Below are 230686 nucleotides of genomic sequence, written 5' to 3'. Positions count from 1 at the left end.
CACATACCCTTTTTGCTGCATACAATCACGCACTTGAATCTAAGAATGTAGCATTTTCTTTTTCTGAAGGCTCTCCACAATTTAACATCAGAGTAAATAAGAATACCTTTATAATAACTCCTATGAGTGAAGAGAATTTGGAATTGAATTCACAAAATAGCAGAACGCTTATAGAGTCATTAAAGAGCGAAAAAAGTATTTATGATTGTATAGTAGAGGAAAATACTATTAAAGTTATAGTGCATTCTGAAATACATCAAGCTATAAATTTGATTATAAAATCACTGATAAAGTCCCGCCTTTTAGCAAAAGAGGAAGAAGGAAAATTCAAAGAGAAATTGAGACAACTTGCTTTTAAGGATCAAGCTTTTGTTGAGTATTCTAGCATCAGAACCATCAATAGGTATCCACATAATCATCCTCTGAGGAAGCATGAAAGTGTTACTAAGGATATAGAAAATATTTTATGTGATTTCATAGCAAATGAGAACAGCGAGTTTGCTATAGAACGGTTAAATAGGCTGAGCTCAGCAGTTTCTCCGGATACTCCAAGAATCATCACTAAAACTATAGATAAACTTGTTAAGTTTCACTAAGGTATACGAGAGCCAATAGATTTCTTGTATTACCTTTTGTCATCCAAGTAGCCAAGCTACTTGGTTCTTTTTTTGGTTCCAGCACTATGTACATAGCTGTACAAACATTGTAGCCGTTATTCAGTAGCCCTCAGAAACGAAAAAACTTACTTGACACCCTTCGCCAGCCCCCTTATCATGGTACTGAAGGTATTCAGTTATCTTCATCTGTGCAGATTAAACAGCAAAAAAACAACGTACTTGGCGTCTTATTTTTAATTTTTCGCACTATGTGCACCTTATGTCTTCACAACATTTCTAGCTATATAAGCCGAAACGCGCTTACAAAGCGTTTAAGACAGTAGAGAACGCCAATTTGCAGGATTAGAAAGTGACAACTAGCTAACACGGGGTTTCTTTTGCCTTTTTTTCTGCTTAGTAAATTTCTTAAACATTTAAACAAAGGTGAGTTGCATTTAAAAGCAGCTAAATTGCAGTGTTTAAGACTTAAAAAACGCCAATACTGAAAATAGACAATGACTAAGGCTTCTTTTGCCTTTTTTTTCGTTTGGTAAATTTCTTAAACATTTATGGCTAAACGACAACCGTCATCCCGCTACGTGTTAGCGGCTAAGAGATACCGCGGCGGTATGACGGTTCGCGGTGGCATGACGATAACCTCGTCATCCCGCTACTTGTTAGCGCCGCGGCGGTATGATGTCTTCCTTGGATCAGCTATAGATTACCTGATCTCACCATCTTTCCAATCACTTTATACATAATTCTCGGATTTTGAAAACTTACTTTGAGTGAATTGCTCATATTCTTTATCCTCTAGTTCTTCAAAAATCTCAGGATAATGTTCACTGGAACGAGTAATTATTGAAATTAGCTCTTGCTTTGTTTTTTTAAGTAAAAACCTTTCAAAGAGAGTCTGTTCATCTGGGCGCGCAGACGACCGATACTCCTCTCTGTCAAGATCAATCAAAGCAAAACCTGTTGCAGCCATATGCTTACATGGACCAAAGTAACAGAATGCAGGGCAGGAACATGTTCCACTGAAAAGAGGACCATCGTGCTTTAGTGTTACTCGATATACATTTGATCCAACTACCTTTGATTTAGCTTGAGATTCATTAACAGATATAATCTGTACCTTTCCTTTGTTAAAATAATCTCTTCCGCTAGAGAGGTAGGGTTCTTTGATAAGACCTGTGATATCTTTATAATACAGTCTCATTTTTGCCTCCTTATTTCATATATAAAGCCCTCAATTTTCTAATATATCCTTTCTTCCATAAAAATTTATTAACCCACCACAACTTTTATATGGCCCTGCGGACAACTTTATAGTGCTATAGCTAACTCAAGAAAGGTTTCCCTACGTCATACCGCGATTCATTCCACAACTGTACGAACGTTGTAGTTTGGGCCACCAGTGGGGTGTCATCCCAGTGCCCAGACACTGGGATCCAGCTTCTATGCAACTTAATTAAAAACGTTTGTTTTAGCGTAAGACAACTACCTTTAGCTCATCAGCTCAGTTATAAGCAAAATTCCTGGATTCCAGTGTCAAGCACTGGAATGACACCATTTGCTGTGCAATTTACCTTCAAAAATGAATGTTCGTACAGCTATGGATTCATTCGCGGTATCTCAGCATAGATTCCGCTAACGAGTAGCGGAATGACGAATTTGTTGTTTTTCAAATTGTAGGTAAACCTAAGCCACTTTAGCTATATATAATAGAATTTCGCTTTCTACTATCTTTCCAATCGCTTTATACATAATTCTCGAATTTTGAAAATTTGCTCCATGTTATACGGTATGGTTGGGTTACTGATCAGCCAGCTCTCAATAAATTGTTTATGCTTTTCTATTTTATAGCTTCCAAGGTGTTCTGGCTCAATTTTTTCTTCCTCTGTCAGTTTTAATAACATGTTATTTCCTGGAAAAGTTATGTTAATAATTCGGCTTTCGTAACGAAGATAGCAATGCATTTCTGGAATGTGTAGTAAGTTATACTCATTTAGAATTGCAGAAGCTTTCGGAGTGTTCACTTTATTCATCATAAAGACAGCTATGTGTAGCGTTATGTCGATTTCACATTCGCAACCTAACTTATAAATCAGAGCATGTTTTGTACTACACGTTCCTCGTCTTTCATTGAATACTGATATACAATCTGTGCGGTCAAAATTGCTTCCATAAGGCAGCTCATGTACATATTCTAATGCTTCACGTAACGTAATAATATCCAAATTTAAAAAGAGATTCGATATAGGCTTATGATTAGATAAATATATTTGATTTAAGTCATTCATATCATCATTATCTAATTTCTCACTTGTATAAAATTTGTTTTCTTACTTCGAGACCTAATCTACCACAACTTTAATATGGCGCTTCTTTCCTGCAGATAATTTTATAAATGGCTGACCTTTAAAGCTCTCGAAATTTATTATATAGTTAACGTCATTTATAATATTATCATTAACTTTGCACCCGTTGCCCTGTATTAAACGCTTTGCTGCGCCTTTTGAAGGTTCAAAACCGGTGTCACGCAGTAGGTTTACTAAGGATATGCCGCTTGCAACTTGTGCTTTTTTTATGATGTAATCAGGAAGTAGTGAGCTATCTTCATTCTCAAAAGCAGAGACTGCAGCAGATAGTGCAAGTTCCGCTTCTTTGTCACCATGACATATTTTTGTCACCTCTGTTGCTAAAACTTTTTTTGCTTCATTTATTTCCTGATCTTTTAAGGATTCTAACTTTTTGATCTCATCAATTGACACATCAGTGAGCAATCTCAAAAAACGTCCAACATCTTGATCATCAACGTTGCGAAAATATTGCCAGTAGTCGTAAGGCTTTAGCATATTATCATCAAGCCACACTGCTCCACTTTCAGTTTTGCCCATTTTTACCCCTTGAGCATTCAATAAAAGAGGGGCAGTAAGGCCAAACAGCTCAGGTAAATTCAACTTTTTTCCAAGCTCAATTCCGTTTACTATATTTCCCCACTGGTCTGACCCTCCAATCTGCAGACGACAGCCATGCTTTTTATTCAACTCAACAAAATCATAAGCCTGCAATAGCATGTAATTAAATTCCAGAAAGCTTAAGGTTTGCTCTCTATCCAGCCTGGTTTTCACACTATCAAAACTTAGCATACGATTTACAGAAAAATAAGCTCCTATATCACGCAAAAAATCTATGTATTTTATGTTATCCAACCAATCTGCGTTATTTACTATCATTGCACCAGTCTTGCTGTCATTAAAAGACACCATTTTCTCTAATATTCTCCTTATGCTGGATGTATTTTGATTGATGTTCTCTACGGGCAAGATGCTTCTTGCTTTATCTTTGAAGGATGGGTCACCAATTTTTGTTGTGCCACCTCCAAGTAAGACTATCGGCTTATAACCAAATTTCTGCAGGTGACGGAGCATCATAATCTGAATTAGGTGACCAGCATGAAGACTTGGTGCTGTGCAATCAAACCCAATGTATGCGACTATATGATTATTTTCGGATAATAGCTGATCTAACTCTTCAATATTTGTACATTGGTATAGGTACCCTCTTTCTTGGATAAAATTTAAAAACTCGGACTTGTGTTTCATTTTATAAACCCCAGTCTATCCTGTCATTAATGCCGAAGGTAACCCTAATAGGGAAAGATGTCATCCAAGTAGCCAACACTGGGATCCAGAAAACTTAATTATAAACAAGCACACTATACAACGTTTTCGATGAAATTGCATGAAAAACTGGATTCCAGTGTCAGCTACTTTCATGACACCACTACCTGTGCAGGAGTTGCCTTCAAAATTACAACGTTTGTGCAGTTGTGCACCAGCTATCCAGGCAATCAGTTCCATAACTCTTCTATTTTATAATACTCCCTTACTTCTGACCTGAATATGTGAACCATTATGCCTTGAAAATTCAAAATCACCCAATTGCCTTCATCCATACCTTCTACATCTATTTTATCATGTCGCTCGAGACTTTTTATTACGTGTTCAGCTAACGCTTTCACATGGCGACTTGAATCACCAGATGCAATAATCATATATTTTGCAATAATGGTTCTATTCTGCACATCGAGAGTAACTATATCGTGACCTTTATTTTGATCTATTATACTTACAATCATGCTTTTTATTGATTCTGTATCACTGGATACATTAGTCATCATCTTAAATTATTTAATTTACTTATAATTATACACTCAAAATCTCTAAATATGAACTATTTTCAACGCGACTGTTCGTTAAAAAGGTATTACCTGCATCTATTTTATCATCATGTTTTTAGCATGTACAATGATATACTTTTATATATAATTGAAAATAGCTTTCTACTAGTATTCATTATGGACAAGACTCTCATCTACTTAATCGGCTTTCCAGGCAGTGGTAAGTTTACTACTGCAAAGGAACTGTGTAAAATCATTGATGCAGTAATAGTAAGCAATAATCTATTCAATAATATTATATTTGATATTGTTAAATTGCAGGATGCTGAAGTTCCAGATGAACTATGGGAAAAAATTTTTGCAGTTAGGGAAAATATATTAGCAATACTAGAAAAACACTACATAAAATCAAAACATTATATATTTACAAATGAATTGATAGAGGGTGACCCTTATGATCAGAGAATATACAACTCTGTGGTAAATTTAAGTAAAAAAATGGATATGGAAATTCTTCCTGTAGTGTTACATTGTAATGACGAAGAACTAGCAAGGCGTATTCACTCAAAGGAGAGATGCCGGAAAAATAAAATTATTGATTCGGATTTTGTTATGAAAAGAATTGAAGGGAAAAGGCTATTTATACCGGAAGGTACACTTGAAATTGATAACTCAAACTTAAGTGCAAAGGAAGTTGCAAAGAAAATTGTTGAAGAGATGAAGGAAGAAAAAAATGGAAAATTAATTAAAACTTCTGTAACAAATCATTTAAAAACAGAGCGTACTCGTGGTTGAGCAGAAAGATAAGTATCGTCCTTGTGTTGGCATAATGCTATTTAACAGACAAGGACATGCCTTTATTGGAAAACGCTTTGATAGCGACTCTTACTGGCAGATGCCACAAGGAGGTGTTGATGATGGTGAGGAACTGGAACAAGCAGCGTTACGTGAGTTGCTAGAGGAAGTTGGTACTAATAAAGTAAAGGTTATAACTAAAAGCAAGGATTGGATATACTACAACTTGCCTGAAGAAGTTATACCAAAGTGCTGGAATGGGAAATATTCTGGTCAAAAGCAAAGGTGGTTCTTAATGAAATTTTATGGAGAGGATAAGGATATTGATATTAATTATACTGATCATCCAGAGTTCAAAGAGTGGCGTTGGCAAAGTATAGATGATTTAGTAGCCAATGCTATATCATTTAAAAAAGAAGTTTATAAGACAGTGATAGAAGAGTTTTCTTCTATAATAAAAACCTCTATTATTGAGTAAAATTTACAATAAGCTCATGATAGTAGATTCTCATTGCCACTTGATTTATTTTTCCGATGATGAAATACCAAAAGTAATTTCAAGGGCAGAGCAAAATGGTGTAAAAATTTTGCATAACATATGCGTAAGCATTGATGATATCCCTAAATTATTAAAAATTTCTTCATCCTACGATCAAGTCTACTTCTCTGTTGGTATACATCCACTTGATGCTGCTATAGAAAACGGTGAGTGTATACATGCTGATGAATTAGTTGAATTTACTAAGAATCAAAAGGTAATTAGTATCGGTGAAACCGGGTTAGATTTTTATAAATCTGACAACAAAGACAATCAGAAAAAAAGTTTTGCATCACACATAGAAGCAGCAAGAATAACAGGGTTACCTTTAGTTATTCACACTAGGAGTGCTGATAGTGAGATGATCGATATGTTAAAGTCAGAAATGAAAACCTGTGCTTTTAGTGGAGTAATGCACTGCTTTGCTTCCTCTAAAGAGCTTGCTTATCAATCTATAGATTTAGGGTTATATATTTCATTTTCTGGAATCATTACTTTTAAAAATGCGAGCTTACTCAGAGGAATTGCACAAGGTGTACCACGCGAACGTGTTTTGGTTGAAACTGATGCACCGTATCTATCACCTGAGCCTTACAGAGGAAAAAAGAACGAACCAGCAATGGTAAAATATGTTGTGGATTGTTTGGCAGAGTTATGGAATGAGTCACCCGACAAAGTAGCAGAAATAACCACAAGCAACTTTTTTAGGCTGTTTACGAAACTTGAGCTACAAGGAAGTTCTATAAAATCATTGATTTGCTTATGAGCCTAAATAGTTCTTTCACTGCATTCACAGATTTATCGAACATTTCTCGTTCACTATTATCCATCTTAACTTCTAGGACCTTTTCAACTCCATTTTTTCCAATAATTACAGGAACACCAATAAACAAATCTTTTACACCATATTCACCATTAAGGTAAGCAGCACATGGTAATATACGCCTTTTATCTTTTAAATATGACTCTAACATGCATATAGCTGAAGATGCAGGAGCGTAGTATGCAGATCCAGACTTAAGCAGATCAACTATTTCTTTACCGCCATTGCGAGTGCGTTCAACTATTTCATCAACTTTTTTCTGCGTAATGAGACCCATATCGATAACTTGGGTAAGTGGAATGCCAGCGATAGAAGTGCAATTAATGAGTGGTACCATAGTGTCACCATGTCCTCCAAGCACAAAAGCAGATATATCTTCAACTGAAATATTTAATTCACTTGCAAGAAAATAACGGAAACGGGAAGAATCAAGCACTCCTGCCATTCCAACAACCATATTAGCTGGAAGGTTTGAAAATTTATGCACCACTGAAACCATGGCATCCAAAGGGTTGGTAACCACTATTACAAACGCATTTGGAGAATACTTCTTAATATTTTCACCAACCTCCTTCATTACTTTAGCATTGGTTTGCAGGAGGTCATCCCTGCTCATTCCAGGTTTTCTAGCAATGCCTGCTGTTATGATGATTGCATCAGAATTTTCTATATCTTTGTATTGATTAGTTCCAGTTAAACCAGAATTAAATCCATCAATAGGGGATGATTCTGCTATGTCGAGTGCTTTACCTTGCGGTATTCCATCACTAATATCAAGTAAAACAACATTGCCGAGTTCCCTTAGTGCAATCATATGGGCAAGAGTTCCACCGATATTTCCTGCACCGATTAAAGATATTTTTTTTCTTTGTACTGTCATTTTCTACTCCTTTGTATTTACTTTTATGGTTTTACCTTCCCAAGGCGATAGGCTATCAAGCATACGAAAATCTTGCGATAAATCTATAGGATTATATACAACCTTTTTTGCCTCTATATCGTATCTTACTTCCTCATAACCAGTGAGAGGGAAATCTTTTAACATTGGATGACCTTTGAATCCATAGTCTGTTAGAATCCTACGCAAATCAGGGTGATCAGAGAATTCTATTCCATACATATCAAACACTTCACGCTCAAACCACGAAGCTGTGCTAAATACCTTTGCTATGCTTGGAGGCATATCGCCCTCACATAATTGAAGTTTTATGTGTACTCTAATATTATGCACAATGCTGAGTAAATTGTACACTAACTCAAAGCGCTTTTCTCGATCTGGATAGTCAACCCCAAAAATATCAACTAATAGTTCAAACCTACACTTTTCATCATCACGTAGAAAGGATAGGTGCTTTTCAATTTCATCTAAAGTTGAATATATTACAATAATGCCATCATCTTTTTGAATGCACTCACACTTGGTCTTTTTTTGTATATGCCTTGCAGTTTTATCCATGCTTTATATTCTGAGTTCGTTTTATTTTGTTTTGTAGGCATAGCATTCCATATAGCAACGCCTCAGCGGTTGGTGGGCATCCAGGGACATACACGTCAACTGGCACAATTCTATCACAGCCTCGGACTACTGAATAAGAATAATGGTAATAACCACCACCATTTGCACAACTTCCCATAGAAATAACATACTTCGGGTCTGCCATTTGATCATAAACCTTGCGCAATGCTGCTGCCATTTTATTAGTTAGTGTGCCAGCAACAATCATCACATCTGATTGACGTGGGCTTGCACGAAACATTATGCCATATCTATCAAGATCATAACGGCTGGATGCAGTATGCATCATCTCAACTGCGCAACATGCAAGACCAAATGTCATTGGCCACAATGAACCAGACCTTGCCCAATTCATTACATAATCTATTAAATCACCAAATTTAGTAACAAGAAACCCTTCTTTTTTATAACGACCCCAGTCATCATTAGATAGAATTTGATTTGTCATAAACTACTCCCACTCTAATGCACCTTTACACCATTCATAGATAAAACCTATAGTGAGTATTGCAAGAAATACCATCATAGACCAAAATCCACCATAGCTTATCTTAGATAAAGAAACAGCCCAAGGAAAAAGAAAAGCGATTTCTAAGTCAAATATTATAAATAATATTGAAACTAGGTAAAATTTAATGTCAAAATTTTTTCTTGCACTGGATAGTGGATTGAAGCCACACTCATATGTGGAAAGTTTTTCACCATCTGGCTTACTCACTGCAAGAAACATAGGCAATATACCTAAAGCAAAAGATACTACAATTGATACGCAGATAAAGATTACTATGGTTAGATATTCGCTCATTTAACAAAACATATAACACTATGAGTTTACATGCTTTCCTAACTTTTTACCACCTAAAATATGCACGTGAAAGTGTGGTACAACCTGCTCTCCATTTTCACCGTAGTTAGTGACTAATCTATATCCTGTTTTTTCTAAATTATATTTATGTGCTATTTCTCTGACAATTTTGAAAAAACTTACTATCTCCTCTTCAGAAGCTTTTAGAATAAAATCATCGTATGAAATATATTGATTTTTTGGTATAACTAAAATGTGAACTGGTGCGTCAGGGTACTTATCACGAAAAGCTAGTACATTTTCATTTTCATGTACCTTCTCACAAGGTAACTCACCTCTTAATATTTGAGCAAAGATGTTATTGCTATCATAAACTTCATTGCTCATATTTTAAGAGCGACCTTTCCCTCTTCCTTTATTTCTTTCTACATTAGGCGTAGATAGTGGTTTTATTACTTCACAAGAGGCATCTTCAAAATTCAAAAAAGTACTTCCCAATCCTTCTGCTTGCTTTTTGATATCTCGTTCTGATAACTGCATATTTTTTATAGGAGAAATAGCTTCTTTACTTTTACCAAAAGGAAACTCGTTAGGATTAGTAATGTTAAAAGATTTTACTAATTCATCTGTACTTGTAACAGTTTCTGAAGACTGCCCTGGTGACTTTCCAGTTTGTGCTGGCCCTGGAGTTTTTGATGGTTTGTTCTGGTTATCATATTCTCGATACAATTTTTCTGCAATACCATTCAGCAATTTTAAGTCTGTATGAATTTTAAATTCTCCACCAGTAATTCCTGCAAGCTTCTTAAGGTCTTCGTCAACTTTATTAGCAATTCCTTTAAGAACAAGCTCTTCTATTTCTTTCTTGCTCTTGCCTTTATTATCAGGATTAGTTTTAATAGTGTTAGCTATTTCCTCAACGTTAATTTCAATTACAATTTTGTTTTCTTCTCTAAAAATAGTTACATTTGGCAGGTTTTTCTTTATTTGACCTAATTGTTCATCGTTCAAATAAGGTATACCTCCCGTCAGAGTCCTTGACGCTAAAAAAGCTACCTTTCCTTTCCCTTTCTTTTGCTCTGTTATTTCTACACCAAGATTCTCACTAGCTTGTGTGGTTTCTATAGGTGGGTCATACTCTTCAAGTGGGCTGCCAATAATATAACGCCCGCCATTTTTTATGTCGTGCCACATTTCGCCCCGAGACTTAAACCAGTTTTTTGGCTGTATAGGATATATTATACCCCCAAATAGAGCTCCTATACCTCTACCCAGAAAATTTCCTACTCCCGAAGCTGCATTACCAACTTTAGATTCTTCATTTTGGTCGTTTTTTGGCATACACACCTCCAAGTTACTTTCTACAACTAAATACATTTTAATTATAGACGAAAAAATTTAAACTTCTATATCCATTATAAGATAGAATTATAGGGATTGCAACCATTATTTATACATTGTCTAAAACATGTGGTATTTGCTACTTTATTCAATTTACTTTAAAGAGTACTCTCTAAATTATGTTTAAATGGAATACAAATAATATCATTGATGCAACTGGCGGAAGAGGCGTAAATGGTTGTAATTGGACACATAGCTCAAATATTTCAACGGACACAAGAAGCATAAAAAAAGGTGATTTATTTATTGCACTCAAGGGAAAGAATTTTGATGGCCATAATTTTTTGCATGAAGCGTTTTTAAAAGGGGCTGCCGCTGCAATAGTAAGTGAGGGTAAATATAAAAATTTCCCTCTCATTATTGTACAAGATACCCTGAAAGCTTTGCACGATATGGCATCATACTATATTAGAAATATTCTTGTTGATGCTAAAATTATTGCAATTACAGGCAGTGTCGGGAAAACCACTACAAAGGATATGCTGCACACTGTTTTATCGCAATATGGAGTGTCCCATGCAAACAAAGGTAACTTAAATAATAATATAGGATTGCCTTTGACAATTCTAAAAGCTCCAAAAAACTGCCAGTACTTAATCCTTGAAATGGGAATGAATAAAGCTGGTGAAATAAAAGAATTATCAAAGATTAGTAATCCAAATATTGCAGTTATTACCAACATCGAACCTGCACATACTGAAAATTTTTCATCACTATTTGACGTTGCACAAGCGAAGTTAGAAATTCTATATGGTATGAAAAGTAATGGTACTTTGGTCTTGAACAGAGATAATAAATATTATGATTATCTCTCATCACGCGCCAATAGAAATGTAATAAGCCTCGGTAAAGATAAAAATGCTGAAGTTTGTTTACTAAACTTAATAAGAAACGATGAATCTTCTGTCATTTCAGCACTATCTTCTGTCATCCCAGTGCCCAGACACTGGGATCCAGGAAGTTCAATTGCAAATGAGCATATCAGACGGTTGTATAATAAAGACTGGATTCCAGCGTCACGCGCTGGAATGACATCAAACCGAGTTGCTAATAGATTAAGTTTAAAAATCAGGCTGAGTGATAATCAAATTATAAACTGTAATTTACGTGTACAAGGTGAGCATTTTGCTTATTCGCTACTTGTTGTTGCAGCAGTTGTGCAGAGCCTCGGACTTGATTTATCAAAATTACCACTTGCACTTAAGAATTTTAGTGTAACGAAAGGTAGAGGCAATATTCATAAGGTCAAATACAATAAAAAATATATACATTTAATTGATGACTCCTATAACGCCAGCCCTGCTTCGATGAAAACTGCAATAAAAACTTTGAGTACATATTCTAATCAGAGAAAAGTAGCTTTGCTTGGTGATATGTTGGAACTTGGTGATAAAAGCATAGAATTTCATACAGATTTGGTTAAGATTGTCACAGAAAATAATATAGATAAAATTTATACAGTTGGTAAATTTATGTTAGAATTGCATGAGCTTTTGCCAGATAATATAAGAGGCGCGCATTTTAATGATTCTAATCAATTGAAAAGTGATTTAGCTAACATTATTCAGAATAATGACGCAATTCTAGTTAAAGGCTCACGAAGAATGAAAATGGATCTTATTGTACGGGAATTCATAATAGAATATTAAGCAAAATCATTGTATTAATTTACAGTAACAAATTATTAGGAACTTTAATCGTGACAAAACGTGTAATTATTTTTGGTGGAACGGGGTTTATAGGGAAACACATCGTAAGACGCTTGGCAGCAGAAGGATATTTAATAAAGATATTCACTCGTAATCAGGAAAAAGCTGCTTGTTTAAAATTGTGTGGCAATTTGGGACAAATATCAATATTTAAAGGCGATTTTTTTGATGAAAAATCAGTTCTAGAGGGTATGGAAGAATGTGATGTAGCCATAAACTTAGTGGGAATATTATATGAAGCAAAAAAGCACGATTTTTACGCTGTTCACGTTAAAATAGCTGAAAGGATAGCAAAAGCTGCAAAAATGAAAAATGTACCTATGATGATACATTTTTCCGCTATGGGAATAGAAAATAGCAAGTTGTCAAAATATGCCAAAAGTAAATTGGAAGGTGAAAAAGCTGTAACTTCAGCATTTCAAGAAGCAATAATAATTAGGCCAAGCCTTGTATTTGGTAAAGAAGATAACTTCTTTAATAAATTTGCAAGATTAGCAACTGTTCTTCCTTTTTTGCCGCTAATTGGCAATGGAACGACTAAATTTCAGCCAATATGTGTAACAGACTTAGCTGAAGTGGTATATCGTATTATCAGTTTTAATAAGCAAGACAAGAAAATTTATAACATGGGTGGACCAAAGGTTTACTCTTTCAAAAGCTTATTGAAGTTTATTCTGAATGTTACTAACAGAAAGTGTTTGTTGATCAATGTATCTTTTCCAATGGCAAAGTTAATAGCTTTCTTTTTAGAAAATAAAATTATTTCTATGCTGCTAAAACCAATAACTGGAGATACGAACCCTGTGCTTACTCAAGATCAGGTGAAAGTTATGATGAATAGCTCAATCGAAAAGTCAGCTGACCTTGAAACAATGAAGGTTCGACCATTAGCAATTGAAAATGTGGTGCCAGAATACTTGAAGATTTATAGAAAGTATTGATAGAAGAGTGTGCCCGGTAGGATTCGAACCTACGACCCACAGCTTAGAAGGCTGTTGCTCTATCCAGCTGAGCTACGGGCACACAATATATATAAAATGCTTCTTAGTACAAGTGAAGTCAAGTATTTCGTGTGAATATGATGTTTGTGATAATATCTTACAACACCTTGTCATTGCAGTTGTGTGTCATGCGCTGCCGAAATTGGATGCGAGAAGTCCATTTATTTTAGAAAATATTATATAGAAAGTTGCTTGACAAACTCCGCCAGCCCCCTTATTATGACAATAAGGGTATTTATGACTCAAAACTTGTTTTTGACCTGCAGGCTCAATGACAAAATTCAGTAAAAAACTCAGGGTATTTTTTGGCGGATTACATAAAATTATAGCGGCTGCATGTCTTTTTTATTTTTTCTACATTCAGCCAAATCGCGCTTATTTTAAGCGTTAGCACATTATTACAGCGCCACTTACAGTAATATAGAGTCAAAACTCGCACCACGGGGCTTCTTTTGCCTTTTTTTTATTTGGTAAATTTCTTAATGTTTCTAGCTAAAGCAATTTAAGAGACCGAAAATGGTGTCATTCCAGCGCGTGACGCTGGAATCTAGTCTTTATTATGCAGCCACTTGTTTAAAGTTAAGTTTTCTGGATCCAAGTAGTCAAGCTACTCGGATGACACCTTGACGATTTGAAGAATCGTCGTCCCGCTGCTTGTTAGCGGCTAAGAGATACCGTGAATGAATCACGGTATGACGGTTCGCGGTAGTATAGTAATTCGTCATCCCGCAGCGGGATCTATGTCAAGAGATACCGTGACGGTATGACGGTTAATTCACGGCGGTATGACGGTTCGCGATGGTATGACGTAGGACTGCTGTCATTCCAGTCTGGAATCTAGTTCTTATTGTACATTTACTTGGTGTAGAGTTAAGTTTCCTGGATCCCAGTGTTGGCTACTTGGATGACATCATAGGAGCGCTGGAATGACACCCTGACAATCGTCATCCCGCTACTTGTTAGCAGGATCTAGAAATACCGCGGCGGTATGACGGTTCGCGGTGGTATGACGTAGGACTGCTGTCATTCCAGTCTGGAATCTAGTTCTTATTGTACATTTACTTGGTGTAGAGTTAAGTTTCCTGGATCCCAGTGTTGGCTACTTGGATGACGTCATAGGGGCGCTGGAATGACACCCTGACAATCGTCATCCCGCTACTTGTTAGCGGGATCTAGAAATACCGCGGCGGTATGACGGTTCGCGGTGGTATGACGTAGGACTGCTGTCATTCCAGTGCTTGACACTGGAATCCAGCTTCTATGCAACCTCATCAAAAACATTCATTTAGTATAAGATCAGCTACTTTCCATGCTAGTTTGCTTATAAACAAGCAAACTTTTCTGGATCCCAGTGACCTTTGTTGTATTGCCAAAGAGATGGGTCGTTGAGCGCTCTTTTGCTTGGTTGGAAAAGTGTAGGCAGTTGTGGAAAAATTGCGAACGTAAACTCAATACCAGCTTGCAAATGATTGTCCTTTCCTTCATTTCTCTCCTATTACGAAGATTTTAAACAGGTTCTTAAGAAAGTTTTAAATTTTTGCAGACCATACCTAACAATAAACAACTTTAGGTTTAAATTTATGAAATCAGTTGTTATATACATCAGCAAATACGAATTTAACTGGTGTTATGGACTTAAATAAATTTATCGAAAAAGCAAAAAGTCTAATTCAAAGTGCTCAGATGAAAGCGTTGGGAGCTGGGCATCAGATTTTTATGCCTGAGCATTTACTCAAAGTGATGCTTGAGGATGAATTAGGTTTAGTTCAGGATTTGATAAACGCTTGTGGTGGAAATGTGCAAAGTATTTCTGATGCTGTGGATAGCGCAATAAAAAAGTTGCCAGTAATTGAAGGTCCAGGAAGTGGGGGCCTTCAACTTTCAAGAGAAATAGCAAAAGTTTTTGAAGATTCAATTGGTATTGCAAAGAGAAATAAAGATTCATTTGTTGCTGTTGAGCGTTTACTGCAGGGCCTCACTGCACAAAAAGATGATACTGTAGGCAAAATTCTGGCAGAGAATGGTGTTACACCGCAAAAATTAAATTCAGTTGTTACAGACATGAGGAAAGGTAGCAGTGCAGACTCGCCAAACAGTGAGGAAAAATTGAACGCGGCTAAGAGATATACAAAGGATATTACAGAGCTTGCTATGCAAGGCAAGCTTGATCCTGTAATTGGTCGTGATGAAGAGATCAGAAGAACTATGCAGGTATCACTGAGGCGGACAAAAAATAATCCAGTGCTGATCGGTGAACCTGGTGTTGGAAAAACTGCAATAGTTGAGGGGCTTGCAAATAGAATCGTTGCAAATGACGTGCCACTTGGTTTGCGTGATGCAAAAGTTTTAGCCCTCGATCTTGGCGCATTAATTGCTGGAACAAAATTTAGAGGAGAATTTGAAGAAAGGTTAAAAGCAGTTATTAATGAGCTTTCGAAAGCGGAGGGAAAAGTTATCTTGTTTATAGATGAGCTTCATACTTTAGTTGGAGCAGGAGCAATAAGTGGTGCAATGGATGCTTCAAATTTGCTAAAGCCTGCTCTTGCGCGTGGAGAAATTCGCTGTATAGGAGCCACAACTTTAGATGAATATCGTCAGCATATAGAAAAAGATCCTGCACTTGCAAGGCGTTTTCAGCCTGTGTTTATCTCTCAACCAACTGAAACTGATACCATTTCAATACTCAGGGGTTTGAAGGAAAGATATGAAGTGCATCATGGTATAAGAATTACAGACGGTGCAATAATTGCTGCTGCAACGTTGTCCAATAGATATATAACAGATAGGTTTTTACCTGATAAAGCAATTGATTTGATTGATGAAGCAGCAAGTAGGGTGAGAATTGAAATGGATAGCAAGCCTGAAGTTATTGATGAACTTGAGAGAAAGGTTATACAGCTAAAGATTGAAGCAGAAGCCCTAAAAAAAGAAAGTGATGAAAATTCTAAACAGCGTTTAAAAAAGATAAATGAAGAGATCGAAAATCTAAACAGTAAATTTGCTGACTTGAACAGCAAATGGCAGATGGAAAAGAATAAAATAGCTAGAATACAAGAAACAGTTGAAAAATTAGATAACGCCAGAAAAGAGCTGGAATTGGCTCAGCGGAGTGGAAATTTAGGAAAAGCAGGAGAGCTGATGTATGGTGTGATCCCTCAGCTTGAGAATGAATTAAAAAATCAGGAAAAGGTTACTGATAGTTTCTTAAAGAAAGAAGTGACTGGAGATGATATTGCAAACATTGTTTCAAAGTGGACAGGAATTCCAGTTGATAACATGATGCACAGCGAAAAGGAAAAACTTCTTAACATGGAGAATGAAATAGGAAGAAGAGTAATAGGGCAAAAAGGCGCGATAGAAGCAATAAGTAATGCAGTTAGGCGCTCTCGCTCTGGTGTGCAAGATACTAATCGACCTTTCGGTTCATTTTTATTCTTAGGCCCAACCGGGGTTGGAAAAACAGAACTGGCAAAAGCCCTTGCTGAATTTCTGTTTGACGATCAATCAGCGCTTTTGCGTTTTGATATGTCAGAATATATGGAAAAACATTCTGTTTCAAAGCTAATTGGCGCGCCTCCAGGGTATGTTGGCTATGAGCAAGGTGGCAGATTAACCGAAGCAGTAAGAAGAAGGCCATATCAGGTTATTCTGTTTGATGAAATAGAGAAGGCAAATCCAGATATATTTAATCTATTGCTGCAAATCTTGGATGAGGGTAGACTCACTGATAGTCATGGCAAATTAGTTGATTTTCGCAACACCATACTGATCTTAACTTCTAACCTTGGTGCAGAGATAATGCTTAAGGGAGTTACAGAAAATGAGACTCTACCTCCTGTCATCCAAGTAGCTGACACTGGGATCCAGATGCAGATTCCAGCTTCACGCGCTGGAATGACATCGGAAGGAGGAGTTGCTAACTCTGTAAAAAGCGAAGTGATGCAAATAGTTAAATCAGCATTTCGTCCAGAATTTTTAAACAGGCTGGATGAAATTATTATATTCCACAGTTTAACCAGAGATGACATCTATAAAATTATAGATGTTCAATTTTCTTATTTACAAAAAACACTTGCTAAGCGTAAACTGAGTATAAGTTTGTCGCAGGAAGCTAAAGAACTAATAGCACAAACTGGCTATGACCCTGAATATGGAGCAAGGCCCCTAAAAAGGGTTATACAAGAGTGTATTCAAAATAATTTAGCTAAATTAGTTTTATCAGGGGAAGTAGTAGAAAATGATGAGCTAATAGTGTACGCTCTTGATAATGAAATCTTAGTTAAAAAGGTTTAAGTTCACTGTGTATTTTTGTTAAAAAAATGTGTATAGATCATAATGTTGACACTGAGTCTTTATTTGAGTTAGTTGATCAAGAAAATCAGCAAGATAAAGAAAAAATTAAAAAATTTATTAAGTATTTTTATAGTTTTGTTTATAAAAGCGACCTAAAAGCCAACGATAAGTTTTTGCTATATATTGTAAACGATGCTTACAATTTTGTTTCTCAAAAAGAGAAAGATGAAAGTAAGTTAGTAGTAAGCAATATAGATGATATACCAGGAATAGAAGGCGATTTTACCACGATTAAGATAACAAACGATGATATGCCATTTTTGGTTGATTCTGTTATTGCAACTATTAAATCGCACAATTTAACCATATGCTATTACAGCAACAGCATAATTAACATTAAAAGAAAAGATGGCCTAATAGATGAGATTTACTCCTTGGAAGAAAGCAATGGAGTCAAAGAATCAGTTATATATGTAATTATCAAAGGTATAAGTGACAGTTTTGTTGATACATTAAAAGAATCTCTACAAAAAACGCTGAAAGCAGTTAATTGCGTTGTGAAAGATTGGCACTTAATGCTCAAGAAACTTGATGAAGCAAAAAGTCTTCTTTTTGCCATCGAGCAGCCAGCGTCGAACGCTGGAGTGACACCAGGAAAAGATTTCTTAGATTGGCTAAAAAACAATAATTTTGTATTTCTAGGTTATCAAGAATATATTGCTGGTAAAGATGAAAAACTCGTCTGTGATAGCAAAAAGGACCTTGGCCTGATAAGAGTAGGTCAAAGTACGTTGATTCCTTCTGCAAACCTTGATTCCCTATACATATTGAGATCAGATCTAATCTCAATAGTCCATCGGCGTACATACATGAATTGTATAGGAGTAAAAGAATTTGATGACCAGGGTAATGTAGTAAAGGAACGGCGTTTTTTCGGGCTATTTACTTCTGTAGCGGAGGTCCAAGATATTCGAACTATTCCAATAATAAGAGATAAAGTTAAAGTTATAGAAAAAAATGCAGGGTTTGTAACCGGGGGCCACAATAACAAAGCTTTAATTTCTATTTTACAAGCATTCTCTTGTGATGAATTATTCCAATCAAATGAAGACGAATTATTTAAAATTTGCATTTCGATCATGTCTCTTGCGATTAGGCCAAGGGTCAGATTATTTTTAAGAAGAGTAAGGGATTTTATTAGTTGCATAGTGCTGATACCAATGCGTTATGCTAGCGCTAGGCTAATGTTCAAGATACGTGACATATTGAAGGATGAGACAAGTGCAGAAAGTTCAGATATTTATAACAATCACATTATCAATGAATATGATTTGATGAAATTGCATGTAGTGCTAAAGACCAAAAATGCTAGTGTTCCTGATGACGAAGTTTTGCGTATCGAAAACAAATTGAGGAACATTACGGAAAAGTGGGAAGATCGTTTTATAGACAATTTATATAATACTTTTAGTACTGTTGAGGATATATTCATCCGTTATTGCAAGGCATTTCCAATAAGCTATCAAGAGAGTTTCGAACCTCATGACGCATATTACGATATGAAAAAATTGGAGATAGTGAGGAAAAAAGGAGTTAGCGAGGTCGATTTAAGACTTACTTGTGATAATCTTAATTATCAATTAAAGGTTTATACTCCAAGCAATAGAGGCCTTGAATTATCGAAGATATTAAGGATCACTAAGAATTTGGGAGCTAAGATTCTATCTCATAATGGCTATTACATAGAAATTAACGGCGGAATATGGATACACCATTTTGTGTTGTCAAGAGTCGATGAATTAATAGACAACATTACTCTAAAAGAGCAATTTGAAATAACACTTGCGAAAGTGTTTAGAAAGGAAATTAAAAATGATTATTTCAATAGTTTGGTCATTATTGCTGGACTGGAGTGGAAAGAAGTGCTTCTGGTTAGAGCGCTCAGTGCTTACCTAAAGCAGACGTCATTTAACTACAATCCAGAATATATCCAAAAGGTAGTCTCAGAGTATCCAAAAATAGTAAAGTATTTGATACAACTATTTCATGCAAGATTTGATCCTAGCATAGACATTGATAGAGCAGAAACCACGGACATTTTCATAGAAAAAATTGAGGAACTTCTAAAAGAGATCAGCAATGTTTCACATGATTACGTTTTGCGCTCGATATTTAACTTGATAATGGCTATTTTAAGGACCAGTTATTATCAAGACGATAAACCATATTTATCTACAAAATTTGACTCAAATAAAATAAATGGTTTGCCTGATCCTCGTCCATATCGTGAATTGTATATTTATTCAAATCTTTTTGAGGGAATACATCTAAGAGGAGGGAAATTGGCCCGTGGTGGCTTAAGGTGGTCGGATAGGACGGAAGATTTTCGCACTGAAGTTTTGGGGCTCATGAAAGCTCAGATGACAAAAAATGCGGTTATTGTACCTGTTGGCGCAAAGGGTGGGTTTGTAATTAAGCAAGTTTATAAAGACAAAGATATTTTAAGAGAGAAAGGTGTTGAATGCTATAAGAGTTTTATCAGGGGAATGCTTGACATTACTGATAATGTAGTTAATGGCAAAATAATTCCACCAGAGAATGTGATTAGGTATGATGAGGATGATCCATACTTGGTAGTTGCAGCAGATAAAGGCACTGCTTCTTTTTCTGACTATGCAAACCAAATAGCCTCTGAATACAATTTTTGGCTTGGCGATGCATTTGCATCTGGTGGATCAGCAGGTTATGATCACAAAAAAATGGGTATTACAGCCAGAGGTGCATGGATTGCAGCGCAGAGGCATTTTTGGAAAATGAATAAGGATATTTACCAAGATGCAACTGTTATTGGAATTGGAGATATGGCTGGCGATCTATTTGGAAACGGTATGCTGCTTTCAAAAAATATACATTTAATCGGCGCATTTAACCATATGCATATTTTTATTGATCCAAATCCTAGTGCAGAAAAGAGTTTCACAGAGCGTAAACGTCTCTTTGAGTTACCATTTTCAACTTGGATGGATTATAACAAAGATTTGATTTCTAAGGGTGGAGGAGTATTTGAGCGTAGCAGCAAGCAAGTAAACATTTCTCAAGAAATAAAAAAATGCTTTGATATAACAGAAGATATGCTACCTCCAAGTGATTTGATTAGATATCTACTCAAAGCAGAAGTGGACTTCATATGGAATGGAGGAATTGGCACGTTTGTTAAGGCAAAGAGTGAAAATCATAGCATGGTCGGTGACAAAGCAAACGATGAGTTAAGAGTAAATGGTAAAGATATTAGAGCTTCTATGTTTATAGAAGGCGGAAATTTGGGATGCACACAGCTTGGAAGAATAGAATATGCTGAAAGAGGTGGATATATAAATGCAGATTTTGTTGATAATTTAGCCGGAGTGATATGTTCGGACCTTGAAGTTAACATCAAGATTGCATTTGTTTCAGCTATGAAAGCAGGGGGTGTTTCTTTAGAAAAAAGGAATGAAATACTGGCAAGTATGGTGGACGAAGTTGCATCCAAAGTGCTTGAGAACCACAACAGAATTGAAACAAAAGCATTACTTCTTGAGTGTTTGCAAGCTAAAGAGAGATTGGAGCAGCACCACAGGTTACTGCTCAGTTTAGAAAAATCTGGGCTGTTAAACCGAAGCGTAGAATTTCTTCCAACTGAAGAAGAGATAGCAAGGATGTTAACTGGTGCAGAAGGTTTCAGTTCTCCTCAGCTTTCTATTCTAATGTCTTATGCTAGAACGGCAATAAAAAATGACATTATACATTCCGATCTGCCTGAAAAAGATCTTATATCTAATGACTACTTGCTAGGTTATTTTCCTAAAAAGATGATAACAAAGTTTAAGGATTTCATATTAAAACACCAACTTCGTAGAGAAATTATCTCTACTTGCATTGCAAATGATGTAGTGAATAGAATGGGCTGTATATTCATCAATAATTTGGCTGAGAACACTGGAATTAAGGTACAAGAAGCGGTTAACATATATATTGTTGTTAACCACCTGTATGATTTAAACAGCCTGTGGCAGAAAATTGATGAATTGGATGGAAAAATTGATGTTAACTCATACTTACAAATAGTGAGGAACGTGCAGAAATTTATTGGCAGAGTATCGTTTTGGTTAGTGAAAAATCTTGGCAAGCTTAGCTTTGTAGAGTTGGATGATGTTACAAAATTTAAAGATGCAATTGAAACTTTAGGCCAGAACTTAACTGATGTTTTAGATGAACACCTATTAAAGGTCTGTAGCCATGGATCAACTTCTTTAGTAGAACTTAATATAAATAAAGATCTAGCAAAAAAAGTTGCTGATCTATACGTTCTTGCTTATGCACTGGACATTATATCTGTTGCTGAACAGACATCTTTGTCCATTCTTGATGCTGGTAAAATATACTTTGAGTTAAAGTCGCTGTTAAGATTCGATCTGATTAGAACAATTGCCATCAAGATGAAAAGCCGCTCTTCTTATTGGGATCGCAGCTTAGTTAATGATTTATTGGACGATTTAAGCAATTACCATCACAAGCTAGCTGTTAAAGTCATAAAAGCTACTGATAACCCCGAAGATAAGGTTCAAACCTGGGCTTGTAATGATAAGGACTACATAGAACGTTATAATAGTTTTTTAGATGAGATAGTTGCTTCTAAACTTGATTTAAGCAAATTAATATTTATAATCAGGAGGATTAAAGTACTTGCTTCATAGGAAAAATGTTTAATATAGGTCTTTCAGAAATTTTGGTCGTTGCTTTAGTGAGCATAATTGTTCTTGATAGAAATAAGGTGCCTGTATTTATTGATCTTATTAGGAATACATATAGGTATCTTATGATTATAAAATCAAAAGCTAGGAGGTTATTGAAAGACGCAGGAATTGAAGACTTATATAAAGAGTGTAATACTGAGAAAGTAAATTACATAGTTGGTAAAAATGGTAAGCTTTATCCTACTTACGATATAGATAATACATCTAAAGATAATGACAGCGAAGATTCTAGTAGTAGATGATGTACTATCTAATGTCAAGCTTTTAGAAGCTCGACTAAAAGCAGAGTACTATACGGTTATCGTAGCTCATGATGGTGAAGAAGCTATAGATTTAGTAGCAAAGCAGCAGCCTGATATTATATTACTTGATATCATGATGCCAAAGATGAATGGCTTTCAAGTTTGTAAGGAGCTAAAGAGTGATCCCTTGACAACCCATATTCCAATAATTATGGTAACTGCACTGCATGATACTCACAATAGAGTACAAGGCATTAATGCTGGTGCAGATGACTTTCTGACTAAACCAATAAACGAAACTGCTTTATCTGCGAGAATTAAGTCTCTCACACGCTTAAAGATGATTATCGACGAATTGCGTTTGAGAGGAGAAACCAACGCTGAGATTGGCGGAGTAGCAGGAAACAGTATTATGGATTATTCTAATCAGATTTTTGATGCTAACATACTTGTTGTAGATGAAGATGTCTTTCAAGCAGAGCAGATATATAATGTACTAAAGCACCGCTTTAGGTCAATTAAAATACTGAGTGATCCAGTGGAGGCATTAAAGGTTGGTATTAAGAATAATTACGACCTAATCATTTCTGATATGCAGTTTTCAAAAACTGACGGCCTGCGTTTGTGTTCTGAGTTTCGTAGTAAAGTAGAAACACGCTATACACCAATTCTGATTCTTTCTGAGGATTATGATAAAAACAATTTAGTAAAAGCACTTGATGTAGGTGCTAATGATTATTTAACAGTACCTTTGGATGAGGGTGAGTTAATAGCAAGGGTTAATTCGCAAGTAAAACGCAAAAGATATCAAGATGCCTTGAGAATGAATTTATTTAATAATGCGGAAATGTCTATAAAGGACCCATTAACTAACTGTTATAATAGAAGATATTTTGATGCACACTTAAGAAACATTGTTAAGGACTCTGTGGAAAAGGATAGAAGGTTGTCTCTTATGATACTTGATATAGACTATTTTAAGATGGTGAATGACAGTTTTGGGCATAGTGCTGGAGATGAACTTTTAAAGCAAGTACAGAAAAGAATTTCTGAAAATATCAGAGTGACAGATTTACTAGCTAGGTTTGGTGGTGAGGAGTTTGTTGTTGTAATGCCAGATACCAATGTATCAGATGCGTACACTATTGCGGAGAGAATACGAAAAATTATTGCTAAAGAACCTTTTATACTTGCGGACAAAAATACAACCCATAACATAACTGTTAGCATTGGAATTGCAGAAATGCAAGGATCTGACCTTGACGATATTAAAAAATTTATAGTACGTGCTGACAAATATTTATATAAGGCAAAAAACAGTGGTAGAAATAGAGTGGTTACTGGCTATAGCTAAAGTGGCTTAAGTTTACCGACAACCGTCATTCCGCTACTCGTTAGCGGAATCTATGCTGAGATACCGCGAATGAATCGCGGTATGACGTGTTGCTTGGGTTAGCTATAGATTTCTGAAATGATTTCAAAAAAATGATAACTAAGGTTAAAGCGACAACATGAGGTTTCTCAGCTCTGGAAATTTCATTTTTAACTGCAAAAATAGATACTTATTTAAAAAATATCCTGTGACTTTCAGTCCTAACTGAAATTCTTGGAATGAGTAGCTGTTTTGTAGGTTATTATTGTATACATCATGCAACATTTGTGGAAAAGGTAGGAGTTTATCTGCATAATAATCTCCTGCTTTTTTTGACACTGCTCTACCAGTTTTTGGAGAAATAAATTGTAAGTTTTCCTTAACACCTGTTACAGCACATTTGGATAAGTCTAACTTGAATCCCAATTGCGTAAGAAGCAGAAGCTCTAAGTTAAGATAATGGCTTTGCCAAGACTGATTGTTGTGTTTAATTACATCGATGAAATATCGAAAATTGTCATACAGCATGGCACAGGGTTCACTTTCTGGAAGCACTTTTTCTAAAATAGAGGAGAAAGAGACAATAGTAATGCTTTTTAACCTATCTTGAAAGAAATGATGGAATGGAGATTCGATTAATTCGCACTTTAAAAAACCCAGATTTTCAGGTAACTTAGCACTCCATTCTGCATGTAATAGATTACTTATCTGAAACTTATAATTGCTATTGTTTGTTAGCTTAGTTAATCCCCTGCGCTTTCCATGATTTTTTGTAAACAGAGAAAGAATTAAGTTTTTATCGCCGTATTTTTTAGCAGCTATAATGATGCCTTCATCTTTCCATCTCATTTAGAGTATATTGACCGTATTGACCGTATGATATTATAGAAATAGTAAAATTAGTACAGCAAAAACTACGTCTTTGAGCTTAAATCAACTAAAATATATTGACTTTATGTGCAATATTAGCTTTAAACCAGTAAAACAAACTGCTTAACATATGCGTTTTTTCTATTCTAATTACATTCTTTTTTTATCTTTATGTTGTTTTCTGCTTTTTTCGTTACCTTCAACAAAAGCCCAAACGAATGATACGTCAGTTGTTCCTATACCACAAAGGAAAAAAGAAACAGTTGAGCACACTGTTGTAGCACAACCGAGGCAAATTATCGAAATGCAAGAAGAAGTCATTATTAACGAGGGTAAAGAATTCATTCCAGTTCCAAAAAGAAAAAAAAGTGTAGGGAAGAAACTAAGAAGGGATGTTAGAGAGGCAAAAAATGAAATAGGAAACGAAAAAAGCGTTGAGAATAAAAAGGATGAATTAGTTGTAACAGAAATTATTAACTCTATAAGAGACAAACTTACAAAATGCTGGAGCATTCCTGAAAGCATAGCTTACAAAGAAAATTTTAATATAAAAATTAACTTATTATTATCCAGTCAAGGCGAGATAATTATGGCCGATGTAGCAGACAGTGATTCCTATCGAAATAATCCACTTTTCAGGTTGATAGCAGATAATGCAATGCGTGCAGTATATAAATGTAGCCCATTGACTGGCTTGCCTACTCAGCACCACCACATTTGGCGTGAAGTAACACTAGACTTTATTCTAAATGGGTAAAATCTTACAATAGACCTCTTATATTACCTTCTGTCATCCAAGTAGTCAGGCTACTTGGATGACAGAAGTAGACACTTCACATTATCATTCCAGCGCTCCTTTCTTGTCATGCCAGTGCGTGACACTGGCATCCAGAAAAAAAATAGATCCCAGTATCTGGGCACTGGGATGACGTAATACGGTTCTTGGATGACAAAGAAGGGCGGGAAAAACTCTGTAGTCAGCAGATTTTCAATCAGGAACAGCCAAAGATCTCTCTAAGATGTCAGTTTCTTTTGTATCTGCAACTTTACCGTCCTGATCGAATGAAATTTGCAGGGACTTACTGCTATACTTCCTTTTTCCTAAGAAGTTAGCTTGTTTAATTTTATATGAGACATAGTACCAAACATTGTCATCGAACTTTGATACTAATATTGGTGATCCTAAAGTGTGAACCACTTTTTCTTTATCGTCACCTGCTTTTATCTTGCTCCACAATTCAACACTAATGCCAGGAGCTCCGTGGTTGTGAATAGTGTGTGTGCAGCTCACTGTAAATAATAAAATAAAAGATATTAATACTCGCATTTCTGTTGATAAATTACTTGAAGCTATAATACACTAATAAATTACCTGCCGTCAAATTTCAAAAAGTTAAATTGACTGATTCTCAATATCACTTAATATAATATTTACTTTAGAAAATAATAGGTGTCTTATGTCATTGTTAGAAGCAGATCCAATATACAAACCTTTTAATTACCCTTGGGCGTATGATGCGTGGCTGCAGCAACAAAGAATCCATTGGATACCTGAGGAAGTTCCGCTTGCTGATGACGTGAAGGATTGGAAAACTAAACTTTCAAACGTAGAGAAAAATCTACTAACTCAGATTTTTAGATTCTTTACTCAAGCGGACATTGAAGTAAATAACTGCTATATGAGGCATTATTCAAATATATTTAAGCCAACAGAGATATGCATGATGCTTGCAAGTTTTTCCAATATGGAAACCATACACATTGCAGCTTATTCTTATCTTTTAGACACAATTGGCATGCCAGAAAGCGAGTATCAAGCATTTTTAAAGTATGATGCTATGAGAAAGAAATATGAATACATGCTGGAATTTGAGGAAAGCAAAAAACACGATAAAAAACATGTAGCTAAAACTCTAGCAGTGTTTGGTGCATTTACCGAGGGGTTGCAGTTATTCGCATCGTTTGCAATTTTGCTCAATTTCCAACGCTTTGGAAAAATGAAAGGCATGGGGCAGATAATCGCCTGGTCAGCCCGTGATGAAACTTTGCACACCAATTCAATTATTATGTTATTTAATACATTTATTAAAGAGAATAATGAAATTTGGGACAACGAGTTTAAAGAGGAATTATATTCTGCATGCCGCACTATTGTTGAGCTTGAGGACGAATTCATAAAGCTTGCCTTTGATTTAGGAGATGTTGAAGGACTATCCGCAGAAGAAGTGCGCAATTACATACGCTACGTAGCAAACAGACGGTTAATGCAATTAGGTCTTGAGTCCATATATGATGTCAATGATAATCCTATTCCATGGCTCGATGAAATACTAAATGGCGTTGAACATACGAATTTCTTTGAAAATAGAGTAACAGAGTATAGTCGTGCAGCAACTCAAGGCACATGGGAGGAGGCTTTTACTGAAAACGACACGAATAATAGGTGAGTGCTAATTTCACTCTTCTTTGTCATGCAAGTAGCTGACACTGGAATCAGTTTTTTGATCGAGAATGTTGTATAGTGCATAATCAATTTTCCTGGATCGAAGTAGTCAAGGCACTGGGATCTAATAGATAATATTCGTGCAGTACGCGCGGGAGTAACAAAAGCTGCTTGTCTTTCATAATGTTTCGTAGCAATAGGCAGTTTTGCTTTACTTAACAACCAACTTACCATATATATGTCCATAGGACATTGGTATATAAGAACGTGCTACAACTATTAATCTTACTCACGGTCATCACTTCAGTTGCATTCTTTGGTCATTTAGTTCCAATGGAAGCAAAAACCTTCTTGTACTCAACGAGCCTGAGTATAAAAGAGGTTTTGCTATTTATAATGCCTTTTATTATTTTTGCGTTAATCTTTAGCAGTGTTAACAATCTTAAGCAGTCAGCTATAAAGTTTATATTGTTACTTATTATAATGATCTTCTTATCGAATCTGGCTTCAAGTTTAATAGCTTATTCTGTTGGGCATTTTATCATACAAAACACTTATTCAATACAAGATATAACGTATGAAGAAACAATTGTTCCTTTATGGTCGTTTAGGCTGCCTGCATTGCTTTCTAATTTTTATGCCCTTGCCTGTGGATTTGTGTCCAGCATAGTAGTGTCCACACTGCTACCCAAGAAAAGCAAAGAGCTTTCGAACAAAATGTTAGATTTAACTCTCTTTATTTTGAAGACGTTTTTGACGCCGATTATTCCAATATTTGTACTTGGGCTTGCTTTAAAAATGCAGCATGATCAAGTTTTATCTATAATATTTAAGGATTACTCAATAATTTTCATTATTATAGCATCTGCAACCTACCTTTATGTTTTCCTCTTATATGGAGCAGCAAATTCATTCAAGATCACAAGCTGGATAGCTAGTATAGGCAATATGATACCGGCATTTATTACTGCGATGAGCACAATGTCTAGTAATGCAACTATGCCGCTTACTCTTGAAGGAAGCAAAAAAAATGTAAAGCAACCTGATATAGCATCGTCTGTTATACCAATAACTGCTAGCTTCCACTTAGTAGGTGATTGCTTTTTTGTTATAATATTATCAATGGTAATTACTTCTGGTTATTTATTGTCCACAACGGACTATGTAACTTTTCTTCTCTATTTTTTGTTATTTAAGTTTGCTATCGTTGCAGTGCCGGCAGGAGGAATTATGGTAATGCTACCTATTCTTGAGAAATACCTCAAATTTTCTCCAGAAATGCTTTCGTTAATCACAGCCTTGTATATAGTGTTTGATCCAATAATCACTTCAGCAAATGTTATGGGTAATGGTGCCTTTACTATGATGTTTACAAAACTCTATGATAAGCTTAAGTAATGTCTATTTTAGCGATTGATACTGTAGGTACTGGTAGTTCAATAGCAATAGTTGATTATGATGGTAATTGTTTTGTAGAGCGCAATTCCGCCAGCAACAATCATGTAGAATCATTTTTTCAAATTCTGAATACTTTGTTTGATAAGCACAATTATAATTATGATAAAATAGATCATTTAGCGGTAGTAGTTGGACCAGGAAGTTTCACTGGAATTAGAGTTGGTATATCAGCAGCACAAGGTATAAATCTTGCTACAAATAAGCCATTATACGGAGTTAATGCGCTGGAAGTTCAAGCTTACACAATATCTTTGCTTTGTACGAATAGCAAAAAAAATATCAGAGCTATAATCAAAAATGCTCAAGGGTTTTATACGCAGTTATTTGATTTCAATTTATTGCCGCTATCTGGTCCAACTGCAGCACGTGAACCTGGATCCAAGTGTCACGCTACAAGCAGTGACTGCATTACACATATGGATTGCAATTTAAATGCTAGCCATGCAGGACTATTGGTTCATTATAGACTGAAGAACAAGCAAAAATTAAATGAAGTTGAGGCTCTATATTTAAATGAGCCTCAGTATATGAAATCATTATAGACTATTCTTTCGCGTACATACAATGTGGCTAAGCCTGTGCATCTGGTTTACTATCTCTTGAGCTACTTCTTTTATACTCATATCTGAATTTTCTATCTCTATGGCACTCGGTGGTATAAATAAATTGTTAATCCTAAATTGCTCTATCATGCTATTTACATTAGTCACCTTCCTATTTTTTCTTTGCCTTTTTAATGCAATACGCTTTTGTAATGTCGGTAGATCACACCTAAGTACCACAGGAAGGATTTCTGTGTTCATTTTTTTACTAAGCCTTACTATTGAATCATACATCCTCATGTTCTGGTCATTATTTTCCATCAACTCATCAATAAATATGTAATTTTTTGAGTGAATCAGATAATTTTCTATTACCTGAAGCATAATTTGCATAATGTCATATATTCTATCTTGAACTTCTTTAGGTATTTGATCACGTTCAAAGACACCATTGTATATAGAGCAAACTTGAACATTGTTATAGAACTTACTATTTACAATTAATGCGTCTATCATATTGGACAATTCTATTGCTGTGGAAAGTTTACCACTTCCTGAAAGACCAGAGAGATATATGAAAAATCCTGCTGGCTGTTTTTTTGTGTTAATACTTACCATATTATTTTCAATCTTGAAACTTACATTTATAATAACATAAAAATAAAGCTTTAAAACATATGAAATATTACATAGAAAATTATTTTTATAGTTAAGATATTATGTAATTTAGAAACATAAATTCTGTATATAAACTCTATAATAACGATAACTATTTTTAAGCAAGCTACAACACAAAAGTGTTTGGTATTCAGAAAGCAAGACAGAGTGGCATAGACTTATTAGTTTACTACAAGCCTTTTTTCGTGTATAAATCTTCAGAAGATTCTAACAGAGGATTGTGTTGTTAACAAAGAGCAGAGTAAAAAGGGATCTAGTCTATGCCTATCAGATTTTGTCTTACCTTAAACTGGATGATCATACATATACTCACCTCTCGGTATGTTCTGAAGATCAAAAGTCGTTTTATATTTACCCATTTGGTATACGCTTTGACGAAGTGAATGAAAATTCATTGATGAGAGTATCACTAGATGGAAATGTGATTGAGGGTACAGAATATCAATATAATAAAACTGGCTATATAATTCATGGTTTTGTTTATCAAGCAAGGAAAGATATTCAAGCAATTTTTCACCTGCATACACCTTCTATTGTAGCAGTTTCTTCTCTAAAAGATGGACTACTTCCAATAAGTCAATGGGCACTGCACTTTTACAATAAAATCTCTTACCATAATTATAATTCCCTAGCACTTAGCAATACAGAAGGAAAGAGGTTAATAGCTGATCTGAAAGAAAATTTTGTCATGTTAATGCGCAATCATGGATCTATAACGTGTGGTCGGACTATACAAGAAGCAATGTTTTACACGTATCATTTAGAACGAGCGTGCAAAACTCAATGTTTAACGTTAGCAATGAATAGGGAGTTATCAATTCCAAGTGAAGAAATTTGCTCAAAAGCTGTAAAGGATCTCCTATCTTTTGAAAGCAATCTTGGTGAGAGGGATTGGCACGCATGGGTTAGACTAATTAAAAGTAAGTTGTAAGAGGCTTTCGCACTACTATCTGTCATCCAAGTAGGGAGTCATACGCGTCAAGTTAAGAGGTTATGAGCAAATTTAGAGAGGTTAAAGTGGATACTCTGACCTTACCCAGAAAAAGTAGAGAGAAAGTTAAGACGTTTTTGGAGTAAAATAAAACGTTTTTTCAAAATATGGCAAATAGAAGCAGCAGGATTCAAATTAGAAGCTGTTAAGCTGGTTAAAGAAACAGAAGTAAAAAAATAGCAAAAGATCTAGGCATAGATGGCAGTATGTTAAGTAAATGGGTAAGAAAATATGATGGAAAAATGTCAGAAGCATACGCATTTCCAGACAAAGGCTCCTTATGACAAAGAAAGATTTGATCTAAAAAAAGAACTAGCAAGAGTAACAAGAGAAAGAGACATTTAAAAAAAAGCCCTGACCAAACAAAAAGAGTAAAGTATTCTTTTATATAGAAATTGCTATAAAATACAGGAACTATGTAGGGTTTTAGACATATCTGCTGGTGGTTATTATAAATGGGTTGCTAAGGGAAAAAGCAGTAAGGAATTAGCAAGAGATGGGCTTCTAGCAGATATTCAAAAAAAGCATCCAAATGCAGATCCCTAAAATTCACGCTGAATTAAAAGCTTTAGGCAAAAATTAAAACAGTACAAAGTGTTATGCAGAAAAATGGTATTCGGGCTATATTGAGAAGAAAATTTAAAACTAAGAAGCAACAAACGGACAATAGAGTCGTAGCTCTCAATATATTAGACCAAAACTTTATTGTCGATCAACCAAATAAAATATGGGATTACTTATATAAAAACCAAAGAAGGATGACTATATTTGGCAGGATCTATATTCACGCATGGTAGTTAATGAGCAGTTCAATAAATAAACAATTGGTTGTTGACTCTTTATTGATGGCCGTTAATAAGCGCAAACCCGATAAAAATCTGCTGTTACATAGCGATCAAGGGTCACAGTATACCTCTCAAAATTACCAATTTCTATTGAATACAAAAAACATCATTTCCAGCATGAGCCATAAGGGATGTTGTTACGATAACTCTGTTGCAGAAAAGTTCACTCAAAAGGGAGCTGCTTATTGATACTTCTCGCTCAACAAACCAGAACTGCCATATTTGAATACATAGAAATCTTTTATAACAAACAACGTAGGCATTCTACTATTAATTATTGCATTCCTGCACAATTTGATGCATCATTCTCATGACAAAAACGTCTTAACTTTCTCTCTACTTTTTCTGGGTAAGGTCAGATAAAGTAGAACCACCAAGTGAAAAATATATGCTAATTAGTACAACATCAGAGCTGGAAGATACGTGTGAAGAATTAATAGCAAAAAAGCCGAAATTTATAGCAGTTGACACGGAGTTCATTAGAAATAATTTAACCTACTACCCAAAATTATCGTTAATTCAAATTTCTTACGGAGAGAAGAGTTTTATTGTAGACGCATTAGTGCCAGAAATTGATTTATCATTCATTAAGAAAATAATGCTAAATCAGGGGATAACCAAAGTGTTTCATAGCTGCCGGCAGGATATAGAATCCTTACTCACTGTGTTTAAATGTATTCCCACTCCCATTTTTGATACCCAAGTTGCCGCTATGTTTTGTCATTATTATCATGACTTTATTGGTTACTCAAAAGTAGTAGAGCAATATCAAGGAGTAGTGCTGGATAAAATTAAAGCTAAAAATTCAGATTGGTTAAGGCGTCCGTTGTCCGAGGATCAGTTAGACTATGCAATAAACGACGTGGTACACCTATATGACTTATACCAAATATTGTGCAATAAACTTGAAGAAAATAATAGGATGTGTTGGTTTCAAGAAGAGATGGAATCAATAGTTAATATAAATAAGTATTTACATAGTCCAAAAGATGCATGGAAGAGAATTAAATTTAATTATGAAGCAAATCCAAGATTGGTATTAACTGTTAAAGCAGTTAGTGAATGGCAAGAGACCTTAGCACAGCGCTATAATATGAATCGTAATAAAGTAATTAATAATGCTGTAATAGCTGGTTTTATTGAAAAAAATGTAGAGCATGTTGATGAGATTTTAGATGATCTCAAGAGGAATGCAAAAAATATAAAAGATGCAGATTTACTAGAGTTTGTGAATATTTTTAATGAAAATGAAAAAAATTGGATGCAGCAAAACAACATCTTACCGAATAATTATGACAAATCTGTATTCGATATACTCTCAATTATTTTAGATAGTAAATGTAAAGAAAGTAACATATCAAGGAAATTAGTTTCTTCAAAAGATGAGTTAACCGGGTCAATATCTGGGCAGATAGATAAACTATTCAAGGGGTGGAGATACGATTTTTTTGGCAGGTCAGTTGAATCATTTTTGAACACAAGCTCAAAATTTGAGATTTCAGCAGTGAAATCCGCAAATAATATAACCAAAATTCAGAGTAATTTAGTGGAGAATAACTGTTGCTAAAGTAACTTAGATTTATCGACAATCGTCATTCCGCTGCTTGTTAGCGCCGCGGCGGTATGACGGTTCGCGGCAGTATGAAGATAACCTCGTCATCCCGCTGCTTGTTAGCGGGATCTAGAGATACCGCGAATGAATCGCGGTATGACGGTTCGCGGCAGTATGAAGATAACTTCGTCATCCCGCTGCTTGTTAGCGGGATCTATGCTAATACCAATTCTCAATAATAATGAGACAAATGAAAAAGAGTGCTTTCCGCCTATAACTGGAGGTTTAAGTGAATTTATCGTATATTCTATTTGTCTTCCCAATAACGAAGTTTGGTATAAGAGATACCGTGACGGTATGACGTAGAGCTACGTGTTGAGGTTTAATGAATCCACTATTTTTTTTATTTGAGAAAAAACATACTCTTTGCTTACACTGGTGTCGATAATAAAGTCACTCATCTTCCTTTTCTCCTCAATAGATAACTGAACATTGAAGATTAAATTTAGCTTTTCTTTATCTATGTTGCGTTCGTTAAGTCTTTGAGCTTGCACAACGCTATCTGCATAGATAAAAATAATAAGGTCACAGTATGAATGAAATTTTGTTTCTAATAGAAGTGGCACATCTAAAACTAAAAGCTTTCTATCGATCTTTTTTTCCTTGGCAATAAAAAATTCTAATTCACGCAGCACAGCAGAGTGAACCAAAGATTGAAATTGTTTCCAATTTTCATCGTAGGCTAAGAAATATTTAGACAGTACTGTTCTACCTATTTCACCATTTACTACCACTCCAGGAAAATTTTTTTCTGCATAACTTATTATGCTTTTATCCACTTTATAAAGTTGGTGTACAACAGAATCAGCATCAAACACAGCAGCACCAAACTCTTGAAAGCAATTAGCTACAAAGCTCTTTCCTACCCCAATTCCGCCTGTTAGACCTATGATCATATAGCAAAATACATTAGACTTCTTTCGAAACTATATTACAGTAGCTGCTGTGTCTACTCAAAACCCAAATTTGGCTATGCAGAGGCTCTGATGATAAAAGAAAAAATAAACAGCTATTATTTTTTTAGTAATTAAGTAAAATAAAGTGAAAGATTGCGAGGAAGTTTTGAAAAATAAGATAAAAAAGATAGTAATTTCAGGAAAGGAAGTGTGGCCAATCATTGAGGGCGGCAAAGGCATCGCAATCAGTGATGGAAGGTCAAGTGGAGCATTTGCTGCAGCAGATGCTGTGGGTACGTTTTCTGGTGCAAATGCTAAGCTTATTGATGATAATGGTGAGTTAGTGCCGCTGATTTACAAAGGCAAAACAAGAAATGAAAAACACAGTGAATTGATTGAGTATAGTATTAAAGCTGGAATCAGTCAGGCAAAAATAGCGAATGAAATATCAAAAGGTCATGGAAGAATACATATGAATGTGCTTTGGGAGATGGGAGCAGCAGAACGCGTGCTTCATGGCATATTAGAAAAAGCAAAAGGCTTAGTTCATGGTATTACCTGCGGTGCTGGTATGCCTTATAGGCTTGGAGAAATTGCAGCTAAATATCAGGTTTATTATTACCCTATTGTCTCATCGGTGCGTGCTTTTAAAGCATTATGGAAGCGTACTTACCAAAGAATATCTTCCTGTTTGCTTGGTGGAGTAGTGTATGAAGATCCATGGCTTGCTGGAGGGCACAATGGACTCAGTAACAGTGAAGACCCAGAGCTACCACAGGCTCCATTTGAAAGAGTTGCAGAGCTTAGATCTTTCATGAACGAGATCGGTCTTTCAGAAACACCAATTGTTATGGCAGGAGGAGTGTGGCATTTGAAAGATTGGGAACATTGGTTTGACAATCTGCAAATTGGACCAATAGCTTTTCAGTTTGGCACTCGTCCACTTTTGACGAAAGAAAGCCCAATTTCTGCAGAGTGGAAAAAGAAGCTACTCACTTTAGAAGAAGGTGATGTATTTTTAAATAAATTCAGTCCAACAGGGTTTTACTCATCTGCAGTAAAAAATAACTTCATACGTGAGTTGCAGAAACGGAATTCACGTCAAATAAAGTTTTCAGAAAATGCCAGCGAAGAATTTAGTAGTGAATTTGCAATGGGTAGCAGAGGTAGGAAGATCTACCTTACTTCAAAAGACAAAGAGCTGGCAAATACATGGACTAAAGCAGGGTATACAGAAGCAATGAAAACTCCAGATACAACTGTTATTTTTGTGACGCCAGGCAAATTTGCAGAGATAAGACAAGATCAAATCAATTGTATGGGATGCTTAAGTCATTGTTTGTTTAGCAATTGGAAGGATCACGGCGACCATTCAACAGGACGAAAGCCAGATCCACGGAGTTTTTGTATACAAAAAACACTGCAAAACATTATACATGACGGCGATATTGAAAATGAACTCATGTTTTCCGGGCACAATGTGTACAAATTTAAGCAAGATCCGTTTTATGAGAATGGCTACGTACCGACAGTAAAAGAGCTGGTGGAAAGGATATTAACTGGGTATTAAGTTATGGTTGATTTGACAAGAAGACGTTACTTTGTTATAATAAGTATTTATTAATTTAGTCTTAACTTAAGAGGGTATTTATGGTAGCAAGTGATAGTGTTTTAAAAAGGTATGCGTTAGCCTATATAAAAAAATCTGGTAGTAACAGTAATGTTAAAGAGTTTTTACAATTTTGTAATATGCAAAACACCACAAATTGGAGTGAGGAGAATTTTAAAAATGCGTATGAAAAATTTACACATCCAAATTCAAGCAATAGGCACGATACAGGAAGCAGAAATAATCAATATAACGCAGGGAATAACAGGCAACCTACAGGCCCTCAGGTTACACACGTACATGTACACAATGATAGAGGTTTAGATTTTTGGGATTATTTACTACTTCGCAGCCTGTTTGGTGGTCATACTACAGTTATAAATAACCCTGGTTTCAGTAGTGGTAGCCATCAAAGCAGAGAAGATAAGAAAAAAGACTCGGAAGACAGTAGAAAGCTATTAGCTTTAGGTATGGTAGCTGCAGTTGTGTGTGTTGCTTTCCATGCTGGTATGTGTTTTTGGTATAACAGCAGCAGAAAAGCGGCTAGAAAAGAAGAAAAAATAGATTATCTTGATAATAAGCTTAAGATGCTTAGGAATATAGAATTTGCGGTTGGCGCTGTTTCTTTAGCGGCTTTGGTAGCTTGTGCTGTTTATCCAGTGTTACCAGTGTGGGGTTTAGTTATCCTTGGCGTTAATTCTCTCGTATGTTTTGCTGGTGGTTTAGCTTTTCATATGAAGCATGAGAAAGAATCAGATAATATTGAGAAGGCTAAAGAAGCAGTTAGGAATTATGGACCACCTCCTCCTTACTCTCCTCCAAGCGCTCCTCCTTATAGTGAATTTAATAATTCTAATTCGGAACAGCAGTTTGAGAATTATAAGGCGTACTAAACCCACAACTGTACGAACATTGTGATTTGGGCCCATCAGGAGGGTGTCATTCCAGTGCTCCTTTCTCGTCATCCCAGTGCCCAGACACTGGGATCCAGCTAAGTTAGTGAGTGTAAAAGTAGCCAACCTTACGTTAAAACACAACGTTCTTGATGAGATTGCATAAAAACTGGATTCCTTACATCATAGAGGCACTGCCATTATAGAGTAAAATGAGATCCCAGTGTCTGGGCACTGGGATGACAGCTAGCCTGACAACCGTCATCCCGCTACTTGTTAGCGGGATCTAGAGATACCGCGGCGGTATGACGGTTTGCGGTAGTATGAAGTAGTACTGCTGTCGTCCCGCTGCTTGTTAGCTGATGAGATACCGCGGCGGTATGACGGTCTGCGGTGGCATGACGATAACCTCGTCATCCCGCTACTTGTTAGCGGGATCTAGAGATACCGCGGCGGTATGACGAGGGAGAACAGTCAATGGCGTCAACTTAAGAGCATACATTAGCAAACTCTCCTAAAGACATGATGGCGTTTAGGCTTATCTACTTTATCGCGGCTATACAATCTTCCCGGTCGGATCTTAACTTTAGTGCGTATACTTAAAAAGGGCTTGAAAGTTTTTTGGTGCAACAAGCACTTGATTGCCTCATCACACCAAATAAAACTGAAAAATTTCTCAGCAATTTGATCTGGGAAGGCCCTTGTGCATCACACATATGAAGCGATAATATATTGCACATGACCAAGTTTGCCCAAAATTCTTGTAATACAGCCTCTCCAGAAAAATTCTCTAACTCTGCTCCTACTTTGAGTCGTTTATAGCACTCCTCTATGTGCCACCTTAATACATAAGCTTTACTCCAAAGTCTCGATCAAAAACTCTGTTTCTCCGTTGGCTAATGTTAGCTCTTACTTTCTGTCCTTTCATTTTATTTTTTAGCTTTTCATTTTCCAATATAAAATCAAAATCTAATTCGCCAGCGTTCCCATAGCTTGCTATAATTTCTTTTTTGCAAGCGAAAAATAAAATCTACTTCCAAATCATCATGCTGCTGAATGAATTTTACTGAAGACGATCATAGATAAATAATAATTTCTCTTGATTTAATGAACGCATTTGAGTGATAACTTCGGGTAATTGCTCTTCCGCCAACGTTTGTTCACCTATATTCCAAGCCGTAAAACGAGCACTACAAATCAGCGAAGTACACAAATCAACAAACAAATTGCCAATGGTGCCTGTTGTTCCATTTGGTTCAAACTCGGATACAATTTCCTCAGAGCTGAATACCAGAACCATCTGCTGCAATAAGTCTATAGCCTCTCCAACTCAGGTTCATCCTGATAGGCTGTTTGGATGCTTAAATTCTTGAAAGCCTGTATGGCAAATCTTATACCTTGCTTTAGAAAAAGCTTGCTTTGAGGGTACATGTCAATGGCTCCATAAGTTCACATTCTATTCCCAAACTTTTTTTAACTAACTATAGAAAATACTGTCGAAAAAAGAAGTTTTCTTGTTCGTGTAAAACTCAACACAATGGATTTTCTGAAAAGTTTTCGAGTATATTGCATTTTTAATTTGTAAGATAAGATCTTTTCCTTTTTGCATGCCTCACCTAAAAATGACACATTTTAAACTTTTTTGTTGCAATAAAATAGAAACAAAAGTGCTGTCTCTTGTAGTATTTTACTCCTTAACATCCCTTAAGTTGATGCCATTGCCTGAACGGATACAATTATTCAACCATATTTTTGAAGATAGCTAGTTTCTGTATTTATTTTAAATTGAAGAAAGCTCAAATGAAAGATCGTGTTTTGCTAAAATCACAGAATGCAGTCTGGTTACATTACTCTAGCTATACGCAACAACTTTACTTTCAACAATTTTATTAGCAATAATACGACTTTCACAATCAATATTTATTATATCAGATAGTGAATTAATATCAGTGTAACTATCAAAACTTTCCATTGTTGATTCCACTACCTCTACTATTTTTAAAAAGCCAATTCGTGACTTCAAAAATTCATTAACAGCTATTTCATTTGCAGTATTGAGCACAATACTGTTTGTTTGTGGAGCAGAAGAGTTTAACACTGCCATGCTAAGCTTTAGCGCAGGAAAACGCTTATGGTCTGGTTCTTGAAAGGTCAATTTTCCTTGCTTTGTTAAATCTAATTTACGATTTAAAGCTGATCTTTCCGGCCAAGACAAAGCATATGAAATAGGAATTGCCATGTCAGTTTCTGCAAGCACAGCAAAGTTGAACCCATCCTTATAAGTTACAATTCCATGTACTATTGACTCAGGATGCACTATTGCTTCAATTTTATCCGGGCTGATGTTAAACAAGTTATGTGCTTCTATTATCTCTAGTGCCTTATTCATCATTGTTGCACTATCAACTGAGATTTTCCTTCCCATATTCCAAGTGGGGTGACTAAGCGCCTGATCTACCGTGACATTTCTTAATTGCTCAGAACTATAGTTTAAGAATGGTCCACCAGAAACAGTAAGTATGATCTTTTCTACGCATTTGTCGTCATTTTGCAAAACTTGAAAAATTGCGTTGTGTTCAGAGTCAATAGGGATTATTTGTACGTTTTTTTCTTTAGCTTTTTTAAGTAATAACTTTCCACCGCAAACAATGCTTTCTTTGTTCGCTAGTGCAATGACTTTAGTGCCACTTTCTATGACTTCTATAACTGGCCCAAGGCCTGCGATACCAACTATTGCAATAACTGAGAGATCAACGGGTAGGGAAGCAACATTTACTAGACCTTCAGCGCCAATTGCTATTTTTACATCTGTACCAAGTAGGTTTTCTCTTAAATCTTTGTAAAACCTTTCATCGGAGATAGCAACGTATTTTGCATTCAGCAGTTTTGCTTGGTGTGCCAGTAGAGCAAAGTCTGAGTGGGCACTTAGTGCTTCCACTTGGTATTCTTCTTTTCTCCTTGAGAGCAAATCTACAGTCTTTTTTCCAACACTTCCTGTTGATCCTAAAACTGAAACCTTTTTCACTAAGACAAACTCACAACAATAGCAACTTTTCTTATTAGGTCTTCTCGCATACTATTCAGCAGTTTTTAAGCGTTTAACCAAGTTCATGTCCGTGGTCATCGCCAACAGATGGTGAAGGACCAGGTGAAAAAGATTGACCACGGTGATCACCTGCATCATGCATGTCTTGCAAACCATCAGCATTATGAGCTATTTCATTATTGGCATGAGGGTAATCATCTGAGTGAGGTCCCTCATCACCATGAGCCATATCCATTCCTTCTGATGGCATATCTTCCCCACCTCCACCTGAAAAATGTTCTCCAAGGCTTTCAAGAAATTTTATGCCAAACATATTACCTGATTTTCCAAACAGTGTTACTAAACTACTGCCACTTACCAAACTTTCAAACACGTTACTATAAGCAGCAATTGCTCCTTCATGAAAGTTGAACAACCATTTCATTCCATCCACGACTGTTGAAACAGAGTCGCTATGACCAAGACCAAAACCACTTTTCTCACCAGCAGCCTCTTGGTGTTGCTGCTGCGCTTGCCATTCTGCAATATTTGGACCTTGAGCTTCACTCATAAATTTTTACTCTCAACCTTAAGCTATTATTTTATCACAAATATTGCAAAATATCAATAGAGCTTTTGAATATAGCTAATACAAACAATTTCTGTCATCCTATATATAGCTAAACTGACTTACGACAATTTGAAAAACGACAAATTCGTCATTCCGCTACTAGTTAGCGGAATCTATGCCGAGATACCGCGAATGAATCGCGGTATGACGTGTTGCTTGGGTCAGCTATAGGATCCAGTTTGAAAAAATCCGAATTCCAATGTCTGCTACCTTATATAACGAATGAATTTCTTTATATATTCGTTATTAGTATTTTGTATTTCCTGAACAGTTCCATGGGAAATGATCTCCCCTTCATGTAATACTGCTATTTTATCAGCTATTTTAAATGCGCTATGAATATCATGTGTAATCGTGATAATTGTAGTGTTAAGATCTTTAGATAATTTTATTATTATCTCGTTTACTATATCTGACATAATTGGGTCCAATCCTGAAGTTGGCTCATCTAATACGATGATTTCTGGATTGTGTGCAATCGCCCTTGCAAGTGCTACTCTTTTTTTCATTCCACCTGATAGCTCTATTGGAAACATATCTGCTATGCTTTCCTCCAGTCCAACATCATTTAACTTCTCGATTGCTAGCTGTTTTGCCTCCTTTTTGCTGATATTAAAGCGCTTTTTATAATTAAAAGATATATTTTCCCACACTGTAACGTAGTCAAATAAAGCGGAATTTTGAAATAAAACCCCAAATTTATTTTTGCTTTTACTATTTATTTTAACAGACCCTGAGTCTGGAGCAAGCAAGCCGATAATTGTTTTTGTTAGTACAGATTTGCCGCTTCCTGAGCCGCCAAGTATGACTAATGATTCCCCTTTTAATATATCGAAACTTAGATCTTTTAGTACTGTCCTATCATCAAAAGATAAGCTTAAGTTCAATATTGATATTATGGGGTTACGCATGTATCAAAGTAATCATGTAGTTTGCTAAAATGATCAGTATGGACGATAAAACAACAGTTGATGTTGTAGCAACACCTACTCCTCGTGCACCTTCTTTGCAATGATAACCGTAATAGCAACTTGAGACAGAAATTATGGCGCCAAAAGCAATTGCTTTTATTAGCCCAACAATAAAATCGTACATATTAAAGAACTGAGCTGTGTATTTAATGTATATATTTAAATTGTGGTTAAATTCGAAGACTGCAGTGATACATCCTCCAAATATTCCTATTAGATCTGCACATACTGTAAGTATGGGAAATACTATGATTGACGCTAAAATCCTTGGTGCAATTAAATACTTGAAAGGGTTGATGTTCAAAGTTGTAAGGGCATCTATTTGCTCGGTGATGCGCATTGTACCAATTTCTGCTGCAATTGATGATCCAACCTTCCCTACCATTATTAAGCTGATCAAAACTGGTCCTAACTCTTTAATGATAGTGATCGTAACAAGTTTGGGTATTATCTGCTCTTGGTTAATTAATGAGTCACTCAAGCTGCTTTGTAAAACTATCGCCGCTCCTATAAAAACTCCAGTGAGCCCAACAATTGGCAGAGAGAAAAAGCCTATCTCTATAATTTGTTTTGCTACGTTGCTAAAATAATATGGTGGCACAAAGCAGTGGTATAGAGATTGAATAAAAAATATGAATGCACTACCAAGCCTTAACAAAAAATTGATAAAGTACCTACCAATTATTCTAACACTATTTATATCAAAAAAGCTCACTTTGTATTCATTTTAGCTAGAGGTTAGTCTTACTGATTTTATTAAAATTTTTATTAACTTTATCGCAAAGTATAGCTGAGATATGTTTTAAGTTCAACATACTTGATGTTTTAATTTAAAGCTTAACCCAAGAAAGGTTTCTCTACGTCATACCGCCGCGGCGCTAACTAGTAGCGGAATGACGGTTTTTCAAATTGTAGGTAAACCTAAGCCACTTTAGCTATAGGACTCAATTACATAAGCAAACCTTACTTATTTTATTATCCCTGTTTACTTCTTGTAAAAAACATGTTATTAATGAATTGAATTTTGTAGTAGAATGGAGGAAGTTTTGGCAGTTCCAAAAAGAAAAAAGTCGAAGTCAAGGCGTAATATGCATCGTTCTCATCATGCTATTGAGCCTAAGAATGTTGTGGTATGTTCAACAACTGGAGAATTCATGTTGCCTCACAATGTAGCAGTAGATGGCAGTTACAAAGGAAAACGAGTTTTCATTAAGCAACAGGCAGAATGACTATTATGGTATGTTACCTACGGTCAATAATCACATAGTTATTGCACTTGACGCTATGGGGGGCGATTTTGCGCCTCTTTCCGTAATTCAGGGTGCTGGTTTTTTTTTGGATAATCTTGTTGACCCAGGCATTAAAGTTCTTTTTCATATTTATGGAGATAAGGAAAAAGTATCTCCTTTGCTTTTGAAATATAAAAAAGTAAGTAACAATTCTGAGTTTACTCATTGTTCTGACAATGTCCTTGCAAATGATAAGCCATCTTTTGCGCTGAGACATCGTAAAGACTCAAGTATGAAAGCTGCAATTGTTGCAGTGAAAGAAGGTAAAGCTTTCGGAGTGGTATCTTCAGGCAACACCGGGGCGTTGATGGCAATTTCCAGATTTATTTTAGGAACATTACCAAATATTTATCGTCCTGCTATTGTCTCTATCTGTCCAACTAAGACAAAAAGCTTCGCTTTGCTTGATCTTGGTGCAAATGTCGATTGTAATGCCGATTCGTTATTCCAATTTGCATTAATGGGAAGTATATTTGCAAAAGTAGCGCTAAAAATTGACAATCCTGAGGTTGCTTTGCTAAATATCGGTACAGAAGAAGTTAAAGGTAATGACTCAGTGCGCGGCGCTTTTGAGTTGCTTAAAAACGCTCCAGGCATTAATTTCAAAGGGTATATAGAGGCAAGTGAATTTTTAGAGGGTAATATAGATGTGATTGTTGCTGATGGTTTTGTTGGCAATGTAATGCTCAAAACAGCTGAGGCAACCGCTAGTACTTTTATCAATCTAATAAAGCAGGAAGTATTCAACTCGTGGATAGCGAAAATGCTTATTGGTATATTGTTAAAATCTAAACTAAATAAAGCATTAACGCGTTTTAATCCCAAAATTAGAAGTGGAGCTATGTTTTTAGGGCTGAATGGTATCATCATTAAAAGTCATGGAAATTCTGATGCTATTTCTTTTGCCCATGCTATAAAATTTGCAGTAAATGCAATTAGTGAAAATTTAAATCAAAAGATAATTAGCGGGGTAAGTCATATTGAATAAAAGTTTCATATTAAGCACTGGATCTTATCTACCAAGAAAAACGTTGAGTAACAACGAAATTGCATCGATAGTTGAGACAAGCGATAAATGGATAAGGCAGAGAACAGGAATAGTTCAAAGGCATATAGCAGATGAAGGAGAATTAACGTCAGATCTAGCTGTAAATGCAGCAAAAAGTGCTATAGAAAAAGCTAAAATTTCAGTAGATGAAATTGACTTGATTATAGTTGCAACAACAACGCCTGATAAAACTTTGCCTAGCTGTGCAACGATTGTACAAAGTAAGTTAAAATGTAAAAACGCATTTTCTTTTGATGTACAAGCAGCATGCTCTGGTTTTATATATGCAGTTACAGTTGCTGATTCGCTCATAAAATCTAACAATAGAATTAAATATGCGCTCGTTATTGGTGCTGAAATAATGTCTAGGATTGTTGACTGGGAAGATAGGTCAACTTGTGTACTCTTTGGTGATGGTGCTGGTGCAGTGATAATAAAATCGGAAATGGGTAGCAGCGTCATCATATCAACAAACTTACACTCTGATGGCAATGTGGACATATTATGTACGAACGGAGGGGTATCCTCTACTGATGATTCTGGAAAAATATGCATGAATGGAAGAGAAGTGTTTAAACATGCAGTGGATAAGTTAACAGCCTCAGTAGAGGAAACACTAAGATGCAATAATTTGAAAATCACTGATATTGACTGGTTAATTCCCCATCAAGCAAACATTCGTATTATTGAAGCAGTAGTAAAGAAATTAGATTTTCCTATAGAGAAAGTGATTAATACCGTTGATAAGCATGCAAACACCTCAGCAGCGTCAATTCCACTGGCCTTAGACTATGCAATACAAGAATCAAAAATAAAATCAGGAAATCTGGTACTGCTGATTGCAATAGGTGCAGGTCTCACATGGGGTTCCGTGTTGCTGCGCTATTAGACTTCTTGCATTACCTCCTGTTACCCAACTCGTAGAACATCACACCATAGGGCACAGCATAACTGTATGAACATTGTGATTTGAGTCCACCAGATCTAAGTAGCTTGACTACTTGATTGGATGCTGAGTTGGTGAGTATAAAAGTATAGCTAACGCTGTCATACCGCCCACAACTGTACGAACATTGTGATTTGGTCCCATCAGGAGGGTGTCATCCGAGTAGCTTGACTACTTGGATCCAGGAATTTTAATTGTAAGTAAGCATACTGAGTTGATAAGTATAAAAGTAGCTAGAAAATAAACATTTTTGATGAGATTATATGGAAAACTGGATCCCAGTGTCTGGGCACTGGGATGACAGCAGTCCTACGTCATAACGCAATTCATTCCTACGTCATAACGCGATTCATTCGCGGTATCTCTTAACATAGATCCCGCTAACAAGCAGCGGGATGACACCTCTCTTGGGCTCTTTTAGCTACAAACATTAAGAAATTTACCAAATAAAAAAAAAGGCAAAGAACTCCCGTGGTGCGAGTTTTGACTCTATATTACTGTAAGTGGCGCTGTAATAATGTGCTGACGCTTAGTTTAAGCGCGTTTTGGCTGAATGTAGAAAAAATTTAAAAGACATGCAGCCGCTATAATTTTATGTAATCCGCCAAAAAATACCCTAAGTTTTTTACTGAATTTTGTCATTGAGCCTGCAGGTCAAAAACAAGTTTTGAGTCATAAATACCCTTATTGTCATAATAAGGGGGCTGGCGGAGTTTGTCAAGGAAGTTTTTTCGTTTCTGCGGGCTACTTGAATAACGGCTACAATGTTTGTACAATTGTGCGTAACGCGCTGCCGAACACTGGTTTTTATATGGCTATATAAGAAAAATTAAGGCTTAAAAGGAAACTTAAGCAGCTAATAGGGCCTAAGCCTTTTTAATAAAACATAAAAAGCCCCTTTACCACCATGTTTTTTCGTAGCTTGCTGGTAGTATAGAACCATATGCTGGATTTTAGTATCATTTAACCACTTATTTAAGTTATTCTTTATAGTGTCTGTTTTATTTGTTGCACTGCCGTATCCCGTAATTACCAATAAACATCTATTTCCTGCTCGATAATTTTTGATAATAAAATCTATCAATTTACAGTAAGCATCCTCTATACTATAGCCGTGCAAATCGAGCTTATCGCTTATAAAATATTTACCCCTATCAACTTTTGATTTTGTGTTTTGGTCAAGACAAAATGATGAGTTACCATTATTGGTATTAAGAAAATTCCTTTGTAAGTCGGAGGTACCTTTATCAACCATAGACTTTATATTTACTTTATGATTAACTTTTAAAGTAACTTTTCCACATTCTATTGGCTTAACATTTTTTTGCCAATCCAACTCATCGTCCGACATAAACGCATTAATCGAATTGTATAATTTTACAACAATATCCAAACATAGTAAAATGTTGCTTATTCTATAAAAATCAGATTTTCGATAATACGATGAAATCGTCAAAAACTAATGAGAATTTTTGGCTGTATGGAAAGCACACCTGCATGTCAGCACTGAAGAATAAAAATAGGCGGTGTATAGAACTATTAGCAACAGAAAATTTCTATAGAGAACACGAAAAAGAAATTAGGCAATGTGCAAATAGTAAGGGCATTAAAGTTCGATTAGTAGAAAACAAAATACTTAATGACGTTTTATCTAAAGGTGCTAACCATCAAGGAATTGCTTTAAATGTTGCCCCTATTCTTTGTAACTTAAGCATCGAAGAAGTAGCTGAAAGCTCAAACGACAGCTCTACTATAGTCATTTTAGATCAAGTCACTGACACGCACAATATTGGGTCAATTTTAAGAACTTCAGCTTGTTTTAATGTCAACGCATTGGTTTTACCACATAACCACTCACCGAGTGAAAATGCATCTATTGCAAAAGCAGCAAGTGGAGCTTTAGATATTGTTCCGCTAATATACGTTACAAATATAGTAAAAACTATGCAGTATTTAAAAAAGGTCGGCTACTGGTGTTACGGGTTTGATTGCAATGCTAAAGAAAATATAGATGAAATAAAGAGCTTTGAGAAAAAAAGAGTAATCATTTTTGGTTCTGAAGAGAAAGGAATGCGGAGGTTAGTTAAAGAAAATTGTGATTATCTTTTAAAAATCCCAATGTCAAACGTAATTGACAGCTTAAATGTTTCAAATGCAGCAGCAATAGGCCTATATTCTATTTATATTAAAACAAATGCCAGCGCATAACTGTTTATAATAAAAATACTTGATAAAAATGTGGTTTTATATTATAATGTGTTAAATAGTGGACAAAAGGAGTTGTATTTATGTCTTACATGAGAAATGAACAGGATATCCGCTCTCAGGGCGTTTATTATAGCGCTGGGCTCAGAAGTTACCTAACTAAAGTATATAATTACATGGCTTTAGCTTTAGGCGTTACAGGGCTTGTTGCGTTTCTAACGGTATTTTCTGGTCTTTTTCAGGTAATTCATTCTAATCCTGTTCTGTCGCTTGTGATAATATTCTCTCCAGCTGCATTGGTGATCTATATGCGGTATAGAATTCAACACCTAAGTGCTCAGTCTGCCGTTACTATATTTTTCTCGTTCTCAGTGTTAATGGGGCTTTCCTTATCTTATATTTTTATAGTTTATACTGCAGAAAATATAGCAAGAGCGTTTTTCATTACATCAATTATGTTTGGCTCTATGGCTTTATATGGTAATACCACAAAAAGAGATCTTACAAGTATGGGCTCTTTCTTGATTATGGGAGTCTTGGGGATAATTATAGCATCCATAGTAAATTTATTCCTTGGAAGTAGTCCTCTCTACTTTGCAATATCGTTCATATCAGTAATAGTCTTTACCTTAATGACTGCGTATGATGCTCAAAGAATCAAGGACGTTTATTATAAATATAACGACGGATCAGAAGTCGCTACTACTAAATTGGCAATACTGGGTGCAACTGATCTTTATTTTAACTTTATTAACATATTTCTCAATCTACTCAGGTTACTTAACTTGTTCAATAATAGGGACTAGATGTTTTCCTTTTTAAGGAAAGGTAGTAAGAATTCTATAGTTTTCTTTTTAATATCTTTAGTCGTGTTGATGCTATGTCTTGCATATGCATCGGTGCCACTATATAGCATTTTCTGTAAAGCTACCGGGTATGGTGGCACAACAAGAAAAGTAACTAATGCAACAATAAGTGCAACTGACCAAAAAATCAGGGTCCACTTCAATGCTGATATAATGTCCGATCTACCTTGGGAATTTAAATCAGAAACTAACTACGTTGACGTAAACATAGGAGAACAAAGTTTAGCATTTTATTACGCAAAAAATCTATCTGATCATCTTTCATTTGGTATGGCAGTATATAACGTTACGCCTTTCAAAGCAGGTAAGTATTTTAATAAAGTTGCATGCTTTTGTTTTGAAGAACAAATGTTGCTACCAAAACAAAAAGCTGCTATGCCCGTATCTTTCTATATAGATCCTGAGATAATGCTTGATAGTAATACAAAAGATTTGAGCGAAATAACACTATCATACACGTTTTTTAAGCTTAAGTAACAAACTTTTTCCTATTGTCATCCAAAGCTGAAAGAAGGTATCCGTTCAGGATAGCGGCAAGGTAGTATAACCATAGAGTAAAAGTGAGTTTACAACAAATGGTGTCATCCCAGTGCTTGACACTGGGATCCAGGTTACTATATATGAAAAGTTATTATGTTTATATACTTGCAAGTGAACGAAATGGAACCCTGTATATAGGTATAACATCAAATTTAATTAAACGAATTTGGGAGCATAAAAGCAAAGCCATTTCCGGTTTCACGTCAAAGTACAATGTTAGTAAATTAGTCTACTTTGAGGAGTTTCAAGACATAAATTTAGCAATTAGTAAAGAAAAGCTTCTAAAAAGCTGGCAGAGAAAATGGAAAATAAACTTAATTGAAAAAACAAATCAAGAATGGAAAGATTTATATGATGAAATCGTATCTGGATTCCAGCGTCACGCGCTGGAATGACAGGAGGTAACGCAAGAAGTCTATTGATTGTGAAAACAATAACTTTGCAAAATATTAATTATTAGATAACATAATCAAAGTTTTTATCTTACATTCATCATGGTTAGAGCTATACAAATTAAAAAAACTGGGGGGCCAGAAGTATTAGAATTTGTAGATAAGAATATAAGTGAGCCAAAAGGCGAGGAAGTTTTAGTACGTCACACAACTATCGGCTTAAATCGTTATGATTTAGAGCACAGAAAAGGTACACGCAAAATTAAAAATTTACCATCAGTGCTTGGAGTGGAAGCAGTTGGGGTTATTGAAAAACTTGGTAAAAAAATCAGTGATGGATTCAAAGTTGGAGACAGAGTTGGATATTGCACAGCTCCTCCAGGGGCATATTGTGAAAAGCGCATTATACACCAGAAATATCTGATAAAAATTCCAGATGACATATCTGATGAAGTTGCTGCTGCAGTGCTGTTTAAAGGTATGACAGCTCACTATTTAGTTAATCAATCTTATAAAGTTAGGCCTGGTGCTTTCGTGCTAGTTCATGGGGCTAATGGTGGTTTAGGACAAATAATATGCCAATGGGCAAAGGATAAAAAAGGTGTAGTGATAGGCTCTGTAAGCTCTGATGAAAAAATGAAGACAGCTTTACAAAGTGGCTGTACATACGCAATAAACTACAATGATAAAGACTTCGTTTCTAAAATTATGGAGATTACGCAAAACAGAGGAGTAGGTGCAGTGTATGACCCCATAGGTTACGCTACAAGCAAGCTCTCTTTTGAATCTTTAGGCAGGTTCGGCATATACGTTTCCTATGGGCAGATATCAGGTAACGCTCCTATTAGTTTTTCTTTACTTAGTTCACGTTCGTTATTTGCAACTGGAACCTCAATATACCATTATAAGCATGATAGATTCACATTAGTGCTTACCACAATGGAAATCTTCGAGATGATAAGAAAAAAACTTTTAACTGTACGGATCAATAAAAAATATAAATTTGATGAAATAATTCAAGCCCATCGTGATATGGAAAATAGAAAAGTAAGTGGGTTAAATATTATTAAAATCTCTTAAATAAATTAGTAATTTAAACTAACCATTCATTAAATCATATCAACTAGAATTTCACATATTTAATTCTCCTTTTGGGGAAATTAAAAGCATATAGCTAAACTGACTTAGGCTTACCGACGATTTAAAAAACCATCATTCCGCTACTCGTTAGCGGAATCTATGCTGAGATACCGCGAATAGACTTCTTGCATAACCCAAATTAAGTAGAAAAAGGTATCATCCGAGTAGCTGACACTGGTTCCTTTATGACGGCAGTAGCCCCTTCTCCTGTCATCCCAGTGCCCAGATACTGGGATCCAGTTTCACCTTATGATGGTGTCATGAAAGTAGCTGACACTGGTTTCCATCCAAGACGGTGTCATTCCAGTCTGGAATCCAGAAAAAAGAATGGTGTCATCCCAGTGCCCAGACACTGGGATCCAGGAATTTTATTAAGTTGGTAAGCATAAAAATAGATGTTTTACGTTAAAATACAACGTTTTCGATGAGATTATATGGAAAACTGGATCCCAGTGTCAAGCACTGGGATGACAAAAAAAGGAGTACTGGAATGACAGCAGTCCTACGTCATACCGCGATTCATTCGCGGTATCTCAGCCGCTAACTGTTCTCCCTCGTCATACCGTCACGGTATCTCTAGATCCCGCTAACAAGCAGCGGGATGACGATTGTCGTTTAGCTATAAATATTTAAGAAATTTACCAAACGGAAAAAAAGGCAAAAGAAGCCCCGGTTAATATCTATTTTCAGTATTGGCGTTTTTTAAGTCTTAAACACTGCAATTTGGCTGCTTTTAAATGCAACTCACCTTATCTCAAATGTTTAAGAAATTTACTAAGCAGAAAAAAAGGCAAAAGAAATCCCGTGGTAATTAGTGTTCACTCTCTAATTCTTCAAATTGGCGTACTATACTGTCTTAAACGACTTATAAGCGCGTTTCAGCTTATATAGGTAAAAACCCAGAATATTGTGAAGACATAAGGTGCACATAGTGCAAAAAATTAAAAATAAGACGCCAACTACGTTGTTTTTTTGCTGTTTAATCTGCACAGATGAAGATAACTGAATACCTTCAGTTTCATGATAAGGGGGCTGGCGGAGTTTGTCAAGTAAGTTTTTCGTTTCTATTCCCAATAAAAGTTTGTTATAAGGTTATGCAAGAAGTCTAATGAATCGCGGTATGACGTCTTAGCTATAGATGCTGATTTGTGTGATTTCAAGAGAAGCTTAGTAGATAAGTTGTGTTTTAAACCAAATTCGGTATTTTAAACTGAACATTTTCAATAATACCACCTGGCATCACTGAAATTTTTACACTCAGGTTTACTTTTAGGTAGTCCATTAATTCATCAACCAATATGTCAGGAGCAGAAGCACCTGCAGTGATTCCTATCTTTTCTACGCCATGAAACCAGCTTTTATTCACACAGCTGTAATTATCAATTAAGTAGGCTCTTTTTCCTCTGGCAGTGCACAGATCTAATAAGCGGTTTGAATTTGAGCTATTTTTACTTCCTACAACTAACACCATGTCTACAATTTCAGCTAGCTTTTTAACAGCATTTTGTCTGTTTTGCGTTGCATAGCATATGTCCTTTAAATCTGGACCTGTTATGCTTGGAAACCTGAGCTTCAGGGCAACAATAATTTCACGGGTATCGTCGATGCTTAACGTGGTTTGTGTAACATAAGATAAATTATCTGGATCTTTAACTTTTAAATTGCGTACGTCCTGCACAGTTTGCACTAAAATGATAGGATTATTTACTCTTCCTCTAATTCCCTTAACTTCTGGATGGTTTTCATGCCCAATGAGAATTAGTTCTTTACCACCGTTTTCATACCTTTTTGCCTCTTTATGCACTTTGCTGACTAAAGGACATGTTGCATCAATCACTTGAATACCCTTTCTTTTTGCCTCATCTTCTATATTTTTTGACACTCCGTGCGCGCTGAAGATCAGTATTCCTCCATTATCTTCAATTTCCTCGATACTGTTCACAAAAACCACTCCTTGTCTCTTAAAGTCCTCTACTATATATTTATTGTGAACAATTTCGTGTAGCACATAAACTTGGCACTTGTTTTTGTATTTTTCTAAAGTAATAGCTAATATGTCCACAGCTCTTTTTACCCCGGCACAAAAACCTCGCGGCTCAGCTAAGATAATTTCCATTTTTGTCAAATCAAGTAAATATGCAAGCATTACTTAAAAATAAGCTCCGCTCACTGTGTTTTATAGTACCATTATTTACGTTTTATATAATAATTATTTTTCGCATATTCTCTTTAACATTTGATCAACCTACTACTTCAGAAAATTTTAGAAAAGATAATACAGTATATAAACAACCTGATATTTTAGATAGAAATGGAGTGGTAATAGCAACAAATGTGCCCACAACATCACTATATACAGATGCAACCAAAGTAAAGAATCCGGAAAGTATAGCAGCACAACTGTGTTCTATTTTGAATGATCTTGAATACGAGAATTCATATAGAGTACTTACTTCAAAAAAGAAATTTGCTTGGGTAAAGCGGCACTTGACTCCAAAAGAACTGTTAGCAATAAAAAATGCCGGCGTGCCAGGAATAAACTTCTATAACGATGTAAAACGTATATATCCTCACAGTAATTTATTTTCACACGTGCTTGGTTACACTGACATAGATGGCAACGGTATTGCAGGAGTTGAGGCATATATAAGTAAAAACAAACAACATTCTGTTATCCAAGTAGCTGACACTGGGGTCCAAAAAAAAAATACGTGGATTCCAGCATTACGCGCTGGAATAACACCTTACCAGGGTATTCAACTATCCTTAGATACACGAGTGCAAAGCATAGTGCATGAAGAGCTAACTAAAGCTGTAAGCAGATATCAGGCACTCGGCGGAGTAGGAATTGTTTTAAATGTGAGAAATAGTGAAGTCATCTCAATGGTCAGTCTGCCTGATTTTAACCCCAACCTACAGAATAAGGCAGAAGACGTACAAAAGTTTAATCGCGCCAGTCTTGGGGTGTATGAGATGGGGTCGGTATTAAAATTCTTTACAATAGCCGCAGCGCTTGATGCAAACGTTGTAAAAATTGATGATTTATATGACGTGTCAAAGCCAATCACTATTGGGAAATATAAAATTTATGATCTTCATGAATTTAAGATTCCGGAAATCACTGTGCGAGATATATTTGTGAAATCATCCAACATTGGTGCAGCAAAAATTGCAGTTAAATTAGGTATTGAAAAACAAGTAGAATACTTTAAAGCTATGAAGCTATTTTCTCCTTTGAAAATAGAAATACCAGAAAAATCTACACCGATAATCCCGGATAAATGGAGTGAAAACACTTTAATAACAGCATCTTATGGTTATGGCATAGCTATAACTCCTATACATCTTGCACAAACTGCAGCAGCATTAATCAACAATGGGGTATTTCATAACGCAACCTTGATGTTGAATAAGAGAAGTATAGGAGAGCAAATTATCTCAAGAAGAACTTCCAGGGAAATGAGAAAATTATTACGCGCAGCAGTAACGGATGGCACTGGCAGCAGAGCAAAAATAAAGGCATATTCAATAGGGGGAAAGACTGGATCGGCGGAAAAAGTTGTAGATGGTAAATATAGCAAAGATGCAAACATAGCGTCATTTATAGGAGTGCTAACCATGCTTGACCCAAGGTATATAGTGCTAATTGCTATTGATGAACCTCAAGGGATACACCATACCGGGGGAATAATTGCTGCGCCTATAGTAAAGAACATTATAAATAGAATAGCACCTATACTAAATGTTACACCTGAGATGTAAAATTATGATTGCTTTACTATAACTTCAAATCTATCATTACCAAAATTCTTATTAATATACCAAGAACCATCATCTTTAGTTACAAATTCAAGACCTTTAAGGTCTCTTTCTATTGTCTTTCCATTTTGACCATCAATAGCGATATTAATATCGAATGTAATAACGTCTAGATTTATCATAGCTTCTTTCCCGCTGCACGAATTTAGACTGAACTTGCCTAACATAACATCATTAAAACTCACTTCCCCTGTATAGACATCACACTGACCGTCCATACAACACGTAGTTTCAATATAGAAAAGGTCTGACATATAAAATACCTTACGTTTATAAAAAAAGAGCTAAATATATATAGCTAGTGCAGCCCTACGCCATACCACTAACAAGTAATAGTCAGTAAACCTAGGTCTCTTAGCTATATAACCATAATACAGCTAGGAATGTAAAGTTCAACAGTTAATTGTGTAAGGAAGTCTAAATTACTACATCTTAGAGGAATGGTTGTTTAGTTTTTTTGTTAATCTTTTTTACCATACTGTCAATCATATGCTTTATCCCTTGATATACAGAGTATGTACTTTCGTCGCTACGCATATAAGCAGAACAGGAAAATACATTATACTCTTCGTCTTCTATTGATAACCCTGTATCGCACTTTATGTGTTTGCCGCCAAGCTTCTCTATCAACTGTTCTTTGTCATCTCCTATAGTTACCTTAATCTCACTTTCTTCTTTACCTATCTTGCTACTTAAAATTGAAACAATTACGGCTGGAGATATGCATATTGCTCCTATTGGCTTTTTTGTGACAAAAAATTCTGAAACTAATCTTTCAAATTCAGGCATTACTGTCACCATATCTTTATTTTCAGCTAAGTCAGATAAATTTTTCGCAACCCCGTATCCACCAGGTACGACTAGCATGTCAAAATTTTCAGCTTTGGCTTCTTTTAAGTCATATATTTCGCCTCTTGCGATTCTTGCTGCTTCTACAAGTACATTCCTTTTTTCTTTCACTGCCTCCTTTGTTTTATGATTCATAACTTGTGTGATATTGATGTCAGGTGCAAAGCATTTAACATCCACTTCCTGCTGATCAAGCACAAGCAGACTTAAAACCGCTTCTCTTACCTCTGCACCGTCAAGGTGACCACACCCTGATAAAATCACAGCAGCTTTTAATTTTTTTTCACCCATAAAGTACCTTGATTTCATATAATCTAGATATTTTAATACAAATTCTATATTTGGAAAGGGGTATGTTATATCAATTATGATATAATTAATAATTAGTATGTATAATTAGGCATATTTACAGTCAATGGAGTAAAATGTGGCTGAGTTCTTTGATAATGAAACTGACTACCAAGAACTAAGAAAAGCTATTTCAGATATAATAGAAAGCATCGCACAATTCCCACAGGAAGAAAAAGGGAAGTTGTTTGAAGCCCTATCAGAACAAGTTAAAGGGATGAATCTCAAAGATTTAGGTTTAGCGATTAATGACCAAGGCTTGCAAAAGGAGGTAAACAAAGAATTATTTATAAAATTCATTGAAGAAGCACTTAAAGGGTTAACTTCTGAAAACGTTGACTCAAAAATAATAGAAGAGGCGTTAAAATCTGTTAATCAGCAAGCAATAAGTAATGTTATAAATAATAATAAAGGTCCGCTGGACAATCTAGTCAATTATTTTAAATCAGCATCTGCAAATAAAAAAATTGGAATAGCTTCTACAGCAATAGTATTGGGAGTAGCATTTTCTCCGCTTATTGTGCTTGCTACATTAATAGCGCTTGTAGCTATTGGAGCGCGTTATGTAGGAATAGGTATAGGAAAGGCAGGGGAAAAAATAAAAGAAGGAGCGATTGAAGCAGGAAAAGCAGTGAAAAGTTCATATAAGGATTTAATAGATAAATTACCTACAGTTCAAGCAAGAGAGAATAACTTTAGTAGATTAAGAACAAACGTGCTTGAAACTATTGCAAACATTAGTCTTAAAGATAACGAAGGCGTTGACGCTAAAAAAGGTCTTGATGATGGGAAAAAAATATTAGAAATGCTTCACAATGAAAGGCAGCGATCTGCTATACAAGAGTTAGTAAAGAATGGAACCATTCAAAATTTTTCAGAAGATGATATGAGCAGACTTCTGGAAAAGGGCCTCAGTACTCATGTAGCAGATATGAAAGCACTTAATGATCTTATAAATAAATTTCAACCTGCAATTATGGCTATTGGTAACGGTAAAATAGAAGATGTAGAACAAAAAGTTAATGAGAAAGCTCAGGAAATGAAGCCAGATTCTCAATTAGGTAGTTCAAGTGCTGAACGAGTGAGTGAAGAAGGAATCACAGGACCGGGTTGATGCATTTGAGGAGCGTTTTGACGCAAAAATTACTATCAGAAAGTGGGGTTACGCTACTCCTTTCTATCCACTTTTTTGAGCAATCCACCTCCACATCTAACACACATCTCAGTGATTATAATATCCAATTTTTGATCATGTTTTTCTACAGGTAAATCTTTACAATATTGTTTCTCATAGGCTACACCTATAAATATTTTTCCAAGCGGCCGTAATTTTTTTATCATTGTATCATACCAACCACCGCCAAAACCTAATCTATTAAAATGATCATCAAAAGCAACAACAGGAGTAATGATTGTGTCGGGAATTACATCTTCATTTGTTTCGTTCCATCCCTCAAATCTTAGCAACTGATTTTTATCAGGAATTGCTACTTTATAACCTAAATAGAGCAAACGACACATCAAAGGGACAACATTTATTTCCCCATCCATTGGAACGTAAGCCGCAATTGTTTTGCCTTTAACGTAACTTAAGTTCTGATTAAAGAGATTAATAAGGGAACTTGCCGCATAACTGGAATAACTTTCATCAATATCTTTTCTTATAGCTCTATATTGCTCTCTTATTTCCTTTTTGTGCTGTTTAATATCTTTGAACATGATCTATCCATTTCGCAGTGAGTTTTTCTTGTAAACTATTTTGCTTTAAGCGCTCACTTAAAAAATCAAAGTCAATAAATTCCATATCCTGGTCTTGATTACTGCAACTATAAACAAAACTCCTTTCTCCTGTTTCCGTATTTATATGTTGCTGAACACACTGAGCGCAGATTTCTTTCATCATACACTGCATAGGAGAATTAACTGACGATATTGCTATGTGACTTGACTTCAGATATGGCTTTAAAATTGTTTTTCTAGCTTCATTCACAGCTTTCATCATTTTATCAGAACCAATAGTGATAATTTTATCTATAGTGTTTAAATTAATACCTAATCTTCCTTGTTGATAAGAGACTATTGCATCAACTATATTACCATGAAAGGATTTATCTTGATCTCTGCTTGTTTCTATCAATCCTTCTTCACATGCCCAAACTACTGCATTTGATGCACGCTCTATCAGTGCTCGTTTAAATACATCACTTAATTTCTTATAGCCAGCAAAGTACAAAACCTTATTATTATTTTCAAGACACGCCTTCCCTATCGAAAATAATACTGCATTTCCAACTCCACCACCAATTAGCATTATATTCTTCATGTGCTATTTTAACTATATTTGTTCAAATTTTTTGAAATTTTATAGAACAAAGTAATTTTCGTACACAAAGACAGAGACAAGGACACTCTCTGACTTCAACTATACCGATAACTGACAGCTGAATTTTTACGTATATCATCTAATAACAAGTTGCTTTGTATCATAATCTTTTGTTGGTACATCTGCTGTTTAATTGCTTCTATATCCGCTGCATTACTCTTGATATCACACAACATCATTAACTTTGCAGTGCCATTTTCTCTTAATTCTACTATTTCATTCACACTTGTTTTACTAAATAAAATCTGTAAATCAGGATTTAAATCTCGCATTTTTATTTCAAACTCTTTTGCGTTTGGCAACTTAAAATCATCTGCTAATTTGTCAAAATTTAAACAATTGACCTTTTGCTCTTGAAAATTATCCAATAAACTTTCTGAACCCTCAACCACAATCTGTTTTAATTTTAAAGTGCTTTCCAGCAGTGCATAATTAAGTTGTACCTTGTCTATGACTTTTATAATAGAGTAACCTTCACTGAAACTGAATGGACCTGCTATATCGCCGGTTTCTAGTCTTTCTAAAACGCTCTTAAGTTTATCTTTGAGCTGACTTAAATTAACTGTTGCTTTACGCATCTTTATTGGAGATTCCGGGTTATTACTATTACGTAATTTTTTTACTAAATCTTCAGCTATGCCATAAACATCCTTGTCTTTTTGATCAGGAATTATAAACTCTTGGAACGTGATAAGATAATCCGGCTTTTCTGTTTGCCTTTTTACATCATCTACTTCTTTATCGCTTATATTAATAAATGGCACAATTCTTACTTCAATAATTTTGCTCCATAGTAACTGACATTTTATTTGTTTTCTTAAAATACTAAGATCTATATTATGCTTTTTTATGTATTGATCAACTTCATTAGCCTTAAGTTTAAAACTTTGGGTTAAAAATAATATGATAGCATTATCTAACTCCTCGTTGCTCAATTTTATATTCAGCCTCTGTGCTTCATTGATAATGATAATTTCGTCTATTAGCTCCCTAAGAATTTGAGGTTTTGCTTCTTTTTGATTAACACTTTGAGTGCCAAACAATGAATTTATAAAGTTGATGCGTTTTTCGATATCTAAATTTGAAATTGGCTCACCATTTACATCTGCAACAATTTCAATCTCGGTTGCAAGCAACCTAAGTGGCAACACTATCAACAGTAAAATTAGTATTTTATGCATATAAGTAAGGTTAACAACCAATTCTATAATAAATACTGAGTCAACGCTAGCCAACTTTTTAATAGCTATCTAAGCAAAGACGGAAATAAAAACCATTGCAACAAGATCAGGTAAACAGGCTAAAAACATGCCAATATAGCGAATTCAGACCGTGCTAAAACAGTATACGGAAGGAGAGGGATTCGAACCCTCGATACGACTTTTCAATCGTATAACGGTTTAGCAAACCGCCGCCTTCAGCCGCTCGGCCACCCTTCCAAATTTAGAACCTAAAGATTATATAATACCAAGACCTCTACCGCCTGTCTAATGCTTTTAACAGCAACATTTTTCCGAACAACTGTAATTTTTAGATCTGTGGTACAAAAATCTATAGCTAACCCAAGAAAGGTTTCCCTACGTCATACCGCAATTCATTCCACAACTGTACGAACATTACAATTTGAGCCTACCAGAAGAATGTCATCCCAGTGCCCAGACACTGGGATCCAGGAATTTTGATTGGGCACTAAGTTGGTAAGCATAAAAGTGGCTGGTCTTATGTTAAAACACAACGTTCTTGATGAGATTACGGCAAGGTTGGATTCCAGTGTCAAGCACTGGAATGACACCATTTGCTGTGCAGTTCACCTTCAAGAATGAATGTTCGTACAGTTGTGCGCGGTATCTCAGCATAGATTCCGCTAACAAGTAGCGGAATGACGAATTTGTTGTTTTTCAAATTGTAGGCAAACCTAAGCCACTTTAGCTATAAATCAACAAAAACTAATTTCTGCTTTTTTCAATGATTTTCTTTGCTTCTTCTACGCCAACCCATTCTCCAACTGCTACCGTTTTTCCCTTTTCTAGATCTTTATAATGAGAAAAGAAATGAGCAATTTTATCTAGTAGGTTTTTAGATAAGTCAGAATAGTCCTTTATATTGTCATAATAGCTATCAACACTGGAAACAGGCACAGCTAATATCTTTTCATCTTCTCCTTTTTCATCTTTAGTGAGTAATGCGCCTATTGGACGCACCGATATTAAAACACTAGATGCTAAGGGAAATTGAGTTAGCACCAAAACATCCACAGGATCACCATCACCTGCGCAGGTATTTGGTATAAACCCATAACTGCAAGGATAAGTCATTGAGGTAGACAAAAATCTGTCAACTTGTAACAACCCAAGCTCTTTATTAAATTCATACTTTACAGGCTCAGCATTTGCACTTATTTCAATTACCACATTCACCGCATTTGGTACCGCTGTTATTTTACTTAAATCCATAAATTACCTTCTTAACTTAAGAATAAGCATTATACAATATGTACTTTTAAGTTGCTACATTTATGTAGTTCTAAGCTTGTTTTGCATGGAGCGATTCTAAATTTTCATTCGTCATTCCATTGACTGTTGAAAGTGGTGGTTTCTGTGATAATTGAAATAAAGCATATACTATTACAATAGTAAGCACCGCACCAACTATCAAGTTAGTAAGGTTGTCTTGTGGCAAAACATTTTTTATTGAGTTGAACAATTTTTGCTCCATAAGGAAATAATCAGCAACATATAACCCAACAGATAATACAAACATACCCAAAATAAGTTTACAGACTGTGTTTTTATGGTCTTTTTCTTTTTTCTTGCTGACAATGAAATTTGGCCTACATTTATTCTCTTCTTGTGGCACTGAGTAGTATATATTTTTAGGGCTCGTTACTAATTGTTCAAATTCATCACTATTTTGGTTTTTTAACAGTTGCTCTAGGGTGTTTTTTGTATTTATAGGATATATTAATCCATCCATTTTTAATTCTTTCTCTTGTCGATCCACATTCTCATGGTCGATTGTATATTTATCTCTACTTGATAACTTGATCATATGTAGTGCTTTAGCTAAGAACATTGTATAATGCGCTATTAACTGATTCTCACATATCTCTAATACTTCTCTTTTTACTGTTTTGTTAGATGACGAAAGTTCTTTATAGTGACCACCCAAAGAAAAGAACAATGCTATATCTTTATCTGCTTTTATGTCATGAATGGAATAATAGCTGCTGATAATGCACTTATTTAATGCAAATTCTCTGTCATATTTGTTTAATGTAGTTTTTTCATTTAGTAACTTTCTAACACCAATAAGTACTTTATTTTCAAAATCTTTTTCTGTTTTAAATATTGCTTCTCTCTTTGGATTTGCTAAGATGTTAAGTAAATCTAATTTACTTCCATCTACTTCTACTACTTCATTTATATCTCTATTTAACTCAGACCCTTTAATAACTTCATATATTTTATCTATGACATCTTTAGTATTCAGGTTGTTGTTTTCACTAAGTATCTTATAAGCTTGAGCATAAATTAAAAACAGCCCTTGTAGACTAAACTTTAAGTTAAAATATTCATCTAATGGCTCCCCCTCTTTTTTAATGAATGCAGACAAACCAAAATGATTTCTGCAGTCCATACTACGATCTAAGTCGGCATGTTGAAAGCCACCTAAAAAAATAAACAAAGTCTCTAATAAATTACCCTTACCAACAATTTTTATTAGTTCTTCAACTTCCTTAACCATTGCTAAAACCTATAATGTTCTACTTTATAGTATAAGCGATATAGGGTAAAATAGCAATAAATATTATTGTACGTTTACATTCTGCATAAAAAAATTAAGCCACCCAGTTAAGAGCATATCCATCCTCCACCGATAACTTGTTCACCTTTATATGCCACACAGGCTTGACCTGGACTGATGCCAAAGTAATCGTCGTTTAAAATGACACAGGCTTTATTTTTTTCGTCAGTTGAATGTATTGTTGCTAAACTTCCCGCATGTGATGATCTCAGCTTCACAGTTACTTCCATACCTTCCTTTGGTTGTTCTAACCAATTTAACTCCTTGATCAATATTTTTTTTTGCATTAATGCGTTGATCGGACCTACTATAACCTCATTATTTTCTGTATTAATTTTTATCACATAAAGAGGTTCATTGTGTGCGATACCCAAGCCCTTTCTTTGCCCCACTGTAAAATTTACTATGCCACTGTGCTCGCCTAGCACTTTTCCATTAACATCCACTATTTTACCTTTCTGTACAGATTGTGGAGCTAATTTAGCTATTGTTTTACTATAGCTTTCGGAAACAAAGCATATATCTTGACTGTCCGGCTTTTCAGAAATTTGTAAGCTGAAATACTTTGCTAATTTTCTTATATCACTTTTATAGAACCCACCTAGTGGAAATCGCAAAAGCTTCAACTGCTCCTTTGTTGTAGCAAATAGAAAATAGCTTTGATCTTTACTTTTATCAATGCTTCTGCACAACTTTACCTCACCATTTTTTTCTAATCTTCTCACGTAATGTCCTGTTACAAGCACATCCGCACCAAGATTTTTTGTAACTTGCAATAGATCACGAAATTTTACTGTTTGGTTACATCTTACGCATGGTATGGGAGTTTCCCCACGCATATAGGTACTTGCAAAATCCTCTATTACTTCCTTTTTGAATATTTCCTCGTAGTTTAAAATATAGTGAGGAAAGCCAACACTTTCAGCCACGCGCTTAGCGTCGTAAATATCCTGTCCAGCACAACATGCACCTTTTCTTGCGTTAGCATTACCGTCGGTGCCATAGAGTTGAAGAGTCACACCTATCACCTGGTACCCAAAGTTATATAGCAGTGCTGCAGCAACGGAGCTATCAACTCCCCCGGACATTGCAACAATAGCCTTGGTCTGGTGCGGAGCTCTATCTTTTAGCAGAGGTTCAATTTTAAATTCTTTTAGCATAATCGCCTTAATTTATAAACGCAAATCTTGTGTCATTCCAACATACAACTGTGCAAACGTTTTGATTTGGGGGCAATTTACATAGTAGATGATGTCATGAAAGTAGCTGACACTGGAATCTAGTGTCTATTTATGCAAATTCATTAAAACAGCATATTTATTTGTAATTAAGTTTCCTGAATCCCAGTGTCAGCTACTCGGATGACACCCTTTCCTGCTGGAAGTTGCCTTCAAATTACTTGGTGCGTGACACTGGGATCTCATTTATATTACATAATTCCATCAAAACAATTCGATAAACTACCTTCAAAAACAATTTAATCTTGCTTGAATAAAACATGGCCAAAATAATCCATGTTTTCAAGCACTTTTCCACTACCCAAGGCAACACAACAAAGTGGGTCATCTGCAACACGAACTGGTAATTTTGTTGTTTCACTGATAACTTTGCCCAAGTTACGCAATAATCCACCACCACCGGATAAAATTATTCCTCTATCGACTATATCAGAAGAAAGTTCAGGTGGAGTGCTCTCCAGTGCAGTCCTAATAGCAGAAATTATCTGATGTACAGGCTCTATTAAACTCTCTGCAACTTGATATTCTGATAAAAGCATTTCTTTTGGCATGCCACTCACTAAATCCCTGCCTTTAATTATCATTCCCTCTTTGTTATTTTCACCTGGCAGACTGGCTGAACCTACGTTTTTCTTAATTTTTTCAGCAGTTGTTTCACCGATTAATAACTTATGATTTTCACGAATATACGATTTTATTGCTTCATCCATAATATCGCCACCTACTCTGGCAGAACGTGAATAAACAATTCCGCCTAAAGAAATAATTGCAACTTCAGTTGTACCGCCTCCTATATCAACGATCATAGAACCCTCAGGTTCAGTAACTGGGAGCCCAGCTCCGATTGCTGCAGCCATTGGTTCTTCAATCAAAAATACTTCATTTGCACCAGCACTTTCTGCTGCATCTTGTATAGCACGCCTTTCAACTGGCGTGGATCCAGATGGAACGCATATGATAATATTAGGTTTATTAACAGTGAATTTTGTGTTTGCACTGCGTATGAAATATTTTAGCATTTCTTCCGCACTTTTAAAATCAGCAATAACTCCATCCTTTAAGGGCCTTATCGCCTCTATTTCTCCAGGCGTTTTTCCAAGCATCATTTTAGCTTTTTTACCAAAAGCATAAGGAACGTAGCTTCCTTTTTCTTTTACTCTTGCTACAACTGAAGGCTCATCAAGCACTATTCCCTGATTTTTCTGATAAACTAAAGTGTTTGCAGTACCAAGGTCTATGGCAATATCGCTAGCAAACAAACCTTTGAAAGTAAAAAGGCTATAAAACTTTCCGGTCAATTTTCGAACAAAATTCATACATAACTCAAGAAAACCATTTATTGAGACAAATTATACTTTTCAGATAGGTAGTAAGTAACACACTCAACGTCTAAACCCTTGCCTGTTACTTTTTTTAGCAGTTCCAGGCCACACTTTGCACTGTATATATTTTGAGATAACCAACTGATAAGTAAACTAAAATCTCCTTTTATTATAGCACTTAATGATTCGTAATGATTCTTTTTAACGAAAGAGAAAATCTGCACAGCAGCAATTAAAGCAATAATTTTTATAGGAAAGTAGCCCATAACACCGCTTGCCCAATATTCATCTTGAAAATAAGTGTCCAGCTCATTTTTAGCTTTTACTGGAATTTTATAGTGCTTCATACCTTCCAGCCACGCATCGTGCAGATCCTTAACTTCCAGTGTACCATTTATTATATCCTGTTCTAACCTAGTTCTCAACATAATATGAGCTAACAGACTAAATTCATCTGCGTTCTTTAAAGAAGAGGAAAGGTTTATTTCATTGAAAACCAAGTGCAAATTTTCAACACTGCTATTAGTTTTGCCTTTTATAGCAAATTTCTCTTTTATGTGTGGTTGAATGAACTCAATAAATTCTCTGGATGTTCCAATCATCCTTTCCATGAATAACCCTTGAGTTTCATACATAACATGTCTCGTAATTGGGCTACTTATAGAATTTTGCGCTAAACATTTTTGATAAATCGCATAACCACTATGCCGTAAAAGTGAAAATAAACCATAACAAAAATCAGATTCATCATAATCTATAGGGTAGTAATAAGAAGTACGAATCTCATTTAGTGCAATACCCATTTGCTGTAAACATAACGAGCCAAGTTCAATCTGCTTCTGAGTAGCAACTCTTTGTATATTAGTAACCTTATCCTTTTTCTGCTTTTCAATTATTTCATCCACATTTTCGCTAAAAAATTTGCCTACCTTGGGGAATACTTCCCTTATATTCTTTTCTGTGATATCAGAGTCATAGTCAGCAAGCAGTGAGTCGTATTTTGAGCATTTTAATTGCTGCGATTTTATAGAAGCTACTTCGCGAATGAGTGTGATTAAATCAGTAAAACGTTCTTTTAGTTTTTCTAAGTTACTGGTTTCAGAATGAGATAGTTTCCATAAATTTTGGCATTCAACCTTAGCTTTGGATAAAGACTTTACTAAATCAATAGGAACAGCACTGTTGCTTTTATGTATTCTCTCTATTAACTTTAGCTGCTGAGTATTTGCACTTTTTTTGTTACCAAGAGCATCTGCTAATGATTCCTTTATTGCATCATGAGAGATAATTTCATGTCTGATTTCTTCTAGAAGACTCATTTGTTCAACTTTGTCCTCTATATTCAATTGGCTTTGGTTTAGTACTTTTAGCGTATTTTCGATATTCTTTACCCTATATAATACTTCCTCTAAAAACTTATAAGATTTCATAATTTGTTCATTGTTTTAGAAAACATCTCTTTAATATCGTAATAGATTAATAATAAAGTTAAAAGTATATTTGCTTAAAGTACATAAAAAATTGTACTTTTTATTCCTTTATTGGATTTTTCTACTCAGAGTCCAGCATATTATAAGAAAATTAATTGTAAGGGTGTAGAAAAAGTATTTAGTATTTTATTTCTCTTGACTATATTACAATATGGAGAGATTATTAGCTACTGAAATTAAAGTTACGCACTATTTTAAAATTTATGGAGGTTTAGTAATGTGGAGTAGACTGGTTATAATGTGCTGTTTTTGTTTGCTACTTACTGGTGTAAGTTCTTGCCCAAAAAAAGGAGCAAATACAACAAATAAAATGAATTCTGTTGTTAAGCAGATAGGTGATAAAAGAGTTTTCTTTGGTTATGATGAATCTAGTATTACTGAAGTAAGCGCAGATGCATTACTTAACGTAATGGAGGTGTTACAAGATAACCCTGACGCGAAGGTTACTTTAACTGGTCATACTGACAACCGTGGTTCTCATGAATATAATCTTGCGCTAGGCGCTAGAAGGGCAGATGCAGCTAAAAAATTTATGGTTAGTTGTGCACCCTACATAGAAAACAGAATAAAAACTGCTTCTAAGGGTGAAACTGAGCCTTTGGTTAATGTAAAAGATGATTCTAGAAATTCTAAATATGAAAAAGAGCATGCTAAAAATCGTAGAGTGGAATTTTCATTTTCTGGAATAAAGAAATAGTTTCTTGCATTAAAACCTGGATCCCAGTGTCAAGCACTGGGATGACAAAAGAGAGCAATTCCGCTGCTTGTTAGCGGGATCTATATATACCACAAATAAGTCGCTGTATGACGTAGAGACTATCTTGCCATCAAGAAACATAATGAAATTAGAGTTATTATTTCAAAATATAGCTAATAGCTTTGCTTTCTATAACCAAATCGCAGTTGCAGTATCAGGTGGTGTAGATAGTATAGTCTTACTGCACTTAATGACTAACTGGGCAAAAAAAAACAAGCTTTCACTTCCTATAGCATTAACAGTAAATCATGGGTTACGTTCAGAGTCTCAAAAAGAAGCTGATTTTGTTACAAGTTATGCAAAAGAACTTGGAGCAAAGGAATCGTTCATATTAAATTGGGAGAAGCAAAATATTAAAGGTAATATTCAATTACAGGCACGAAAAGCACGATATAAGTTACTAGCAGAGTGTTGTAAAAACAATAATGTTAAATGTTTGCTCGTTGCTCATCACAAAGATGATCAAGCAGAAACGTTCTTATTAAGATTGGAGCGAGGTAGTGGCGTAGATGGATTATCATCAATGGATTACAAATCTTTCTTAAATGGTATTTATATATTTAGGCCATTGTTAAATTTTAGTCGTAGTGAAATAGAAAAGTACGCTAAGCTTCACCGGTTAAAATGGATCGAAGATAGAAGCAACTATAACTTAAAATACAGGCGAACTTTATACCGTAGCTTACTTAAAGCAAGTGACAATCAAGAGATTTTAACAGAGCGAATATGCCTCACAGCCCTTCATATGAAAAGAGCTGCAAAAGCGTTGATGCACTACACACGCCTTGCATTTAATGACTGTGTTAATGTTCATGATCTTGGTTATATTGAAATTAAACTAAGTGAATTTTATCAATTGCCAGAGGAAATAGCCTTGAGGCTTCTTCTTTACTCTATAATGGCAATTGCCAGTAAACATTATAAACCAAGGTACAATAGCCTTATTGCGATATTTAATAAAATATTGCAAAAGGATAGTAATGTTAACTGTACACTTTCTGGGTGCAAAATAAGAAAATATGGAGAAAATATCTTAATAATTAGAGAATCGTCAAAGATACAAGAAATTACCGTAAACCTACCTTTAAATGAACCTACTCAATGGGATAACAGATTTAGCTGCACAATACTCGGAAATCAAGAGTGTTCAGTTATCATCGCTCCATTAAAAAAAACACAAAAAGTTCCTGAATTTCTGAAGGATTACAACTGCTGCCCTGAAGTCTTTTATTCTTTGCCTACAGTACAAAAAGATGGAAAGGTACTTGCTTATCCTGATGTAATTCATGATACAAAAGACATCAATAGTAATAAGGTTCAATTCATTATTAGTTGCATAATACAAAAAAATCTTATATTATCGATATAGTATGATCGATGATGAAAATTTATCTTAGTGAGGGATTATAATGAAAATAACTTGGCGAGAGTTCTTTAAATTCATTTTCCCTTTGTTATGTTTAGCAATTGCTGCTTTTATTTATCTTATGTATATTCTGTTTCTTAGAATTAAGACTGCTACGGACACTATACTTTTTATGCCTATCATTATAAAATCCGCTGTAGTAACTTGTGTAGTGGCAGGTACTGCAGCTGTACTTTTTGTGTTTGGGGCAATATGTGTTGTTGTTTATGAACTAATGACATCACCTAAAGTAACGAATGAACAAAAAGTAACACTTGATGATGTTGCAGTTTCAGACGATGTAAGACGAGAGTTAAGAAAGATTTGTAAACTTCAGTCAAAAAGGGAAATAGAAATAGACGAAAAGCTAAATTATGCGCAAGACACAGGATACATTTTTTATGGTCCACCGGGGACTGGCAAAACTTTGCTTGCTAAAGCAATTGCAAATGAAACTAAATCTTCATTTATAAGTGTTTCTGCATCTGAGTTTATTCAGCGGTATGTTGGCACTGGTCCAGGAAATATACGTAAGCTTTTTGAGAAAGCAAGAAAAAATGCTCCTTGTATAGTTTTTATAGATGAAATTGATTCTGTTGGTGAAAAGCGCTGTGATGGTAGCAGTTATGGTCATCAAGCGTATACAGAAACTTTAAATCAGTTATTGACTGAATTGGATGGCTTCAAATCTAGAGAGGGTGTGATAGTAATTGCTGCAACTAATCGTATGGGTGTTTTAGATTCTGCACTCACTAGGAGTGGTCGTTTGTCCAAGCACATTAATATTCCTTTACCAGACGAAAACCTACGTGAGAAAATATAAAATCTTTATATGAAGGACACACCAAGAACAGAAGATCTAGATCTTACAGAACTTGCAGGTAGAACTAAAGGTTTTTCAGGAGCTGATTTATTTAATTTAGTAAATTCTGTAAAAGATTTTGCCAGAAATCGTATTGTAAAAGAGGACACAGAAGAAATCGTTATTACCATGAATGATGTTAGTAATGCACTTGAAAAGCTTAAGGATGAATTTCAAAAGCCTGAGAATGAAGAAGCAAATGTAGGAAATGTGTTACAGACTCTTTTTAGTATAGCTCCAAGGAATTCTAATGGACTTACTAGTACGTGAATTTATAGCAGATGAAGTTAATTATTGTTCATGAAAAAAAACACACTGAGTGGTGGTCACAATTAAATACACCTTTTAAATTTACAACTGCTGCCCTGAAGTCTTTTATTCTTTGCCTACAGTACAAAAAGATGGAAAGGTGCTTGCTTATCCTGATGTAAATTATAACGAAAAAAATACCAATGACGATAAGGTTCAATGCATTATTAATAGCACGATAAAACAAAATTTGGTAAGCTTGATTAGTACTTAGTTAGAAATAGAAATGAAAAAATTTTTAGAAGGCTTATTGATCTGGTTAGTAATTATTGTTCTTATTTCAGTTGTTTATATTCAGTTCAGCGGAAATGTAGGTAGAAGTAAAACAACCATACCTTTTTCGGAATTTTTAACTAGACTAGAAGACAATGATGTAGAAAATATTGTCATAAAAAACCAGAGCATTGAGGGCAAGTTTAGGGATGGTTCAAGTTTCAACTCAAGCGGTGTTATATATAGCGACCTAATAAAAAATTTACATGATAGAAAAGTGAGATTCTCCTTTTCAACTGGAGATTCTGCCATGAGCGTAATTGGTGGATTACTTATCTCATGGGTCCCAACATTTATCTTTATTGGCTTTTTGCTATTCTTTCTTAAACAAACACAAGCGGGGGGCAACAGAACTATAAGCTTTGGCAAGTCAAGGGCTAGACTCATGACTAGTGGGAAAAAAGTAACATTTGATGATGTTGCCGGAATTGATGAAGCAAAAGAAGAGCTAGTAGAAATCGTTGATTTCCTTAAACAAAGGCAAAAATTTCAAATATTAGGTGGAAAAATACCAAAAGGGTGCCTTTTAATTGGCTCTCCTGGAACTGGTAAAACTTTACTTGCTCGTGCAATTGCAGGAGAAGCTAATGTGCCATTCTTTAGCATTTCTGGATCTGATTTTGTTGAGATGTTTGTTGGTGTTGGTGCGAGCCGTGTTCGTGATATGTTTGATCAAGGCAAGAAAAATGCTCCTTGTATAATTTTTATAGATGAGATAGATGCGGTGGGTAGACATCGTGGCATTGGTCTTGGTGGTGGTAATGACGAAAGAGAACAAACATTAAATCAGTTATTAGTTGAGATGGATGGCTTTGAGTCTAATGAGGGCGTAATAATAATTGCTGCGACTAACCGTCCGGATGTCTTAGATCCAGCACTGCTTAGGCCTGGTCGTTTTGACCGGCAGATTACTATTTCTTTACCCGATATAAATGGGCGCGAGAAAATATTAAATACGCATATAAAGAAAATATCAATGGCCCCTGATGTAAATGTGAAAACAGTTGCAAGAGGAACACCTGGTTTTTCAGGGGCTGATTTAGCAAATTTAGTGAACGAATCTGCGCTTATTGCTGCAAGAAGAAACAAGAAGATTGTTACCATGGATGATTTCGAATATGCACGTGATAAAGTGATGATGGGTGTGGAAAGGCGATCTCTCATTATGACAGAAGAGGAAAAGAGACTGACTGCATACCATGAAGCTGGCCATGCGATGATTGCTGTTAATATGCCTGCTTCTGATCCTATACACAAAGCAACAATTATTCCACGCGGTAGGGCACTCGGTTTAGTTATGAGACTACCAGAAACAGATAGAGTGTCCCTCACAAGAGAAAAGATACTAGCAGATATAACTGTTGCAATGGGTGGACGTGTGGCAGAAGAGCTAATTTTTGGCTATGATAAAGTCACAAGCGGCGCATCTTCAGATATAAAACTAGCATCAGATTTATCACGTTCTATGGTAACAAAATGGGGAATGAGCGACAAAATAGGTCCGATCTATCACAATCGCGAACAAACTATGCATGGTTCTGAGATAATTTCTGAAGATACGTTAAAACTTATAGATGAAGAAGTGAAGAAAGTTGTGTCTTCTTGCTATGAAAAAGCGAAAGACATTTTGACCAAGCATAAGAAAGGCTTAGATCTCATTGCCGAAAATCTACTGGAGTTTGAAACTTTAACAGGAGATGAAATAAAGGACATATTAAGCGGAAAAAAAATTGTTAGAGAGGAAAATGAGAAGAATGAGAAAATAAAAAAATCCTCTCTCTATTAGATCTGACCCTAGCTTAAAATGCTAATCAGCTAACGCTGCAATAAAACATTCAGAATTGTAACTGTCAATATAAATTGTATTAGAATATTCATAATGTTGCATTTTCATCACGATAATGCTATCATTCAGTTAGTATTACTGTTTAATGAGGTATGAGTAATGGTTGACGTAGCTTCTATTGGTGTAAATGCAGTCATTGATCATAAGTATAAAAAAAGAGCGCAATTAACTTTATTAGGGCTATTTCTTGTTGTATCAGCAGCAACTGCTGTCTGGTTTCTCTTTCCTGTATCACAAAATGTACTAGTGCCATTTTTGCTCCCAGCCGTATTCTTGTTCTTTACTCTATCTATGGGTTATTACATGTTCATATTTAGTTGTGAAAAAAAATCTTTGGTAAAGAATGTTCTTGGTATGGTTGAACCAGCTGAATCAGTAAAGAGAGTGTATTGCCAAGAAAATATTAAATCCTTATTAGCAGAAGTGAGAAGTACTACGAGAGATAGGTTTTGCAACGCGCTTGTTAATCTTTGTTTTGAAGATCGTAGTAAAGCACACGAACTTGCATTATCTGTGAAAGAAATTGACGATATTGTGTCTTCAATAAAAAATAAAGACCTCTTAGACCATTTTGATCAATTTTTTACTATTACTGAAGTAAGTAATAAAAAAAATAGAAGTGAATTAATGAACCTCACAAGGGCATATAAGATAATAAGTGAAGAAGATCCAGACAAAATACAGGATTTTTTAGCTACTCAAACAAAAAGTTATTCATGTGAAATAATGTTACCTAAAATTAATAATTTTCTATCACAAGTTAAAGGTTCGGTTTAAATTAGTAGAGGTTAAATAAATATAGTTAAGTCTTTGCAATAGTGATTTTATCAATAATCTTAGTGTGTACTTGATTATCATTTTTTGTTTCAATTTCAGTGATGACATGGCACCTAACGGGCTCTTTTATGGCGATTTCTTTAAACCCTTTTCCAACTTTATTATAAAAATTAACATCCATTTCTTCATATTTATTCTTGTCTTTCGCTCTACTTAACCCAACTTTAACATCAATATCTAGAATAAATGTAATATCTGGATATCTAACTCCAGCCAACCTGTGCAAATCTTCTATTAGTTTTAAATCAACTCCAAACCCATATCCTTGGTATGCAATGGTTGAATCAATAAACCGATCACAAATCACTATTTTCCCTTCTGCAAGAGCTGGTAATATTAATTTTTTCATATGTTCGTGCCTCATCGAGATAAGTAGCAAGAGTTCAGAAATAGGATCAATATTATTTGTTAACAACACTCCTCTTATCTTTTCTGCAAAATCAGTGCCACCTGGTTCTCGAGTCGACACTACATTATTTTCGCCGTGAATTTGCTTAAAATGATTTGCAAGTAGCTTAGATTGTGTTGTTTTACCAGAGCCGTCTATTCCTTCGAAAGTTATGAACATAAGTTTTATAATTATAATACTAAAAAAGAATATGCAAACAGTATACATAGAAACCGTTTGACATTTAAATAATAAGACCGTAAATTACATATGGTATAATAATAGTCTATGGTTGCTCTGAATACTCCTAAAGTCGATTTTAGTTTTACTGCAAAAGATTTTAATCTTTTGGGAGTAGACAATAAATACTATACATTAAGTGACTGTTGTGGAAAAAATGGTCTTATTGTAATGTTTATATGCAATCACTGTCCTTACGTTCAGTCAATTATTAGCAATCTGGTAAGCGATGTTGATCAATTGAAAAAAGATTATCAGGTAAACACCGTTGCAATAATGTCAAATGATGTAAATGAATATCCAGAAGATTCCTTTGAAAATATGATTAATTTTGCCAAGGAAAATAAGTTTACATTTCCATATTTAATTGATAGTACACAGAAAATAGCTAAAGAATACGGGGCTGTTTGCACTCCTGACTTTTTTGGCTTTAATTCCAATTTAAACCTTTGCTATCGTGGACGTTTTAATGACACAAAAAAAGAAAAGGTTCAAAGCTATGAAGTAGGAAGTAGTGACTTATTTCAAGCTATGAAATTTATTGCAGAAACTGGTAATTCTCCAATTGACCAAAAATCAAGTATTGGCTGCTCAATTAAATGGTCTAATTCTACAGGTTAAATATCATGCACAGTGGCTCTCAGCATTTGTTTGATATTATAATTTTACTTTCTGCTGCTGTGTTTATAGTCATAGCGTTCTGGAAAATGAATATTAGTCCAGTGCTCGGTTACTTCGTTGCAGGTGCAGTTATTGGTTCTCATGGATTTAATCTGATACACTCAGCTGAAGCAATGGATAATCTTGCAGAATTTGGTGTAGTTTTCCTATTATTCATTATAGGCCTTGAATTGACATTTGAACGCCTGATCGCTATGCGTATTCATGTATTTGGGTTCGGTTCTCTTCAAGTTATAGTTACCATGGTAGCAATATGGTGCATCGCTCTTGCTTTCGGAGTGAATACGAATATAGCAACAGTTATTGGTGGTGGGCTTGCGCTATCCTCAACAGCAATAGTGTTGCAGGTTCTGCAAGAAAAAGGTTCTCAAGCAAGTCAGGTTGGTAGGTTGTCAATAGCAGTACTATTAATGCAAGATTTTGCAGTGGTACCATTAATAGTATTGGTACCTTTACTTGCTGGCAATTCTGAGCACAGCCTGATAAGCTCATTGGCAGGTTCATTGGTGCAAGCAGCTATTGCATTAGTGCTGATATTTATAACTGGTAGATTATTGCTTAGACCTTTATTTTCGGTTATTGCTAAAATGGAAAGTAATGAGGTCTTTATATCAACAACGCTTTTAATAGTATTAGGAGCAGCATTTATTACTGAGCAATTCCATTTATCGTTGGCATTAGGTGCATTTGTCGCTGGATTGTTAGTTGCAGAAACAGAATACAGACACTCAGTAGAACACGCAGTATTGCCATTTAAAGATTTGTTTCTTGGCTTATTTTTCATGACTGTTGGTATGTCTATCAATACCGAACTTTTACTCAACAAGTTACCACTAATTACTTTATTATCGATTATCCTTATCGTTTTAAAAACATCTATCATATATATATTGTGTAGATTTTTTGGGTTTAAGAGTGCACCTGCTATACAAGCTGGGTTACTACTTTCACAAGGCGGTGAATTTGCGTTTATTTTATTTCGCTTAGCAAATGAACTAAATGTGCTACCAAGTGAAATCGCTCAAGTACTTATGATGGTAACTACAGTAACCATGGCTTTCACTCCTCTTTTATCGGGGCTTGGAGATTGGATAGCAAACTCATTTAGCACTGAGAAAATAATATTAGATGATGAAGCTGTTGAAACAGATACACAAGATCTTTATAACCATGTAATAGTTGCTGGATTTGGTAGAGTGGGATATATGGTAACAAAAATGCTTACTGCAGAGCATTTAAGTTACGTTGTTGTAGATATTCAATCAAAAATAGTCAAAGAAGGAAAAAGTGATAGTTTTCCTATATATCTTGGAGATGTTACAAGATGTGAAATTTTAAAATCAGTAGGAATAGAAAGAGCTCAAGCTCTCGTTATTTCAATAAAGAATGAAGTTACTATAAAAAAAGTTGTTTCCTTAGTTGCTGCAAATTTTCCGCATGTAAATATTGTAATACGCTTACCAGATCTGAGTAATGTGGAGGTTTATAGAGATCTAGGAGCTAGTAAAATTATTCCTGAAACATCTGAGATAGGATTGCAGCTAGGTGGAGCTGCACTGAGCCTCAGTGGTATTAGCGAAAGTGGAGTTACGTCTTTAAAAAGTAGATTTAGAAAAGGCAATTACAGTATGTTAAAAGACCTTGGTAGTGATAAAGATGAATAACTACTTTTCTAATTTTATGTACAGAAAGCTTCAAGCTTTATTGAGGTTTTGCCTATAGTAAATTACGCACATAATCAACCAAGTTAAGGAAAGTGCAAACCAAGTGATTGCATATTCCAAATGCTTCATTGGCTGTATAGCTACTTTGCTGCCAAAATTGTTCGGCCACAATACACACTTCTCTAGCTTAATACCTAACTCATTGGAAATTTCCTCTGTACTCAGGGTAAACCATGTATTCGAAGCAGTATCGTTTTTGATGAACCAATTTTTGCTTTTATTGCTATCGCAATATAAAGTTCCATCTGCAACTACTTTTTCAATTTTTACTTTTTTCTCCTTTTTTTCTCTGACTATTCCTTTATTCACCAACATGTAACGTCCAGTGGTGAGCAACATAGGAGACAGCACGTGATAGCCGTGTTGCCCTGCAAAAACATATAGTTCTATGTCACTTAGAATCCCATCGATCTTGACATGCCTATAGTTAAATTTTTCAAGGTCGTTATTGGGCAATAGATGAACAACTGGAAGACTCATACTTTTAATAATATTATTCTTCCAGTTCAATCTGAATACTTGCCATAATCCTAATAAAAAAAGAAGCAAGCAAGGTATAATTAAAATAAATACTGTTTTTTTTAACACTCTATATTTGTGTTCTTAAATAGTTTTCAACACCCATTAGTTCAATAAGGTCTATCTGTTTCTCAATCCAATGGAAGTGCTCTTCTTCATTTTTTAACATCTCTTCTAATAACATTACACTAACAAAATCTTTTTCTTTCTCAGCGATAGAAATCGTTTCTTTGATATCCTTAATACCTTTTCCCTCTAATTTTAAATTAGCCTCTAAGATTTTCTGTATTGTGTCTTTTGCAAACTTTCCATCATACTTTGATATTTCATTTGTATCTTGAAAATTTGGTACGCCTTTAAGCAATAAAATTCTTTCTGCCAACTTGTTTGCATGTTCAAGTTCTTCGTTAAGCTCATTTTTTACCTTTTCTGCAAGTCTATTAATTCCATTGTTTTTGAGAACCGCAAAATGCAAAAGATACTGACGTACAGAAGTCAGCTCATTGGTCAATAATTTGTTCAAATGTTTTACTATCTCTTCATTCATAATCTTCCCTTAGTTCAATTTATCAGCATAATTTATATGATAACGATGATTATAGCAACTCATTTAATAGTTCCTTTGATAACAACCGTATTAAATAGCATGTCGTGGTATGTCTGTTTCTTTTTAGAAAAACAAGCAACTAGATACCAGCAGAGAGTGAGCAGCATTATAATTACTTTCAATGCACTCAAGACATTCACTAATACCTCCTGATCTTGCAAAAATTCAGTAAGGACAACTACTACACTGTTTAACAAAGGAAGAAAAAACTGGGAAGTGCTTCTGTCAAACGCTAAATTCAAGTCTATTTTAGAATTATCTAAATTGATAGTACATATATTCATTAACTGTTGACCTGGAGTTGCTTGGGCCTTTGAAGATATAAAATATGTGAAGTAACTACAATTTACACACATGTATGATAGATGTAAGATCAACGGAGAATCCTCTAATAGCAGTATAATTAATAAAGTTGGAATTAATAAAATTGCTACATCTATTAAATATGCGCAAAAGCGCCTTTGTATACTGGCAATCTCTGTAACAGCGGTCATTACCTATCTTCTAAATACTTTATTATAAAATCTGTAAGTTTATCAAAATGTTGAAAACATGACAAATCTTCATAACCGCTTATTGATTGACCGTATATAATAGGTAAACAATTGGCATTTTGTGCACACAGAACATCTGTGATGCTATCACCAACGAAAAACACATTTTCTCTATTTATAGGCAACGTACTCTCTTCTAGTGCAAATAGCAGTGGGGTTGCAGATGGTTTATCTTCCGCGGTATCGCATGACCCAACTACTCTTTCAAAGTAAGAATCTAGTTTAAAATAGGCAACTTCTTTACGTAAATTAGTATTTTTCTTATTACTTACTATTGCTAGATAAATATTGTGGCTTTTCAGTGTCTGCAACATTTTCTCTACTCCTTGATTCAGAGCAATTTTTTGCAATAGTGCATCGTCTAAATATTGTTGATATATCTGGTTCGCTTTTTTCCACTGATCGCCAAATAAATTGACCATATAGCTCTTTCTCGACTCATGGGAATTTCTATCAGCAGCTTTATTACTATACCCCATTGAGTTTATGGTATGCTTAATAGCATTAAAAATGTTATCTTGAGTGTCAACTAAGGTATTATCCCAATCGAATACTACTGCTAATTGACTATCCTTCATCTCTTATATGGTTATACATTTCAACTTAATAAGTAAATAGCATTTTAATAAAAAAAATATAAATAGGACGCTCTTACTCTTTACCACAAGTTATGTTAACTGTTTTTTATATAATTAGCTAATATACTGGTTATATGATATGTTTTAATAGGTAATACCAAATTCCATTACTAATCGAACAAATAAGAAACATTACAAACTCGTTTAATAGTAGTGCTGGAAATACTGACAATAAAATTACACAGAACATCTTCAAGTAAGCCTATGGTATCGTAGACTCTGTTGCGTAAAGTATTGTGTTTGATATATTGCCACAGCCTCTCAACAGGATTCAGTTCCGGTGAATAAGGAGGCAAGTATATAATGGTAATGTTTTCCTGAAATTTCAAACTTTTTGATCTATGCCAACCTGCACAATCCATTACAAGAAAGACTTTTTTCGTGCCTAAATCTTTCGACATCTGCTCCAGAAATATATTCATACAATCAGTGTTTACATATGGAGCAAGTAGGCTAATTTTCTTACCACTTCTTGGATTTACTGCACTGTAGATATAGAAATTTTGTCTACCAATTTTCATTTTAACCTGCGTTCTGACCCCTTTTTTAAACCATCCGTGTCCGATTTTTGAATGAGTTCCAAATCGTGATTCATCAAAAAAATACCTCCTTTTCAGGGTGGGAATTGACTATTTTATTGAAGTATTTTTTAAACTCTTCTTGCTTTTTTTTATCTTGTTTATGGTGAATTGGCCTCGGTGTTATGTAAGAAAATTTCATCCTTTGTATCTCACGGTGCACTGTTGATTTGCTAATGTTTAGGCCAAATTCCTCTGAGATTTTTATTTGCACTTCCTTAATAGTAATATTTGGATTTCTTTCTACCCATATTTCAATTTGCTCACGTTGATTTTTGTTTAATTTGCTTTTCCTTCGCCGTTGAGACGGGGCAAATAATCTTTCTACTCTACCAAATTTTAGATGCTTTATCCATTCAGTCAAAGCAGTCCTTGAAATTTTACATATTCTTGCCACAGCGCTTATACTACTTTCTTTTCCTACTATCACCGCTTGTAACTTTTTTGAAACATATGCGTTATTTCTGACCTTTTTTAACATTTCTTTCGCCAAATTTACAACTTTTTCGTCTAATAGTTTTGACCTTAATGCCATTTATACCTCTCTATTTTATCTACTTTAGTATCACTTCTTTCCCATTATTGTCTATCTGTTCTTTACATAGTGGGAATTGGTATAACAGGTATGGCCCAGACATCTAAAGAAAGTGTTGAAAAAAAGTTTAAAGGTGTCTTTGAACGTTCTCCAGGTGCTTTTCCAGAAGGTACTCCGTTAGAAGAGAAGGTTAATTATATTGCAAAAGGAACAAAGGCTCTAAAGGCTATGAAAAGTAAAGAGCTCGAAAACAAAATGAAAAGCGTTGCAGAATTGAATCAGAAATTTGAAAGTCAAAAAAGGCGTACAGATGAAAAAATACGTCAAGATTTTGAAAGAATTGCTGAGCTTGACCAACAATATAAAGGGAAGGGCATCTTCACAAGTGAAAAAGTTGCAGAATCAAAAAATGACAAAAAATTTCAAGAAGCAGCCAACACTCTTAGAGAAACTACAGCAGAAGGTAAAAGCGTTGAACAGAGTGGACAAAAAAAGACTTCTGAGGCTTCTGTACAAACAGATACACAGCCATCAGAGCACATCGTTAGTCCCTCAGTGAGCAAGAGTTCTGTAAAAGAGAAGCCCAACACTGAGCCAGGCAAAAAAGATACCACACCTCAACCACAAGAAAATCAAAAAGAAGAAGGGTTTTTGAGTCTTCTGAAGCGCTTTGTTAAGAAAATATTAGAAAAACTTTTAGGTGAGGATGAAAAGAGTGTGGAAAATGCTCGTGGCATAAAAGAAGATGCTCAAAGAGATACGTCAAATAACGAAGAGCAACAAAAGAGTAAGCACTTTGATAAAATTTTAAATCAGGACCAAAGTATAAGCGAGGGTTTGAAGCAGGCAACAAAGCTTGAAAACCCAACGATAACACCTGTTAATACTCCTGAAGTAAATACAGGTCGTGAAAGGTGATCCGCTTTCAAGCTTCATTATACCGCCACGAACCATCATACCGCCGCGGTATCTCTAGATCCCGCTAACAAGCAGCGGGATGACGATTGTCCGGGTGTCATCCCAGCGCCTCTATGATGTCATCCCAGTGCCTCCTTCTTGTATCTTGTCAAAAGCATCTAATGTTTTAAGCTTAAGCATTAGGTGGAGAAGGGAGGAACTCTGTGCTTCTTCTTAGATATAAAATCTGTAGAGGAGATAAGAATTCCCTTCTCAAAAGTATAGGCTGGACGGTATCGTAGAAAGACCTGAATGGTTCTAATTCTGTATTCACAAGGTTAGCCTTACTTTTCATTTTTAATGGTAACGTATGGGGTTATATATGATCAACAACTTTTTGGGCATAGATATATCAAAAGATCGCTTTGATGTTTTTCTCTCATTTATAAGCAAAAAAGGAAAGCGTGAAACTAGAAAAAGAAGCTTTAAGAACGATGGTTTCAAAGTCTACTGAATTTTCTACACAAACATAATGTAGAAAAAGTAAAAACCTGCATGGAATCTACTGGTTGTTATAGCGAAGCACTGGCTGAATTTCTACACAATGCTGGACATTTTGTAAGTGTTGTAAATCCTTATTGCATAAAATCTTATGCAAGGAGTAAGCTGATACGACAAAAGAATGATCAGACCGATGCAGAAGTTATTGCTGATTATTGCCAAAGACAGGAACCTTCTAGTTGGACACCACCTTCTCCTGAAATGAAAAAATTAAAACATCTTTATCGTTGCTCAGTTGCGTTAAAAGATGAGTTAACATTAGTAAATAACCACTTAGAAAAAAAAGAGAGACTGCCTAAAGAAGTTGCAAATGCTTGGGAAGACCTTGCAATGAATATAGCTCAAAAAATAGAAACAATAAAAAACTCCGTACGTGAACTATTAAATCAACACAAAGAATTGTTGGAAAATTTTCAACTTCTATTGACTATTCCAGGCATAGGAGAAGAATCAGCAATAGCTATTTTAGCTGAAGTTTCTGATATAGAGGTTTTTAGAGATGCCAGGCAATTGGCAGCATATACAGGAGTTATACCACGAAATATGACGTCAGGTTCCTCTGTATATGCCAAACCCAGATTAAGTAAATCCGGTTCACAAACATTACGTAAGGCACTTTTCTTTCCTGCCATAGTAGCTAAGAATCACAATCCTATCATTATGAGCTTTTGCCAAAGATTAAAGGAAAAGGGTAAGCATAATATGGCCATCGTTGGTGCTGCAATGCGTAAGCTACTCCATATCATTTTCGGTATTCTGACATCCAAAAGTGCTTTTGATCCTAACCATATCAAAAACTACAGGGCTAGGAGGTTGACTGAAGGTTTAGTACTTTAAAATCAAAAATGCTTCCTATCTATCTTATGTAAAGTGGTATCTTACACAAATTTATTGAATGTTGTTGGTTAGTGGATATGTTGATAAGTAAACTTCATCTGTTTTGTGCGTATAAAACTAATTTACTTATCAACATATCCACTAACTATAATCTGTGTACTGTTACACAATTGGAAGTATTTTTTGATTTTATGATGCAACTTGGGAAATTTTTATAATTTTTTTGTTGACTAACAAGACGGTATCTCCTGTCATTCCAGTGCCCAGATACTGGGATCCAGTTTCACCTTATGATGGTGTCATGAAAGTAGCTGACACTGGTTTCCATCCAAGACGGTGTCATTCCAGTCTGGAATCCAGAAAAAAGAATGGTGTCATCCCAGTGCCCAGACACTGGGATCCAGGAATTTTATTAAGTTGGTAAGCATAAAAATAGATGTTTTACGTTAAAATACAACGTTTTCGATGAGATTATATGGAAAACTGGATCCCAGTGTCAAGCACTGGGATGACAAAAAAAGGAGTACTGGAATGACAGCAGTCCTACGTCATACCGCGATTCATTCGCGGTATCTCAGCCGCTAACTGTTCTCCCTCGTCATACCGTCACGGTATCTCTAGATCCCGCTAACAAGCAGCGGGATGACGATTGTCGTTTAGCTATAAATATTTAAGAAATTTACCAAACGGAAAAAAAGGCAAAAGAAGCCCTGGTCATTGTCTATTTTCTGTATTGGCGTTTTTTTAAGTCTTAAACGCTGCAATTTAGCTGCTTTTAAGTGCAACTAACCTTAGCTTAAATGTTTAAGAAATTTACTAAGCAGAAAAAAAGGCAAGAGAAACCCCGTGTTAGCTAGTTGTCACTCTCTAATCCTGCAAATTGGCGTACTATACTGTCTTAAACGACTTATAAGCGCGTTTCAGCTTATATAGGTAAAAACCCAGAAATGTTGTGAAGACATAAGGTGCACATAGTGCAAAAAATTAAAAATAAGACGCCAACTACGTTGTTTTCTTGCTGTTTAATCTGCACAGATGAAGATAAATGAATACCTTCAGTTTCATGATAAGGGGGTTGGCGAAGGGTGTCAAGGAATTTTTATGCAAGAGATCCCATAAATTGGGTGTCATAATATGGCGGCTACATTAATTTTGGCGTGCGTGACCTTGAAAGATTGCAGTGCAATACTTAGATTATTAGGGTAGTAGGCAAATAATGGAGCTCAAAATGCATAACGTACAAGAAACTGAAAATTTAAAATTTGACGCTGAAGTAGGGAAAGTACTGAATATAGTGATTCATTCACTTTATACTAATAAGGACATTTTTCTGCGTGAGTTAATATCAAATGCATCGGATGCATGTGATAAATTGCGCTATGAATCTCAATCTAATTCAAATTTGCTAGATTCAAGTGATGAGTTAAAAATCACTATTAGCTCCAATAAAGATAAGAACGAGCTATATATCACTGATAATGGCATCGGAATGAACAGACAAAATTTAATAGATAACCTTGGTACAATTGCAAGCTCTGGTACGCAAAAGTTCTTAGATGCGATTAAAAATAGCAAGGATTCAAGCCAAGCTGTGGAGCTGATTGGGAAGTTTGGTGTTGGTTTTTACTCAAGCTTTATGGTTGCATCAGAAGTAATAGTAGAGTCAAGAAAAGCTGGAGAGGAGGAGTCTTGGGTCTGGAAATCCAAGGGAGATGGAGAGTATTCGATAAGTAAACTAGATAATCAAATTTCTCGTGGAACTAAAATTACACTCATTATGCGTCCTGAAGAGAATGAGTTTTTAGATAAATTTCGTGTTGAAAACATTGTCACTACTTACTCTGATCACATAAATTTTCCTGTTGAATTCATAAATGAAGAAGGAAAAAGTGAAAAGTTAAACAGTAAGGCTGCAATTTGGACTAAGCCAAAAAATGATGTTACTCAAGAGGAACACAATGATTTTTTCCGCAGTGTTGCTCACGTTGGCGGGGAGCCTTGGATGATATTGCATAATAAAAATGAAGGTGCAATAGAATATACAAATTTGCTTTATGTTCCCTCTATTAAACCTTTTGATTTATTTCATCCAGATAGACGTTGCTCTGTTAAGTTATATGTAAATAAAGTATTTATCACTGAAGATAACGTACAGATCATACCGCAGTATTTACGTTTTCTGAAAGGTATTGTTGATTCACCGGACTTGCCTCTTAATATCAGCAGAGAAACGCTGCAGAATAATCGTGTTGTTGAGCAAATCAGAAAATCCTTAACTAAACGCGCGATATCAGAGCTCGGTAAAAAGGCAAAAGAGAATTTAGAGGAATATACAAAATTCTGGACCAATTTTGGTGCAGTATTAAAAGAGGGTCTTTGTGAAGCTATGCCAACTGATGAGAGAGAAGCGCTACTCTCGATTTGCAGATTTCATAGCACTGGTGATGAGAAATTAGTCAGCATTGATGACTACATAAGCAGAATGAAGCCTGAGCAGGAACATATCTATTATCTCACCGGGAATAGCCTCGATTCAGTGAAAAACAGTCCGCAACTTGAGGGATTCGTCAGTAAAGGACTAGAAGTGCTCCTATTTGTTGATCCAGTTGATGATTTCTGGACTAGCGTGATTCATGAATATAAAGATCAAAAATTTAAGTCTGTGACCCGCGCTGATGTTGATTTGGAAAAATTCTCTTCAGAAGAAGATAAAAAAGATGAGGAAAATAAGCAAGATGAAGAAAAGACTGAAGAAAATACGGACTCTATACTGCAATATTTCACCAAGGTTCTTGGCAATTCAGTGAAAAGCGTGAAAATCTCAAAAAAACTGACTGACAGCCCTGTATGTCTAGCAGTTGATGAAGGTGCTATGGATCTTCGCATGGAGCGTTTTTTGCGTGAACAAAAGCAGCTAAATTACCGCACGCCAAAGGTACTGGAAATTAACACTAAGCATCCTGTAATAAAAAGCATAATGAAATCTCACGCTGAAAATGGTGAAAACCCAACATTGGAAGACATGATTCATTTATTATTTTACCAAGCTTGCATCGTGGAAGGTGAAGAGATGGATGATGTAAGTCTGTTTGCTAAGAGAGTTAATAATTTGCTTGGCAAGATTGTTGTCTAATACTATACTAGATTAGTTATTTATGTGAGGTAATATATAATTAATCTACTTAGAAAACCTATTCCACAAACAGCAGGTGTTACAGGAAAAGGTAAAAGCAGGAATAATTCTAGGAATCTAACTAAAATTGCAGGATTTAACCAAAAGAAGTTATTAGAGATGATCAACTTCGCTATGGTAGGCTATTATGTTAGTGATTGTGGTTGTAAAAACAATGAGTTTGTTAAGCTAAAGAAAGGAGGATATAAAACTCCTGCTCAACTTGAGAAAGAGGGTTACAAAGTTGTTCAATTTCATGGCATTATTTCTGACCAAGAAGTTCGACATACTGGTTATGTTTTCATAAGGGGTAAGGAAGTAACTATAGCATACCGCGGTACTTGTAATTCTTATGACTTCAAGAGAGATGTTGAAATACCTTTAATTCGTCAATATGAACTTCTGCCCAAAGGTGGTAAAATTCACCTAGGCTTCTACTCCGTATTTGAAAATTCCTGGGAGAGCCTTTACGGGATATTAAAAGGATATGCTAACGATCAAGGATTAGAAATCAGAGATTTAAAAATTAATCTTACAGGTCACAGCATGGGAGGTGCTGTCGCTAACATAGCTGCTCTATGTTTAAGTGTAACAGAGGATGCAAAAGATTTGCATATTGCAACTTTTGGTGCACCAAGGGTTTTTAACCGTAATGCTGCTAAAGTCTGTAATGAGCTCTTCGGAAGAAAGACTATTAGAGTAGTTGATCGATCAGATTCCATACCTTCATTACCACCTAATTTTATGGGCTATAAACATGTAGGCAAACAATTAAAAATAGGAAGACATTCCGTGCCGGCGCTACGTGACCACAAATTGGAAGTTTATCATGATCTTATTTTAAAAATAAAGCCAAAAAATTTTAAGTCGGATAATAATACATCTGCAACATGCTACATCCTTTCCCGGACTGCTAGGGAAGTGTATGATGTACTAACTGTACCCAGTTGTCTTATTCCAAGCACCCATTCAAGTAGCGATAAACAATATTTTGAACGAGTGAAAGATCAACATAAGAATGCTTCATTCTCTGAAATAATTAATATATATTCTGAGCTCAGCAATAGAAATGATAAATTTCTTGACAAAGATAGAAGAAATGGTATTATGGGTGACATAAGGGCTTCAATAAAGAAGCCCAGAGGCAATTATAATAAGGAGGGTGTAATGACCAAATTTAAAGAACAAAGTGAAAAGTCAGTCAGTTTGGGAGGAGGACTTCCTAATATTGACAATTTGACTAATTCTAAAGGAGGATCGACGATCAATTTGAGGGAACAAAACAAAAGGGATGAGACTAGTTTGGTAGAATCGTTTGAAAAATGGGCCAATTCGGGGGAAATTTTTGATATTGGCAGTCCGAATAATCTTGAAGAAGGTGAAAAGACTGTGGTTGAACGTGTAGAATATTTTAACAAGTATTTGAACAATCCTAAACCTAGTAAGCACACCCGTCTAGGAGTACCTACTATGGGTGTCAATCAGGTCCATTTAAAACAAAGTAAAAAGAAGTCAGTCAGTTTGGGAGGAGGACTTTCCGATGTTAATATTTTGACCAATTCGGGAATAGAAACTCCTGATGCTGACAAGTCGACCAACTCTAAAGAGGAGAGACAAAGTAAAAAGGGGTCGGTTCAGAAAAGACTTTCTAATTTTTTCCGTCCTAAAAAAAAGACACAAAGTAATGAAAGGTCGACCAGTTTGAGAGAACTTTTTACTCTTCGAGAAACGATAAATGAGGCCGAGGCAGAAATTAATGGTTTGCAGGGCGAGGAAAAGAATCAACAAGAAAGCAAACTTAAAGAAATTAAGGAATTGTTTCCGTTTTCTAGGATTCAAACTAACCAAGGAAAGGCCATAGAAGAAATTCTTTGTAATGTTCTTGAGAGTGTTGATCTTGAGACAGTAAAACTTATAGTGGGACAGAAAAAAATTTATATAACTGCATCTGCTGAATTTGCTTTACGGGAAGCATTAAGCAAAGCCAAGACAAAAGTTGCTAGTTTAGAGGGCGAGGAGAAAAGTAAACAAGGAGGCAAACTCAGAGAGATTGTGAAACTTCTTAGTGAATGGCTTGTAATTCAAAATGATCATGCACCATCAGTAAGTGATGAGCTAGATTCTTCAAGTAAAGATGTTAGTGATACTACAGGTACTCTTGCTAATCAGTCTACTGAATACATAACACTACAAACAAGTGATACGCCAGATTCCTCAAGTGATGAGGAGGATAATCACCAGCGTGAAAGTGAAGATAATCCACAACCAGAAACTTTAGTTAACGATACAAACACCTTGGATGATAATGCTAGTCTCTCAAGCAGTGATGAGCATAGCAGCACCTCTTCAAATGCTGGCGATGTGTCTACAACTGAAGATATTACTGACAATGAAGAGCCTGTGGTAACTACAACAGATAGTAAAGAGGGTAATGATCAACCTACAGGTAAAGGTGATTCACAAGGTCCGCAGATTATTGTCATCGGTAATTCTAATAACGTAGTTGTTGAAGATAACGATGTTGAAACGCACCCACAAAGTACAAAAAGTAGTAAGCTGCCTGTTATAGCTGCTTCTGCACTAGCACTAGCTGGAGTTGCTTCGGGAGCGGCTATTGTAGTTTGCCTAGAGATGTTAGCAGTGGGAATAGCAGTTGGAGCTTGTTGTTTAGTTGCTGCTGTAATCATATATTGCTGTAACAGACCTTCAAGTTCACTTGAGGGTGGTAATGTTGAACCTGTAGCTAACAGAAAGTTTGTTGAAACAGTAAGTTGAAGAATAAATATTGTAGTTTACCATTTAATAATTTATTATAATTATATTAATTATTAGCGAATGAAAACTTGGTAAACTACGAAGAAATATTCTTAAACAAAATCAAAGATATAAAAGATGAGGGGCGCTACCGTGAATTTATGCACTTTGCGTCATTGCCAGGTAGGCTCCCCCACATTATGGACTATGAAAGAAATAGGGAAGTAATAGTCTGGTGCAGTAATAACTATTTAGGAATGTCACAAAATGAGAAAGTTATTGCCGCTATTCAAAATTCATCAATTGGTGCGGGGGGAACAAGAAATATATCTGGTACAACAAAAGAGGTTGTAGAACTGGAAAAATCCTTAGCTTGTTTGCATAAAAAAGAGGCTGCTTTAACTTTTGCTTGTGGCTACCTTGCTAACCAGACAACACTTAGCACTTTATCGTCTATTATCCCAAATGTAGTAATTTTTTCAGACGAGAAGAACCATTCTTCAATGATAGAAGGCATAAAATCAGGAAAAAGACCAAAACATATATTTAAACACAATGATGTTGATCACTTAGAGCAGTTGTTAAAGTCCGTAGACACAAAAACACCAAAGATAATAGCACTTGAATCCGTATATTCAATGGATGGCGATATAGCGCCGCTTGAAGCGATATGCGATCTTGCAGATCAACATAATGCAATCACCTATTTGGACGAGGTGCACGCAGTTGGCATGTATGGTTCACATGGTGGCGGAATTGCAGAAAGAGAAGGCCTGATGGATAGAATAACCGTCATTCAAGGTACACTATCGAAGGCTTTTGGAGTGATGGGTGGGTATATAGCGTCTTCAAAGAGCTTGGTAGATGTAATAAGAAGTTCCGCTCCAGGATTTATTTTCACCACTGCTATGTCGCCTGTTTTAGCAGCGGCAGCAAAGGCAAGCGTTGAACACCTAAAATCGAGCAACATTGAAAGGGAAAAGCAAAAGCAAGTCGTTGAAAAAGTAAAAAACTCACTGAGAAATACAGGAATTAACTTCATTCCAACAGAAACTCATATAATTCCAATAATAATTGGCGACCCAGAGTTATCCAAAGGAGCATCAAAATTATTATTTGATGAGCATGGAATATACGTTCAACATATAAATTATCCAACAGTGCCAAGAGGAACTGAGCGTTTCCGTATTACCCCTACACCTTATCATACTGATGAAATGATAGAACATTTAACAGAATCTCTTGTAAAAGTTTTTGAGAAGTTGTCTATCTCTGTAGCCTGTTTATGCTATAGCTAGTACAGCCCTACGTCATACCGCGATTTATTCGCGGTATCTCAGCATGGATTCCGCTAACAAGTAGCGGAATGACGAGTTTTACGCTTATCAAATTGTAGGTAAACATAAATTACTTTAGCTATAGTTTTATATCTCCAGCAATGATTAGCCCGTTGTCTTCCGTTAGCCTTCCACCGCTTTCTTGCAGAAAAAGTCTACCGAGCAAGGCTTTATATTTGTTAATTCCAGAGTAAATTATTCCACTGTGCCTTCCTGCTGCAAGGTACGCAAAGCCTAAAATTGTTGAACCGATGGAGCGTACATTACTATTGCCAGGCAGCAATTTATTTAATAAATTACCACTTACATCTATTAGACCCCCTTCACGGCTTTTCACCCGCATTTTTATATGACGAGATCTAAAATCCTCAAGAAAAGCACCTTTCTTTTCTTCTGCCCAAAAAGTTTCTCTAAGAGCCGGAGCATCAATTACAGCTGCCACAACTTTATTTTTATGAATGAGACAGACTGATACTGCAAAATAAACCATGCAACTAGAAAAGTTCTCCCTGCCCTCTATAGGCATAATAAACCAAGTGTAACCGTTATCTTTTATTTCTTGGTCAGTATCATCTTCGGAAATAAACCCATAGTCTCGTTTGTAGTCGTGCAAGCAATCGTATATGGTTTGCTTGGATTTTGAATAAGTTTTATTAATGAAGTCTGCTGATTTAACATTAGAAATTTGCAATTCATTAAAATCGCGCATAAGCTGCCTGGAAGCGCTACGCACAGAATCAAGCATCACATTAATTCGTGGTGATGAGATGGACATTCTTCCTTTTACTCTTTCACTCTTTCATAATAGCTGTCATCTGGAGTATATACTACAATTTTATCCTCTTCTTTTATAAACTGAGGCACGTTAACGCGCATTCCGTTTTCTAAAATTGCAGGCTTATAAGAAGCAGTAGCAGTTTGTCCTTTAATAACAGACTCTGTTTCTTTCACAGCAAGTGTAACATAATCAGGTACATGCGCAGAAATTATTTTGTCTTGATAAGTTACTACTTTAATTTTCATATTATCTTGCAAATAAATCTTTTTTTCTCCCAATAAGTCCAAATTTATAGTGATTTGCTCGTAATTACTTGGATGCATAAGATTTACAATGTTTCCTTCAGTGAAAAGGTAAACATACTCCTCTTCATCTAAAATTGCTCTTCTGATTGTTGCATCAGAGCGAAATCTTTCATAGTGTTTTGCTCCGGTTTTAATGTTTTTCATTTCAGCTTGTATGTATGCACCACCTTTACCAGGTTGAGTATGCATAATACCTACAACCAAAAATAATCCGCCGTTATGTTCCAACACCTGACCTGGTCTGATATCGTTAGCTCTTTCTGCCATAATTACATTTTCAGTTCGATCTTACAATTATAAATAGCTTTATATAAATATCAAAGTCTTTATTAGTCAATAAATTCTGGCATATTGAGCACCATATACCTCTCCTTCATGTTTATGTGCGGAAACATTTCTTTGGTAAAAGACAGCATAATGCGTTTTTTTGTGCTGATAACTAAAATTTCTAATATATCCCCTGAGCCGAAATTATATATAGATTTTACATTGCCATATAATTCATTACTTTCCAGCCTTACTTCCATATCTACAAGGTCACTTTGATAAAATTCATTCTCATCATTTAGCTTCGGTAGCTTGCTTCTTTCTATATACAGCTTCTTATTCCTTAAAAGCTCTGCTTCATTACGGGAATTTACTCCGCTGATTGTAGCTATTACTAGATTATCACCTATGACGGATACTAAGTCTATTTTATAATTCTCATCACCACTTATTAGCTCACCATATAAGGAGATATTTTCAGGTTTTTCGGTAAAAGTTTTTAATTTAACAGCTCCTTTAATTCCGTGAGGAGAAGTAATCATTCCGAGGCATACCAGATTGTCGTTCATATTAAGATGATAACTAATGTTGGATTTTTTGTCTATAAGGCATAAAATACCTAAAAATGTTTGTTGTAATTCTATCAATACAATGTATTATGGAATACATTGTATTGATAGTGGGAAGATATGAGTCAATGTATTACTAATCAAATAAAAGAGCTTATCCCTCATTTAAAGGAAGTTAATAGTAAGCTACAAGGTGAATCTATAAAGCTCTTCAGTGACAAAGAATCTATAATAGTAGAACGTCGTAAACCTGTTGTTGAAGAGATGCTAAAGCATCTAGAAAGTTCTTCCATCACTAACTGTAATACTATGATTGATGCAGAAACTGGGTTTGGCAAGACTTATGATATTGGATTGTGGAGTCATGCGCTAGCTCAAGCAGGATACCACCATTTAGTTGCAGTGCCAAATGGTAATTTAGTTGAACAAGCTAAGAAAATGATAGATGGTGCATTTACTGTAGATGTTAAAACACCTAAAACTGTGCAAGAAATTAAAGATGCGCTGAAAGTCACTGAACCTACAACAATTATAGTAACACATGATCTGCTTTTACAGCAAGAGAATGATCGAAAATTTGAAGAGCAAAACGGTGAAAAGCCTAAATTGTGGGTTAGTGTTGATGAAGCAGATAGCATTAACAAGCAGCAGGCCTTTGAAAATATGTGCAAACTTGATGCGGAATATCCTACGACTTACCTAACCGCAACACCAAAGAAAAGGATCTTAAACAGATGTGGAAAAATTATCAGTCCTACAAGATCAAGTAGACGCTGCATTGCAGACACTATCAAAACAGTAAATGTTATTGCAAAAACTAATGAAAGAGAAAAATTCAATCGAGCATTCGTGATGAATGTTGCTGCTACCATAATACCTTTAATTACATTATTCCCTATTATAAATAGTAATGTTGCTGCAATAATTGGTCTAACTTCAGATTATTGGCTGTATTCCGCTTTAATTAATAATCTATACTTTACAATTTCTTTCGTTATACTTTCTATAGTAATGTTGCCAATTTGGTGGGTGTTGACCAAAATAACTGGAGTAGAATCAAAAGAACTGCTCCTTAGGTTTGCTGCTAACGTGCGCAGCTTATTTACTAGGGAAAAGTCTAGTCCAGCTCATGAATATGTTGAAGAATGTGAAGAAGTTTTTAATTACAATAAACTTGTTGACTCTGATAATCTGCTGGAATCTGTAAGGTGGAACGTACAAAGCCCAATTGGGGAAAATGCTCTTATTCTAGTTGATGATGTGAATAGCATAATTAACCTTAGCTTTGCATTGCAAGGTAAGAATAATTTGGTATATGAAGATGGTACGCGTTATGAAGTTTATAATAAATTTCAGCCTGAAGGGATGTCGTACCAAGATTACAGACTCAAATTACGTCAATCAAACTTTATAAACTGCGTTAAAAAGCAACACCCTGGTCTAACGGAAGAACAGATATCTAAATTGAAAGACAAGGTAGATTTTAGCAATACTGCTAAGTATCTAGAATACAGAGTAATGCACTCAATGATTGATCTTACACTTTCGTATTTAGTGGAATGCGATAACACCGCTTTGGATAAACAAAGAAGAAAAGATTTAGGTGGATTAATAGAAGAGGTTAAAAATAAGGTTAGTACTGCTAATGATAGCAGCATTACAGATTTTCTAAAGAAAAAAGGTTTTAGTGAGAAATTCGCTAAGGATGAGCTTTTACCACAGATAAAGACAGTAATTAAAGCATTGAGTAAAAGCAATGATAAACAACGCAGTCTAATAGTTGATAACTGGCACTTAAGCAAGGAGTTACATAGTTTCATAGAACAACAGGGGGATGTACTACATAACCTAAACGACTTCTGCGAAAAAAATAAATGTATTTTTGCAGGATTTGGAAAAAATGATCTTGATATTAGACAAGATAAACCTTTCTTTAAAATCATGCATGATAGCAAAAGTCAATACGAAGCTGACTATTGTAATTATGACCAAGGCGATTTAAATACATTAGCTAAATATGCGTTGACAACAATTATAGACGAATCAAAAAGTCGTGGTTTCGATAGTGAGTATAATCACGTTGCATCAATATTTACAGATTCAACTAGTCAGTTCAACAATCCAGCAGAAGCTTTGCAGAATTTGGGAAGAAATAGAGAACGCAATCCTAACAGGCAACCTTGGTTTTTTGCTGCTGGAGGTGAAAAAATTGAGTTATTTGTAGATAAAGTTTTAGCAAAATTAAAAAGCGCACTGCAGGATTTTTGTCAAAAGGTTTTATTTCCAGCCACTGATAGGTACAATAAACTAATAAAAAATAGAATGGGAATAGAGCTTGGAGAAAAAATAGAGATCTATATTAGCGAAAACATGGATGCACTAGGAAATATCGATGACGCAGCTCTGAAAAAATTTTCAAAGGATTTGATAAAAGAGGTGTATGAAAAAGTACATGATATAAATGATTTTGACGTAGGAAAGACAGAAAAAGATTTACGTAAGATTTTAAAAAGCACAGAAAAATATCTTTGTTCATATGAAGACAGAATTAAAAACAACGGTAAATTATCTTGCACACGCTCAGTTCTATTTTCTGTGGGAAGTGCTATTGTAAAGTCCATGTATTATCTATGGGCAGGATTTGACTATTTAGTCTTTTTAGCTAAAGCGTATAATGTAGGTAAGTCTGAAAATGCTGATGCAAAGGCATATGTACATATAATCAGAAACTGCTACTTTGAAAGTAGTGTGAAGGCTCAAAATATGTTAAGTCATGTATTAAAAATTGCCGGAGAAAATGATGATAGTTTTACACAAAATAGTTTGTACGAAGGCAATGGAGATAGGTGTAAAGAAAAAATCATCTCATATTTTCAATCCAAACAATATATATATGCATTAGATAAAACGATTTCTCGCATTGAAAATGAGCATTTAGCAACAGTTTTGAAAGCCGTAGGTTGCAGAGATGATGCTAATAAAACAGCACAAGAAATTAAAGACTTTTTGTACGATTTAAAGAATTTAAGCTGCGCAGACTTTAGAAAAAAGCATTATTGTGGATGTTCATATAAAATGAGCAATTTATACAAGATCAATAATCAAATTAGTATGGTAATTGATGAAGTTATAGATTGCCATAAATGGCGTCATGGAGTAATTTCAAAGCGGGACAATCTTTTGAGAGGTTTTTTTCCAGAGTTGGAAGAAAATTTTGGTTTAGAACTTAAATTAAAAACTAACCATAATATTTTTAAAGTAAAAGTTAACAATAACTTTTCTGAATTGTATCGCAAGAACTGGAAAGAACATTCTAGACAAAGGATGGTCTTGGGTACAGCTATGCTATTTATCGGACTTATAGTTTCAGCGAAGCTTATATATGAAATATCATTAGGCCATACTATGCTATTGCCATCACTTTGCGGTTTCATAGCATTTGGACCGCTAGCATTTTTGTGTGGTGCATTATTATGTGGAATAACGACCTATTTAGTGAAAGGGACATTTTTTCTTTTTGGAATACCAATCCTGTTAGAGGGATTATCGAAATGCGTTTTTAGAAACGATTTAGTACAGGATTTATCAGAAACGACATTATCATTTGGTAATAGCGTTTTCTTCCAGGTTCCAAAAAGCATCTTACAATCATTTATATTTGAGGATGCAACAAAGTTTGACTCACTAAGTGATATAAATGGACTTACATTGATAAAAGAGCAAGATAAGGTAAAATGCATGAATGAAGTAGCTACTACTATAATTTCGGTACAAACAACAGTTGGTAAACAGCCAGATCTTACGTGTGTATTTGCTTGATTTCACTAGAAGATTTCTCAGATAAATATTGAGTCAAAATCTCGATGCCTTCATCAATTTCTTTCTCGGTGATAATTAGTGGAGGTAAAATTCTCACAACGTTATCTGATGTTACCCCAACAGTAAGCAAGCCGCGATAACTTAGCTCTTCTGCAAACTTTTTATTGTTTGCTTTCACCTTTATTCCAAGCATTAACCCTTTCCCTCTCACTTCTTCTATTATTGGAAATTTACTTGCTAAGTCTTCTAATTTATTTTTTAAATACTTACCTCTAATTTCAACATTTTTCAAAAAGCCAGGACTGAGCAATTCTTCGAGCACAGCATTACCTACTGAGGTTGCAAGCGGATTGCCACCAAAAGTGGAACCGTGCATACCGACCGCCATATACTTAGCAGCCTTTTCAGTTGCAAGACAAGCCCCTAGCGGAAAGCCTCCTCCTATTCCCTTTGCAAGAGCACATATATCAGGTTCCACTCCTATATGTTCGTATGCGAATAATTTTCCTGTCCTACCAGCACCGCATTGTACGCAATCAAAAAATAACAATATGTCATTTTCATCACACAGCTTTCTTAGTTCTTTCATAAAGACTTCATTCATTACTTTGATACCACCTTGCCCTTGTATTGGTTCTATTAATATAACGCCTATACCACTTGAAATTGCTTTCTTTACACTCTCAATATTGGGCTCGATATTATCACACCAATCAATACAGGGACTCAGTAATTCAGAAAATTTCTGTTTATCGTTTGCAGCACAAGTTAGGAAGGTTCTTCCATGAAATGCACCATGGAATGTTAAAATTCTGTGACGGTTTTTATTGCCTTTTCCGTTTTGATAGACCCTAGCAATCTTAAGCCCACATTCTACTGCCTCTGATCCAGAATTTGAGAAAAATACAGTGTCAGCGAAACTGTTGTTTATTAATTTTTCTGCAAAATTATTGGCAGCAGGTATATTATAGGTATTTGATATATGCCATAATTCTTCTCCTTGCAATTTTAGAGCACTAATTAATCGCGAATTGGTGTGACCTAAGCTACTAACGGCTATTCCAGAGTGAAAATCTACGTAGCGCTTACCGTCAATATCATACAAGTAAATACCTTTACCATAAGAAAAATTTATGTTAACAGGAGAATAAACTGGCAAAATAGGAGAAATTGTCATAAAATATTATATGCTAAATTTTATTATTAATAACATAAAAACCGTTGTTTCACAATAAGAAGAATATGTATAAGCTAGGTAAATCAATGTTTTCTGCGCTGGAGAAAAACAAATACACAAAAGTTATTGCATTACTCTCATCGATCTTTATGATTTTATTCAGTGTGATATATTGTAATTATTTACTAAGGAGTAATTTCCTTTCTTCTTACCGTGATTCAAGTGTAAACTTAAAAAGTATACTGGAAAATGGCATAATAAAAAAATACCATTATTTACTAATAGAAAAGCATCACATTAAATACAAAAATTTTGACTACATAAACCAACTGGTAAAACTGCGTGCTGAATTATTACAATCAGTGAGCAAAGTAAAGGATTTCAGCTTAATACTGTATGATCAAAACAGCAGAATAATATTCAGTAATTTTAACACTCAAGATTATGATTATGAACAGTTACTTACAAATGATGAAATTGATGAACTATTAAGTAACCAAGAAATATTTTATACTACAGGAAATACATTAACTTCTATTTTTCCTATATTCCATGAAAATAGCGTTAAACCTTCGTTTTTTTTGAAGATTCTTCGAAACTACAATAATTCTTATGTTATAGCATATGGCCTATTTTTAACATTTTTGGGCTTATTGTTAATAATTTTAATATTAATAATGTTCTATTTGCAATTTTCTAATACCCAAATGCTAGCCAAGCAACATAAAACTAACATTGAATTACAGCAGATAAAAGAGGCATTAGAGCAAGAAAATGCAAATAAGCTAAAATTTTTTGCAAGCGTTACACATGAATTACGCACACCTCTTAATGCTATTATTGGATTTGCGGAGTTGATCAAAAATGAAACTTTAGGTTCAATGGATAACTCTCAATACAAGGAGTATGCAGACGATATATATAATGCAGGAACACACTTACTTACCTTAATTAATGATGTGTTAGATTTTTCAAAAGCTGAATCAAGTAGTTTAACAGTAGAAAAAGTGAAGTTTAACCTGAACAAAATAATAGATTCATGCGTAAATATGCTATTACCTAAATTAAAAGAAGCCGGGATTAATTTAAAAAAAGAGACGACTAATAAACAATTATTAGTCATTGCAGATCCTAAGAGAATGAAACAAGTTATAATAAATTTATTATCAAACTCAATCAAGTTTACTCCCAAAGATGGTTTAATAAGAATGGTGATAAAAGAAAATATAGAAAAAAACTTATTAACTATTGAGTTTCATGACAATGGAATAGGAATAATGCAGCAGGATATATATAAAGTTATGTCTGTTTTTGGCCAAGCAGATTCGGGATATAGAAATGAAGGTACGGGCATCGGATTACCGCTAAGCAAGAAATTAGTAGAGTTAATGGGTGGAACTTTCGACATTAAAAGTGAAGCAAAACTTGGTACTACGATAACATTGAACTTCTTTTATGAAGAACAAATATGTGAAGATTCGATTGATTTTTAATAGGATCTATTTGATATTGTCTTGAAAACCACACTTTATCAAAAGCAGCAAGCCGAGAAGGTAGGTACCGTCTGGCTAGTCAACAAGAAAATTATAAAAATTGAATCTCAAGCTGTATTGTAAAATCAAAAAATACTTCTAACTGTGTAGCGGTATACAGATTATAGTTAGTGGATATGTTGATAAGTAAATTAGTTATACCAATTCCCGCTATACAAGTAACGGATAGACAATAATGGAAAAAAGCCATACTGGAGTAAGTAAAATAGCGAGGTTTAAATGGCATTAAGATCAAAATTATTGGATGAAAAAGTGAGCAAAAGAAATGCTGAAGAAAGTAAGAAATAATGCATATGTTGCAAAAAAACTAAATGCTGTAATTGCAGCAAAAAAGCATAGTATAACAGCCGTAGCAAAAATATGTTGCATTTCAAGAAAGGCACTTACTGCATGACCTAAAATTTGGCAGAGAAGAAAAATTATTTGCTCCACCTCAACGCCGTAGAAAAACTATATTGAACCAAAGTCAACGTGAACAAGTTGAGGTGTGGATAGAGGAAAACCCCAATATTACTATAAAAGAAATGAAAATAAGAATTCAGGAAAGGTTTGGTTTAGCAAGTCTACAGTACACCGTAATATGCAAAGAATGAAATTCTCATATATCACACCAAGACCAGTGCATAACGGACAAGATAAAAGTAAACAAGAGGAGTTTAAAAAAAAAATCTTAATGAAACTATTGTCATGTATCCTGAAAAAGAGCTGTTTTTCTTCGATGAACCGCGGTTTGGCACACATTCAAAGATTGGACACGGGTGGTTTAAAAAAGGCATTAGGACACAGGTTAAGGTAAAACTAGGTAGGAAAATTTTTATCTCTATAGTGCACCAGAAATGGAGAGAGTTCTGGCTCAAACGTCAATACTGATTGTATGAATATATTCCTTGAGCAGATGTCACAATATTTAGGAACAAGGGAAGCATTTCTTATCATGGATTGTGCTAGTTGGCATAAGTCAAAAAATTTAAAGGTGCCTAAAAATATTGACATTATATACCTACCTCCATATTCACCTGACTGTTGAGAGGTTTTGGTTATACATAAAACAGAACATTTTGCGCAATAAAATCTATGATACAATTGCTCTGCTTGAGAGCGCTTTGTGCAAATTTATTGCCTCTCTTTCTCACTCCACAATTAAACAACTCTGCAATGCCTCTTATTTGATTCACTAATAATGAGAATTGGTATTAGAACAATTGGGGAGAAATCTTGATAGGTTAAAAGAACAAAACCCTAAGCCACGGAGTTTTATAAGTGAATCAGCTATATCTCAAGTTATTGATACTTTACATAAAGCAACTAAAAACCAGGCTGTTGGTTAGTACCGTTACAGATAGAAACATCGTAGAGCTTACTTGACACCATGTAAGCACCAACCCCGGCTATTAATGCAGACACAACTATTGCCAAAATGGGTAGTTGAACTGAATAACAGACCAAAGCTGTTGCTAGTGCAGCAACAATACCAACAGCAATTGCAATTTTTTGTTTTCTAGAAAATATTGGTGGCTCTTTTTGAGAATAAACACCAGAATTAAAAGTAGAACGTCCAGTTACCATAGGTTTTTTATCTGTGTAACTAGTATCACTTATCTCATTCCTGTTTTCTTTAGCAGCATTACCTTTTGATTTTTCCTTACCATGCTGTTTTACAGTATCCTGATCATCTTTATTAGGCTTTTGTGCAACATACTCTTCTGTTATGCTGTCTTCCTTTTTCTTTACTTCAGTCGGTGCACTACTAACTCTGGATTCACCCCAAAGCTCTTGTTTTATAGCCTCTGTGTTTTCCCTGATATAGCGAAATATTCTGTATGACAAGATTTGCGATTTTTGAGATGATAGGTCTTTGACTACAGGATTATCTTCAAAACAAGAAATAATCTTATCGAATAAGTCATAATATCTAAGAGAACCATCTTCAATCTCAATAACAGGCCATCCTGTTCCCTGAGAGAACTCTTGCTCAACCTCACCTTCAGCAATAGTACCTTTAATGACAAGCTTTATATCTGGTATTCCAAGTATTTGAGGTATCACTTTGCTGCAAACTTGAATGCCCATTACACCAATTAGACCATTTCCTGCTATAATATCAGCAAGTGATCTAAGATCTTTATTCTGTTCTACTACCTCAAATAACTTTCTGTGGTACTCTATTGAGTCCTTTTGCTTCTCTAAAAACTTTTGTATAGAGGTGACAAATTTCTTATCATTTATGTGATGACCATGAAACTGCACGTCAATAAGACCTTCAGGAGTCTTACTAAAATTGTTACTAGCATAAATATTAGCCCCATATTTTATAAAAAGTCCTATTAAGTCAGTAAGTTGTTTTTTGAAAGCTTGTTCTCTTATGTCAAATGATTGACGAATAAGCTGATGTAAAACAGTATTTTCTTTATTATCTACCACTTCATTAATGTTTGCTCCATTTTCTAATAGAAGTTTTGCTTCCTCTACATTAAGACTCTCATCAGAATAACGGCACGCTATAGATAACAGGGTTCTTGAATCTGTAGCACCATCGTCTATTGCATTTGGATCTGCTCCAGCGTCTAACAATAACTTTACTACTTCTTTATTATTGTCTCCTTCGGTGTAAACAGCTTCACTTAGTGGAGTACTATTGTAGCTATCTCTTACATTAAGATCAGCCCCTTTCTCTAATAGACGTTGAACCAATGGCATACATGCAGTTTCTTTTTCTCTGCAATTAATTGCGCTATGTAATAGCGTCGTCTCCGTAGTGCCATACAAACCACCAGATAACTTGAACTTAAAACTTGGATCAAATTGACTACTTCCCCACTCTTCATATATAGTACTAAGATTTTCTCTTAACTGATTTTTTATTTCCTCATAAATTTCAGCATGACCAACCCTACCGGAATTAATGTTATCACTTATTTTTGCAATGATATTATTAAACTCTTTGAATTGAGACTCACGTGGTGCCATATTAATCTAACCCTAGGATAAAATTATTTAATTGTACAATAAAGCTAAAGGAAGTCAAGTCCAGCACTTATTCAGGAAACAATAGCTTAAAAAGAGACTTAGTGTTAAATTTCTAATAGATTACTTATAAAAATAAATCTTATGGAAAGCAGAGCTAAGGCTTGGTTCATTTGGCTGATCAGTAACTTGGTTGTTATATTCAGCAATATTCAGATAGTTTATACTTTTATAAGTGTGAATCTTGAAAAAGAACTTGGACTTACAATCGCGCAAGTTGCGCTAGCTAACTCAGTATATACTTGGACTTTTGCTATCTTACAATTTTTTAGTGGGGCAACGTTTAATGTTTTTTCCAGTAAAAAAATTTATTTTTTCTCGTTATCAACTATGATCTTGGGGTTTTTTGTCCTTATTAATAGTGATAATTTTTCCCATTTGATTTTATCTCAAGTATTGATTGCAACTGGAGCATCATTTGGTTTTATTGGTGCTGCTCATACAAGTAGCATATGTTTTTCCGTTGCCCAATTTGGATTAATGTTTTCACTAGTGCAGACAATTTCAAGTCTTTCCGCTTTGGTGATTCAAATGTTGTTCTCTAGCTTGCTTGCCGAAGGTGCAGATTGGAAGAATCTGATTGTATGCATAATACTATTTGGTGTGTTGATATTTGTACTTACGCTTTTTTGTCCAAACACACTTCCAGAAAGCAGTTCAGAAGAATGCACAATAAAAAGCTCTATAAGAACAGTAATGTGCTCTGTACTCACAGTGCTAAAATTAAGAGATATCTGGATAACTTCAGTGGTGGGTGCTATTACTTTTGGAACATTTTTAGCACTGAATACCTTGTGGGCTCCAAGGTTACTGAGCAACTCAGAACTTGATGCAGTGGAGTCAGGTGTAGCAACCGCAATATTATGGCTTGGTCTTGCAGTTGGTGCTCCAATTGCAGATCGAATCTCAAATCTATTTAAAAATAGAAGGCATGTAATCTCTGCTTTTGCTCTGTTACAAGGTATTTCAATGATTATTTTGTTGTGCAGCCACTTAACAGTCCACGTTGTGTACTTTTGTATGTTAATGTTCGGGTTTTTTGCGGGAGGACATATGCTTAATTTTACTGTCGGCAGCGAGATTGTGAAACGAAAATACATTAGCACATCATCATCCATTATCAATGGGTTTATGTTTATTGTCAGCGGAATTATAGTGTCAATGCTAGCACTTTTTACAGATCATCAAATGGCGCTTTTTGCAATATTTGTAATGTTGGCAGTTGCTAGTATTTTAAATTATGCTACAGAAGAGACATACCCTAAAAAATAAAGTAGCTGAATCTCGAGTCGATTGCTATATTATATTTACGTATTGTAATATTTATCAATAATGGATCACGTTACAACAAAAGACACAACAGTAACTAAGGCAACGATAGCTGAAAATATAAACCAAGAAATAGGATTATCAAAGGAAGACTCTGCTTCGATAATAGATGATATATTGAACGAAATAAAGACAAGCTTGGTAAAGGATGGAATAGTAAAAATATCGTCATTTGGAACATTCTTGGTTAAGAAAAAGAAGGAAAGACCAGGAAATATACCAAATACATCAGAGAAAGTGATGATTCAGGCAAGAAATTCAATTTCTTTTAGGCCTTCAAAAATTATAAAAAAATTAATCAATAATTAATGAATAAGGAAAAATTATTTTATACGATTGGGGAAGTAGCTGAAGAGCTACATTTGGAACAGCATGTTTTAAGATTTTGGGAAGGTCAATTTCATCAAATTAAGCCTACAAAGCGTAAAGGAAGAAGGCTATATGATCTTAAGTGTATAGAGGCCATAAAGAAAGTAAAATACATGCTATATGATAAAGGATATACAATAAAAGGAGTGCAAAAAGAATTTGGTAATGATATAAAAGTCAATCTTGATCCAAAGAATTTGTTGCAAGAACTTACCGATTTGAGGGATTATTTAACTAGTAAAATAAATAACGAGGAAAGTAACGAACAGGCGTGAAACACTACGTCTCGCTAAAATTTTGGAGTTTTGTGAGAGTTGATATATCTAAAATGTGGCATATAGCTTCATTTCTTATATTATTAGCAATATTAATAGGCTGTGGCCTGCAAAAACCTGCACCTGTGCTGCTTAAAGGCGAAGAATTTTACGGAAAAAGAGAGCTGGAATATACAAGAGAGTACCATTTAATTAGGGAGCCTTTAATAAAAAAAGAAAATAGAAAAGCCATCATAAACAGGATATACAAAGATAACAATAATGCACAAAACGTGGGGGTAAATTGCAAATTTGTAATGCCAGTTAAAGGTACAGTTATTTCAGCTACCTCTTCTGATGAAATGTGTAAGGATGGCATAAAAATTGCTGCTCAAAATGGAACGAATGTAGTTGCCTCTGCACCCGGCAAAGTGGTATATGTAGGCAAAGGGCTGAGATGGTATGGAAATTTAATTATAGTAGAACACAAAGATAATTACATGACTGTGTACTCCTATTTAAAAAACATACATGTTGAAATTGGTGATAAAGTAAAGCAAGGTCAAGTGATTGGATCTGCAGGTAAATCAAGCACACAAGATAAAGATCCACAGATGTGTTTCACAATACGGCATAATGGCCAAGCGGTTGATCCTTTGATGCATGTGAACTGTAATTGAATTTGGATTTATATGAAATATGATTTTAAAAGTGTTGAAAAATTTTATCAAGATAAATGGGATTTTTCTGTAAGCAAGAATAGTGAACAAGAGAAATGTTACGTATTGGAGATGTTTCCATATCCATCCGGTAAAATTCATATGGGGCACTTACGTAACTATGCAATAGGGGATGTGATAGCGCGTTACAAGAGAGCTCGTGGATTTGAGGTTTTGCATCCAATTGGCTGGGATGCGTTTGGATTACCAGCTGAAAATGCAGCAAGGGACAATAATATTAGCCCTGAAACATGGACAAAAGAGAATATAGATAATATGCGTACACAGTTGAAATCTATAGGTCTTTCTTATAATTGGGAGCGTGAACTCTCCACATGTGAGCCTGATTACTACAAACACGAACAAAAATTTTTCCTGGATTTTTTAAAGCATGGGCTTGCCTATCGAAAAGAGTCATGGGTTAACTGGGATCCAGTGGACCAAACAGTGCTTGCAAATGAACAGGTGGTTGATGGAAAAGGGTGGCGATCAGGTGCAGTTGTTGAAAAACGTAAGTTGTCCCAATGGTTTTTAAAGATTACTGATTTCGCTGAAGACTTACTCAAGTGCCTGCAAAGTTTGAAAAATTGGCCAGAAAAAGTCAAAACAATGCAGGAGCGTTGGATAGGAAAATCTGAAGGAGCAACTATAGAGTTTGAAGTAGTTGGCTTAAATAAGAAATTGAAGGTTTTTACAACTTATCCTCATACTTTATTTGGGGCTTCTTTTTGTGCAGTGGCAGCAGAGCACCCTATTGTGCAGGATTTAAAAAATAAAGAAATACAGGACTTTATCGATAACATAAAAACAAATGGGGAGAATGATGAAAAAATAGGAGTTTACACCGGATTAAACGTTAAGCATCCATTTCTTGATAAGGAATTGCCGCTTTACATAGCGAATTTTGTGTTGATGGAATATGGGGAAGGTGCGATTTTTGGTTGCCCTGCACATGATCAGCGTGATTTTGAATTTGCACAGAAATATAATTTGCCGATTATTCCCGTTATTTCTTCAGCCCACTTAGGTGTCATTCCAGCGCGTGACGCTGGAATCCAGAATTCTTACAATGGATCCCAGTGTCGAAGCACTGGGATGACAAAGGAGGCGTATACTGGCGATGGGGTAATGTTCAATTCTGAATTCTTAAACGGATTAACGGTAAGTAGAGCAAAGGAAGTAATCATTAAAAAGCTCAAAGAAAAAGGGATAGGTGAGAAAACAACAAACTATCGTTTACATGATTGGGGAATTTCGAGACAACGTTATTGGGGATGCCCTATACCTATAATATATTGTAAAGATTGTGGAACTGTGCAAGTGCCAGAAAAAGACCTTCCTGTAGTTCTACCTGCAGATGTAGAATTTACAAGTGGTGGCAATCCGCTGGATAAGCACCCAACTTGGAAGTTCGTTGATTGCCCAAAATGTGGAAAGCAAGCAGAGCGTGAAACTGATACATTCGACACCTTTTTTGAGTCTTCCTGGTATTTTGCTGCATTCTGTAGTGAAGATAAATCAATAGACAAAGATGCATGTAATCGTTTTATGCCTGTTGATTATTATATAGGTGGGATAGAACATGCAATTCTGCATTTGCTTTACTCACGATTTTTCTGCCGTGCTTTAACCAAATGTGGCTATTTTGCTATTAAAGAGCCTTTCTCTACTTTAATCACTCAAGGAATGGTCTGCCATGCAACTTATAAAGACGAAAATGGTAAGTGGCTATTTCCCGCAGAAGCAAAAGAGTTGATTGCACAAGGAGCTAAGGTTCAAGTGGGCAAAGTTGAAAAAATGAGCAAGTCGAAAAAGAACACAGTTGATCCAAATTTTATCATAGAAAAGTATGGTGCTGATACTGCTCGCTTGTTTGTGTTGTCCGACACTCCTCCAGAAAAAGATATGGAATGGTCCGATGATGGCGTGGAAGGTTGTTCTCGTTATGTAAATAAATTGTGGCGTATGGTCATGCAGCTGAGACCTGTAAATATACACTATGATAATGAAAGTATTACGGGTGGACTTCTAGAGTACAGAAAAAAAATTCATAAACTCTTACACGGACTTACAGATGACTTGGAAAACTGCAGATTAAACTGTGTAGTGGCAAAATTTCGTGAGATGACGAACTTAATAGCTGAAATAGATGTAAAAACTGGAAAATCTCTTATTGATGAAGGTATATGTATACTAATCAGAGTAATTGAACCGTTCATGCCACATCTAGCTGAAAGCCTATGGCAAGAAATAGGAGGTCAACCTTGGCCAAAAGCTGATGAATCATTATTAGTTGACGATACGGTAACTATAGCAGTGCAAATCAATGGAAAATTACGCACAACAATAAAGGTAGCAATTAACTTACCTCAAGAAGAATTGAAGAAAATAGCGATAGACTCTGTGTCCAGTAAGATCGGTCAAAGCAAAGTTCGCACTGTATATGCTGTACCAAATAAGATAGTAAATATAGTTATATAAAAAATCCGAGTGTATCTGTTCAGGCAATGGCGTCAACTTAAGGGAAAATATCAGTGATAGTGTATAAAATTTCTCTCTAAAATTTTTACTATTAAATTACCCAAAAGCTGCAATAAACAGCACTTTTGTTTCTGTTTTATAGTATTTTCAAAAGCGAATGATAAAGGTATAATATATTCTATACTGAGAATATGCACGAGCTCCAAGAGGAGAAAAAATATATGCTGATGTTCCAGGAAAAAAGCGGGAAAGAGTGAGTATAATAGGTGGATGGATTAAAAAGAAGTTTATTGCACCAATGACCTTCACAGGAGGGTGTAATAAAGATGTATTTAATGTATGGTTAGAGCGAACCACAATTGCAGCGTAATACAACCATAGTTATGGATAATGCTACATTCCATAAAACTCCCAAAACAAAGTCATTAATAGAGTCTTTTGGCTGTCATTTGCTTTATCTTCCAGCATATTCACCTGATCTAAATCCGATAGAGCATTGTTGGCACATCATCAAAAGTCGCCTCAGACCTCTAATGCATCAATGTACAGACTTACACCTTTTAGTTGGTAATACCATTTTAGACGTTTATCATTCGTTTTAGAAAATACTATAACTGCTAACATTGTTTGCTTTTATGCCTTGCCTCAGGCAACATATCTTTGCTTAGAAAGAAAGCAATAGCTCTTGCATCATGCTTGTCTGTTTTGTGTATAGAGCGGCGCACAACTTCAAACTGTCCGGGAGCGACTATTACCACACGCTTAACGTAAGGTGAAACTGCATCATAAAAGAAACAGCTATTGCCTGTTGCTTCTATAGCCACTTTATCTGTTTCTTGAAGATTTTCGATAAAATTATCCAAGTCTTTTAAGCAAAACGTTTGAATATACTCTGGCTTCCCTTCTTGCAGATAACAAGCAGTAAAGCTATTAGTATAACTCCAATGTGACGCATTTTTTCCTCCAATTGCATATTTCAATATATCAGAGTACCGGTTGTTCCAAACTTCTATACGAGGTCATCACATTTTGTGAGCCTCGCCGGTGGCAGAATCTGGGTCACGAGGTCTTCTTCCTACACTCCATGTAAGAGAAGAAAGTGCCTCAAAAGAAGTACCAACCTGCCACCTATCCACTCTGAAAAGTTATTATCTTCTCTTGCTTTCAACCAAGCAATACTTATTCATATCATCTGGGTAAGGTCACAGTCATATAATAAAAGACCAAGGACGTAAGTATTTCTTTCCTTTTGCAGAAGAATATTGTCACTTATTTACTTAACAATTCAAAAAACTTGAAAGAATAAAGATAGCTATTGAAATTATCTTGATTTACATCAGTTATCCAAGTTTGACATTGAATACTTAACACTTCCTCTATTAACGCCTTTCTGTAATGTTTATCCAGATGAGACATTATATCATCAAGTAGAAGAAGTGGTGCCTTATTGTAATGAATACACCTTGCTTTTACACTGGATAAAATAATAGAAAGCAGTAATAACTTTTGTTCTCCAGTGGAGCACAGATTTATTGGTACGTTTCTTTTTTGACAAAAAACCCGAAAATTATCGTTATGCACACCAAGGGTTACTCTACCAGTCAATGAATCTTTTTCTCTGTTTTCCTTTAGACGATTCTGAAAATATTCTGCAGTATCGTCCAAAGTTAGCTGGCTGCTGAATTTCAAACTTGCCTTCGGAAAAAGCTTACTGGAATGGTTATCAATTGTATCTTGTAATATTTTTAAAACAGACGATCGCATATGTAAAATACTAACTGCATTAACGGCCATTATGTTTTCAAGACTAGAGAACCAGTTTTTGTTCAAAATGTTCTCCCTCAATAGTTTACTTCGCTCATGTTTAGCTTTTCTATATTTCATGTAGCAGCAAGTGTAATTTTCTTCAAACAGTGAAACTATACGGTCTAAAAATTTTAATCTGTCACTTGGAGAATTAAGAAGAACATAGTCCATTTGTGGAATCAGCCATATTACATTGGATATCTTATACAGAGATGAATAACTTGATTGCGTTTTTCCATCAATTTGTATTAGTTTCTTATCAAAACTCTTTGCGATACCAATTGAATTAAAATCCGTTCCATTAAAAAAATCATAGTGCACTACCCAATCTTCATTACTGAATCTATTTTGTATCTCACTGGCTTTTGCTTTTTTCATTCCATTGCTTTTAGCAAGCAACGAGATTGCTTCAAGTATATTAGTTTTACCAATACCATTTTCGCCAGTTATTACAACTGAGCTATCATCTGAATCCAGTTCAAAGTTTGAGTGGCTACGAAAATTATGTAATTTCAGCTTTTTTATGTAGCAATGGGTAGCCATTAACCTATTCTTTAGTTTACATTCTCCTTACTTCTTCCAGAACCTCATCAACATGCCCACTAACTTTTACATTTTTCCAGATCTTCACTACTTTACCTTTTTTATCTATTAAAAAAGTAGTGCGCTCTATTCCCATATACTTTTTGCCAAACATACTTTTCTCTACCCAAACACCATATTTTTCCAACATTTCAGCATTCTCATCAGAAACTAAGGAAAATGGCAGAGAATATTTTGCTTTGAAGTTAGCGTGGCGCTTAACACTATCTTTTGATACACCAATTATCACTGTGTCAAGGGAAGAAAAATCATCTATTTTATCTCTAAAGCCTTTTGCCTCCATCCTACAACCCGGAGTATCGTCTTTAGGATAAAAATAAAGAACTACATTTTTTTTATCAAAAAATTCACTCAATGATAAATTTTCACCAGAATCTGTTGGTAAGCTAAAATCAGGTGCATTATTTCCTACTGCTAATTCCATACCTTGCTCCATTAATAACACTTTTATGGTATTATAGTAATATGGTGCATTATTTCCTACTGCTAATTCCATACCTCGCTCCATTAATACCACTTCTGTGGTATTATAGTAGTATGGTACATTATTTCCTACTGTTAATTCCATACTTTGCTCCATTGATAACACTTTTATCTATAGTAGTATATTGTAGTCAGAGTATCAAATTTTATATATAGCTAACAGATAAGATTCTTGATGGGGGCTTATTGATAAGTTTCTGCCTTGTATCTTGTAAAAAGCATCTAATGCTTTAAGCTTAAGCATTGTAAGTCATGCTCATTAGTTTCCTCATCTCTTATAGTATTGCTAGATATATAATTGGATTTCTTAGGAAACAAAATACAATTTGAAATCGCAATAAAGAAGACCTTCTTTAAATTAGTGTATCTGCCAGACTGTCTTGAGTAAACTTTACCAGCATATGCTTGTGCGCGTTTTTCAAAGCCCTTGTCGCGAGCGAGCTGCATTTCGACCACAAATGCAGCCTTGTAGAGAGGAGTATCATCACCATTGGTCTTAGCATTAATATCAGCCCCTTTTTCTACAAAATATTTCACTGCATTTAAATTACCTTGCTTGGCAGCTAAGTGTAAAGATGTGTTGCTATATTCCTCTATAACTTGCTCTTTTCCTGTTTCAGTAGACAAAATTTGTTTGAGATCATCTATAAAATCTTTTAAATCTTCTATATCACCTAAAAGTTCCCTGGCTGTTTCTAGAGTTTTCTCCTGTCCACGTTTTGTAACTAAGTACCGATTGACTACCTGTAAACCACGCTTCCAACCCAGTTTATCTACCAGCCGATATGCACGATACATAAGGACTACTGAGTAATATATACCTCTTCCCATATCTCGCTTTGAACGACTAAGTTTAACTGTATCATCTATTAGCCCACTTACCCCTACATCACTAATTTTATCACTAAGACTTTTTTGCTTTAAAGTGCTAGACCGTAACAACTGAATGGTATTATATCTTGTAGCTATTTTACCAGTTAACTGTTGCTGACCTATAAACATTTCACCCCCCTTAAGTGTAATTAGAAATTACCCTCACTGTAAAACTAAATGGTCGTAAACAATTTATGTAAATACTAAGTATAGCCTTGCTTATAACACGGATATTTTTAGTGTCAACAACTTTTTAAGTAAATTTTATACAGATCAGAAATTGAATAGAAAAAACAAAACACGTAAATTAGCCTGTAGGTTTATTTATCACTATTACTTCTGCTTTCTTTTTTACAGCTACTGTTTTTGCAATTTTATCATGAAAAAACTGCTTTCGTTTGTCAAATATTGCAGATACAAAAATTAGTATTATAGCTGTAAAAATTAAGTCTGATAAAGGTTCAGGCCACCATTTAGAAGTATACTTATCAAAAAATAATATATCCATAATGAATAAAGAACTCAATATGAAGCTAATAACTTCAAGAGAAACATACCTAATTGTTGCTTGCATTAGAGTAATATTGTTAAGTGTATTTGCATCTTTTATACGGATACAGCATAACAATTGCCCTAGAGTACCACTAAATCTTCTTGTTATGAATATTCCGAATACTATTGATAGCAAAAAAAATAAGCAAATGTATATGATTAATAGTTGAGATTTAGCAGGGTGAAAAATTATTTTTACAAAAGGAAAATAGACTAAAGAAATTCCCATAATAATAAGACGGTCAATAATATATGCTATAGCACGCCTAGTTATTCCCACATATACATAGTTTAATCTTGGATAGCATTCTTCAGACTTATGATCCATTACTACTGTTTTTGCAATTTTGTCGTAGAAAAGCTGCTTACGTTGATCAAATATTGCAGGTATTAGGATCAATATTGGTAAAATTAAAAACCACTCAGAAATATAGAGAGGTACAAACAAAAATGCCTTGAGAGTGCTTCTCATCACTACTTGCATTAAAGCAGCGTTTTTAAGTGTGCTTGCATCTTTTATGTATATACCAAGTAGCAATTTTCCTGGAGTCCAACCAAGTCTTGTTATCATTAATACTTCTAATGCTATATATACTAAACTTTCTAGTAATGTACCTAAGTCTTCTAATATTTCATATCGTTCTGATATAAGGCCTGTATCAATGTCAGGATCAAGAAAGAAATAATTAAAAAAGTTGGCAAGGAATTCTTCTGGTAATATAAATAAAATTAATGAAAGAAACGATGAACAGCAGACTAGGAATATCGTTTGGTCAACTATATATGCTGCAACGCGTTTATTAATTCCCGCATAGTTATCCATTTTTGTATCCAACACGATTGCCTAACATACCATACTAGCAGTTAAATAATAGTAAAATTGTACTCCTTGTCTTCTTCTTGCTTTCAACCAAGCAACTGGGTAAGTTGATCTATTTCATTTATTGGCACAATTTGCGTGTCTGCTTAAGAAAGTTCACAGAAATACTGTACATTTTTAATAAAATCACTCTGAAGCGTGCTTGATTTCAATACCCCATTCTGCTAGTACTCATGTCCTACTTGCCTTGAGTGCGTGCTTTTAACCCGAATTCTAGATTAGAAACAGTTTTTAGTTTGAAATCAAATCCTCATATTGCTTGCTAAGCTTGTATTTTCTTCCTCTGTTGGAAAAGTCTACAACCTCAATAAATCCCATTTCTACCCACTTTTTACAAAGCTGAGCACTGGTGCGAGGCTTAAAATTAAATAATTTGCCTACTTGACTAGCTGTAATCATGGAAAATTCCCCAAAGAGCTCAAGAGCCCTACGCTGTTTAGGATCAAGTTTACGTATAAGATCAGTCTGGTCAGTTCTGTGCCCTTCCTCGTTTATACGCTGTAAAACATTCTCAAATGCAATTGCCACACCTTCCACAAAATAATCTATCCACTTGGTAATATCTGCTTCAGCTCTTCCCATGTAATAGTTGTGCGATGGACCTATACTGATTGCTTCATAATACGCTCCTAGATTCTTGGCATAATATTCTTCCAATGAATAAAGTCCTTTTAGGTCATATCCACCAAGGTGTAAAATTAATGTAGTCAACAATCTTGCAGTACGACCATTACCGTCATAGTAAGGGTGAATTGTTACAAATTGATAATGCGCAATACCTGCAATAATTGGGCAAGGCACTTGCTCACTGTCACGAATCCAATCAATCATACTGCTCATGAGCTTTGGTACATCCTTTGCTTCAGGTGGCATATAAATTATTGCACGTGTACGGCTATCACGAATAACGTTTTGACCATCACGATAAGGTGTTGGTTTTATTTTAGATTTTCCACTTGCTATTACTAGAGCATGCAGTGTTTGAACAGCTTTCTCAGTAATGGGTATTCTCCTTGCTGCCCATTGTTCAATTCGAGTTAAGGCTGCATAATATCCTTTAACCTCATTTTCATCTCTCTTATACCTCGGAAAGTGACCTTTATGCTTTAAAATCTCTTCAATCTGTTTAGGCTCAAGTCGATTTCCTTCAATCATAGTAGAATAGTGTGTCGTATAGAGCCTTGCAGTTTCACAAAGAGATGAAAGCATTGATACAGTGAGTGGTAAATGTAACACTTTTTCCTTTGCTGCCTCAATTCTTATAAGGCAGCTAGCGATTTTGGAGGTAATTGTATAATTTGGTGTAAATTTTATCGGCATAATATCTGCATTACATTACTTCTATATTATGCTGATAAAATGCAGATAATGCAACATTTGCAAATCTAAATACTGTAGATTACTTTCTGGATAGTTGATCTATTTCATTTATTGGCACAAGTTTAACTTTTGCGTGTCTGCTGACCTGTATAACCCCTTAGCTGTTTGAGAGAGTTCACAGAAATACTGTACATTTTAAAAAAAATCACTCTGAAGCGTGCTTAATTTCAATAGCATCCACCCCATTCTGCTAATAAATCTATTTCGTGTCCCGTTCGGTCACGCCAAAAGTATAGATTGGCAGGTAATCCCTGATTGAGGCGCTTCTTGAAAATCTCCAAAACAATCAAATTTTCAAACAGAGCTCCTTTAAGGTAGTACTCCTTTTCAAGGCCAACAAGCAAGTCATAGAAGTATAACTTTGGCATCTTGATTAAACGCTTGTTGAAACTTTGGTGAAATGGTTGAAGAAAAAATATTAGGTAACTAGCTTCCAAAATATTCAGCCACTGCTGCATAGTTGTATGAGAAGTGCCACAATCTTGAGTAAGAGATAAGCTACTCGACCTAAGGTTTGCAATGTTTTTAAGTTGTCGAACGTCTCGCTCAATGTAGATAACTAGCCAGTGGATGCATGTTAAGGCCAGGACTTAAAAATAAATGTTTGTAGGCATCAGATAAACTGAAATGCCTATGCGCCCTGAAAGAGATATAGGGAAAATTTTGAGACCCTGTTAGTACACTTTGCAGGTTCTTAAAGATATCTCAGGATCAAAAATTGCGCCCTTTAGCTAGAAATGCCCTATGAAAACGAGATTCTTCTAAAGATACGTACATGTTTTGTAATAGTTGTTTTACCAGACTCTGTAATGTCCAAAGCAGTTAGAAAATCTTTCTAAAACTGGGGTTATAGAACGTAAATACATAAATTGAATTTTATAGTTTCAATATGCAAGAATACTATAAAAGGTTAAAGATGGCAACACTTACACGAACATTTGCTCGCTGAACTTTCTACAAAAACATAGTTGATTGGAATTAAGTCGATAAACAACTCAACGTCCATCGACCCTGAGCCCTCCTTCCTGATCCATTCTCTACCTTAAACCGGAGGCTCCTCAAACTCTAAATCTTGTTTTCGTCGCCTCTCCCCTAATTATATACTATATTATATATAAAATATAATATAGTATATAATTTATAGGGGGGGTAGCCAAAAAAATGAGTTATTTTTGAGCTGAGCAAAGCCACCTAAGGTAGAGAATGGATCAGGAAGGAGGGCTGTATAATATATATAATCTTTATGATTTTCTGTATAATTTACTTATGTAACTTGATAAAAAAGGAGGGTAAAATTTATTGAAAAATATATTTATTGATTATCTTCAAAGCCTTCTCGTAAATGGTGTCTCTATGTCCTATTGCAACGATAGTTACTTCATATTTCACAGTGTTTACATGATATATAATACGGAACTCTTAGTCTTCTAAACCCTTTAAAGCTATAGTGTAAAGGCTCACCAAGATTCACTGGATCGACCGTAAGCCGTTCCTGTATTGCTTTATTTACTCTTGATTCTATTGTTACCGGTAAAGCTGGAAGATCTTTTTCAGTAACATTCTTTAAAAATTTAATTTTGTAATGCTTTATTTCCACTTGGCGTCTTTATGATCAACATCTCCACTTAACGTCTTCGTAATCAACTGTTTCTGCACTTTCAATATCATATTGATCAGCAACCACAGATAATAAAAAGTCATCCATTTCAAGTTCAATTGCTTCTCCGAGTAGTTTCTCTGCTAATTCTTGAGCAGGCTGCTTAGTAAGTTCAGATAACTTAGTAAGATTCTGCAAAATTTCTTTACTGAGAGCTATGTTAGCGTTTGCCATATGTTTTACCAAAATCTACTACTGTAATAATTATACAACATTTTTCTAAATTTTTCAATAAAGAAAGGAAGTAGGGCTGTATAGAAATACATTTTGTTTTTATAGAATATCTTCTATAATTTCTGTATGTAATAGTTTTTAGGTATGACTATGAATGAAGACAAAGAGCATTTAATATTTGTGATTGGAGCATCATTAGTAGGCCCTGCAATAGGGGCACTTACAGGTTTGGGATTAAGTGTCACAGCTTTTTCACCTTTAGCCATAGGTGGAATTGTTGGTTCTATAATTCCAGCAGCGGCTATATTTTTTTTTGCAGGATGTTTGCTGTGCAAATCTGATGGAATAGATTCTAAAAGAGGTTGTACAGTTTTCAGTATTGCAGCACCCATAAGCGCTGCAATTGGAGTTGGTCTTGCTGCAGCTGCAACTGCTATTTCTCCTGGTATAATGCTTGGAGCCGGATCTGCAGTTTTAGCAGGTGCAACAATAGGAGCAATAGCAGTAATAGCGCCAATTGCAGGGTTCCTTATAGCTGACAAAGTGAACGATTATATTATCTCTCCTATAGTTGAGCACTTTTCTTCAAAAGGGAAGGAAGAAAGTTTAAGCTAATCAAGTAAGGTTTCTGTTATTCCAGTGTGTAACATTGGAATAACAAGATTTGACATTAACCGTTGATAATCGGAATATTAGTAGAGTAGAATTACTCAAAAAAGCATGCATAAATATGACGTAGTAGTAGTAGGTGGTGGTCATGCAGGGTGCGAAGCTGCTGCTGCGGCAGCTCGCCTTGGTGCAAACACGCTGCTTATAACTCATAAAATTTCAACTATAGGAGAAATGTCCTGCAATCCAGCAATTGGAGGAGTTGCAAAGGGTGTTGTAGTCAGGGAAGTTGACGCTCTTGATGGAATAATGGGAAGAGCAATCGATCAAGCAAGCATACACTCAGTCATTTTAAATAGCAGCAGAGGTGCAGCAGTATGGGGACCACGTGCACAGGCAGACCGAAAATTATATAAGCAGGCAATACAGGAAATTATTCTAAATTATAACAATTTGACGGTAAAAGAAGAGTCAGTTGACAATTTTCTTATAGAAAGTAATGGCAATGGAGAACCGTGCATTAAAGCTGTAATGATAAGCTCAGGTGAACGTATATCAACAAGTAAAGTCGTTCTAACTACAGGGACTTTTCTGCGGGGTGTGATTCATATAGGAGAGCAAACAACTCCTTCAGGAAGAATGGGAGATAAGTCTGCAGTAGAACTTGCAAATACGTTGAAGAAGTATGATTTTAGATTAGGTAGACTGCGTACCGGAACTCCACCAAGGCTTGATCGTAATACTATAAACTGGTCAATATTGCAAGAACAAGTGGGTGATAACCCACCTGTGCCGTTTTCTTATCTCACAGAAAAAATTAACCAACCTCAGGTATCATGCTTTATTACCCATACTAATGAAAATACGCATAAAATAATTAGAGAAAATCTTCATAGGTCAGCTTCTTCGTATTTGGATGACATTGTTGCACCAAGATACTGCCCATCCATTGAAGTTAAAGTTAATAAATTTGCAGAAAAAAGTAGTCACCAAATATTTTTAGAACCAGAAGAGCTGGATGATGATACTGTATACCCAAACGGAATTTCAAATTCATTGCCTGTTGAAGTGCAAAATGAAATGATAAAGAGTATCAAAGGACTTGAAAACGCAGAAATATTGAGGTCTGGATATGCAGTTGAGTATGACTATATTGATCCACGAGAACTAAGCCATACTCTTGAAACTAAGAAAATTAAAGGTCTATATTTTGCTGGCCAAATTAATGGCACCACTGGATATGAAGAAGCAGCAGGGCAAGGAATTATCGCCGGAATTAATGCAGCACTCTCTGCATCTGAAAAAAAAGAAAGCTTTGTTCTTCACCGCACAGATTCATATATCGGTGTAATGATAGATGATTTGGTCACCAAAGGGGTGATCGAGCCTTACAGATTATTTACCTCACGTGCAGAATATAGGCTAGCTATCAGGTCAGACAATGCGGATAGAAGATTAACACAAAAAGGTTATGATATTTCCCTTGTGTCGCATGAGAGATACTCTGTTTTACAGAATAAACTTGAATCCATTAAGCAGCTTGAAGAGAAGTTAGGGAGTCTGACGATTACTCCTGAGCAGCTTAGATCTTATGGTATTAAAATATCTTATGATGGGATAAGAAAAACGGCATTAGATTTACTTAGCTATCCAAACATCGACTGGAATAAATTACAAGAAATATGGCCGGAGTTAAGCAGCGTCACGCGCTGGAATGACAAAATGGGACACACCAAAGCGGATAATAGAGCTAAGAATGAAATATGCGAAGCAGTTGAAATTGAAGCAAAATACAAACCTTATCTAATAAGACAAGAAGCAGATATGAAGTTTTTACGAGAGGAAATTAACACTCAAATTCCAATTGATTTTAACTATTCACAAGTTAAAGGCCTGTCAAGTGAAGTAATAGAAAAGTTGGAGACGATAAAACCAGCGACGATTGGCATTGCAAAGCAAATACAAGGCATCACTCCCGCAGCGATAGTGAGCATATTAGTGTACCTTAGGAATAAGAAAACGAAAGTAGCTGCTAGTTTTGCGTGAGGTATATGTCAAAAATCGAAGAATTTCGTTCTTTTATGTGTGAAACAAATGTTGACGCATTTATGTTGCATACTAAAGATGAATATTTAAATGAGTATTCAGAGGAGCTAACAAAGCTGTGTGGCTTTACAGGAACAAATGGGCTACTTATCGTTACAAAAGACAACAAGTGCCCATTTTTTACGGATGGACGCTATATCACACAAGCTCGCAATCAGCTCGATCGGGGCAATTTTCAAGTATATAATATACAAGAAGAGGATCCACGCGAATGGGTAAAAGCAAACTTAACATTGACCACCTCACTAGGTTACTATTTGCAATATTTTACCATAGAAGATATAAGAAAGTATGAGAATATCTGTAAATTAATACCCTGTTTAGCTGGAAAAAAAAGTGACTATCGAAAACAAGCAGTGGTTTTACATTCTATTAAATATGCTGGTGAAAGTAGCAAGAATAAATGTGAAAAAGTCGCTAAAAGCATAGATAAAGAAGCTGAAGCAGTGCTTTTAACTGATCCAAATTCAATTTCATGGCTATTAAATTTAAGAAATGAAAATGCCAAATATACTCCATGTATATTGGGCCGTGCTATATTGTATAAAAGCGGTAATGTTGATTTGTTTATTCAAGATAAAGAACATTCAACTATAGAAGCAAATTTAGGCAATCATATAAATATTTTTGATATTAGTGAGCTAGAAAATTCGCTGCACAGGCTAAATTCAATAGTTATAGATCCAAACACAACTCCAATGAGTATCATGGCTGTAATAAAAGATAAACAGGTAGCTGAAAGAGAAGATCCTTGTCTAATTTATAAAGCAGTAAAAAACCAAACTGAAATAGCTGGGGCTATAAATGCGCATATCAGAGATGGAGTGGCAGTTACAAACTTTCTACATTGGCTTGAAAGTAATGTTGGTACAGAACTTGAAGCTGAAGAAAAGATTTTAGAATACAGAAAAGAACAGAATTTGTTTAAGCAACCAAGTTTTCCAACAATTTCCGCATTTAATGAAAATGGTGCAATAATTCACTATCGTGCAAGCAGTAAGACGAATAAGGTAATTCAGAAAAGTGGACTATATTTGATTGACTCTGGTGGCCAATACCTTAATGGCACAACTGATGTGACAAGAACTGTAGTGGTTGGTAATCCGACTAGTGAGCAAATAACCCACTATACAATAGTATTGAAAGCTCACATTGCTGTAGCAAGTGTCATCTTTCCTTCTGGCACTACTGGTGGAGAATTGGATATATTGGCACGTACGCATTTATGGAAATTTGGAATGGAGTATATGCATGGTACAGGGCATGGAGTAGGAAGTTACCTATCAGTACATGAAGGACCACAAGCAATATCAAAGGGCAATAAAGTGAAACTCACGCCAGGAATGATACTTTCCAACGAACCTGGTTATTACATTCCGGGAGAGTATGGAATAAGAATTGAAAATCTGATGTATGTCGACAGACAAGAAAATAGCTTTTTACATTTCAAACAACTGACCTTCATTCCATATGATAGAAGGCTAATAGATGTGCAAATGCTTACTAAAGATGAAATTGAATGGATAAATAGCTATCATCAATTTGTCTATGAAAACTTAGAAAATAGCGTAAAAGATAAGGAATGGTTAAAGAAGGTATGTGACCATTTGTAAGCAAAGGAGCATTTTTTATTGTTTAAAAAGTATTAATGCAATTGTGATAGGTATTTTGTATTGTTTTTAATTTAAAAACGATATATAATAAAGAATACGTATTTTAAGGTAGACATATTATGATAGACAAAGGACAAGAAGATGAATTTATGAAGCAGTATATGGATACTTGCAAAGAGCAAATAGAAAAATTAGCCAAGGATCCTGAATTGCTTAATCAGACTTTAAAACCATTTATGCAAATGTCCCAGCAGCTTATGGCTGGCGGTATGTTAGAAGGGGCTATGCCTGGCATGGTACCTGATTTGGGTAGTATGGATGTTAACAAGATGATTGCTCAGATGAAGGAAATGATTGACTACATAAGAGGTAACTATAAGGAACTAATGAAAGAACATAGCTCGCAGATTCAAGAGCTTGATGAATCCAGTAAAAAGCTAAGAGGCTTAGTTAAAAAATTGATAGAAAAGATCGAAAGTAAATAAACAATATCTAACGCAAGTCTCTTCTGTCATTCTATGCACAGCTGCATAAGTGTCTAGTGACCTTACCCAGAAAAAGTAGAGAGAAAGTTAAGACGTTTTTGGAGTAAAATAAAACGTTTTTTCAAAATATGGCAAATAGAAGCAGCAGGATTCAAATTAGAAGCTGTTAAGCTGGTTAAAGAAACAGAAGTAAAAAAATAGCAAAAGATCTAGGCATAGATGGCAGTATGTTAAGTAAATGGGTAAGAAAATATGATGGAAAAATGTCAGAAGCATACGCATTTCCAGACAAAGGCTCCTTATGACAAAGAAAGATTTGATCTAAAAAAAGAACTAGCAAGAGTAACAAGAGAAAGAGACATTTAAAAAAAAGCCCTGACCAAACAAAAAGAGTAAAGTATTCTTTTATATAGAAATTGCTATAAAATACAGGAACTATGTAGGGTTTTAGACATATCTGCTGGTGGTTATTATAAATGGGTTGCTAAGGGAAAAAGCAGTAAGGAATTAGCAAGAGATGGGCTTCTAGCAGATATTCAAAAAAAGCATCCAAATGCAGATCCCTAAAATTCACGCTGAATTAAAAGCTTTAGGCAAAAATTAAAACAGTACAAAGTGTTATGCAGAAAAATGGTATTCGGGCTATATTGAGAAGAAAATTTAAAACTAAGAAGCAACAAACGGACAATAGAGTCGTAGCTCTCAATATATTAGACCAAAACTTTATTGTCGATCAACCAAATAAAATATGGGATTACTTATATAAAAACCAAAGAAGGATGACTATATTTGGCAGGATCTATATTCACGCATGGTAGTTAATGAGCAGTTCAATAAATAAACAATTGGTTGTTGACTCTTTATTGATGGCCGTTAATAAGCGCAAACCCGATAAAAATCTGCTGTTACATAGCGATCAAGGGTCACAGTATACCTCTCAAAATTACCAATTTCTATTGAATACAAAAAACATCATTTCCAGCATGAGCCATAAGGGATGTTGTTACGATAACTCTGTTGCAGAAAAGTTCACTCAAAAGGGAGCTGCTTATTGATACTTCTCGCTCAACAAACCAGAACTGCCATATTTGAATACATAGAAATCTTTTATAACAAACAACGTAGGCATTCTACTATTAATTATTGCATTCCTGCACAATTTATTCTCATGACAAAAACGTCTTAATTTTCTCTCCACTTTTTCTGGGTAAGGTCAGTCTGAAAGAACGAGAAAATTAATAGAAAGTGTTGGATGTAAAGTTTTATTTTTGCCGCCATACTCGCCTGATTTAAATCCAATTGAGAAGTTCTGGTTTGCCATCAAGCATGCCATAAAAAAAAGCGCTGCCAAGCTTTTGGCCCGATATCAATTCGGCTATTGATTTTGTTTTTCAGCACTCGGGGAAACCTTACTTAGGTTAGCTATATACAGCATATTTATAAGTATAATAAGATTATATTAAAATTTACTTACTTATTAATATGCTTGATTAGATATAAGTAAAATGTCATATGGGATGGCTTTGTTAGCTGCTTTAGGTGGTGATAAATGGATAGTCAAGCAAAATTACATTTGTAACTTTACTTGACTTGTCCGTTTTTTTATATCTTTATTACAATCATAACCTCTAGCCCTAAATTACACCTCTTGCTGTATTAGATGGACGTAGAACAGGACCCAATTTTGTGTTTAGTTGTTCTGGAAGACTTTCTAAAAGATCCATAACTAGTTTTGGCTGCTCAGGCTCAGCAGAATCAAGATTACTGCTTGGTTGTGAATCTTTCGGTTGCACGGTAGAGCAAGCTTCTTCGTATGATGGTGGTTGTTGTACTTCTGAAAGATTTGGGTACAATCTTGGCTGCTTAGGTCCATCGTATGGTGGTGCCGAAGGTTTTTTACCATAATCGCCTACTTCTGTTTCTTCTTGTTCTAATTTCTTCACATCTTCAGTATTAGTTGCTTTATCTACATATTTTGGTCCTTCTATAAAGTCTTGCATTTCTTTTGCAAAACTATGCTCTAGATAACAACTTGCTAAGTAAGCTACACCTGCTATTATAAGCGTTAATGCCATAACAATGAAAGGTGAAACTGCTATATACCTAAAAACCGTTACTTCATGCATACTCATATGAGTGGGTGGGTTAATGGCTATTATTATTGGGAGAAAGAAGAATACAGAAGTAAGCATTAATATTATAGCAGTGATACCTAAACATCCTAATGCTACTTCTTTTAATAATCCTCCGTTTTTCTTTTTATTATTAAGGCTTTGATATATTTCATGAATGTTAGTGTTGTTAGTATAGTCTTCTAGTTCTTTTGAAATCTCAGCCTTTAATTCTTTAACCTCATTTTCTAGTATAGAATAGTATTTTTGCTTCAATTGATCACTCAATACTGATTTACCGTCACTAAGAACATTTAAAATGTCTTGTTTGCATACCTCAATTTTTTTAGAAATTTTAGAATTGTTTTGTAGCTCCGCTTCTTGTATATCTTGATCCATTTTGGCCTGTAATTTTTTACTGATCTCATCAAAATCTTTAGATAAATTCCTGTGAACAAGGTATTTTAATATAATAGGTAAAGCTAGTGCATTTCCTCTATAAAGTGAAGATAAAAGCTGCAAAGCGAAAGAATTAGGTATTGCTTCTCTTGGTAGAGTTAAAGTTTCATTGTATCCATGTTCGATAACTAACTTTACTGAAGGTTCTTTGAACCTTTTTCTATCATCTATATGAAATACCCCTTTAGCAAAGAAGTTTTCTAATTTCTCAAAAGGACAACAGTTTTTCTCTAATTTTACTTTTATAATACTGCTTAACATTGCAACCTCACTAATTATTTTATGCACGCAGTTTAACACTATTTTAATTATTTGTCAAAAGAGTGTAATTATTAACTATAATATTTAATTAATAAGGCTTTGTTTTTTTTAATAAGAAGCAATCTAAGATAGACGGCTGCTATAGCTAAAGTGGCTTAGGTTTACCGATAATTTGAAAAACAACAAATTCGTCATCCCGCTACTCGTTAGCGGAATCTATCCTTGGCGGTATGACGTAGGAAAACCTTTCTTGGGTTAGGTGTGCCGTAGAGACACAAAGAATGTTCAAGTAAGAGCAAACTAAGTGCAAAAGCTACGCAATAGATGAGGGTGGGCCCCTCGGAGCCGGTTTACAAGAGCAGGCTTCAAACAACTATAAGCTGCTTTGGCAAGGTAGTGAGCGTTATGGAAAAGGCACAATTATATGTCATGTAAGGAATGGAGAGATGAACGAAAGTGAACCACTGATGAAGTGTCGAAACCTTTTAAATGACGTCAAAACCAGGGGTCTAACTTAACCTGGGATAAATCTATCGGGAGCTTGTTTACCGGATAGGTGGCGTCCGGCATAGAGGTGGCGTGAATCTATTTTGGGCTATTGCGTGGAACTGCGGGAACCTGTCGTTTCGATGATAAGGGAGAAATCCAAGGAGCTAAACTCCAAGGGTGAGAGTACCGATGCGAAAAACAGGGGCGCGTAGTAGTGAAGAAGTCTCTGTAATGGAAATGGAGCGAAGGGATTTAGTTTTAATTGTTTTGTCAACCAGAAATGGGATGAGCAATTGATTAAAACAGAGTCCTTGATTATGCTATAATTAGTAGCAAGGGCCGAATAATGGGAGCTGTGTGAGTCGAGAGGGTGCGCCGTGGTACGCATTAAGAAATACTTAGCAGAGCTAAGCGGGGTTCAGAATAAATGGCCTCGAGGTGAACAACTAACTTTAACCCGAAAGGGAAGGAGGACAAGAGCATGTATGTAAAGCGAGAGTTATCTGAAGATGTGTAAGATAACGGCTTGCAACACCTGATCAATATGGTTAAAGCTAAACTGCTTGAATTCTAATCTTCAGGGGTGGGACTTCACATCCATGGGTATCGCATTTAAAACCCCATGTCTACGGTAAGCACAGATTAAACTTTCGTTTGTGTGACATTCTGGCTGTAGAACGATAAGTAGTGAACTTATTTAAGAGGATGAATGGAAAACCTAAGTTGATCTAGAACAGTTCTTAGTGACGGAACATGGGATGACCTAAGGAACGCGAGTTCTATGGTTACGGAGTCATCGTAGTAGTCGTGAAAGTAACGAATCACCGGGGAGCGTGGGAAAGCCACATACAGGGCAAAGGGTGACAGATAATTGAATGTTGAAATTGGGAGGTACGCAAGATGCGGAAAGCTGAAACAATACTTAACATTATACGTGAACGTGGACAAAGAAATTTGCCGGTTAAAAACGTATATCGCCTACTTTATCAGCGTGATCTTTACCTTCGAGCGTATGGCAAACTTTGTCGTAATAAAGGTGCTATGACAGAAGGTGTGACAACTGAAACAGTTGATGGTATGTCTTTGGAGAAAATCGATAAAATCATAGAGGATTTACGCTATGAGCGATATCGGTGGACACCAGTAAAACGTATCTATATTTTAAAGAAGAGTGGTAAACGCAGGCCGTTAGGATTGCCAACATGGTCAAATAAGTTACTTCAAGAAGTAATCCGATTAATATTGGAAGCCTACTATGAGCCTAAATTTAGTGAATGTTCACATGGATTTCGACCAAAGCGTGGATGCCACACTGCATTAAGAGCAGTAATGCAAAAAGGCAGAGGTACAAAATGGTTTATAGAGGGAGATCTCAGTGCATGTTATGACTCAATTGATCATACTATGTTGTTGAAAATACTGAGTGAAAGCTTCCAAGATAACCGTTTTATTCAGCTAATCAATCGACTGCTAAAAGCAGGATATATGGAAAATTGGAAGTACAATAAGAGTCATAGTGGGGTACCACAAGGTTCTATTATTGGTCCAATTTTGAGTAACATATTACTCGATCGGTTAGATAAACATGTGGAACATATACTAATACCAGCAAATAACCGAGGTAAGCGAAGAAAGACAAATCCAAAATATTTAAGGTTAACCATGCAAGTATCGATGATGAGAAAACAAGGGAACTGGGATCAAGCAAAACAACTGCGTCAATTAGTGCAGGGTATGCCATCTAAGGATTCTTGTGATCTAAATTATCGACGTCTTTGGTATGTTAGGTATGCTGATGATATTCTGGTAGGGTTTGCAGGACCAAAAAATGAAGCTGAACAAATTAAAAATGAGATTGCTAAATTCCTCAATGAGGAGCTCAAACTTATGCTTAATGAAGATAAAACGCTTATTACACACGCGTGTGATAGCAAAGCCAATTTTTTAGGTTATAAAATACACGTCTTGCATGCAGATGATAAACATGATCATCGGACACAACGATGTATTAACGGTAGTATTGGGTTACGTGTACCACATCATATAAAGCAGAAAAAGTGTTCTGAATATATGCGTTGTGGAAAGCCTATACATTTACCTCAACGTACACTTGATACAGCTTACAGTATTGTTGCTCAGTATCAAACTGAATATCGAGGAATTGTACAATATTACAAAATGGCCTACAACCTTCACACACTAAGTTATTTGAAGTATGTGATGGAAGTATCATTAGTAAAGACTTTAGCATCTAAATACAAAACAACTTGCAGGAAAATTTATAGAAAATTTGGTGCAATGATTGAAAACGACGAAGGTGAAAAACGAAAAGTCATCCAAGTCAGAGTAGATCGTTTACCATCAAAGATACCATTAATTACACACTTTGGTGCTGTGTCACTAAAATGGAATAAATGGGTAAGTATAAGTGATAACCTTATACCAATATGGAATAAGCGTAGTGAAATAGAGCAAAGACTATTGGCACAAACTTGTGAATTATGTAAATCACAAGAGCAGATTGAAGTACATCACGTACGTAAACTTGCTGATTTGCTAGGTAAACGTAATACTGAGCTACCGAAATGGAAAAAGAGAATGATTGAACGACAGAGGAAGACTCTTGTTGTTTGTCATGAATGCCATAAGAAAATCCAATATGGAAAATATGATGGTGACTCCTTAAAACGTTAGATTATTGGAGAGCCACGTGATACGGAAACGATCATGCGTGGTTCGGAGAGGGGTTGTTGGAAAAGTACTTAACAAGTAACTCGCTGGCTGCCCACTCTACTTCATGCACAGTTCTGTGAGAGGCTGGCGGGGAAGGTCCGCCGGTCTACTCTCCCTATAGAAACTCTCATCGCTGCCTTTTTGTTAACAGTGGTATTAGACTTCAAGTTACTGCAAAAAATGTTTTAAAACATAATTGACTTTATCTAGTTAATACTCCAAATTATAAAAAACAGATAGTTCTATGATGACAAGTCTATTACAAGGCAAAAAGGGGTTAATAACTGGAATAACAAATAAGAGATCGATAGCATGCGGTATAGCAAAAGCTCTCTCAGAGCACGGGGCAGAACTTGCAATCACCTACCAGAATGAAATAATAAAAGAAAAACTATCACCAATAGCAGATGAATTAAATGTGGAGCTAATATTACACTGTGACGTTTCAAATGAAAAAATCATAGATAACGCTTTTGAAATAATAGAGAAAAAATGGGGTACTCTTGACTTTTTGGTGCATGCAATAGCATTCTCCGATAAAAATGAGTTAGATGGTAAATATGTCAATACTTCACTGAATAACTTCCTCAATGCAATGCATATATCGTGCTATTCTTTCACTGCTTTAGCGCAAAGAGCTGAAAAAATGATGTCAGGTGGTGGTAGTTTACTTACTTTATCTTATTATGGCGCTGAAAAAGTTATGCCAAATTATAACGTTATGGGTTTATGTAAAGCAGCACTTGAAGCAAGTGTAAAATATATAGCATGTGATCTCGGGCCACAAAATATCAGAGTAAATGCAATTTCCGCTGGTCCAATCAGAACTTTAGCATCTTCTGGAATAAGCGATTTTCACTTCATATCAGAATGGAATAGAAATAATTCTCCGCTTAGACGCAATGTTACAATAGAGGATGTTGGCAAGGCAGCGTTATACTTATTAAGCGACTTAAGTAGTGGCACTACTGGAGAAATTTTGCACGTCGATTCAGGATATAACGTTGTGGGAATGAAGGTGGTTGACTAACAAAGCACTAGTTCCTTCGGGTTCATACACAACTCTATCAGGAGTTTTGTGACTGTGATTGCAGAAAACATCGAACATAAAATTCCTATTGATAAAGTGACAGAAAAGCCTCTAATTGCTCCGCTGCCAATAATGAACATTATTCCTGCAGCAATGAGTGTTGTGATATTTGAATCCAGTATTGTCTTTATAGCGTTTTTAAACCCTTCTTCAATAGCACGTTCCACTCTCTTGCCAGATTTGATTTCCTCGCGAATTCGCTCAAATATTAAAACATTTGCATCCACCGCCATACCGACAGTGAGTGCAATACCTGCAATTCCAGGTAAAGTTAGAGTTGCTTCAAGCAGAGTGAGAATTGATAATATAAGAATTACATTAGAAAAAAGCGCAACAGAAGCTAATATACCTAATTTGCCGTAAGTGATAATTATAAATAAAGCCACGGCTATAATAGAGATTGTTGCTGCCATTTCCCCTGCCTTTATTGATTCTTCTCCAAGGCTTGGGCCAATGTTTTTTTCTTCAATTATTTTAAGTGGTGCTGGCAGTGCTCCAGATTTTAAAAGTATTGCAAGTTCGCTTGCTTGTTTTTCAGTGAAATTACCGCTAATTTCTCCCTCTCCATTTAAAATTGGCTCACGTATTGTAGGTACTGTTAAGACTGTGTTATCCAGAACAATTGCAAAAGGTTTTCCCACATTTTCTTTAGTGATTTTCGCGAATCTTTTACTCGCTATGCTGTCAAATTTAAAATGCACTGTTGGTTTACCTAAGTGACCAAATCTAACTGATGCGTTAACCAGCGAATCGCCACCTATTTCAGTTTTGCGGAATATTGGATAAGAATTACCTAAAGAATCCTTGAGCATGACAGTAGTTTCGTGATCTATATCCTGCACCTTGGCTATGTTAGTGTTTGCCAAATGAAAAGCTAGCTTAGCAGTTTTGCCAAGCAGAGATTTTATCTGCTCGGTGTCTTCTACTCCAGGCACCTGCACTAATATTTTATTCTGCCCTTGTTTTTGAACGCTGACTTCCTTTGTGCCAAGTTTGTCCAAACGGCGCTGGACATTGTTTATTGATTCTGCAGCTACTTCACTGATCAAAGAATTTTTATAATGGGGTTTATACGAAATGAGAATTGAAGAATCTTTTCTATTTAGCTCTAAATTTGGATTTATCGCATTAATCAACACAGATGCTTTTTTATAATCATCAATATTATTTAAAGTTACAATTACTTGTTCGCTATTTTGTACGTTAGATTCAATATTTTTTGTTAGCAATGTCTCTTTTATCTCACCTGCTAGCATGCCTAGCTTTTCCTTAAAATAGAAGTCTAAGTCTATGTTTAGAAGCAAAGATGCCCCTCCTTTCAGGTCAAGGCCTAAGTTTATTCTTTTTTTCGAAATAAAAAGCTTATTATCAAAGAAATTTGGCAGTGTTATGTATAAAGCAAATAAACAGATGCATAATACTGAAAAAGATTTGACTATAAGCCTGTTGTACATAAGTTGTAGGTTTAAAATTGCAGTGTAAGTTAAAAATAGATTTTTGTAAAATTCTCTATTGCCCAAATAACCTATCCAAGTAGCTATAGAAACAAAAAAACTTCCTTGACAAACTCCGCCAGCCCCCTTATCATGGTACTGAAGGTATTCAGTTATCTTCATCTGTGCAGATTAAACAGCAAGAAAACAACGTAGTTGGCGTCTTATTTTTAATTTTTTGCACTATGTGCACCTTATGTCTTCACAACATTTCTAGGTTTTTACCCACACAAGCTGAAACGCGCTTATAAGTCGTTTAAGACAGTATAGTACGCCAATTTGCAGGATTAGAGAGTGAACACTAATTACCACGAGGTTTCTTTTGCCTTTTTTTCTGCTTAGTAAATTTCTTAAACATTTTAGTTAAGGTTAGTTGCACTTAAAAGCAGCTAAATTGCAGTGTTTAAGACTTAAAAAACGCCAATACTGAAAGTAGACAATGACTAGGGCTTCTTTTGCCTTTTTTTTTCATTTGGTAAATTTCTTAATGTTTGTAGCTAAAGCAATTTAAGAGACCGAAAATGGTGTCATTCCAGCGCGTGACGCTGGAATCTAGTCTTTATTATGCAGCCACTTATTTAAAGTTAAGTTTTCTGGATCCAAGTAGTCAAGCTACTCGGATGACACCTTGACGATTTGAAGAATCGTCATCCCGCTACGTGTTAGCGGGATCTCTTGTTAGCGGATGAGATACCGCGGCGGTATGACGGTCTGCGGCGGTATGACAATTAAGCAATTCGTCATCCCGCTACTTATTAGCGGGATCTATGCCAAGAGATACCGTGAATAAATCACGGTATGACGTCTCGCTTGCAACCTATAGCCTTGTCATTCCAGTGCTCCTTTTTTTGTCATCCCAGCGTCACGCGCTGGTTTCAACATTATATCATGGACAAAATAAACTTTCTAAAATTCATTGAACTGTGCTTTCAAACGGTGGTACCGGGGTGTGAGTATAATGATTATCAGTATATAAAAGTCATAGCAGACAGACTTGAAGCGGCAAATGTTGGCAAAATGTGTCAAGGAAGTTTTTCGTTTCTATGATCTACTTGGCTCTCTGTTATAATGTTCGTTTGCTTGACCTAAGATCCAGGAGTATTTAAACTGAACCCTATACAGTGCTAAAAATGATAGGAAATCTAAGCGGAATAGTTGATGAAGTGCGCAGTGATCACATAATCCTGAATGTGAATGATGTTGGCTATATGGTGTATCTCTCAGCCAAAATTTTAAATGCATGTTCCATCGGAAGTAGAGTTAAATTACTTATCGAAACCTATGCAAATAACAGAGAAAATGTCGCTCAGCTATATGGTTTTATAAGCAAAGAAGAACAGCAGTGCTTGAGGTTGCTTGTTAAAGTAAGTGGTGTTAGCTATAAAACTGCAATGTCAATTTTGAGTAAATTAACTCCAGAACAGCTGTTTTTGGCAATTATGAATGAAGATAAAGTAGCACTCAAGATGAGTGGACTTGGCATGAAACTCATAAATCGAATCATCACTGAATTAAGTGGCAAAGTGAGTAAATTAGAAATAAATAACAATAATTTTCATCCAATCAATGAAGATGCCCTTTCAGCATTGATCAATCTTGGGTATGAAAAAATGAAAGCTTATGATACGATAAAAAAAATACAAGACGAATCGTCAAATCTGGACACCAAGGATATTATTCGCATGGCGCTTAAAACATTATGAAATCAATATCGTGCGATAAAGAATATACTGAAGATGTGCGCAATATCAACATCAGACCTGAACAACTTGATGATTTTGTCGGGCAAAAAGACTTAATACAAAATTTAAAAGTGTTTATAAATGCTGCACAGACAAGAACTGAAGCCTTAGATCACGTTTTATTGTATGGTCCCCCAGGACTTGGCAAAACAACTTTAGCACAAATTGTTTCTAAAGAATTAAGGGTCAGCTTCCGCGCAACTTCTGGTCCTTTACTTAGTAAAGCTGGGGACTTGGCTGCAGTGCTTACCACTTTAAATGCAAAAGATGTTCTATTTATCGACGAAATCCATAGATTAAATCGCAGCATCGAAGAAGTTTTATATACTGCTATGGAAGATTTTTGCTTGGACATATTAGTAGGTGAAGGTCCATCTACTCGCACTTTAAGGATAGATCTACCACCATTTACGTTAATCGGAGCAACTACACGGCTTGGATTACTTTCTGCGCCACTCAGAGATCGTTTTGGCATTCCCTTGCATCTTGAGTTTTATTCTTTTGAAGAACTGGTTAATATTATAAAAAGAGGCGCAAGAGTTCTTTCTACTGAAATTGAAGAAAATGCAGCACGGGAAATTGCCTGCCGTGCACGTGGCACTCCAAGAATTGCTTTGAGGTTACTCAGAAGAATAAGGGATTTTGTTGAAGTGAAAGATGATAAAAAAATCACTTATGAAGTCGCTGATTCTGTATTGCTAAAATTGGGTGTAGACAAAATGGGACTCAATAAACTTGATATGCATTATCTAAGATTTTTATTCAACACCTCAGGACCTGTTGGAATTGACACCATATCTATTGCGCTATCCGAGGATGTTGGCAATATTGAAGAAACAGTAGAACCTTATTTAATCAAAATTAGTTTTGTAAAGCGCACACCAAGGGGGCGCGTTCTAACTGATCAAGCAAAGGAGTATTTGAGCCTTTAATATTAGAGAGCTTTTTTACCATAATTCAATTATATATTGATTGGCATAATATCATATACTGGCATTTTTGTGTATAAAGGCATATATGTTAAATAGCACTGAAACTGTAGTTCAAATTAAAACTTCTCCATTTCGTATTCGCTAGTTATGCTATTCTAACTAATTAAGCTATGGTTTGTGGTAATAGGAAAAAACTGGATTCCAGCGTCACGCGCTACCCTATGAGTGCTGCTTGCGTATATTCTCTCTTTCACCATCTCAGTGTTTCTTTCTTATTATGCCAGTACCATTTTCTTGTCATTCAAGTAGCTCCCCTTCTTGTCATCCCAGTGCTTGACACTGGGATCCAGAAATTCTTAAACTGAATTCTATATAGAACCTCAGAACAAAAATAAAAAATGGGTAGCACAATACTACCAAGAAATTTCTACGAGCGGCCGACCTTAACTGTAGCTGGAGAGTTATTGGGAAAAGTCCTCAAATTTTCTAACTTTAGTGGAATAATAACCGAAGTTGAAGCCTATATAGGAATGAATGACCCAGCTTGTCACGCGGCAAGAGGCTATACTAACCGAACCTCAGTAATGTTTGGTATGCCGGGGTTTTCATACGTGTATTTTATATATGGAATGTATTACTGTTTAAATATTGTAACAGAAGCAGAAGGGTTCCCAGCAGCAGTGTTAATACGGGGATTAAAGCTCATTGAACCGCTTGAAGCAAACTTAGGCGGACCAGGAATATTGTGCAAAAGATTAAACATTACAAAAGAACACAATAAACTGGACCTTACTATAAGCCACAAATTTTGTGTTTATGAATCTCATCTCAACCCGGATTATGTGTGCACTCCAAGAATCGGAATTAGTAAAGGCCAAGAGAAATTTTGGCGGTTTAAGATTTTCTAAACTTAAGATCTTGCGTAGACTATTTGCCAATCGGATAATCACCAGTGAAACAAGCATCGCAATATTGTGGTGTAGCATTGTTACGCACCTCTCCTTTAACAGCCTGATATAGTCCATCAATACTCAAGAAGGCTAGGCTATCTACTCCTATAACTTCCTTAATTTCCTCTACAGATTTATTTGCAGCAATTAAATCTTTGCACTCTGGCGTATCTATTCCATAAAAACAAGAATGCTTAATTGGTGGGCTTGAAATTTTGAGGTGAATCTCTTTTACTCCTGCATCCTTTAGCATAACTATTATATTTCTGAGCGTACTACCACGCACTATACTATCATCTATTAAAATTATGTTTTTACCTTTCAAAGTGTGCTTATTAGCATTGAATTTTAATTTTATTCTAACTTTACGTACTTCAGCGGTTGGTTGTATAAAAGTTCTTCCTATGTAATGATTACGAATTATCCCCAGTTCCATAGGTAATCCTGAATGCTTTGCATATCCAATAGCTGCAGGTATTCCAGAATCAGGTATTGGTACAACCATATTTACATTGTTTTTTGGTGGGCTCTCTTCTGCAAGTATTCTTCCTATTTCTTTTCTTATATCATATATGGACCTATTCTCCATTATGCTGTCTGATCTCGAAAAGTAAACGTATTCAAAAATACAAAAACTTGATTTTTGCTGTGGGAAAGGAAACATTGAGGCTAGCTTACTATCCGAACTGATGGTAACTAATTCGCCTGGTTCTATTTCTCTAATAAACTCTGCATTTATTATATCAAGAGCACAAGTTTCAGATGCAAGAACGTAAGAACCGTTTAACTTTCCTAAAACAAGAGGCCTGATTCCAGATGGATCACGTACTCCAATAACTACTTCTTGATTGATTGCCACAAAAGAATAAGCACCTTGTATTTGCTTTAATGCATATATAAAACTCTCTAAAAAGCTATCTTTTTCACCGCTTGCTGTCAGATGCACTACTACTTCTGTATCAATATCTGACTGAAAAACGCACTCTTGTTTAATTAATTGTTCGCGTATCGGAGAAATATTAATTAAATTACCATTATGTGCTATGGCAAAATCCCCAAATTTGCCACTTTTGCCAAGCATGGGCTGCACTCCAAATTTACTACCACTTGTTGAGTATCGAACGTGACCTATTGCACAATCTCCAGGTAAGGATTTCTTTATTTCATCTATATCATCAAATACGCTGCTCACTTGACCTTGAAAGTGATAAGAGTGCAGCTTATCGTTGTTACTGGTTACTACGCCAAAAGACTCTTGACCTCTATGCTGCAAAGCGTGGAGAGCAAGTATAGAGTTAAATGCAGCATCGTTATTGCAGCTTATACCAAATACTCCACATTCCTCACGCATTTCATCTAGCATAAAAACTATTAAGTAAAGTTTAATTTTACTTTAGCATAGGTGAAATACAAGCATTTTGTTGTTCATCTGCTTTTATTGCCAGCAATAATCCTATGCATATCAAGCTTGCAGCAGTTGTACTTCCTCCATAGGAAAGAAATGGCAGTGGATCGCCTATCACAGGCAAGAGGCCTATTGACATTCCAATGTTTATAAAAAAATGAGCGCCAAAAAAAGCAAAAATCCCGATAGATACTAACTTAGAAAAATAATTTTTCGACCTATAAGCGATAGAGAAAATTATGCCAAGTAATGAGGTATAAAGCAAAATTAAAGCCATGCTACCTAAAAAGCCCCACTCCTCACTCAGCACTGCAAAAGCAAAATCCGTACGTTTCTCCGGCAAAAATCCAAGTTGAGTTTGACTTCCGTTAACAAAGCCCTTACCAAGCAAACCTCCTGAACCAATAGCTATCTGAGATTGCTGCGCATTATAACCTATTCCAAGTGGATCCACTGATGAATCCAAAAACGACAATATCCTTTGCTTGTGATAAGGACGTAAAAAAGGCCAAATAGCCGGTACTGCAAAAATGCCAAGCGTCCCACAAATTACTAAATGAGCTCTTTTTATTACTGCTGTGAATATAATTGATGCTCCTATAAACAACATTATCACAGCTGTGCCTAAATTAGGTTGCTTTAACACCAAGAATACAGGCAAGAAAATAATTATTACCGCCTTAAGCAATCTTTTAAATTCCATCATTTTATACACACTTTGCTTATCAAAATAACGAGCAAGCGCAAGTATTAAGCCTACTTTTGCAAATTCTGATGGTTGCAAACTAATTGACCCAATTCTTATCCACCTCGTCGCACCCATTATGTGCGAGCCAAAAAAATTTACTGCTAATAGCGAAATCGCTGCTGCTATATAAAAAAAGTAGGCGTGCTTCAAATAAAAATCTAGCTCTATGAATGACATAGCTATAGCGAGTAGGAAAAAGAAGGAAAATATGACTATTTGGTGAATTGCAAATGGTACCCACTTTCCTCCAGCAGAAGAGTATTGAACAGCAATGCCAACGCAAAACAGCACTATCACGTTAATGACTAATAACCAATGAATCTTCTTCAGCCTATCCACACTTATAACCTTAAAGTATAGTAAAATATGAAACAAAGATAAAAATCAAAAAACCAACTTCTCAACTACTAACCGAATTGGAGTGCTATATATTCCAGTTACTATTGTTAAAGCTGCCATAAACAATAGACAGAAAAGCATAGGAAATGGCACATCATTAATTTTGCCTAGTGTCATTCCAGCGCTTGATGCTGCACTATTTTCAAAATACATTTTCTCTACCATCTTCCACATGTATATTAGTGCAAGAAAAGAACCGGCAGCAAAAGCTATCAGGGAAATCCACGCGCGAGATTCTATAACTGCTTTCATTATATACCATTTGCTTACAAAGCCATTTGTTAGCGGCACACCGACTAATGCTAAACTAAGTAGAGTAAACGCAAGTGCTGTATAAGGCATTGATTTCTTGAGTCCCGATAAATTCTCTATTTTTGTTGTATCAAATTTGTAAGAAATACATCCTGCAGCCATGAATAAAGATGTTTTTATTATGCTGTGGTTTACTATGTGAAGAATTGCTGCAAATACACCTGTTTTTGAGTTAAAACTCAGTGCTAAAATTATATAACCAATTTGGCTGACACTAGAATTAGCAAGCAGTCTTCTTATATCTTTTGCAGTTATTGCAGATATTGACCCAAATATAACAGCGCAAAGTGCGAGGATAATTATCACGTTGCTTAGTGATGGTTTAAATAAGAAGAAATTCTGATGGAAAACAGTATAGAAGATCCTAATGAAAACATATATCATCACTTTTGTCACTGTGCCTGAAAAGAATATGCTAATGAAACTTGGCGCCTCACTATATGCATTAATCAGCCACCTGCTTAATGGAAACAGTGCCATTTTAATTGAGAGACCAACAAAAATGAACAATGTGCCAAGTTTTATGATGTTGTTATCGTATAATGGAACTATTCTTTCAGCCATGTCAGACATATTGAGCGTTCCTGTCATGGAGTACAAAAGCCCAACACCAAACAAGTAAAACGTTGCCCCTATAGTGCCACTAATTAGATATTCAAATGCTGCAACCAAGGCTTTTTTATCCCTTCCCATTGAAACTAATACATAAGAAGAAAGAGATGAAATTTCCAAAAAAACATAAAGATTGAATATGTCGTTTGTTACTAGAATTCCGAGCAGTCCGCTTAAGCACAGTAGAAATAGAGAGTAAAAACCAGTGATTTTGTTTTTGCTAATTTCTTTTTCGTTAATATAAAAGCTATAAAGCACACTTATCAGCGCTATAAAATTCACCAAAGTTAGAATCAAGGAGTTTAACACGTCGATTCTTAACTCTATGCCGTACGGAGGAGCCCAGTCTCCAAGGTGATAAGTTATAATCTCGCCTTTATATGTTTTAACGAGTAGTATCGATGAAATGATAAGAGTGATTGTTGTTGCAATAAAAGAAATAAACCAAGATACCTTGTGTTTCTTGGTAAGAAAGCAAAACATTGATGCAATTATTGGTATAATAACTTGTAAAATTGGTAATTGCATTAAATTGTTGTTAATATATCGTTAAAGTATTAGTATATATAATACTTTTTGTTTTAATACTCTTATGTTATCTAAAATTTGTAACGCAATAAAACGCCTATTACGAAGAGAAGATAAATTTGTAGGAAGAGATGAAAATGGAAATTCTTATTATGAATCAAGTAAAGGAAAAAGGTGGGTTATGTATAGCAGTGTTTCTGAGCCTACAACAGTGTCTCCGGAATGGCATATATGGCTTCACTATACTGATAATGTAGTACCAGTTAATAATAAAAAAAGAAAAGTAAAACATACTCCTAATTTAACGGGTACAAAAGATGCATACTATCCAAACCAAAAAGTGAAAAATTACTATAAAAGCTGGAGTCCTGATAACTAAAGATGCGAAGGTCAAATATACTTGAAATAACCGCTGGATTATTTGTATTAATTTTCACTATTTTTCTGGTTTTCTTTGCTATTGATAAGCTATCTTACATAAAGAAAAACTACAAGGATTGCTATAAAATATATGGTCTTTTTGCTAACGCTAACGGTATAGGAGTTGGTGATAGTGTCAAGATCTCTGGTGTGGACGTTGGAAGCATAACTGGTGTATCACTTGACAAAGCTACCTACGTAGCACGAATCGACATGTGTATAAGCAGAGACATAAAATTGCCAATTGATAGTTCAGCTCTGATCACTAGCAGTGGAGTTGTTGGCAGTAAATTTGTTAATATATCACCTGGATCAGATATTAAACTAATCTTGCACGGTGGTAAAATAGAGTATACTCAAGCTGAAGCAAATATGGGTGGAATAATGGACAGAATTCTTGGTATGTTTACGAAGTGAAAATGGCAGGATTCCAAGTATATCCGTTCAGGTGAAGCCTCCTGTAGTTCTAAAGTATTTAAGGAGTTTGCCTTATTTCTTGCCTTTTCTACCCCTTGCTAACCTATAATTGGGGTTTATAGTACAGCTTAACAGTTGCAGTGCATGTCTATCAATGATAAAATGAAGATTAATTTATTTTGATATTATGATTGGTTTACTGTTTGCCGTACTGTTGTTTTTTTGTGGTAGTGATGCACTTGCAAAACAGGAGCCACGTTCAATAGCTGGAGATAATCACATAAAGGTAATAAATTATAACCCACAAGCTATACATAAGTATACGGGTTTTTATGGTTATCAATCCAGCATATTGTTTGAACCAGGGGAGGTAATACAAAACCTTTCAATGGGTGATTCAACTGGTTGGCAACTCCTTCCTCAAGGTAACAGATTGTTTATTAAGCCTATAGATGATATTGCCGATACTAACGCAACTATAATTACCAATAAAAGAGTTTATTACTTTGAACTTCATGCTGAAGAAGCAACTGGACTAGATGATCCAAAATTAGCATATGAAGTAAGGTTTCTTTATCCATTATTTAGCAGTGATGAGATTTACACAACAAATAACGGCGATATCTTCGAACAAGCTAGTCATACCATTATTCCTGATATAAACGACATTGAAGTTGTAAAGAAGGGCTTAAATTTTAATTATTCCATCTCGCACGTTAAAGGCAGTCAGTCAATAATACCAATTAAGGTTTTTGATGACGGAAAATTTACATATCTACAATTCAATAAAATAAACTCTGATTTCCCGGCAGTTTTTATGGTTGATTCTGCAGGGTATGAGTCTTTAGTAAACTTCCGTACAGCTGACAACTACCTGATAATCGAAAGGGTGAGTTCAGTGTTTACCTTAAGGAATGGATCAAGTACAGTTTGCCTATTTAATGAAAACATGCCTTTCAAAAAAGGTAAGTGATTACTATCTAAAGGCTATAATGCCCGAGATATGGGTGCAAAGTTTTTTCTATGATGTTCTGTAATTCCATAAAGGCCAATAGCGTTAAGGTGCTCTTTTGTCCCATATCCTTTATTTTTATACCAATTATATTCAGGATGCTTATTGTGCAATTCTTGCATAAGCCGATCTCTCGTAACTTTTGCAACGATTGAAGCTGCTGCAATTGATGTACTCAAATTATCACCATTTACTATGGATTTCACTTGCCATTTCACTTCAGGTGGTTGATTACCATCAACTAGCACATAATCTAATTCTAGGTCCAGGTCTATCAACGCACGTTTCATTGAAAGTTTTGTTGCTTGCAAGATATTGTATGAATTTATTTCTTCTACGCTTGCCATTCCTATACCAAATTTTGCAACGGATGTTATTTTTTCATATAGGACTTGCCTACATTGAGGAGTCAACTTTTTCGAGTCGTTGATTCCATCAATAATTGTATTTCTATCAATAAACACTACGGCTGCGGATATTACTGGACCAGCTAGCGGACCTCTTCCAACTTCATCCACTCCTGCTATCACTCCTGATAATTTATTTTCTAATGTAAAGTCTGGGTATTTCATAGGTTTTTATAATAAGAAAGTTATAGTAAAAACTGAACAGATAATAGAAATTATCCAAAATTTCATAACGATTACATTTTCTGACCATCCCTTCTTCTCAAAGTGATGATGTATTGGTGCCATAAGAAAAACTCTTTTTCCTTCTCCATATTTAAACTTTGTATATTTAAAATATGATATCTGAATAATCACAGATAGAGTCTCTATTACAAAGATTATTCCAATAACGGCAAAAAGCATTTCTCTCTTCATTAAAACGCTAGTTAACCCTAAAGCTGCACCAATTGACAGGCTTCCAACATCACCCATAAATATTTTTGCTGGATGTGTGTTAAACCACAAGAAACTTAAAATAGCTCCTATAAATGCAATGCAGAATAAAGTAATATTCATATCTGCTTGAGTTATATATGCAATTAGCCCCAAAAAAGCAAAGGAAGTGATGACTTGAGTTGCAGCAAGGCCATCCAAACCATCTGTGAGATTCACAGCATTAGCAGAGCCGACAATTACAAACGCAGCAAACGGAACATATAGATAGCCAAAGTCGATTATTACTCCTTTAAATAGAGACGTTTTTGTAAAACCTTCAGCAGAGTATAGCTTAAGTATAGACATACTAACCAGAGTTACAATAAACTGAATAAGTATTTTGGTTTTTGCACTTAAACCTCGATAGTGATTTGTCTTCAATTTTAAATAATCATCAATAAATCCAAGTAGAGCAAAAAATAGAGTTATCAATATCAGCAGCAAAATTTCTAGTGTTAACTGAGCCCAGAGTAAAATTGGTAATAAAGAAGAAATCAGTATTATTATTCCGCCCATAGGTGGTACATTCTTTTTTGTTATTAAATGACTTTCTGGTCCACATGATCTAATTGGTTGCCCATCTTTACTTATTTTTTTTAGAAGCTTTATAAAATAGGGAAAAAGAATAAACCCAAAAACAAATGAGGTAAAAAATACTTTTGTAGCTAAGATCATCTGCTTACTTAAATTGACTAAGTATCATACCACCTATAGCTAATAAAGCCAACTTCTGTCATCCTATAACCTATCCCTCTTTCGCTTCATTCTTCCTTAATTTGGTGTGCATAATTACAATAACTCTGGAATAGTATGAAGAATTATATTGTTATCTTCTGCAAAACAAAATTCGCTATTTTTATCTGTCCATTTATACATTTCTTTTAGATTAATCTCAGAAGAATCATAAGTATCATATTCCGTTTTTTTATGATAATCATAATAGTGAAACTTATTATTTTTATCAAAATAACCAAATTCATCAGTCAATGTAGCCTTTTTTTCACCCTTTCCACTATTTATTACTTCGAACACTACAGCTTGATGGTTACCTAGAGAATCTGGTTCAGCAATTCCTTCTGTAATAAAAAACGATGGCCGATGGCTAAGTAACTCACCAAGATTTAGGTTACGTTTTTCTTTCATACAACTCAAACTTATGAATTTATATTCATCTGAAACGTTCGAATACTGTGGATCGTATTTTTTATATTCAAAGAATTTATTACCTAAAAAATTACAAAACGTTAATTTATAATCATCATTATTAAATTTAACAACTTTTAAATAGTGAAAATCCCTTGGGACAATTACCTCCTCTTTCGTAACATGATTACGCATGACCAATTGATCATCGAGCATGTAGTAACCTATTTTTGGTAAAGTAGCTATGGGCTTATCATTCAAGGCAACATTTGCTTCATAGATGTTATCCGATAACTCTTCCCCTTTTTGCAAAGTGAATTTCTGCTTTTCGTTGTTAGTCTCGGTTAAATTGCCTATTATTGTTGATACATCACTTATTGTTAATACACCACATTTATCTTTTGTGTATTGATACTTATAGCAGCTGTCATCTTTACACACTGGAAGACACTTTCCATTTTTGTCTGATATATAGATATTGTCATCTTTTATTGTAAAATAAAGTCCACCATTTTCTCCTTTGATCTTCTGTAGTACTGGATCATTTTCATCATTAAAATTGATGAAGTTTAGTACTTCAGTTGTTGTACTGTGTCTAGAAATGGGTAATTTGGCACCAAAATATGGAATGTCTTCTATGTGGTAAAGCGAAATCTCTATTGGTTTTGATCTAAGCTTTTCTATAATATTGTCCCTGTTTGCACTTATGATATCTTCTTGCTCTATAATAAGATTCTCTTCTTCACCATCTTTATTTTTCACTTTCAGAGGTGATTTTCCCTTATATAAAACTATTTTATCACCCAGCTTCTGTAACTTTAAATCACTAATAGTATCACCCAACTCAGCCGTACCAATGTGTGAACGAATAGTATACTTGTTGTTATTAATCTCTAACCTGTAATATGCAGTAGGAAGTTTAATCAGCTTCTTATAGAGCGGATCTTTATTATCTATTCTAAATGTATTTCCCATACTATTACCTTAAACAATTAACAGCCTTCAGATCAATCGCCTTGAAACTACTTGGAGGAGTGACATCGCTCATAAAACTCCTTGGCTGCTCGTTATCTGTTGCTGTTTTCTCAATATTAACAAACCCCCTTTGTTGCTCATTGTTTTCTAATGTTCTTTCCATACGATCTTTGAAAGTAGTCAAAAATCTATCAGTTTGTTTGTAATTTGGACATGATTTTTTTGCAGATAAATATAAGAGTTTTAACAGCTCGTTACGACTTTCATCATTAAATAATGACCTATCTAGAATGGTTGACTGTAGTTTTACTGGATCAAAATTTAGGCTTTTCTTTGGAATGCCGCATTTTGAAGCTGTTTCTTCTAATACTTTTTCAAATTTTATAGCAATATCTGCTGCATCCATTACTTTTGCCACTTGATTAAGCTCTTGTATTTTATTCTCTATTTTATATTCATCTTGTTTTACAAAAGGATAAAAGAAATTTATTACTTGAGATATAAATGAAGTTGGTCTACCTGCTCCACTTGTCACTGGCAGATTGTCTGAATTTTTAATTTCCCTCTTCTTTATACGTGCAGTACAAACTTGATCTGTAGGTTTTGTTTTACAAAATATATCCTTTACCTTACTATAAAGTGCTTGAGTATTTTGTTCTGATCGAAATGCTTTATCAACAAAATTGTCAGCCTCTTCTTTAAAATCTTTAGCTTCTTTGGCAGATTTTTCAGAAGCGCTTTTAGCTACCTCTGCTGCTTTCTGAGCGTTCTGAATTTCAATTTTTGTTTGATTCATCTTGCGCAGAAACTGATCAGCAACTGCAGCACCTATTCCATCTTCTCCCTTTGAGCCTTTAGGACCAGGCGCTCCTGTGTTGCCTTTAGGACCTACTAGACCTTGAGCACCTTTATTTCCTTGAGGGCCTCTTGGACCTGCATTTCCTTGGTCACCTTTTTCTCCAGGCATTCCTGGCAACCCAGTATCCCCTTTATCACCCATATCGCCTTTAGGACCAGCATCCCCTTTATTACCAGACACACCTGGCGCTCCATCTACTCCTTGAGGACCTACTGGACCTGAATCTCCTTTATCACCTTTAGGACCTACTAGACCTTGAGCACCTTTTTCTCCTTGCGTGCCATTAAAGCCTTGTAGACCTGGCAATCCATCTACTCCTTTTGCACCCATATCCCCTTGATCACCTCTAGGACCTACTAGACCTTGAGGACCTGTATCTCCCTTTGCTCCCGGCAATCCATCTGTTCCTGGTGCTCCAAATTCACCTTTATCCCCTTTTAGACCCTGAGAACCTTTCTCCCCTTGCGTACCATTAAAGCCTTGAGAACCTTGTATACCTTCGTCACCTTTTTCTCCAGGTATTCCTGGCGCTCCATCTGCTCCTTTATCTCCCTTACCACCTTTTGGTCCTTGAACTTTTCCTGGATTTTTCCTTAATTCTTCTGAAATGCTTTTTGTTAGCTCAGTACTGTTTGCAAGTTTCTCTACCAATGTATCATTGTCAGCACTACTTAGTAACGCGTCTGCTAAATCTTGAGCTCTGTCATCAATTAGTTTAGTAGCTATTCCTTCGTGAATATTTTCATCATAAAGTCTTCCTATAATCTGTTGCTCTAGCAGTAAATTTCCACCTTTATCACGATATTCAAGTACTTTATTCGCAATGGTTTCATTGTCAATTAATTTTTGTGCAACCCCAGTATGCAGACTTAAACTGCCTGCAAGTTCTTCCATTAACATTTTTCCACTGGAATCAGTGAAGTTAAGCATCATCTCCTTAAACCCAGTGGCTCTAGTAGTGACTAGCTTATCTGCAACTTCTTCAGGATTTGCATCCATGCCACTATGCCCTTGTTCACCCTTTGCGCCTCTTGAACCAGAGAGGCCCTTGAAACCTCTAGGACCTTGTATACCCTGTTCTCCTTTATCTCCCTTGAAACCTTGTGGACCTACTAAACCTTGATCACCTTTATTTCCTTGAGGGCCTCTTGGACCTGCATTTCCTTGGTCACCTTTTTCTCCAGGCATTCCTGGCAACCCAGTATCCCCTTTATTACCAGACACACCTGGCGCTCCATCTACTCCTTGAGGACCTACTGGACCTGAATCTCCTTTATCACCTTTAGGACCTACTAGACCTTGAGCACCTTTTTCTCCTTGCGTGCCATTAAAGCCTTGTAGACCTGGCAATCCATCCATTCCTGGTGCTCCAATTTCACCTCTATCTCCCTTGAGACCAAGATCACCTTTTTCTCCTTGTACACCTTGCGTACCATTAAATCCTCTTGGACCTACTGGACCTCTAAGACCAGGAGCTCCATCTGCTCCTTTAGAACCCGGGGTTCCATCTTTACCAGCTTTACCTTGCGCTCCCTTTGCTCCACTTGGACCTTGAGCACCTTTTTCTCCTTGCGTGCCATTAAAGCCTCTTGGACCTACTGGACCTCTAAGACCTTGAGCTCCATCTGCTCCTTTAGAACCCGGGGTTCCATCTTTACCAGCTTTACCTTGCGCTCCTTCTTTACCTTGCAAACCAGATTCACCTTTCCAACCTCTCAGCCCTTTAGGACCACTACTACCTTCATTACCTTTCTCTCCCTTCGCTCCACTTGGGCCTTGTGGCCCTATAAGCCCTAAATCACCTTGTTTGCCTTTAGGGCCTTGTGGCCCTATATCCCCCTTTGAGCCTTTCAATCCCGTTTCTCCACGATCTCCTTTTGGACTCGTTATACTCAACCCTGGCATTCCCTTTTCTCCCTTTGGACCTTGTGGGCCACCAGCTTCTCCTTTTTCACCTTTTGGTCCTCCAGGCATTCCATCTAGTCCTGGTGATCCAGGTGCACCTGGATCACCCTTTTGGCTTGGATAGCCGTAACCCGAATAACCTTGATCACCCTTGTCACCTTTCTCTCCAGGCAACCCGTTTAGACCTGGATGACCTTGATCCCCTTTAGGACCTGGCTTTCCTGTTAGTCCTGAGACTGCATAAAACTCGCCTTTTTGGCCCTTTTCTCCAGGTATGCCTGGCAGCCCATCGAGACCACGTGGTCTTGGTTCGCCTCCTTGACCTGGCAAACCTCTTGGCTCAGGAGGTCCATCTAGTCCTTTAGGACCAGGGGTTCCGTCTCTACCATCTTGACCTGGATAACCTTTCTCACCTCTTAGACCTTGAGGACCTGGATAACCTGGCTCACCTTTAGGACCTACTGGACCTGGAGAACCAACTTCTCCTCTTAATCCTTGATCGCCCTTTTCACCCTTTATACTTTTTTTTAAGTTTTTATTATTTGCAATTTCCTTCGGCAGGTCTTGAGTAACATAGTTATTAAGTGTTTTACCTTTTAATTCAGTTATAGGTGTATTAAACAGCGCTTTTTCGAATCTTTCTAGTTCACTTGATAATAAAATAGCTGCCACATTCTCGGGCTTTGCATCTCTTCCTGGCTCACCTTTAGGACCTGGATAACCTTTTCACCTGGAAGACCTGAATGATCTCTAAAGCCTGGCGACCCAGGCTCGCCCTGTCTACCTTTTTCACCTGGAATACCTGGAATACCTGGAATACCTCTAGGACCTGGAAAACCTTCATAACCTCTTAGACCTTTATCACCTGGAGGACCTCGATAACCTGGAAGTCTAGGCATTCCTTCTACTTGTTCTGTATGTCTTAATTGCTTAATTTGCTCTTTTAAATGTTGAACTTCTGCTTTTAAGTCTTCAAATTCTCTAGTATTCACCACATCAACCTCCAAAAAGTTACCAAAATTTTCTAAGTTATAATAATAAGGATATAAATCTAAGTTATGGCTGTAGTTATATCCTACAAAATCAGGTTTTAAACCATAAAAATTCTTACATTCGCTATTTTCATCTGATATGCAGCCAACATAATTATTACCTAATTTTTCTGTTGCGAAATAGCTATTTTTCACATTCAATCTCTTTATTCCATGAAAAGGAAATAATTTGAAATCATCACTTCTCCGATCGAATATTGGAACAACATTATTCAACATACCAACCTTACTACCAGTGGAATTATATACCTCAACACTCCTGTAAGATTGGTATAATTGATTTTCCGATCCCTTAAAAAAATTGTCTCCAATTCGTATATCAAGTCTATTGCCAATAAGACTCATATTTTTACTACTTATTACATCTTTTGGATCTATTAAAACCTTACTACTTTCAAGTGGTTTAAATTTTATAGAACGTGTATCATAATCATATACATGAACATATTCACCATTCTTGCGGGATTGAGGTATAAAATCAATAGTAGCTATATTAATAATATTGCCATCATGGTAATAATAGTAATATTCACCTGAGTCAGTAACCAAAGCTAACTTGTTGTCATCTCCTACTTTTTCTAGCTTTAGTTGTAGTCCTTGAGATAAACCATTCAGCACCTTTTGTGTTCCACAGCTATAGTCAATCACAATAAGGCGCTGACCTCTAGGCTCATCAATAATAACGTAAGATGTAGTAGGTAGACTAACTGTTGTTTCGTTATTTACTCTTACTTTAGTAGTTATCACATAACGAGTTGCGTTACTACAGTCTTTACCTGGGGCATCTTCCTTTTCTAGTTTAAAACGCATTTTCCCTTCCTTTGTGGTCTATGTTTTAGACACAGTTAATTTACAAACACTAATTATTGATTAATAATGGTGATATGTAAATATAGTTATAAAATAATTGTTACACTTGAATTCCTTCCTGGTTTCTGTTGTCATCATAACATTAAAAACACTTTAAGAAAGCTGCTTAGTTAAATTAACTTGGACAAGTAAATAGCAGTTTTGCAGCCTGTTTTTATGAATGAAGATAAAATGTTGTAGCCAAATGCGCTTTCAGCATTGTGCTGAATTGCAATATCTTTGTGCTCTAACTCCTCGTCGCGAAATTTACTTATAGTTTCTCTTAATTCCCCATCTTCTAAATGTGAAACTTGCTCTTTGTAGTGCTCCCCTATAACTTCTTCAACTGCAGCAGTGCAAGCCATAGCAGCTTTTTTGCCCATAATGGCAGTTGCAACGCCAAGTGACACTCCTAAAACACGCCAAACTGGCAACAAAACAGTAGGACGAACTTTTTGCTCTTTGATTTTCTCATTAAAATAGTGAAAATGCTTTTTTTCCTGCTCTTCCATTTCAATTATTTCATTGATTATAGAAGATTTTTTAAGAATAAATTTTTGACCAGAATAAATGCAAATAGCTCCATATTCCCCAGCATGATTTACTCTAATTGCCTGTTGTAAGAACTGATTGTTGCTGTACCTTAAATTATTTAGATTTCTTTCTTTCTCCACAATACACCTTACCTGATACGAACAGAGCTGCTATGAGATAAATTAAATTCCATGTTGCTAAGGAAACACCTAGAACGTAATGAGGTCTGTCACAAGATGGAGAGTAATTAGGATTTAGTAGATTATTTCTGAGCTCTTCTATACTAACGTTACCACTTGCTTGCTCTGTACAACCTAAAACATCATGAAATAAGTGGAGTTCAAGACCTACATGATAAAAAGATATTACTGCACCTATGAGGTAGCTGTAAAACGTTGCATAGATTAGAATTTTGTTGTCTTTAAGCATGCATACTACTGCAAGTAACCCTGCAACATAGTAAACTACCCGCTCGTATGTACATAACTTGCATGGCAGCATGTTGAAAAAATATTCTAGCACATATGCAAAAATTAGAGCAAAAGCACTTGATAGCAGAAAGATTGTAGGAATTCTGGAGTTATTACACACGACTTTAAGTAAATTATTATAAAGACCCCTGAAAGTATAAAGCAGAGTATTCATTTTGCATAGGGATTTTTATTTTTTTTCAAAAGTAATCTGACTGGCACACCATCTACGAAGAAATTTTTTCTAAGATCATTAATTAAATAGCGTTTATAACTTTCATCAACACTTTCAGGTATGTTACATATCAAAGAAAAAGCTGGAGGTTTAGTACCAATTTGAGCGATATACTTCATTTTAACTGCTTTACCTTTTACAAGCGGGTGAGAGTGCCTATCTAAAGCATCAATTAGCCACTTATTCAGTTTTGCAGTGCTGACTTTCTTGTTCAAAGATTCACTCACTTCAAGACACTTATCTATCACATCGCCGCAGCGCATGCCTTTCAATGCAGAAATTGTTACAGTTGGCACTTCCAAGAATAACCGAGTCACTTCCTGTTGTTTGACAAATTTTATTAACTTACTTCTGTCATCCTTACCTATTAAATCCCACTTATTTAAAACAACAATAATCCCTTTCCCTCCCTTAATTGCAGCTTCACCAATTGATAAATCCTGCTGCTCAATACCAACTAGGGAGTCTAGCATTAAAACTACCACATGAGAGCGCTTGATTGATTCTAAGCTTTTTTCAACAAATCTTGATTCTAAGTCATCTATAACATTCGCCTTTCTGCGGATTCCTGCAGTATCAATGAGAGTAATTAGCTCCCCATTATGATCATATACAATATCTACAGAATCACGTGTGGTGCCTGGCTCTGAATTCACTATTACTCTGTTTTCTGTAAGTAGGCTGTTTAAAAAAGTTGATTTTCCGACATTTGGGCGACCGATGATTGCAATTCTAAGTTTACTGGACTCATTGCCCAATAGATCAGTGTTTTCGTTCAAATTTTCAATAACATCAGCTAATGCATCATAAAGATCAACCATGCCAAGATTATGTTCGGCAGAGATATACACCGGGCCAAGAAAATCAAAAAACTGCAAATAATCAACATTTTCAGACTTATGACTCTCGCATTTATTTGCTATCAGTATCACAGGTTTATTTATTTTTCTCTTCAGCCACTTTGCAAATTCTTTGTTTTGCTCATTTTGCACTTTTGCATCAACAAGAAAGAAAATGATGTTTGAATTGGATAGAGAAAATTTTATTTGTTCAATAACTTGTAGTGAAAAATTAGTTTGGTCGTTCCATCCTCCTGTATCTATAACTTTAAACTCTAAATCGCTAATTCTGCCTATTCCTTCTCTTCTATCTCGTGTAACCCCTGGAATATTGCTGACCACCGCTGCTTTTCTTCCCACCAATCTATTAAAAAGAGTTGATTTACCAGCATTTGGTAGGCCTACTATAGCGATTTTTAGCATAATTTAAGAGCACCTTCTATACACAGTAAATTATAACCGAAATCTTGCAATTTAACTATTGACTTTATAGATCACGCGAGCATAATACAACTAGAATTTCTTGTTTTATTACGTCAAGTAGGGGGATATATGGTAGGGCAAGATATAAATGAGCAGCTTAGTTCTCTAGATGATGGCAGGCATTTTGAAGATGAGGCTATGGATGAGTCTGAGGATGAAGATACGCCTGAATTTAGGGCATCGTGTGAAAAACTCGAAGAAGAAATGAACCGTCCAGAAGTGATGTCGGAATTTCAATTAGATGGAGCAATATATGAACAAGTTGATGAACGTATGAAAGAAAATATCTCGAATGTATTGGAAGCTATACGTCAAGCTTTTAGGTTATGTGGTGAGAAGCGACTGACTGTGGGACAAATGATAAAGAAATGGATAAAATCTGTAGAACTTGGAGAAAGTCAAAAGATCAGGTTTGGCATGCCGTACTATGTGTTCTTCGAAGAATTATCAATAATAGATTATCTGATATCTAATGTGCACTTGCTAAAGAAGTTCGAGTTGTCCATTCATGAAAAACATCAACTAGATCTTCTTTCGTTAAAAATATCCGACCTAGTTTCAACAGGCACTTATGTGAGTGAGAAAGTTTTGGAGTTATTGCCAACAAGTCTACTGGAAAAACATAACAGCTATTTATCAAATCTAAAACAAATTGTATGTGAGGGCATTGAAAAAGATGGAGAAGAAAATGTGATAAAAGATGTTATAGTAGAAAGAGATAATAAATTTTATTGTATACAGTGTCCAGAAGCAAGCATTGTGATTCCTGCAAAATTCCTGAGTAATCCAGAATTTCAAAATTTAGATGGAGCATTAAAGATTGGGGAAGGAGATAATGTAATACGAATACAAGATGGAAAATATCATGATATAAAGGGCAGATTACAGATGACTTTTCCAATAAGCAACAGTGAAAAGATTGTAATGACTCTATCTTTTGAAAAGGCTGACAAACCAGAAAATGCCTCAAGCTTTGGCAAAATAATAGTACATATTGATGATAAAAGTTGTGAAATCTTCTCAAAGTACCTAAAAGAGCTAGAAAAAGAACCTCGTATAAGCAAGGTTGTTGAAGCTGCTAAAAGTTTTGCACAAACGAAAAGCAGTAAAGTTAGTTTACCTTCTTCTGTTCTAGAAAACGTTAGTCAACCACAACATTCTCAAAGTAGTGGCCAGGAATTACCAGCGCATTAACAATTATCATACATACACTGTTGCATATAGCAATAGTGTATGTGTATAGTTAATAGGGTTTGTAAACTTAATAAAGTCTACAACTAATTTGAAAACTACTTTATTGTATGCAAGACTTTGAAATACTAGAAAATCTAAAAACCAAAGCACTAGAAGCTGAAAAAGGAGGCGATTCTAACAGAATCAATAAACAACACGAAAAAGGGAAATTAACTGCTAGAGAAAGGCTCAGTGTATTACTCGATGAAAATTCGTTCGAAGAATACGATAAATTCGTGAAGCATCACGCAACTGATTTTGGCATGCAAAATGCTAATTTTTTAGGTGATGGAGTAGTGATTGGTCATGGTACTATTTATGGCAGAAAAGTTTTCGTTTACTCGCAAGATTTTACTGTCTTTGGTGGGTCACTTGGTGCGTCACATGCAAAAAAAATATGCAAAATTATGGATATGGCAATTAATGCCAGGGTTCCAATTATCGGACTAAATGATTCTGGTGGAGCCAGAATTCAAGAAGGAGTAAATTCCCTTGCTGGTTATGGAGAAATTTTCCAAAGAAACGTAAATGCATCGGGCGTTATACCACAAATCTCTTTAATTATGGGTCCATGTGCAGGAGGGGCTGTTTATTCTCCAGCATTAACTGACTTTACTTTCATGGTAAAGAATAGTTCATACATGTTTATAACCGGACCAGATGTAGTAAAAAAGGTTACCTATGAAGATGTAAGCTTCGAAGACCTCGGTGGAGCAAAAATTCATACAAGCAAAACAGGAGTGGCAGATTTTGCATTCAATAATGATGTTGAGATGCTACTCAAAATGCGTGAATTCCTTACCTTTTTACCAGCAAATAATCAAGAATCACCGAAATCTGTACCAACCTGTAATGATGTTAATGAGATTGATGAATCCTTAAACACTCTAGTTCCTACCAATCCTAACACTCCTTATGATATGTATGAACTCATTGAAAAAGTTTGTGATGAGAAGAAATTCTTTGAACTAAAACCTGATTTTGCTCGTAATATTATAATTGGCTTTAGTAGAATTGGAGAAAATACTGTTGGTATTGTTGCAAATCAACCCATGCACCTTGCAGGATGTTTGGATATTGATTCTTCAAGAAAAGCTGCAAGATTTGTAAGGTTTTGTGACGCATTTAACATTCCGATCATCACACTTATTGATGTTCCGGGGTTTTTACCTGGTACAAACCAAGAATACAATAATATAATACAACACGGAGCGAAACTGCTTTACGCTTACGCTGAAGCAACTGTGCCGAAAATTAGCCTTATCACTAGAAAAGCGTATGGTGGTGCATATATCGTTATGAACTCGAAACATTTAAAAGGTGACATAAATTATGCTTGGCCAACTGCTGAAATAGCTGTAATGGGCCCTGAAAGTGCAGTTGAAATTATATTTAGGCATGAAAAAGATCAGCAAACGTTAATCAAAGAATATAAAGAGAAATTTGCTAATCCATTTTTTGCTGCATCACATGGATACATTGATGACATTATAGTGCCAAGTAAAACAAGGCATCACTTTCACAAAGCATTAGAGCTACTCAAAAACAAGAAAGTAGAAAGGATATGGAAAAAGCATGACAACTTACCTCTGTAACTTTCTTTTAGGCCTTGCTTGCAAGTTATGCAATATTATAAGTGTAATCAGTGTGCCGTTACCAAGACTCGAACTTGGGACCTCGTCATTACCAATGACGTACTCTACCACCTGAGCTACAACGGCAAGTTTATACATTATGATAATGAATAATACAAAAAAGAATAAGGAAAAAGAAGAGGAGAAAAAAAGATTAGCGAAAGCTTTAAAGCAAAATATTTTGAAAAGAAAAAAGCAGCAACAGAGTAGACAAAGCAGACCCCTTTCAAAATTTGTTTGTGGTGAGGAATTTTTAGGAAGAAGCGCCGCAGAATACCCAAACGTATTTGAGGAAGCTTTAACGACAAAATTACCATCAGAAACTTAAGTTTTGAAGGAGGTATCATGCCAGAACTACCAGAAGTAGAAGTAATCTCTAACTTTTTGCTTGATAAAATTAAAAACAAGCAAATTAGCAATGTTATAGTTAATAATTGGAATTTACGTGCCCCAATAACAAAAAATATTGATGATATGCTAAAGGGCAAAGTCATACGCAACATCAAGCGTAGAGGTAAGTATACGATCTGGAATACAGATGGTAGTATGGCTGTAATCATACATCTTGGCATGAGCGGAAAGCTTATATATGCTGACCATGATCAAGTGCGGAATAAGCACGATCACGTGGTATTTTTATTTTCCGATAATACTTCAATAATCTTTAATGATCCAAGAAGATTTGGATTAGTTATTATTTTAAGCAAAGAACAAGAAATAAATTTTTTTGATGGTTTTGGAATAGAGCCCCTCACGGATGAATTCAGTGGAGACTATTTACAGGAGTTGCTGAAAAACAAAAAAGTGAATATCAAATCAGCATTAATGGACAATAAATTAATAGTTGGCGTAGGCAATATATATGCTTCTGAAAGTTTGTTTAGAGCCCGCATATCACCACTCAGGTCAGCAAAAGACTTGACCTATAGAGAGTGCGAAAAACTTGCTGCTGAAATAAAAAATACTCTGAGTGATGCAATTGCTGCAGGCGGTTCAACACTGAAAGATTATGCACAGCCATCTGGATCTGCTGGATACTTTCAAAATAACTTTTACGTATATGGTAAAGTTCAAAAACCTTGCAAAATCTGCAACAATATCATAACACTTATACGACAAAATGGCCGTAGCACTTATTTCTGCAACGTATGTCAGAATTAAGATTTTATTTTTGAATATGACATTTTTACCTGAAAAAGATCCGATTAACTTGTTTTCAAAGTGGTATGAAGAAGTACTTAATTCTCCGTGTAAACAACCAACTGCAATGACGCTAGCAACTTGTAGCAAAGACTGCATTCCATCTGCAAGAGTAGTATTACTAAAGGAATATAGTAAAGAAGGTTTTGTGTTCTTCACTAACATAAATAGTAGAAAAGGAAAAGAACTGACCGAGAACCCTAAAGCTGCATTAGTGTTTCACTGGATAGAATTTGCTAGGCAAGTGCGAATTGAAGGAGATGTTAAACTTCTAAACGATGAAAGAACTGACAAATACTTCTCTTCTCGAGCGCGCGATAGTCAAATTAGCGCATGGTGCTCAAAACAATCGAGCATTCTGAAAGATTGGCAAGATTTTGAGCAAGCTATAAAATTGAAGGAGAAAGAATTTTACAATACACAAGTTTCTCGTCCTGACTTTTGGGTGGGATTTTGCGTAATCCCAAAAGTAATTGAATTTTGGCAAGAAGGTGAATATAGGAGACACACTAGGTTTAGATATACTCTTGTTGAGGGAAGCAATTGGAAAATAGAGCAATTATATCCCTAGCTACATTCGTTGTTGCAGACCCTTCTTAATTTACCATTGAGAATTGGATGACACCCTACTAATCCGAATTCTGGATTAAGGATAAAAAAGAGCAAATAACTTATAATTTTATAGCTAAAGTGACTTAGGTTTACCAATAATTTGAAAAACAACAAATTCGTCATTCCGCTACTTGTTAGCGGAATCTATCCTTGGCGGTATGACGTAGGGAAACCTTTCTTGGGTTAGTTATAGAAGGTTAAGAATTTTTCATTGGACAGGCTTCTTATACTTTTGGTGAGGTTAAATTTTGAAGTGAAAATTTTAATAAACAGCAAATAAACAAGTTTATCAAAAAAAGAGTTAAATGTTAGGGTTTTCAGCATTCCGGACAATTTAAAATCAACCTGGGATGGAGGAAGTTAGTGGCGGTCACATACTCTTTCATCACAATGATAAAGAAGCTTACCTTTATCTCTGACGTATTTTAAAGGAATTTTGGGATTATTGATGTCTTTACCACCAGTATCATGCCATTTCTTTTCCCATGTAATATAATATGGTTCAAGGTCTTGCGGCGTTAATTTATATATTTCTTTTAGCTCTATTCCTTCATAAATAGCAAATACCCAATCCACCTTTCGGTATTTTGCAATTATTGTAGGATTCATATGATGATGAGTAGAAAAGCTTTTTGTAAGAAGAGCATTTACTGATTTAAGCTCATATTCATTACCATACTCATCAATGACATCATTTCTCTCGCGTGCTGGAAGAATAGTGAGTCCAGTTAGTAATAAGACTTGTAGGATTTTTCCGCCGTTATCCTGAAAGATATCATTTATACCATGCTTAACAGCAAACTCCTGATACTTCCGTATATGAGGAAATATATCTTTCAGACATTTTCTGTCTTGATCCTGATTTAGAAGTGCAGTAGGTTCAACACCAAGGGCATCTGCTATACGCTCAACATTATCTATAGAGATATTTCTCTCACCACGTTCAACGGAGCCTATATATGTTCTGTGTAATTCACATAAATCAGCAAGAGTTTCTTGGGAAAGCCCTTTTATATTTCTTATCTTTCGTATATTCTGGGAAAGAAGTAACCGCAAAGATTGTTTTTTTATTTTTGTCATCTTTGTAAGATAATAGTTGACAATTATAAGTCTACAGACTATAAGTATCTTTCATATGGTGCACATATTGGAAAAATTTAAATTTAATAGTAAACCCACATATATTACAGATAGGGGAGCTGCATATTGTGGAGACTCTCTTAACCTATTGCCACAATTACCAGACAATAGCTTAGACCTCGTAATCACCGTTTGCTTTGCAAAGAAAAAAAGAATACGGAAATGAATCCCAAGCCGAATATGTTGCCTGGCTTAGTCGATTTGCAAAATTAGTACATAGCAAACTCAAAGATACAGGCAGTTTTGTACTTGATTTAGGTGGGGCTTATGAAAAGGGCGTGCCATCCAGAAGTTTATATAATTTTAGAGTGCTTATGCATTTCTGTGATGACATAGGCTTTTTTCTTGCACAAGATTTTTATTGGTATAATTCTTCTAAATTGCCAAGTCCAATTGAATGGGTAAACAAGAGAAAAATCAGAGCAAAAGATTCTGTTAATACAGTATGGTGGTTCAGCAAAACTGAGTGGCCTAAAGCAGATGTCACAAAGGTGCTAGTGGAATATAGTAGCCGCATGAAAAAACTTATCGAGAACCCAAAGGCTTATTATACTCCAAAAGAACGACCATCAGGACATAATATTGGTAGTAGCTTTGGTAAAGATAATGGAGGAGCTATTCCATCAAATCTTTTGCAGATTCCCAATTCAGAATCTAACAGCCAGTATCTTGCTGCATGTAAGGAACTAGGTGTAAAAGAGCATCCAGCTCGATTCCCTGCTAAATTACCTCAATTTTTTATTCAGTTTCTAACACAACCAGGAGATGTTGTTTTAGATATTTTTGCTGGTTCTAACACAACAGGTTTTGTATGTGAGCAAGAAGACCGTTACTGGTTAGCATTTGAAGAAAATAGAGAATATCTTGCTGCATCTGCTTTTAGGTTCTTAAAAAAAGAATGCTCAAAAGAAACTATTTATCAACGCATTGTTCATGGTGAAGAGCAAGTGTTAAAGGCTAAGCAGTCTGTATTGGATCCTAAGTTCACTCAGCGGTCATTAGTAGTTTAGTTATGCTCTTTGTTCGTATCCGTTCAGCGGAGCGGCAAAATAAGGTAGACAAGGTAGTATAAAAAGATAACCATAGAGTAAAAGTGAGTTTACAACAAATGCCAGTGCGTGACACTGGGATGACAAAAAAGGGGCTACTCGGATGACAAAAAAAGGAGCACTGGAATGACAGCAGCCCTACGTCATACCGCCGCGGTATCTCTTAACATAGATCCCGCTAACAAGTAGCGGGATGACGAATATACCGCCACGAACCGTCATACCGCTGCGGTATCTCTTAGCCGCTAACAAGCAGCAGACCGTCATACCGCGATTCATTCGCGGTATCTCATCCGCTAACAAGTAGCGGGATACTTGACCTTTACAGGGATGACGGTTGTCGGTAGGCCTAAATTACTTTAGCTACAAACATTAAGAAATTTACCAAATGAAAAAAAAGGCAAAAGAAGCCCTAGTCACTGTCTATTTTCTGTATTGGCGTTTTTTAAGTCTTAAACACTGCAATTTAGCTGCTTTTAAGTGCAACTCACCTTATCTTAAATGTTTAAGAAATTTACTAAGCAGAAAAAAAAGGCAAAGAAATCCCGTGTTAGCTAGTTGTCACTCTCTAATCCTGCAAATCGGCGTTCTATACTGTCTTAAACGACTTATAAGCGCGTTTCAGCTTGTGTAGGTAAAAACCCAGAAATGTTGTGAAGACATAAGGTGCACATAGTGCAAAAAATTAAAAATAAGACGCCAACTACGTTGTTTTTTGCTGTTTAATCTGCACAGATGAAGATAACTGAATACCTTCAGTATTATGATAAGGGGACTGGGGGAATTTGTCAAGTAGTTTCTACCTGAAACCACAATATTCGCACAGTTGGAAAATGGTTGCGGGAGTAGGATTTGAACCTACGGCCTTCAGGTTATGAGCCTGACGAGCTACCGAGCTGCTCCATCCCGCGTCGTTGTTTATTTAGCTATTATACTTGCAATTATAGGATATACAAGGATAAAATCCGCTATGGGTCGTATATTAGTATATTTATTAACTTTTTTTGACATAATAGTTAGCTATATACGTCATAACCTACGTAATGAAAAATATAACTTGATACTGTGGTTTCCTGTGTGTCAGTGTGTAGGGATTTTAACCTATTTTTCCCTAAGTTTTGAACCAAGCTGCATTTTCACTATATCTATTTTTCTTTTGCTTCCACCTACACTAACTCTGATTGCGATACTGCACAAAAGGTACACAATACTATGCATTGCTTTAATTGCAGTGCTCATAGGATTTACAGCTAGTAAATTAAGAACAGCTTTAGTTGATACTCAAATTCTTGATAAAGAGAGATACGTAAAAGATATAATTGCCACAGTGAAGGACATTAATGACAGGGGCTCATACAAACAATTTCTGCTTTCTGTCTCTACTATCTCAAAATCCTCTCCTGTCATCCCAGCACCCCCTTTTGTCATCCCAGTACTTGATACTGGGATCCAGAAAAAAAAGATATGGATTCCAGCGTTACGCGCTGGAATGACACCGGATAGAGCTCTAGATAACATCAGAATATCAGTTAGAACCAAAGTGGAAAAAGGCATTAAAATAGGCGATCAAGTAAAATTATCAGCAAAACTCTTCCCTCTAAAGATTGCGCCCTCGGAGCATGCATATGATTTTGCAAGAATAGCATATTATCAGAAAATAAGTGCAACAGGTTTTGCAACAAGCAAAATAGCTTTGCACAAAAAGGCTGAAGCAAGGAAATTTCAAGAATATATAGAATCTTTCCGTCAATACATTTATGAAAACCTGCAGCAAAATATTAAAAAACCACATGCAGACATAATTTCTGCATTACTAATCGGCAAAAAGGACGGAATAGACCAAAAAACTATGGATGCGATAAGAGATTCAGGTATAGCACATTTGTTTGCCATATCTGGTTTGCATTTATCATTTGTTGCTGGCCTGTTTTTTATAGTGTTTCGTAATTTATTCGCAATATCTGAAACTTTGACTCTTAAGTATAACACCAAGAAAATATCTGCATTCCTTACTATCTTGCCAACCACGTTTTATTTGTTGATTACCGGTATGCAAATTTCTGCTCAGCGTGCCTACATCATGGTGATTTTAGTACTCGTTGCAATAATGATAGAGAGAAAATATCGAGGGTTAATAGCAATTGCGTTTGCTGCTGCAGTGATACTCTCAGTAGAACCAGAAGCAATTTTAAAGCCAGGCTTTCAGATGTCATTTTCTGCGGTTTTGGCACTGGTTGCCAGTTATCAAATTAATGCTAATAAATTGTTCAAAATAAAAATAATGAAATATTTTGTGTCGATAATGATCAGCTCAGTAATAGCAAGTTTAGCAACTGTTCCGTACACGATATACAATTTTAATTATTTTTCAATTAGTGGTATTATCACAAATTTAGTTGCTATACCAATAGTTACATTAATTATTATTCCACTTGGAATAATTTATGTCTTATTGATTCCTTTAGGTATTGAATGGATTATAGCGCCATTTATAGAGCGCCCAATTGACAGTATCTTGTATATAACAAATGCAATCGCTAGTCTTCAGTATTTGGTTATTCCCATTCGTACTTTTCCTGCCTCATCAATTATTATCATAACACTTGGTTTATTGTGGCTGTGCTTGTGGGAAAGAAATTGGCGTTTCTTCGGAATTTTCTTTATTGTACTAGGTATTTGCTTTAGCACCGCATATAAAACCCCCGACATCCTAATAAATGCTGATAATGTTGCTGCAAAGGAGAGTGATAACTTACTATATTCTCTCACCAGAAAAAATAGGAACTTTGTTGTCAAAACATGGGCGAAACAAAATGGGCAGAACCAAATTTTGAATCATACAAAATATAGCAATCCAGATAAAAGACTAAAGTGCAACGATTATGGCTGTATATATAATAAAGGAAATAATAAATCAGTACTGCTTGCTTATAAAAAAGAAGATATTTCAGAAAATTGTGATAAAGTTGATTTAATAATTCAATTAAGTGAATTCGACTATTCAGTTTGTAATACTAGAACTATTAAATACACCAATCTAAAAACATATGGCACACATTCAATTTGGTTAACAAATCGTTACGTAAAGATTAATAAAGTGCGCTCTAACCGGCCTTGGCATAAGTTAAAAAGCTTGATTTTAAAGTGTTGTTAACAATAATTAATTAAATTTAAATGTAAGGAAATTTATGTATTTAGGTACTCAAGAAGGAAATTCTTTAAACCTCAACCTAACTCATGATCATAATGTAGCCAGAATAAATGATGCCATTGGTTTTCTCCCTAAAGCATGGCATGCAGCAAAAAAATATTCTGTAAATAATACCCTACCTATAGCAGTTGTGAACACTTGGCTTCAATTTTCTCTAGCCTACATAACTGCAATGGTAATAACCCTTAACGATTTAAGCTTTATTGCTACTTTTAACCCAACATTAATGCCAACTTACTTTCTGGTTTCTGTTATTTTTGGAGTAGTTTTATTAACCTCTCTTGCTCTAAGATATATATACAAGCAAGAAATAAAAGATGAGAAATCAAAAGATGGTGATAGCCCAATAGATATAAAGATTAGAGGTGGAAAAAGTGATGAAATAAATGAGATTGCTCAAAATGCATTAACAATAGAAATTGTTCCTGATTTGGTCGATAAAAAGCAAGGTTTTTCAATAATTTTACCAATCTCTGAAAAACAGGGAGAAATATTAGAAAACAAAAGACAAGAGAATAGAAATAAAGTTATTTTGCTTACTGTGCCATATGTGCTGAGCGGTCTAATTGTAGCTGGTGCATTGATACAAAATAAATTTAGCTTTGCCAATGTTCATGGTTGGGAAGAATGGGGTTTCATTGCATTCGTGAGTGCTGTCTTCATTGTTGGAATATGTATAGCATTGAGTAAATTAAAAAGTAATGAAGTAAATAACGCATGCAATATTGTTAAAAAATTCGATAATGTGGATATTTTACTCCCATGGAGAAAAGGTAGTGTTGTATCAGTAATGGAGAATAAATTTAAGAGTGAAGAGGAGAATGATCCGATATCTCGATTGGGAAGATTAGTTAATAGACACCTAACTGACTTTATTGATAAAATTTGCTGTTTATTTAAGAACGATCTTTTAAAGCCTGCAAATATTAACATTAAAGAAACGCTTGGCAGTATAGGGAAGGATCTCAAAGCTTTACTTGATAAATTAGAAAAAGATATAAAGAAAAATGTGGATGAGGTGAAAACAACTGCTAGTAAAGAAATAACTGACTGCCTGAAAAATATTAGTAAAAGTGTGGATGTTCTGTGTAAAGAAGTTAGCGGAGACGTAAAAGGTAAACTGAGTGAAGTGGACGTAGAAAAGGTAATGAGTTTAGTAAACAACTTGAGTAATCTAGCAGAGACTTTAGAAGATAGAATATCTAGACTTAAACCTGGAGCCCGTATGGGATTATCCGGAGCGACTTTTGCAGATGAAAGATTACCTAACGCACCTAATAACCCCAACCCTCAACAAAATGGGCAAGGAAGCAGTAGTCAATCTAATACTGATCGATCTGCAAATAAAGATATGCAAACTAGTACTAATGAATCTGCAGATCAAGAGATACAGACACAGTTATTAGAAGAACACAACCGACCAAGTGAGCCTGATAATGAAGATAATACTGATCAATTAGTAGATGAAGAGAAGAAGCTACAAGAAAAAATGGCAGTCTTAGAAAAACAAGACAGAGTAAGGCAGCTGAAAAAAGATTTATTTGAACGAGAAAAAACAGATGAATGGAAAGAAAAAATCAACGGCAAACCAAGTGACTTTCTATATTATTTATTAGAATCTATTAAGCTGGAAGAAAAAGATAATAAAGAAGAAAAGGTTGAGGCAACACTACGGGATTTTGATAACAAGATAATAATTCACTGGAAAGATGGCTCTCAAACAACTTGCCATATTAAAAAACAAGGTGATCTTCCTAGTACAAAAGTTGATTTCGTAAATCAAAATATTCAAGCAGCATGGGAAATGGCGCGGGGTAAATCACTATAGATCACTCAGTAATAACCTTAAGTGTTAATAATGATAAGGAGAAATTAAGGCTAGATATCTACGTAGCTGAAAAGTGCAACATATCACGCAGTAAAGCTCAAAGATTGATACAAAATGAGCAGGTGAAATTACTTGGCATACCGATAATTAATAATGATCACATAGTAAAACCAGGTGAAGAGTATGTGGTGCATCTCGTTCAACCTGACATATCCACATCAATTGAGCCTAATTATGACATAAAACTTGATATCGTCTATGAAGATGAGGACATTATAGTTCTGAGTAAACAAAGTGGATTAACAGTGCACCCTGGTGCTGGGACAAACAATGATACGCTCTTGAACGCAGTTATCGCTCACCTTGATGTAAGACCAAGAATTGTTCATAGACTCGATAAAGATACCAGTGGGCTGATGGTAATTGCAAAAAATGAGGAAGCCCATAGTTTTTTGTCTGAGTTGTTATCAAATCGTAAAGTAAAGCGGGAATACTTAGCAGTAGTTTGGGGAACATTGTCTACTCAACAAGGAACGATAAAGACTAACATTGCTCCAAAGCGTGGTAATAAAGAAATGATGTGTGTAACAAAAATCACAGGCAAATTAGCAATCACTCACTATTTAGTGCAGAAAGTTATAGGACAAGTAAGCCTGGTTAAATGCACTTTAGAGACAGGTAGAACACACCAAATTCGAGTCCACATGAGCCACATAGGACATTCCATAGTTGGTGATCAAGTTTACGGAAAAAATAGTAGTAAAAGCACAAAATATGCTAAAAACTCTAGTTTCATTCATAATTTCAATAGGCAAGCACTACATGCTTATACACTGGGCTTATACCACCCAAAAAGTAAGGAATACATGGAATTTGTCTCTGATTTACCGCAAGATATAAAAACTTTAATTGGTGAGTTTGAAAATATACCTAAGAAAGGTTTACCTGATTTTTGAAGTAACGGCATCATTGCTGGTATAGCTAACCCAAGAAAGGTTTCCCTACGTCATACCGCGATTCATTCGCGGTATCTCTAGATCCCGCTAACGAGCAGCGGGATGACGAATTTTTGTTTTTCAAATTGTAGGTAAACCTAAGCCACTTTAGCTATATATATCTTTGGCTGAAATAAATTAAGATTTACTGCAGCTACAATAAGTACTCTTATCATCACATTTTGGTGTTAAGTCGGGATAGAACGTGAGTATAGCATCATTCTTTCTTACAAACACTGATTGATAATTGTCATCTTCCATTTCATATAGGCACATTCCATCTTTTCCTAATTCCTTGAACGCCTTAGTTGCAGAAATTAAAATATCATCGGCATGAAGGTTATATGCGTATCCATTTGGGCATTTAACTTTCACTTCCCCATCCTTACCCAAATATTTCATTCCAAATGTATAAACTGGTGGCTTAATATCTGATTTATTGCATAGGGACTTATCATTCCAAATTGCACCTGCCCATTTATCTTCTTGAGCTTCAACATATCTACCTACAAAATGCATACCACCTAATTTATCGTTTGGCTCACCACAAAAAATATGTCCAAACCCTATAGTTTCTTTTTCACTTTCACTATTTGTAAACCAAATGTTAGCCAGTTCATCTTTAAATAACTCCAAATCCGCATCTGGCGTAATCACTTGATGATCAAGCTTATCATATATTCCTTTCACTACTTCTTGATGCTGCGGACAACTAAGTAAAATTTTGAAATCTTCTTTATCTGGATGTGCTCCCCAATCTCCACAAACTTTCAACACTCCTCTATCGAAGTCAGTTAATTCTGGAAACGGTGGTATATAACCTGGTTGTGAACTGAAAAATGGTTCAAAATTGACCTTAACATTTTCTTCTACATAACTGGTGTGAAAATAATGATCCTTAATATAAAAAATAAATCCTATTATTGGTATTATTAAACACAAAATTAGTTTAACTGTCTTCGACATAATCACGTTCACAAAAAAGCTAGCTTATAAGAAACAATTTAAAAAAGTTTTAATCTAATCATTTTTGCAGAGCAGCAACTCCCGGCATTTCATCACCACCCAGCCAACTTAAAAACGCTCCTCCACCAGTGGAAACATATGTAAAATCCTTATCGGTAAGGCCTGCAGCGCTTATTGCAGATAGACTATCACCTCCCCCTATTATGCTGGTTAACTTTCCTTTGTGCGTTAAGTCACTTACGACTTTCATTACCCCTATTGTACCACTTGCAAAAGCTGAATGTTCAAAAACACCAATAGGTCCATTCCACAGCAGAGTCTTACTGCTTGCTATTATACTGCTTATTGTACTCAAAGTTTGTGGTCCGATATCCAAAATTATATCACCGTCCAAAATGGACTCAGTTCTTCTTGAAATACTAGTGCTGTAATCAGAGTTTACTGCAACCAGAACGTCTTCTGGCACAACTATTTTGCAATTGTTTTTATTTGCTGTTTCAACAATATTATGTAGAAGGTCGTCAACACCATTTTGAAAGAAAGATTTTCCTATATTTACTTTGCTAAATAACAAAAAATTATTAGCAATTGCACCTCCGAGAACTAGGTAATCAACCTTTTCTGTTAGCTTTATAAGCATTTTTATCTTAGTTGACATTTTGGCTCCCCCAACTATCGCAGTAATAGGTTTAGCTTTAAACGATACAGCTTTTTCAAGATACTTTAGCTCATCTTGTAAGCAAAATCCCGCGTAGGAAGGTAAAAACTCTGTAATGCGTGAAATAGAAGCGTGAGCTCTGTGAGAGCAAGAAAATGCATCATTTACATATATATCCGCTAGAGATGCTAGTTGTTTGGCAAAATTTGAGTCACTCTGCTCTTCCTCTTTATAAAATCTTAGATTCTCTAGTAATATTATATCTCTTGCATCCATAGCACTCACTGCTTTTTGCACTTTTTCACCAACGCAATCATCAATGAATTTCACTTTTTTATTTAGTAACTGCGATAAAGTGTCAATTACATTTTTTAGCGACAGATTATTGTCTCTGGCCTTTGGGCGTCCGAAATGCGATATAATAATAATCTTTGCACTTGCATTCACTAAATACTCAATAGTAGGCAATGCTCTCAAAATACGAGTGACGTCACGAATTTCTCCATCTTTTATAGGAACATTGAAGTCAACTCTGAGTAAGACGGTTTTATTGTGAAGATCACAATTTTCTATACTAGGTATATTCATTGTAAAACTAAAGCTATAAAGCCACTATACAGCAGTTTGACCTAAAGTAAAGTTTTAAGTTTACGAACGTTTAAGGAAATTTGCATCCAGATGGTGTCATGAAAGTAGCTGACACTGGTTCACTCTATAATGGTGTCATCCAAGTAGCCGACACTGGGATCCAGGTTGCTTACAAGCAAATTAGCATAGAAAGTGGTTACAACGTTTTCGATGAGATTGCAGGAACCAGTGTCAGCTACTTGGATGACACCATTCTTTTTTCTGGATCTCAGTGTCAGCTACTTTCATCTGCCACCTGCAAATTGCAATGTTCGTACAGTTATGTGTCACGCTACTTGGATGACACCGTTGAAAGAAATGAACCGCCTTTTCAAAATTGTTTTGAATAGAGGAATAACATTCACAAGTAAAATTTCATATTACCATTTTTTAATTTATGTATTATAATAAGCTTAATCTATAAGAAAAACAAAGTTGGAAAAGTTGGAAGAACTAAGCAAAAACTGGGTGATAAGAACGGGAAGATTTTTATCTTCATTGTTTTTTTTACTGTTGATTGCGCTATCAATACGTAGTTTTTTATTCGAGCCATTTCATATACCTTCTGGTTCAATGAAAAGCACCCTACTTGAAGGGGATTACATTTTTACTAGTAAATATTCATACGGTTACAGTAAACACTCATTTCCATTTTCTCCAAACATTTTTAGCGGCAGGATTTTTTATACCCCTCCAAAGCGTGGCGACATAGTAGTTTTCAAACCCACAAGAAACGACAGTATCCGATTTGTTAAGCGAGTAATAGGAACACCAGGCGACAAAGTGCAAATGATAGAGGGAGAATTATACCTAAATGATCAGAAAGTAGAGCGAAGGCAAATTGAAAGTTTTTTTGATTATGAGTCAAATCGTAACATACCAAGATATATAGAAACGCTTTTAAGTGGCAAGGAGCATGAGATTTTGGTAGATAACATTTCTAATAAGCTATCATATAACACTACGGTTTATTATGTACCTAACGATCAATTTTTTGTTATGGGAGACAATAGAAATAATTCTTTGGATAGCAGGTTTCCTGAGGTTGGTTTTGTACCAATGGAAAATATCATTGGGCGTGTAAGTATAGTTGGTTTATCGTTTAAATTGGGGAAGGTCGATTGGTTACCATTTAATTTCAGGTTACCTGTTGCTTTGAGATTAAATAGGGTATTGCACAAGGTTGTGTAAGCTTTTTCTACCTATTTGTTAATTCACATAACTCTAAAGAAGAATTTTCTAACTCGGCGATAGTGTTGTTAATTTCATTCAAGTCATTGCCTTGTAAAGCGTTTTTTGCATTTTGTAATAGGTTTTTCAACTTTTGATCAGTGGAAAGGTTATTATTGTTTTCAACCAAGTGTATGAGTTTATTTCCATTAATTTTAGCACCTGCAAGGGAACGAGCCTTCATATCTTCATCAAAGCTGTTTATTGACTGGTTAACCATATTTTGAACATCAGCTTCACTCAAGCCAAAACTTGAATTTACTTTAACTGTCTGCTCAATTCCAGTAGTTTTTTCTCTTGCAGTAACAGTCAAGATCCCGTCAACGTTAACTGTAAATTCTATTTCAACTCTTGCAGAACCTGCAGGCAGTGGCGGTATACCTTTTAGTTCAAACTGCGCTAGAGATTTGTTATCCTCGATCATTTCACGTTCTCCCTGACAAACGTGAATTTTCATTGCTGGTTGCCCATCAACATAAGTTGTAAACTCTTTTATCTCTGAAACTGGTAGTGGTGTATTTCTTGGTATGATTTTTTCAACTATGCCTCCCATAGTTTCTATGCCAAGTGATAAAGGTAAAACATCCAGGAGAATATTCTTATCTTTTGAGCTCGAAGTTAAATCATGAGCCTGCAGAGCTGCTCCCATGACAACTGCTTTATCTGGATCCACGTCATTCAGTACTTTATTTCCAAAGAGCTTGACTAGTGAATTTTGAACCAATGGTGTTCTAGTTGCACCACCAACTAAAATTACTCCTTTTATATCATCAATTTTAAGATCTATGTCGCTTATAGTACGAGTGACTATATTGATAGTCTTATTAACTAAAGGACTTATTGCCTGTTCGAACTTCTCTCTAGTTATTTCACATTCAAATGGCTTGCCGTTAATGTTAAAGCCAAAAGTGCCTGATGCATTTTCACTTAAGTATTCTTTCGCGGTACGGATATTGCAGGTTCCAGCGTTATGTGTTGGAATGACATTAAGGTGTGTTGTCGACTCCTTGTTTAAACCTACTTTTTCTCTATACTTATCAAGTACAATTGAACTCAGAAGATGATCAAAATCATCACCGCCGAGTTTGGTATCACCACCAACCGCAAGGACTTGAAACACTCCTTGATGTAATTTCAATATTGAAATATCAAATGTTCCTCCACCAAGGTCGTAAACTGCATATATTCCGCTGCTGTTGTTCTTTTCAATGGAGTAAGAAAGTGCAGCAGCAGTTGGTTCATTAACGAGACGAAGAACTTCTATGCCAGCTAATTTTGCTGCATATTTAGTTGCGTTACGTGCTGAATCGTCAAAGTAAGCTGGCACAGTGATCACTGCTTTTTTTACTTCCATTCCTGTAGACTTTTTCACCCTCTCGCATAAAGCTTTTAATATCTCAGCAGAAATCTCAACAGGAGTAAGATACTTTTCCTCTGAGCATTTTACTCTAATAACTTTTTCACTTTCGTTATCTATTTCAAAATTGAGGCCTTCTTTATTTAATTCTTCAACACTTTCACCCATTAAACGCTTTATTGAGTAGATTGCATTTTGACCGACGTCACAGCCAGTTTTCAATGTATTATTTTCATACGAAATAACAGAAGGCAGTAGCTCTCTTCCCTGCTCATCTTTAAATATCTCCACGTTGCCAGCTTTATTTACCATAGCAATTAAAGAGTTAGTAGTGCCAAGATCTATACCAAAAACTACTTCACTTGAATTTGGTTCAGAAATTTGAATTGGTTGCATTCTTTTTCACCTCCTCAAATGACTTATATAAATATTTCAATCTTAAGACTTGTGTAGCAGCTCCATCAAAATTCTTTACAGCAAAAGTGTTAATTAGGTTTTTAACGCAATCTTTTATTTTTTCATCAACCATCCTACTTGCAAATTGTAGATCATCGCAGTCCAGCAAATATTCTCTTATTTCCATTGATTCATTTAATATTTCAGAATTTGGATGATCCTTTGGGCTTTCCACACCAAAAAGATTCAACAAATGCTCGGCACGTTTTAGAGGTGACTTTAGCACCTGATAAGCTTTGTTAATATTAATTATATTTTTAGATTGTCCTTCGTTTATATCAGTCCTGCTTAGCTCAATATATTTTTTCTCTAACTCATCAAAGCTGATATTGAAAGTTGGTTCAATTTCAAACAATGTAAAATAGCTGCTAGACATGAAAACTCTCTCCACAACCACATTTTCCTTTCTCATTAGGATTTTTGAAAACAAAACCCGATGAAAATTTTTCTTCTACATAATCCATTTCAGAGCCAAGAATAAACATGACAGATTTTGGATCGATCAACACTTTAACTTTTTGGTCATCACTGCAGTTTTCCTCAATTATCGACTCTAAAGGACGAGTATCATATGCATATTCAATATCATATTTTAAACCAGAACATCCTTTTTGTTTAATTAGCACTCTTATTCCTATTGCTTCTTCCGGTTTCTCAAGGTTAGTATGCTTCTTTTGGTCCAATAAATACCTTATCCTTTCTACTGCTTTCGCAGTTATAGTAATAAGTTTTTTATCTTTCTTTATAGCGTTTACTCCTTGATATTCACTCATGCTTTAGTTCTCAATGTCCACCTTTACTTTGTTTGCTTTGATAATCATGAATAGCAGCCTTTATAGCATCTTCAGCAAGCACCGAGCAGTGTATCTTCACTGGAGGTAAAGACAACTCTTCCACTATTTGAGTATTCTTTATCTGTGTAACGTCACTGATGGTTCTTCCCTTTATCATCTCTGTTAACAAGGAACTTGAAGCAATGGCAGAACCACAACCAAAAGTTTTAAATTTTGCATCTTCAATAACACCTTTGTCATTGACCTTTATCTGCAATTTCATTACATCACCGCACGATGGTGCACCAACTAAACCAGTACCAACATTTGGATCATTTTTATCCAGAGAGCCAACATTCCTTGGATTTTCGTAATGATCTAAAATTTTCTCATTATAACTCATAAAATTACCTGTGAACCGTTATTCTACATTATAACATATTTAGGTTAAAAACTAAAGTGAAATACACTAGTTTTGTGTATATTTTACTTACAAAATATTACGAAAATGAGTATATTTACTTTACAAATTCACGTAGTGCATGTCATTCTCTATATTGTAATTAAGTTTGTAATTTAAAAGGAGTATTCTCTTGAGTTTATTTGGTAACCTTTATAAAGGCTTGTTAAAAACTTCTTCTCGCTTTAGCGACGGGGTGAAAAGTATTTTTTCTGGCAAAAAAAAATTAGATCAGTCGCTTTTAGATGAGCTAGAAGAATTGCTAATTAGCATGGATATTGGTCATAAAACTTCCAAGTTGATTATTGACAGGCTCACAAGCATCAAATTTGACAAGGAAGTTGAGTATAATATTATCTCGCAGCAGTTAATGAACGAAATAGAAGCTATATTGAGCCCAGTTGTGCAACCGTTAATTTTGAACAAAAAACCACATATAATAATGGTATGTGGAGTAAATGGTAATGGTAAAACCACAACTATAGGTAAGCTCGCATATAAATATAAGGAGATGGGAAAGTCCGTTATGCTTGTTGCATGTGATACATTTAGAGCTGCTGCTAGTGAACAATTAAACATTTGGGCAGAACGTTCTGATTGCTTGATTGTTACTGGAGAGCATGGTAGCGACTCTGCAAGTGTGGCATATAGAGCTGTGAGTCAAGCTATAAAAGATAACGTTGATGTTGTTCTAATTGACACAGCAGGCAGGCTACAAAATAATGTGAACCTTATGGAGGAGTTATCAAAAATATATAGAACGATAAAGAAATTGGATGACACTGCCCCTCATGACGTTATTTTAGTTCTTGATGCAACTACCGGCCAAAATGCTTATAGCCAATTAGAGGCATTTAGTAAGATGGTTAGTGTTACCGGGCTAATCATAACAAAGCTAGATGGCACCGCTAAGGGCGGAGTAGTAATTGGACTTGCAGAAGCTTATAAGGTAAAGTTACATGCTATAGGAATTGGTGAAAGTATAGAGGACTTAAAGGAGTTTACTAGTAAAGAGTTTGCTGAAGCGTTATTTAATTGTAATTAAAGACTTCTCTTAATTCCCTTACGTGACCAAGCTTAATTATCTCAATATCATGAGAAGAGTAATTACCATTTTTAGGCATAATTGCTTTTTTGAATCCTAACTTTTGTGCTTCTTTTAGTCTAAGATCAGCATGCGAGACATTCCTAATTTCTCCTGAAAGTGCAACTTCACCGCAGATTATTGAAGAAGTTGGCAGCGGTAAATTTACTACACTTGAAATAAGGGAAGCAGCAACAGCAAGATCAGCCGATGGTTCCTGTATTTTGAGTCCCCCTGCAATGTTTAGGTATACCTCTTTATCATGCAAAAACATTTTACAGCGAGCATTTAGCACCGCGATGATCATAGCCAATCGATTAATATCCCACCCAACTACTGCCCTTCTTGGGGTTGCCATATTAGTCCCTGCTATCAACGCTTGAACTTCCATTAAAATTGGTCTTGAACCTTCAATTCCTGCAAATACGGCGCTGCCAACTACTTCTCTGTCATGGGCCATCAGAAACAATGATGATGGATTATCAACAGGCACAAGTCCTGCTTCAGACATCTCAAAAACACCAATTTCATTTGCAGGGCCAAATCTATTTTTAATAGTACGCAAAATACGGTATTGATTGCTATTTTCACCTTCAAAATATAATACCGTATCTACCATATGCTCCAAAGTTTTAGGTCCAGCTATTTGCCCATCCTTAGTTATATGACCAACTATTAAAAGAGAAACACCATATTGTTTTGCAAGAATGGTTAATTCATGGGCACAAGTACGAACCTGAGTTACAGTTCCTGGTGCCGATGTAATTCTGCTATCATACATTGTTTGTATAGAGTCAATTACTAAAAATTTAATGCTTTTATTTTCCTTTATTGTTGCTACTACATCAGTTAAAGACACTGTAGATAAAAGCTTAATTTTAGGTTCATTTATCTTAAGACGCTTTGCTCTGAGGCTCACCTGCTCTAAAGATTCCTCGCCAGATACATAAAGACATTCAAAAGAGGAAAGTTGCACAACATTAGCTGCAATTCTAAGCAAAAGGGTAGATTTTCCAATACCAGGTTCGCCTCCAATTAGAATGCTAGCACCTTGAACGATACCCCCACCAAAAACTCTATCTAATTCTTCTACTCCTGTTAGAAAACGACTTGGAGTGATAATTTCGCTACCCGATAACGCCTTTATTAAAATTGGCGCAGATATACTTCTTTTGCCCGTTTTTACTGCTATTTCTTCAACAACTGTATCCCAATTGTCACATGCAATGCACTTTCCTACCCACCTACCAGTGCTATGACCACAGGATTGACATACATATACAGTTTTCATCAAAGCCAAAATTATTTTGTTATAATTGTAATAAAAATTAGCTGAATAGGCGAAGTAAATCTAACCACTGAGTCTCACAAACGTTTTGGTGCGAAGATAATTGTCATAAGTTGTGCCATTTAAATTCATGCACAATAATTGCACGAACGCTTCCCTCTAGGATCCAAGTAGCCCATTCTCCTGTCATTCCAGTAGCATCCTTTTTTTGTCATCCCAGTGCCCAGACTACTTGGATCCAGGAAAAAGAATGATGTCATCCCAGTGCCCCGACACTGGGATCCAGAAAAGTTTGCTTGTAAGCAAGCAAACTAGCATAGAAAGTGGTTACAACATTTTCGATGAGATTATATGGAAAACTGGATCCCAGTGTCAAGCACTGGGATGACAGCAGTCCTACGTCATACCGCGATTCATTCGCGGTATCTCTTAACATAGATCCCGCTAACAAGCAGCGGGATGACACCTCTCTTGGGCTCTTTTAGCTACAAACGTTAAGAAATTTACCAAACGAAAAAAAAGGCAAAAGAAGCCCTAGTCATTGTCTATTTTCAGTATTGGCGTTTTTTAAGTCTTAAACACTGCAATTTAGCTGCTTTTAAATGCAACTCACCTTAGTTTAAATGTTTAAGAAATTTACTAAGCAGAAAAAAAGGCAAAAGAAACCCCGTGTTAGCTAGTTGTCACTCTCTAATCCTGCAAATTGGAGTACTATACTGTCTTAAACGACTTATAAGCGCGTTTCAGCTTATATAGGTAAAAACCCAGAAATGTTGTGAAGACATAAGGTGCACATAGTGCAAAAAATTAAAAATAAGACGCCAACTACGTTGTTTTCTTGCTGTTTAATCTGCACAGATGAAGATAACTGAATACCTTCACTATCATGATAAGGGGGCTGGCGGAGTTTGTCAAGGAAGTTTTTTCGTTTCTAACGGTTGTTGCCAAAAACTATACAAAAAGTCTAATGAGTTAACTTCCATATATCCTGAGTAGTTCTTGTGCATTAGCTTTGATTAGGATAGGGCATTTTCTGTCATTTAATAGGGAACGCAATATTTCAGTTGCACCTTTAATGTCGTTATTATGTATCTTTACTACAGCGATAGCTTCTTGGCTTGAATAAGGATACACTGCACTTGATTCTAAATTATCAATTTTATCTTTATTTATTTTTTCACCGTTGGAGTGAAGTAAGCTCATTACCTCTAAGTATTGTGCTAACTCACGCAAAACATTAGGAGCATCTTTATCATCTGCCAAATCATTATAAATAGATGCTGTGTTTGTTGGCATTGAATCTGAGATATGATTGAATGCGTGTTCAAAATTTGCTAAATACACCCAATTTGAATCTATTTCTTCTAGCAGCGGCTTATTATCTTTTTTAAAGAATAATACTTCGTAAAACTTGTCACCCGCAGTTATAGATTGTTTTGTGTTATCAATGTTGCGCAATAAGTATAATGTGATGCCAACTAACATTGGTGCGAGTGCAAGCAGAAAGATGTATTTTTTCATGGTAATATTCCAAATAGTTATATATTTATACATTAATGCTTTTGATTTGCAAAAACATATTGACATAGTGATTATATCACATAATAATGTTCTCAAAGTTGTTTGAATAGTTGGAGATTAAAATATTTCTAAAGTAGAAATAAAGACAGCAGTATTAAGCTAAATTATTTTTTGTCGGATTTATCCGATGTACCCTCAACCTTTTATAGGTTGAAGTCTAAATTTGAGAGTTTGATCCTGGCTCAGAATGAACGCTGGCGGCAGGCCTAACACATGCAAGTCGAACGGAGTTATATTGTAGCTTGCTATGGTATAACTTAGTGGCAGACGGGTGAGTAATATATAGGAATCTACCTAGTAGTACGGAATAATTGTTGGAAACGGCAACTAATACCGTATACGCCCTACGGGGGAAAAATTTATTGCTATTAGATGAGCCTATATTAGATTAGCTAGTTGGTGGAGTAATAGCCTACCAAGGCAATGATCTATAGCTGATCTGAGAGGATGATCAGCCACACTGGAACTGAGATACGGTCCAGACTCCTACGGGAGGCAGCAGTGGGGAATATTGGACAATGGGCGAAAGCCTGATCCAGCCATGCCGCATGAGTGAAGAAGGCCTTTGGGTTGTAAAGCTCTTTTAGTGAGGAAGATAATGACGGTACTCACAGAAGAAGTCCTGGCTAACTCCGTGCCAGCAGCCGCGGTAATACGGAGAGGGCTAGCGTTATTCGGAATTATTGGGCGTAAAGGGCGCGTAGGCTGGTTAGTAAGTTAAAAGTGAAATCCCGAGGCTTAACCTTGGAACTGCTTTTAAAACTGCTAACCTAGAGATTGAAAGAGGATAGAGGAATTCCTAGTGTAGAGGTGAAATTCGTAAATATTAGGAGGAACACCAGTGGCGAAGGCGTCTATCTGGTTCAAATCTGACGCTGAGGCGCGAAGGCGTGGGGAGCAAACAGGATTAGATACCCTGGTAGTCCACGCTGTAAACGATGAATGTTAAATATGGGAAGTTTACTTTCTGTATTACAGCTAACGCGTTAAACATTCCGCCTGGGGACTACGGTCGCAAGATTAAAACTCAAAGGAATTGACGGGGACCCGCACAAGCGGTGGAGCATGTGGTTTAATTCGATGCAACGCGAAAAACCTTACCACTCCTTGACATGGAAATTATACCTATTCGAAGGGATAGGGTCGGTTCGGCCGGATTTCACACAGGTGTTGCATGGCTGTCGTCAGCTCGTGTCGTGAGATGTTGGGTTAAGTCCCGCAACGAGCGCAACCCTCATCCTTAGTTACCATCAGGTAATGCTGGGGACTTTAAGGAAACTGCCAGTGATAAACTGGAGGAAGGTGGGGATGATGTCAAGTCATCATGGCCCTTATGGAGTGGGCTACACACGTGCTACAATGGTGGCTACAATGGGCTGCAAAGTCGCGAGGCTAAGCTAATCCCTTAAAAGCCATCTCAGTTCGGATTGTACTCTGCAACTCGAGTACATGAAGTTGGAATCGCTAGTAATCGTGGATCAGCATGCCACGGTGAATACGTTCTCGGGTCTTGTACACACTGCCCGTCACGCCATGGGAATTGGTTTCACTCGAAGCTAACGACCTAACCGCAAGGAGGGAGTTATTTAAAGTGGGATCGGTGACTGGGGTGAAGTCGTAACAAGGTAGCAGTAGGGGAATCTGCAGCTGGATTACCTCCTTGGGCTTTGCGCATAACTTACCATTTTTAATGATGGTGTTGTTATGTGCTATACTGCTGTCTTTACTTCTACTTTATTTTAATTTCCCAATAACGAAATTTTATGAGTGATAGGCCTCTTTCTCCACATTTACAAATATATAAAGTACAAGTTACTAGTTTTTTCTCTATTATGCACAGATTGACTGGTATCTTGCTATTCCTTTTATTAATGATACTTTCTTGGTATTTCATATTACATGTTTACTTTCCTGAGTTACTTATAGTAAGGTACTTAAATGCATTATTATTCACTCCTGTTGCTAAATTAGCTTATGTCTTATGTTTTGTAAGTTTTGTATATCATTTTCTTAATGGTATTCGTCATTTATTGTGGGATGTTGGGCTTAATTTAGAAATTACTGGCGTTTCAAGGAGTGCTATACTGCTGACAGTAACGCTACTTCTTTCTACTATTGCTTTTTTATTTATGTTTATATGAGTCAATCTGGAAATTCAGTACATCATTGGTGGGTACAGCGTGTTTCTGCAGTAATTTTACTGCTCCTGTTTCCTTGGTTTATCTATTCATTTTCTTGCGCATTTTATACTGATAGCTCTTTGTCTTTTAGTGAAAAATTTATTAATCACCCTCTAGAGCTTTTATTTTTTGTTGTATTGTTGTTTTGCATTTTTTGGCACGCAATTCTTGGAATGCAGGTAGTGTGTGAAGATTATATACACAGCGTATCTCTAAGGATTTTCACAATTACATGCATAAAGTACTTATCAAGCATTACTTATATAACCCTCGCTTTTACAATCTTTGTCTTCTACAGGCATATTTTCTTGTAAAATTGCCAATTCTGTGTTAATATATTATTAGTGTACTAGTTTTATCATTGAACTATAGCGATTTTGGTTTAGCAATATGTTAGAGACATTGAAAAAGTGGGGAATAGACCTTACGCTAAAGGTGAAGGATCTATTTAGTTCATCTGAGTCTCAAGTTTATGTCAAAGACCTTAGAAAGGTAATGATATATGAGGATGGACGAAAGTGTCAATATCCAAAAAATTATGATCAGATTGTAGATTCTGGGAGAGTTGTAAAAAAAAATGACAAGCTTGTAAAAAATAAAGACGGAAATCCAGAGTACCAGCTTATATATAATGAATACGAATTTGATCTAGCCTTGGTTAAGGAAATTGATAAAAAATCTTACTTTACTATTGACTTTTTAGTTAGTAAAGGTAGGCGTGAGGTTAATGATTATAGTAAATTTTATAAGCCATTTAAGTTTTCAAAAATAGATCTTGAAAAACACTTGCCGGTCTTTGAGGTTGATACTAAGTTACTTAGATTAACTAATTCTTCTTTTCTTGCTAAAAAAGGTTGCTTCATCAATGATGACACGGGAGAAGTTGATGAGAAAGATAGAGATGAAAAAGGAAGAAATGGAAAATTACTATACACTAGTGATTACAAGAAGCTAAGCACCCATTTTTCAGAAATTAGAGATCAGAATAATAACTTGGAGCTAGATAAAAGTCTTATATCTGTTCCTATTATTTTCGTTGCAAGCTTGGCTAAAGTTTGTACTAAATTGTTGACTTCTCTTCCTATAAAGTTAGGGGAGTATTTAATAAGCGAACAAAACCCAATTGCAAAGTCTTTTGGCTATCTTTTGTTCACCCCTGCAATGGCAGTAAAAAATTTAGTGAATATGGGAGCTACCATACTTAAGGCTCCAATTTTATTATTTGTAGCAGATAAGAAGAAGTATGGTGATGCTTACTTCACTATGTGGAAACACCAATTGAAAGGATGTTGGGAAGAAGCAAAAAGTGACTTTAATGTTATTAAAGGTGGAGAAAGGCTAAAGCCAGGGCAAAAGGATCATAAGCCACTTAGTATAGTGGGCACATGGGATGAGCTTAATGCTAGAAGGCCAGGTATTGAAAAAGACTTAGAGAAGCCGTCAAATAAAAGTAGTGAAAGTATAGATAAATCTAGAGAACCAGATATTGGAAAAAGCTTAAAGAAGGAGAAGTTGCAAAACAAAAGTAATGAGAAAATAGCTGCGTCTAAAAAAGCAGATGTTGAAAAAGTGAGTGATACTCCTCATGTTAATGAAGTACTAAGCAGACGGAGTTCATTGCAAGACGAAAAATTTCAATTACCTCCTCGCTAACCGGCCACTACTTTAAATTAACATTTACTTTCTTTATTAACTATTCCACAACAAAAACTTGCATGCATTTTACTATTAGCATAAGATGTTAATTATTTAATTAATTTTCTTAACTATATGCGCCCTGTAATACTATGTGGTGGTAGTGGCAGCAGACTTTGGCCTTTATCGAAGCCAAAGCAATTTCAAAAAATATTTAGCCATAACACTATGTTTCAGAACACTTTATTGAGGCTAAAAAGTGGTTATATGCCACCCATAATTGCCACAAATATACAGTACGAGTCGTTAGTGAAGAAGGAGTTGCATGCGCTGCGAGAATATAAAGTGATTTTCGAACCAGTGAAAATTGGAACAGCAGCAGCGATATTAATTGCTGCGCTTCTCTGCAATGAAAACGAGATAATGTTAATTCTGCCTTCAGACCATTTTATAGGTGATTTGAATAATTTTTATGCTTCTGCTCACAAAGCATCTCAGCTAGCTTCTGAAACTAACTCTATAGTTACGTTTGGAGTTAAGCCTCATGAATTCAATTCTGAATACGGCTATATAAATGCAGTTTATGATCATAAGGAAAAGTATCATATAGTAAAGGATTTCATAGAGAAACCTGAGCATGTATTAAGTAATGATTATTATTGGAATTCTGGAATATTTGTGTTCAAAGCAAAACGCTATATAGATGAGATCAAAAAATCTGCCCCGACTCTTTATAATTTATGTTTTGCAAGTGTGAAACATTTCACACCGCAAGAGAGATTTCTGTATTTAAAACAACGAGATTTTGCAGGAATTGAAGGCGTCTCTATTGATTACTTGGTAATGGAAAAAGCAAAAAACGTTGCAATGATAGAAGCTAATTTCGATTGGCTGGATGTTGGAACTTGGAATTCAGTTTTAGAATTGAGTGAGAAGTTTACGTCGTCATTCCGACATGTAACAAAAAAAAGAGAGCCAGTTTCAACGACAGAAAGTAATAAAAATTTATTGGGTGGAGCTTATAAGCAACCAAACAAAAGCCTAATATCGTTTATTAATAAGGTTAAGAAAGCAAAAGCGATAAGAAGAGAAATCAAGCCATGGGGATTTTGTAGTATAATTTTAATAGGCGAAAATTTTCTTATAAAATATCTTTTTATAAATCCATTAAGCTGCACTTCTAAGCAATTCCATCACTATAGAGATGAATACCATATAGTACTATCGGGAGTTGGGTATGTTAGTTTAGGCGACAAAGAATATGCTATAGTAAAAGACCATATGATAGAAATCCCAAGGGAAGTTTCCCATAGGATTGAAAATAGAAGCACAAGCTCTCCACTTGAAATAGTTGAATTTCAGATAGGAGAGCATTTATCTGATAATGATATAGTGAGGTTGGATGATGTATATGGAAGATTTTGAAATTCTAATGTTAAAGATACTCTATAAGTCTGCTAAATTTAAAGGAGTAAAAATATCTAGTTTTCAAATAAAGAAAAGTCTACAATTATACGAAGTTTCAAGAATATAATGTTTAACCTCAAAATATTTTGTAATGTCCATTGCCTTTGAAATTACTATGGCTGCTTGCTATTTGCGAGCGAAAAATGCCAGATTTTGCTCTATAACGACTTTGTTCTCTATTATCGGCATTGCCCTTGGAGTTGCAACACTAATAGTGGTGATGTCTGTGATGAACGGATTCAGAGCAAAGTTGCTTGACTCAATACTTGGCATTGATGGCCATATTAATGTTTATTTTGATAGGAACATAAATTCAGATTACTGCACAGTTTCGAAATTGATTGAGAAAATTCCTGGTATATTAAAAGCTACTCCTATGACCAATGATCAAGTTATTATTGTAGCAAATGGTAAAATTGCAGGTAGCGTAGTGCGAGGTGTGTCAACTAAAGATTTGCTTGATAGTACTACCATTACAAATAATGTAATTATAGGTGATGTAAAAAAATTTGATGAAGGGATAATAATAGGAGCACGATTGGCAGAAGCTTTGAACGTTGACTATGGCGACAAAATTACGTTTATATCATCTGAAGAATTTGATGCATTACTTGGTGAAATGCCGCGAATGAAAAAATATAAAGTTATAGCAATATTTGATATGGGTATGTTTGAGTATGATAATACCTTGATATATATGCCTCTAAAATCAGCACAAGCCTTTTTTAATTATGAAAATAGCATAAAAAATATAGAAGTACTTGTAGACGACGTTACTAGAGCTGGTAAGCTTGCAGATGCTATAGAAAAAGAAATAGGAATGAAAGCTGAAAGTTGGCAATCACAGCAAAGCCATTATTTTAGTGCTTTAAAAACTGAAAGAAATGTGATGTTTTTAATTCTTACTTTGATTATAGTTGTAGCAGCGTTTAATATTATCTCAAATTTAATGATGATAGTGCAAGAAAAGAAATCCGCGATTGCAATTATGCGTACATTTGGTGCAACAAGTGGAAGCATTATGCGCATATTTTGCGCTTGTGGTCTATTAATCGGTTTTACGGGAACTTGTCTTGGCTGTATTATAGGTGTCGTTTTTTCTCTCAATATCGAAAGTATTAGAGTGTTTTTAGAAAACATTACTAACGTCAAGCTGTTTGATCCTATGATATACTTTTTTTCAAGTTTACCGGTGATATTAGTCCCTCAAGATGTAGTAAGTATTTCTGCACTTGCGTTACTCTTATCATTTTTAGCGACAATTGCTCCTGCATTGCAGGCAGCTGCACAAGATCCTGCGGAGATACTACGTTATGAATGATACTCAGCAAAAGTACATAGGTTGGTTCTTAATTGTATTGTTATTTACCGGTTACATCACAATAAATAACATAATCTTTTTTAAAATAAGTCAGCAAGAAAGCGAAGACAATATAAATGTTTTAACGGAAAAAATAGATGAATTCAGAATGTCACTTGAAGTTAATCAATCCAGGGTAGAAAAAAAGATATTTGACTTAAAGAGAGGTCTGCACACTCAATGTGAGCAAGGTGATGGTAGCTCAAGGTATAAGAACCTCGCAAGATTGCTGCTACTTGTAGTTAAAATGAAGAATTCGTTATTGCGAGAAGCAAAATTTGATAATCATATAAATTCAATAAAGCCTTTGATATCAGAGCTTGATGATCCAGAGATAGAAAATGCAGTAAATGAATTGGAAAGTTTGAAAGAGGTAGATACTTTACGTGAGTTGAAGTTATCTTTTGAGAAGACCATTGCTGTTATTAACTACAATAAAAGTACATTGTCTAAAAAAATCATTTCAAACTGGATTAGAATACAAGATAAAAATGACCCATTAAGGGCAAAATTCGCAGAAATTGAGGAGTCAATAAACGATAATGATTGGCAAAATATAACTGTTACAGTAAGCAATTTAACGCATTCAGAATTCAAGCCATGGCTGAATAAATTGAATGGTTTTATTGTAGCTTCTAAGAATATTTCAACAATATATCATCACTTATTACAATATATCTCATGATTTATTTTATAATTTTCGCTCTTTCGTTTTTATTTGGCATATGGGTCAAGGTAAGTGGTGAAGTAATAAAATTGGAATTAGGCAATTACACTATAAGTATTGATCTATATTTCATTATTTTTACTTGTGTAGTTTTATTATTTTTATTAATTACACTTGTACGCTTTTTTTCCTCCATTTTATCAACATTTGCCAACATAAGAAATAGAAGAAGGGATAGGGAAGAATTGCTTCTCTTTGAAGCTTTTTTTAGCATAGACTTAGACAATATAGAGAATGCTGAAAAGCTAGTTAAAAGTCTAAATGAGAAGAGTGATAAGTTATCTTTAATAAAGCTCTTTAACTCAGGTAAGACGGGAAATTACAGCTTTTTCAGTAACGGTTTAACAAACGTTGCAAATAAAAATCGTAACTTAGCTCTACTTCTGGCCAATAAGCTGATTGTTCACCTCAAACAAGAAAAAGTAGTCTTTCAAAAATTTATAGAATATTGCTCTAGTTCAATTAATGATAAAATGCTATCTATTCCCTTTCAAATAGAGCATTGCATATTGAAAGAAGATTGGATTAATGCAATTTTGAAGTTGAGGGAAGCAGTTAAGTTCAATATTTTTCTTCCCTTTGACCATAAAGAAATGTTTGCAGTTTTTTATTGTGCTTTGGCAAAACAATATGAAAGTAAAGGGGATTTTAAAGGGGCTATAAAGTCTTTACTCAGAGCACAAAGTTATTATGCAACTTTTCGGCCCATTAATTATTTAAAGGCAGAATTATATATTAAACTTGGAAAAATCAGAAAAGCTTCTGCAGTGCTAGAGGCAGAATATGCAGTAAATCCTACTCCTCAGTCAGCTAAAATGTACATCAATTTAAATAGTAAAGGTGCTGAAAGACTATACAACTTACGCCCTGATTATTATTTTAGTTACTGTTTACTTGCTTTGTCCTCAATGAGTTCAGGTAAATATGATCTTGCAAGTCAATATTTAGACACTGCTATGAAAAAAGGCTAATTACATGTCAATCTACTTTATTGTAATACAACTTAAGGTTACATTGCAAGAACACGACAAGGTAATTTATTGGCTAAACAAGATGGGCTCAGAAGCTTTGCCTGATCCGGGCTGGAAGTGTAAAAATTGTAACAGAGAACTAAAGCAATGGGATCATAAATGTTCAAATTGCAATAGTTTTAATTGCGTTTATTATATATTATAAGGTTCCACAAAGTGTGATGATAATAATATATGGGAAATTACCATCAAAGACCTCTATTGAACAATTTTTGGAGTAGATCTCTTAATATAACCCTTATTTCAAAATAATAAACCTGCAAGTTTTTTAGTTAGACTTGGTTCTAATGTCAAAAAAACTTGCTTTTAGACACTAACAATTATATATTTTAATAAATCAGGGTTGTATACAAAATGAAGAGCTTAAAGGAATTATCCTTAAGAATTAAGAATATTAGGTCTGTACAGAAAACCACGAAAATAATGCAAATGGTTTCTGCAGCAAAGTTATTACAAAGCCAAAAGAAATTATCAAATTCAAAATTATATATATCTAAGCTGCATAGCATTATTTCTTCATTAATGCTATCAGTTGATCAAAAATTACTGGCAAAAATTCTAAATATCAGTAATGACGGTTCTTACCTAGTATTCATTGTTGCGTCTGATCGTGGCTTGTGCGGCAACTTTAACTCTTCTATTGTCAAATTTAGTCAAGAGCGTGTAAATAAGTCAATCGCAAATGGCAAAAAAGTAGATATTGTATTTCTTGGTAAAAAAGCTTTTGATGTAGGTAAAAATAGGTTTGACTCTAAAAGTATCTTAAAAATTGAAAATAGTAAGGGGATCACGTTAAAGCACGTAGAAGCTTTGGTTGGTGGTATAGATCTAAGTAAATACGATAAAGTTAAAGTTTTTTATAGTAAATTCTATAATACCTTCACGCAAAAACCAATGTTGGAAACAATAAAACCATGGAGTAAAGACTCATCCTTGATTGATAACTCTCTGGCTGGTCCAACAACAGATTACGGCTATGAGTATGAACCACAAAATATTGAATTTATTTTAAAATCTTTGATTCAGGATTACGTTGTAATTGCTCTTTACTCTGCTTTACTTGAAAGCGCAACAAGTGAGAATAGTGCTAGAATGGTTGCTATGGAATCAGCAAACAGAAACACTAAAGAGATGCTGAACAAACTAGCATTGCTTTATAATCGTTCTCGTCAAGCAGCAATTACAACTGATTTAATTGAAGTTATAGGTGGTGCAGAGTCTTTATAAAAATCTAAGGAATAGAAAATGAATATATTAAATATTGCAGCAGATATCACTAAATTAATAAAAAAGCAGAATCAAGATGCGGAAGTTACAATATATGAAACTAATAAGACTTCAGTTTCTCAGCGTCTATCAAAAATTGAGCAAATATCACAATCTAAAAATTGCACTGTAGGAATCAGAGCTATAGCAGGTAAAAATAAAGCTGCGTATATTTCTACAAACGATTTGAATAATCTTAGTGATACGGTAAGCCAAGTGGTAGAAATGGCAAAGAATGCGCCAGAAGATCCTTGCATTAATTTTGCTGTAAATGGTAGTAATTATATCTCTTCTGCAGATTTAAGTATCTCAGATAATAATGTTGTAACCGTTGATAACCTAAAAGAAATTGCTGAAGCTGCAGAAAATTCAGCCCTTGCACATAAGAGTATCACTAATTCTGAAGGAGCCTCTTCTTCATACGCTTTAGTGAATACAGTATTATCGACTGTTTCTGGTTTTATTGGCTCGTTTAGTAAATCAACCTTTGCTAATCAGGTCTCTGTTGTTGCTGGAAGAGAAAGTGAAATGAAGGTTGGTTACGATTATGATATAGCATGTAATTTTAGTGATTTAAAGTTGCCAGAGTTAATGGGAAAAGAAGCAGCAAAAAGAGCAGTTGATCAATTGAATTCACGTACAATTAAAACTGGTAAATTTCCAGTTATTTTTGAAAAAAGAGCAGCAAAAGGGCTAGTAAAAAGTTTTGCTTCTGCTATAAATGGGAGCAGTATTATAAGCAACAGTTCTTTCTTGAGGGGTAGTTTAAACGCTCAGATTTTCAACGATAGAATTAATATTGTCGATGATCCATTGTTGCCAAGAGGCATAGCATCGAGACCATTTGATGGAGAAGGGATAACTAGCAAGAAAAATATATTTGTAAAAAACGGAATATTACAAAATTGGATTTTAGACTTATACTCGGCTAGAAAATTAGACTCAGAAACAACCGGAAGTGCAACTCGTGTAAGTAATGCTGCAGTTATTCCTGCAGCTAGTAACCTCTACATTGAGAATGGTAATGTATCGTTTGAAGAATTAATTCAGGAAGTGAAAGAGGGAATATATGTAACTGATTTATTTGGTTTTGGTGTTAATTTAATCAATGGCGATTACAGCCAAGGCGCTTCCGGATTTTTTATAGAAAATGGAAAAATAACGTATCCAATACATGAGATTACCATTGCTAGCAATTTAAAGGATATGTTTAGCAATTTAGTCGTTGCAGATGATCTAACTTTTTGTGGGCAATTTAATTCACCAACGATTAAAGTTAGCGAAATGACGGTTGCAGGTTCGCTTAACGATTAAAAAATTTATTTGCATTAAGTACAACAATTGTGTATTATTGTCATGTAATGTTAAGAATAGACTATGGAGTATAAAGGTTTAGTTTCAATAGCTAAGCTTAAAGCATTCTCAATCGTAATTTCAAAGTTTTTCATCACATTAGTAATGTTAATTAATAATTTGGGAGTTGTTTAAATGGAATTTGGTAATGTAAAATGGTTTAATGCCGAAAAAGGCTATGGTTTCATCAAGCCAGAAGGTAAAGGGGGTGACGTTTTTGTACATATTAGCACGTTGGAACGTTCAGGAATAAGGCCTGAGACACTTAAAGGAGAGAATAAAGAAAAGGGGATAAAAGGAGAAAGGGTGAGTTATGAGGTTAAAGAGGAGCGTGGTAGAAACGGAGAAGATAAAAAATCTGCAATAAATTTAAGATTGGAAGATTAATCTATTATGAAGTCTTTTAATAGGATTAACGTATTGTGAATAATTTTTATGAGATGGGTCTCCCAGCTTCGCTTACACAAGCTCTAGATAAAAATAATCTTTTCGTCCCAACTCCGATTCAAATACAAGCGATTCCCTTAGCGCTACAAGGTAAAGATATTCTTGGGTCTGCTCAAACGGGAACTGGAAAAACTTTGGCATTTGCTATTCCGTTGGTTGCTAAGTTGCTGAATGAGCCTAACACTGGTTCAGCTTTAGTCATCGTGCCAACCAGGGAGCTTGCGCATCAGGTAACAAATGAGATAAGAAAACTCTTATTTCAAAATTCTGCACTAAGGGTCGCTTTATTGATTGGTGGTGAGCCTATTTTTAGGCAGCTAAATCAGCTTCAGAAAAAACCACAAATTGTAATAGGTACTCCTGGTCGTATTATAGACCATATTGAGCGTAAAACTTTGATTACTCGCAATGTTAGCGTTCTTGTGCTTGATGAAACGGATCGTATGTTTGATATGGGCTTTGGAATTCAAATTGAAGGGATCATGAAATATCTGCCAAAAATACGGCAGACTCTTATGTTTTCTGCAACTCTTCCTAGTGATATAGTTAAACTTACTGAGAAGTACCTTAATCGACCAGAACGTATTTCTGTTGATTGTGAGACTACAACTTCTGTAAAAATTAAGCAAGAGATTGTTTATGCATCAGAATCAGAAAAATATGAAAAGCTTGTTACACAACTATGTCAGCGCGAAGGATCAATCATTATCTTTGTCAAAACAAAGCAAGGAGCGGATCAGCTAGCTAGCAGATTGCACAAAGATGACTATAGCGCTTTAGCAATTCATGGTGATTTAAGGCAGCACAAGCGCGAAAGGGTCATTAATTCTTTTCGTCGTGGCCGCAATCAAATCATGGTTGCAACAGATGTTGCTTCTCGCGGCCTTGATATTCCCCACATTCAACATGTTATCAATTATGATGCACCACAATCGCAAGCTGACTATATTCATCGTATAGGCAGAACTGCACGTGCTGGAGCTGAAGGGCATGCGCTATCTTTTGTTACACCTCAAGATAAGAGAAGACTGCCTGCATTGGCAGACAAAGAAGGAGAGCCAAATTTTGATTGTAGTGTGCAATTTAAAAAACGTAATAGCAAAAAGGTCTTTAAAAGGCCAAGTACGTTAAAGACTAAATACGGTAGAAAAAAGATCAATGCATTTAAGAAGAAAAGCAGAGTACTAGAAAAAGCATATTAAATAGGATTTACCTACAACTTGATAAGCGTAAAACTCGTCATTCCGCTACTCATTAGCGGAATCTATGTTGAGATATCGCGGTGCTATGACGTAGATCCAGAGTGGGGATTCAAATTGGCTACAGCGAACTGCTGGATTTCAATTTTTTTAATAATTGTGTGCTATTCATTATATATGAGTTCCCACTTTTAAAGAGAATAGGAGATGATTTCCAAAAACTTAGAGGCAAGTTTGAATAGAGCGCTACTCATTGCTTCTAATTTTAATCTAAAATATGCGAAAGTAGAACATTTATTGCTGGCGTTAACTAAAGACGTGGATGTAAATTACGTTTTATCAAGATGTAATATCAGAGCCGATGAAATCATCAATATGGATAACATTCTATCAAGATGCAATATTAAGGCTAATGATTATAATAATAATATAAAAGGGTTTTTACAAAGCAGTTCTGAATTGATTATCAGTGGAGTTAAACCTAGCTCAATGTTTCAATGCATAATACACAGAGCAATAATACGGGCTCATAGCTTGGGAAAAAAAGAAATAAATGGAGCAAGTGTTCTAGTAGAAATTTTGTCTGGGCAAGATTTATACGTTGAAGATCTATTGCAGAAACAAAGTGTGAAAGATTCCAATTTGATTTACCATATATCTAATATGAAATACTTGAGCGATATAGATGAATACACCACCAATCATAAAGTAAAACTTGATAAAAATAATGACGCTCCTACTACAGTAAATAAAGGTGAGCTACTAAAAGATGAGGAAGTTCTACAAAGTTATTGTAAAAATTTAAATGACTATGCAAGAAGCAAAAAAATAGATTATGTTATTGGTCGTGATTATGAATTAAATCGCACTATAGAAATATTATTGAGGCGTAGAAAAAACAACCCTTTATATGTTGGAGACCCAGGTGTTGGCAAAACAACAATAGTTGAGGGTTTGGTACTCAAGATCATTGAAGGCAGTGTTCCGAGTGCGCTCAGGTCCAGTATAATTTATGCTTTGGATTTAGGATCACTCCTTGCAGGGACACGCTACAGAGGTGATTTTGAAGAGAGAATAAAATCTATAATAAAAGCGATTGAGGCAAAACCAGGTGCTATCCTTTTTATTGACGAAATACACACTATCATTGGAGCAGGTTCTACAAGTGGTAGCTTTCTTGATGCAGGTAACCTACTCAAACCTGCGCTTGCAAGAGGTACACTGCGTTGTATAGGTGCAACTACATATAGAGAATACAGCACTAGTTTTGAAAAAGATAAAGCACTAGCGAGAAGGTTTCAAAAAATTAATGTTAAAGAATCTTCTGTTAATGAAACGATAAAGATACTAGATGGTATAAAGCACTACTATGAAGGGTATCATGGAGTATATTATACAAAGAATGCCATTAGGTCTGCGGCTGAACTTTCGCATAAGTATATTACTGGGCGAATATTACCTGATAAAGCGGTTGATGTTATTGATGAGGCAGGGGCATATTGTAAATTGCTAAGAAACAGGGGTAAAATTGTAAATAGTAGAGATATTAAGAATACCATTACTAGAATTACAAATGTGCCTTGCGGATCTGAATCTGATGATTTGCAGAAAGTAAAGTCTTTAAAAGCTAATCTAGAAAAGGTGATTTTTGGCCAAGAGCAGGCAATAGAATCTCTTGTTAATTCTATTAAAATTGCTAAATCTGGGTTGAGAAATTACAATAAGCCTTTAGCAAATTATCTTTTTGCAGGGCCAACCGGTGTTGATAAAACCGAGCTAGCAAAACAATTAGCAGAAAGCATGGGCATGAATCTTATACGCTTTGATATGTCCGAATATATTGAATCTCATACGATATCAAGGATGATTGGTTCTCCTCCTGGATATGTAGGTTATGATCAGGGTGGATTACTCACAGAGTCTGTATCTAACAATCAATATAGTGTTGTGCTGCTTGATGAAATTGAAAAGGCCCATAGCGATATCTATAATATATTGCTACAAATTATGGATTATGGTTGTGTTACAGACACTTACGGACGTAAAGTTAACTTTTCCAATATAATTTTAATTATGACAACTAATGCAGGAGCAGTTGAACGCAGCAAAAGTTTTGTTGGCTTTGGGCATAAAAATTTTAACATTGGTGATAGCGAAAAAGCAATAGAACAGGTTTTTAGCCCTGAATTTCGTAATCGTCTTGATGCGATTATTTCTTTTTCTGACTTAAGTACGGATGTGATTTTGCATATTGTGGATAAATTTGTCCTAGAACTGAAAAAGCAACTGACGCAAAAAGGCATAAACTGCTTGGTAGAGGATGAAGTGAAATCTTATCTTGTACAAATGGGTTATAGTAAGGAAATGGGAGCACGTCCGATAGAGAGACTTATTGAAAAAGAGATAAAAAGTTACTTAGCGGAAGAAATACTGAATCGTAAATTAATAAAAGGAAAGAAATTAAGAATCTATATGAATAAAGTAGAAAATAAAATTGCTTTTAATATAGTTTAAAATCCTTGTATTGAACTTCATCTTTGTTACAATTTATAACTTAAATTTAATTTGAATTATAGTGATAAGTGATAAAGTAAAACAAGTCCTAAGCTACTACGAAAGTGAAAACCCCGGGGTAAAAGCAAATCTTACTCGTATTCTCATGCATGGAAAGCTTGGCGGTACTGGCAAGTTAGTGATTCTGCCAGTAGATCAAGGATTTGAGCACGGGCCAATAAAAAGCTTTGAAGTTAACCCTGATGCTTATGACCCACATTATCATTTTCAGCTTGCAGTTGATTCGGGAGTAAGTGCATATGCTGCTCCACTTGGTATGATTGAAGCTGGTGCTTCAACTTATGCTGGAATGCTCCCACTTATTTTGAAACTTAATAGTTCCAACTCCTTACATTCAAAAAATCTGACTTCTGATCAAGCAATAACCTCTTCTGTGAAAGATGCACTGCGTTTGGGCTGCTTGGCTGTTGGATTTACTATATATCCTGGTTCTGCTAAGTGTTTTGATATGATGGAAGAAGCCCGTGAAATCGTAGCTGAAGCCAAATCTTATGGGCTTGCAGTAGTGCTATGGTCTTATCCACGTGGTGAAGGAATTTCCAAAGAAGGTGAAACAGCAGTTGATGTTATTGCCTATGCTGCGCACATAGCAGCTTTACTTGGCGCTAATATAATCAAAGTAAAGCTTCCAACTAGATATTTGGAAAAAGAAAAGATAGAAACAGAAAATATTGAATCATTATCTAAAAGAATTGAATATATTAAAAAATCTTGCTTTGCAGGGAAAAGAATAGTAGTTTTTTCTGGTGGCGAATCGAAGGAAGTAGATGACATATGCAATGAAGCGAAAGAAATTAAGCAGGGAGGTGGTAATGGTTCAATCATTGGACGTAACACTTTTCAACGCAAAAGGGAGGAAGCTTTATCTATGCTAAAAGATATAATGGATATCTACACATAAAAAACGGCTGGGTGGCAGAATGGCTTATGCGGAGGACTGCAAATCCTTTTATACCGGTTCAATTCCGGTCCCGGCCTCTTTCATTTTCTATATCTTGTAAAAGTTGCTCAATTCAACAGTAGCTTTAAGTGTGTAACCTATAGAGAAAGCTTGTCCATTATTCATAAGTAAAATCAATTTCTTTTCAAGTTATGGTTATACTCTTATAGCGTTTCATGGTAAAAAATAAACTAAAAATAAGCAAAGTGTTTTACAAAATGATATTACGTAATTTATTGTTTTTACTGCCGCCTGAAGTTGCTCACTCTTTGGCAATCATGGCATTAAAGAAAATACCTTATAAGAATCCTATAGAGCTACCAGAATCTTTGAGTGTGAATTTTTTTGGTAATAAGCTCAGAAGCCCCGTGGGCCTGGCTGCAGGTTTTGACAAGAATGCAGAAGTTATAAGGCCTATGCTTTCATTTGGTTTTGGGTTTATTGAAACTGGTACTGTAACTCGTAATCCACAATATGGAAACAAAAAACCAAGAATTTTTCGGTTAATTAAAGATCAAGGGGTAATTAACAGATTGGGATTTAACAATAAAGGAATAGACTATTTTCTTAAACAAATAGATGAAACCAAGCTTGATGACTGCATTTTTGGCATAAATATAGGAAAAAATAGTGCATCGAAAGACCAAATTAGTGATTATGTTGATTTAATAAAGATGGTATATGGAAAAAGCAATTATATAGTGCTGAACATCTCGTCTCCAAATACGCCTAATTTACGCAATCTGCACAATAAGCAAGAATTATCGAAATTGTTGAAATCCATCCGGAAATCAATTGATAATTCTAAATCCATACCAATAATATTAAAAATCTCACCAGATATAGATCAGCAAACGAAAGAAAATATCGCTGAGCTTGCGTTGGAATATAAGATTGACGGATTAACAGTAAGCAACACTACGGTAAGTAGAGATAATCTGCATTCCCACCACAACGAAAGTGGCGGATTGAGTGGCAAACCACTGTTCAAACTTTCAACCGAGTTATTGGGCGATATGTACAAATTTACTAAGGGCAAAATATTATTGATAGGGTGCGGAGGAATCTCAAGTGGTGCTGATGCATATAAAAAAATAAAGGCAGGAGCCTCTTTGGTGCAGTTGTACACTGCTCTCATATACCACGGACCTCAAGTTGTAAACAAAATTAATCTAGAACTTGCAGAACTAATAAGGAGAGATGGATTTAGTAACATTAGTGAGGTGGTGGGTTGTATACATTAATTTTGGAAGTTGGTGGTATTATTTTAATAAAATAAGACTAATTCTCTGGTATAAAGGTGGTAGAAAGTGCTTTTCTTTTAAATAATGGGTATGAAGAGTTTGAATGATGCAATATCTAAGATCATTGATTATAAATTTACAAATTATGCAATATTAGAAGAGGCACTAACTCACCCAAGCGTAAATAAAAGGAATAGCAAAAACCAGATTGTAAGCTACGAAAGACTAGAGTTTTTGGGCGATAGTGTTTTGAATATGGTCGTATCTGCCATACTGTTTAAACTATTTCCTGAAGAAAAAGAAGGAGCATTGGCAAAAAGAAAGACGGATTTAGTTTGTGGCAACACCATTGCTAATGTTGCTAAAGAAATAAAATTAGGCAGCTTTATCATCATGAATAATAGTGAACGCTGCAATGGAGGAAGATGTAACCTAAAAAATTTAGAAAACTCGCTTGAAGCACTAATAGGTGCAATTTATATTGATGGCGGACTTGAAAATGTTGAAAAATTTATTACCCAATATTGGGAAAAGCTAGCTAAAAGCATGCTTGACCCCCCTCAAGATCCTAAAACCTCACTGCAAGAGTGGACTCAGAAAAACAAATTGCCTTTACCAGAGTATGAGCTTGTAAAACAAACTGGACCAGCACACAATCCTGAATTTACTATATCAGTTTGCATAGAAGATTATGGTAAAGTTTCTGCATGTGCTTCTAGTAAAAAGATTGCTGAACAAAAAGCTGCTGAGTTGATGCTAGAAAAAATTGGAAAAGACGCTTCAGTTTAGGCAAAATAGGCATTAATGTAAGTTTTAAGGAAGCTAATAGCGTTTAGGGGAAATGGTCAATTTAAGGAGAAGCATAGTATTATTCATAAAAAAGTTGATCTACCAAAAATTAAGCCTTATGTAGTGGAATATCAATGGCCGTTGTTGGAGATGCGGAAAAAAAAGAAGTAGCAAGTTACCAAAAGGTGTTATGCCAGATACATTTGGTCCAAGAGTTGTTTTGTGAAGTTGACAGAGTCAAGGAGAATGAAAGTTTTAAAAAATAGCATATTTTTTAATTATAAAAATTTAATATTAACTGATATAGCTAACCCAAGAAAGGTTTTCCTACGTCATACCGCCGCGGTATCTCAGCATAGATTCCGCTAACAAGTAGCGGAATGACGAATTTTTGTTTTTCAAATTATCGGTAAATCTAAGTCAGTTTATACCAATTCCCACTATGTAAAGAACAGATAGACAATAATGGGAAAGAAGTGATACTAAAGTAGATAAAATAGAGAGGTATAAATGGCATTAAGGTCAAAACTATTAGACGAAAAAGTTGTAAATTTGGCGAAAGAAATGTTAAAAAAGGTCAGAAATAACGCATATGTTTCAAAAAAGTTACAAGCGGTGATAGTAGGAAAAGAAAGTAGTATAAGCGCTGTGGCAAGAATATGTAAAATTTCAAGGACTGCTTTGACTGAATGGATAAAGCATCTAAAATTTGGTAGAGTAGAAAGATTATTTGCCCCGTCTCAACGGCGAAGGAAAAGCAAATTAAACAAAAATCAACGTGAGCAAATTGAAATATGGGTAGAAAGAAATCCAAATATTACTATTAAGGAAGTGCAAATAAAAATCTCAGAGGAATTTGGCCTAAACATTAGCAAATCAACAGTGCACCGTGAGATACAAAGGATGAAATTTTCTTACATAACACCGAGGCCAATTCACCATAAACAAGATAAAAAAAAGCAAGAAGAGTTTAAAAAATACTTCAATAAAATAGTCAATTCCCACCCTGAAAAGGAGGTATTTTTTTGATGAATCACGATTTGGAACTCATTCAAAAATCGGACACGGATGGTTTAAAAAAGGGGTCAGAACGCAGGTTAAAATGAAAATTGGTAGACAAAATTTCTATATCTACAGTGCAGTAAATCCAAGAAGTGGTAAGAAAATTAGCCTACTTGCTCCATATGTAAACACTGATTGTATGAATATATTTCTGGAGCAGATGTCGAAAGATTTAGGCACGAAAAAAGTCTTTCTTGTAATGGATTGTGCAGGTTGGCATAGATCAAAAAGTTTGAAATTTCAGGAAAACATTACCATTATATACTTGCCTCCTTATTCACCGGAACTGAATCCTGTTGAGAGGCTGTGGCAATATATCAAACACAATACTTTACGCAACAGAGTCTACGATACCATAGGCTTACTTGAAGATGTTCTGTGTAATTTTATTGTCAGTATTTCCAGCACTACTATTAAACGAGTTTGTAATGTTTCTTATTTGTTCGATTAGTAATGGAATTTGGTATTAGCTATATTATCTCTCACACCGCTTAGCTGAACAGATACCATAAAAGATAGCTAGAAAGCAATTGCACTTGCAGCAAATTTCAAGATACAAGCTTCTGTATTTATTTTAAATTAAAAAAAGCTCAAGAAAAATAAAGTCAATTTTTGACGTCCCAAATATTACAGAATGTAATTGATTGATTGAGTAAAAACCAGTGAACGGTCAGGTTAAAACATGTTTTTAAATTTTTGCCAAAATCCTGGTTTATTATCATTAACCTTTGTAAATGTTATATTTAAACTGTATTTCGGATCATTTGGCACGTCGTATTTTATGCTAAATGTTGAAACTTTATCGTTATTGTAAATATGTACATCATCATATGATAGCTTTGTTGTGTAACACTTTACATGCTTTTGCTTATCATACACTAAATCACCTGACTCCCTTTCTAGTTCCACAAATTTCGTTTTTTTCTGACATTCCTTCATTTTTATTAAATCCTTATCTAGTGATATTGAAACTGGCAACGTATTTCCAGCATATTCTTTAGCTAAAAGTTCACTTTGAGGATACATTTTTATTTCCCTGCCAAAATGTGAGTCTATGAAATTATTACTCCAAAATTTATCGCCAGAATGCACGTACTCATCAGTAGCATACGGCACCCCACCATAACTGCATTGAACTTTGTAATCTCCAACACCGTTGTTTTGAAAAAAATCATGAATGGCAGTGTAGCTACCGTCAGCATCATTTATATAATCCATTACTTTATTCCTTAAACTTTTAGTTCATTATATCATAATCATTATGTCAATCAATCAAAAAAGCTCTCTCTTGCTGTTTTTAGAACTGATTTTAAGCAAGCGCTCTCGATTAGTTGGGAGCGTATTTATAAGATTGTGACATTCGTGCCTCCCAGTTTTTCACATACTGCTGAATCAATTCAGGATAATCTGTAATAATTAATAAATTTTCAGCATTTCCTTTTTTAGCTGTCTTACTAAGGTTAAATGACCCTGTGATGACTTTTTGATTGTCAACAATCATTATCTTATTATGAGCAATCTTTGGCTTATCATCGATCCAAATTGGTACTCCACCTGAAAATAATTCATTTATAACACTATATTTTGAGTAGAGTTGCGATTTATCTAAGATGACTTTAACATCAACACCGCGTTCTTTAGCATTAATCAAAGATTTTGCAACTGTTCCAAGAGTAAATGTATATTCTTGAACTAAGATAGATTTTTTAGACTGATCTATTACGCTGATTATCGGTACAGCACAATCTTCTCCAGGTGAAAAGCAAACCGTAGCTTTTGGGCAGGGCGAAAATATAAAACCCGCATAGTAATACAGAGAAAAACACATTAACAAGAATAAAAAGTGAAAAAGCCTCACAACAACCCACCCCCGGATATACGGCGATAGGCTACATCATAATTTAATCACCTGTCAATCCATATTCTTCCCACTTCTCCGTGACTTTTCTTACTATTTCCTCACTCATTTTAATTTTCTCTCCCCATTCTCGTTTGGTTTCAGGCGGGATTTTATTTGTTGCATCAAATCCCATTTTACCTCCAAGTCCACTTTCAGGGGAAGCAAAATCTAAATAATCAATAGGTGCGTTCTCTATTGTGATTGTGTCACGCACAGGGTCCATTCTCGTTGATATTGCCCACATCACTTCCTTCCAATCACGTACATTTATATCATCATCAACAACGATAATAAACTTCGTGTATAAAAATTGCTTTAGAAAGGAAAGTATGCCCATAACAATTCTTTTTGCCTGCCCTGGATAAGACTTTTTTATCGATATCACCGCTATTCTATATGAACAACCTTCTGGTGGTAGATAAAAATCCACTATCTCTGGAAATTGATTGATAAGAATGGGCACAAAGATTTCGTTGAGCGCTTCACCAAGAATTGATGGTTCATCAGGTGGCTTGCCAGTGAAAGTGCTGAGATAAATTGGATTTTTGCGCATAGTAATTGCAGTAATATTAAATTCTGGAAATTGCTCAACAGAATTATAGTAGCCGGTGTGATCTCCGTATGGCCCTTCATCTTGATATCTATCCAAACTTACATAGCCTTCCAGAACAATCTCTGCATGAGCTGGCACTTGAAGCGGAATAGTCTTACAATTTACAAGCTCAAGCGGTTTTTTGCGCAGCAACCCAGCAAATTGGTATTCTGACAATGTTTCTGGTACTGGAGTTACCGCAGCAATAATTGTTGCAGGATCACTACCGATCACAGCAGCAGCAGGAAATTTCATATTTTGTTCCTTCTCTTTCCATCGTTTGTGGTGACCTGCACCACCACGATGTGCAAGCCAGCGCATTAGAGTCGTTTTTTTATCTATAACCTGCATACGATATATTCCAAGATTGAAATTATCTTGCTTGTCTTCCGTTGGGCCTTTTGTCACCACAATTGGCCAGGTGATAAGTGGTGCAGGTTCATTTGGCCAGCATGTTTGAATAGGTAGCAAACTAAGATCCACCTCATCCCCAGTTAGCACCACTTCTTGACATGGAGCCTTGCTCACAACTTTACTTCGCATCGACAATACAACTTTTAGTAAAGGAAACATTTTCACGGCATCTTTGAAGTTTTTTGGTGGCTCAGGTGATCGCAAAAATGCTAAAAGTTTACCAAGATCTCTTAGTTCACCAGGGTTTATGTTCAACCCCAATGCAATCCTCTTAATAGTACCAAATAAATTCACCAAAACTGGAATCGAATTTTTACCGTTTTCCGTGACAACATTTTCAAAGATGATAGCTGGTCCTTTATTTGACAAAACCCTACGGTGAATTTCTGTCATTTCAAGAACTGTTGAAACTTCCTCCTTAATCCTAATCAGATCTTTTTTTTCTTCTAAGGCTTTAATGAAGTCGCGTAAGTTGGTGTACATATTAAAATTTAAAATAACTTAAAACAAGTCTTCTAGTGTAATCACATGATGTATCGTATCTTTTAGATATTGGTTCTCAGAAACTCCATTTGCAGCAATTAACACCCAGAATATTTGCTTCTTTGATTTCGTTTTTTCTCTATAAATTGCTTCTTTTCTTTTTAATTGTTCGACAAATTCCTTTGTTACTGTATAAGGTTTATCACTATATTTTATCTCACAGAGCATTACACATCCATCTTCTCGATCGAAAACTAGATCTATTTGAGCACCAGACTCTTTACTGTATTTTTCTGGTTGATATTGCCAATCTCCACATATAACTGCTATATGCTCTATATCTAATTTTTTTCTAATTACATTGGCATGTTTAAAACACACTGCTTCAAATGTTTGCCCTGTCCATGTTTGCCAAGCTGGTTTCTTTATTGCTAACTCCCAATAGTGAGCATCACTTATTATTGCCCTTTTTGTTACTTCCTTAAACGGCTCAATCCACGTTAGATAAAATAATACATATTCGTCCATTACCCTGTAATATACTCCTCTCTTTCCCTTGTTCAATGGTAAAAAACCACCAATAAATCCTGCTTCTTCTAAACTCCTTAATTTAGCAGTTAAGCGACCACCCTCAGTGATTTTAGTCGCTTTTATAAGTTCTTTTCTGCTTATCCCTTTTGGCTTTTTTGCAATCGCACGAATGATATTTAGATATGTCTCTGGCTCTTCATACAAGGAGTGAAACAACATATCAAATTCATCAAATAACAAACCACCCTTCTGAAAACAGATCATATTAATGTTTTGTGCTGCTGATAATCCTTTACTTACTTCCTTAAGGTAATGTGGTATTCCTCCAATAGCCATATAGATCTGTAATATCTGCTGGTGATTAAGGTTGATTCCTAAATATCTTAGATACTCTTTAGTTTCACGTAAGTTAAAAGGCTGCAAAGGTATCCTTGCGGTAATGCGGTTATGCAACCCCCCTTTTGGTATAAATTATATTTTCCAACATCCAAGAAGCTGCTGAACCACATACAACCAAGATAAGCTTCTTTCGGTTTGTCCAATGTATATTCCAAAAATATTCTAACGTTTCTAGAAAACGAGACTTTCTTGTAGCTAACCATGGAAGTTCATCAAAAAATAAGACAATGTGTTCATTCTCATGTGTGTTATCAATAGCAAGTGTTAATTGTTGTAATGCATCCAGCCACACTTCAGGCAAAGCCATTTTTGCACCTTTATAAAAAGTATTTGATAACGACTGTGTAAAAATTGCAAGTTGTTCCTGCATAGTACCATTATTAAGACCTGTTTGTTCAAATAAAACATCGGCATGTTTACTGAAAAATTGTTTTATTAGGTACGTCTTACCCACACGACGCCGACCATACACTGCAATAAACTCAGCAAATGGGGAAAAGAGAAGCTTACTTTCTAGAATGGCTATTTCCTTTTCTCTACCAATTATTGGTTCGCTCATATAATTTACCGCCGCATTTGTTAGCATTATACACGGCGGTTATAAGATGATCAACTTTTTTTACCGCCATGTTTACAGTTGTTATACGCGGCGGTAAAAGATAGAGCATCTCATAATTGGCTATTCTGGCGATGGTTTGGTCATTTGCATCACCAAGTCTTCTGATGAGCTTTTCAGTAATGTGCTTGAGTTCCATTGTACGTAAAGTTTGCATTTGAGGCAAAACTGGTTATAAAATACACTTGATATAAATGTTTTCATATATTAATATTAGATGCTTCTTTTAATATACAGATAAATGTGTACTAAAGTTTTATGTTGTAGGTTTTTAAATAAATTGTATGTCTAGAATATCGTTTTTATTGATCCTTATACTGGCAGTAGCAAGTTTACCAGTAATAAACAATTGGCTTTCAAATCGCAGCCAAATGCTAAGCGATGATTATATAGGTGAGAAATTAGATAATTATATAAGTAGAAATTTTGATAAGATCGTAAAAACTCTCAAAGAGGAGTCGATTAAAAGTAGTTACGCTGCTCGAGATAATGTGACCAAAAGTAAAATTTCACAATACAAGGATCAAATATTTGACCTTACTTATCCTTACTCCGGAAATGAAAATAGTAGTGTTATAGCTGTAGGTTTCTTTGACTATTCTTGTGGATATTGCAAGACTATAAAAGACGATATAAAACAGTTAATTAACGACGGTAAAATTAAGTATATCTTTAGGGATGCTCCAATACTTGGTAATGACTCTTTAAGGGCAGCAAAAAGCGCTTTAGCTGTTTACTTTATTGATAAAGAAAAATATTTCGACTTTCACTATTCTGCTTTAAGTCACAAAGGAGGATTTTCAGACGAAAGCATATTGGATATAGTGAAAAGCATAGGGATTGATGAGGACGATTTTAATAATTCCATGAAAAATAACGCGGACAAAATTGAGCAAATGATAAATGGCAGTAAGCTCCTAGTAAGAGATTTGGGAGTAGGGGGCACACCTTTTTTAATAATTGGGGATAGTCTGTTTGTAGGAGCAACTGATTTGAATGTATTACGCAAAAAAGTAGATGAATTAAGTCGCAAGCAAAAACTAGCTTCAGCGATTAATTTGCTATAAAATTTTATTTTTTTACTTGACAACGTAAACGAATCTAATTATGAATGTGATAAATAGCAGTACGTATAAGATACGCAGTAGCTCAAGAAAAGCAGGTGATGCCTACAGTCGAGCATAACCTTAGCCTGCAAAGGTTGACTAATCCATTAAAAAGTGTTAAACTTAACATATAGCTACCATTCTGAGGTTACAATATGAAAGAGCCTAATTATACAAGAGAACCAATTGCTCTTTTTCGACAAATCAAAGAAAAGAAAAAATCAAGTGATTTACTGCATAATTTAAAAAATGCTTGTCCCAAAAATCTAAACATAGGAATTGCTATAAAGACAGGAGATTGCTTTTTTGACTCCGTGGCTCAAGGGTTGAATGAGTTAAATATAAAACCTGGTTATCGTTTTACCGCAAAATCATTAAGAAAAGATTGTGCAGATTATGCTGAAAACAAAAAGGACTCACGATGGGTTTTTAATGAAATAACAAAAAATATTGCTGAAGGATATGCTGTACCTATGATAGGTTCAAACGGAAATGTAATGAAAGATAACCAGAACAATATTATACCAGACAATATTGCATCTTTTGATAGATATTTAAAAGATATTAGAAGTATGGCTACAGAAGCTAGCCCACCTATATGGGGTCGCCCAGGGGTTGAAGGGAGAATGATATGTGATAAGTATGAAGTGGAGCTTTATATTTATTCAATAGAGGAAGATAGTCAAAAAGTTACAGTAACTAAAATTACAGCACATGATGATGATCTAGAAGTTTTTATACAAGATGTGAATCTTGATCAATTAAAGATAGATAATAGTAAAAAAACTGTAGGAGTAGTGAATTACATGCAACATTTTGTACCACTCCTTAGTGGAATTTCTGAAGATATAAAAGAAGATCAACAAGTTTCTAGTGAAGAAATTTTTAGTACAGATAAAAGAGTTCCTCCTTCTAATCAACCAGAGCAAGAAGTACAACAAGAAAGAATTAATACCAGCACTAATGCGACTGTTTATACGGATAAAGAAATCCCTTTTTCTCATCAACTAGAGCAAAAAACACGACAAGAAGGAATTAATGCCAGCGCTAGTGCGACTGTTTATACGGATAGAGAAATTCCTACTTCTAATCAATCAGAGCAAAAAGTACAACAAGAAATAATTAATACCAGTACTAGTGCGCCGGTTTTACAAATTCACATAGATAAAGAAATCCCTTCCTCTCATCAGCAAGAACAAAAAACACAACAAAAAGAAATACAAAAAAAATTAATTAATAATTACAAGAAAGAGGGAGTGTTAAATAAACTGTGTCAAACCGCATTTTTAGTTCAACTCAATTTTCAATCTGCCAGGAAAGAAAACATCAAGTTGAGAGATAGTTAATGCCCAATCATGTACAGGCATCGTCCACTTTTCCTCTGCCTTCTTTATAGCACAATATACCTGCTTATACAAGGCATTTATGCTGGTAAATGAGCCTTTGGTCTTAGTGAATTTCCTAATTTGCCTATGTAGCCCCTCTATGGGATTGGTGGTGTAGATTATCCTCCTAACTGGACCAGAATACTTAAAATAACCAGACAAGTTTTCCCAATTATTCTGCCAAGATTTTATAACCATAGGGTACTTTGTGCCCCATTTTTCATCCAATTCCAACAGATAATTCTCGGCAATTTCCTTGCTTGAAGCTTGATATACCTTCTTTAAATCGCTCAAAAAACTCTTCGCATCTTTACTGGCCACATACTTCAGTGAGTTGCGTATCTGATGCACTATACACATCTGCACTTCCGCATTAGGAAAGACACTGTTTATAGCTGCAGGAAAGCTTTTCAGCCCATCAACGCAGGCAATAAGGATATCTTCTACTCCTCTTTCTTTGAGGTCATTTAGCACTCCCAACCAGAAGTTAGCTCCTTCACTTTCAGCCAAATAAAAACCTAATACTTCTTTTTTGCCATTTTGATCTATGCCTAATATGTTATACATGCATTTACTTACGCAATGCCCGTCCTCTTTGACTTTAAAAAACCATGAAAACTATCGGATATACAGACTGCAGCAGGCGACTACGCCATTCGTTGATTACTGGTAGCAATTTGTCAGTAATACTTGATATCTCTGCCACCGATATTTTGTGATCATAAATTTCCTCAACATGTGACACTATATCTCTATAGCCCATACCACTGGCAAATGTGCTCAAAATCTTCGTTTCAAGCTCTGGATGTAAGTTTGTTTGCCTTTTTTTGACTATTTGTGGTTCGAAACTTCCTTCCCTATCTCTTGGCGTCAAAAGCTCAAATGACCCTGCGCTTGTACGTAAAGTCTTTGCATTCCTCCCATTTCTTCGATTATTCTCTTCGCTTTCAGCCGACAAGTGGTTTTCTATTTCACCTTCCAGGCTTACCTCCAGCAACTTTTTTATAAACGGTGTTAATGCTCCATCTCTTCCTGTCAACGGTCTTCCTTCTCGTATAGACGACAGGATATTTGTTTCTAATTCTTTATAATCTACCAAACCGGTAGTTCTGTTTACTACTTTCTGACTCATTGTCAAACCTCCATTTTTTTATATCAATTTATTACTTTTTTTTCGGTTTGACACAGTTTATTTAACACTCCCAAGAAAGAAGCTGTTTATGGCACAGTTGCTGTGATAGCTGCTATAGTATTCACAGCATCTGCTATAGCTGCTATCATTACTCAAGCAATTCCTTTTGCATGTCTTACTGGAATTGCTTTAGTCGTTGGATGTGTTTGTGTATATCAATTAACGCAGAGTCATAAGAACATTAACGAACTGAAAAGTGAGTTAGAAGAAAATAGTACCCTTACTTTTCTAGAAGAAATAGGATTAAAAATGCACGGTCTTATTAATAAAGCAACTTTAAAAATTTAAGATCTTTCCTGTTTTACTACACCACCTCAATTTTACTTTCATAGGAGGACATATGTCATTCACAGAAATTAGATTTCCAGAAAATATATCTTATGGTTCCACTGGAGGACCGGAATTTTCCACTGACGTTGTAACAACTCATAACGGTTGTGAACAGCGCAACATCAATTGGTCTCATGCACGCACTAGATACAACATAGCTTACGGGGTCAGATCAAACGAGCAGCTAACAGAACTCATAACATTTTTTCATGCACGAAAAGGTAAAGCAATAGGGTTTCGTTTTAAGGATTGGTCAGATTTTATAGCCATTAATCAAAAGATTGGTATAGGAGATAACAAAAAAACGACTTTTCAGCTAATCAAAACTTATGTAAGTGGGGAAGATAAGCATATACGCATGATCAAAAAGCCAGTACATGGGACAGTAAAGATTTATTTAAATGGTAAAGAAGAGAGTGAATATTCAGTAAATTATTCAACGGGAGAAATAACATTTATGAAGCCACCAGTAAAAGATGCGATAATCACTGCGAGCTTCGAATTTGATGTGCCCGTGCGCTTTGATACAGATTACTTAAACGCTTCTATTGATGACTATGGAAGCAATAGCTGGAATAACATTCCACTAGTAGAGGTGAAGTTTAATTAAGCTGCTTTAAAATTTCCTCCTGTTGCTGAGTGTGAACACTAGCATAACCACATGCAGGAGATGCAGCAGCAGGTCTTGCGATACACTTAGGTCTTTTTGCTTGAATATTGAGGTCAGATAACACCTCGTCTATCAATGGGTTGACAAAAAACCATCCCCCCATATTTTTTGGTTCTTCTTGACACCATATAATTTCAGCGTTCTTGTACTTTTCAAGTTCGCTGCTTAATTTATCGGCTGGAAACGGATAGAATTGTTCTAAACGTATCACTGCTATATCGTTTATTTTTTGTGTTTCAAGCATTTCAATTATATCGTAATAAACTTTACCACTGCATATTACAACTTTACGTATTTCATTATTTGAAACTAAACCTGTTCTACATTCTGGAATTACCGTGAGGAATTTTCCTTCAAAGTCAGATAGGTTAGAAACTGCTCTTTTATGACGCAATAGTGATTTAGGTGTAAACACTACTAAAGGCTTACGAAAGTCTCTATGCATTTGTCTGCGTAAGACATGGAAGTAATTCGCCGGAGTGGAACAATTAACTACCTGCATATTATCCTCTGCGCAGAGTTGCAAAAATCTCTCTATACGTGCGGAGCTATGCTCAGGTCCTTGCCCTTCATAACCGTGGGGCAACAATAGAACTAGACCGCTTGATCGCAACCACTTTGTTTCTGCAGATGCGATAAACTGGTCGATCATAATTTGTGCACCATTTGCAAAATCACCAAATTGTCCTTCCCAGAGCACCAGTGAATACGGAGAATCAAGACTATATCCATATTCAAAGCCCATTACAGCATACTCTGATAAAGCGCTATCTATGACCTCAAAGTGAGCTTGCTTTTCATTTATATTGTTTAGCGGAATAAACGCTTCTTCTGTTGCCTGATCAACAAGCCTTGAATGACGGTGCGAGAAAGTCCCACGACCAGAATCTTGTCCTGATAAACGCACTCCTATTCCTTCTGTAAGCAGTGACGCAAATGCAAGACTTTCGGCAGTTGCCCAGTCTATATTGCTACCAGAATTTATGCTGTCTATTCTTCCATCGAGTATTTTTCTAACCTTATTGTTAATGTTAAAGCTACTTGGAATATTGCTATTTATATGCACACCCAATTTTTTCAACTCATCTGGCGGAACACCAGAATCCGTGTAGTATTCGCTCAAATCGTTCAGCTTTGCTCTTCTTAATTTTGACCACACTCCACCGAACCAGTCAGCTTTTTTTGGAGTGTAAGTCACTGATTCAGCAAGACTTTTATCTAATTTTGCCCTGAACTCACTGCGCAATTTATTTACTTCATCGCCATCTAATACTTTCTCTGCAGTCAATTTTTCTTCATACAATGTTCCAGGAGTTTTATGTTTTGATATCAGCTTATACGTAAGTGGCTGAGTGAAATTCGGTTCATCGCCTTCATTATGGCCGTATTTGCGGTAGCATATTATATCAATCACTACGTCCTTTTTAAATTTCTGCCTATATTCCATCGCCAGACTTGCAGCAAAACTCACAGCTTCCGGGTTATCTCCATTCACATGGAAAACCGGAGCTTCTATTGATTTTGCTATGTCAGTGCAATAAAAAGAGGATCGTGCGCAGCATGGGTTAGCAGTAAAACCAACTTGATTGTTTATAACAATGTGCACAATACCACCCACTTTATAACCTTCAATGTTGCTTAGGCTCAAGGTCTCGGCAACGACACCTTGACCGATGAAAGCCGCATCACCATGAATTGATATGCCAAGCACAGACCTTATATTCTGTTTTGCTCTTATTCTTCCAGCCAAAACCGGATTCACCGCTTCAAGGTGAGATGGGTTAGGGCATAAACTTAAATGTATTTTTTTGCCACCTGTAAGTGCTCGATCAGAAGAATAGCCAAGGTGATATTTAACATCACCAGACACCTCAAGACCACTTGGGTATGCAAGGTTGCCTTGAAATTCAGATAGCATTGCCGCATATTCTTTGCCCATAACTTTGGTTAGAACATTGAGCCGTCCGCGGTGAGCCATGCCAAGGACTATTTCTTCAATACTAAAAGCTGCAGAATCACTAATAATTTTTTCAATAGCAACGATAGCTGATTCCCCACCTTCGATAGAAAAACGTTTATATCCAGGAAATTTCATATGGAGAAATTGCTCGAACATCTCAGATTCGATCAAGTGCCTCAGGATTTCCTTTTTATCTTGTGAACTCAGCGTATAGGTTTGATTTTCGATCTTTTCCTGCAGCCATATTCTCTCCTCATAAGAGGAGATATGCATAAATTCAAAACCGATATTCTTGCAGTAAATATCTCTATAGATTTCAGCGTCACTTGCCGGAGATAGATTTGAATATTTTTGGTAATCTATTAATTGATTCTCACTTGGTGACAATGGGTTTAAGTCTGCAAAAAAGTGACCATAGGACCTGAAGAAATTTGCTAAACTAGAAACTGAATCATCTACCTTAGTTGCATTGCAGGGCTCTGCTTTATTAACTTCTAAATTGCTTGAAAAAATTCTATACCAATCTTCCCCGATTGATTTATCGCCCTGCAGATAACGGCTATACATTTCTTCCACAAATTCTGCATTATCACCATAAAGGCAGCTTAAATTCGACATAATCACTATAAAAAGTATCAAATACTTATAAGTATAACTTAAGTTTTTTAAAAAAGAACTTTTTTAGTTTCTATACGTCATACCGTGATTTATTCACGGTATCTCATCCGCTAACAAGTAGCGGAATGACGATTTATCAGCAATTTAAGTCATACCGTGATTCATTCGCGGTATCTCTTAGCATAGATCCCGCTAACAAGTAGCGGGATGACGAATTACTATACCACCGCGAACCGTCATACCGCCGTGGTATCTCTTAGCATAGATCCCGCTAACAAGTAGCGGGATGACGAATTACTATACCACCGCGAACCGTCATACCGTGATTTATTCACGGTATCTCATCCGCTAACAAGTAGCGGAATGACGGTAAACCTAGATTACTTTAGCTATAATTATTAAGCTGCACCTGCTGGATTTGGTGATTGACTATTAAGAAATTCTGCTCTAGCTTCGGTAAAATCTGGTGAGGGTTTTGAAAAAACGCAGTTTTTATTGCACAGTATGCGCAATATAATGCAACAGCAGCAGTACTTACTGTAAAAATGGCAAACCCGATTTTATCTGCTTTTCTGAAATCTCCAACTGCAGCCTCAAGTGCGCAGCAGATACTAAAAAGCGAAAAAATCACTATACCACCAGAGTATAGTAACACCGTATCACGATCAACGGCACCAAATAGCTGCCCAACTTTACTGTTGTGTTCAGCATAATCTACTGGTCTTTTATTGTAATGATCTTTTAAGTCTGGGTTAGCGCCTTTCCTCAACAGCAATTTTGCAATTTCAACACGATCGTGACTTTTATCTTCAAATAAGTAATGCAACAGTGTTTTACCTTGACTATCTTTTGCATTAGGGTCAGCACCTTTATTTAAAAGTGATTCAGTAACTTTGTGGCAAGAAACGCCATCACTATTATTAATAACATAGTGTAATGATGATTTACCTTCTCGATCTCTCGTATTAGGATTAGCACCATGCTCTAAAAGCAAAGCTATGATCTTAACTCTTGACTCATTCTTATAACCTGTATATCTTAATGCAAAGTTCAATGGTATACTGCCACCAGTACCTTCTGTATTCAAATAGTTAAATTTATCATCATTTTTTACTGTCTTCAGCAACAACTTCAGAAAATCTAGCTCATTACTGTTAATAGCTGATATTACAAGATCCGAAAAAGCTTCTGCTTGACTATCGGTAAGCGATTTATATGCCTCGATCTGCGTTTTTAATACATCTGAGTTTTTTTCACTATCAAATAATTTCTTTCTGGCTTTAGAGATAACGTCATGGCTATCTGTTAGTTCCAAAATTTTTAAAGCTTCTTCTTTATTCATGATCATTACCCCTGCTAATAGTGTTGAAGTTGAGTATAACCCAAAATTTCAAAAAGCAAAGCTTTTTATGTTAAACTGCATCCACTGCGCAATCCCATAACTGTACAAACATTGTAATTTATCTCCATCTAGGAAAGGGTGTCATCCCAGTGCCCCTATGATGTCATTCCAGTGCCCCTATGATGTCATCCCAGTGCCCAGACACTGGGATCTAGTTTTCCATAAATGGTGCATTTTAACATAACTTTTATACTTGATAAAATTCCTGGATTCCAGCATCAAGTGCTGGAATGACACCTCTCTTTGAGCTATAAACATTAAGAAATTTACCAAATGAAAAAAAAGGCAAAAGAAGCCCCGAGTAGCGAGTTTTGACTCTATATTACTGTAAGTGGCGCTGTAATAATGTGCTAACGCTTAAAATAAGCGCGATTTGGCTGAATGTAGAAAAAATAAAAAAGACATGCAGCCGCTATAATTTTATGTAATCCGCCAATAAATACCCTAAGTTTTTTACTGAATTTTGTCATTGAGCCTGCAGGTCAAAAACAAGTTTTGAGTCATAAATACCCTTATTGTCATGATAAGGGAGCTGGCGGAGTTTGTCAAGTCGTTTTTCGTTTAATCCGTTTCTATGAGCTACTTGGATGACGAGGAAAGAGCACTTACATATTTATGGCAACCTCATTACCTGCGCTCAAACAGTTTTTCAATATCACTGAGTTTCATTTCTATATAAGTTGGTCTTCCGTGGTTGCATTGCCCGGAATATGGAGTTTTTTCCATTTGTCTCAGCAGCTCATTCATCTCCTCTAACCTCATTTTCCTGCCTGCTCTAATTGATCCATGACAAGCGATAGTAGCCAATATCTTGTTCACTTTGTCTTCTACTGGCAATGTATCTTCTATTTCCGTTAATCTACCCACTATATTAATTAGCATCTCTTTCACATCTATTGCTCCCAAAATTGCAGGGATTTCTTTTACTATCACTTTATTCTCTGATTTGATTTCAATATCAAAACCCATTTCAAATAACTTATCTTTATAGATTTCAATCATCTCCATTCCAGCTTGATTTTTGATTTCAACCGTTTCAGGAAGAAGTAGTTTTTGTCTTTTTATACTTGATTTTTGTTTTAGGCATTCATATACTAATCTCTCGTGGGCTGCATGCTGATCAACTATAATCAATTTGTCTCTTACCTCGGCAATAATGTAAGTATTATAGACCTGACAGCGTGCAAACCCGAGCGGGTGGCTCTCTATCAAATCAACTTGCTCTAACACCTTTTTTTCTAGAACCATAATTTCCGCTTGTGATGGGGATTTCTGTATGCCGGTATAATCAAACGATTTTGACTGTTCTGATAAGCCTTTTGCTTTTTCATTTGGAGAAGCAAATTCTTTTATTAGTTGATTTTCAAAAGGACTTGGCCTTCTTTCATAAAATTCATTTTGAACATCAGATTTATCAAAAGGATCTGATAATGAACCTTTCAAAAAACCCTCTATTGTATTAGTAGTTTTCTGGTCACTAGCTGGAATGACATCAAAGGTGCCTATCCTTCTTGACAATGCTTTGATTAATCCTCTTGTCACTATCTCATATATGAGCTTCTTATTCTGAAACCTTACTTCTGACTTATTTGGATGCACATTTACATCTACTTGATCATAAGGTATCTCTAAATGTAACGCTGCAAAAGGATACCTATCGCTTGGAATAAAATCATGATATGCATACCTAACCGCACCAATAAGTAAATTATCTTTAATTGGCCTTCCATTAACAAATGTATAGATCTGAGTTGACTTACCACGATTGACGGTTGGCTTACAGATGTGTCCCGTAAGTTTGATGCCGTCTTCTTCTTCATTGACCTCCAAAGAATTGCCCTGAAATTCTTCTTCTACTTCACACAATCTATGAAATAACGAAGTCTGCTTAGCGTATTTTAAGAGCTTTTTATTACCTGAAGTGAGAGTAAACCCTATATGATAGTTAACCATTGCTAGGTTGTTTACAATATCAACAATGCTTTGAGTTTCTGCTCTTTCGGTTTTTAGAAATTTTAGTCTATTTGGGGTAGCGAAAAACAAATCTCGTACTTCAATATGTGTCCCTTGTGATAAAGAGTAAGGAGTTAGCTCCCCCATCTTTTCTCCACCCTCATAACTTATAGACCATGCTTCACTTGCTCCGCTTGCTTTAGACGATAATTTTATCTTACTTACTGCTGCTATTGAAGGCAGAGCTTCTCCTCTAAAGCCAAGATGCTTGATTTCTATCAACTCACTATCGCTCAATTTTGAAGTAGCATGGCGCATAAACGCAAGTTCTAAATCGTTTTTTTCTACTCCGTTACCATCATCTGTCACAATAATAAGGTTACGCCCACCACTTTCTATTTTGATCTCTATTTCTAAACTTCCAGCATCTATTGCATTTTCCACTAATTCCTTTACTACACTTGCTGGCCTTTCTATCACCTCCCCCGCTGCTATACGGTTTATGGTTTTTGTGTCTAGAAGGATTATTGCCATAGATTTATTATGAAACTGGTTTTTCTTTTACTTCTTTGGTCTGTCTCTCTCTCCACTTTTTTAACCTACCTGCAATTTCACTGTTGGAAATTGACAATATAGATACGGCGGTAATGGCAGCATTATATGCTCCATTTTCTCCTATAGACATGGTTGCAACTGGAACACCCTTTGGCATTTGAACTATAGAGAGTAGACTGTCCAGCCCATTTAATTGTTTACTATGCACAGGAACGCCGATAACTGGTAAACAAGTTAATGACGCAACCATACCAGGTAAATGAGCTGCACCTCCTGCACCAGCTATAATAACCTTGAAACCTTCTTCTTGTGCAGATTTAGCAAAATTGAAGAGCCTTTCTGGTGTTCTATGTGCAGATATTATGAATATGTCATGTGAAACTTCTAATGCTTTTAGCATATCGACAGTATGGACCATAGTGGTGTAATCTGACTCACTTCCCATAATAACAGCAACATCTTTTTTTATTTTTGTCATATTCAACACAATTTTACTTACTAACTAAATAGTGTTCCAGCTAAAAAGCAACAAATATTTAAGTTATATTATAAATATAGTATATAGAATTCTCGTTAAAATAGAAATTTTAAAAATTTAAATAAATATCTATGTTAAGATATAGAGATATAAACTTCTTATGTAAGATAAATTTATAAAATAATTATTTTTGTATTTCAAGCTTTGTAATTTTAGCTTGTTCTTTCTGTAAATGATTTTTTCAGAGAGGCTGATGGTAAAATGGTAATTTAAAATTACTAGAAATTTGATTGAAATATTAATATACAATCAACTTAAAGTTTTAAATTTGATATCATATAATTATTGACAAGTTATATGATATTAATATCTTGGTATATTAAATATTATGCTATAATATTTAATAAAGTTAATTGATATGTGAGTGTAAGAATTATGGAAATAATATCGTTAAATAACTTAGACAGTGCAGCAATAAAAACAAAGTTGCTTTATATAATAAATAAAATTATAGAAAAAAATGCTTGGACTCAGGCTTTTACAGCTGAGAAACTTGGTATTGATCAGCCAAAGGTATCACAAATTAAAAATGGTAAAATAGATGGTTTTTCTTTAGAGCGATTGTTAGGATTTCTAAAAAAACTTGATCATGAAATAACAATCACGATGACAGAAAGCCAAGAAATAAAATCTGAGGCAGAAAAAGTAAAACATGAAGTTGAATCGCAATAGATACAAAGTTGACAACTTGTTTTTTGTGATATAGTATAAAACTTATTAAGGTAGTATCTTATGGCTGAGTCTATTGTAGAAAAGTGTACAGAACAGGTAAGTAACCGTTTCAAATTGGTTCTATTGGCAAGTCAAAGAACACATGATTTAAATACAGGAGCAAGTAATCCAGTTCAAACAGTTCAGTTTAAAGACCATAAAAACACCATAGTTTCCTTATATGAAATAGCAGAAAAACAGGTGGATACTCATGAGCTATTTAACCTTTTGGTAGGTAGATGCAAGGAGTACATGAAAGGAAATATGAATAATGTTTACAGCAGTAATACAAGTAAGCTAGCGAATTTATTAAATTTTTCTGATGGTCAATTTAACACAGATCTTGATGCAAGTCAAGAAAGCCAAGATTATGAAGTGGATGGTGAAATAGATGATGAAATAAATGATCAAGATGGCGATGAAGAAGTATCCGTTTAGAAATCTACTGAAGTTACATAGTCTTTAAATGCTTCACATTGCTATCTATACACTGTTGTTCTGTATGAGTATAATGTTGTGCCGCATAGTGTCTAAGTCAAGTGATGTGTACAATAAGGTTTTAGCGTTCAATAATTTCTCAACGCAAGTAGTTGTACTCATAACAGCAATATCAATCATTCTGAATAATTTTTTTTTAATTGATATAGCATTGTTGTATGCTAGCGTTAGCTTTATATCAACTATAGCACTAATGAGATTAATGTTGTTTTAATAATTTATGATAGGATCCGTTCTTATATTTTTAGGCATTTGTTCAGTAATCATTTCAAGTGTGGGAGTAATTAGATTTCCTGATTTCTATACTAGGTTACATGCAGCAGGTATTACAGATTCTAGCGGTGCAACGCTATTGTTAATTGGTTTTGCTTTGCAGAATGGATTTTCAATCAATACTGTTAAAATAATATTATTAATTCTTATAATATGGGTAGCTAGCTCAACTAATGGCTATATTTTAGCGCGCACTTATTATAAAGTTAAGAAAAAAACTGTTAAAGAAGGTTAAGGTGTTAGAAATATTAAATGTAGTGCTACTTTTGTTGTTACTAACAGTTACGGTTTTTATAGTCTTCTCGCGACATTTAGTCGTAAGTGCTGTTCTAATGTGTGTATTTAGTTCACTTATTGCGCTTATATACTTAATTATGAATGCACCTGATGTTGCAATTACTGAAGCTTCTGTTGGTGCGGGGCTCAGTACGATTTTTACGTTTGCAGCACTCTCCTTGATAAAGAATCATAAAGTAAATCTATCTCATAACCCTATAACGCTTTTTTTTATGTTATTTCTGGCTGTATGTTTGTCATATTTTATGATTCAATTGCCAGATTTTGGCAGCCACAATGCTCCGATCCACTTGCATGTTGCTCCTTATTATGTGGAAAATACCGAAAAAGCTACCGGTATTCCTAATATAGTGACAGCTGTTTTGGCAAGCTTTCGTGGTTATGACACGTTTGGAGAAACTATAGTAGTTTTTACTGCTGCGCTTTGTATAACGTTGATATTAAAAGAAGAAAAAGACAATGATTAAAGATCCGATATTAAATGCAGTAACATTTTTGATGATACCTTTTATCATTTTATTTGGTTTATACATACAATTTCACGGTGATTACACTCCGGGTGGAGGTTTTCAAGCAGGAATAATTATTGCCTCCGGGATAATATTATATTCAATGCTATTTGGTGTATCTACAACTCTAAAAGCAATACCTTATTCTGTGATTAGATTGACTAACGTGTTAGGTATTTTAATTTATGGAGGAACGGGCGTTGCAACAACTTTACTTGGCCAAAATTTTTTATCTTATGATATCTTGTCAGCCAATAATAGAACCGGTCAAAAATTGGGTATTTTTTTGGTGGAATTAGGTGTAGCATTTACTGTCTGCTCCTCTATGTTAATTATATATATGAATTTTGCTCGTAGGAAAAAACAATGACTTTATATAATTATACGATTATTATTGTATTAATGGTGCTAGGTTTATATATTATTATAAACGATAAAAATTTAATCAAGAAAATGATAGGGGTAAGCGTCTTCCAAGCATCTGTTTTGTTGTTTTACATATCTCTAGGATATATAAAAAGTTCTTTGCCTCCTATATTGGTTTCAAATTTTTATTCATATAGCAATCCTATACCTCATGTTTTAATGCTTACTGCTATAGTGGTTGGAATTGCAACATTTTCAGTTGGATTGTCCATAGCAGTAAAAATGGAAGAAAAGTATGGAACAATTGATCAAGACAAGTGTACATAAATTAACAGTATCTTAAACTATATGAAGTAACGAATAGCCACAAGTTAAAAGTAAAATTATAGACTTGCTCGTTGTAAGTTTATTTGTTAATAAGAAATAAAATTATAAACTATAAAGGTAATGATGTCAACTATTAATGATGCAGAAGATAAGAAAAAAGTTATCAGAGATCTTGTAACTAAAAGTATAAAAAAAGGTGGTTTTGTCACCTTTGATGATATAAATGATAAATTATCAGATGAAAATTTTTCGTCTGATTTTATAGATGATGCTATATCTTTATTGCAGGATTCCGGAATTAATGTGCTTGAAAGTAGCGAAGATGAAGAAGATATTCCTTCCAACAGTGATGATAGTAAACTTGATGATGATGACATATCGCCAAATATTACTGCAACTTTAGTACAAAATGATGATCCAGTGAGGATTTATTTACAAGACATGAGCTCTGTAAAGCTTTTGTCAAGGGCAGATGAAATCGAGATAGCAAAAAAAATTGAATCTGAAAAGCATAACATGTTACGTGCAATAATTGAAACATCAGTAACATTAAAGGTGATAAAAGTATGGCGTGATGATTTAAGTAGTGGAGCTCTCTTACTGAGAGAAATTATAGATCTGGATGCAATTTATAACTCTGACTTTAATGTGGTACCCAAAGAAGAGAGTGAAGAAAGTGCTGAAGATGTTGAGGATTCTGAGGATGTTTCTGAAGATGCTGAGTACTGTAGTGATGATGAGAAAGATAGTAAAAAAAGTGATGATGAGAAAGACGGTGATAATGAAGATATAAATTCAGCGAATTTAAATGTTTCTATTCTTGAAATGGAAAGTGACTTATTGCCAAAGGTCATAGTTGCATTGGATGAGATAATTACTTTAACAAATGAAGCATTGGTATTAAGAAAAAATTCTAAAGATTCCTCTGATGAACTAGAGAATTTATATAGTCAAATATGGTCTATAGCATTACAAATTAAGTTAAGTGATGCTGCTGTTGCCAGAATTACACAAGAACTTTATAAGATAAATAGATCCATCACGCTTGAAGAGGCTAATCTTATTGCTGAGGCTAGAAAATACGATATCGATAGAGAAAGTTTCTATAAAGTTTATGATGACGTGCTTTTAAAGCACGAATTGAAAAAGATAATTCTTTTAAAGATCAATGAAAATCAGTCCTCTTTTACAGGTGAATTAAAAAACAAATTTTTAAGGTTTATAGACGATAACTCTGAACATATAGCTAGTACTTTGAACGGTATTAAGCAGCATATACAGGAAGATAACGTGCAAGAATTTAAGGAGCTAATCAGGAGAATACAAAAACACGAACGAGAAGTCTCTGAAGCAAAGCAAGAGATGATTAAGGCTAACTTAAGGCTAGTAGTTTCCATTGCTAAGAAGTATTCAAAAAGAGGCCTTGATCTGCTTGATTTGATACAAGAAGGCAATATTGGTCTTATGAAGGCCGTGGATAAGTTTGATTACAAACGTGGATATAAATTTTCAACTTATGGCACTTGGTGGGTAAGACAATCAATCACTAGGGCAATACCTGAGCAGTCTAAAGTAGTTAGAATACCAGTTCATATGGTAGAAGTTATCAGTAAAATCAACAGAGCATTAAGAAAAATGACTCATGAGATGGGAAGAGAGCCGACGTTAGAGGAATTAAGTGTAGAACTGACAATGCCACTGGAAAGAATACGCAAAGTTATGAAAATAGCAAGGGACCCAGTAAGTCTTGAAGCTCCAACAGGAAAGGATGATAGTAGTACCTTCGGTGATTGTATAGAAGATAAGCGAGTCTCCAGACCAGAGGATGCTGCAATACTTGCTGACTTGCGTGGCATTACAACCAATGTTCTTGCAACTTTAACACCAAAGGAAGAAAGAATTCTAAGAATGCGTTTTGGCCTTGGTAAAGATGGGAAGGAGCATACCTTAGAAGAAGTAGGAAAAATTTTTAATGTAACACGTGAGAGAATTAGGCAAATAGAGGCAAAAGCACTGCGCAAGTTGAAACATCCAAGCCGCGCTAGAAAATTTAGAGGGTTCTTTTAAGTATACGTGTCAAGTTAAGAAGAAGCTGATTTTGCCCGGAAAAAGTGGAGAAAAAGTCAGAGCGTTTTTAAAATAAAACGTTTTTTCAAAAAGGTATGATATGAAGGAAATGCACAATAAAGTTTAAAATGGGGGTTGTAAAAAAGTTGCACCGCTATTTTTTTTTATGAATCTAATGAAACAACATGCTAATCTACGGTAAATATTATGACAAACAAAAATGACAATTCTAATTCAAAGTATAGAAATTTTTATGTTCTGGGTGATAGTTTATCCGATAATGGCGCAATCATTGGAATTTTAAATAACTTATCCTTTGCAAAAAGCGTAAAGTTTGATGACCCTTTTTATCAAGGAGGATCTTTTAGCAATGGCCCCACTGCTGTTGAATATGTAGCAAAATATTTAGATTTAGACGAATTTAAACCTGGGTGGAGTTATTCATTTTTTGGGAAATGCCACGAACAGCAAGGTCAAAACTATGCAGTTTCATGTGCAACAGCATCTGAAATTTTTGACCCTATTTTTTATTATTTCTTCAATAAATTTCGTTTAGCTAACCAGCTAGATGCGGTAATTAAACATCATCCAGATATAGGTAAAGAAGATTTATTTTGCATCATAATCGGCGGAAATGATGTTATGGTTGCCACTGCTTATGACGATACTAAAGCGGAAGAAGTGTTGGAACAAGCAGTGAGTGAAATATGTAATGCACTTAAGGTTCTAAATGAACATGGTGTTAAGCATGTAGTTGTTGCAAACGCACCTGAAGTTGGCTCAATACCAGCTTTTAATAGAGATGAAGAAGCAAGGGAACTAGCTACGAAGCTCACAGAGAGTTTCAATGCAAAATTGGCTAATGGCTTAGATTATATGAAGAAAAGTACAAATCTTGAAATAAAAGCATTTGATCTTAACTCTAAAATGAAAAGTATGCTTAGCGAATACAAGAGCAAAGGTTTAAATTGTCAAGATGCATGCACATCGAACATTGCAGACCAAATTGGGAGATTTAAAGAAAATATAAAAATACTCTTAAAGTTGATATTTAAAGGGGAACTTGACGTTCACTATAACCCTGGGTGTAGCGAAGAAACACTAAAGGATTATTTCTTTTTTGATTATTTCCATCCAACTGCAGAACTTCATCATGAAGTTGGTAATGAAGTGTATGAGTTGATTTGACACAGTTTTTTGAACATTCCCTAGATCCCAGTGTCCCTATGATGTCATCCCAGTGCTTGACACTGGGAACCAGAAAAGTTTGCTTGTGAACAAGCAAACTAGCACAGAAAGTGATTACAACATTTTCGATGAGATTATATGGAAAACTGGATCCCAGTGTCTGGGCACTGGGATGACATCGTTTACTATGTGCCATATTGCAATGTTCGTACAGCTGTGAGTCACGCACTTTGCTTCAATATTTGCACATTAGCCACTCCTCTGAACAGATACAGTCAGTTTAGCTATAACTTCCTAAGTTTGCTCACAATCTCTTGACTTGACCATATGTTTTTTTCCCAAATGTTACTATCTTCCTCCTTTTCCTTTCTCAATTTGTGCAACCATTTCCTTAACACTTACTTGTGTGGAAGGAGGATTTTTGCTGACATGAGATTTTGGATCAGATTTTGCTGTTATGTGTTTCGTTGCAGATCTTTTATTCTCTGTTAGAAATGAATGAGATTGTTTTTTCTTCACACCGATATCCGCTTGTGCTGCTGGGGTAGTTTTGCTTTCAGCAAGCCGTACATTAGCATTTCCTTTTGCTTGATTTTGCTCAAATTTTTCTTTTAATGCCTTTACTTTACTGCCCATCTCGCGATTAGCTCCTCCTTTCATAGTAGCTGCTGCTACTTTTGGTATCGCCTTACCAGCAGCTTTTTGTGCTGATTTCCTATTGTCTTGATTTTCAGATTTTAGTGGTACTGTAGGTTTACTTTCAGCTGATTTTTTAAGAATTACTTCTACTACTTTTGGCTCTGTGCTTACTTTTTGATCAGCACGGCTTAGATTTTTAGGCTTTGGCGGTACTGCAGGTTTATCTTTGACTACCACTTTCGATTCTTGTCTAACTTCTTGACCAGTAGTAAACATTTTTTTTGGCACTTGCGATGCTCTTGGTGGTTTTGGTAGTACGAGGGATTGAGGTTGTTGTTTCTGCTTACGTTTTCTTTTTGCCTCTATATGTTCTTTAGAAACTGTTGCATAAATTGGCTCTTCTTTGGGCGATTTTGAACTCTGCGAATTTTCTATTAAAATTTTACTCTTCTTCTCTTGATAATTTGATATGTCTTCATATTCATGCTCTTCATTTAATAAACTTCCATAGCCTAAATCTTCTCTCTGCTCATATAAAGGATTTTCCTTTTGCTTTTTCTCTTGATAATGTGATATGTCTTCATATTCATGCTCTTCATTTAATGAACTTCCATAGCCTGAATCTCCTGCTTGTAGATCATATAAAGGATTTTCTTCTTGCTTTGACGCTGTTCTATCCTCTAAGTTCACTCCATACAATTTATGTTCCTCCTGATTTTTTTTACTTTGCTCTAAATCTGAAATTTTCTTTAAAACATTTAGGTATTCGAATGTTATTTTTTCAGCAAGACTGGGCAATTTATCATTAGCAAAATTTCTTATATCGTTATCCTGAATGGCTTTGTTGCATCGCTACTTATGAAAGGCTAACTATAGCTAGGATTATAAGCAACCTATTGAAAATCTTGTTTTTTTGCAATCAATCTGATCAAATTTAAGAATAGTAATTTATTATTTATATTAATAAACTTAATTCTATTGAAAATAGCTAAAGCATTGAAATTCTTGAATTTTAGCCGGATTAGTGAGTGGTAGTGAAATTTCTTTTACTCAAATTTAGGTATTCACTGACCGTTCTTGTTATAAATACCAGAATAATAAGCTACTGATATTCTCCATCTTTTTTATCTTTAATCCATCATAGCTAGCGATGCAACAAAGCCATCCTGAATTGAAGCATCTTTTCCCAAGATTTTATTAAATGTTTCCTTGAATATTCCAAAAAAACCTGATGGCTTTTTGTTCACCGGTTCTATATAATTATTCAAGTCACTACATATAACAAACTTAGCTACATCTTCTGCCTTATCTGTAAAACTCTCTAATGTCTGGGATAAATCTCTCACTGTTTTATTATATTGTTCACCAATATTTTTCAGCTTTATAGCTTCTATCAAGGAGTCGAGATTTTTTTTATAGTTCTCACTTTTAAATGGATCATTCATACTAATTACAGCTCATTATTTATTAAAATATAGATCTAAAATATTAAGATCTAGTAAATATTACTTTTGTAATTCATGTAGAACTATAGCTATAATAAGTAATACGTCATACCGCCGCGGTATCTCTTAGCCGCTAACACGTAGCGGGATGACGAATATACCGCCACGAACCGTCATACCGCCGCGGTATCTCCTTAGCATAGATCCCGCTAACAAGTAGCGGGATGACGAAGTTATTGTCATGCCACCGCGAACCGCCATACCGCCGCAGACCGTCATACCGCCGCGGTATCTCCAGATCTCGCTAACACGTAGCGGGATGACGGTTGTCGTTTAGCCATAAATATTTAAGAAATTTACCAAACGAAAAAAAAGGCAAAAGAGGCCCTGGTCATTGTCTATTTTCTGTATTGGCGTTTTTTTAAGTCTTAAACACTGCAATTTAGCTGCTTTTAAGTGCAGCTCACCTTAGTTCAAATGTTTAAGAAATTTACTAAGCAGAAAAAAAGGCAAAAGAAACCCCGTGTTAGCTAGTTATCACTCTCTAATCCTGCAAATTGGCGTACTATACTGTCTTAAACGCTTTATAAGCGCGTTTCAGCTTGTGTAGGTAAAAACCTAGAAATGTTGTGAAGACATAAGGTGCACATAGTGCAAAAAATTAAAAATAAGACGCCAACTACGTTGTTTTTTTGCTGTTTAATCTGCACAGATGAAGATAACTGAATACCTTCAGTTTCATGATAAGGGGGCTGACGGAGTTTGTCAAGTAGGTTTTATGGCCTAGCGTCACGCGCTGGAATGACAATTTCGATTATTTCATACATTGACTTCGGTAAATCCAAATTATATTAGCTACATCTAACGAATTTTACACTTGCTAAGATTGCGCTATTTGAGTATCTTTAACTGAAAGAAGTTATTTTTTATCCAATATGAAAAAAGCCTTTATATTCACATCCTTAATAGCAGTTGTATTAATAGTCATTACTTTTTTGTATAAAAACAGCGGAACTGACAATTCACAAGTAATGAATGTCTATTCATCGCGCAAAGAAGAATTAGTACGTACTTTATTTGATGAATTTACAAAAAATACAGGCATTAAAGTACGTTACATCATTGATGATTATTCTCAGCTACTTTCACGCATGGAAAATGGCGGTGAAGCTGACTTGCTTTTAACTGCAGATGCAGTGAACCTGATTTTGGCAAAAAAAAGAGGGCTTTTATCTCAAGTGGATTCAGAGATTTTAAAAAGTGTTATACCTGCAAAATTTAGAGATAGTGAAGATTATTGGTTTGGCCTTACAAAAAGAACCAGAATATTAGTTTATAATAAAGAGTCAGTAAATCCTAAAAACTTAAGTACTTATGAAGATTTAGCAAATGAAAAATGGAAAGGAAAAATATTAGTGCGTTCTTCTACAAGTCCATATAACCGGTCATTGATTGCTTTTATGATTGCAAATAATGGTTTTGAAAAGACGAAAGAATGGGTAAGTGGAATTGTGAGTAATATGGCAAGAAAACCAAGTGGTGGTGATACTGACCAAATTTATGCTGTAGCTGCTGGTGAAGGAGATGTTGCAATAGTAAATAGTTATTACTTTGCAAGAATTCTTTCATCAGAAAATAAAAAGAATGTTATAGACAAGCTAGGGGCTTTTTTTCCTAATCGCAATGATCACGGCGTAATGGTAAACATCAGTGGTGCAGCAGTAACAAAAAACGCAAAAAACAGGGAAAATGCTATAGTCTTATTGGAATTTTTAGTAAGCAAGCAGGCTCAAGAGCTATACGCTAAAAAAAACCAAGAATACCCTGTTATTGAAGGCGTTGAAACTTCCGATATACTAAAGTCTTGGGGAAATTATCCACAAAGTGATTTACCTCTAAGTGAACTTGAGAAGCATCTTCTTGAGGCTGTTATGATAGCGGATGAGTGTAAGTGGAAGTAATCCCCAGTGCCACTGAACACTGGGATGAAAGATTTATGCTAATGTACCTTACTCTTGACTCGCTGAACTTTTTCTTCCTTCTAACTTAATTTTGACTTTACTATCTTTTTCTGTTCTTTCACCAAAACAATTGCTGCACAAGAGGTCTATTGAAAAACAATAATAAGAAAGTAGAATAGGTTCAAGTAGTTGAAAAGGAAACTATGCACAAGAGAAGGAATTTGTTAAACATCTCAGACCTTACAGTCGATGATGTAGAAAATATAACTAAGTTGGCTAACCAGTACCTTAAAAAAGAAGCTGCAAATAGTCATATCTTGGAAAATAAGACAGTAATAAATTTATTCTTTGAAGATTCAACGCGTACACTTGCGTCTTTTGAAATAGCAGCAAAAAGCCTTGGAGCAAATGTTGTAACTTTGCCAATAAGATCTTCTTCTATTAACAAGGGAGAAGATCTAAAAGACATGATCAAAACATTAAATGCAATGAATCCTGACTATATAATAATCAGGCAAAAAAATAGCGGTATTGTTAATATGCTGGCTAAGAATGTTAGCTGCTCGCTAATCAACGCAGGCGATGGAAGCAGTGAACACCCAACTCAAGCTCTTGCAGATTATCTTGTAATCAGCAGTCATAAAAAGCAAATAAAGGATCTCAAAGTTGTGATATGTGGAGATATTCTGCACAGCAGAGTTGCAAGGTCAAATATAAGGTTGCTAAAAATGTTTGGAGCAGAGATAAGCTTGGTCGCACCACCAACTTTGATTTGTAAGCATTTTCCTGAAGTAGATTCAGTCCATTATTCATTAATTGAAGGTATAAAGGATGCTGATGTAATCATGCTTTTAAGACTGCAGAAAGAGCGCATGAATAATAGTTGTTTTGTTCCTTCAGAGAAAGAATATTTTCATTTGTATGGACTTGATTCACAAAAGCTATCATACGCAAAACCAGATGCGATTGTTATGCACCCAGGGCCAATAAATAGAGGGATTGAGATTAGCAGCGATGTAGCAGATTGTGTTATTTTACAGCAAGTAGAATTTGGATTGGCAATACGTAAGGCAGTGCTGCACTATTATAGGCCTTGTTAATATTAAAAGATGCTACACAACTAATGCGAAAGAAGGGTTTTTTCATGAAATGACGAGAATGGTTTGAGAATGGCCATTAAGATGTTAAGGCCGAGGATATAGTGTGGAAGTTTTTACGAAAGCCTGAAGTCAATCAACAACCTTGCAGAACGGCAAATTAGACGGCTATCGTAAAAACAGCTTTTTCACCTGGTTGGAACGTGGGGAAAGGTTCGTGGAAGAATGTTGTCGATATTTTTGACATCACGTCTCAATGGCCAAAATCCCTTCCAAAAGTTACGACTGCTTAGTTCTTTATTCATTCTCACAATCCGTGAACGGTTACTTGTTTTTAGCGTTAAGCAGCAAAATTAATAATTTGAGAATTTTCCTGAAAAAACTTACCACAAACTGGTCACAATTTTCTGTGAAAGACAGATATAGAAAGACTAGAGTATCCACCTTAAGTTCATTGAATTTTCTTACCTTTGCTTCTTAACTTGACGCGTATAGTTTATTTAACGCTCCCTAAGTTCGCCATTGCCTGAACGGATACAATTATTTTAACTATAAAAGCGTTTTACTTTTTGCTCAGCATATCCATCATAACTGGCTTACTTTTAGTGATTCATGGAGTTAAAAAAGTCAGCATTGCTCTTTGTTAAAAGTAGTTTGTCACGTAAAAATTCCATTGCTTCAACAGATCCCATAGGATTGAGTATTCTACGCAACACCCATATTTTATTTAGTATAGCCTTATCAACTAATAGCTCTTCCTTCCTTGTTCCGGATTTTGTAATGTCAATAGCTGGAAATATACGTTTATCAGAAAGTTTTCTATCAAGTATAATCTCAGCGTTTCCTGTACCTTTAAACTCTTCAAAAATAACCTCATCCATTTTTGAACCAGTGTCTATAAGAGCTGTAGCAATGATTGTCAAAGAACCACCATTTTCAATATTACGAGCCGCTCCAAAAAAACGCTTGGGTCTCTGCAGTGCATTTGAATCCACACCACCAGTTAGAACTTTCCCAGACGAAGGAATAACAGCGTTATAAGCACGTGCAAGTCTAGTAATATTGTCAAGTAGGATTACCACATCTTTTTTATGCTCAACCATTCTTTTAGCTTTTTCTATTACTATTTCAGCAAGCTGTACGTGACGGTAAGCAGGCTCATCAAACGTAGAACTCACTACCTCACCTTTTACAGAACGTATCATATCTGTTACTTCTTCAGGTCTTTCATCTATAAGTAACACTATTAATTCTATTTCAGGGTGATTTATAGCTATAGAGTTAGCCATTTGCTGAAGCAATACAGTTTTTCCTGTGCGAGGTGGAGCAACTACTAACGCTCTTTGCCCTTTTCCAAGAGGAGCTACTATATCTATAGCACGCATGCTTAAGCCTTTTTTATCATCACCACTATTACACTCAAGTACTATGCTTTCCTCAGGATAAAGAGGAAGCAAATTATCAAAATGGACGTACTTTCTTAATTCACTGACTTCAGTAGAGTTTATACTTTGAACCTTAGTTAAAGTAAAATATCTTTCTTTATCACCAGGTGGCCTTATTTCTCCACATGCCATATCTCCTGTACGTAAATTAAACTTCTTTATTTGCCCGTTAGAAATATAAACATCATCGGTACTTGGAGCATAATTTGCACTTGCTGAACGTAAGAAACCGAAACCATCAGGCAATATTTCCACTATTCCACTCCCTGTGGTTATGCCTCCTTCTTCGCTCATTTTCTTCATTAAGCTGAATATCATTTCCTGCTTTAGCATTCTACCATTGCTTTTACCGTTAGTTGAAATTTTTCTTTCTTCAGCTAACTCTAACAATTCTTCTGCTGTTTTCTCTTTTAATTCGCTCAGATCTAATGTTTTTCTGTTTTTCTCAGTACCTTCATTGACCATCTGTTTTACTGTATCGTTATTGTGAATTTGCTCACTTTTTTCAGGTTGAGCTGTAACCTTTCCTTTTGCCAAAACATCTTCATTGATTGTTGTCATAATCCTCCAAAAATTTTAATTGATGCTTACTAACCTAAAATGTGACTATAAGATAATAAATTAGGCTGAGCTAGTTTTAGTGCGTATTAAGCTTAATTATTATTAAACCCCGTACTTTACTTACATTATACTAATAAACACTAGCAAGTCAAGTTAATTTAATGTTAACAAAGCACAAAAATTTGAGGATTTTCAATAGCTATTCTTTATATTTTTTAACCTTTCTTGCTTCTCTTCTTCTACTTTTGCTTTTTCCACTTCTGCTTCTAAATTTTCTTGACTACATAAGCCAAGTAGTACAGGATCTTGGGGTTTTATATTTTGCATGTTATGATGAGATCCATCTCTTACTTGCTCAACTGTGTAATTTGTTGTACTAATTAATTTAGCTATAACGTTATTATCCAAGATAGGAAATTTTTTTACTAAATAATAAATCGCATCAGGTTTATCTCTACGCCTTGCCGTAGAGGCAAAGCCAAGGATGCTACCAATCGCTTTACTCCTTTTTTTTATATTTTTTATAATCAAATTTGGTACACGGTTTGAATTTTTTTTGCAATCATCGATTTCTTTTTCAGTAATTACCCCAGAAATAATAGGGTTATATTTTTCAACTTCTATTTCCTCATCAGCTATGTCTTGTACTTCTTCAAGGGCCAACCTACAGCATTGTGCTATTTGATTAAAAGTTAAACCAGTGTTGTCTACTAACCAAGCAGCTATTTGCATTAGAAACTGTTTATTTCTATCGTTATTGCCCTTAGAAGATTCCATTGACATCAAAAAAGCATCTCCCATTTAAAGTATCCCTTACTGTTATACAGAGCTAAAATATAAGCTATTAAAACTAAAAAAGCATTAATTTTGTCATTCAATGACTTTTTGTTTGTCACTTCCCACCTCTTAAGTTAATTAAATGCGCTTACGTTTAAGCATATTTCAAACGATTCAAAAAAATATTTTCCCTTCTTAAGGTATAGTATAACTTAATCAAACATATGTTTCTATTTAAGAAAAGAGTTAAATTTTAAGTTAATATATTGTAATATTATATATATTAGCTAATAAAGCAACAGGTTTACAAGAATTAAATTATCACTATTCTATAATTAACCATTAATTAACTGAGTTTAAAATGAATGTTAAAAATTTTTTCACTAAAGTAACCGTTGTCCTTTTAGCTTGCTTATTAGTCTTCATGGGAATTGGCAACCTTTTATCAGGTGATGATGAAAAAGAAGAGGTAGCTAGGGTTGGAAAAGAAGTTATAACGTCAGATGAGTATAAATCACTATATCAAAATTATGAAAAGCAAATTTCTGGATCTGATGCGAGTAGAGAACAAGTAAAAAAGCTGAAATATGATTTGCTTAACGCACTTATAGAGCAAAAACTATTGTTTAACCTAATTAGTGAGCTGGGGTTGACAGTTGGAGAAGAGTCTATAAAAAACCATATTAAAAATACCAAATACTTTCAAAATGATAAAGGCGAATTTGACAAAAATAAATTCCATGAAACGCTAAATGACCTGCATATGACAGAGAAAGAGTATATAGCAAAGCTAGAGAAAGTTCTGCCTGCAATGATGTTCATGACTTCGTTATTTAAAGATAATTATCCGGTAACTTTTGGCGAGAGAGTTGATGAGCAGATATACAAAAGTCGCTACCAAACTAGAGTGGTTGATATTGTTAAAATAACTGAAGATGCAGTTACAAACATTCCTGAACCAGATGATCAAGCATTACTTGATTTGTACGAAAGAAATAAATCCCATTTTTATTATCCTGAGTATCGAACTGCGCAATATATTTCCCTAGGCCAAAAGTATTTTGAAGATCAAATCAAGATCTCAGATGAAGAAGTTGATGGTATAATAGAACAACAGGAACTAAAAGATCAAAGAGATGTATTCAATGTAATATTTTCTACCAAAGAAGAAGCTGAGACAGCAAGAAGAGCATTTGAGGAGGGTAAAACAAGCTTTGAACAGATAGTAGGAGAGTTTGGCAAAGCAAAACTTGAGGAAACTAGAGTAAATAATATAACTAAGGATTTTTTACCAGAAGACGTGAGGGAAAAGGTATTTGCTCTCAAAGTAGGTGAAGTAAGTGAAGTTTTAGCAAGCAGTTTTGGTTGGCATATAATAAAAGTGGAAAGTGCGCATCAAGTCTCTGATGAAGACTTAGTTGATTTAAAAAAAGACATAAAGTCAGTTCTAACTAACCAAAAGTCTTTTGAAAGAGTCAATGATTTCATAAACCAAGTGAACTATAAGATATACAATGGTTCAGAAATTGAAGAAATATTGAGTGAATATAATTTACCTATACAAACTATTGGTCCAGTAGATGCGAGTGGAAAAGATCAAAGCGGTAATAACGTAGGAGATTCTGGTGATTTGATTTCTTTCATTTTTTCGCGAGAAAAGGATCAGAAAGGTTATTTCAAGGGCGTTGGGGACGCTGTTGTTAGTGTAAAAATCATTGATATCGTTCCACCCAAATTGCAAAGTTTTGAAGAAGGCAGGGCATTAGCGGTAGAGCTTTGGTGTAGTGAGTTTATAAAAGAAAGAATGTTTAAAATTGGGCAAGAGGTTGCAGTTCAACTAAGAGAAAAAACAGATTTGGAAGAAATTCAAGGTGTGGAATTAGTTAAAGGTCAGCAGATGCAACGCAATGAAGTGGATCAACAAAACTACCCCTTTTCTTTTGTAGAAGAGATTTTCAATATGAAAACAACTGGTTCAGTGACAGACCCTATTCAATACAATAATGAAATTATAATAGGTGTTCTAAAAGAAATGCATTCATCAAATGGTAAATTAAACACGCTTGACACCGGAAAACGTGTGATGATATCGCTAAAAGAGCAATTAATTAGCTATCTGGAATCAAAGTATAAAGTCGAAGTTAATCACGCTATACTTGATGATATATAGTCAAAAATCTTATAAGTTGCTTCAAACGCATCCAGTGCCGAGACACACAACTGTACGAACATTGCGATTTGAGAGCAATCTTCACTAGGAAGGATGTCATCCCAGTCTGGGATCCAGGAATTTTATTAAGTATAAAAGTAGCCGTTTTATGTTAAAATACAACGTTTTAATGATTATGAAAAGGCTGGATTCCAGACTGGAATGACACCATTTGCTGTGCAATTTACCTTCAAAAATGAATGTTCGTATAGCTGTGCGCCCGGCGCTGCCCTACATTATTGGTAATTATATTATAAGGTGCAAAAGTTGTATAATTCATTTGACTTAAAACGGCTCATTGTATAAAATTGTGACTAATATATGAATAAAGGTTAACATGGTAGTTAAAATAAGGTTGGCAAGGTTTGGCGCAAAGAAACGCCCTTTTTATAGGATAGTTGTAGCTGATTCACGAGCACCAAGAGATGGGCGTTTTATTGAGAAAATAGGACAATATGATCCAATGTTACCAAAAGACAATAAAAATCGTGTTGTGGTGAAGGCTGATAGATTAAAACATTGGCTAAGCGTAGGCGCGCAAGCAACTGAAAGAGTACTATGGTTCATTAAAAAAGGCATAGTAACTTTAGAAACAGAACCAAAGAAAACAGAAAAGAAGAAAGTAGAGAACGAGAAAGCACAGGGACAAGAAGCATAAGTCTCTTTAAAATGCTAAATACTGATTTAACAAATAATGGTAAATTAGACGATGTCGTATCTTCTGATCTATCAGCTATGAAGGACTTTATCTTCAAAAATGTCAATGATGAAGGTGCTAAGCTTGCTACTGATATTATATCTCATCTTGTTAGTTCAGGTGGAAAAAAAATAAGGCCTAAACTAGTTTTTATTATATGTAAAATGCTAAACTATTCTGGGGAGGATAGGATCAACGTTGCTGCATCGGTAGAGTTTATACACAATGCTACTTTACTTCATGATGATGTGCTCGATGAAAGTGAGGCACGCCATGGAGTTAAAACAGCGAATAAGATTTGGGGAAATAAATCAAGCATTTTAGTTGGTGATCTATTGTTGACTCTAGCATTTAGATGGCTTATAGAGTGTGGAAATTTAAATATTCTCTCTATTTTATCTAAAGCATCGCATTTACTTGTGAAGGGTGAAATAAAGCAGATGACAACACGTTTTGACCCCCACACAGTCAGGGAAAATTATTTTGATATCATTGGAGAAAAGACAGCATCTTTATTTTCTGCATGCTGTGAAGCTGCATCTACAGTATCTGGTGCAACAAATGACGAAACAGAGAGGCTAAAGAATTTTGGTTTTAATTTTGGTATGGCATTTCAAATAGTTGATGATATGCTCGATTATACTGCTAATCAAGGCACTTCTGGAAAACAAGTCGGAAAAGACTTTTTCGAAGGTAAAGTCACCTTACCTGCTATTATAGCATACGAAAAGGGCAGTTCAGCAGAGCAAAAATTCTGGGAAAAATGCTTTTCTTCAGCTAGACACAATTTTGACCAAGCATTACACTATATTAATCACCATAATGCCATTCAGCTTTCTATGGAAAAAGCTAGATACTACATTAATATGGCACAAAATGATATTAGTACTTTTTCTGATTCTTTTTATAAAATTACTTTAATTGACTTTTTAAATGCGAGCATAGAAAGACAAATGTAGCTGGTGCTTGATATTTTCGAATTAATTGCTATATATTTATTAGATTCTTAAGGATAGTGATATGTCAGACAGCAGTAAAGAAAAAAAGAGGAAATTTGCCGATATGGTAAATAGGCAGAAAGGTGACGACCAACAAAGTGATAACCATAAGCAAACTGATGATTTAAATGAAGATCTCAATACATTAAAAGAACGTGCAGCTCAGCTTGAAGATCATTTACGCCGTGCTGTTGCAGATAATGAAAACGTCAAACGTATAATGCAAAAGCAAATTAGCGATGCAAGTGACTATGCAGTCACAAAATTTGCACGTGATATGATCGACTCGTGCGACAATTTAAAAAAAGTAATGGAAATTTTGAAAGACGGTGATCCTGTTCATGAGGGGATTAAAGTAGCTTATCAAAAAATTATAAATGATCTAAAAAAACATGGAATAGAGGAAGTAGATCCACTTGGTGAGCTTTTTGATAGTAATTTACACCAAGCTGTTGTGGAAAGAGAAGACAATGAAAAAGAGCCTGGCACTATTATAGAAGTACTACAGACTGGTTATACTATCAAAAATAGGTTGCTCCGTCCTGCAATGGTTATTCTTTCTAAGAAATCTGCTGATTGTGGAAGCGATTAGCATGAGGTAAATGTATAATGACAAGTATTGTCTTTTCAGGTATCCAGCCAAGTGGCGTACTACATTTAGGTAATTATCTTGGTGCAATCAAACAGTGGATAGACTTACAGCATAAATACAAATCTCTTTTTTGTATTGTCGACCTACATGCAATCACAGCAAATAAGCTTCCCGCAAGTGAATTAAAAAGTAATATTTTCAAAACAGCAGCAGCTTATATTGCATGTGGAATAGATCCAGAAAAGTCCATTATTTTTAATCAGTCCACGGTTAGTGGTCATGCAGAACTGGGCTGGCTGCTTGGGTGCTATACACCAATTGGTTGGCTTAATCGCATGACTCAATTTAAAGATAAAGCTGGCGGCGATAAACAAAAAGCCTCTCTTGGATTATATAGTTATCCAGTACTTATGGCTGCAGATATATTGTTGTATCAAACTAAATACGTTCCTGTTGGTGATGATCAAAAACAGCATTTGGAGCTTGCACGTGATATTGCATCAGCTTTTAACAATCATTATAAACTGGATTATTTCATCGTACCTGAAATCTTAACTTTGGATTGCACATCAAGAATAATGAGCTTAAGAGATGGCACAAGCAAGATGAGTAAATCTGACCCTTCAGAATATTCGTGCATTAACCTTGATGATACGGATGATTTAATTGTCAAAAAAATAGAAAAAGCAAAAACAGATTCAATTCTAGGCTTTGATTTTGCTACTTTAGAGTGCCGACCAGAAATAAGCAATTTGATAAACATTTATTCAGTGCTTAGTAATGTAAATGCGGAAAAAGTATGTGAAGAAGTGAACAAACATGACATGAAGCACTTCAAAAAAGAGTTAGCTGATTTAATTATCAGTGTTATATCACCCATACGTGAGAGAATGAATGATCTTTTAAAAGACCAATTCCATTTACGTGAAATATTAAAAAAAGGTACAAAGAAAGCAGCAGAAATTGCAACCCATAATATAAAAGAAATCAAGGATATTATTGGATTTGCTCAATAGACCTCTTGCATAACCTAAGGAATCAATTCAAAATTGTAAAAACAGGCAATAAGGAAATGTTCAAAAAAGTGTGTCAAACCGCATTTTTAACTCAACTCAATTTTCAATCTACCAGGAAAGAAAATATCAAGTTGAGATATAGTTAAAGCCCAATTAGGATAGTCCAATTTTGCTCTGCCTTTTTTATAGCACAATATACCTGTTTGTACAAGCTAGTAAATGAGCCCTTAGTTTTAGTGAATTTTCTAATCTGTCTATGCAGTCCCTCAATAGGGTTGGTAGTATAAATTAGCCTCACGCGAACTTTAATTTTTATATTCCTTCATTAGCATAATATAATTTTGTGCTGATTGTGTAATATGTTTAATTTCTTCATTCGACATTTTTTTGAAGAACTTTGCTGGCCTGCCAGCCCATATTTCCCCACTTTTTATTACTTTTCCATGTGTCACTAGCGAGCCAGCAGCTACCATAGCTTCAGGCTCCACAACTGCATGGTCCATCACGGTAGAGCCCATACCAATAAACGCTTTATCATGCACCATACATGCATGCAACATACAAAAATGTCCCACTGTTACCATATTGCCAATAGTTGTATCACCACCTGGGTTTCTATCCACATGAATTACCGTTCCATCTTGAATATTTGTTCCATCACCTATTTTTATTGATCCAACGTCCCCTCTGACCACACAATTAAACCAGATGCTCGCATCTTTTCCTATTTCAACCTTGCCTATGATATGCGAACCACCTGCGATGAAAGCACTTTCGTCTATTTTTGGTTCATAATCTTTGTATTTTAAAATGTGATACATATTAAGCCCACAGTTTTATGCATATGCTAACCAAAATAAGGTAGGCAGTAAATACATACTTAGATTCCAAGCTACTTGGGTGACAGATGTTCTTGACTTATGCACTTTATGCTCCTAAAATTTTTATTTTCAGCTCTATCTATAATGTCAGTAGCGGTATTAAGTATATTTCAAGTAATATTGGTTGTTGTGTTAGTAATTTTAGTGCTCTTGCAGCCGCCTGGGAGTAGTTCGTTAAGTGGTTTTAGTAATACACAACAGGGAGTCAATTCGATGATTCCGGTAAAATCTTCTGAAAACCCGCTCAGCAGAATAACGGCTATTGTTGCTGGATTGTTTATTATAAACACATTGCTATTGTCAGGATTATATTCAAAAGACGTACATAAAAAATCGATTGCAGAGAAAATTATATTAGAAAAAAAGCAAGAAAGTGAACCTACTTCTGTTCCATTTGAAAATTAATGAAGGAAGCTAAATTTATCTTTGTCACAGGTGGAGTTGTGTCATCGCTTGGTAAAGGCTTAGTTGCTTCAAGCGTTGGTGCGCTTCTTCAAGCTTACGGTTTTAAGATCCGTATCAGAAAACTTGACCCGTATCTCAACATTGATCCTGGGACAATGAACCCAACTCAGCACGGAGAGGTGTTTGTTACCGAGGATGGTGCTGAAACTGATTTGGATCTTGGGCATTATGAGCGTTTTACTGGAATTAAAGCAACAAAAGATGACAATATAACAACTGGTAAGATATATCATGAGTTGTTGAAGAAAGAGAGGCGTGGTGATTATCTGGGCAAAACTGTGCAAGTCATTCCTCATGTGACAGATTTAATCAAATCGTTCATTTTTAATGGTACGGAAGGTTTAGATTTTGTAATATGTGAAATAGGCGGAACTGTAGGTGACATTGAAAGCCAACCATTTTTGGAGGCTATACGCCAAGTTAACTACACATTAGGAAAACAAAGAGTTATCCTTATTCACTTAACTTTAATACCATATCTTACCGCAGCGCAAGAATTAAAGACAAAACCAACGCAGCATTCAGTTCGAGAGTTAAATTCCGCGGGGTTACAACCAGATATTATATTATGCCGCAGTGAGAAAGAAATTTTCGATAATCAGAGAGAGAAAATAGCTAAGCTTTGCAATGTTTCTTTGTCCAATGTGATACCTGCTCCTGATGTGAGTCATATATATGAGTTACCGGTGTTGTATAGCCAATGTGGGCTTGATACGCAAATTTTGGAGCACTTTCATTTAAGTGAGCCAAAACCAAGCTTGATTGAATGGGATCAAATAGTGCATTCCATAAGGCACCCAACACAGGAAGTTACTGTGTCTATAGTGGGAAAATACACCGAATTCCCTGATGCGTATAAATCACTAGTTGAAGCATTAAATCATGGTGCGATTAGTAATAAAGTCAAAGTAAAGATAAATTGGGTTAACTCAAGAGAGAAGGAAGAAAAACCTATAAATGAAAAGCTTATAGGGGAGAAGTTACAGAATTCTCATGCAATTCTTGTCCCAGGGGGGTTTGGTGATGACGGAGTAGAGAGTAAAATATTAGCAATAAATTATGCCCGTACAAATAATATCCCATTTTTCGGAATTTGCCTTGGTATGCAGCTTGCAATTATTGAGTTTGCTCGTAATGTTGTTAAGCTTGAAGATGCACACTCTGAAGAATTTCATAACTGTAAACATCCAATCGTTAAGTTAGCTGGCGATCAAGATGACGATCTTGGTGGAACCATGAGACTTGGGGCATACAAATGTAATATAAATGCAAGCTCTAAAATGATGGATGCATATAGTAACACTACTATTTCAGAAAGACACAGACATAGATACATAATCAATTCAGATTATAAAGATGATTTGGAAAAAAATGGGCTGCTATGCAGTGGCATATCAGAAGATGGAACATGTATAGAGGCAGTGGAGTTAGAGAGTCATCCGTGGTTTATTGGTGTGCAGTTTCATCCAGAGTTTCAATCAAAGCCGTTTTCTCCTCATCCTCTTTTTATATCGTTTATTAAGGCAGCAGTTAATAAAATTTAAAAAAAGAAGATTAGCAAAGGAAAGTGTTCAAGTATCAATATATGGAGCTTGCCATAGAGCAAGCCAAACTTGCTCAAAAAAATGATGAGGTTCCCATAGGTGCCGTAATAGTTAGTGGAAGCAATGTCGTTTCTTCTGCACACAACATATCCAACGATCCAACTGCACATGCAGAGATGTTAGCGATCAAGCAGGCATGTGAGTTGCTCTCAACTTCAACGCTTTATGATTCTGACATATACGTAACATTAGAACCATGTCCGATGTGTGCTCAAGCTATTTCCTTTGCCAGGATTAAACGATTGTACTTTGGAGCTTATAATCCAAAAGGTGGAGGAATTGAAAATGGTGCTAAGATATTTCAATTTTGCAGCCATATACCTGAAGTTTATGGTGGGATATTAGAAACAGAATGCTCTTTTTTGTTAAAGGATTTTTTTGAGAAACTGAGAGACATTTGACAAACCGTCATGCTACTTGTTTTCCGATACAAATTCGTCATCCCGCTACGTGTTAGCGGGATCTATGCTAGGAGATACCGTGACGGTATGACGGTTAAGTAATTCGTCATTCCAGCGCGTGACGCACAACTATACAAACATTGTCCCACCAGCAGGGTGTCATGCAAGTAGCTGACACATAGCTGTACGAACATTCATTTTTGAAGGTAAATTGCACAGCAAATGGTGTCATCCCAGTGCCCAGACACTGGGATCCAGAAATTTTGCTTATAACTGAGCTGATGAGCTAAAGGTAGTTGTCTTACGCTAAAACAAACGTTTTTAATTAAGTTGCATAGAAGCTGGATCCCAGTGTCTGGGCACTTTAGACAATGTTACAAAAAATAATATCATAGAATTCAATAGGATAATCCCTAGAGAATTACTCATCTACAAAAAGGCAAATCGTGTTAATGCTGTTTAGATGTAAAAGATAAGCTAAATCTTTACATGGAATTTAAAACAGTAGAATACCTTTGATTGAAAGAAAGCACCAACTTTATGGGGTGAGCAACTGCAACTACTACCACTAAATCAATAAATCTTAATAGGGGAAAACATTATGAAAACGTCAAAACTGACATTAGTATGTGATATATATGAGTTAACAGATAAAGATAGAAAGAATATACAAAAACTAGCAAGAAAAATAGAAGAAGGGGAAGGTGTTGCCGAAAAGTTCAAAAATGGAATATTCAAAAAGTCCAGCTATAACGCAAGCACGATTCTTTTAGCAAAAATAACTTACGAGTATCATGGTAGAGAGGAGACGTTGTCACTACTACATTATGCTATAAGTCATAAAAATAATCAAGCTGTAAAAGATCTTTTAGAAGAAGCCAAAAAACAAAAACTATTAAAGGAAGTTCTGAATGAAGAGATGACCACAAAACATTCAGATGGTCGGGAAGAAATTCATACAATACTTACAGATGCTATATCACGTAGAGACAATGACATGATTAGAGCAGTGTTAAAGATCTCTGAGGAAAATGGTATTTTGAAAGATATTCTAAAAAAGAGAATAATTATAAAACATTCAAATAGCAAGGAAATGACTTACACCCCATTCACCTATGCTGAAGCGTGTGAAAATAGTGAAGCTGTAAGAGAACTGGGAAATATTCTTAATAAGAGAGCAACCCAGCAGCCCACTGTTGTAACAGCCAAAACTACTACAGCTAGAAGTGAAAAAGTGCTTCAAGATACTATCGGTAATATTGAGGCACCGGCTAACGCATATGAAAATAATAATGAAAGTAGTCTTGAAGAATCTATAGAACATAAATATCTTGAGCCATGCGAAAATAGTAATGAAAGTAATACAATAGCTATAGAGCACATCGCTGCTTCAATAGAAAAGCTCGATAATACTGGAATATGCGAAAAAAATGAAACTGCTGTAACAGAAACTGACATACAAGAGCCAAATGCTTCCAACAGCCTTTCTTCTGCTGCATGTTTTGATAATGGATCTAGCAAAGAAAATACTGCAGACAAAAAAGAAAAACCATCAATGCAACAAAGACGAGCAATCTTGGCTGGTAGTGTTGGTGCGGCATTACTAGTCTGTGGTATTGTAGCTTGTATATTGAAAATGTATGCCATAGCGGTGATTGGGGGAATAGTTGGATTAGCGTGTATAGGTTTTGCACTGTACAATTCGTTCAAGCCAAATACCAAGCTCGAGAAAGTGAGAGATGTAGAACAGCCAATTATTGAATCTTCTTTAAACCCAATATAAATCAAAAAAAATGGTCATAATCATCAAGTAAATTTTTTAAAAAAGTAAAATGAGATAATTTCTTTGGAAGAATCTATAAATCATTAACTTATAGCCCTTCTCATAATAATCCAAATTAGGTAAGATACGGATTCATGGCTATGGTGGAAGTCAGTAGGCAAGCAGCGTATAGTGATCGGATTATTGTGAAAAGAGCTATACTATAAAACGTCTCAACTTTCTCTCCACTTTTTCTGGGTAAGGTCACTTAAGTGATAACCTTTGATTATTCATTATTAATGATAGCCCTAGCAATACTAACAACAAACCAACTAGTAAAAACATTATATCAATCGTAATAAAATTGGTTAACAATGCACCAATTAAAAGAGATATAATCATGAAAAAGTTTTGAATAGATTCACTGAATGCAGAAACTGAGCCTATTATATTTTGTTCAACTTCCGTCTGTAATAGAATAGCGTATGGTATATTAATAAGTGCTCCTGTTATCCCAAATAAAAGCCATATTAATACATAAAAATATACAGACAAATTTATCTGATAAAAAGCCAATAACCCTAAAAGCAATAATAATAACCCACCAAAGATTTGCCCTGCAGAAATTAATGCAATATATCTAAAACGGGCAATATAAGTAGTAACTATTACTGAACCGACAACACTACCTACTCCAATAGCACTTATTGCTATTGCATATATTGATGCATTAAAATTCATGAATTTGTTTAAAACTATTATATAAAAATCGAATACAAATATTATGGCAAATCTTAATGCACTGTTAATAATAACAACATTTAAAAGTTTATTATTTTTAATTGTATTGCCCACATTTATCAGCTTCTT

Annotated in this window: 213 protein-coding genes, 5 tRNA genes, 1 rRNA gene and 16 pseudogenes (2 of these 235 running past the window's edge); 136 read left to right on the top strand and 99 right to left on the bottom strand. The window is 35.3% G+C overall.

What is annotated here, in order from left to right:
- A protein-coding gene (locus ABWU36_RS02950; protein WP_264688001.1) for a hypothetical protein crosses the window boundary here: on the top strand, window positions 1-596 show its 3' portion. Its footprint begins 277 nt before the window's first position; only the last 596 of its 873 coding nucleotides appear in the window; its start codon lies beyond the left edge, outside the window; the stop codon is at window positions 594-596.
- Between the two features lie 751 nt (window positions 597-1347).
- On the opposite strand, the gene ABWU36_RS02945 is transcribed toward ABWU36_RS02950, so the two are convergent.
- Window positions 1348-1815, bottom strand: coding sequence for an SWIM zinc finger domain-containing protein (locus ABWU36_RS02945; RefSeq protein ID WP_253309578.1), 468 nt, complete (start codon window positions 1813-1815; stop codon window positions 1348-1350).
- A gap of 203 nt (window positions 1816-2018) precedes the next feature.
- Here ABWU36_RS02945 and ABWU36_RS02935 point away from each other — a divergent pair, with 203 nt between their 5' ends.
- Window positions 2019-2240 (top strand): hypothetical protein, encoded by a 222-nt coding sequence (locus tag ABWU36_RS02935; RefSeq protein WP_264688003.1) that lies wholly within the window; start codon window positions 2019-2021, stop codon window positions 2238-2240.
- Window positions 2241-2338: 98 nt separating this feature from the next.
- Here ABWU36_RS02935 and ABWU36_RS02930 read toward each other — a convergent pair whose 3' ends face one another.
- Genes ABWU36_RS02930 through rsfS form a run of 4 tightly spaced genes read right to left on the bottom strand, consistent with a single transcriptional unit; the run spans window position 2339 to window position 4779 of the window.
- Complete coding sequence (locus ABWU36_RS02930) at window positions 2339-2899, bottom strand: hypothetical protein (RefSeq protein ID WP_353272978.1); 561 nt, start codon at window positions 2897-2899, stop codon at window positions 2339-2341.
- Window positions 2900-2953: 54 nt separating this feature from the next.
- A complete protein-coding gene (gene tyrS / locus ABWU36_RS02925; RefSeq protein ID WP_253307173.1) occupies window positions 2954-4204 on the bottom strand; it encodes a tyrosine--tRNA ligase in 1251 nt (416 codons plus the stop codon).
- A 60-nt stretch (window positions 4205-4264) separates the two neighbouring features.
- Window positions 4265-4462: a hypothetical protein gene (locus ABWU36_RS02920; protein WP_265017553.1), complete on the bottom strand. Its 198-nt coding sequence runs from the start codon at window positions 4460-4462 to the stop codon at window positions 4265-4267.
- Entirely contained in the window at window positions 4453-4779 is a 327-nt protein-coding gene (gene rsfS / locus ABWU36_RS02915; protein WP_253309997.1) for a ribosome silencing factor, read from the bottom strand. The genes ABWU36_RS02920 and rsfS overlap by 10 nt, the downstream gene beginning before the upstream one ends.
- 180 nt (window positions 4780-4959) lie before the next feature.
- Between rsfS and ABWU36_RS02910 the strand changes: the two genes are divergently transcribed.
- Genes ABWU36_RS02910 through ABWU36_RS02900 form a run of 3 tightly spaced genes read left to right on the top strand, consistent with a single transcriptional unit; the run spans window position 4960 to window position 6881 of the window.
- The gene (locus tag ABWU36_RS02910) at window positions 4960-5577 is read left to right on the top strand and encodes an AAA family ATPase (protein ID WP_253307174.1); all 618 of its coding nucleotides are present in this window, start codon (window positions 4960-4962) and stop codon (window positions 5575-5577) included.
- Window positions 5570-6055, top strand: coding sequence for an RNA pyrophosphohydrolase (locus ABWU36_RS02905; RefSeq protein WP_253307175.1), 486 nt, complete (start codon window positions 5570-5572; stop codon window positions 6053-6055). The genes ABWU36_RS02910 and ABWU36_RS02905 overlap by 8 nt, the downstream gene beginning before the upstream one ends.
- 16 nt (window positions 6056-6071) lie before the next feature.
- Window positions 6072-6881 carry a TatD family hydrolase gene (locus ABWU36_RS02900; protein ID WP_353272977.1) on the top strand — a complete coding sequence of 270 codons (810 nt, stop codon included), beginning with the start codon at window positions 6072-6074 and terminating at the stop codon, window positions 6879-6881.
- Here ABWU36_RS02900 and mdh read toward each other — a convergent pair.
- The 6 genes from mdh to ABWU36_RS02870 are packed head-to-tail and all read right to left on the bottom strand — an operon-like array spanning window position 6856 to window position 10600.
- Window positions 6856-7818: a malate dehydrogenase gene (gene mdh / locus ABWU36_RS02895; protein WP_353272976.1), complete on the bottom strand. Its 963-nt coding sequence runs from the start codon at window positions 7816-7818 to the stop codon at window positions 6856-6858. The genes ABWU36_RS02900 and mdh overlap by 26 nt on opposite strands.
- A gap of 3 nt (window positions 7819-7821) precedes the next feature.
- Window positions 7822-8394 (bottom strand): NADH-quinone oxidoreductase subunit C, encoded by a 573-nt coding sequence (locus ABWU36_RS02890; RefSeq protein WP_253307178.1) that lies wholly within the window; start codon window positions 8392-8394, stop codon window positions 7822-7824.
- Window positions 8387-8902, bottom strand: a complete 516-nt coding sequence (locus tag ABWU36_RS02885; protein ID WP_164224545.1) for a NuoB/complex I 20 kDa subunit family protein — start codon at window positions 8900-8902, stop codon at window positions 8387-8389. The genes ABWU36_RS02890 and ABWU36_RS02885 overlap by 8 nt, the downstream gene beginning before the upstream one ends.
- Before the next feature lie 3 nt (window positions 8903-8905).
- Window positions 8906-9259, bottom strand: coding sequence for an NADH-quinone oxidoreductase subunit A (locus ABWU36_RS02880; protein WP_006279576.1), 354 nt, complete (start codon window positions 9257-9259; stop codon window positions 8906-8908).
- An 18-nt stretch (window positions 9260-9277) separates the two neighbouring features.
- Window positions 9278-9646 (bottom strand): HIT domain-containing protein, encoded by a 369-nt coding sequence (locus ABWU36_RS02875; protein ID WP_164224547.1) that lies wholly within the window; start codon window positions 9644-9646, stop codon window positions 9278-9280.
- 3 nt (window positions 9647-9649) lie between these two features.
- Window positions 9650-10600 carry a hypothetical protein gene (locus tag ABWU36_RS02870; protein WP_353272975.1) on the bottom strand — a complete coding sequence of 317 codons (951 nt, stop codon included), beginning with the start codon at window positions 10598-10600 and terminating at the stop codon, window positions 9650-9652.
- 179 nt (window positions 10601-10779) lie between these two features.
- Here ABWU36_RS02870 and ABWU36_RS02865 point away from each other — a divergent pair, with 179 nt between their 5' ends.
- Window positions 10780-12309: a UDP-N-acetylmuramoyl-tripeptide--D-alanyl-D-alanine ligase gene (locus ABWU36_RS02865; protein WP_253307181.1), complete on the top strand. Its 1530-nt coding sequence runs from the start codon at window positions 10780-10782 to the stop codon at window positions 12307-12309.
- Between the two features lie 50 nt (window positions 12310-12359).
- Window positions 12360-13310, top strand: a complete 951-nt coding sequence (locus tag ABWU36_RS02860) for a complex I NDUFA9 subunit family protein (protein WP_253307182.1) — start codon at window positions 12360-12362, stop codon at window positions 13308-13310.
- An 8-nt stretch (window positions 13311-13318) separates the two neighbouring features.
- Here the strand turns inward: ABWU36_RS02860 and ABWU36_RS02855 are convergent.
- Window positions 13319-13392 (bottom strand) — tRNA-Arg (locus ABWU36_RS02855).
- 1332 nt (window positions 13393-14724) lie between these two features.
- On the opposite strand from ABWU36_RS02855, the pseudogene ABWU36_RS02850 reads away from it, so the two are divergent.
- From ABWU36_RS02850 to ABWU36_RS02830, 5 genes and pseudogenes are all read left to right on the top strand, one after another.
- A pseudogene (locus ABWU36_RS02850) lies at window positions 14725-14880 on the top strand (transposase); the annotation flags it as partial.
- Window positions 14881-14999: 119 nt separating this feature from the next.
- Window positions 15000-17663: an ATP-dependent Clp protease ATP-binding subunit gene (locus ABWU36_RS02845; RefSeq protein WP_353272974.1), complete on the top strand. Its 2664-nt coding sequence runs from the start codon at window positions 15000-15002 to the stop codon at window positions 17661-17663.
- Between the two features lie 26 nt (window positions 17664-17689).
- The gene (locus tag ABWU36_RS02840) at window positions 17690-22396 is read left to right on the top strand and encodes an NAD-glutamate dehydrogenase (protein WP_353272973.1); all 4707 of its coding nucleotides are present in this window, start codon (window positions 17690-17692) and stop codon (window positions 22394-22396) included.
- 5 nt (window positions 22397-22401) lie between these two features.
- Window positions 22402-22698 (top strand): hypothetical protein, encoded by a 297-nt coding sequence (locus tag ABWU36_RS02835; protein WP_253307184.1) that lies wholly within the window; start codon window positions 22402-22404, stop codon window positions 22696-22698.
- Complete coding sequence (locus tag ABWU36_RS02830) at window positions 22670-24052, top strand: PleD family two-component system response regulator (protein ID WP_264688012.1); 1383 nt, start codon at window positions 22670-22672, stop codon at window positions 24050-24052. The genes ABWU36_RS02835 and ABWU36_RS02830 overlap by 29 nt, the downstream gene beginning before the upstream one ends.
- A 144-nt stretch (window positions 24053-24196) precedes the next feature.
- On the opposite strand, the gene recO is transcribed toward ABWU36_RS02830, so the two are convergent.
- Entirely contained in the window at window positions 24197-24919 is a 723-nt protein-coding gene (gene recO / locus ABWU36_RS02825) for a DNA repair protein RecO (RefSeq protein ID WP_353272972.1), read from the bottom strand.
- Window positions 24920-25070: 151 nt separating this feature from the next.
- Between recO and ABWU36_RS02820 the strand changes: the two genes are divergently transcribed.
- Complete coding sequence (locus ABWU36_RS02820) at window positions 25071-25697, top strand: hypothetical protein (RefSeq protein WP_353272971.1); 627 nt, start codon at window positions 25071-25073, stop codon at window positions 25695-25697.
- 231 nt (window positions 25698-25928) lie between these two features.
- Here ABWU36_RS02820 and ABWU36_RS02815 read toward each other — a convergent pair whose 3' ends face one another.
- Window positions 25929-26267, bottom strand: coding sequence for an outer membrane protein assembly factor BamE (locus tag ABWU36_RS02815; protein ID WP_253307201.1), 339 nt, complete (start codon window positions 26265-26267; stop codon window positions 25929-25931).
- A gap of 130 nt (window positions 26268-26397) precedes the next feature.
- On the opposite strand from ABWU36_RS02815, the gene ABWU36_RS02810 reads away from it, so the two are divergent.
- Window positions 26398-27387 carry a ribonucleotide-diphosphate reductase subunit beta gene (locus ABWU36_RS02810; protein ID WP_253307200.1) on the top strand — a complete coding sequence of 330 codons (990 nt, stop codon included), beginning with the start codon at window positions 26398-26400 and terminating at the stop codon, window positions 27385-27387.
- Here ABWU36_RS02810 and ABWU36_RS02805 read toward each other — a convergent pair.
- Window positions 27336-27629, bottom strand: coding sequence for a hypothetical protein (locus ABWU36_RS02805; protein ID WP_264731927.1), 294 nt, complete (start codon window positions 27627-27629; stop codon window positions 27336-27338). The two genes, ABWU36_RS02810 and ABWU36_RS02805, sit on opposite strands and share 52 nt — an antisense overlap.
- 21 nt (window positions 27630-27650) lie before the next feature.
- On the opposite strand from ABWU36_RS02805, the gene ABWU36_RS02800 reads away from it, so the two are divergent.
- Both ABWU36_RS02800 and tsaB read left to right on the top strand, forming a co-directional pair.
- Window positions 27651-28781, top strand: a complete 1131-nt coding sequence (locus ABWU36_RS02800) for a cation:dicarboxylate symporter family transporter (protein ID WP_253307199.1) — start codon at window positions 27651-27653, stop codon at window positions 28779-28781.
- Entirely contained in the window at window positions 28781-29383 is a 603-nt protein-coding gene (gene tsaB, locus ABWU36_RS02795) for a tRNA (adenosine(37)-N6)-threonylcarbamoyltransferase complex dimerization subunit type 1 TsaB (RefSeq protein WP_264688015.1), read from the top strand. The genes ABWU36_RS02800 and tsaB overlap by 1 nt, the downstream gene beginning before the upstream one ends.
- Here the strand turns inward: tsaB and ABWU36_RS02790 are convergent.
- Window positions 29378-30001, bottom strand: coding sequence for an AAA family ATPase (locus ABWU36_RS02790; protein WP_353272970.1), 624 nt, complete (start codon window positions 29999-30001; stop codon window positions 29378-29380). The two genes, tsaB and ABWU36_RS02790, sit on opposite strands and share 6 nt — an antisense overlap.
- Window positions 30002-30281: 280 nt before the next feature.
- On the opposite strand from ABWU36_RS02790, the gene ABWU36_RS02785 reads away from it, so the two are divergent.
- The 5 genes from ABWU36_RS02785 (at window position 30282) to ABWU36_RS02765 (ending at window position 33464) form a co-directional block, all read left to right on the top strand.
- Window positions 30282-30992 carry a class II aldolase/adducin family protein gene (locus tag ABWU36_RS02785; protein WP_253307196.1) on the top strand — a complete coding sequence of 237 codons (711 nt, stop codon included), beginning with the start codon at window positions 30282-30284 and terminating at the stop codon, window positions 30990-30992.
- Window positions 30993-31651: 659 nt separating this feature from the next.
- Window positions 31652-31849 (top strand): transposase, encoded by a 198-nt coding sequence (locus ABWU36_RS02780; RefSeq protein ID WP_264688017.1) that lies wholly within the window; start codon window positions 31652-31654, stop codon window positions 31847-31849.
- Window positions 31850-31852: 3 nt separating this feature from the next.
- Window positions 31853-32086: a DDE-type integrase/transposase/recombinase gene (locus ABWU36_RS02775; RefSeq protein ID WP_253307195.1), complete on the top strand. Its 234-nt coding sequence runs from the start codon at window positions 31853-31855 to the stop codon at window positions 32084-32086.
- A complete protein-coding gene (locus ABWU36_RS02770; protein ID WP_353270857.1) occupies window positions 32083-32211 on the top strand; it encodes an IS3 family transposase in 129 nt (42 codons plus the stop codon). The genes ABWU36_RS02775 and ABWU36_RS02770 overlap by 4 nt, the downstream gene beginning before the upstream one ends.
- Window positions 32212-32285: 74 nt before the next feature.
- Complete coding sequence (locus ABWU36_RS02765) at window positions 32286-33464, top strand: ribonuclease D (protein ID WP_253307194.1); 1179 nt, start codon at window positions 32286-32288, stop codon at window positions 33462-33464.
- A 353-nt stretch (window positions 33465-33817) separates the two neighbouring features.
- On the opposite strand, the gene coaE is transcribed toward ABWU36_RS02765, so the two are convergent.
- Window positions 33818-34405 (bottom strand): dephospho-CoA kinase, encoded by a 588-nt coding sequence (gene coaE, locus ABWU36_RS02760; RefSeq protein WP_253307192.1) that lies wholly within the window; start codon window positions 34403-34405, stop codon window positions 33818-33820.
- A gap of 166 nt (window positions 34406-34571) precedes the next feature.
- Between coaE and ABWU36_RS02755 the strand changes: the two genes are divergently transcribed.
- From ABWU36_RS02755 to ABWU36_RS02745, 3 genes are all read left to right on the top strand, one after another.
- Window positions 34572-35975 carry an NAD(P)H-dependent flavin oxidoreductase gene (locus ABWU36_RS02755; protein WP_264688020.1) on the top strand — a complete coding sequence of 468 codons (1404 nt, stop codon included), beginning with the start codon at window positions 34572-34574 and terminating at the stop codon, window positions 35973-35975.
- A gap of 80 nt (window positions 35976-36055) precedes the next feature.
- Window positions 36056-36907 (top strand): hypothetical protein, encoded by an 852-nt coding sequence (locus ABWU36_RS02750; RefSeq protein WP_353272969.1) that lies wholly within the window; start codon window positions 36056-36058, stop codon window positions 36905-36907.
- A gap of 43 nt (window positions 36908-36950) precedes the next feature.
- Window positions 36951-37073, top strand: a complete 123-nt coding sequence (locus ABWU36_RS02745) for a hypothetical protein (RefSeq protein WP_264688022.1) — start codon at window positions 36951-36953, stop codon at window positions 37071-37073.
- Window positions 37074-37408: 335 nt separating this feature from the next.
- Here the strand turns inward: ABWU36_RS02745 and ABWU36_RS02740 are convergent.
- The 5 genes and pseudogenes from ABWU36_RS02740 to ABWU36_RS02720 form a co-directional block, all read right to left on the bottom strand.
- Window positions 37409-38516, bottom strand: a pseudogene (locus ABWU36_RS02740) (transposase).
- Between the two features lie 243 nt (window positions 38517-38759).
- Window positions 38760-39932, bottom strand: coding sequence for a 1-deoxy-D-xylulose-5-phosphate reductoisomerase (dxr, locus tag ABWU36_RS02735; RefSeq protein WP_264688023.1), 1173 nt, complete (start codon window positions 39930-39932; stop codon window positions 38760-38762).
- 73 nt (window positions 39933-40005) lie between these two features.
- The gene (locus tag ABWU36_RS02730) at window positions 40006-40503 is read right to left on the bottom strand and encodes a hypothetical protein (RefSeq protein WP_353272968.1); all 498 of its coding nucleotides are present in this window, start codon (window positions 40501-40503) and stop codon (window positions 40006-40008) included.
- A 266-nt stretch (window positions 40504-40769) separates the two neighbouring features.
- Window positions 40770-41474 (bottom strand): ABC transporter ATP-binding protein, encoded by a 705-nt coding sequence (locus tag ABWU36_RS02725; protein WP_264688025.1) that lies wholly within the window; start codon window positions 41472-41474, stop codon window positions 40770-40772.
- Window positions 41467-42249, bottom strand: a complete 783-nt coding sequence (locus ABWU36_RS02720; protein WP_264731954.1) for an MlaE family ABC transporter permease — start codon at window positions 42247-42249, stop codon at window positions 41467-41469. Before ABWU36_RS02720 ends, ABWU36_RS02725 begins: the two co-directional genes overlap by 8 nt.
- A 331-nt stretch (window positions 42250-42580) precedes the next feature.
- Between ABWU36_RS02720 and rpmF the strand changes: the two genes are divergently transcribed.
- From rpmF to ABWU36_RS02705, 3 genes are read left to right on the top strand one after another with little or no spacing between them, the layout of a single operon-like run.
- The gene (rpmF, locus tag ABWU36_RS02715; protein WP_010962967.1) at window positions 42581-42763 is read left to right on the top strand and encodes a 50S ribosomal protein L32; all 183 of its coding nucleotides are present in this window, start codon (window positions 42581-42583) and stop codon (window positions 42761-42763) included.
- 10 nt (window positions 42764-42773) lie between these two features.
- On the top strand, window positions 42774-43811 hold the full coding sequence (plsX, locus tag ABWU36_RS02710) for a phosphate acyltransferase PlsX (RefSeq protein ID WP_353273212.1): 1038 nt from the start codon (window positions 42774-42776) through the stop codon (window positions 43809-43811).
- On the top strand, window positions 43804-44760 hold the full coding sequence (locus tag ABWU36_RS02705) for a beta-ketoacyl-ACP synthase III (RefSeq protein ID WP_264688027.1): 957 nt from the start codon (window positions 43804-43806) through the stop codon (window positions 44758-44760). Before plsX ends, ABWU36_RS02705 begins: the two co-directional genes overlap by 8 nt.
- Before the next feature lie 913 nt (window positions 44761-45673).
- Here the strand turns inward: ABWU36_RS02705 and ABWU36_RS02700 are convergent.
- On the bottom strand, window positions 45674-46168 hold the full coding sequence (locus tag ABWU36_RS02700) for a Smr/MutS family protein (protein ID WP_264688028.1): 495 nt from the start codon (window positions 46166-46168) through the stop codon (window positions 45674-45676).
- 92 nt (window positions 46169-46260) lie between these two features.
- Between ABWU36_RS02700 and rlmB the strand changes: the two genes are divergently transcribed.
- The 6 genes from rlmB (at window position 46261) to ABWU36_RS02670 (ending at window position 50343) form a co-directional block, all read left to right on the top strand.
- Entirely contained in the window at window positions 46261-47025 is a 765-nt protein-coding gene (gene rlmB, locus ABWU36_RS02695; RefSeq protein WP_253307272.1) for a 23S rRNA (guanosine(2251)-2'-O)-methyltransferase RlmB, read from the top strand.
- Between the two features lie 80 nt (window positions 47026-47105).
- Window positions 47106-47828 (top strand): Bax inhibitor-1/YccA family protein, encoded by a 723-nt coding sequence (locus tag ABWU36_RS02690; protein ID WP_264688029.1) that lies wholly within the window; start codon window positions 47106-47108, stop codon window positions 47826-47828.
- Entirely contained in the window at window positions 47829-48365 is a 537-nt protein-coding gene (locus ABWU36_RS02685; RefSeq protein WP_253307274.1) for a cytochrome c oxidase assembly protein, read from the top strand.
- A 143-nt stretch (window positions 48366-48508) separates the two neighbouring features.
- Window positions 48509-48823 (top strand): GIY-YIG nuclease family protein, encoded by a 315-nt coding sequence (locus ABWU36_RS02680; RefSeq protein ID WP_253307275.1) that lies wholly within the window; start codon window positions 48509-48511, stop codon window positions 48821-48823.
- A gap of 99 nt (window positions 48824-48922) precedes the next feature.
- Window positions 48923-49900, top strand: a complete 978-nt coding sequence (locus tag ABWU36_RS02675) for a quinone oxidoreductase family protein (RefSeq protein ID WP_265016719.1) — start codon at window positions 48923-48925, stop codon at window positions 49898-49900.
- 245 nt (window positions 49901-50145) lie between these two features.
- The gene (locus ABWU36_RS02670) at window positions 50146-50343 is read left to right on the top strand and encodes a hypothetical protein (RefSeq protein WP_264688032.1); all 198 of its coding nucleotides are present in this window, start codon (window positions 50146-50148) and stop codon (window positions 50341-50343) included.
- A gap of 803 nt (window positions 50344-51146) precedes the next feature.
- On the opposite strand, the gene ispH is transcribed toward ABWU36_RS02670, so the two are convergent.
- Window positions 51147-52076, bottom strand: coding sequence for a 4-hydroxy-3-methylbut-2-enyl diphosphate reductase (gene ispH / locus ABWU36_RS02665; protein ID WP_253310009.1), 930 nt, complete (start codon window positions 52074-52076; stop codon window positions 51147-51149).
- Window positions 52077-52096: 20 nt separating this feature from the next.
- Here ispH and ABWU36_RS02660 point away from each other — a divergent pair, with 20 nt between their 5' ends.
- Window positions 52097-53722, top strand: a complete 1626-nt coding sequence (locus ABWU36_RS02660; RefSeq protein WP_353272967.1) for a peptidoglycan D,D-transpeptidase FtsI family protein — start codon at window positions 52097-52099, stop codon at window positions 53720-53722.
- Between the two features lie 2 nt (window positions 53723-53724).
- On the opposite strand, the gene ABWU36_RS02655 is transcribed toward ABWU36_RS02660, so the two are convergent.
- Together ABWU36_RS02655 and elbB are read right to left on the bottom strand one after the other, a co-directional pair.
- A complete protein-coding gene (locus ABWU36_RS02655) occupies window positions 53725-54033 on the bottom strand; it encodes a hypothetical protein (protein ID WP_253307278.1) in 309 nt (102 codons plus the stop codon).
- Between the two features lie 178 nt (window positions 54034-54211).
- Complete coding sequence (gene elbB / locus ABWU36_RS02650; RefSeq protein WP_264688033.1) at window positions 54212-54937, bottom strand: isoprenoid biosynthesis glyoxalase ElbB; 726 nt, start codon at window positions 54935-54937, stop codon at window positions 54212-54214.
- A 256-nt stretch (window positions 54938-55193) separates the two neighbouring features.
- On the opposite strand from elbB, the gene ABWU36_RS02645 reads away from it, so the two are divergent.
- Window positions 55194-56090 carry a hypothetical protein gene (locus ABWU36_RS02645; RefSeq protein ID WP_410541969.1) on the top strand — a complete coding sequence of 299 codons (897 nt, stop codon included), beginning with the start codon at window positions 55194-55196 and terminating at the stop codon, window positions 56088-56090.
- A 53-nt stretch (window positions 56091-56143) separates the two neighbouring features.
- On the opposite strand, the gene ABWU36_RS02640 is transcribed toward ABWU36_RS02645, so the two are convergent.
- From ABWU36_RS02640 to ABWU36_RS02625, 4 genes are all read right to left on the bottom strand, one after another.
- The gene (locus tag ABWU36_RS02640) at window positions 56144-56695 is read right to left on the bottom strand and encodes a 5-formyltetrahydrofolate cyclo-ligase (RefSeq protein WP_253309836.1); all 552 of its coding nucleotides are present in this window, start codon (window positions 56693-56695) and stop codon (window positions 56144-56146) included.
- Entirely contained in the window at window positions 56679-57299 is a 621-nt protein-coding gene (locus tag ABWU36_RS02635) for an oxidoreductase (protein WP_253309835.1), read from the bottom strand. The genes ABWU36_RS02640 and ABWU36_RS02635 overlap by 17 nt, the downstream gene beginning before the upstream one ends.
- Before the next feature lie 95 nt (window positions 57300-57394).
- Complete coding sequence (locus ABWU36_RS02630) at window positions 57395-58540, bottom strand: SurA N-terminal domain-containing protein (RefSeq protein WP_353272965.1); 1146 nt, start codon at window positions 58538-58540, stop codon at window positions 57395-57397.
- Between the two features lie 167 nt (window positions 58541-58707).
- A tRNA-Ser gene (locus ABWU36_RS02625) sits at window positions 58708-58798 on the bottom strand.
- Between the two features lie 99 nt (window positions 58799-58897).
- On the opposite strand from ABWU36_RS02625, the gene ABWU36_RS02620 reads away from it, so the two are divergent.
- Together ABWU36_RS02620 and ABWU36_RS02615 are read left to right on the top strand one after the other, a co-directional pair.
- Complete coding sequence (locus ABWU36_RS02620) at window positions 58898-59041, top strand: hypothetical protein (RefSeq protein WP_264688036.1); 144 nt, start codon at window positions 58898-58900, stop codon at window positions 59039-59041.
- A 12-nt stretch (window positions 59042-59053) separates the two neighbouring features.
- The gene (locus ABWU36_RS02615; protein WP_353272964.1) at window positions 59054-59182 is read left to right on the top strand and encodes a hypothetical protein; all 129 of its coding nucleotides are present in this window, start codon (window positions 59054-59056) and stop codon (window positions 59180-59182) included.
- 123 nt (window positions 59183-59305) lie between these two features.
- Here ABWU36_RS02615 and ppa read toward each other — a convergent pair whose 3' ends face one another.
- The 5 genes from ppa to ABWU36_RS02590 form a co-directional block, all read right to left on the bottom strand.
- Window positions 59306-59812 (bottom strand): inorganic diphosphatase, encoded by a 507-nt coding sequence (gene ppa / locus ABWU36_RS02610; RefSeq protein ID WP_353272963.1) that lies wholly within the window; start codon window positions 59810-59812, stop codon window positions 59306-59308.
- A 70-nt stretch (window positions 59813-59882) separates the two neighbouring features.
- Window positions 59883-61103 carry a hypothetical protein gene (locus ABWU36_RS02605; RefSeq protein ID WP_265016722.1) on the bottom strand — a complete coding sequence of 407 codons (1221 nt, stop codon included), beginning with the start codon at window positions 61101-61103 and terminating at the stop codon, window positions 59883-59885.
- Between the two features lie 107 nt (window positions 61104-61210).
- Window positions 61211-62323, bottom strand: coding sequence for a tRNA 2-thiouridine(34) synthase MnmA (gene mnmA, locus ABWU36_RS02600; protein WP_253309830.1), 1113 nt, complete (start codon window positions 62321-62323; stop codon window positions 61211-61213).
- 317 nt (window positions 62324-62640) lie between these two features.
- On the bottom strand, window positions 62641-63717 hold the full coding sequence (locus ABWU36_RS02595) for a rod shape-determining protein (RefSeq protein ID WP_253309829.1): 1077 nt from the start codon (window positions 63715-63717) through the stop codon (window positions 62641-62643).
- Window positions 63718-63737: 20 nt separating this feature from the next.
- Window positions 63738-65153 carry a carboxypeptidase gene (locus tag ABWU36_RS02590; RefSeq protein ID WP_253309828.1) on the bottom strand — a complete coding sequence of 472 codons (1416 nt, stop codon included), beginning with the start codon at window positions 65151-65153 and terminating at the stop codon, window positions 63738-63740.
- Between the two features lie 277 nt (window positions 65154-65430).
- On the opposite strand from ABWU36_RS02590, the gene ABWU36_RS02585 reads away from it, so the two are divergent.
- The 7 genes and pseudogenes from ABWU36_RS02585 to ABWU36_RS02555 all read left to right on the top strand — a co-directional run bounded on the left by ABWU36_RS02585 (window position 65431) and on the right by ABWU36_RS02555 (window position 71442).
- Entirely contained in the window at window positions 65431-65910 is a 480-nt protein-coding gene (locus tag ABWU36_RS02585; protein WP_265016724.1) for an OmpA family protein, read from the top strand.
- 142 nt (window positions 65911-66052) lie between these two features.
- Entirely contained in the window at window positions 66053-67339 is a 1287-nt protein-coding gene (gene tilS, locus ABWU36_RS02580; protein WP_264688043.1) for a tRNA lysidine(34) synthetase TilS, read from the top strand.
- Between the two features lie 208 nt (window positions 67340-67547).
- Window positions 67548-68198, top strand: a complete 651-nt coding sequence (locus ABWU36_RS02575) for an ATP-binding protein (protein WP_353272962.1) — start codon at window positions 67548-67550, stop codon at window positions 68196-68198.
- A gap of 9 nt (window positions 68199-68207) precedes the next feature.
- Window positions 68208-68507 carry a hypothetical protein gene (locus ABWU36_RS02570; protein WP_353272961.1) on the top strand — a complete coding sequence of 100 codons (300 nt, stop codon included), beginning with the start codon at window positions 68208-68210 and terminating at the stop codon, window positions 68505-68507.
- Between the two features lie 82 nt (window positions 68508-68589).
- A pseudogene (locus ABWU36_RS02565) lies at window positions 68590-68760 on the top strand (tRNA(Ile)-lysidine synthetase); the annotation flags it as partial.
- A gap of 12 nt (window positions 68761-68772) precedes the next feature.
- Entirely contained in the window at window positions 68773-70605 is a 1833-nt protein-coding gene (gene ftsH, locus ABWU36_RS02560; protein ID WP_264731997.1) for an ATP-dependent zinc metalloprotease FtsH, read from the top strand.
- A 159-nt stretch (window positions 70606-70764) separates the two neighbouring features.
- A complete protein-coding gene (locus ABWU36_RS02555) occupies window positions 70765-71442 on the top strand; it encodes a hypothetical protein (protein WP_264688046.1) in 678 nt (225 codons plus the stop codon).
- A 25-nt stretch (window positions 71443-71467) separates the two neighbouring features.
- Here the strand turns inward: ABWU36_RS02555 and tmk are convergent, their stop codons facing one another.
- Window positions 71468-72070: a dTMP kinase gene (gene tmk / locus ABWU36_RS02550; protein ID WP_253302246.1), complete on the bottom strand. Its 603-nt coding sequence runs from the start codon at window positions 72068-72070 to the stop codon at window positions 71468-71470.
- A 108-nt stretch (window positions 72071-72178) separates the two neighbouring features.
- On the opposite strand from tmk, the gene ABWU36_RS02545 reads away from it, so the two are divergent.
- Both ABWU36_RS02545 and ABWU36_RS02540 read left to right on the top strand, forming a co-directional pair.
- Complete coding sequence (locus tag ABWU36_RS02545; RefSeq protein ID WP_182367219.1) at window positions 72179-72751, top strand: thioredoxin family protein; 573 nt, start codon at window positions 72179-72181, stop codon at window positions 72749-72751.
- Window positions 72752-72756: 5 nt separating this feature from the next.
- On the top strand, window positions 72757-74475 hold the full coding sequence (locus ABWU36_RS02540; protein ID WP_264688048.1) for a monovalent cation:proton antiporter-2 (CPA2) family protein: 1719 nt from the start codon (window positions 72757-72759) through the stop codon (window positions 74473-74475).
- 30 nt (window positions 74476-74505) lie between these two features.
- Here the strand turns inward: ABWU36_RS02540 and ABWU36_RS02535 are convergent, their stop codons facing one another.
- The 5 genes from ABWU36_RS02535 to ABWU36_RS02515 form a co-directional block, all read right to left on the bottom strand.
- Window positions 74506-75123 carry an SURF1 family protein gene (locus tag ABWU36_RS02535; RefSeq protein ID WP_253309892.1) on the bottom strand — a complete coding sequence of 206 codons (618 nt, stop codon included), beginning with the start codon at window positions 75121-75123 and terminating at the stop codon, window positions 74506-74508.
- Between the two features lies 1 nt (window position 75124).
- A complete protein-coding gene (gene bfr, locus ABWU36_RS02530) occupies window positions 75125-75601 on the bottom strand; it encodes a bacterioferritin (protein WP_253309893.1) in 477 nt (158 codons plus the stop codon).
- 59 nt (window positions 75602-75660) lie between these two features.
- A complete protein-coding gene (locus ABWU36_RS02525) occupies window positions 75661-76155 on the bottom strand; it encodes an RDD family protein (RefSeq protein ID WP_253309894.1) in 495 nt (164 codons plus the stop codon).
- The gene (locus ABWU36_RS02520) at window positions 76155-76793 is read right to left on the bottom strand and encodes an HAD family hydrolase (protein ID WP_353272960.1); all 639 of its coding nucleotides are present in this window, start codon (window positions 76791-76793) and stop codon (window positions 76155-76157) included. Before ABWU36_RS02520 ends, ABWU36_RS02525 begins: the two co-directional genes overlap by 1 nt.
- A gap of 170 nt (window positions 76794-76963) precedes the next feature.
- Window positions 76964-77966, bottom strand: a protein-coding gene (locus tag ABWU36_RS02515) for an IS630 family transposase (RefSeq protein ID WP_353272868.1) whose coding sequence is annotated in 2 segments (ribosomal slippage) — window positions 76964-77455 and window positions 77457-77966 — 1002 coding nt in all. Because the reading frame shifts where the segments join, the coding sequence is not laid out codon by codon here.
- A gap of 90 nt (window positions 77967-78056) precedes the next feature.
- Between ABWU36_RS02515 and ABWU36_RS02510 the strand changes: the two genes are divergently transcribed.
- From ABWU36_RS02510 to hemA, 7 genes and pseudogenes are all read left to right on the top strand, one after another.
- Window positions 78057-78884, top strand: a complete 828-nt coding sequence (locus ABWU36_RS02510) for a hypothetical protein (RefSeq protein WP_253309896.1) — start codon at window positions 78057-78059, stop codon at window positions 78882-78884.
- Window positions 78885-78963: 79 nt separating this feature from the next.
- Window positions 78964-79101, top strand: coding sequence for a hypothetical protein (locus ABWU36_RS02505; RefSeq protein ID WP_265017218.1), 138 nt, complete (start codon window positions 78964-78966; stop codon window positions 79099-79101).
- Window positions 79102-79245: 144 nt separating this feature from the next.
- A pseudogene (locus ABWU36_RS02500) lies at window positions 79246-80261 on the top strand (IS110 family transposase).
- A gap of 226 nt (window positions 80262-80487) precedes the next feature.
- Window positions 80488-80685 (top strand): hypothetical protein, encoded by a 198-nt coding sequence (locus tag ABWU36_RS02495; protein WP_353272959.1) that lies wholly within the window; start codon window positions 80488-80490, stop codon window positions 80683-80685.
- Between the two features lie 804 nt (window positions 80686-81489).
- Window positions 81490-83394, top strand: a complete 1905-nt coding sequence (htpG, locus tag ABWU36_RS02490; protein ID WP_353272958.1) for a molecular chaperone HtpG — start codon at window positions 81490-81492, stop codon at window positions 83392-83394.
- 159 nt (window positions 83395-83553) lie between these two features.
- Window positions 83554-86208 (top strand): lipase family protein, encoded by a 2655-nt coding sequence (locus ABWU36_RS02485; protein WP_353272957.1) that lies wholly within the window; start codon window positions 83554-83556, stop codon window positions 86206-86208.
- Window positions 86209-86276: 68 nt separating this feature from the next.
- Window positions 86277-87485, top strand: coding sequence for a 5-aminolevulinate synthase (hemA, locus tag ABWU36_RS02480; protein WP_253307234.1), 1209 nt, complete (start codon window positions 86277-86279; stop codon window positions 87483-87485).
- 118 nt (window positions 87486-87603) lie between these two features.
- Here hemA and ABWU36_RS02475 read toward each other — a convergent pair whose 3' ends face one another.
- From ABWU36_RS02475 to rimM, 3 genes are all read right to left on the bottom strand, one after another.
- Entirely contained in the window at window positions 87604-88299 is a 696-nt protein-coding gene (locus tag ABWU36_RS02475) for an inositol monophosphatase family protein (RefSeq protein WP_264736261.1), read from the bottom strand.
- An 8-nt stretch (window positions 88300-88307) separates the two neighbouring features.
- Window positions 88308-88874, bottom strand: a complete 567-nt coding sequence (gene efp / locus ABWU36_RS02470; protein ID WP_253307236.1) for an elongation factor P — start codon at window positions 88872-88874, stop codon at window positions 88308-88310.
- Window positions 88875-88936: 62 nt separating this feature from the next.
- Window positions 88937-89443, bottom strand: a complete 507-nt coding sequence (gene rimM, locus ABWU36_RS02465; RefSeq protein WP_253307237.1) for a ribosome maturation factor RimM — start codon at window positions 89441-89443, stop codon at window positions 88937-88939.
- Window positions 89444-89563: 120 nt separating this feature from the next.
- On the opposite strand from rimM, the gene ABWU36_RS02460 reads away from it, so the two are divergent.
- Window positions 89564-93262 (top strand): DEAD/DEAH box helicase family protein, encoded by a 3699-nt coding sequence (locus ABWU36_RS02460; protein WP_353272956.1) that lies wholly within the window; start codon window positions 89564-89566, stop codon window positions 93260-93262.
- Here the strand turns inward: ABWU36_RS02460 and ABWU36_RS02455 are convergent.
- Window positions 93243-94439 (bottom strand): aspartate aminotransferase family protein, encoded by a 1197-nt coding sequence (locus ABWU36_RS02455; protein ID WP_264688070.1) that lies wholly within the window; start codon window positions 94437-94439, stop codon window positions 93243-93245. The two genes, ABWU36_RS02460 and ABWU36_RS02455, sit on opposite strands and share 20 nt — an antisense overlap.
- A 65-nt stretch (window positions 94440-94504) precedes the next feature.
- Between ABWU36_RS02455 and ABWU36_RS02450 the strand changes: the two genes are divergently transcribed.
- Window positions 94505-95932 carry a sensor histidine kinase gene (locus tag ABWU36_RS02450; protein ID WP_353272955.1) on the top strand — a complete coding sequence of 476 codons (1428 nt, stop codon included), beginning with the start codon at window positions 94505-94507 and terminating at the stop codon, window positions 95930-95932.
- Between the two features lie 279 nt (window positions 95933-96211).
- Window positions 96212-97170, top strand: a pseudogene (locus ABWU36_RS02445) (IS630 family transposase).
- Between the two features lie 127 nt (window positions 97171-97297).
- Here the strand turns inward: ABWU36_RS02445 and ABWU36_RS02440 are convergent.
- Window positions 97298-98959 (bottom strand): ankyrin repeat domain-containing protein, encoded by a 1662-nt coding sequence (locus ABWU36_RS02440; RefSeq protein WP_353272954.1) that lies wholly within the window; start codon window positions 98957-98959, stop codon window positions 97298-97300.
- A 141-nt stretch (window positions 98960-99100) separates the two neighbouring features.
- On the opposite strand from ABWU36_RS02440, the gene ABWU36_RS02435 reads away from it, so the two are divergent.
- From ABWU36_RS02435 to ABWU36_RS02410, 6 genes and pseudogenes are all read left to right on the top strand, one after another.
- The gene (locus ABWU36_RS02435) at window positions 99101-100288 is read left to right on the top strand and encodes an MFS transporter (protein WP_253307243.1); all 1188 of its coding nucleotides are present in this window, start codon (window positions 99101-99103) and stop codon (window positions 100286-100288) included.
- A gap of 60 nt (window positions 100289-100348) precedes the next feature.
- On the top strand, window positions 100349-100654 hold the full coding sequence (locus ABWU36_RS02430; protein ID WP_253307244.1) for an integration host factor subunit alpha: 306 nt from the start codon (window positions 100349-100351) through the stop codon (window positions 100652-100654).
- Window positions 100654-100989 (top strand): MerR family transcriptional regulator, encoded by a 336-nt coding sequence (locus ABWU36_RS02425; protein ID WP_253307245.1) that lies wholly within the window; start codon window positions 100654-100656, stop codon window positions 100987-100989. The genes ABWU36_RS02430 and ABWU36_RS02425 overlap by 1 nt, the downstream gene beginning before the upstream one ends.
- A gap of 53 nt (window positions 100990-101042) precedes the next feature.
- Window positions 101043-101648, top strand: coding sequence for a murein hydrolase activator EnvC family protein (locus tag ABWU36_RS02420; protein WP_253310003.1), 606 nt, complete (start codon window positions 101043-101045; stop codon window positions 101646-101648).
- Between the two features lie 12 nt (window positions 101649-101660).
- Window positions 101661-104168: a leucine--tRNA ligase gene (gene leuS, locus ABWU36_RS02415; protein ID WP_264688065.1), complete on the top strand. Its 2508-nt coding sequence runs from the start codon at window positions 101661-101663 to the stop codon at window positions 104166-104168.
- 217 nt (window positions 104169-104385) lie between these two features.
- Window positions 104386-104770 (top strand): annotated as a pseudogene (locus ABWU36_RS02410) (transposase).
- 18 nt (window positions 104771-104788) lie between these two features.
- Here the strand turns inward: ABWU36_RS02410 and ABWU36_RS02405 are convergent.
- From ABWU36_RS02405 to ABWU36_RS02360, 10 genes and pseudogenes are all read right to left on the bottom strand, one after another.
- A pseudogene (locus ABWU36_RS02405) lies at window positions 104789-105136 on the bottom strand (IS110 family transposase); the annotation flags it as partial.
- 301 nt (window positions 105137-105437) lie between these two features.
- Complete coding sequence (gene recF, locus ABWU36_RS02400; RefSeq protein ID WP_264328634.1) at window positions 105438-106517, bottom strand: DNA replication/repair protein RecF; 1080 nt, start codon at window positions 106515-106517, stop codon at window positions 105438-105440.
- Window positions 106518-106533: 16 nt separating this feature from the next.
- Complete coding sequence (gene bcp / locus ABWU36_RS02395; RefSeq protein WP_264688477.1) at window positions 106534-107001, bottom strand: thioredoxin-dependent thiol peroxidase; 468 nt, start codon at window positions 106999-107001, stop codon at window positions 106534-106536.
- Between the two features lie 302 nt (window positions 107002-107303).
- A pseudogene (locus ABWU36_RS02390) lies at window positions 107304-107519 on the bottom strand (PD-(D/E)XK nuclease family transposase); the annotation flags it as partial.
- 9 nt (window positions 107520-107528) lie between these two features.
- Window positions 107529-107858, bottom strand: a pseudogene (locus ABWU36_RS02385) (ankyrin repeat domain-containing protein); the annotation flags it as partial.
- A 382-nt stretch (window positions 107859-108240) separates the two neighbouring features.
- Window positions 108241-109323: an RDD family protein gene (locus tag ABWU36_RS02380; protein ID WP_341816322.1), complete on the bottom strand. Its 1083-nt coding sequence runs from the start codon at window positions 109321-109323 to the stop codon at window positions 108241-108243.
- A 273-nt stretch (window positions 109324-109596) separates the two neighbouring features.
- A complete protein-coding gene (locus ABWU36_RS02375; protein WP_353272953.1) occupies window positions 109597-110685 on the bottom strand; it encodes a Fic family protein in 1089 nt (362 codons plus the stop codon).
- Window positions 110686-110912: 227 nt separating this feature from the next.
- Window positions 110913-111266, bottom strand: coding sequence for a DUF4143 domain-containing protein (locus ABWU36_RS02370; RefSeq protein ID WP_265016809.1), 354 nt, complete (start codon window positions 111264-111266; stop codon window positions 110913-110915).
- A gap of 857 nt (window positions 111267-112123) precedes the next feature.
- Window positions 112124-112342, bottom strand: a complete 219-nt coding sequence (locus ABWU36_RS02365) for a type II toxin-antitoxin system RelE family toxin (RefSeq protein ID WP_253309132.1) — start codon at window positions 112340-112342, stop codon at window positions 112124-112126.
- A 15-nt stretch (window positions 112343-112357) separates the two neighbouring features.
- Window positions 112358-112576, bottom strand: coding sequence for a hypothetical protein (locus tag ABWU36_RS02360; RefSeq protein ID WP_253309133.1), 219 nt, complete (start codon window positions 112574-112576; stop codon window positions 112358-112360).
- A gap of 150 nt (window positions 112577-112726) precedes the next feature.
- On the opposite strand from ABWU36_RS02360, the gene ABWU36_RS02355 reads away from it, so the two are divergent.
- The 8 genes and pseudogenes from ABWU36_RS02355 to ABWU36_RS02320 form a co-directional block, all read left to right on the top strand.
- On the top strand, window positions 112727-113191 hold the full coding sequence (locus ABWU36_RS02355) for a hypothetical protein (protein ID WP_253309134.1): 465 nt from the start codon (window positions 112727-112729) through the stop codon (window positions 113189-113191).
- 105 nt (window positions 113192-113296) lie between these two features.
- Window positions 113297-115231 (top strand): tRNA uridine-5-carboxymethylaminomethyl(34) synthesis enzyme MnmG, encoded by a 1935-nt coding sequence (gene mnmG, locus ABWU36_RS02350; protein WP_353272952.1) that lies wholly within the window; start codon window positions 113297-113299, stop codon window positions 115229-115231.
- A 5-nt stretch (window positions 115232-115236) separates the two neighbouring features.
- Window positions 115237-116904, top strand: coding sequence for an aminopeptidase P family protein (locus ABWU36_RS02345; RefSeq protein ID WP_253309136.1), 1668 nt, complete (start codon window positions 115237-115239; stop codon window positions 116902-116904).
- Between the two features lie 119 nt (window positions 116905-117023).
- On the top strand, window positions 117024-117389 hold the full coding sequence (locus ABWU36_RS02340; RefSeq protein ID WP_096641498.1) for a hypothetical protein: 366 nt from the start codon (window positions 117024-117026) through the stop codon (window positions 117387-117389).
- 620 nt (window positions 117390-118009) lie between these two features.
- Window positions 118010-118207: a transposase gene (locus ABWU36_RS02335; RefSeq protein ID WP_264688017.1), complete on the top strand. Its 198-nt coding sequence runs from the start codon at window positions 118010-118012 to the stop codon at window positions 118205-118207.
- A 3-nt stretch (window positions 118208-118210) separates the two neighbouring features.
- The gene (locus tag ABWU36_RS02330) at window positions 118211-118444 is read left to right on the top strand and encodes a DDE-type integrase/transposase/recombinase (protein WP_253307195.1); all 234 of its coding nucleotides are present in this window, start codon (window positions 118211-118213) and stop codon (window positions 118442-118444) included.
- Entirely contained in the window at window positions 118441-118575 is a 135-nt protein-coding gene (locus ABWU36_RS02325) for an IS3 family transposase (RefSeq protein ID WP_353272951.1), read from the top strand. The genes ABWU36_RS02330 and ABWU36_RS02325 overlap by 4 nt, the downstream gene beginning before the upstream one ends.
- 43 nt (window positions 118576-118618) lie before the next feature.
- Window positions 118619-118771: pseudogene (locus ABWU36_RS02320) on the top strand (transposase); the annotation flags it as partial.
- A gap of 252 nt (window positions 118772-119023) precedes the next feature.
- On the opposite strand, the gene ABWU36_RS02315 reads toward ABWU36_RS02320, so the two are convergent.
- A complete protein-coding gene (locus ABWU36_RS02315; protein WP_253309138.1) occupies window positions 119024-120220 on the bottom strand; it encodes a hypothetical protein in 1197 nt (398 codons plus the stop codon).
- Window positions 120221-121609: 1389 nt separating this feature from the next.
- Here ABWU36_RS02315 and ABWU36_RS02310 point away from each other — a divergent pair.
- The gene (locus tag ABWU36_RS02310; protein ID WP_253309139.1) at window positions 121610-123403 is read left to right on the top strand and encodes a reverse transcriptase/maturase family protein; all 1794 of its coding nucleotides are present in this window, start codon (window positions 121610-121612) and stop codon (window positions 123401-123403) included.
- Window positions 123404-123686: 283 nt separating this feature from the next.
- Window positions 123687-124472, top strand: coding sequence for an enoyl-ACP reductase (locus ABWU36_RS02305; RefSeq protein WP_253309140.1), 786 nt, complete (start codon window positions 123687-123689; stop codon window positions 124470-124472).
- On the opposite strand, the gene secD is transcribed toward ABWU36_RS02305, so the two are convergent.
- Window positions 124469-125986, bottom strand: coding sequence for a protein translocase subunit SecD (gene secD / locus ABWU36_RS02300; RefSeq protein ID WP_265016790.1), 1518 nt, complete (start codon window positions 125984-125986; stop codon window positions 124469-124471). The genes ABWU36_RS02305 and secD overlap by 4 nt on opposite strands.
- 1169 nt (window positions 125987-127155) lie before the next feature.
- On the opposite strand from secD, the gene ruvA reads away from it, so the two are divergent.
- From ruvA to ABWU36_RS02285, 3 genes are all read left to right on the top strand, one after another.
- Window positions 127156-127728: a Holliday junction branch migration protein RuvA gene (gene ruvA / locus ABWU36_RS02295; RefSeq protein ID WP_353272950.1), complete on the top strand. Its 573-nt coding sequence runs from the start codon at window positions 127156-127158 to the stop codon at window positions 127726-127728.
- Window positions 127725-128699, top strand: a complete 975-nt coding sequence (gene ruvB, locus ABWU36_RS02290; RefSeq protein ID WP_250296119.1) for a Holliday junction branch migration DNA helicase RuvB — start codon at window positions 127725-127727, stop codon at window positions 128697-128699. Before ruvA ends, ruvB begins: the two co-directional genes overlap by 4 nt.
- A 398-nt stretch (window positions 128700-129097) precedes the next feature.
- Window positions 129098-129607, top strand: coding sequence for a DNA-3-methyladenine glycosylase (locus tag ABWU36_RS02285; protein WP_253309568.1), 510 nt, complete (start codon window positions 129098-129100; stop codon window positions 129605-129607).
- Between the two features lie 19 nt (window positions 129608-129626).
- Here the strand turns inward: ABWU36_RS02285 and purF are convergent, their stop codons facing one another.
- From purF to ABWU36_RS02270, 3 genes are read right to left on the bottom strand one after another with little or no spacing between them, the layout of a single operon-like run.
- Window positions 129627-131012: an amidophosphoribosyltransferase gene (purF, locus tag ABWU36_RS02280; RefSeq protein ID WP_353272949.1), complete on the bottom strand. Its 1386-nt coding sequence runs from the start codon at window positions 131010-131012 to the stop codon at window positions 129627-129629.
- 25 nt (window positions 131013-131037) lie between these two features.
- A complete protein-coding gene (rodA, locus tag ABWU36_RS02275) occupies window positions 131038-132141 on the bottom strand; it encodes a rod shape-determining protein RodA (protein ID WP_253309566.1) in 1104 nt (367 codons plus the stop codon).
- A gap of 45 nt (window positions 132142-132186) precedes the next feature.
- Complete coding sequence (locus tag ABWU36_RS02270) at window positions 132187-133653, bottom strand: proton-conducting transporter membrane subunit (RefSeq protein WP_253309565.1); 1467 nt, start codon at window positions 133651-133653, stop codon at window positions 132187-132189.
- Between the two features lie 64 nt (window positions 133654-133717).
- On the opposite strand from ABWU36_RS02270, the gene ABWU36_RS02265 reads away from it, so the two are divergent.
- From ABWU36_RS02265 to virB9, 3 genes are all read left to right on the top strand, one after another.
- A complete protein-coding gene (locus ABWU36_RS02265; RefSeq protein WP_253309564.1) occupies window positions 133718-134032 on the top strand; it encodes an NADH-ubiquinone oxidoreductase subunit NDUFA12 family protein in 315 nt (104 codons plus the stop codon).
- A gap of 2 nt (window positions 134033-134034) precedes the next feature.
- A complete protein-coding gene (mlaD, locus tag ABWU36_RS02260; protein ID WP_264688362.1) occupies window positions 134035-134490 on the top strand; it encodes an outer membrane lipid asymmetry maintenance protein MlaD in 456 nt (151 codons plus the stop codon).
- A 187-nt stretch (window positions 134491-134677) separates the two neighbouring features.
- Window positions 134678-135463, top strand: a complete 786-nt coding sequence (virB9, locus tag ABWU36_RS02255) for a P-type conjugative transfer protein VirB9 (RefSeq protein ID WP_253309562.1) — start codon at window positions 134678-134680, stop codon at window positions 135461-135463.
- A gap of 14 nt (window positions 135464-135477) precedes the next feature.
- On the opposite strand, the gene ABWU36_RS02250 is transcribed toward virB9, so the two are convergent.
- From ABWU36_RS02250 to der, 8 genes are all read right to left on the bottom strand, one after another.
- A complete protein-coding gene (locus ABWU36_RS02250) occupies window positions 135478-136074 on the bottom strand; it encodes a ribonuclease HII (RefSeq protein ID WP_010082329.1) in 597 nt (198 codons plus the stop codon).
- A 6-nt stretch (window positions 136075-136080) separates the two neighbouring features.
- Window positions 136081-137061, bottom strand: coding sequence for a phospho-N-acetylmuramoyl-pentapeptide-transferase (gene mraY, locus ABWU36_RS02245; protein WP_253309561.1), 981 nt, complete (start codon window positions 137059-137061; stop codon window positions 136081-136083).
- Between the two features lie 114 nt (window positions 137062-137175).
- Window positions 137176-138504 (bottom strand): hypothetical protein, encoded by a 1329-nt coding sequence (locus ABWU36_RS02240; RefSeq protein WP_353272948.1) that lies wholly within the window; start codon window positions 138502-138504, stop codon window positions 137176-137178.
- 4 nt (window positions 138505-138508) lie between these two features.
- Entirely contained in the window at window positions 138509-141940 is a 3432-nt protein-coding gene (locus ABWU36_RS02235; protein ID WP_353272947.1) for a hypothetical protein, read from the bottom strand.
- On the bottom strand, window positions 141910-143130 hold the full coding sequence (locus ABWU36_RS02230) for a collagen-like protein (protein ID WP_353272946.1): 1221 nt from the start codon (window positions 143128-143130) through the stop codon (window positions 141910-141912). The genes ABWU36_RS02235 and ABWU36_RS02230 overlap by 31 nt, the downstream gene beginning before the upstream one ends.
- Window positions 143131-143300: 170 nt before the next feature.
- Window positions 143301-143843, bottom strand: coding sequence for a demethoxyubiquinone hydroxylase family protein (locus tag ABWU36_RS02225; protein ID WP_253309557.1), 543 nt, complete (start codon window positions 143841-143843; stop codon window positions 143301-143303).
- Window positions 143818-144348 (bottom strand): disulfide bond formation protein B, encoded by a 531-nt coding sequence (locus ABWU36_RS02220; protein ID WP_353272945.1) that lies wholly within the window; start codon window positions 144346-144348, stop codon window positions 143818-143820. Before ABWU36_RS02220 ends, ABWU36_RS02225 begins: the two co-directional genes overlap by 26 nt.
- Complete coding sequence (gene der / locus ABWU36_RS02215) at window positions 144345-145670, bottom strand: ribosome biogenesis GTPase Der (RefSeq protein WP_253309555.1); 1326 nt, start codon at window positions 145668-145670, stop codon at window positions 144345-144347. Before der ends, ABWU36_RS02220 begins: the two co-directional genes overlap by 4 nt.
- 129 nt (window positions 145671-145799) lie before the next feature.
- Here der and ABWU36_RS02210 point away from each other — a divergent pair, with 129 nt between their 5' ends.
- A complete protein-coding gene (locus tag ABWU36_RS02210) occupies window positions 145800-146924 on the top strand; it encodes a hypothetical protein (protein WP_353272944.1) in 1125 nt (374 codons plus the stop codon).
- Between the two features lie 107 nt (window positions 146925-147031).
- Entirely contained in the window at window positions 147032-148558 is a 1527-nt protein-coding gene (locus ABWU36_RS02205) for an acyl-CoA carboxylase subunit beta (protein ID WP_353272943.1), read from the top strand.
- A gap of 53 nt (window positions 148559-148611) precedes the next feature.
- On the opposite strand, the gene ABWU36_RS02200 is transcribed toward ABWU36_RS02205, so the two are convergent.
- Window positions 148612-148684: transfer RNA gene (locus tag ABWU36_RS02200), tRNA-Thr, on the bottom strand.
- Between the two features lie 19 nt (window positions 148685-148703).
- On the opposite strand from ABWU36_RS02200, the gene ABWU36_RS02195 reads away from it, so the two are divergent.
- Genes ABWU36_RS02195 through pdxH form a run of 3 tightly spaced genes read left to right on the top strand, consistent with a single transcriptional unit; the run spans window position 148704 to window position 150368 of the window.
- A complete protein-coding gene (locus tag ABWU36_RS02195; protein ID WP_253309551.1) occupies window positions 148704-148925 on the top strand; it encodes a hypothetical protein in 222 nt (73 codons plus the stop codon).
- Window positions 148926-148942: 17 nt separating this feature from the next.
- Window positions 148943-149758, top strand: coding sequence for a bifunctional DNA-formamidopyrimidine glycosylase/DNA-(apurinic or apyrimidinic site) lyase (mutM, locus tag ABWU36_RS02190; protein ID WP_253309550.1), 816 nt, complete (start codon window positions 148943-148945; stop codon window positions 149756-149758).
- Window positions 149759-149774: 16 nt separating this feature from the next.
- Entirely contained in the window at window positions 149775-150368 is a 594-nt protein-coding gene (pdxH, locus tag ABWU36_RS02185) for a pyridoxamine 5'-phosphate oxidase (RefSeq protein WP_253309549.1), read from the top strand.
- A gap of 401 nt (window positions 150369-150769) precedes the next feature.
- Here the strand turns inward: pdxH and ABWU36_RS02180 are convergent, their stop codons facing one another.
- Window positions 150770-151489, bottom strand: coding sequence for a helix-turn-helix domain-containing protein (locus ABWU36_RS02180; RefSeq protein WP_353272942.1), 720 nt, complete (start codon window positions 151487-151489; stop codon window positions 150770-150772).
- A 197-nt stretch (window positions 151490-151686) separates the two neighbouring features.
- Here ABWU36_RS02180 and ABWU36_RS02175 point away from each other — a divergent pair, with 197 nt between their 5' ends.
- Window positions 151687-152559, top strand: a complete 873-nt coding sequence (locus ABWU36_RS02175; RefSeq protein ID WP_353272941.1) for a DNA-methyltransferase — start codon at window positions 151687-151689, stop codon at window positions 152557-152559.
- An 873-nt stretch (window positions 152560-153432) separates the two neighbouring features.
- Here ABWU36_RS02175 and ABWU36_RS02170 read toward each other — a convergent pair.
- Window positions 153433-153509: transfer RNA gene (locus ABWU36_RS02170), tRNA-Met, on the bottom strand.
- Between the two features lie 59 nt (window positions 153510-153568).
- Between ABWU36_RS02170 and ABWU36_RS02165 the strand changes: the two genes are divergently transcribed.
- The 3 genes from ABWU36_RS02165 to ABWU36_RS02155 are packed head-to-tail and all read left to right on the top strand — an operon-like array spanning window position 153569 to window position 158593.
- The gene (locus ABWU36_RS02165; RefSeq protein ID WP_353272940.1) at window positions 153569-155752 is read left to right on the top strand and encodes a ComEC/Rec2 family competence protein; all 2184 of its coding nucleotides are present in this window, start codon (window positions 153569-153571) and stop codon (window positions 155750-155752) included.
- A 34-nt stretch (window positions 155753-155786) separates the two neighbouring features.
- Window positions 155787-157637, top strand: coding sequence for a hypothetical protein (locus ABWU36_RS02160; protein ID WP_253309546.1), 1851 nt, complete (start codon window positions 155787-155789; stop codon window positions 157635-157637).
- On the top strand, window positions 157628-158593 hold the full coding sequence (locus ABWU36_RS02155; protein ID WP_253309973.1) for an RluA family pseudouridine synthase: 966 nt from the start codon (window positions 157628-157630) through the stop codon (window positions 158591-158593). Before ABWU36_RS02160 ends, ABWU36_RS02155 begins: the two co-directional genes overlap by 10 nt.
- A gap of 177 nt (window positions 158594-158770) precedes the next feature.
- Here ABWU36_RS02155 and ABWU36_RS02150 read toward each other — a convergent pair whose 3' ends face one another.
- Entirely contained in the window at window positions 158771-159598 is an 828-nt protein-coding gene (locus tag ABWU36_RS02150) for an EndoU domain-containing protein (protein ID WP_253309545.1), read from the bottom strand.
- 58 nt (window positions 159599-159656) lie between these two features.
- Window positions 159657-160844 carry a phosphoglycerate kinase gene (locus ABWU36_RS02145; protein ID WP_265016494.1) on the bottom strand — a complete coding sequence of 396 codons (1188 nt, stop codon included), beginning with the start codon at window positions 160842-160844 and terminating at the stop codon, window positions 159657-159659.
- Window positions 160845-160924: 80 nt separating this feature from the next.
- Here ABWU36_RS02145 and ABWU36_RS02140 point away from each other — a divergent pair, with 80 nt between their 5' ends.
- On the top strand, window positions 160925-161233 hold the full coding sequence (locus tag ABWU36_RS02140) for a hypothetical protein (RefSeq protein ID WP_264688372.1): 309 nt from the start codon (window positions 160925-160927) through the stop codon (window positions 161231-161233).
- Between the two features lie 94 nt (window positions 161234-161327).
- Window positions 161328-162074 (top strand): signal peptidase I, encoded by a 747-nt coding sequence (gene lepB / locus ABWU36_RS02135; RefSeq protein ID WP_253309972.1) that lies wholly within the window; start codon window positions 161328-161330, stop codon window positions 162072-162074.
- A gap of 7 nt (window positions 162075-162081) precedes the next feature.
- Here lepB and hscA read toward each other — a convergent pair whose 3' ends face one another.
- From hscA to iscU, 4 genes are read right to left on the bottom strand one after another with little or no spacing between them, the layout of a single operon-like run.
- The gene (gene hscA / locus ABWU36_RS02130) at window positions 162082-163866 is read right to left on the bottom strand and encodes a Fe-S protein assembly chaperone HscA (protein WP_353272939.1); all 1785 of its coding nucleotides are present in this window, start codon (window positions 163864-163866) and stop codon (window positions 162082-162084) included.
- On the bottom strand, window positions 163844-164302 hold the full coding sequence (locus ABWU36_RS02125; RefSeq protein ID WP_253309542.1) for an iron-sulfur cluster co-chaperone HscB C-terminal domain-containing protein: 459 nt from the start codon (window positions 164300-164302) through the stop codon (window positions 163844-163846). The genes hscA and ABWU36_RS02125 overlap by 23 nt, the downstream gene beginning before the upstream one ends.
- A complete protein-coding gene (locus ABWU36_RS02120) occupies window positions 164295-164699 on the bottom strand; it encodes a HesB/IscA family protein (protein ID WP_264328899.1) in 405 nt (134 codons plus the stop codon). The genes ABWU36_RS02125 and ABWU36_RS02120 overlap by 8 nt, the downstream gene beginning before the upstream one ends.
- 10 nt (window positions 164700-164709) lie before the next feature.
- Entirely contained in the window at window positions 164710-165102 is a 393-nt protein-coding gene (gene iscU / locus ABWU36_RS02115) for a Fe-S cluster assembly scaffold IscU (RefSeq protein WP_114516867.1), read from the bottom strand.
- A gap of 190 nt (window positions 165103-165292) precedes the next feature.
- Between iscU and ftsY the strand changes: the two genes are divergently transcribed.
- Window positions 165293-166204 carry a signal recognition particle-docking protein FtsY gene (ftsY, locus tag ABWU36_RS02110; protein WP_253309540.1) on the top strand — a complete coding sequence of 304 codons (912 nt, stop codon included), beginning with the start codon at window positions 165293-165295 and terminating at the stop codon, window positions 166202-166204.
- Here ftsY and radA read toward each other — a convergent pair.
- Window positions 166191-167534, bottom strand: a complete 1344-nt coding sequence (gene radA, locus ABWU36_RS02105; protein ID WP_265045316.1) for a DNA repair protein RadA — start codon at window positions 167532-167534, stop codon at window positions 166191-166193. The genes ftsY and radA overlap by 14 nt on opposite strands.
- Before the next feature lie 205 nt (window positions 167535-167739).
- On the opposite strand from radA, the gene ABWU36_RS02100 reads away from it, so the two are divergent.
- Window positions 167740-167919, top strand: a complete 180-nt coding sequence (locus ABWU36_RS02100) for a hypothetical protein (RefSeq protein ID WP_265016489.1) — start codon at window positions 167740-167742, stop codon at window positions 167917-167919.
- A gap of 584 nt (window positions 167920-168503) precedes the next feature.
- On the opposite strand, the gene ABWU36_RS02095 is transcribed toward ABWU36_RS02100, so the two are convergent.
- Complete coding sequence (locus ABWU36_RS02095) at window positions 168504-169118, bottom strand: hypothetical protein (protein WP_353273211.1); 615 nt, start codon at window positions 169116-169118, stop codon at window positions 168504-168506.
- A 153-nt stretch (window positions 169119-169271) separates the two neighbouring features.
- Here ABWU36_RS02095 and ABWU36_RS02090 point away from each other — a divergent pair.
- The 19 genes and pseudogenes from ABWU36_RS02090 (at window position 169272) to ABWU36_RS02000 (ending at window position 188837) form a co-directional block, all read left to right on the top strand.
- Window positions 169272-170775: ribosomal RNA gene (locus ABWU36_RS02090) — 16S ribosomal RNA — on the top strand.
- A 100-nt stretch (window positions 170776-170875) separates the two neighbouring features.
- Complete coding sequence (sdhC, locus tag ABWU36_RS02085; RefSeq protein ID WP_253309858.1) at window positions 170876-171253, top strand: succinate dehydrogenase, cytochrome b556 subunit; 378 nt, start codon at window positions 170876-170878, stop codon at window positions 171251-171253.
- Window positions 171250-171606 carry a succinate dehydrogenase, hydrophobic membrane anchor protein gene (gene sdhD / locus ABWU36_RS02080; protein WP_353272938.1) on the top strand — a complete coding sequence of 119 codons (357 nt, stop codon included), beginning with the start codon at window positions 171250-171252 and terminating at the stop codon, window positions 171604-171606. Before sdhC ends, sdhD begins: the two co-directional genes overlap by 4 nt.
- Before the next feature lie 76 nt (window positions 171607-171682).
- Entirely contained in the window at window positions 171683-172945 is a 1263-nt protein-coding gene (locus ABWU36_RS02075; RefSeq protein WP_253309856.1) for a hypothetical protein, read from the top strand.
- 117 nt (window positions 172946-173062) lie between these two features.
- Complete coding sequence (locus ABWU36_RS02070) at window positions 173063-174352, top strand: sugar phosphate nucleotidyltransferase (RefSeq protein ID WP_265016488.1); 1290 nt, start codon at window positions 173063-173065, stop codon at window positions 174350-174352.
- A gap of 133 nt (window positions 174353-174485) precedes the next feature.
- Window positions 174486-175715, top strand: coding sequence for a lipoprotein-releasing ABC transporter permease subunit (locus ABWU36_RS02065; protein WP_353272937.1), 1230 nt, complete (start codon window positions 174486-174488; stop codon window positions 175713-175715).
- Window positions 175708-176439, top strand: a complete 732-nt coding sequence (locus tag ABWU36_RS02060) for a hypothetical protein (protein WP_253309852.1) — start codon at window positions 175708-175710, stop codon at window positions 176437-176439. The genes ABWU36_RS02065 and ABWU36_RS02060 overlap by 8 nt, the downstream gene beginning before the upstream one ends.
- Window positions 176436-177657, top strand: a pseudogene (locus tag ABWU36_RS02055) (heme biosynthesis protein HemY). The gene ABWU36_RS02060 and the pseudogene ABWU36_RS02055 overlap by 4 nt, the downstream one beginning before the upstream one ends.
- Before the next feature lie 209 nt (window positions 177658-177866).
- A complete protein-coding gene (gene atpG, locus ABWU36_RS02050; protein WP_264688382.1) occupies window positions 177867-178739 on the top strand; it encodes an ATP synthase F1 subunit gamma in 873 nt (290 codons plus the stop codon).
- Between the two features lie 18 nt (window positions 178740-178757).
- A complete protein-coding gene (locus tag ABWU36_RS02045; RefSeq protein WP_353272936.1) occupies window positions 178758-180092 on the top strand; it encodes a TldD/PmbA family protein in 1335 nt (444 codons plus the stop codon).
- Between the two features lie 174 nt (window positions 180093-180266).
- Complete coding sequence (locus tag ABWU36_RS02040; RefSeq protein ID WP_064124857.1) at window positions 180267-180518, top strand: cold-shock protein; 252 nt, start codon at window positions 180267-180269, stop codon at window positions 180516-180518.
- A gap of 35 nt (window positions 180519-180553) precedes the next feature.
- Window positions 180554-181780, top strand: a complete 1227-nt coding sequence (locus ABWU36_RS02035) for a DEAD/DEAH box helicase (protein WP_253309848.1) — start codon at window positions 180554-180556, stop codon at window positions 181778-181780.
- 204 nt (window positions 181781-181984) lie between these two features.
- Window positions 181985-184291, top strand: coding sequence for an AAA family ATPase (locus ABWU36_RS02030; protein WP_353272935.1), 2307 nt, complete (start codon window positions 181985-181987; stop codon window positions 184289-184291).
- A gap of 64 nt (window positions 184292-184355) precedes the next feature.
- Window positions 184356-185252: a class I fructose-bisphosphate aldolase gene (locus ABWU36_RS02025; protein WP_253309992.1), complete on the top strand. Its 897-nt coding sequence runs from the start codon at window positions 184356-184358 to the stop codon at window positions 185250-185252.
- A gap of 5 nt (window positions 185253-185257) precedes the next feature.
- A tRNA-Cys gene (locus ABWU36_RS02020) sits at window positions 185258-185329 on the top strand.
- A 138-nt stretch (window positions 185330-185467) separates the two neighbouring features.
- Window positions 185468-186535, top strand: coding sequence for a quinone-dependent dihydroorotate dehydrogenase (locus ABWU36_RS02015; protein ID WP_264688383.1), 1068 nt, complete (start codon window positions 185468-185470; stop codon window positions 186533-186535).
- A 90-nt stretch (window positions 186536-186625) separates the two neighbouring features.
- Complete coding sequence (rnc, locus tag ABWU36_RS02010; RefSeq protein WP_253309845.1) at window positions 186626-187324, top strand: ribonuclease III; 699 nt, start codon at window positions 186626-186628, stop codon at window positions 187322-187324.
- Window positions 187325-187405: 81 nt separating this feature from the next.
- Window positions 187406-187541: pseudogene (locus ABWU36_RS02005) on the top strand (IS66 family transposase); the annotation flags it as partial.
- A 293-nt stretch (window positions 187542-187834) separates the two neighbouring features.
- Window positions 187835-188837, top strand: a protein-coding gene (locus tag ABWU36_RS02000) for an IS630 family transposase (RefSeq protein ID WP_353272868.1) whose coding sequence is annotated in 2 segments (ribosomal slippage) — window positions 187835-188344 and window positions 188346-188837 — 1002 coding nt in all. Because the reading frame shifts where the segments join, the coding sequence is not laid out codon by codon here.
- 224 nt (window positions 188838-189061) lie between these two features.
- Here the strand turns inward: ABWU36_RS02000 and ABWU36_RS01995 are convergent.
- From ABWU36_RS01995 to ABWU36_RS01970, 6 genes are all read right to left on the bottom strand, one after another.
- The gene (locus ABWU36_RS01995) at window positions 189062-189604 is read right to left on the bottom strand and encodes a hypothetical protein (protein ID WP_253309844.1); all 543 of its coding nucleotides are present in this window, start codon (window positions 189602-189604) and stop codon (window positions 189062-189064) included.
- A 109-nt stretch (window positions 189605-189713) separates the two neighbouring features.
- Entirely contained in the window at window positions 189714-190244 is a 531-nt protein-coding gene (locus tag ABWU36_RS01990) for a phospholipase D family protein (RefSeq protein WP_253309843.1), read from the bottom strand.
- A gap of 43 nt (window positions 190245-190287) precedes the next feature.
- Complete coding sequence (locus ABWU36_RS01985; RefSeq protein ID WP_253309842.1) at window positions 190288-191775, bottom strand: UbiD family decarboxylase; 1488 nt, start codon at window positions 191773-191775, stop codon at window positions 190288-190290.
- An 18-nt stretch (window positions 191776-191793) separates the two neighbouring features.
- Window positions 191794-192642 (bottom strand): AAA family ATPase, encoded by an 849-nt coding sequence (locus ABWU36_RS01980; RefSeq protein WP_265016485.1) that lies wholly within the window; start codon window positions 192640-192642, stop codon window positions 191794-191796.
- A gap of 109 nt (window positions 192643-192751) precedes the next feature.
- The gene (locus tag ABWU36_RS01975; RefSeq protein ID WP_253309840.1) at window positions 192752-193264 is read right to left on the bottom strand and encodes an AAA family ATPase; all 513 of its coding nucleotides are present in this window, start codon (window positions 193262-193264) and stop codon (window positions 192752-192754) included.
- Window positions 193242-193478 (bottom strand): hypothetical protein, encoded by a 237-nt coding sequence (locus tag ABWU36_RS01970; protein WP_264732495.1) that lies wholly within the window; start codon window positions 193476-193478, stop codon window positions 193242-193244. The genes ABWU36_RS01975 and ABWU36_RS01970 overlap by 23 nt, the downstream gene beginning before the upstream one ends.
- Before the next feature lie 127 nt (window positions 193479-193605).
- Between ABWU36_RS01970 and ABWU36_RS01965 the strand changes: the two genes are divergently transcribed.
- Both ABWU36_RS01965 and ABWU36_RS01960 read left to right on the top strand, forming a co-directional pair.
- Window positions 193606-194388 carry a DsbA family protein gene (locus ABWU36_RS01965; RefSeq protein WP_253309838.1) on the top strand — a complete coding sequence of 261 codons (783 nt, stop codon included), beginning with the start codon at window positions 193606-193608 and terminating at the stop codon, window positions 194386-194388.
- A 194-nt stretch (window positions 194389-194582) separates the two neighbouring features.
- Entirely contained in the window at window positions 194583-195773 is a 1191-nt protein-coding gene (locus ABWU36_RS01960; protein ID WP_253309837.1) for a hypothetical protein, read from the top strand.
- On the opposite strand, the pseudogene ABWU36_RS01955 reads toward ABWU36_RS01960, so the two are convergent.
- Window positions 195714-196944: pseudogene (locus tag ABWU36_RS01955) on the bottom strand (IS256-like element ISWpi15 family transposase). The gene ABWU36_RS01960 and the pseudogene ABWU36_RS01955 overlap by 60 nt on opposite strands.
- Before the next feature lie 102 nt (window positions 196945-197046).
- Between ABWU36_RS01955 and ABWU36_RS01950 the strand changes: the two are divergent.
- Window positions 197047-197292, top strand: coding sequence for a hypothetical protein (locus ABWU36_RS01950; RefSeq protein ID WP_253307281.1), 246 nt, complete (start codon window positions 197047-197049; stop codon window positions 197290-197292).
- A gap of 52 nt (window positions 197293-197344) precedes the next feature.
- A complete protein-coding gene (locus ABWU36_RS01945; RefSeq protein WP_253307282.1) occupies window positions 197345-197944 on the top strand; it encodes a TIGR02217 family protein in 600 nt (199 codons plus the stop codon).
- Here ABWU36_RS01945 and ABWU36_RS01940 read toward each other — a convergent pair.
- From ABWU36_RS01940 to purE, 5 genes are all read right to left on the bottom strand, one after another.
- Window positions 197937-200582, bottom strand: coding sequence for a 2-oxoglutarate dehydrogenase E1 component (locus ABWU36_RS01940; RefSeq protein WP_353272934.1), 2646 nt, complete (start codon window positions 200580-200582; stop codon window positions 197937-197939). The two genes, ABWU36_RS01945 and ABWU36_RS01940, sit on opposite strands and share 8 nt — an antisense overlap.
- Window positions 200583-200967: 385 nt before the next feature.
- Window positions 200968-201924 carry an ankyrin repeat domain-containing protein gene (locus ABWU36_RS01935; RefSeq protein ID WP_353272933.1) on the bottom strand — a complete coding sequence of 319 codons (957 nt, stop codon included), beginning with the start codon at window positions 201922-201924 and terminating at the stop codon, window positions 200968-200970.
- Between the two features lie 177 nt (window positions 201925-202101).
- Entirely contained in the window at window positions 202102-202242 is a 141-nt protein-coding gene (locus ABWU36_RS01930; RefSeq protein WP_264736007.1) for a hypothetical protein, read from the bottom strand.
- A gap of 369 nt (window positions 202243-202611) precedes the next feature.
- Window positions 202612-204471, bottom strand: a complete 1860-nt coding sequence (mutL, locus tag ABWU36_RS01925) for a DNA mismatch repair endonuclease MutL (RefSeq protein ID WP_353272932.1) — start codon at window positions 204469-204471, stop codon at window positions 202612-202614.
- 7 nt (window positions 204472-204478) lie between these two features.
- Window positions 204479-204970, bottom strand: a complete 492-nt coding sequence (purE, locus tag ABWU36_RS01920; protein WP_253307285.1) for a 5-(carboxyamino)imidazole ribonucleotide mutase — start codon at window positions 204968-204970, stop codon at window positions 204479-204481.
- Window positions 204971-205405: 435 nt separating this feature from the next.
- Between purE and ABWU36_RS01915 the strand changes: the two genes are divergently transcribed.
- The 10 genes from ABWU36_RS01915 (at window position 205406) to ABWU36_RS01870 (ending at window position 211486) form a co-directional block, all read left to right on the top strand.
- The gene (locus ABWU36_RS01915) at window positions 205406-205702 is read left to right on the top strand and encodes a helix-turn-helix domain-containing protein (protein WP_353273210.1); all 297 of its coding nucleotides are present in this window, start codon (window positions 205406-205408) and stop codon (window positions 205700-205702) included.
- A gap of 60 nt (window positions 205703-205762) precedes the next feature.
- The gene (rpoZ, locus tag ABWU36_RS01910) at window positions 205763-206179 is read left to right on the top strand and encodes a DNA-directed RNA polymerase subunit omega (RefSeq protein ID WP_253307286.1); all 417 of its coding nucleotides are present in this window, start codon (window positions 205763-205765) and stop codon (window positions 206177-206179) included.
- Between the two features lie 28 nt (window positions 206180-206207).
- The gene (locus ABWU36_RS01905; protein WP_082860906.1) at window positions 206208-206453 is read left to right on the top strand and encodes a monovalent cation/H+ antiporter complex subunit F; all 246 of its coding nucleotides are present in this window, start codon (window positions 206208-206210) and stop codon (window positions 206451-206453) included.
- Window positions 206454-206459: 6 nt separating this feature from the next.
- Window positions 206460-206747, top strand: coding sequence for a monovalent cation/H(+) antiporter subunit G (mnhG, locus tag ABWU36_RS01900; RefSeq protein ID WP_096617042.1), 288 nt, complete (start codon window positions 206460-206462; stop codon window positions 206745-206747).
- Between the two features lies 1 nt (window position 206748).
- Window positions 206749-207276 (top strand): DUF4040 domain-containing protein, encoded by a 528-nt coding sequence (locus ABWU36_RS01895; protein ID WP_264688399.1) that lies wholly within the window; start codon window positions 206749-206751, stop codon window positions 207274-207276.
- Window positions 207269-207688 carry a Na(+)/H(+) antiporter subunit B gene (locus tag ABWU36_RS01890; RefSeq protein WP_164224942.1) on the top strand — a complete coding sequence of 140 codons (420 nt, stop codon included), beginning with the start codon at window positions 207269-207271 and terminating at the stop codon, window positions 207686-207688. Before ABWU36_RS01895 ends, ABWU36_RS01890 begins: the two co-directional genes overlap by 8 nt.
- Window positions 207685-208011: a cation:proton antiporter subunit C gene (locus ABWU36_RS01885; RefSeq protein WP_253307288.1), complete on the top strand. Its 327-nt coding sequence runs from the start codon at window positions 207685-207687 to the stop codon at window positions 208009-208011. Before ABWU36_RS01890 ends, ABWU36_RS01885 begins: the two co-directional genes overlap by 4 nt.
- 123 nt (window positions 208012-208134) lie before the next feature.
- Entirely contained in the window at window positions 208135-210078 is a 1944-nt protein-coding gene (rpoD, locus tag ABWU36_RS01880) for an RNA polymerase sigma factor RpoD (RefSeq protein ID WP_353272931.1), read from the top strand.
- Window positions 210079-210285: 207 nt separating this feature from the next.
- On the top strand, window positions 210286-211266 hold the full coding sequence (locus ABWU36_RS01875) for an SGNH/GDSL hydrolase family protein (protein WP_253307290.1): 981 nt from the start codon (window positions 210286-210288) through the stop codon (window positions 211264-211266).
- A gap of 85 nt (window positions 211267-211351) precedes the next feature.
- Entirely contained in the window at window positions 211352-211486 is a 135-nt protein-coding gene (locus tag ABWU36_RS01870; protein ID WP_265016477.1) for a hypothetical protein, read from the top strand.
- Between the two features lie 128 nt (window positions 211487-211614).
- Here ABWU36_RS01870 and ABWU36_RS01865 read toward each other — a convergent pair whose 3' ends face one another.
- The gene (locus ABWU36_RS01865; RefSeq protein WP_353272930.1) at window positions 211615-212703 is read right to left on the bottom strand and encodes a hypothetical protein; all 1089 of its coding nucleotides are present in this window, start codon (window positions 212701-212703) and stop codon (window positions 211615-211617) included.
- Between the two features lie 332 nt (window positions 212704-213035).
- On the bottom strand, window positions 213036-213350 hold the full coding sequence (locus ABWU36_RS01860) for a hypothetical protein (RefSeq protein ID WP_353272929.1): 315 nt from the start codon (window positions 213348-213350) through the stop codon (window positions 213036-213038).
- Window positions 213351-214285: 935 nt separating this feature from the next.
- Here ABWU36_RS01860 and ABWU36_RS01855 point away from each other — a divergent pair.
- The 3 genes and pseudogenes from ABWU36_RS01855 to ABWU36_RS01845 form a co-directional block, all read left to right on the top strand.
- Entirely contained in the window at window positions 214286-215311 is a 1026-nt protein-coding gene (locus tag ABWU36_RS01855; protein ID WP_353272928.1) for an extracellular solute-binding protein, read from the top strand.
- 203 nt (window positions 215312-215514) lie between these two features.
- The gene (locus tag ABWU36_RS01850) at window positions 215515-216411 is read left to right on the top strand and encodes an aspartate carbamoyltransferase catalytic subunit (protein ID WP_253307260.1); all 897 of its coding nucleotides are present in this window, start codon (window positions 215515-215517) and stop codon (window positions 216409-216411) included.
- Between the two features lie 325 nt (window positions 216412-216736).
- Window positions 216737-216889, top strand: a pseudogene (locus ABWU36_RS01845) (IS4 family transposase); the annotation flags it as partial.
- Between the two features lie 121 nt (window positions 216890-217010).
- On the opposite strand, the gene rho reads toward ABWU36_RS01845, so the two are convergent.
- Both rho and ABWU36_RS01835 read right to left on the bottom strand, forming a co-directional pair.
- Entirely contained in the window at window positions 217011-218414 is a 1404-nt protein-coding gene (gene rho / locus ABWU36_RS01840) for a transcription termination factor Rho (RefSeq protein WP_264328936.1), read from the bottom strand.
- 192 nt (window positions 218415-218606) lie between these two features.
- Window positions 218607-219215 (bottom strand): cell cycle transcriptional regulator TrcR, encoded by a 609-nt coding sequence (locus tag ABWU36_RS01835; RefSeq protein WP_064124724.1) that lies wholly within the window; start codon window positions 219213-219215, stop codon window positions 218607-218609.
- 334 nt (window positions 219216-219549) lie between these two features.
- Here ABWU36_RS01835 and ABWU36_RS01830 point away from each other — a divergent pair.
- From ABWU36_RS01830 to trpS, 5 genes and pseudogenes are all read left to right on the top strand, one after another.
- Window positions 219550-221361: pseudogene (locus ABWU36_RS01830) on the top strand (SurA N-terminal domain-containing protein); the annotation flags it as partial.
- 376 nt (window positions 221362-221737) lie between these two features.
- A complete protein-coding gene (gene rpsP / locus ABWU36_RS01825; protein WP_253307256.1) occupies window positions 221738-222058 on the top strand; it encodes a 30S ribosomal protein S16 in 321 nt (106 codons plus the stop codon).
- A gap of 11 nt (window positions 222059-222069) precedes the next feature.
- Complete coding sequence (locus tag ABWU36_RS01820) at window positions 222070-223056, top strand: polyprenyl synthetase family protein (protein ID WP_353272926.1); 987 nt, start codon at window positions 222070-222072, stop codon at window positions 223054-223056.
- 61 nt (window positions 223057-223117) lie between these two features.
- Complete coding sequence (locus ABWU36_RS01815; RefSeq protein WP_253307254.1) at window positions 223118-223687, top strand: nucleotide exchange factor GrpE; 570 nt, start codon at window positions 223118-223120, stop codon at window positions 223685-223687.
- A gap of 17 nt (window positions 223688-223704) precedes the next feature.
- Complete coding sequence (trpS, locus tag ABWU36_RS01810; protein WP_264688393.1) at window positions 223705-224703, top strand: tryptophan--tRNA ligase; 999 nt, start codon at window positions 223705-223707, stop codon at window positions 224701-224703.
- A gap of 86 nt (window positions 224704-224789) precedes the next feature.
- On the opposite strand, the pseudogene ABWU36_RS01805 reads toward trpS, so the two are convergent.
- Together ABWU36_RS01805 and ABWU36_RS01800 are read right to left on the bottom strand one after the other, a co-directional pair.
- Window positions 224790-224998: pseudogene (locus ABWU36_RS01805) on the bottom strand (IS256 family transposase); the annotation flags it as partial.
- Between the two features lie 10 nt (window positions 224999-225008).
- On the bottom strand, window positions 225009-225524 hold the full coding sequence (locus tag ABWU36_RS01800; RefSeq protein ID WP_253307252.1) for a gamma carbonic anhydrase family protein: 516 nt from the start codon (window positions 225522-225524) through the stop codon (window positions 225009-225011).
- A gap of 144 nt (window positions 225525-225668) precedes the next feature.
- Here ABWU36_RS01800 and secG point away from each other — a divergent pair, with 144 nt between their 5' ends.
- The 4 genes from secG to ABWU36_RS01780 all read left to right on the top strand — a co-directional run bounded on the left by secG (window position 225669) and on the right by ABWU36_RS01780 (window position 229837).
- Window positions 225669-225989 (top strand): preprotein translocase subunit SecG, encoded by a 321-nt coding sequence (gene secG, locus ABWU36_RS01795; protein ID WP_264732556.1) that lies wholly within the window; start codon window positions 225669-225671, stop codon window positions 225987-225989.
- On the top strand, window positions 225989-227593 hold the full coding sequence (locus ABWU36_RS01790; protein ID WP_265017586.1) for a CTP synthase: 1605 nt from the start codon (window positions 225989-225991) through the stop codon (window positions 227591-227593). The genes secG and ABWU36_RS01790 overlap by 1 nt, the downstream gene beginning before the upstream one ends.
- A gap of 41 nt (window positions 227594-227634) precedes the next feature.
- A complete protein-coding gene (locus ABWU36_RS01785; RefSeq protein WP_253307249.1) occupies window positions 227635-228054 on the top strand; it encodes a nucleoside deaminase in 420 nt (139 codons plus the stop codon).
- A 601-nt stretch (window positions 228055-228655) separates the two neighbouring features.
- A complete protein-coding gene (locus tag ABWU36_RS01780) occupies window positions 228656-229837 on the top strand; it encodes a hypothetical protein (protein WP_265017585.1) in 1182 nt (393 codons plus the stop codon).
- A gap of 243 nt (window positions 229838-230080) precedes the next feature.
- On the opposite strand, the gene ABWU36_RS01775 is transcribed toward ABWU36_RS01780, so the two are convergent.
- Window positions 230081-230686, bottom strand: partial view of an MFS transporter gene (locus ABWU36_RS01775; RefSeq protein WP_353272925.1) — the 3' portion only. 612 nt of this gene lie beyond the right edge of the window; only the last 606 of its 1218 coding nucleotides appear in the window; the start codon falls outside the window, past its right edge — the gene reads right to left on this strand; the stop codon is at window positions 230081-230083.

The sequence above is a fragment of the Wolbachia endosymbiont (group A) of Portevinia maculata genome, from assembly GCF_964028525.1.
GTDB lineage: Bacteria > Pseudomonadota > Alphaproteobacteria > Rickettsiales > Anaplasmataceae > Wolbachia.
This window is presented reverse-complemented; position numbering and strand designations above follow the sequence as displayed.

Excerpts from the sequence above, each read along its gene's own strand:
- ABWU36_RS02945 (WP_253309578.1), bottom strand. The coding sequence starts at position 1,815 with ATGAGACTGTATTATAAAGATATCACAGGTCTTATCAAAGAACCCTAC.
- ABWU36_RS02930 (WP_353272978.1), bottom strand. The coding sequence starts at position 2,899 with ATGAATGACTTAAATCAAATATATTTATCTAATCATAAGCCTATATCG.
- tyrS (WP_253307173.1), bottom strand. The coding sequence starts at position 4,204 with ATGAAACACAAGTCCGAGTTTTTAAATTTTATCCAAGAAAGAGGGTAC.
- ABWU36_RS02920 (WP_265017553.1), bottom strand. The coding sequence starts at position 4,462 with ATGGAACTGATTGCCTGGATAGCTGGTGCACAACTGCACAAACGTTGT.
- rsfS (WP_253309997.1), bottom strand. The coding sequence starts at position 4,779 with ATGACTAATGTATCCAGTGATACAGAATCAATAAAAAGCATGATTGTA.
- ABWU36_RS02910 (WP_253307174.1), top strand. The coding sequence starts at position 4,960 with ATGGACAAGACTCTCATCTACTTAATCGGCTTTCCAGGCAGTGGTAAG.
- ABWU36_RS02900 (WP_353272977.1), top strand. The coding sequence starts at position 6,072 with ATGATAGTAGATTCTCATTGCCACTTGATTTATTTTTCCGATGATGAA.
- mdh (WP_353272976.1), bottom strand. The coding sequence starts at position 7,818 with ATGACAGTACAAAGAAAAAAAATATCTTTAATCGGTGCAGGAAATATC.
- ABWU36_RS02890 (WP_253307178.1), bottom strand. The coding sequence starts at position 8,394 with ATGGATAAAACTGCAAGGCATATACAAAAAAAGACCAAGTGTGAGTGC.
- ABWU36_RS02885 (WP_164224545.1), bottom strand. The coding sequence starts at position 8,902 with ATGACAAATCAAATTCTATCTAATGATGACTGGGGTCGTTATAAAAAA.
- ABWU36_RS02880 (WP_006279576.1), bottom strand. The coding sequence starts at position 9,259 with ATGAGCGAATATCTAACCATAGTAATCTTTATCTGCGTATCAATTGTA.
- ABWU36_RS02875 (WP_164224547.1), bottom strand. The coding sequence starts at position 9,646 with ATGAGCAATGAAGTTTATGATAGCAATAACATCTTTGCTCAAATATTA.
- ABWU36_RS02870 (WP_353272975.1), bottom strand. The coding sequence starts at position 10,600 with ATGCCAAAAAACGACCAAAATGAAGAATCTAAAGTTGGTAATGCAGCT.
- ABWU36_RS02865 (WP_253307181.1), top strand. The coding sequence starts at position 10,780 with ATGTTTAAATGGAATACAAATAATATCATTGATGCAACTGGCGGAAGA.
- ABWU36_RS02845 (WP_353272974.1), top strand. The coding sequence starts at position 15,000 with ATGGACTTAAATAAATTTATCGAAAAAGCAAAAAGTCTAATTCAAAGT.
- ABWU36_RS02840 (WP_353272973.1), top strand. The coding sequence starts at position 17,690 with ATGTGTATAGATCATAATGTTGACACTGAGTCTTTATTTGAGTTAGTT.
- ABWU36_RS02835 (WP_253307184.1), top strand. The coding sequence starts at position 22,402 with ATGTTTAATATAGGTCTTTCAGAAATTTTGGTCGTTGCTTTAGTGAGC.
- ABWU36_RS02830 (WP_264688012.1), top strand. The coding sequence starts at position 22,670 with ATGACAGCGAAGATTCTAGTAGTAGATGATGTACTATCTAATGTCAAG.
- recO (WP_353272972.1), bottom strand. The coding sequence starts at position 24,919 with ATGAGATGGAAAGATGAAGGCATCATTATAGCTGCTAAAAAATACGGC.
- ABWU36_RS02820 (WP_353272971.1), top strand. The coding sequence starts at position 25,071 with ATGCGTTTTTTCTATTCTAATTACATTCTTTTTTTATCTTTATGTTGT.
- ABWU36_RS02815 (WP_253307201.1), bottom strand. The coding sequence starts at position 26,267 with ATGCGAGTATTAATATCTTTTATTTTATTATTTACAGTGAGCTGCACA.
- ABWU36_RS02810 (WP_253307200.1), top strand. The coding sequence starts at position 26,398 with ATGTCATTGTTAGAAGCAGATCCAATATACAAACCTTTTAATTACCCT.
- ABWU36_RS02805 (WP_264731927.1), bottom strand. The coding sequence starts at position 27,629 with ATGGACATATATATGGTAAGTTGGTTGTTAAGTAAAGCAAAACTGCCT.
- tsaB (WP_264688015.1), top strand. The coding sequence starts at position 28,781 with ATGTCTATTTTAGCGATTGATACTGTAGGTACTGGTAGTTCAATAGCA.
- ABWU36_RS02790 (WP_353272970.1), bottom strand. The coding sequence starts at position 30,001 with ATGGTAAGTATTAACACAAAAAAACAGCCAGCAGGATTTTTCATATAT.
- ABWU36_RS02780 (WP_264688017.1), top strand. The coding sequence starts at position 31,652 with ATGCAGAAAAATGGTATTCGGGCTATATTGAGAAGAAAATTTAAAACT.
- ABWU36_RS02775 (WP_253307195.1), top strand. The coding sequence starts at position 31,853 with ATGAGCAGTTCAATAAATAAACAATTGGTTGTTGACTCTTTATTGATG.
- ABWU36_RS02765 (WP_253307194.1), top strand. The coding sequence starts at position 32,286 with ATGCTAATTAGTACAACATCAGAGCTGGAAGATACGTGTGAAGAATTA.
- coaE (WP_253307192.1), bottom strand. The coding sequence starts at position 34,405 with ATGATCATAGGTCTAACAGGCGGAATTGGGGTAGGAAAGAGCTTTGTA.
- ABWU36_RS02750 (WP_353272969.1), top strand. The coding sequence starts at position 36,056 with ATGGTAGCAAGTGATAGTGTTTTAAAAAGGTATGCGTTAGCCTATATA.
- ABWU36_RS02730 (WP_353272968.1), bottom strand. The coding sequence starts at position 40,503 with ATGAGTGAAGCTCAAGGTCCAAATATTGCAGAATGGCAAGCGCAGCAG.
- ABWU36_RS02725 (WP_264688025.1), bottom strand. The coding sequence starts at position 41,474 with ATGCGTAACCCCATAATATCAATATTGAACTTAAGCTTATCTTTTGAT.
- plsX (WP_353273212.1), top strand. The coding sequence starts at position 42,774 with ATGTTACCTACGGTCAATAATCACATAGTTATTGCACTTGACGCTATG.
- ABWU36_RS02700 (WP_264688028.1), bottom strand. The coding sequence starts at position 46,168 with ATGTCGGACGATGAGTTGGATTGGCAAAAAAATGTTAAGCCAATAGAA.
- rlmB (WP_253307272.1), top strand. The coding sequence starts at position 46,261 with ATGAAATCGTCAAAAACTAATGAGAATTTTTGGCTGTATGGAAAGCAC.
- ABWU36_RS02690 (WP_264688029.1), top strand. The coding sequence starts at position 47,106 with ATGTCTTACATGAGAAATGAACAGGATATCCGCTCTCAGGGCGTTTAT.
- ABWU36_RS02685 (WP_253307274.1), top strand. The coding sequence starts at position 47,829 with ATGTTTTCCTTTTTAAGGAAAGGTAGTAAGAATTCTATAGTTTTCTTT.
- ABWU36_RS02680 (WP_253307275.1), top strand. The coding sequence starts at position 48,509 with ATGAAAAGTTATTATGTTTATATACTTGCAAGTGAACGAAATGGAACC.
- ABWU36_RS02675 (WP_265016719.1), top strand. The coding sequence starts at position 48,923 with ATGGTTAGAGCTATACAAATTAAAAAAACTGGGGGGCCAGAAGTATTA.
- ABWU36_RS02670 (WP_264688032.1), top strand. The coding sequence starts at position 50,146 with ATGACGGCAGTAGCCCCTTCTCCTGTCATCCCAGTGCCCAGATACTGG.
- ispH (WP_253310009.1), bottom strand. The coding sequence starts at position 52,076 with ATGGAAATTATCTTAGCTGAGCCGCGAGGTTTTTGTGCCGGGGTAAAA.
- ABWU36_RS02660 (WP_353272967.1), top strand. The coding sequence starts at position 52,097 with ATGCAAGCATTACTTAAAAATAAGCTCCGCTCACTGTGTTTTATAGTA.
- ABWU36_RS02655 (WP_253307278.1), bottom strand. The coding sequence starts at position 54,033 with ATGTCAGACCTTTTCTATATTGAAACTACGTGTTGTATGGACGGTCAG.
- elbB (WP_264688033.1), bottom strand. The coding sequence starts at position 54,937 with ATGAAATCAAGGTACTTTATGGGTGAAAAAAAATTAAAAGCTGCTGTG.
- ABWU36_RS02645 (WP_410541969.1), top strand. The coding sequence starts at position 55,194 with ATGAATCTCAAAGATTTAGGTTTAGCGATTAATGACCAAGGCTTGCAA.
- ABWU36_RS02640 (WP_253309836.1), bottom strand. The coding sequence starts at position 56,695 with ATGTTCAAAGATATTAAACAGCACAAAAAGGAAATAAGAGAGCAATAT.
- ABWU36_RS02635 (WP_253309835.1), bottom strand. The coding sequence starts at position 57,299 with ATGAAGAATATAATGCTAATTGGTGGTGGAGTTGGAAATGCAGTATTA.
- ABWU36_RS02630 (WP_353272965.1), bottom strand. The coding sequence starts at position 58,540 with ATGCATAAAATACTAATTTTACTGTTGATAGTGTTGCCACTTAGGTTG.
- ppa (WP_353272963.1), bottom strand. The coding sequence starts at position 59,812 with ATGGATTTAAGTAAAATAACAGCGGTACCAAATGCGGTGAATGTGGTA.
- ABWU36_RS02605 (WP_265016722.1), bottom strand. The coding sequence starts at position 61,103 with ATGGTTAAGGAAGTTGAAGAACTAATAAAAATTGTTGGTAAGGGTAAT.
- mnmA (WP_253309830.1), bottom strand. The coding sequence starts at position 62,323 with ATGCTAAAAGAATTTAAAATTGAACCTCTGCTAAAAGATAGAGCTCCG.
- ABWU36_RS02595 (WP_253309829.1), bottom strand. The coding sequence starts at position 63,717 with ATGAATTTTGTTCGAAAATTGACCGGAAAGTTTTATAGCCTTTTTACT.
- ABWU36_RS02590 (WP_253309828.1), bottom strand. The coding sequence starts at position 65,153 with ATGAAATCTTATAAGTTTTTAGAGGAAGTATTATATAGGGTAAAGAAT.
- ABWU36_RS02585 (WP_265016724.1), top strand. The coding sequence starts at position 65,431 with ATGTGGAGTAGACTGGTTATAATGTGCTGTTTTTGTTTGCTACTTACT.
- tilS (WP_264688043.1), top strand. The coding sequence starts at position 66,053 with ATGAAATTAGAGTTATTATTTCAAAATATAGCTAATAGCTTTGCTTTC.
- ABWU36_RS02570 (WP_353272961.1), top strand. The coding sequence starts at position 68,208 with ATGAAGGACACACCAAGAACAGAAGATCTAGATCTTACAGAACTTGCA.
- ftsH (WP_264731997.1), top strand. The coding sequence starts at position 68,773 with ATGAAAAAATTTTTAGAAGGCTTATTGATCTGGTTAGTAATTATTGTT.
- ABWU36_RS02555 (WP_264688046.1), top strand. The coding sequence starts at position 70,765 with ATGGTTGACGTAGCTTCTATTGGTGTAAATGCAGTCATTGATCATAAG.
- tmk (WP_253302246.1), bottom strand. The coding sequence starts at position 72,070 with ATGTTCATAACTTTCGAAGGAATAGACGGCTCTGGTAAAACAACACAA.
- ABWU36_RS02545 (WP_182367219.1), top strand. The coding sequence starts at position 72,179 with ATGGTTGCTCTGAATACTCCTAAAGTCGATTTTAGTTTTACTGCAAAA.
- ABWU36_RS02540 (WP_264688048.1), top strand. The coding sequence starts at position 72,757 with ATGCACAGTGGCTCTCAGCATTTGTTTGATATTATAATTTTACTTTCT.
- bfr (WP_253309893.1), bottom strand. The coding sequence starts at position 75,601 with ATGAATGAAGAGATAGTAAAACATTTGAACAAATTATTGACCAATGAG.
- ABWU36_RS02525 (WP_253309894.1), bottom strand. The coding sequence starts at position 76,155 with ATGACCGCTGTTACAGAGATTGCCAGTATACAAAGGCGCTTTTGCGCA.
- ABWU36_RS02520 (WP_353272960.1), bottom strand. The coding sequence starts at position 76,793 with ATGAAGGATAGTCAATTAGCAGTAGTATTCGATTGGGATAATACCTTA.
- ABWU36_RS02510 (WP_253309896.1), top strand. The coding sequence starts at position 78,057 with ATGGCCCAGACATCTAAAGAAAGTGTTGAAAAAAAGTTTAAAGGTGTC.
- ABWU36_RS02505 (WP_265017218.1), top strand. The coding sequence starts at position 78,964 with ATGACGATTGTCCGGGTGTCATCCCAGCGCCTCTATGATGTCATCCCA.
- htpG (WP_353272958.1), top strand. The coding sequence starts at position 81,490 with ATGCATAACGTACAAGAAACTGAAAATTTAAAATTTGACGCTGAAGTA.
- ABWU36_RS02485 (WP_353272957.1), top strand. The coding sequence starts at position 83,554 with ATGATCAACTTCGCTATGGTAGGCTATTATGTTAGTGATTGTGGTTGT.
- ABWU36_RS02475 (WP_264736261.1), bottom strand. The coding sequence starts at position 88,299 with ATGTCCATCTCATCACCACGAATTAATGTGATGCTTGATTCTGTGCGT.
- efp (WP_253307236.1), bottom strand. The coding sequence starts at position 88,874 with ATGGCAGAAAGAGCTAACGATATCAGACCAGGTCAGGTGTTGGAACAT.
- rimM (WP_253307237.1), bottom strand. The coding sequence starts at position 89,443 with ATGAACGACAATCTGGTATGCCTCGGAATGATTACTTCTCCTCACGGA.
- ABWU36_RS02460 (WP_353272956.1), top strand. The coding sequence starts at position 89,564 with ATGAGTCAATGTATTACTAATCAAATAAAAGAGCTTATCCCTCATTTA.
- ABWU36_RS02455 (WP_264688070.1), bottom strand. The coding sequence starts at position 94,439 with ATGACAATTTCTCCTATTTTGCCAGTTTATTCTCCTGTTAACATAAAT.
- ABWU36_RS02450 (WP_353272955.1), top strand. The coding sequence starts at position 94,505 with ATGTATAAGCTAGGTAAATCAATGTTTTCTGCGCTGGAGAAAAACAAA.
- ABWU36_RS02440 (WP_353272954.1), bottom strand. The coding sequence starts at position 98,959 with ATGGCACCACGTGAGTCTCAATTCAAAGAGTTTAATAATATCATTGCA.
- ABWU36_RS02435 (WP_253307243.1), top strand. The coding sequence starts at position 99,101 with ATGGAAAGCAGAGCTAAGGCTTGGTTCATTTGGCTGATCAGTAACTTG.
- ABWU36_RS02430 (WP_253307244.1), top strand. The coding sequence starts at position 100,349 with ATGGATCACGTTACAACAAAAGACACAACAGTAACTAAGGCAACGATA.
- ABWU36_RS02425 (WP_253307245.1), top strand. The coding sequence starts at position 100,654 with ATGAATAAGGAAAAATTATTTTATACGATTGGGGAAGTAGCTGAAGAG.
- ABWU36_RS02420 (WP_253310003.1), top strand. The coding sequence starts at position 101,043 with ATGTGGCATATAGCTTCATTTCTTATATTATTAGCAATATTAATAGGC.
- leuS (WP_264688065.1), top strand. The coding sequence starts at position 101,661 with ATGAAATATGATTTTAAAAGTGTTGAAAAATTTTATCAAGATAAATGG.
- recF (WP_264328634.1), bottom strand. The coding sequence starts at position 106,517 with ATGGCTACCCATTGCTACATAAAAAAGCTGAAATTACATAATTTTCGT.
- bcp (WP_264688477.1), bottom strand. The coding sequence starts at position 107,001 with ATGGAATTAGCAGTAGGAAATAATGCACCTGATTTTAGCTTACCAACA.
- ABWU36_RS02375 (WP_353272953.1), bottom strand. The coding sequence starts at position 110,685 with ATGCCGATAAAATTTACACCAAATTATACAATTACCTCCAAAATCGCT.
- ABWU36_RS02360 (WP_253309133.1), bottom strand. The coding sequence starts at position 112,576 with ATGGCAAACGCTAACATAGCTCTCAGTAAAGAAATTTTGCAGAATCTT.
- ABWU36_RS02355 (WP_253309134.1), top strand. The coding sequence starts at position 112,727 with ATGAATGAAGACAAAGAGCATTTAATATTTGTGATTGGAGCATCATTA.
- mnmG (WP_353272952.1), top strand. The coding sequence starts at position 113,297 with ATGCATAAATATGACGTAGTAGTAGTAGGTGGTGGTCATGCAGGGTGC.
- ABWU36_RS02345 (WP_253309136.1), top strand. The coding sequence starts at position 115,237 with ATGTCAAAAATCGAAGAATTTCGTTCTTTTATGTGTGAAACAAATGTT.
- ABWU36_RS02340 (WP_096641498.1), top strand. The coding sequence starts at position 117,024 with ATGATAGACAAAGGACAAGAAGATGAATTTATGAAGCAGTATATGGAT.
- ABWU36_RS02335 (WP_264688017.1), top strand. The coding sequence starts at position 118,010 with ATGCAGAAAAATGGTATTCGGGCTATATTGAGAAGAAAATTTAAAACT.
- ABWU36_RS02330 (WP_253307195.1), top strand. The coding sequence starts at position 118,211 with ATGAGCAGTTCAATAAATAAACAATTGGTTGTTGACTCTTTATTGATG.
- ABWU36_RS02315 (WP_253309138.1), bottom strand. The coding sequence starts at position 120,220 with ATGTTAAGCAGTATTATAAAAGTAAAATTAGAGAAAAACTGTTGTCCT.
- ABWU36_RS02310 (WP_253309139.1), top strand. The coding sequence starts at position 121,610 with ATGCGGAAAGCTGAAACAATACTTAACATTATACGTGAACGTGGACAA.
- ABWU36_RS02305 (WP_253309140.1), top strand. The coding sequence starts at position 123,687 with ATGATGACAAGTCTATTACAAGGCAAAAAGGGGTTAATAACTGGAATA.
- secD (WP_265016790.1), bottom strand. The coding sequence starts at position 125,986 with ATGTACAACAGGCTTATAGTCAAATCTTTTTCAGTATTATGCATCTGT.
- ruvA (WP_353272950.1), top strand. The coding sequence starts at position 127,156 with ATGATAGGAAATCTAAGCGGAATAGTTGATGAAGTGCGCAGTGATCAC.
- ruvB (WP_250296119.1), top strand. The coding sequence starts at position 127,725 with ATGAAATCAATATCGTGCGATAAAGAATATACTGAAGATGTGCGCAAT.
- ABWU36_RS02285 (WP_253309568.1), top strand. The coding sequence starts at position 129,098 with ATGGGTAGCACAATACTACCAAGAAATTTCTACGAGCGGCCGACCTTA.
- purF (WP_353272949.1), bottom strand. The coding sequence starts at position 131,012 with ATGCTAGATGAAATGCGTGAGGAATGTGGAGTATTTGGTATAAGCTGC.
- ABWU36_RS02270 (WP_253309565.1), bottom strand. The coding sequence starts at position 133,653 with ATGCAATTACCAATTTTACAAGTTATTATACCAATAATTGCATCAATG.
- ABWU36_RS02265 (WP_253309564.1), top strand. The coding sequence starts at position 133,718 with ATGTTATCTAAAATTTGTAACGCAATAAAACGCCTATTACGAAGAGAA.
- mlaD (WP_264688362.1), top strand. The coding sequence starts at position 134,035 with ATGCGAAGGTCAAATATACTTGAAATAACCGCTGGATTATTTGTATTA.
- virB9 (WP_253309562.1), top strand. The coding sequence starts at position 134,678 with ATGATTGGTTTACTGTTTGCCGTACTGTTGTTTTTTTGTGGTAGTGAT.
- ABWU36_RS02250 (WP_010082329.1), bottom strand. The coding sequence starts at position 136,074 with ATGAAATACCCAGACTTTACATTAGAAAATAAATTATCAGGAGTGATA.
- mraY (WP_253309561.1), bottom strand. The coding sequence starts at position 137,061 with ATGATCTTAGCTACAAAAGTATTTTTTACCTCATTTGTTTTTGGGTTT.
- ABWU36_RS02240 (WP_353272948.1), bottom strand. The coding sequence starts at position 138,504 with ATGGGAAATACATTTAGAATAGATAATAAAGATCCGCTCTATAAGAAG.
- ABWU36_RS02230 (WP_353272946.1), bottom strand. The coding sequence starts at position 143,130 with ATGCGTTTTAAACTAGAAAAGGAAGATGCCCCAGGTAAAGACTGTAGT.
- ABWU36_RS02220 (WP_353272945.1), bottom strand. The coding sequence starts at position 144,348 with ATGAATACTCTGCTTTATACTTTCAGGGGTCTTTATAATAATTTACTT.
- der (WP_253309555.1), bottom strand. The coding sequence starts at position 145,670 with ATGCTAAAAATCGCTATAGTAGGCCTACCAAATGCTGGTAAATCAACT.
- ABWU36_RS02210 (WP_353272944.1), top strand. The coding sequence starts at position 145,800 with ATGGTAGGGCAAGATATAAATGAGCAGCTTAGTTCTCTAGATGATGGC.
- ABWU36_RS02205 (WP_353272943.1), top strand. The coding sequence starts at position 147,032 with ATGCAAGACTTTGAAATACTAGAAAATCTAAAAACCAAAGCACTAGAA.
- ABWU36_RS02195 (WP_253309551.1), top strand. The coding sequence starts at position 148,704 with ATGAATAATACAAAAAAGAATAAGGAAAAAGAAGAGGAGAAAAAAAGA.
- mutM (WP_253309550.1), top strand. The coding sequence starts at position 148,943 with ATGCCAGAACTACCAGAAGTAGAAGTAATCTCTAACTTTTTGCTTGAT.
- pdxH (WP_253309549.1), top strand. The coding sequence starts at position 149,775 with ATGACATTTTTACCTGAAAAAGATCCGATTAACTTGTTTTCAAAGTGG.
- ABWU36_RS02180 (WP_353272942.1), bottom strand. The coding sequence starts at position 151,489 with ATGACAAAAATAAAAAAACAATCTTTGCGGTTACTTCTTTCCCAGAAT.
- ABWU36_RS02165 (WP_353272940.1), top strand. The coding sequence starts at position 153,569 with ATGGGTCGTATATTAGTATATTTATTAACTTTTTTTGACATAATAGTT.
- ABWU36_RS02160 (WP_253309546.1), top strand. The coding sequence starts at position 155,787 with ATGTATTTAGGTACTCAAGAAGGAAATTCTTTAAACCTCAACCTAACT.
- ABWU36_RS02150 (WP_253309545.1), bottom strand. The coding sequence starts at position 159,598 with ATGTCGAAGACAGTTAAACTAATTTTGTGTTTAATAATACCAATAATA.
- ABWU36_RS02145 (WP_265016494.1), bottom strand. The coding sequence starts at position 160,844 with ATGAATATACCTAGTATAGAAAATTGTGATCTTCACAATAAAACCGTC.
- hscA (WP_353272939.1), bottom strand. The coding sequence starts at position 163,866 with ATGCAACCAATTCAAATTTCTGAACCAAATTCAAGTGAAGTAGTTTTT.
- ABWU36_RS02125 (WP_253309542.1), bottom strand. The coding sequence starts at position 164,302 with ATGTCTAGCAGCTATTTTACATTGTTTGAAATTGAACCAACTTTCAAT.
- ABWU36_RS02120 (WP_264328899.1), bottom strand. The coding sequence starts at position 164,699 with ATGAGTGAATATCAAGGAGTAAACGCTATAAAGAAAGATAAAAAACTT.
- iscU (WP_114516867.1), bottom strand. The coding sequence starts at position 165,102 with ATGAGTTATAATGAGAAAATTTTAGATCATTACGAAAATCCAAGGAAT.
- radA (WP_265045316.1), bottom strand. The coding sequence starts at position 167,534 with ATGAAAACTGTATATGTATGTCAATCCTGTGGTCATAGCACTGGTAGG.
- ABWU36_RS02095 (WP_353273211.1), bottom strand. The coding sequence starts at position 169,118 with ATGTCAATATGTTTTTGCAAATCAAAAGCATTAATGTATAAATATATA.
- sdhC (WP_253309858.1), top strand. The coding sequence starts at position 170,876 with ATGAGTGATAGGCCTCTTTCTCCACATTTACAAATATATAAAGTACAA.
- sdhD (WP_353272938.1), top strand. The coding sequence starts at position 171,250 with ATGAGTCAATCTGGAAATTCAGTACATCATTGGTGGGTACAGCGTGTT.
- ABWU36_RS02075 (WP_253309856.1), top strand. The coding sequence starts at position 171,683 with ATGTTAGAGACATTGAAAAAGTGGGGAATAGACCTTACGCTAAAGGTG.
- ABWU36_RS02070 (WP_265016488.1), top strand. The coding sequence starts at position 173,063 with ATGCGCCCTGTAATACTATGTGGTGGTAGTGGCAGCAGACTTTGGCCT.
- ABWU36_RS02065 (WP_353272937.1), top strand. The coding sequence starts at position 174,486 with ATGTCCATTGCCTTTGAAATTACTATGGCTGCTTGCTATTTGCGAGCG.
- ABWU36_RS02060 (WP_253309852.1), top strand. The coding sequence starts at position 175,708 with ATGAATGATACTCAGCAAAAGTACATAGGTTGGTTCTTAATTGTATTG.
- atpG (WP_264688382.1), top strand. The coding sequence starts at position 177,867 with ATGAAGAGCTTAAAGGAATTATCCTTAAGAATTAAGAATATTAGGTCT.
- ABWU36_RS02045 (WP_353272936.1), top strand. The coding sequence starts at position 178,758 with ATGAATATATTAAATATTGCAGCAGATATCACTAAATTAATAAAAAAG.
- ABWU36_RS02040 (WP_064124857.1), top strand. The coding sequence starts at position 180,267 with ATGGAATTTGGTAATGTAAAATGGTTTAATGCCGAAAAAGGCTATGGT.
- ABWU36_RS02030 (WP_353272935.1), top strand. The coding sequence starts at position 181,985 with ATGATTTCCAAAAACTTAGAGGCAAGTTTGAATAGAGCGCTACTCATT.
- ABWU36_RS02015 (WP_264688383.1), top strand. The coding sequence starts at position 185,468 with ATGGTAAAAAATAAACTAAAAATAAGCAAAGTGTTTTACAAAATGATA.
- rnc (WP_253309845.1), top strand. The coding sequence starts at position 186,626 with ATGAAGAGTTTGAATGATGCAATATCTAAGATCATTGATTATAAATTT.
- ABWU36_RS01995 (WP_253309844.1), bottom strand. The coding sequence starts at position 189,604 with ATGGATTATATAAATGATGCTGACGGTAGCTACACTGCCATTCATGAT.
- ABWU36_RS01985 (WP_253309842.1), bottom strand. The coding sequence starts at position 191,775 with ATGTACACCAACTTACGCGACTTCATTAAAGCCTTAGAAGAAAAAAAA.
- ABWU36_RS01980 (WP_265016485.1), bottom strand. The coding sequence starts at position 192,642 with ATGGCTATTGGAGGAATACCACATTACCTTAAGGAAGTAAGTAAAGGA.
- ABWU36_RS01975 (WP_253309840.1), bottom strand. The coding sequence starts at position 193,264 with ATGAGCGAACCAATAATTGGTAGAGAAAAGGAAATAGCCATTCTAGAA.
- ABWU36_RS01970 (WP_264732495.1), bottom strand. The coding sequence starts at position 193,478 with ATGCAAACTTTACGTACAATGGAACTCAAGCACATTACTGAAAAGCTC.
- ABWU36_RS01965 (WP_253309838.1), top strand. The coding sequence starts at position 193,606 with ATGTCTAGAATATCGTTTTTATTGATCCTTATACTGGCAGTAGCAAGT.
- ABWU36_RS01960 (WP_253309837.1), top strand. The coding sequence starts at position 194,583 with ATGAAAGAGCCTAATTATACAAGAGAACCAATTGCTCTTTTTCGACAA.
- ABWU36_RS01945 (WP_253307282.1), top strand. The coding sequence starts at position 197,345 with ATGTCATTCACAGAAATTAGATTTCCAGAAAATATATCTTATGGTTCC.
- ABWU36_RS01940 (WP_353272934.1), bottom strand. The coding sequence starts at position 200,582 with ATGTCGAATTTAAGCTGCCTTTATGGTGATAATGCAGAATTTGTGGAA.
- ABWU36_RS01935 (WP_353272933.1), bottom strand. The coding sequence starts at position 201,924 with ATGAATAAAGAAGAAGCTTTAAAAATTTTGGAACTAACAGATAGCCAT.
- ABWU36_RS01930 (WP_264736007.1), bottom strand. The coding sequence starts at position 202,242 with ATGTTTATAGCTCAAAGAGAGGTGTCATTCCAGCACTTGATGCTGGAA.
- mutL (WP_353272932.1), bottom strand. The coding sequence starts at position 204,471 with ATGGCAATAATCCTTCTAGACACAAAAACCATAAACCGTATAGCAGCG.
- purE (WP_253307285.1), bottom strand. The coding sequence starts at position 204,970 with ATGACAAAAATAAAAAAAGATGTTGCTGTTATTATGGGAAGTGAGTCA.
- ABWU36_RS01915 (WP_353273210.1), top strand. The coding sequence starts at position 205,406 with ATGGAAATAATATCGTTAAATAACTTAGACAGTGCAGCAATAAAAACA.
- rpoZ (WP_253307286.1), top strand. The coding sequence starts at position 205,763 with ATGGCTGAGTCTATTGTAGAAAAGTGTACAGAACAGGTAAGTAACCGT.
- ABWU36_RS01905 (WP_082860906.1), top strand. The coding sequence starts at position 206,208 with ATGCTTCACATTGCTATCTATACACTGTTGTTCTGTATGAGTATAATG.
- mnhG (WP_096617042.1), top strand. The coding sequence starts at position 206,460 with ATGATAGGATCCGTTCTTATATTTTTAGGCATTTGTTCAGTAATCATT.
- ABWU36_RS01890 (WP_164224942.1), top strand. The coding sequence starts at position 207,269 with ATGATTAAAGATCCGATATTAAATGCAGTAACATTTTTGATGATACCT.
- ABWU36_RS01885 (WP_253307288.1), top strand. The coding sequence starts at position 207,685 with ATGACTTTATATAATTATACGATTATTATTGTATTAATGGTGCTAGGT.
- rpoD (WP_353272931.1), top strand. The coding sequence starts at position 208,135 with ATGTCAACTATTAATGATGCAGAAGATAAGAAAAAAGTTATCAGAGAT.
- ABWU36_RS01875 (WP_253307290.1), top strand. The coding sequence starts at position 210,286 with ATGACAAACAAAAATGACAATTCTAATTCAAAGTATAGAAATTTTTAT.
- ABWU36_RS01860 (WP_353272929.1), bottom strand. The coding sequence starts at position 213,350 with ATGAATGATCCATTTAAAAGTGAGAACTATAAAAAAAATCTCGACTCC.
- ABWU36_RS01855 (WP_353272928.1), top strand. The coding sequence starts at position 214,286 with ATGAAAAAAGCCTTTATATTCACATCCTTAATAGCAGTTGTATTAATA.
- ABWU36_RS01850 (WP_253307260.1), top strand. The coding sequence starts at position 215,515 with ATGCACAAGAGAAGGAATTTGTTAAACATCTCAGACCTTACAGTCGAT.
- rho (WP_264328936.1), bottom strand. The coding sequence starts at position 218,414 with ATGACAACAATCAATGAAGATGTTTTGGCAAAAGGAAAGGTTACAGCT.
- ABWU36_RS01835 (WP_064124724.1), bottom strand. The coding sequence starts at position 219,215 with ATGGGAGATGCTTTTTTGATGTCAATGGAATCTTCTAAGGGCAATAAC.
- rpsP (WP_253307256.1), top strand. The coding sequence starts at position 221,738 with ATGGTAGTTAAAATAAGGTTGGCAAGGTTTGGCGCAAAGAAACGCCCT.
- ABWU36_RS01820 (WP_353272926.1), top strand. The coding sequence starts at position 222,070 with ATGCTAAATACTGATTTAACAAATAATGGTAAATTAGACGATGTCGTA.
- ABWU36_RS01815 (WP_253307254.1), top strand. The coding sequence starts at position 223,118 with ATGTCAGACAGCAGTAAAGAAAAAAAGAGGAAATTTGCCGATATGGTA.
- trpS (WP_264688393.1), top strand. The coding sequence starts at position 223,705 with ATGACAAGTATTGTCTTTTCAGGTATCCAGCCAAGTGGCGTACTACAT.
- ABWU36_RS01800 (WP_253307252.1), bottom strand. The coding sequence starts at position 225,524 with ATGTATCACATTTTAAAATACAAAGATTATGAACCAAAAATAGACGAA.
- secG (WP_264732556.1), top strand. The coding sequence starts at position 225,669 with ATGTCAGTAGCGGTATTAAGTATATTTCAAGTAATATTGGTTGTTGTG.
- ABWU36_RS01790 (WP_265017586.1), top strand. The coding sequence starts at position 225,989 with ATGAAGGAAGCTAAATTTATCTTTGTCACAGGTGGAGTTGTGTCATCG.
- ABWU36_RS01785 (WP_253307249.1), top strand. The coding sequence starts at position 227,635 with ATGGAGCTTGCCATAGAGCAAGCCAAACTTGCTCAAAAAAATGATGAG.
- ABWU36_RS01780 (WP_265017585.1), top strand. The coding sequence starts at position 228,656 with ATGAAAACGTCAAAACTGACATTAGTATGTGATATATATGAGTTAACA.